General features: G+C 57.7%; 226 protein-coding genes, 6 tRNA genes and 1 other RNA gene. 113 read left to right on the top strand and 120 right to left on the bottom strand.

The window, feature by feature from the left end:
• Positions 1 to 109 precede the first annotated feature (109 nt).
• The 9 genes from ACRZ9X_RS15835 (at position 110) to ACRZ9X_RS15795 (ending at position 6,664) form a co-directional block, all read left to right on the top strand.
• Positions 110 to 526 (top strand): hypothetical protein, encoded by a 417-nt coding sequence (locus ACRZ9X_RS15835; RefSeq protein ID WP_480520537.1) that lies wholly within the window; start codon positions 110 to 112, stop codon positions 524 to 526.
• A gap of 145 nt (positions 527 to 671) precedes the next feature.
• On the top strand, positions 672 to 1,055 hold the full coding sequence (locus tag ACRZ9X_RS15830; RefSeq protein WP_480520535.1) for a hypothetical protein: 384 nt from the start codon (positions 672 to 674) through the stop codon (positions 1,053 to 1,055).
• The gene (locus ACRZ9X_RS15825) at positions 1,052 to 1,408 is read left to right on the top strand and encodes a hypothetical protein (RefSeq protein WP_480520533.1); all 357 of its coding nucleotides are present in this window, start codon (positions 1,052 to 1,054) and stop codon (positions 1,406 to 1,408) included. The genes ACRZ9X_RS15830 and ACRZ9X_RS15825 overlap by 4 nt, the downstream gene beginning before the upstream one ends.
• A complete protein-coding gene (locus ACRZ9X_RS15820) occupies positions 1,405 to 2,016 on the top strand; it encodes a hypothetical protein (RefSeq protein ID WP_480520531.1) in 612 nt (203 codons plus the stop codon). The genes ACRZ9X_RS15825 and ACRZ9X_RS15820 overlap by 4 nt, the downstream gene beginning before the upstream one ends.
• 124 nt (positions 2,017 to 2,140) lie before the next feature.
• Positions 2,141 to 2,791, top strand: coding sequence for a terminase large subunit domain-containing protein (locus ACRZ9X_RS15815; RefSeq protein WP_480520594.1), 651 nt, complete (start codon positions 2,141 to 2,143; stop codon positions 2,789 to 2,791).
• Entirely contained in the window at positions 2,778 to 3,503 is a 726-nt protein-coding gene (locus ACRZ9X_RS15810) for a hypothetical protein (RefSeq protein WP_480520529.1), read from the top strand. Before ACRZ9X_RS15815 ends, ACRZ9X_RS15810 begins: the two co-directional genes overlap by 14 nt.
• A gap of 592 nt (positions 3,504 to 4,095) precedes the next feature.
• A complete protein-coding gene (locus tag ACRZ9X_RS15805) occupies positions 4,096 to 5,433 on the top strand; it encodes an ImmA/IrrE family metallo-endopeptidase (RefSeq protein WP_480520527.1) in 1,338 nt (445 codons plus the stop codon).
• On the top strand, positions 5,402 to 6,502 hold the full coding sequence (locus ACRZ9X_RS15800; RefSeq protein WP_480520525.1) for a beta family protein: 1,101 nt from the start codon (positions 5,402 to 5,404) through the stop codon (positions 6,500 to 6,502). Before ACRZ9X_RS15805 ends, ACRZ9X_RS15800 begins: the two co-directional genes overlap by 32 nt.
• Before the next feature lie 88 nt (positions 6,503 to 6,590).
• Positions 6,591 to 6,664: transfer RNA gene (locus ACRZ9X_RS15795), tRNA-Gly, on the top strand.
• A 1-nt stretch (position 6,665) separates the two neighbouring features.
• Here the strand turns inward: ACRZ9X_RS15795 and ACRZ9X_RS15790 are convergent.
• On the bottom strand, positions 6,666 to 7,517 hold the full coding sequence (locus ACRZ9X_RS15790; RefSeq protein WP_480520523.1) for a class I SAM-dependent methyltransferase: 852 nt from the start codon (positions 7,515 to 7,517) through the stop codon (positions 6,666 to 6,668).
• Positions 7,518 to 7,536: 19 nt separating this feature from the next.
• Positions 7,537 to 9,582 (bottom strand): ASKHA domain-containing protein, encoded by a 2,046-nt coding sequence (locus ACRZ9X_RS15785; RefSeq protein WP_480520521.1) that lies wholly within the window; start codon positions 9,580 to 9,582, stop codon positions 7,537 to 7,539.
• A 205-nt stretch (positions 9,583 to 9,787) separates the two neighbouring features.
• On the opposite strand from ACRZ9X_RS15785, the gene guaB reads away from it, so the two are divergent.
• From guaB to ACRZ9X_RS15770, 3 genes are all read left to right on the top strand, one after another.
• Positions 9,788 to 11,236, top strand: a complete 1,449-nt coding sequence (guaB, locus tag ACRZ9X_RS15780) for an IMP dehydrogenase (protein WP_480520519.1) — start codon at positions 9,788 to 9,790, stop codon at positions 11,234 to 11,236.
• A 67-nt stretch (positions 11,237 to 11,303) separates the two neighbouring features.
• Entirely contained in the window at positions 11,304 to 12,470 is a 1,167-nt protein-coding gene (locus ACRZ9X_RS15775; RefSeq protein ID WP_480520517.1) for an RsmB/NOP family class I SAM-dependent RNA methyltransferase, read from the top strand.
• A 99-nt stretch (positions 12,471 to 12,569) separates the two neighbouring features.
• Positions 12,570 to 14,861: a hybrid sensor histidine kinase/response regulator gene (locus tag ACRZ9X_RS15770; protein WP_480520515.1), complete on the top strand. Its 2,292-nt coding sequence runs from the start codon at positions 12,570 to 12,572 to the stop codon at positions 14,859 to 14,861.
• Positions 14,862 to 14,866: 5 nt separating this feature from the next.
• Here ACRZ9X_RS15770 and ACRZ9X_RS15765 read toward each other — a convergent pair whose 3' ends face one another.
• On the bottom strand, positions 14,867 to 15,460 hold the full coding sequence (locus ACRZ9X_RS15765; RefSeq protein WP_480520513.1) for a gamma-glutamyl kinase: 594 nt from the start codon (positions 15,458 to 15,460) through the stop codon (positions 14,867 to 14,869).
• Between the two features lie 191 nt (positions 15,461 to 15,651).
• Here ACRZ9X_RS15765 and recA point away from each other — a divergent pair, with 191 nt between their 5' ends.
• The 4 genes from recA (at position 15,652) to ACRZ9X_RS15745 (ending at position 20,832) form a co-directional block, all read left to right on the top strand.
• A complete protein-coding gene (gene recA / locus ACRZ9X_RS15760) occupies positions 15,652 to 16,716 on the top strand; it encodes a recombinase RecA (RefSeq protein ID WP_480520511.1) in 1,065 nt (354 codons plus the stop codon).
• 180 nt (positions 16,717 to 16,896) lie between these two features.
• Positions 16,897 to 19,569: an alanine--tRNA ligase gene (gene alaS, locus ACRZ9X_RS15755; protein WP_480520509.1), complete on the top strand. Its 2,673-nt coding sequence runs from the start codon at positions 16,897 to 16,899 to the stop codon at positions 19,567 to 19,569.
• A gap of 1 nt (position 19,570) precedes the next feature.
• Positions 19,571 to 19,858, top strand: coding sequence for a DUF1330 domain-containing protein (locus tag ACRZ9X_RS15750; protein WP_480520507.1), 288 nt, complete (start codon positions 19,571 to 19,573; stop codon positions 19,856 to 19,858).
• Positions 19,859 to 20,166: 308 nt separating this feature from the next.
• Positions 20,167 to 20,832, top strand: coding sequence for a transglutaminase-like cysteine peptidase (locus ACRZ9X_RS15745; protein ID WP_480520505.1), 666 nt, complete (start codon positions 20,167 to 20,169; stop codon positions 20,830 to 20,832).
• A gap of 93 nt (positions 20,833 to 20,925) precedes the next feature.
• Here the strand turns inward: ACRZ9X_RS15745 and ACRZ9X_RS15740 are convergent, their stop codons facing one another.
• From ACRZ9X_RS15740 to ACRZ9X_RS15725, 4 genes are all read right to left on the bottom strand, one after another.
• Positions 20,926 to 21,606, bottom strand: a complete 681-nt coding sequence (locus ACRZ9X_RS15740; RefSeq protein ID WP_480520503.1) for a hypothetical protein — start codon at positions 21,604 to 21,606, stop codon at positions 20,926 to 20,928.
• Positions 21,607 to 21,868: 262 nt separating this feature from the next.
• Complete coding sequence (gene typA / locus ACRZ9X_RS15735) at positions 21,869 to 23,686, bottom strand: translational GTPase TypA (protein ID WP_480520501.1); 1,818 nt, start codon at positions 23,684 to 23,686, stop codon at positions 21,869 to 21,871.
• Positions 23,687 to 24,156: 470 nt separating this feature from the next.
• On the bottom strand, positions 24,157 to 24,402 hold the full coding sequence (locus ACRZ9X_RS15730; RefSeq protein WP_480520499.1) for a hypothetical protein: 246 nt from the start codon (positions 24,400 to 24,402) through the stop codon (positions 24,157 to 24,159).
• Positions 24,402 to 25,055, bottom strand: coding sequence for an alpha/beta hydrolase (locus ACRZ9X_RS15725; RefSeq protein ID WP_480520497.1), 654 nt, complete (start codon positions 25,053 to 25,055; stop codon positions 24,402 to 24,404). Before ACRZ9X_RS15725 ends, ACRZ9X_RS15730 begins: the two co-directional genes overlap by 1 nt.
• Positions 25,056 to 25,232: 177 nt before the next feature.
• Here ACRZ9X_RS15725 and iscR point away from each other — a divergent pair, with 177 nt between their 5' ends.
• From iscR to ACRZ9X_RS15675, 10 genes are all read left to right on the top strand, one after another.
• Positions 25,233 to 25,691 carry a Fe-S cluster assembly transcriptional regulator IscR gene (gene iscR / locus ACRZ9X_RS15720; RefSeq protein WP_480520495.1) on the top strand — a complete coding sequence of 153 codons (459 nt, stop codon included), beginning with the start codon at positions 25,233 to 25,235 and terminating at the stop codon, positions 25,689 to 25,691.
• A 47-nt stretch (positions 25,692 to 25,738) separates the two neighbouring features.
• Positions 25,739 to 26,782, top strand: coding sequence for a cysteine desulfurase family protein (locus ACRZ9X_RS15715; RefSeq protein WP_480520493.1), 1,044 nt, complete (start codon positions 25,739 to 25,741; stop codon positions 26,780 to 26,782).
• 18 nt (positions 26,783 to 26,800) lie between these two features.
• Positions 26,801 to 28,321: a Fe-S cluster assembly protein SufB gene (gene sufB / locus ACRZ9X_RS15710; protein WP_480520491.1), complete on the top strand. Its 1,521-nt coding sequence runs from the start codon at positions 26,801 to 26,803 to the stop codon at positions 28,319 to 28,321.
• A 181-nt stretch (positions 28,322 to 28,502) separates the two neighbouring features.
• Entirely contained in the window at positions 28,503 to 29,009 is a 507-nt protein-coding gene (locus ACRZ9X_RS15705) for a hypothetical protein (protein WP_480520489.1), read from the top strand.
• 190 nt (positions 29,010 to 29,199) lie between these two features.
• Positions 29,200 to 29,955 (top strand): Fe-S cluster assembly ATPase SufC, encoded by a 756-nt coding sequence (gene sufC / locus ACRZ9X_RS15700; protein WP_480520487.1) that lies wholly within the window; start codon positions 29,200 to 29,202, stop codon positions 29,953 to 29,955.
• A complete protein-coding gene (gene sufD, locus ACRZ9X_RS15695) occupies positions 29,955 to 31,235 on the top strand; it encodes a Fe-S cluster assembly protein SufD (RefSeq protein ID WP_480520486.1) in 1,281 nt (426 codons plus the stop codon). The genes sufC and sufD overlap by 1 nt, the downstream gene beginning before the upstream one ends.
• Complete coding sequence (locus tag ACRZ9X_RS15690) at positions 31,235 to 31,720, top strand: YIP1 family protein (protein WP_480520484.1); 486 nt, start codon at positions 31,235 to 31,237, stop codon at positions 31,718 to 31,720. The genes sufD and ACRZ9X_RS15690 overlap by 1 nt, the downstream gene beginning before the upstream one ends.
• Entirely contained in the window at positions 31,717 to 32,277 is a 561-nt protein-coding gene (locus ACRZ9X_RS15685; RefSeq protein WP_480520482.1) for a YIP1 family protein, read from the top strand. The genes ACRZ9X_RS15690 and ACRZ9X_RS15685 overlap by 4 nt, the downstream gene beginning before the upstream one ends.
• A gap of 18 nt (positions 32,278 to 32,295) precedes the next feature.
• A complete protein-coding gene (locus tag ACRZ9X_RS15680; RefSeq protein ID WP_480520480.1) occupies positions 32,296 to 33,516 on the top strand; it encodes a cysteine desulfurase in 1,221 nt (406 codons plus the stop codon).
• 57 nt (positions 33,517 to 33,573) lie between these two features.
• Positions 33,574 to 33,650: transfer RNA gene (locus tag ACRZ9X_RS15675), tRNA-Arg, on the top strand.
• A 122-nt stretch (positions 33,651 to 33,772) separates the two neighbouring features.
• Here the strand turns inward: ACRZ9X_RS15675 and mepK are convergent.
• Complete coding sequence (gene mepK / locus ACRZ9X_RS15670) at positions 33,773 to 34,342, bottom strand: peptidoglycan L,D-endopeptidase MepK (protein WP_480520478.1); 570 nt, start codon at positions 34,340 to 34,342, stop codon at positions 33,773 to 33,775.
• 345 nt (positions 34,343 to 34,687) lie between these two features.
• Here mepK and ACRZ9X_RS15665 point away from each other — a divergent pair, with 345 nt between their 5' ends.
• Genes ACRZ9X_RS15665 through ACRZ9X_RS15650 form a run of 4 tightly spaced genes read left to right on the top strand, consistent with a single transcriptional unit; the run spans position 34,688 to position 38,923 of the window.
• Positions 34,688 to 36,289: a L,D-transpeptidase family protein gene (locus tag ACRZ9X_RS15665; RefSeq protein ID WP_480520476.1), complete on the top strand. Its 1,602-nt coding sequence runs from the start codon at positions 34,688 to 34,690 to the stop codon at positions 36,287 to 36,289.
• Between the two features lie 35 nt (positions 36,290 to 36,324).
• A complete protein-coding gene (gene lpxD, locus ACRZ9X_RS15660; protein WP_480520474.1) occupies positions 36,325 to 37,416 on the top strand; it encodes a UDP-3-O-(3-hydroxymyristoyl)glucosamine N-acyltransferase in 1,092 nt (363 codons plus the stop codon).
• Positions 37,417 to 37,448: 32 nt separating this feature from the next.
• Positions 37,449 to 37,706, top strand: a complete 258-nt coding sequence (locus ACRZ9X_RS15655) for an acyl carrier protein (protein WP_480520472.1) — start codon at positions 37,449 to 37,451, stop codon at positions 37,704 to 37,706.
• A gap of 8 nt (positions 37,707 to 37,714) precedes the next feature.
• Positions 37,715 to 38,923 (top strand): beta-ketoacyl-[acyl-carrier-protein] synthase family protein, encoded by a 1,209-nt coding sequence (locus ACRZ9X_RS15650; protein WP_480520470.1) that lies wholly within the window; start codon positions 37,715 to 37,717, stop codon positions 38,921 to 38,923.
• Positions 38,924 to 38,991: 68 nt separating this feature from the next.
• Here ACRZ9X_RS15650 and ACRZ9X_RS15645 read toward each other — a convergent pair whose 3' ends face one another.
• Positions 38,992 to 39,588 (bottom strand): invasion associated locus B family protein, encoded by a 597-nt coding sequence (locus ACRZ9X_RS15645; RefSeq protein WP_480520468.1) that lies wholly within the window; start codon positions 39,586 to 39,588, stop codon positions 38,992 to 38,994.
• Positions 39,589 to 40,035: 447 nt separating this feature from the next.
• On the opposite strand from ACRZ9X_RS15645, the gene ACRZ9X_RS15640 reads away from it, so the two are divergent.
• Positions 40,036 to 41,583, top strand: coding sequence for a helicase HerA-like domain-containing protein (locus tag ACRZ9X_RS15640; RefSeq protein ID WP_480520466.1), 1,548 nt, complete (start codon positions 40,036 to 40,038; stop codon positions 41,581 to 41,583).
• 13 nt (positions 41,584 to 41,596) lie between these two features.
• On the opposite strand, the gene ACRZ9X_RS15635 is transcribed toward ACRZ9X_RS15640, so the two are convergent.
• The 7 genes from ACRZ9X_RS15635 to ACRZ9X_RS15605 all read right to left on the bottom strand — a co-directional run bounded on the left by ACRZ9X_RS15635 (position 41,597) and on the right by ACRZ9X_RS15605 (position 47,842).
• Positions 41,597 to 41,851, bottom strand: a complete 255-nt coding sequence (locus tag ACRZ9X_RS15635; RefSeq protein ID WP_480520464.1) for a hypothetical protein — start codon at positions 41,849 to 41,851, stop codon at positions 41,597 to 41,599.
• A 180-nt stretch (positions 41,852 to 42,031) separates the two neighbouring features.
• Entirely contained in the window at positions 42,032 to 43,345 is a 1,314-nt protein-coding gene (locus tag ACRZ9X_RS15630; RefSeq protein ID WP_480520462.1) for a branched-chain amino acid ABC transporter permease, read from the bottom strand.
• Positions 43,342 to 44,352 carry a branched-chain amino acid ABC transporter permease gene (locus ACRZ9X_RS15625; protein ID WP_480520460.1) on the bottom strand — a complete coding sequence of 337 codons (1,011 nt, stop codon included), beginning with the start codon at positions 44,350 to 44,352 and terminating at the stop codon, positions 43,342 to 43,344. The genes ACRZ9X_RS15630 and ACRZ9X_RS15625 overlap by 4 nt, the downstream gene beginning before the upstream one ends.
• Positions 44,353 to 44,357: 5 nt before the next feature.
• Positions 44,358 to 44,915 carry a hypothetical protein gene (locus tag ACRZ9X_RS15620; protein WP_480520458.1) on the bottom strand — a complete coding sequence of 186 codons (558 nt, stop codon included), beginning with the start codon at positions 44,913 to 44,915 and terminating at the stop codon, positions 44,358 to 44,360.
• A gap of 2 nt (positions 44,916 to 44,917) precedes the next feature.
• Complete coding sequence (locus ACRZ9X_RS15615; protein WP_480520456.1) at positions 44,918 to 45,748, bottom strand: ABC transporter ATP-binding protein; 831 nt, start codon at positions 45,746 to 45,748, stop codon at positions 44,918 to 44,920.
• Entirely contained in the window at positions 45,745 to 46,533 is a 789-nt protein-coding gene (locus ACRZ9X_RS15610) for an ABC transporter ATP-binding protein (RefSeq protein WP_480520454.1), read from the bottom strand. The genes ACRZ9X_RS15615 and ACRZ9X_RS15610 overlap by 4 nt, the downstream gene beginning before the upstream one ends.
• Before the next feature lie 127 nt (positions 46,534 to 46,660).
• Positions 46,661 to 47,842: an ABC transporter substrate-binding protein gene (locus ACRZ9X_RS15605; protein WP_480520452.1), complete on the bottom strand. Its 1,182-nt coding sequence runs from the start codon at positions 47,840 to 47,842 to the stop codon at positions 46,661 to 46,663.
• A gap of 166 nt (positions 47,843 to 48,008) precedes the next feature.
• Between ACRZ9X_RS15605 and ACRZ9X_RS15600 the strand changes: the two genes are divergently transcribed.
• Positions 48,009 to 49,106, top strand: a complete 1,098-nt coding sequence (locus tag ACRZ9X_RS15600; protein WP_480520450.1) for a PQQ-dependent sugar dehydrogenase — start codon at positions 48,009 to 48,011, stop codon at positions 49,104 to 49,106.
• A 90-nt stretch (positions 49,107 to 49,196) separates the two neighbouring features.
• Positions 49,197 to 49,724: a GNAT family N-acetyltransferase gene (locus ACRZ9X_RS15595; RefSeq protein ID WP_480520448.1), complete on the top strand. Its 528-nt coding sequence runs from the start codon at positions 49,197 to 49,199 to the stop codon at positions 49,722 to 49,724.
• A 7-nt stretch (positions 49,725 to 49,731) separates the two neighbouring features.
• Here the strand turns inward: ACRZ9X_RS15595 and ACRZ9X_RS15590 are convergent, their stop codons facing one another.
• The gene (locus ACRZ9X_RS15590) at positions 49,732 to 50,736 is read right to left on the bottom strand and encodes a GlxA family transcriptional regulator (RefSeq protein WP_480520446.1); all 1,005 of its coding nucleotides are present in this window, start codon (positions 50,734 to 50,736) and stop codon (positions 49,732 to 49,734) included.
• 169 nt (positions 50,737 to 50,905) lie between these two features.
• Between ACRZ9X_RS15590 and ACRZ9X_RS15585 the strand changes: the two genes are divergently transcribed.
• A complete protein-coding gene (locus ACRZ9X_RS15585) occupies positions 50,906 to 52,276 on the top strand; it encodes a class II 3-deoxy-7-phosphoheptulonate synthase (protein WP_480520444.1) in 1,371 nt (456 codons plus the stop codon).
• Positions 52,277 to 52,334: 58 nt separating this feature from the next.
• Here the strand turns inward: ACRZ9X_RS15585 and ACRZ9X_RS15580 are convergent, their stop codons facing one another.
• A complete protein-coding gene (locus ACRZ9X_RS15580) occupies positions 52,335 to 53,009 on the bottom strand; it encodes a PAS domain-containing protein (protein ID WP_480520442.1) in 675 nt (224 codons plus the stop codon).
• Between the two features lie 244 nt (positions 53,010 to 53,253).
• Here ACRZ9X_RS15580 and ACRZ9X_RS15575 point away from each other — a divergent pair, with 244 nt between their 5' ends.
• The 10 genes from ACRZ9X_RS15575 (at position 53,254) to phoB (ending at position 62,758) form a co-directional block, all read left to right on the top strand.
• Positions 53,254 to 54,144: a YicC/YloC family endoribonuclease gene (locus tag ACRZ9X_RS15575; RefSeq protein WP_480520440.1), complete on the top strand. Its 891-nt coding sequence runs from the start codon at positions 53,254 to 53,256 to the stop codon at positions 54,142 to 54,144.
• Between the two features lie 16 nt (positions 54,145 to 54,160).
• Positions 54,161 to 54,802: a guanylate kinase gene (gmk, locus tag ACRZ9X_RS15570; protein ID WP_480520438.1), complete on the top strand. Its 642-nt coding sequence runs from the start codon at positions 54,161 to 54,163 to the stop codon at positions 54,800 to 54,802.
• Positions 54,799 to 55,326, top strand: a complete 528-nt coding sequence (locus ACRZ9X_RS15565) for a gamma carbonic anhydrase family protein (protein WP_480520436.1) — start codon at positions 54,799 to 54,801, stop codon at positions 55,324 to 55,326. Before gmk ends, ACRZ9X_RS15565 begins: the two co-directional genes overlap by 4 nt.
• Before the next feature lie 16 nt (positions 55,327 to 55,342).
• A complete protein-coding gene (locus ACRZ9X_RS15560) occupies positions 55,343 to 56,389 on the top strand; it encodes a sensor histidine kinase (RefSeq protein ID WP_480520435.1) in 1,047 nt (348 codons plus the stop codon).
• Between the two features lie 183 nt (positions 56,390 to 56,572).
• On the top strand, positions 56,573 to 57,613 hold the full coding sequence (locus tag ACRZ9X_RS15555) for a substrate-binding domain-containing protein (protein ID WP_480520434.1): 1,041 nt from the start codon (positions 56,573 to 56,575) through the stop codon (positions 57,611 to 57,613).
• A gap of 84 nt (positions 57,614 to 57,697) precedes the next feature.
• On the top strand, positions 57,698 to 59,170 hold the full coding sequence (gene pstC, locus ACRZ9X_RS15550) for a phosphate ABC transporter permease subunit PstC (RefSeq protein ID WP_480520432.1): 1,473 nt from the start codon (positions 57,698 to 57,700) through the stop codon (positions 59,168 to 59,170).
• Complete coding sequence (pstA, locus tag ACRZ9X_RS15545) at positions 59,167 to 60,528, top strand: phosphate ABC transporter permease PstA (RefSeq protein ID WP_480520430.1); 1,362 nt, start codon at positions 59,167 to 59,169, stop codon at positions 60,526 to 60,528. The genes pstC and pstA overlap by 4 nt, the downstream gene beginning before the upstream one ends.
• 12 nt (positions 60,529 to 60,540) lie before the next feature.
• Positions 60,541 to 61,338 (top strand): phosphate ABC transporter ATP-binding protein PstB, encoded by a 798-nt coding sequence (gene pstB, locus ACRZ9X_RS15540; RefSeq protein ID WP_480520428.1) that lies wholly within the window; start codon positions 60,541 to 60,543, stop codon positions 61,336 to 61,338.
• Positions 61,339 to 61,354: 16 nt separating this feature from the next.
• Complete coding sequence (phoU, locus tag ACRZ9X_RS15535) at positions 61,355 to 62,065, top strand: phosphate signaling complex protein PhoU (RefSeq protein WP_480520426.1); 711 nt, start codon at positions 61,355 to 61,357, stop codon at positions 62,063 to 62,065.
• A gap of 3 nt (positions 62,066 to 62,068) precedes the next feature.
• Positions 62,069 to 62,758, top strand: coding sequence for a phosphate regulon transcriptional regulator PhoB (gene phoB / locus ACRZ9X_RS15530; protein ID WP_480520425.1), 690 nt, complete (start codon positions 62,069 to 62,071; stop codon positions 62,756 to 62,758).
• 3 nt (positions 62,759 to 62,761) lie between these two features.
• Here phoB and ACRZ9X_RS15525 read toward each other — a convergent pair whose 3' ends face one another.
• Positions 62,762 to 63,673 (bottom strand): LysR family transcriptional regulator, encoded by a 912-nt coding sequence (locus ACRZ9X_RS15525; protein ID WP_480520423.1) that lies wholly within the window; start codon positions 63,671 to 63,673, stop codon positions 62,762 to 62,764.
• Positions 63,674 to 63,770: 97 nt separating this feature from the next.
• Between ACRZ9X_RS15525 and ACRZ9X_RS15520 the strand changes: the two genes are divergently transcribed.
• Entirely contained in the window at positions 63,771 to 65,000 is a 1,230-nt protein-coding gene (locus tag ACRZ9X_RS15520) for an acyl-CoA dehydrogenase (RefSeq protein ID WP_480520421.1), read from the top strand.
• A 125-nt stretch (positions 65,001 to 65,125) separates the two neighbouring features.
• Positions 65,126 to 65,893 carry an SDR family oxidoreductase gene (locus ACRZ9X_RS15515; RefSeq protein WP_480520419.1) on the top strand — a complete coding sequence of 256 codons (768 nt, stop codon included), beginning with the start codon at positions 65,126 to 65,128 and terminating at the stop codon, positions 65,891 to 65,893.
• Here ACRZ9X_RS15515 and ACRZ9X_RS15510 read toward each other — a convergent pair.
• The 4 genes from ACRZ9X_RS15510 to ACRZ9X_RS15495 all read right to left on the bottom strand — a co-directional run bounded on the left by ACRZ9X_RS15510 (position 65,890) and on the right by ACRZ9X_RS15495 (position 70,095).
• A complete protein-coding gene (locus ACRZ9X_RS15510) occupies positions 65,890 to 66,756 on the bottom strand; it encodes an acyl-CoA thioesterase (protein WP_480520417.1) in 867 nt (288 codons plus the stop codon). The two genes, ACRZ9X_RS15515 and ACRZ9X_RS15510, sit on opposite strands and share 4 nt — an antisense overlap.
• 47 nt (positions 66,757 to 66,803) lie before the next feature.
• Positions 66,804 to 68,021, bottom strand: coding sequence for a serine hydrolase domain-containing protein (locus tag ACRZ9X_RS15505; RefSeq protein ID WP_480520415.1), 1,218 nt, complete (start codon positions 68,019 to 68,021; stop codon positions 66,804 to 66,806).
• A 179-nt stretch (positions 68,022 to 68,200) separates the two neighbouring features.
• Complete coding sequence (locus tag ACRZ9X_RS15500) at positions 68,201 to 69,226, bottom strand: phosphotransferase family protein (RefSeq protein ID WP_480520413.1); 1,026 nt, start codon at positions 69,224 to 69,226, stop codon at positions 68,201 to 68,203.
• Positions 69,227 to 69,243: 17 nt separating this feature from the next.
• Positions 69,244 to 70,095, bottom strand: coding sequence for an SDR family NAD(P)-dependent oxidoreductase (locus tag ACRZ9X_RS15495; RefSeq protein WP_480520411.1), 852 nt, complete (start codon positions 70,093 to 70,095; stop codon positions 69,244 to 69,246).
• 107 nt (positions 70,096 to 70,202) lie between these two features.
• On the opposite strand from ACRZ9X_RS15495, the gene ACRZ9X_RS15490 reads away from it, so the two are divergent.
• The 3 genes from ACRZ9X_RS15490 (at position 70,203) to ACRZ9X_RS15480 (ending at position 72,536) form a co-directional block, all read left to right on the top strand.
• Positions 70,203 to 71,204 carry an NADPH:quinone oxidoreductase family protein gene (locus ACRZ9X_RS15490; protein ID WP_480520409.1) on the top strand — a complete coding sequence of 334 codons (1,002 nt, stop codon included), beginning with the start codon at positions 70,203 to 70,205 and terminating at the stop codon, positions 71,202 to 71,204.
• Positions 71,205 to 71,334: 130 nt separating this feature from the next.
• Positions 71,335 to 71,784, top strand: a complete 450-nt coding sequence (gene aroQ, locus ACRZ9X_RS15485; protein WP_480520407.1) for a type II 3-dehydroquinate dehydratase — start codon at positions 71,335 to 71,337, stop codon at positions 71,782 to 71,784.
• Positions 71,781 to 72,536 (top strand): autoinducer binding domain-containing protein, encoded by a 756-nt coding sequence (locus ACRZ9X_RS15480; protein WP_480520405.1) that lies wholly within the window; start codon positions 71,781 to 71,783, stop codon positions 72,534 to 72,536. Before aroQ ends, ACRZ9X_RS15480 begins: the two co-directional genes overlap by 4 nt.
• A gap of 357 nt (positions 72,537 to 72,893) precedes the next feature.
• Here ACRZ9X_RS15480 and tsf read toward each other — a convergent pair whose 3' ends face one another.
• The 5 genes from tsf to ACRZ9X_RS15455 all read right to left on the bottom strand — a co-directional run bounded on the left by tsf (position 72,894) and on the right by ACRZ9X_RS15455 (position 76,687).
• Entirely contained in the window at positions 72,894 to 73,769 is an 876-nt protein-coding gene (gene tsf / locus ACRZ9X_RS15475; protein ID WP_480520403.1) for a translation elongation factor Ts, read from the bottom strand.
• A 75-nt stretch (positions 73,770 to 73,844) separates the two neighbouring features.
• Positions 73,845 to 74,636: a 30S ribosomal protein S2 gene (gene rpsB / locus ACRZ9X_RS15470; protein WP_480520402.1), complete on the bottom strand. Its 792-nt coding sequence runs from the start codon at positions 74,634 to 74,636 to the stop codon at positions 73,845 to 73,847.
• A gap of 168 nt (positions 74,637 to 74,804) precedes the next feature.
• On the bottom strand, positions 74,805 to 75,641 hold the full coding sequence (olsA, locus tag ACRZ9X_RS15465) for a lyso-ornithine lipid O-acyltransferase (protein ID WP_480520401.1): 837 nt from the start codon (positions 75,639 to 75,641) through the stop codon (positions 74,805 to 74,807).
• A 4-nt stretch (positions 75,642 to 75,645) separates the two neighbouring features.
• Positions 75,646 to 76,401 (bottom strand): L-ornithine N(alpha)-acyltransferase, encoded by a 756-nt coding sequence (olsB, locus tag ACRZ9X_RS15460; protein WP_480520399.1) that lies wholly within the window; start codon positions 76,399 to 76,401, stop codon positions 75,646 to 75,648.
• 103 nt (positions 76,402 to 76,504) lie between these two features.
• Entirely contained in the window at positions 76,505 to 76,687 is a 183-nt protein-coding gene (locus ACRZ9X_RS15455; protein ID WP_480520397.1) for a DUF3553 domain-containing protein, read from the bottom strand.
• Positions 76,688 to 76,731: 44 nt separating this feature from the next.
• On the opposite strand from ACRZ9X_RS15455, the gene ACRZ9X_RS15450 reads away from it, so the two are divergent.
• Positions 76,732 to 77,328 carry a histidine phosphotransferase family protein gene (locus ACRZ9X_RS15450; RefSeq protein WP_480520395.1) on the top strand — a complete coding sequence of 199 codons (597 nt, stop codon included), beginning with the start codon at positions 76,732 to 76,734 and terminating at the stop codon, positions 77,326 to 77,328.
• On the opposite strand, the gene ACRZ9X_RS15445 is transcribed toward ACRZ9X_RS15450, so the two are convergent.
• From ACRZ9X_RS15445 to ACRZ9X_RS15400, 10 genes are all read right to left on the bottom strand, one after another.
• Complete coding sequence (locus ACRZ9X_RS15445) at positions 77,325 to 78,587, bottom strand: glutamate-5-semialdehyde dehydrogenase (protein ID WP_480520393.1); 1,263 nt, start codon at positions 78,585 to 78,587, stop codon at positions 77,325 to 77,327. The two genes, ACRZ9X_RS15450 and ACRZ9X_RS15445, sit on opposite strands and share 4 nt — an antisense overlap.
• Positions 78,588 to 78,626: 39 nt before the next feature.
• Complete coding sequence (proB, locus tag ACRZ9X_RS15440; protein WP_480520391.1) at positions 78,627 to 79,733, bottom strand: glutamate 5-kinase; 1,107 nt, start codon at positions 79,731 to 79,733, stop codon at positions 78,627 to 78,629.
• The gene (gene obgE, locus ACRZ9X_RS15435; RefSeq protein ID WP_480520389.1) at positions 79,721 to 80,755 is read right to left on the bottom strand and encodes a GTPase ObgE; all 1,035 of its coding nucleotides are present in this window, start codon (positions 80,753 to 80,755) and stop codon (positions 79,721 to 79,723) included. The genes proB and obgE overlap by 13 nt, the downstream gene beginning before the upstream one ends.
• 37 nt (positions 80,756 to 80,792) lie before the next feature.
• Complete coding sequence (locus ACRZ9X_RS15430) at positions 80,793 to 81,329, bottom strand: GNAT family N-acetyltransferase (protein WP_480520387.1); 537 nt, start codon at positions 81,327 to 81,329, stop codon at positions 80,793 to 80,795.
• Positions 81,326 to 81,934 (bottom strand): LysE family translocator, encoded by a 609-nt coding sequence (locus tag ACRZ9X_RS15425; RefSeq protein ID WP_480520386.1) that lies wholly within the window; start codon positions 81,932 to 81,934, stop codon positions 81,326 to 81,328. The genes ACRZ9X_RS15430 and ACRZ9X_RS15425 overlap by 4 nt, the downstream gene beginning before the upstream one ends.
• Complete coding sequence (locus tag ACRZ9X_RS15420; protein WP_480520384.1) at positions 81,931 to 82,431, bottom strand: GNAT family N-acetyltransferase; 501 nt, start codon at positions 82,429 to 82,431, stop codon at positions 81,931 to 81,933. Before ACRZ9X_RS15420 ends, ACRZ9X_RS15425 begins: the two co-directional genes overlap by 4 nt.
• 78 nt (positions 82,432 to 82,509) lie before the next feature.
• Positions 82,510 to 82,779, bottom strand: a complete 270-nt coding sequence (gene rpmA, locus ACRZ9X_RS15415; RefSeq protein WP_010440093.1) for a 50S ribosomal protein L27 — start codon at positions 82,777 to 82,779, stop codon at positions 82,510 to 82,512.
• Between the two features lie 11 nt (positions 82,780 to 82,790).
• Positions 82,791 to 83,402, bottom strand: a complete 612-nt coding sequence (locus tag ACRZ9X_RS15410) for a 50S ribosomal protein L21 (RefSeq protein ID WP_480520382.1) — start codon at positions 83,400 to 83,402, stop codon at positions 82,791 to 82,793.
• A gap of 219 nt (positions 83,403 to 83,621) precedes the next feature.
• Entirely contained in the window at positions 83,622 to 84,428 is an 807-nt protein-coding gene (locus ACRZ9X_RS15405; RefSeq protein WP_480520380.1) for a DUF2059 domain-containing protein, read from the bottom strand.
• Positions 84,428 to 85,270, bottom strand: coding sequence for a DUF2059 domain-containing protein (locus ACRZ9X_RS15400; RefSeq protein WP_480520378.1), 843 nt, complete (start codon positions 85,268 to 85,270; stop codon positions 84,428 to 84,430). Before ACRZ9X_RS15400 ends, ACRZ9X_RS15405 begins: the two co-directional genes overlap by 1 nt.
• A gap of 123 nt (positions 85,271 to 85,393) precedes the next feature.
• On the opposite strand from ACRZ9X_RS15400, the gene ACRZ9X_RS15395 reads away from it, so the two are divergent.
• From ACRZ9X_RS15395 to ACRZ9X_RS15355, 9 genes are all read left to right on the top strand, one after another.
• Positions 85,394 to 85,483, top strand: a tRNA-Ser gene (locus ACRZ9X_RS15395).
• A gap of 356 nt (positions 85,484 to 85,839) precedes the next feature.
• Positions 85,840 to 86,295, top strand: coding sequence for a hypothetical protein (locus ACRZ9X_RS15390; protein ID WP_480520376.1), 456 nt, complete (start codon positions 85,840 to 85,842; stop codon positions 86,293 to 86,295).
• 211 nt (positions 86,296 to 86,506) lie between these two features.
• Complete coding sequence (locus ACRZ9X_RS15385; RefSeq protein WP_480520374.1) at positions 86,507 to 87,535, top strand: alcohol dehydrogenase catalytic domain-containing protein; 1,029 nt, start codon at positions 86,507 to 86,509, stop codon at positions 87,533 to 87,535.
• Positions 87,536 to 87,610: 75 nt separating this feature from the next.
• On the top strand, positions 87,611 to 88,486 hold the full coding sequence (locus ACRZ9X_RS15380) for a branched-chain amino acid ABC transporter permease (protein WP_480520372.1): 876 nt from the start codon (positions 87,611 to 87,613) through the stop codon (positions 88,484 to 88,486).
• Between the two features lie 5 nt (positions 88,487 to 88,491).
• Positions 88,492 to 89,589 carry a branched-chain amino acid ABC transporter permease gene (locus ACRZ9X_RS15375; RefSeq protein ID WP_480520370.1) on the top strand — a complete coding sequence of 366 codons (1,098 nt, stop codon included), beginning with the start codon at positions 88,492 to 88,494 and terminating at the stop codon, positions 89,587 to 89,589.
• Positions 89,586 to 90,350 carry an ABC transporter ATP-binding protein gene (locus ACRZ9X_RS15370; RefSeq protein WP_480520368.1) on the top strand — a complete coding sequence of 255 codons (765 nt, stop codon included), beginning with the start codon at positions 89,586 to 89,588 and terminating at the stop codon, positions 90,348 to 90,350. The genes ACRZ9X_RS15375 and ACRZ9X_RS15370 overlap by 4 nt, the downstream gene beginning before the upstream one ends.
• Complete coding sequence (locus tag ACRZ9X_RS15365) at positions 90,347 to 91,120, top strand: ABC transporter ATP-binding protein (protein WP_480520366.1); 774 nt, start codon at positions 90,347 to 90,349, stop codon at positions 91,118 to 91,120. The genes ACRZ9X_RS15370 and ACRZ9X_RS15365 overlap by 4 nt, the downstream gene beginning before the upstream one ends.
• Before the next feature lie 5 nt (positions 91,121 to 91,125).
• Positions 91,126 to 93,012: an AMP-dependent synthetase/ligase gene (locus tag ACRZ9X_RS15360; RefSeq protein WP_480520364.1), complete on the top strand. Its 1,887-nt coding sequence runs from the start codon at positions 91,126 to 91,128 to the stop codon at positions 93,010 to 93,012.
• A 23-nt stretch (positions 93,013 to 93,035) separates the two neighbouring features.
• The gene (locus ACRZ9X_RS15355; RefSeq protein ID WP_480520362.1) at positions 93,036 to 94,196 is read left to right on the top strand and encodes an ABC transporter substrate-binding protein; all 1,161 of its coding nucleotides are present in this window, start codon (positions 93,036 to 93,038) and stop codon (positions 94,194 to 94,196) included.
• Between the two features lie 73 nt (positions 94,197 to 94,269).
• On the opposite strand, the gene rpsI is transcribed toward ACRZ9X_RS15355, so the two are convergent.
• The 4 genes from rpsI to ACRZ9X_RS15335 all read right to left on the bottom strand — a co-directional run bounded on the left by rpsI (position 94,270) and on the right by ACRZ9X_RS15335 (position 97,311).
• A complete protein-coding gene (rpsI, locus tag ACRZ9X_RS15350) occupies positions 94,270 to 94,755 on the bottom strand; it encodes a 30S ribosomal protein S9 (RefSeq protein WP_480520360.1) in 486 nt (161 codons plus the stop codon).
• A gap of 6 nt (positions 94,756 to 94,761) precedes the next feature.
• Positions 94,762 to 95,220, bottom strand: coding sequence for a 50S ribosomal protein L13 (gene rplM / locus ACRZ9X_RS15345; RefSeq protein WP_480520358.1), 459 nt, complete (start codon positions 95,218 to 95,220; stop codon positions 94,762 to 94,764).
• A 147-nt stretch (positions 95,221 to 95,367) separates the two neighbouring features.
• Positions 95,368 to 95,895 carry a GNAT family N-acetyltransferase gene (locus ACRZ9X_RS15340; RefSeq protein ID WP_480520356.1) on the bottom strand — a complete coding sequence of 176 codons (528 nt, stop codon included), beginning with the start codon at positions 95,893 to 95,895 and terminating at the stop codon, positions 95,368 to 95,370.
• A gap of 12 nt (positions 95,896 to 95,907) precedes the next feature.
• On the bottom strand, positions 95,908 to 97,311 hold the full coding sequence (locus ACRZ9X_RS15335) for an aminotransferase-like domain-containing protein (protein WP_480520354.1): 1,404 nt from the start codon (positions 97,309 to 97,311) through the stop codon (positions 95,908 to 95,910).
• A 98-nt stretch (positions 97,312 to 97,409) separates the two neighbouring features.
• Here ACRZ9X_RS15335 and ACRZ9X_RS15330 point away from each other — a divergent pair, with 98 nt between their 5' ends.
• Positions 97,410 to 97,637, top strand: coding sequence for a DUF1127 domain-containing protein (locus ACRZ9X_RS15330; protein WP_480520352.1), 228 nt, complete (start codon positions 97,410 to 97,412; stop codon positions 97,635 to 97,637).
• Positions 97,638 to 97,694: 57 nt separating this feature from the next.
• Here the strand turns inward: ACRZ9X_RS15330 and ACRZ9X_RS15325 are convergent, their stop codons facing one another.
• The gene (locus ACRZ9X_RS15325; protein ID WP_480520350.1) at positions 97,695 to 98,138 is read right to left on the bottom strand and encodes a PaaI family thioesterase; all 444 of its coding nucleotides are present in this window, start codon (positions 98,136 to 98,138) and stop codon (positions 97,695 to 97,697) included.
• A gap of 58 nt (positions 98,139 to 98,196) precedes the next feature.
• Between ACRZ9X_RS15325 and ACRZ9X_RS15320 the strand changes: the two genes are divergently transcribed.
• From ACRZ9X_RS15320 to gluQRS, 4 genes are all read left to right on the top strand, one after another.
• A complete protein-coding gene (locus ACRZ9X_RS15320) occupies positions 98,197 to 98,982 on the top strand; it encodes an enoyl-CoA hydratase (protein WP_480520348.1) in 786 nt (261 codons plus the stop codon).
• 251 nt (positions 98,983 to 99,233) lie between these two features.
• Positions 99,234 to 100,574, top strand: coding sequence for a methylenetetrahydrofolate--tRNA-(uracil(54)-C(5))-methyltransferase (FADH(2)-oxidizing) TrmFO (trmFO, locus tag ACRZ9X_RS15315; RefSeq protein ID WP_480520346.1), 1,341 nt, complete (start codon positions 99,234 to 99,236; stop codon positions 100,572 to 100,574).
• A 37-nt stretch (positions 100,575 to 100,611) separates the two neighbouring features.
• Positions 100,612 to 101,226, top strand: a complete 615-nt coding sequence (locus ACRZ9X_RS15310; RefSeq protein ID WP_480520344.1) for a class I SAM-dependent DNA methyltransferase — start codon at positions 100,612 to 100,614, stop codon at positions 101,224 to 101,226.
• Entirely contained in the window at positions 101,223 to 102,068 is an 846-nt protein-coding gene (gene gluQRS / locus ACRZ9X_RS15305; protein ID WP_480520342.1) for a tRNA glutamyl-Q(34) synthetase GluQRS, read from the top strand. Before ACRZ9X_RS15310 ends, gluQRS begins: the two co-directional genes overlap by 4 nt.
• Before the next feature lie 58 nt (positions 102,069 to 102,126).
• On the opposite strand, the gene hisI is transcribed toward gluQRS, so the two are convergent.
• Positions 102,127 to 102,516, bottom strand: coding sequence for a phosphoribosyl-AMP cyclohydrolase (hisI, locus tag ACRZ9X_RS15300; protein ID WP_480520340.1), 390 nt, complete (start codon positions 102,514 to 102,516; stop codon positions 102,127 to 102,129).
• Positions 102,517 to 102,564: 48 nt separating this feature from the next.
• Between hisI and ACRZ9X_RS15295 the strand changes: the two genes are divergently transcribed.
• Together ACRZ9X_RS15295 and ACRZ9X_RS15290 are read left to right on the top strand one after the other, a co-directional pair.
• Positions 102,565 to 103,017 (top strand): iron-sulfur cluster assembly scaffold protein, encoded by a 453-nt coding sequence (locus ACRZ9X_RS15295; RefSeq protein WP_480520338.1) that lies wholly within the window; start codon positions 102,565 to 102,567, stop codon positions 103,015 to 103,017.
• 53 nt (positions 103,018 to 103,070) lie between these two features.
• Positions 103,071 to 103,709 (top strand): MarC family protein, encoded by a 639-nt coding sequence (locus tag ACRZ9X_RS15290; protein ID WP_480520336.1) that lies wholly within the window; start codon positions 103,071 to 103,073, stop codon positions 103,707 to 103,709.
• A gap of 182 nt (positions 103,710 to 103,891) precedes the next feature.
• On the opposite strand, the gene ACRZ9X_RS15285 is transcribed toward ACRZ9X_RS15290, so the two are convergent.
• From ACRZ9X_RS15285 to sciP, 5 genes are all read right to left on the bottom strand, one after another.
• Positions 103,892 to 104,014 carry a hypothetical protein gene (locus ACRZ9X_RS15285; protein WP_480520334.1) on the bottom strand — a complete coding sequence of 41 codons (123 nt, stop codon included), beginning with the start codon at positions 104,012 to 104,014 and terminating at the stop codon, positions 103,892 to 103,894.
• 111 nt (positions 104,015 to 104,125) lie between these two features.
• Positions 104,126 to 106,216 carry an ATP-dependent DNA helicase RecG gene (gene recG / locus ACRZ9X_RS15280; protein WP_480520332.1) on the bottom strand — a complete coding sequence of 697 codons (2,091 nt, stop codon included), beginning with the start codon at positions 106,214 to 106,216 and terminating at the stop codon, positions 104,126 to 104,128.
• A complete protein-coding gene (gene ligA, locus ACRZ9X_RS15275; RefSeq protein ID WP_480520330.1) occupies positions 106,213 to 108,465 on the bottom strand; it encodes an NAD-dependent DNA ligase LigA in 2,253 nt (750 codons plus the stop codon). Before ligA ends, recG begins: the two co-directional genes overlap by 4 nt.
• 125 nt (positions 108,466 to 108,590) lie before the next feature.
• A complete protein-coding gene (gene ctrA / locus ACRZ9X_RS15270; RefSeq protein ID WP_480520328.1) occupies positions 108,591 to 109,307 on the bottom strand; it encodes a response regulator transcription factor CtrA in 717 nt (238 codons plus the stop codon).
• Between the two features lie 89 nt (positions 109,308 to 109,396).
• Positions 109,397 to 109,690 carry a CtrA inhibitor SciP gene (gene sciP / locus ACRZ9X_RS15265; protein WP_480520326.1) on the bottom strand — a complete coding sequence of 98 codons (294 nt, stop codon included), beginning with the start codon at positions 109,688 to 109,690 and terminating at the stop codon, positions 109,397 to 109,399.
• 130 nt (positions 109,691 to 109,820) lie between these two features.
• On the opposite strand from sciP, the gene mnmA reads away from it, so the two are divergent.
• Positions 109,821 to 110,966, top strand: coding sequence for a tRNA 2-thiouridine(34) synthase MnmA (mnmA, locus tag ACRZ9X_RS15260; protein WP_480520324.1), 1,146 nt, complete (start codon positions 109,821 to 109,823; stop codon positions 110,964 to 110,966).
• Here the strand turns inward: mnmA and ACRZ9X_RS15255 are convergent.
• The 18 genes from ACRZ9X_RS15255 to ACRZ9X_RS15170 all read right to left on the bottom strand — a co-directional run bounded on the left by ACRZ9X_RS15255 (position 110,963) and on the right by ACRZ9X_RS15170 (position 127,660).
• On the bottom strand, positions 110,963 to 111,508 hold the full coding sequence (locus tag ACRZ9X_RS15255; protein ID WP_480520323.1) for a carboxymuconolactone decarboxylase family protein: 546 nt from the start codon (positions 111,506 to 111,508) through the stop codon (positions 110,963 to 110,965). The two genes, mnmA and ACRZ9X_RS15255, sit on opposite strands and share 4 nt — an antisense overlap.
• A 61-nt stretch (positions 111,509 to 111,569) precedes the next feature.
• Complete coding sequence (locus tag ACRZ9X_RS15250) at positions 111,570 to 112,145, bottom strand: hypothetical protein (protein WP_480520321.1); 576 nt, start codon at positions 112,143 to 112,145, stop codon at positions 111,570 to 111,572.
• A complete protein-coding gene (lpxB, locus tag ACRZ9X_RS15245) occupies positions 112,138 to 113,304 on the bottom strand; it encodes a lipid-A-disaccharide synthase (protein WP_480520319.1) in 1,167 nt (388 codons plus the stop codon). The genes ACRZ9X_RS15250 and lpxB overlap by 8 nt, the downstream gene beginning before the upstream one ends.
• Complete coding sequence (locus tag ACRZ9X_RS15240) at positions 113,304 to 114,098, bottom strand: LpxI family protein (RefSeq protein ID WP_480520317.1); 795 nt, start codon at positions 114,096 to 114,098, stop codon at positions 113,304 to 113,306. The genes lpxB and ACRZ9X_RS15240 overlap by 1 nt, the downstream gene beginning before the upstream one ends.
• Positions 114,099 to 114,102: 4 nt before the next feature.
• Positions 114,103 to 114,888, bottom strand: coding sequence for an acyl-ACP--UDP-N-acetylglucosamine O-acyltransferase (gene lpxA, locus ACRZ9X_RS15235; protein WP_480520315.1), 786 nt, complete (start codon positions 114,886 to 114,888; stop codon positions 114,103 to 114,105).
• Positions 114,885 to 115,358 carry a 3-hydroxyacyl-ACP dehydratase FabZ gene (gene fabZ / locus ACRZ9X_RS15230; RefSeq protein WP_480520313.1) on the bottom strand — a complete coding sequence of 158 codons (474 nt, stop codon included), beginning with the start codon at positions 115,356 to 115,358 and terminating at the stop codon, positions 114,885 to 114,887. Before fabZ ends, lpxA begins: the two co-directional genes overlap by 4 nt.
• 72 nt (positions 115,359 to 115,430) lie before the next feature.
• The gene (locus ACRZ9X_RS15225) at positions 115,431 to 115,952 is read right to left on the bottom strand and encodes an OmpH family outer membrane protein (RefSeq protein ID WP_480520311.1); all 522 of its coding nucleotides are present in this window, start codon (positions 115,950 to 115,952) and stop codon (positions 115,431 to 115,433) included.
• A 69-nt stretch (positions 115,953 to 116,021) separates the two neighbouring features.
• Positions 116,022 to 118,382, bottom strand: coding sequence for an outer membrane protein assembly factor BamA (bamA, locus tag ACRZ9X_RS15220; RefSeq protein WP_480520309.1), 2,361 nt, complete (start codon positions 118,380 to 118,382; stop codon positions 116,022 to 116,024).
• A gap of 345 nt (positions 118,383 to 118,727) precedes the next feature.
• A complete protein-coding gene (gene rseP / locus ACRZ9X_RS15215) occupies positions 118,728 to 120,080 on the bottom strand; it encodes an RIP metalloprotease RseP (RefSeq protein WP_480520307.1) in 1,353 nt (450 codons plus the stop codon).
• Between the two features lie 5 nt (positions 120,081 to 120,085).
• Positions 120,086 to 121,258: a 1-deoxy-D-xylulose-5-phosphate reductoisomerase gene (gene dxr, locus ACRZ9X_RS15210; RefSeq protein WP_480520305.1), complete on the bottom strand. Its 1,173-nt coding sequence runs from the start codon at positions 121,256 to 121,258 to the stop codon at positions 120,086 to 120,088.
• The gene (locus ACRZ9X_RS15205) at positions 121,258 to 122,040 is read right to left on the bottom strand and encodes a phosphatidate cytidylyltransferase (protein WP_480520303.1); all 783 of its coding nucleotides are present in this window, start codon (positions 122,038 to 122,040) and stop codon (positions 121,258 to 121,260) included. The genes dxr and ACRZ9X_RS15205 overlap by 1 nt, the downstream gene beginning before the upstream one ends.
• A complete protein-coding gene (locus tag ACRZ9X_RS15200) occupies positions 122,037 to 122,768 on the bottom strand; it encodes an isoprenyl transferase (protein WP_480520301.1) in 732 nt (243 codons plus the stop codon). Before ACRZ9X_RS15200 ends, ACRZ9X_RS15205 begins: the two co-directional genes overlap by 4 nt.
• Positions 122,769 to 122,777: 9 nt before the next feature.
• Entirely contained in the window at positions 122,778 to 123,341 is a 564-nt protein-coding gene (gene frr / locus ACRZ9X_RS15195; RefSeq protein ID WP_480520299.1) for a ribosome recycling factor, read from the bottom strand.
• A gap of 190 nt (positions 123,342 to 123,531) precedes the next feature.
• The gene (gene acuI, locus ACRZ9X_RS15190) at positions 123,532 to 124,527 is read right to left on the bottom strand and encodes an acryloyl-CoA reductase (RefSeq protein ID WP_480520297.1); all 996 of its coding nucleotides are present in this window, start codon (positions 124,525 to 124,527) and stop codon (positions 123,532 to 123,534) included.
• A gap of 49 nt (positions 124,528 to 124,576) precedes the next feature.
• Positions 124,577 to 125,680 carry a dimethylsulfoniopropionate demethylase gene (locus tag ACRZ9X_RS15185; RefSeq protein ID WP_480520295.1) on the bottom strand — a complete coding sequence of 368 codons (1,104 nt, stop codon included), beginning with the start codon at positions 125,678 to 125,680 and terminating at the stop codon, positions 124,577 to 124,579.
• Positions 125,681 to 126,187: a DinB family protein gene (locus ACRZ9X_RS15180; protein ID WP_480520293.1), complete on the bottom strand. Its 507-nt coding sequence runs from the start codon at positions 126,185 to 126,187 to the stop codon at positions 125,681 to 125,683.
• Positions 126,187 to 126,891 carry a DUF1326 domain-containing protein gene (locus tag ACRZ9X_RS15175; protein ID WP_480520291.1) on the bottom strand — a complete coding sequence of 235 codons (705 nt, stop codon included), beginning with the start codon at positions 126,889 to 126,891 and terminating at the stop codon, positions 126,187 to 126,189. The genes ACRZ9X_RS15180 and ACRZ9X_RS15175 overlap by 1 nt, the downstream gene beginning before the upstream one ends.
• 4 nt (positions 126,892 to 126,895) lie before the next feature.
• Complete coding sequence (locus ACRZ9X_RS15170; RefSeq protein WP_480520592.1) at positions 126,896 to 127,660, bottom strand: DUF2182 domain-containing protein; 765 nt, start codon at positions 127,658 to 127,660, stop codon at positions 126,896 to 126,898.
• A 114-nt stretch (positions 127,661 to 127,774) separates the two neighbouring features.
• On the opposite strand from ACRZ9X_RS15170, the gene ACRZ9X_RS15165 reads away from it, so the two are divergent.
• The 7 genes from ACRZ9X_RS15165 (at position 127,775) to ACRZ9X_RS15135 (ending at position 132,090) form a co-directional block, all read left to right on the top strand.
• Positions 127,775 to 128,506 carry a FadR/GntR family transcriptional regulator gene (locus ACRZ9X_RS15165; RefSeq protein WP_480520289.1) on the top strand — a complete coding sequence of 244 codons (732 nt, stop codon included), beginning with the start codon at positions 127,775 to 127,777 and terminating at the stop codon, positions 128,504 to 128,506.
• A gap of 63 nt (positions 128,507 to 128,569) precedes the next feature.
• On the top strand, positions 128,570 to 128,932 hold the full coding sequence (locus tag ACRZ9X_RS15160) for a DUF4345 family protein (protein WP_480520287.1): 363 nt from the start codon (positions 128,570 to 128,572) through the stop codon (positions 128,930 to 128,932).
• A gap of 36 nt (positions 128,933 to 128,968) precedes the next feature.
• Positions 128,969 to 129,316, top strand: a transfer-messenger RNA (tmRNA) gene (gene ssrA, locus ACRZ9X_RS15155).
• Positions 129,317 to 129,415: 99 nt separating this feature from the next.
• Entirely contained in the window at positions 129,416 to 129,847 is a 432-nt protein-coding gene (locus tag ACRZ9X_RS15150) for an ester cyclase (RefSeq protein WP_480520285.1), read from the top strand.
• A gap of 125 nt (positions 129,848 to 129,972) precedes the next feature.
• Complete coding sequence (locus tag ACRZ9X_RS15145; RefSeq protein ID WP_480520283.1) at positions 129,973 to 130,302, top strand: hypothetical protein; 330 nt, start codon at positions 129,973 to 129,975, stop codon at positions 130,300 to 130,302.
• Complete coding sequence (gene chrA, locus ACRZ9X_RS15140; protein WP_480520281.1) at positions 130,299 to 131,552, top strand: chromate efflux transporter; 1,254 nt, start codon at positions 130,299 to 130,301, stop codon at positions 131,550 to 131,552. The genes ACRZ9X_RS15145 and chrA overlap by 4 nt, the downstream gene beginning before the upstream one ends.
• Positions 131,553 to 131,628: 76 nt before the next feature.
• A complete protein-coding gene (locus ACRZ9X_RS15135) occupies positions 131,629 to 132,090 on the top strand; it encodes an SspB family protein (protein ID WP_480520279.1) in 462 nt (153 codons plus the stop codon).
• 23 nt (positions 132,091 to 132,113) lie between these two features.
• Here the strand turns inward: ACRZ9X_RS15135 and ACRZ9X_RS15130 are convergent, their stop codons facing one another.
• On the bottom strand, positions 132,114 to 132,677 hold the full coding sequence (locus ACRZ9X_RS15130; RefSeq protein WP_480520277.1) for a hypothetical protein: 564 nt from the start codon (positions 132,675 to 132,677) through the stop codon (positions 132,114 to 132,116).
• A gap of 205 nt (positions 132,678 to 132,882) precedes the next feature.
• On the opposite strand from ACRZ9X_RS15130, the gene fumC reads away from it, so the two are divergent.
• From fumC to ACRZ9X_RS15110, 4 genes are read left to right on the top strand one after another with little or no spacing between them, the layout of a single operon-like run.
• Positions 132,883 to 134,277: a class II fumarate hydratase gene (gene fumC / locus ACRZ9X_RS15125; RefSeq protein WP_480520275.1), complete on the top strand. Its 1,395-nt coding sequence runs from the start codon at positions 132,883 to 132,885 to the stop codon at positions 134,275 to 134,277.
• Complete coding sequence (locus ACRZ9X_RS15120) at positions 134,277 to 134,453, top strand: DUF4169 family protein (RefSeq protein ID WP_480520273.1); 177 nt, start codon at positions 134,277 to 134,279, stop codon at positions 134,451 to 134,453. The genes fumC and ACRZ9X_RS15120 overlap by 1 nt, the downstream gene beginning before the upstream one ends.
• The gene (locus ACRZ9X_RS15115) at positions 134,450 to 134,671 is read left to right on the top strand and encodes a ribbon-helix-helix domain-containing protein (RefSeq protein WP_480520271.1); all 222 of its coding nucleotides are present in this window, start codon (positions 134,450 to 134,452) and stop codon (positions 134,669 to 134,671) included. Before ACRZ9X_RS15120 ends, ACRZ9X_RS15115 begins: the two co-directional genes overlap by 4 nt.
• A gap of 57 nt (positions 134,672 to 134,728) precedes the next feature.
• A complete protein-coding gene (locus ACRZ9X_RS15110; RefSeq protein WP_480520269.1) occupies positions 134,729 to 135,331 on the top strand; it encodes a DNA-3-methyladenine glycosylase I in 603 nt (200 codons plus the stop codon).
• A gap of 8 nt (positions 135,332 to 135,339) precedes the next feature.
• On the opposite strand, the gene ACRZ9X_RS15105 is transcribed toward ACRZ9X_RS15110, so the two are convergent.
• The 4 genes from ACRZ9X_RS15105 to ACRZ9X_RS15090 form a co-directional block, all read right to left on the bottom strand.
• Entirely contained in the window at positions 135,340 to 136,221 is an 882-nt protein-coding gene (locus tag ACRZ9X_RS15105; RefSeq protein ID WP_480520267.1) for a fructose bisphosphate aldolase, read from the bottom strand.
• A gap of 71 nt (positions 136,222 to 136,292) precedes the next feature.
• Positions 136,293 to 137,642 carry a cytochrome P450 gene (locus ACRZ9X_RS15100; RefSeq protein WP_480520265.1) on the bottom strand — a complete coding sequence of 450 codons (1,350 nt, stop codon included), beginning with the start codon at positions 137,640 to 137,642 and terminating at the stop codon, positions 136,293 to 136,295.
• The gene (locus ACRZ9X_RS15095; protein WP_480520263.1) at positions 137,639 to 138,853 is read right to left on the bottom strand and encodes a hypothetical protein; all 1,215 of its coding nucleotides are present in this window, start codon (positions 138,851 to 138,853) and stop codon (positions 137,639 to 137,641) included. Before ACRZ9X_RS15095 ends, ACRZ9X_RS15100 begins: the two co-directional genes overlap by 4 nt.
• Positions 138,854 to 138,920: 67 nt before the next feature.
• Positions 138,921 to 139,673 (bottom strand): cytochrome c biogenesis CcdA family protein, encoded by a 753-nt coding sequence (locus tag ACRZ9X_RS15090; protein ID WP_480520261.1) that lies wholly within the window; start codon positions 139,671 to 139,673, stop codon positions 138,921 to 138,923.
• A gap of 105 nt (positions 139,674 to 139,778) precedes the next feature.
• Between ACRZ9X_RS15090 and ACRZ9X_RS15085 the strand changes: the two genes are divergently transcribed.
• Positions 139,779 to 140,012: a sulfurtransferase TusA family protein gene (locus ACRZ9X_RS15085; RefSeq protein WP_480520590.1), complete on the top strand. Its 234-nt coding sequence runs from the start codon at positions 139,779 to 139,781 to the stop codon at positions 140,010 to 140,012.
• 61 nt (positions 140,013 to 140,073) lie between these two features.
• Here ACRZ9X_RS15085 and ACRZ9X_RS15080 read toward each other — a convergent pair whose 3' ends face one another.
• From ACRZ9X_RS15080 to purC, 7 genes are all read right to left on the bottom strand, one after another.
• Positions 140,074 to 142,914 (bottom strand): Rne/Rng family ribonuclease, encoded by a 2,841-nt coding sequence (locus ACRZ9X_RS15080; RefSeq protein ID WP_480520259.1) that lies wholly within the window; start codon positions 142,912 to 142,914, stop codon positions 140,074 to 140,076.
• Between the two features lie 504 nt (positions 142,915 to 143,418).
• Positions 143,419 to 144,753 (bottom strand): sigma-54-dependent transcriptional regulator, encoded by a 1,335-nt coding sequence (locus ACRZ9X_RS15075; protein ID WP_480520257.1) that lies wholly within the window; start codon positions 144,751 to 144,753, stop codon positions 143,419 to 143,421.
• 11 nt (positions 144,754 to 144,764) lie between these two features.
• The gene (locus ACRZ9X_RS15070) at positions 144,765 to 146,483 is read right to left on the bottom strand and encodes a sensor histidine kinase (RefSeq protein ID WP_480520588.1); all 1,719 of its coding nucleotides are present in this window, start codon (positions 146,481 to 146,483) and stop codon (positions 144,765 to 144,767) included.
• 96 nt (positions 146,484 to 146,579) lie between these two features.
• Positions 146,580 to 147,248 carry a phosphoribosylformylglycinamidine synthase subunit PurQ gene (gene purQ, locus ACRZ9X_RS15065; RefSeq protein ID WP_480520255.1) on the bottom strand — a complete coding sequence of 223 codons (669 nt, stop codon included), beginning with the start codon at positions 147,246 to 147,248 and terminating at the stop codon, positions 146,580 to 146,582.
• An 11-nt stretch (positions 147,249 to 147,259) separates the two neighbouring features.
• Positions 147,260 to 148,303 carry a zinc-dependent alcohol dehydrogenase family protein gene (locus ACRZ9X_RS15060; protein WP_480520253.1) on the bottom strand — a complete coding sequence of 348 codons (1,044 nt, stop codon included), beginning with the start codon at positions 148,301 to 148,303 and terminating at the stop codon, positions 147,260 to 147,262.
• Positions 148,304 to 148,307: 4 nt separating this feature from the next.
• Positions 148,308 to 148,538, bottom strand: a complete 231-nt coding sequence (gene purS, locus ACRZ9X_RS15055; protein ID WP_170354098.1) for a phosphoribosylformylglycinamidine synthase subunit PurS — start codon at positions 148,536 to 148,538, stop codon at positions 148,308 to 148,310.
• Positions 148,539 to 148,641: 103 nt separating this feature from the next.
• On the bottom strand, positions 148,642 to 149,397 hold the full coding sequence (purC, locus tag ACRZ9X_RS15050) for a phosphoribosylaminoimidazolesuccinocarboxamide synthase (RefSeq protein WP_480520250.1): 756 nt from the start codon (positions 149,395 to 149,397) through the stop codon (positions 148,642 to 148,644).
• A gap of 186 nt (positions 149,398 to 149,583) precedes the next feature.
• Between purC and ACRZ9X_RS15045 the strand changes: the two genes are divergently transcribed.
• Together ACRZ9X_RS15045 and bmt are read left to right on the top strand one after the other, a co-directional pair.
• Positions 149,584 to 149,904: a DUF1476 domain-containing protein gene (locus ACRZ9X_RS15045; protein ID WP_480520248.1), complete on the top strand. Its 321-nt coding sequence runs from the start codon at positions 149,584 to 149,586 to the stop codon at positions 149,902 to 149,904.
• A 120-nt stretch (positions 149,905 to 150,024) separates the two neighbouring features.
• A complete protein-coding gene (bmt, locus tag ACRZ9X_RS15040) occupies positions 150,025 to 151,038 on the top strand; it encodes a betaine--homocysteine S-methyltransferase (protein ID WP_480520246.1) in 1,014 nt (337 codons plus the stop codon).
• A gap of 10 nt (positions 151,039 to 151,048) precedes the next feature.
• Here the strand turns inward: bmt and ACRZ9X_RS15035 are convergent, their stop codons facing one another.
• From ACRZ9X_RS15035 to ACRZ9X_RS14990, 10 genes are all read right to left on the bottom strand, one after another.
• On the bottom strand, positions 151,049 to 151,825 hold the full coding sequence (locus tag ACRZ9X_RS15035) for an enoyl-CoA hydratase-related protein (protein WP_480520586.1): 777 nt from the start codon (positions 151,823 to 151,825) through the stop codon (positions 151,049 to 151,051).
• A 71-nt stretch (positions 151,826 to 151,896) separates the two neighbouring features.
• The gene (locus tag ACRZ9X_RS15030; RefSeq protein ID WP_480520245.1) at positions 151,897 to 152,352 is read right to left on the bottom strand and encodes a cytochrome c-type biogenesis protein; all 456 of its coding nucleotides are present in this window, start codon (positions 152,350 to 152,352) and stop codon (positions 151,897 to 151,899) included.
• The gene (locus ACRZ9X_RS15025) at positions 152,349 to 154,313 is read right to left on the bottom strand and encodes a heme lyase CcmF/NrfE family subunit (protein WP_480520584.1); all 1,965 of its coding nucleotides are present in this window, start codon (positions 154,311 to 154,313) and stop codon (positions 152,349 to 152,351) included. Before ACRZ9X_RS15025 ends, ACRZ9X_RS15030 begins: the two co-directional genes overlap by 4 nt.
• Positions 154,314 to 154,387: 74 nt before the next feature.
• Entirely contained in the window at positions 154,388 to 154,945 is a 558-nt protein-coding gene (locus tag ACRZ9X_RS15020) for a holin family protein (protein ID WP_480520243.1), read from the bottom strand.
• Positions 154,936 to 155,547, bottom strand: coding sequence for a holin-associated N-acetylmuramidase (locus ACRZ9X_RS15015; protein WP_480520241.1), 612 nt, complete (start codon positions 155,545 to 155,547; stop codon positions 154,936 to 154,938). Before ACRZ9X_RS15015 ends, ACRZ9X_RS15020 begins: the two co-directional genes overlap by 10 nt.
• Before the next feature lie 149 nt (positions 155,548 to 155,696).
• Positions 155,697 to 156,143, bottom strand: a complete 447-nt coding sequence (gene ccmE / locus ACRZ9X_RS15010) for a cytochrome c maturation protein CcmE (protein ID WP_480520239.1) — start codon at positions 156,141 to 156,143, stop codon at positions 155,697 to 155,699.
• Positions 156,144 to 156,150: 7 nt separating this feature from the next.
• Positions 156,151 to 157,179, bottom strand: a complete 1,029-nt coding sequence (gene argC, locus ACRZ9X_RS15005; RefSeq protein WP_480520237.1) for an N-acetyl-gamma-glutamyl-phosphate reductase — start codon at positions 157,177 to 157,179, stop codon at positions 156,151 to 156,153.
• 95 nt (positions 157,180 to 157,274) lie between these two features.
• Complete coding sequence (locus ACRZ9X_RS15000; RefSeq protein WP_480520236.1) at positions 157,275 to 158,084, bottom strand: glutamate racemase; 810 nt, start codon at positions 158,082 to 158,084, stop codon at positions 157,275 to 157,277.
• 7 nt (positions 158,085 to 158,091) lie between these two features.
• Positions 158,092 to 158,970 (bottom strand): lysophospholipid acyltransferase family protein, encoded by an 879-nt coding sequence (locus tag ACRZ9X_RS14995; protein WP_480520233.1) that lies wholly within the window; start codon positions 158,968 to 158,970, stop codon positions 158,092 to 158,094.
• A 75-nt stretch (positions 158,971 to 159,045) separates the two neighbouring features.
• Positions 159,046 to 162,465, bottom strand: a complete 3,420-nt coding sequence (locus tag ACRZ9X_RS14990) for an indolepyruvate ferredoxin oxidoreductase family protein (protein WP_480520231.1) — start codon at positions 162,463 to 162,465, stop codon at positions 159,046 to 159,048.
• Positions 162,466 to 162,634: 169 nt separating this feature from the next.
• Here ACRZ9X_RS14990 and ACRZ9X_RS14985 point away from each other — a divergent pair, with 169 nt between their 5' ends.
• From ACRZ9X_RS14985 to grxD, 5 genes are all read left to right on the top strand, one after another.
• Entirely contained in the window at positions 162,635 to 163,543 is a 909-nt protein-coding gene (locus ACRZ9X_RS14985; protein WP_480520229.1) for a LysR family transcriptional regulator, read from the top strand.
• Between the two features lie 271 nt (positions 163,544 to 163,814).
• Positions 163,815 to 166,055 (top strand): mechanosensitive ion channel family protein, encoded by a 2,241-nt coding sequence (locus ACRZ9X_RS14980; protein WP_480520227.1) that lies wholly within the window; start codon positions 163,815 to 163,817, stop codon positions 166,053 to 166,055.
• A 174-nt stretch (positions 166,056 to 166,229) separates the two neighbouring features.
• Positions 166,230 to 168,389, top strand: coding sequence for a phosphoribosylformylglycinamidine synthase subunit PurL (gene purL, locus ACRZ9X_RS14975; protein ID WP_480520225.1), 2,160 nt, complete (start codon positions 166,230 to 166,232; stop codon positions 168,387 to 168,389).
• A gap of 125 nt (positions 168,390 to 168,514) precedes the next feature.
• Positions 168,515 to 168,751 carry a BolA/IbaG family iron-sulfur metabolism protein gene (locus ACRZ9X_RS14970; RefSeq protein ID WP_170354080.1) on the top strand — a complete coding sequence of 79 codons (237 nt, stop codon included), beginning with the start codon at positions 168,515 to 168,517 and terminating at the stop codon, positions 168,749 to 168,751.
• Positions 168,752 to 169,003: 252 nt separating this feature from the next.
• Positions 169,004 to 169,366, top strand: a complete 363-nt coding sequence (gene grxD, locus ACRZ9X_RS14965; RefSeq protein ID WP_170769656.1) for a Grx4 family monothiol glutaredoxin — start codon at positions 169,004 to 169,006, stop codon at positions 169,364 to 169,366.
• Here grxD and ACRZ9X_RS14960 read toward each other — a convergent pair whose 3' ends face one another.
• Genes ACRZ9X_RS14960 through ACRZ9X_RS14950 form a run of 3 tightly spaced genes read right to left on the bottom strand, consistent with a single transcriptional unit; the run spans position 169,367 to position 170,906 of the window.
• Entirely contained in the window at positions 169,367 to 169,717 is a 351-nt protein-coding gene (locus ACRZ9X_RS14960; protein WP_480520223.1) for an MliC family protein, read from the bottom strand.
• Positions 169,714 to 170,109: a cell division protein ZapA gene (locus ACRZ9X_RS14955; RefSeq protein WP_480520221.1), complete on the bottom strand. Its 396-nt coding sequence runs from the start codon at positions 170,107 to 170,109 to the stop codon at positions 169,714 to 169,716. The genes ACRZ9X_RS14960 and ACRZ9X_RS14955 overlap by 4 nt, the downstream gene beginning before the upstream one ends.
• Positions 170,109 to 170,906, bottom strand: coding sequence for a hypothetical protein (locus tag ACRZ9X_RS14950; protein ID WP_480520219.1), 798 nt, complete (start codon positions 170,904 to 170,906; stop codon positions 170,109 to 170,111). The genes ACRZ9X_RS14955 and ACRZ9X_RS14950 overlap by 1 nt, the downstream gene beginning before the upstream one ends.
• Positions 170,907 to 171,141: 235 nt before the next feature.
• Between ACRZ9X_RS14950 and tkt the strand changes: the two genes are divergently transcribed.
• A complete protein-coding gene (gene tkt / locus ACRZ9X_RS14945; protein WP_480520217.1) occupies positions 171,142 to 173,163 on the top strand; it encodes a transketolase in 2,022 nt (673 codons plus the stop codon).
• A gap of 157 nt (positions 173,164 to 173,320) precedes the next feature.
• Entirely contained in the window at positions 173,321 to 173,671 is a 351-nt protein-coding gene (locus ACRZ9X_RS14940; RefSeq protein WP_480520215.1) for a hypothetical protein, read from the top strand.
• Between the two features lie 18 nt (positions 173,672 to 173,689).
• On the opposite strand, the gene ACRZ9X_RS14935 is transcribed toward ACRZ9X_RS14940, so the two are convergent.
• Both ACRZ9X_RS14935 and ACRZ9X_RS14930 read right to left on the bottom strand, forming a co-directional pair.
• The gene (locus tag ACRZ9X_RS14935) at positions 173,690 to 174,064 is read right to left on the bottom strand and encodes a hypothetical protein (RefSeq protein WP_480520213.1); all 375 of its coding nucleotides are present in this window, start codon (positions 174,062 to 174,064) and stop codon (positions 173,690 to 173,692) included.
• A gap of 52 nt (positions 174,065 to 174,116) precedes the next feature.
• Entirely contained in the window at positions 174,117 to 175,088 is a 972-nt protein-coding gene (locus ACRZ9X_RS14930) for a DUF808 domain-containing protein (RefSeq protein ID WP_480520211.1), read from the bottom strand.
• A gap of 182 nt (positions 175,089 to 175,270) precedes the next feature.
• On the opposite strand from ACRZ9X_RS14930, the gene gap (ACRZ9X_RS14925) reads away from it, so the two are divergent.
• The 3 genes from gap (ACRZ9X_RS14925) to gap (ACRZ9X_RS14915) all read left to right on the top strand — a co-directional run bounded on the left by gap (ACRZ9X_RS14925) (position 175,271) and on the right by gap (ACRZ9X_RS14915) (position 177,575).
• On the top strand, positions 175,271 to 176,272 hold the full coding sequence (gene gap, locus ACRZ9X_RS14925; RefSeq protein ID WP_480520209.1) for a type I glyceraldehyde-3-phosphate dehydrogenase: 1,002 nt from the start codon (positions 175,271 to 175,273) through the stop codon (positions 176,270 to 176,272).
• A gap of 73 nt (positions 176,273 to 176,345) precedes the next feature.
• Positions 176,346 to 176,489, top strand: a complete 144-nt coding sequence (locus ACRZ9X_RS14920; protein ID WP_480520207.1) for a hypothetical protein — start codon at positions 176,346 to 176,348, stop codon at positions 176,487 to 176,489.
• 81 nt (positions 176,490 to 176,570) lie between these two features.
• On the top strand, positions 176,571 to 177,575 hold the full coding sequence (gene gap, locus ACRZ9X_RS14915) for a type I glyceraldehyde-3-phosphate dehydrogenase (protein ID WP_480520205.1): 1,005 nt from the start codon (positions 176,571 to 176,573) through the stop codon (positions 177,573 to 177,575).
• Here the strand turns inward: gap (ACRZ9X_RS14915) and coaD are convergent.
• The 3 genes from coaD to ACRZ9X_RS14900 form a co-directional block, all read right to left on the bottom strand.
• Positions 177,567 to 178,058: a pantetheine-phosphate adenylyltransferase gene (coaD, locus tag ACRZ9X_RS14910; RefSeq protein ID WP_480520203.1), complete on the bottom strand. Its 492-nt coding sequence runs from the start codon at positions 178,056 to 178,058 to the stop codon at positions 177,567 to 177,569. The two genes, gap (ACRZ9X_RS14915) and coaD, sit on opposite strands and share 9 nt — an antisense overlap.
• 85 nt (positions 178,059 to 178,143) lie before the next feature.
• The gene (locus ACRZ9X_RS14905) at positions 178,144 to 178,581 is read right to left on the bottom strand and encodes a CBS domain-containing protein (protein ID WP_480520201.1); all 438 of its coding nucleotides are present in this window, start codon (positions 178,579 to 178,581) and stop codon (positions 178,144 to 178,146) included.
• Positions 178,582 to 178,641: 60 nt separating this feature from the next.
• Positions 178,642 to 179,544, bottom strand: coding sequence for a LysR family transcriptional regulator (locus tag ACRZ9X_RS14900; RefSeq protein ID WP_480520199.1), 903 nt, complete (start codon positions 179,542 to 179,544; stop codon positions 178,642 to 178,644).
• Positions 179,545 to 179,648: 104 nt separating this feature from the next.
• Between ACRZ9X_RS14900 and ACRZ9X_RS14895 the strand changes: the two genes are divergently transcribed.
• Together ACRZ9X_RS14895 and ACRZ9X_RS14890 are read left to right on the top strand one after the other, a co-directional pair.
• Positions 179,649 to 181,148, top strand: a complete 1,500-nt coding sequence (locus ACRZ9X_RS14895) for a CoA-acylating methylmalonate-semialdehyde dehydrogenase (protein WP_480520197.1) — start codon at positions 179,649 to 179,651, stop codon at positions 181,146 to 181,148.
• A 192-nt stretch (positions 181,149 to 181,340) separates the two neighbouring features.
• Positions 181,341 to 181,925 carry a L,D-transpeptidase gene (locus tag ACRZ9X_RS14890; RefSeq protein ID WP_480520582.1) on the top strand — a complete coding sequence of 195 codons (585 nt, stop codon included), beginning with the start codon at positions 181,341 to 181,343 and terminating at the stop codon, positions 181,923 to 181,925.
• A gap of 73 nt (positions 181,926 to 181,998) precedes the next feature.
• Here ACRZ9X_RS14890 and ACRZ9X_RS14885 read toward each other — a convergent pair whose 3' ends face one another.
• Positions 181,999 to 182,475 carry a fasciclin domain-containing protein gene (locus ACRZ9X_RS14885; protein WP_480520195.1) on the bottom strand — a complete coding sequence of 159 codons (477 nt, stop codon included), beginning with the start codon at positions 182,473 to 182,475 and terminating at the stop codon, positions 181,999 to 182,001.
• Between the two features lie 71 nt (positions 182,476 to 182,546).
• Positions 182,547 to 183,398 carry a class I SAM-dependent methyltransferase gene (locus ACRZ9X_RS14880; protein ID WP_480520193.1) on the bottom strand — a complete coding sequence of 284 codons (852 nt, stop codon included), beginning with the start codon at positions 183,396 to 183,398 and terminating at the stop codon, positions 182,547 to 182,549.
• 136 nt (positions 183,399 to 183,534) lie between these two features.
• Between ACRZ9X_RS14880 and ACRZ9X_RS14875 the strand changes: the two genes are divergently transcribed.
• The 5 genes from ACRZ9X_RS14875 to ACRZ9X_RS14855 all read left to right on the top strand — a co-directional run bounded on the left by ACRZ9X_RS14875 (position 183,535) and on the right by ACRZ9X_RS14855 (position 188,330).
• Positions 183,535 to 184,650, top strand: a complete 1,116-nt coding sequence (locus ACRZ9X_RS14875; RefSeq protein WP_480520191.1) for a carboxylate-amine ligase — start codon at positions 183,535 to 183,537, stop codon at positions 184,648 to 184,650.
• Between the two features lie 107 nt (positions 184,651 to 184,757).
• Positions 184,758 to 185,900, top strand: coding sequence for an acyl-CoA dehydrogenase family protein (locus ACRZ9X_RS14870; RefSeq protein WP_480520189.1), 1,143 nt, complete (start codon positions 184,758 to 184,760; stop codon positions 185,898 to 185,900).
• 7 nt (positions 185,901 to 185,907) lie between these two features.
• Positions 185,908 to 186,948: an enoyl-CoA hydratase/isomerase family protein gene (locus ACRZ9X_RS14865; protein ID WP_480520187.1), complete on the top strand. Its 1,041-nt coding sequence runs from the start codon at positions 185,908 to 185,910 to the stop codon at positions 186,946 to 186,948.
• Positions 186,949 to 186,950: 2 nt separating this feature from the next.
• Positions 186,951 to 187,823: a 3-hydroxyisobutyrate dehydrogenase gene (gene mmsB, locus ACRZ9X_RS14860; protein ID WP_480520185.1), complete on the top strand. Its 873-nt coding sequence runs from the start codon at positions 186,951 to 186,953 to the stop codon at positions 187,821 to 187,823.
• A 108-nt stretch (positions 187,824 to 187,931) separates the two neighbouring features.
• Positions 187,932 to 188,330 carry a hypothetical protein gene (locus ACRZ9X_RS14855; protein WP_480520183.1) on the top strand — a complete coding sequence of 133 codons (399 nt, stop codon included), beginning with the start codon at positions 187,932 to 187,934 and terminating at the stop codon, positions 188,328 to 188,330.
• Positions 188,331 to 188,336: 6 nt separating this feature from the next.
• Here the strand turns inward: ACRZ9X_RS14855 and uvrA are convergent, their stop codons facing one another.
• From uvrA to ACRZ9X_RS14835, 4 genes are all read right to left on the bottom strand, one after another.
• Positions 188,337 to 191,195, bottom strand: coding sequence for an excinuclease ABC subunit UvrA (gene uvrA / locus ACRZ9X_RS14850; protein ID WP_480520181.1), 2,859 nt, complete (start codon positions 191,193 to 191,195; stop codon positions 188,337 to 188,339).
• Positions 191,196 to 191,302: 107 nt separating this feature from the next.
• On the bottom strand, positions 191,303 to 191,869 hold the full coding sequence (locus tag ACRZ9X_RS14845) for a methyltransferase domain-containing protein (RefSeq protein WP_480520179.1): 567 nt from the start codon (positions 191,867 to 191,869) through the stop codon (positions 191,303 to 191,305).
• A 101-nt stretch (positions 191,870 to 191,970) separates the two neighbouring features.
• A tRNA-Asp gene (locus ACRZ9X_RS14840) sits at positions 191,971 to 192,047 on the bottom strand.
• Between the two features lie 52 nt (positions 192,048 to 192,099).
• Positions 192,100 to 192,176, bottom strand: a tRNA-Asp gene (locus ACRZ9X_RS14835).
• A gap of 339 nt (positions 192,177 to 192,515) precedes the next feature.
• On the opposite strand from ACRZ9X_RS14835, the gene ACRZ9X_RS14830 reads away from it, so the two are divergent.
• Complete coding sequence (locus ACRZ9X_RS14830) at positions 192,516 to 193,244, top strand: hypothetical protein (protein ID WP_480520177.1); 729 nt, start codon at positions 192,516 to 192,518, stop codon at positions 193,242 to 193,244.
• 109 nt (positions 193,245 to 193,353) lie between these two features.
• Positions 193,354 to 193,428, top strand: a tRNA-Val gene (locus ACRZ9X_RS14825).
• A 140-nt stretch (positions 193,429 to 193,568) separates the two neighbouring features.
• On the opposite strand, the gene ACRZ9X_RS14820 is transcribed toward ACRZ9X_RS14825, so the two are convergent.
• The 5 genes from ACRZ9X_RS14820 to ACRZ9X_RS14800 all read right to left on the bottom strand — a co-directional run bounded on the left by ACRZ9X_RS14820 (position 193,569) and on the right by ACRZ9X_RS14800 (position 199,566).
• Positions 193,569 to 194,219, bottom strand: coding sequence for a hypothetical protein (locus tag ACRZ9X_RS14820; protein ID WP_480520176.1), 651 nt, complete (start codon positions 194,217 to 194,219; stop codon positions 193,569 to 193,571).
• A gap of 84 nt (positions 194,220 to 194,303) precedes the next feature.
• Positions 194,304 to 194,807 carry a hypothetical protein gene (locus tag ACRZ9X_RS14815; RefSeq protein ID WP_480520174.1) on the bottom strand — a complete coding sequence of 168 codons (504 nt, stop codon included), beginning with the start codon at positions 194,805 to 194,807 and terminating at the stop codon, positions 194,304 to 194,306.
• A gap of 32 nt (positions 194,808 to 194,839) precedes the next feature.
• On the bottom strand, positions 194,840 to 197,248 hold the full coding sequence (lon, locus tag ACRZ9X_RS14810) for an endopeptidase La (RefSeq protein WP_480520172.1): 2,409 nt from the start codon (positions 197,246 to 197,248) through the stop codon (positions 194,840 to 194,842).
• A 213-nt stretch (positions 197,249 to 197,461) separates the two neighbouring features.
• Complete coding sequence (gene tgt / locus ACRZ9X_RS14805; RefSeq protein WP_480520170.1) at positions 197,462 to 198,592, bottom strand: tRNA guanosine(34) transglycosylase Tgt; 1,131 nt, start codon at positions 198,590 to 198,592, stop codon at positions 197,462 to 197,464.
• Between the two features lie 62 nt (positions 198,593 to 198,654).
• Complete coding sequence (locus ACRZ9X_RS14800) at positions 198,655 to 199,566, bottom strand: nucleoside hydrolase (RefSeq protein WP_480520168.1); 912 nt, start codon at positions 199,564 to 199,566, stop codon at positions 198,655 to 198,657.
• Between the two features lie 175 nt (positions 199,567 to 199,741).
• Between ACRZ9X_RS14800 and ACRZ9X_RS14795 the strand changes: the two genes are divergently transcribed.
• The 3 genes from ACRZ9X_RS14795 (at position 199,742) to ACRZ9X_RS14785 (ending at position 201,368) form a co-directional block, all read left to right on the top strand.
• Complete coding sequence (locus ACRZ9X_RS14795) at positions 199,742 to 200,632, top strand: SPFH domain-containing protein (RefSeq protein ID WP_480520166.1); 891 nt, start codon at positions 199,742 to 199,744, stop codon at positions 200,630 to 200,632.
• Positions 200,632 to 200,910: an NfeD family protein gene (locus ACRZ9X_RS14790; protein ID WP_480520164.1), complete on the top strand. Its 279-nt coding sequence runs from the start codon at positions 200,632 to 200,634 to the stop codon at positions 200,908 to 200,910. The genes ACRZ9X_RS14795 and ACRZ9X_RS14790 overlap by 1 nt, the downstream gene beginning before the upstream one ends.
• A gap of 95 nt (positions 200,911 to 201,005) precedes the next feature.
• The gene (locus ACRZ9X_RS14785) at positions 201,006 to 201,368 is read left to right on the top strand and encodes an SUF system Fe-S cluster assembly protein (protein WP_480520162.1); all 363 of its coding nucleotides are present in this window, start codon (positions 201,006 to 201,008) and stop codon (positions 201,366 to 201,368) included.
• A 410-nt stretch (positions 201,369 to 201,778) separates the two neighbouring features.
• Here the strand turns inward: ACRZ9X_RS14785 and ACRZ9X_RS14780 are convergent, their stop codons facing one another.
• Positions 201,779 to 202,108 carry a hypothetical protein gene (locus ACRZ9X_RS14780; protein WP_480520160.1) on the bottom strand — a complete coding sequence of 110 codons (330 nt, stop codon included), beginning with the start codon at positions 202,106 to 202,108 and terminating at the stop codon, positions 201,779 to 201,781.
• A 207-nt stretch (positions 202,109 to 202,315) separates the two neighbouring features.
• On the opposite strand from ACRZ9X_RS14780, the gene ACRZ9X_RS14775 reads away from it, so the two are divergent.
• The gene (locus ACRZ9X_RS14775) at positions 202,316 to 202,681 is read left to right on the top strand and encodes a HesB/IscA family protein (protein ID WP_480520158.1); all 366 of its coding nucleotides are present in this window, start codon (positions 202,316 to 202,318) and stop codon (positions 202,679 to 202,681) included.
• Here the strand turns inward: ACRZ9X_RS14775 and ACRZ9X_RS14770 are convergent.
• Positions 202,678 to 203,592 (bottom strand): isopenicillin N synthase family dioxygenase, encoded by a 915-nt coding sequence (locus ACRZ9X_RS14770; RefSeq protein ID WP_480520156.1) that lies wholly within the window; start codon positions 203,590 to 203,592, stop codon positions 202,678 to 202,680. The genes ACRZ9X_RS14775 and ACRZ9X_RS14770 overlap by 4 nt on opposite strands.
• A 120-nt stretch (positions 203,593 to 203,712) precedes the next feature.
• Between ACRZ9X_RS14770 and tpiA the strand changes: the two genes are divergently transcribed.
• Positions 203,713 to 204,462: a triose-phosphate isomerase gene (gene tpiA, locus ACRZ9X_RS14765; RefSeq protein WP_480520155.1), complete on the top strand. Its 750-nt coding sequence runs from the start codon at positions 203,713 to 203,715 to the stop codon at positions 204,460 to 204,462.
• 9 nt (positions 204,463 to 204,471) lie between these two features.
• On the opposite strand, the gene ACRZ9X_RS14760 is transcribed toward tpiA, so the two are convergent.
• The 6 genes from ACRZ9X_RS14760 to ACRZ9X_RS14735 all read right to left on the bottom strand — a co-directional run bounded on the left by ACRZ9X_RS14760 (position 204,472) and on the right by ACRZ9X_RS14735 (position 211,431).
• Positions 204,472 to 204,783: a DMT family transporter gene (locus ACRZ9X_RS14760; RefSeq protein ID WP_480520153.1), complete on the bottom strand. Its 312-nt coding sequence runs from the start codon at positions 204,781 to 204,783 to the stop codon at positions 204,472 to 204,474.
• A 160-nt stretch (positions 204,784 to 204,943) separates the two neighbouring features.
• On the bottom strand, positions 204,944 to 206,320 hold the full coding sequence (locus tag ACRZ9X_RS14755) for a TRAP transporter large permease (protein WP_480520151.1): 1,377 nt from the start codon (positions 206,318 to 206,320) through the stop codon (positions 204,944 to 204,946).
• Entirely contained in the window at positions 206,320 to 206,997 is a 678-nt protein-coding gene (locus ACRZ9X_RS14750) for a TRAP transporter small permease (RefSeq protein WP_480520149.1), read from the bottom strand. Before ACRZ9X_RS14750 ends, ACRZ9X_RS14755 begins: the two co-directional genes overlap by 1 nt.
• A gap of 115 nt (positions 206,998 to 207,112) precedes the next feature.
• A complete protein-coding gene (locus tag ACRZ9X_RS14745) occupies positions 207,113 to 208,114 on the bottom strand; it encodes a DctP family TRAP transporter solute-binding subunit (RefSeq protein ID WP_480520147.1) in 1,002 nt (333 codons plus the stop codon).
• Between the two features lie 357 nt (positions 208,115 to 208,471).
• Positions 208,472 to 209,701, bottom strand: coding sequence for a sigma-54-dependent transcriptional regulator (locus ACRZ9X_RS14740; RefSeq protein ID WP_480520145.1), 1,230 nt, complete (start codon positions 209,699 to 209,701; stop codon positions 208,472 to 208,474).
• A complete protein-coding gene (locus ACRZ9X_RS14735; protein ID WP_480520143.1) occupies positions 209,698 to 211,431 on the bottom strand; it encodes a sensor histidine kinase in 1,734 nt (577 codons plus the stop codon). The genes ACRZ9X_RS14740 and ACRZ9X_RS14735 overlap by 4 nt, the downstream gene beginning before the upstream one ends.
• 47 nt (positions 211,432 to 211,478) lie before the next feature.
• On the opposite strand from ACRZ9X_RS14735, the gene ACRZ9X_RS14730 reads away from it, so the two are divergent.
• Positions 211,479 to 212,660: a cytochrome P450 gene (locus tag ACRZ9X_RS14730; RefSeq protein ID WP_480520580.1), complete on the top strand. Its 1,182-nt coding sequence runs from the start codon at positions 211,479 to 211,481 to the stop codon at positions 212,658 to 212,660.
• Positions 212,661 to 212,672: 12 nt separating this feature from the next.
• Here ACRZ9X_RS14730 and ACRZ9X_RS14725 read toward each other — a convergent pair whose 3' ends face one another.
• A complete protein-coding gene (locus ACRZ9X_RS14725; protein ID WP_480520141.1) occupies positions 212,673 to 213,140 on the bottom strand; it encodes an Lrp/AsnC family transcriptional regulator in 468 nt (155 codons plus the stop codon).
• A gap of 290 nt (positions 213,141 to 213,430) precedes the next feature.
• On the opposite strand from ACRZ9X_RS14725, the gene ACRZ9X_RS14720 reads away from it, so the two are divergent.
• The 6 genes from ACRZ9X_RS14720 to infC all read left to right on the top strand — a co-directional run bounded on the left by ACRZ9X_RS14720 (position 213,431) and on the right by infC (position 218,268).
• Positions 213,431 to 213,745, top strand: a complete 315-nt coding sequence (locus ACRZ9X_RS14720) for a DUF2849 domain-containing protein (protein WP_480520139.1) — start codon at positions 213,431 to 213,433, stop codon at positions 213,743 to 213,745.
• Between the two features lie 66 nt (positions 213,746 to 213,811).
• Positions 213,812 to 215,476, top strand: a complete 1,665-nt coding sequence (locus ACRZ9X_RS14715) for a nitrite/sulfite reductase (RefSeq protein ID WP_480520137.1) — start codon at positions 213,812 to 213,814, stop codon at positions 215,474 to 215,476.
• Positions 215,466 to 216,227: a phosphoadenylyl-sulfate reductase gene (locus tag ACRZ9X_RS14710; RefSeq protein WP_480520135.1), complete on the top strand. Its 762-nt coding sequence runs from the start codon at positions 215,466 to 215,468 to the stop codon at positions 216,225 to 216,227. The genes ACRZ9X_RS14715 and ACRZ9X_RS14710 overlap by 11 nt, the downstream gene beginning before the upstream one ends.
• Positions 216,224 to 216,631, top strand: coding sequence for a DUF934 domain-containing protein (locus tag ACRZ9X_RS14705; protein WP_480520133.1), 408 nt, complete (start codon positions 216,224 to 216,226; stop codon positions 216,629 to 216,631). Before ACRZ9X_RS14710 ends, ACRZ9X_RS14705 begins: the two co-directional genes overlap by 4 nt.
• A 106-nt stretch (positions 216,632 to 216,737) precedes the next feature.
• Positions 216,738 to 217,571: a ferredoxin--NADP reductase gene (locus tag ACRZ9X_RS14700; RefSeq protein ID WP_480520131.1), complete on the top strand. Its 834-nt coding sequence runs from the start codon at positions 216,738 to 216,740 to the stop codon at positions 217,569 to 217,571.
• Positions 217,572 to 217,677: 106 nt separating this feature from the next.
• Positions 217,678 to 218,268: a translation initiation factor IF-3 gene (gene infC / locus ACRZ9X_RS14695; RefSeq protein ID WP_480520578.1), complete on the top strand. Its 591-nt coding sequence runs from the start codon at positions 217,678 to 217,680 to the stop codon at positions 218,266 to 218,268.
• 58 nt (positions 218,269 to 218,326) lie between these two features.
• Here infC and ACRZ9X_RS14690 read toward each other — a convergent pair whose 3' ends face one another.
• From ACRZ9X_RS14690 to ACRZ9X_RS14680, 3 genes are all read right to left on the bottom strand, one after another.
• Complete coding sequence (locus ACRZ9X_RS14690) at positions 218,327 to 218,716, bottom strand: hypothetical protein (RefSeq protein ID WP_480520130.1); 390 nt, start codon at positions 218,714 to 218,716, stop codon at positions 218,327 to 218,329.
• Between the two features lie 79 nt (positions 218,717 to 218,795).
• The gene (locus ACRZ9X_RS14685; RefSeq protein ID WP_480520128.1) at positions 218,796 to 220,112 is read right to left on the bottom strand and encodes an aspartate aminotransferase family protein; all 1,317 of its coding nucleotides are present in this window, start codon (positions 220,110 to 220,112) and stop codon (positions 218,796 to 218,798) included.
• Positions 220,109 to 220,882, bottom strand: a complete 774-nt coding sequence (locus ACRZ9X_RS14680) for a beta-keto acid cleavage family enzyme (RefSeq protein ID WP_480520126.1) — start codon at positions 220,880 to 220,882, stop codon at positions 220,109 to 220,111. The genes ACRZ9X_RS14685 and ACRZ9X_RS14680 overlap by 4 nt, the downstream gene beginning before the upstream one ends.
• 97 nt (positions 220,883 to 220,979) lie before the next feature.
• On the opposite strand from ACRZ9X_RS14680, the gene ACRZ9X_RS14675 reads away from it, so the two are divergent.
• Positions 220,980 to 221,879 (top strand): MurR/RpiR family transcriptional regulator, encoded by a 900-nt coding sequence (locus ACRZ9X_RS14675; protein ID WP_480520124.1) that lies wholly within the window; start codon positions 220,980 to 220,982, stop codon positions 221,877 to 221,879.
• Positions 221,880 to 221,971: the final 92 nt, after the last annotated feature.

The raw sequence follows: 221,971 nt of genomic DNA, 5'->3' as shown, positions 1-221,971 counted from the left end.
CCAAATGACCTCGCACCCGGATGAGGCGCGGGTTTTGCGTGATGAGGCATTACGCTTTCTGACGGCGACGTCCGGCGGCTGGGCGCGATCACGGTATGACATCTGCACTATGGCAGACATCAATCCACATCTTTTGCGCAGCAGGGTCGTTGCGATCTTGGAGGGCGCGGATGTCCCGGAACTTGATGGGCGGTCGTCACTTTCGCATATCGAGGAGGCGCGGGCATTCTGGGAAGCGTTGAAGGGTGAGGACGAGCGTGCACATGCGGCACGTGTTGCCATCGCGAACAATCCGAAACCAAAACGTGCACCTAAGCGGCAGTTCCCGAAGATGCGCTATTCTGAGCGGCGTGCGGCCATTTTTGATGTGCTCAAAGAAAAGGGCGAGGCAAAGTTCAAAGACATCTTGCTCGCGCTTGATGGAGACATTTCGGATCATGGCATTCGTGAGGTTTTGAACAAGGCCATCAAAAAAGGCGAAATTACCCGAAATAGCGCAGATTTCACTTACGCCCTTGCTGCTTAGTCGAACTCAGTCGGGAACGCTGTGGTCGAGCGAAAAGGCGCAATACCGCATATTCAAATCGAGGCCAGGGGGTCGCGCATCTTCACGTTCAAATTGAAGGGCGGGCTCCAAGGAGCCCGCTTTTCTATTGCTGGTGGAGATGCAAATGTCTGACGAAAACAACGATAAACTGATGGAGCAGTTTATCGAGAAAGCGACCCCGAAACTGCTTGAGGCGATGCAGGATGGCTTGTCCAAGCAGATCGAAGAACAGATCGGTGGTTTGAAAGACAACGCGGCAAAGTTGCTTGACGAGGTCAAAGACGCGCAACGTGATCGCGACACTCGCGAAAAACAACACGCTGATGAATTGACTCAACTCAAGAATTTGCTCGGTCAGAATTCGAAACCCGCAGATGTCAAAGCCGCGTTGACGCCAGAATCCGTCAAACTGACCCGAACACAAGCCAGAGACCCGCAGTTGTATCGCCGCGCGAAGACACTGGCGGAACAAGCTGGTACATACGTCGAAATCGTGGCCGACCAATGAACCGTGTGGACCCCCTCAAACGCATGGGCAGGCAAGTCGCGGCCAAAGCCGTTCTCGGCCTGCGTGGCATAGACGCTTCACGTATCCACGTTGATGAGCGCAACGTCGTCTATGTCGATCACTGTCAAATCTCGGACACGGATAGGTCGCGCATCGTTTTGTTGTCGCTAGTGTTCCTTTCTTGGGTGTCGGACAATTATGATTGCCCATCTGAAAAGGCTGTAGACAACCCGATTTATGCTGCGGACATGCGTTGGTTGATTGAGCGGTTCGGGGGTGCTGGTGGCACCATCGGACACCTGTTGTCCGAATTCCTCGAACTTGCCAATCCGCTCTTGGAGAAGCCCGCATGAGTATCGACATGCAGCGCATATTGAAGGCGGTTCCGAAAGAAGACCCCGGTCCCGGTCGGAAATCGCTCATTCGACAACGGTCGGATTTGGGTGAGGTCGTTCTTGACTGCGTGCTACATCGTCGCCCTTTTGCTGAAATTGCGAAACGGCTGGGCGTCGAAATTACGACCCTCGACCGCTTCCGTACGAAATTCATCACCGACGAAGTAAAGAAGGTTGTGCTTGCTGAGGCAGCACGGGCCGAGTCCGCCGCAGATGACGCGGTAATCAATCGCGGTCAAGACGACGTGCAGCGCGGTCTGCGTGGGATCATCGAGGAGCAGAAGGAAATCTATGGCTTGATGAAAGCCAAGATCGGAGATGGCCGTGACGTTGAGGACCTTGCGCCTGCGCTCGGCCAACTCCTGCGGGATCAGGGGCAGTCATTCGAACGACTTCTCAAATCCTACACAGCTCTCAAAGAGAAAACGACGGTCGTATTGTCGATCAACGAGGCCCCCGAATGGGCGGTGTTGCAAGACATCCTTTATGTGGTTTTCGAAAACCACCCCGACGCCTTCGAAATGTTCCGGGCGATGGTTGCGGAAAGGAAGCTGAGCCTTGAATGACCTCGGCATCTTTCTCCAGAGGCTCGAGCGGCGCACTGATCCGACTGCTCTGCTTGAGCACATTGTGGGCGGGCCTGCGGATGGTTGGCAACGTAAGTTTCTGACGTCCTCTAGCCCGTTCGCGATGTGTCTTGCCTCAAGGCGGATCGGCAAATCACAGACAACGGGTGTACTGGCTGCTCAGACAGTCTCGATGCCTAATCGAACCGTATTGATCCTCTCGCCCACGCTGGCGCAATCCACCTTGCTATTCAAAAAATGTTTACAGGCGTGGCACGAACTCGGGCTGTCCATTCAAAAAACACGCCTCACGCAGCAGGTCATGGAACTTGCGAATGGGTCGGCCATTGTCTGTGTTCCTGCGGGTCAGGACGGGGAGTCTGCGCGTGGTTGGGGTGTTAAAGATGGCGGGCTGCTGATCTACGAGGAAGGTGCCTTTATCCCCGATGCTGTATTTGATGCGACGCTGCCCATCCGAGAGGAGGGCGGGCGCATTCTCCTGATCACAACGCCCGGTCGCGTAGGCGGGTTCGCCCATCGGCTGTGGGTGGACAACGACGAAGTTGAGAAGATCACCGCACGTTCGACCGATCTGCCTCGTATGGCTGACAAGGTCGCGTTTGACCGAAAATACCAACCGCCTCTGACCTTTGCGATTGAACACGAACTTAGATGGTCAGGCGGCGGTACGCCATTCTTTGCGCCTGAGACCATTGAGAACGCTTTTACAGATATGCCCGAATTGAAGCTGGGGGACATCTATGCAGCCGCCTGAAATCATCCAGCGGGGCGAGGACTTGATCCTGCCATGCTCTGACCCAGCCGTGACCGTTACGCCCGGATATCGCCGCTATCTCGTTGGCTTGGATATCGCGCAGTCGGCGTCCGCATCGGGTCAGAACGCTTTTTCGATCATCATGGACGAGCGTGTGCCACGCTGGACTCAGTACGCGCAGGAGCTTGGGCCGCGTCGTCGCGTTGTCGTGCGGTCTGAGCGTATCCCCGCGATGGCATACACTGAACTCGCACAGGTAATTCGAAACCTCATGTTGCAGGAGCCACTTGCCTCGGCTGGCTACTTAGTTGTGGACGCGTCAGGTGTTGGTCGTGCGTTCTGCGACCTCCTGAATGCCCGAGGGGTGCAGCACACCCGAATGCAAATCACGGGGGGCGAGAACGAGTCCGAGTCGAAAGAACGCGGCGTGACGTTCAACAATGTCTCGCGCAACCTGCTCCTCAATACCCTGAACGGGGCGTTGCATACAGGCGACCTCGAAATTGGGGACATACCGGCGCGTTTCGAATTGCAGGCCGAACTTGAGTCATTCGAAGCGTCGATCACCGCGGCTGGTCGCACGACGATTTCGGGTGGCACGAAAGCTGGGCACGCGGATATGGCGGGGTCCGTCGCGCAGGCGCTGTGGTTGTCTGATCACCGCTCAGTTGGTGCAACTGTGGGCGAGGTTCGGTTGCGAGGTTATTGGTGACAGCGCCCGCGTTTTCGTCGAGCCAACGACAAATGGGCCCGTGCTGTTGACTCGCAAGCGCCGAGAACCCCAGTAAATCTGCGTAGCGCTGAGGCGTGACGCGTTTTTTGCACGATAGTGGGCATGTCTAGTCAAACTGCGCTATGTGACGCGCTGCTCATGGCAACAAATTGCAACGTACTAGAACACCCTCTGAGTGCGGGGACGACTACCCGTCGATATGTTTATCTCGTCAGACAAGATAAGGACACGACAATATGGATAAAGTGCAAGCACGCAAAGCGCGTTGTAACCTGTGCGATGAGATAACAAACCATCTGAATGCAGACGCGTTCCATGGCTATCCGACGCAAAGACTAGCCGCGACAATCGCCGCGATGTTGGTCGGGAAGGATCGATATGCGCCCAGCACGTTAAAATATGTTCAGGAGCATGTTTCGGAATTGAGTGGTCGACTCCGGCAAGCGAAAGTCTAGAGTAGGGCGGCTTTTTAGCCGCCCTTTTTTTCGTGTGCTTGTTTTTAAAGAGAAGTGAACCCAACAAAATTGTTGGGATTGTTGACCACAACATAAATGTTGGGTATGTAGAGTGCATGAATACAGGCATAATACTCAACGAAAAAGAATTGCGCGAAGCCCGCGCACGCGTCAGCGCCTTTGATGAGGCTTTGGCGACCGAAGAATCGCTCCGGCGAGTAGCGGATGGATTGCCCCCGGAAGTCGTGAAGCAAGTAACGGCAACGATGCGCTCAGAACGTGATGATCTTTCTGATGCAATCTCGGCCTACGAGTCCGCGAAGGAAACAGGAAAACCCTCACATCTCGAAAGTAGGGCGGATAGAGATCCGGGGCTGATGTTGATCGTTGCCCGGATCGCAAAAGGGTATTCGCAGCGCGATCTAGCGTGGCGGCTTGGTGTAAAGGAGCAGCAAGTACAGCGCTACGAGGCTGATCGCTACAACAGCATCAGTATGAAGAACTATGCGCGAGTTGCAGCATTGCTAGGTGTTCGGCTGCGCGCAGCAATTGAGCCTGACCCGCAGTTTCGTGGGCTGGACAGAGTAATAGATAATGTTTCCAAGTCTGATATTAAGAAGATTTTGAAACACGGTCGCGAAAACGGCTGGTTCGATGCCGAGATGACAGAGGATCAACTTCGACGCCTAATAGCCGAAAACCGCATAGACTTTGGTAGTCCGACTCTTTTGAGGACTGGTCTCAATGTCAAAGATCACAGCGAGGACGTTTTGCTTCATGCGTGGCGTGCGCGAGTTGCGACGCGTGCTGTGGACGTGATCACAAAAGGCGTTCCAAAGTATAACCCGGCAGATACAAACTGGCTGGGGCAACTTTCTAAATTGAGTGTTCACGGAGACGGTCCTGCGCGTGCAAGGCAGTTGTTGCTTGAAAAAGGGATCGTCTTAATTCCCGAACGGCAGATTCAGGGTTTAGCAATAGATGGAGCTGCATTCATAGTGGATGCTGTCCCTGTCGTTGGTTTAACGCTGAGACGTGACGACATTGGCAACTTCTGGTTTAGCCTTCTTCATGAGCTTGGGCACGTCGTTTTGCACAGGCTTACAGGTTTGAAAGGCGGCTTCTTTGATCAGTTTCGCGAGGGCGAACCGCAGCAGAATGACATTGACGAACAAGAGGCAGAAGCCGATGCTTTTGCTTCTAACCTATTGATCCCGGATGAACTTTGGCGGCGCTCACCTGCTCGCATCGCCAAGTCGCCAAAGGTGATCGAAAAGTTTGCCAAGGACCTTGGCATCCATCCCGCCATCGTTTTTGGCCGGATAAGAAAGGAGAGAAACGACTATTCGATATTCTCTCAAAAAATCGGGGGGAAAACCGTGAGGAAACAATTAATCGAGCAACCCGATAAGGAGAATAGCGATGCTGCCATATCGTCCGGCACTGAGGTTTAAGCAAGGTGAATATACCGCGGCAGGAGGTATCCGCGCCGACGTACAAAAGTATGTTCGGCCATACTTTATTCTGCCACCGATCACCGAAAAAGATCCAGAACTAGACCGCCCCTTGACGCATGATGAAATCGCGACCGTAACGGGGCAACGTATTGCCAAGCACTGGCCACGTTATCCCGCATATCTTGATGCACAATACGTTATGTCCTCACCAAGTGACGAGGGGATCGTTCGCTTGTTCCAAGTCGCCCGCGAACAGAACAAAAACCTGATTCCAGTTGTGCCGGCGGCGGATATTGGAAACCCGGTTTGGTCAAGGTTAGCGCAGTCGACATTCCCACGGCTTGCCATTTACGTTCGCGCAGATTCAATCGACGAGGAACAACTGACTGAAGGATTGTTGTCCCTTGGTGTCGAGGCCGCGGATTGCGAAGTGTTCGTCGATTTTTCCGACCTTGAGCTTGGCCTAGATGATGTCGCCGCAATCGTCGGCGGCACGATTGACACGCTGGCGGAGATCGCGAACTGGGGTTGCATAGTTTTCCAGGGTTCTAACTTCCCCACGACTAACCCGGCCGAGCCCGGCAAAACTGCGACGGTTCCTCGCCTCGAATGGACGATCTTCAACGAGGCTGTGCGAGAATGCGGCGTCCCCTCGGAACGCCTCGGATTTAGCGACTTTGGTGCGGATTGCGGAAAAATAAACTTTCCGAAAACTAAAGGAGCGCCGATCCCGATCCCGCATGTCCGCTATACAACCGAAACTTCGACACTTGTTATCCGCGGTCCTAAAGCGGGAAACCAATCTGATAGGATGCGCGGCGTCCTCAAGCAGCTTGTGGAACATCCCGATTTTGCGGGTAAAGGCTTTTCGTATGCTGACCGCCGTATGTGGGAGGCCGCTGAGGGCAAATCGTCACCGGGGAATTCGTCTATGTGGCGTGAATGGAATATGGCCCATCACATCCTCAGGGTAGTCACTGATCTTGCAGCAATGAATGGGATTACACTGGTTGAAGATGTGGTGGCGGACGAACTTGAACAACTGGATTTGTTTTCAGATGCGTAAGTAGGCGTTTGGTCTTTGAAGTTTTGGTGCCTTGTTATCTTTGCGAAGGCAAGGTATCGCTAACGTGCAGAGGCCAAAGGCTTTGCTTGCGGGTGTAGCTCAATGGTAGAGCAGTAGCTTCCCAAGCTGAACGCGCGGGTTCGATTCCCGCTACCCGCTCCAATCATTTTGAACGCCGTGCCTGAAACAGGTTGATGACCGCCGGAATATGCACGCCGTCGGCACGCTCAAAAGGTTGGAAGACCTTTGCGACGGCCTCTCGGATGATCGCAATATCTTCGGGCGTCGCCTTGAAATGCGTGATCAGACGCGCGGCGGGGCCGATGCGGGTGCACAAGGCCGCGCAATCCTGCAATGTGCCTGCCACTTTCAGGAACAGCGGCACCGCCTCTGCCTGAATGTCGGTCAGACCTGCCTGTGAGAGAATTCCGTTGACCCGGTCCCGGTCGTGAAACGCCAGTGGTCCGGGTGCGTTGCGGTCAAATTTCGGCAAGGAACCCAACCGTTTCGTCGCCTCGATATGGGGCAGTTTGAACCACGGGTTGTCATCCAGCGGACCCCATGCGGCAAATGTCATCTGACCGCCGGGTTTCAAGGCGCGGGACATATTGGCAAAGGCCGCGACCGGGTCGTCGAAGAACATGACCCCGAAGCGCGAGATAAGGGCGTCTTGGGACCCTTCGTCAAAGGGAAATGTCTGCGCATCGGCAAATTGAAACGCGATATTCGACATCCCGGAAGCGATGGCGCGCTGCTCGGCACGATCCAGAAATTGTTGCGAGAAATCAGCCGCGAGGACATGCCCGTCAGGCCCGACCCGTTGCGCTGCAGCGACGCAGCTTGCGCCTGTGCCGCAGCCGATATCCAGAACACGCTGGCCGGGGCTCAGACCCGCCCGATCCAGAACAAGGGTCAGGACCGGGGCCAGCAACGCGTCCATCTCATCCTCATAGGTCAGCCATTTCGCTGCCGAAGGTGACGTGCTCCAGAGTTCTGCCTGTTCTGCGTTGGCCATGTCGCCTCCTATGGGGCGACTATGACCTCCGGCGGCGACGGCGACCAGACTTTTCCTCATCCCCTCCGCCCGTGTTGAACGACGGTGAAGGCAGGGTGACTACCTTCGCCAGATCGGGGAACGGATCGGTCTTGTGCGGGATCGCGTTGGCGGCGACGAAATGGTCCTGAAACTTGGGCTCGATGGCGGTTTCGACCTTGGTGATCTCGCGCACGACACGCTCGATTTCGGCGCGCGATCCGATGTTGCACAGGGCGATCCGCGCGCCGGTGCCTGCAGCGTTGCCTGCGCTGGACACCTTGTCCAGCGGAGCGTCGGGGATCATGCCCAGAACCATCGCGTGTTTGGTCGAGATATGCGCGCCGAAAGCTCCGGCCAGCACCACGCGATCCACGCGGTCGACCTCCATCTCGTCCATCAGCAGGCGCGCACCGGCATAAAGCGCGGATTTCGCCAGTTGGATGGCGCGGATGTCACCTTGGGTGACTGTGATGCGCGGGCCGCCTTCGGCGCTGGCGTCGTGGATCAGATAGGCATGCGTACGACCCTCGGGCACGCAGCGCGGGGTGCCGGTCTGCTCGCCTGATCCGATCAGGCCGCTTTCATCCAGCAACCCAGCAATGCGCATCTCGGCCACGGCTTCGATGATGCCCGAGCCACAGATGCCGGTGATTCCGGTGGTGGCGATGTCCTGATCAAAACCTTCCTCATCGGACCATTTCTCGGACCCGATGATGCGGAAGCGGGGTTCTTTGGTCTCGGGATCAATTTCGATCCGCTCAATAGCGCCGGGCGCGGCGCGTTGACCGGAACTGATCTGCGCGCCTTCAAAGGCGGGACCGGTGGGCGAGGAACAGGCCAGAACGCGCTGGGTGTTGCCCAGCAGAATTTCGGCGTTGGTGCCCACATCGACTATCAGCACGAGGTCTTCGGACTTGCCGGGTTCTTCGGACAGCGCGACGGCGGCGCAATCTGCGCCCACATGGCCCGCGATGCAGGGCAGGATATAGACCTGCGCGCGGGGGTTCATGGTGGTCAGGTCCATCTCACGCGCGGGCAGGGACATGCTCTCAGATGTGGCGAGTGCGAAGGGGGCCTGACCCAGTTCGACCGGATCCAGGCCCAGCAGTAGGTGGTGCATGACCGGGTTGCACACGAACACGGTTTCCACGATCAGCGCAGCATCGATCCCGGCCTCATTGGCGATCGAGGTGGTCAGGTCGTTGATCGCCTCGCGCACCGCTTTGGTCATCTCGGCATCACCGCCGGGGTTCATCATGGAGTAGGACACGCGGCTCATCAGGTCTTCGCCGAAGCGGATCTGCGGGTTCATCAGCCCCGAGGACGCCTTGACCTCGCCGGTTTCCAGATCGGTCAGGTGCGCGGCGATTGTGGTCGAGCCGAGGTCGATGGCCAGACCGTACAGCCCCTGTTCGTGCAGACCGGGCCAGATTTCCACAACCCGAGCGACCTCGTCCTTGTGGCCTTTGTGGACGGCCACGGTGACCTCCCATTTCCCTTTGCGCAGAACGGGTTGCAGCTTGGACATCAGCGACAGGTCGGCGGTCACAGCCTCAATCTTCCACTGCTCCCGCAGGGCACGTTCCAGCCGTTCCAGATCGCCGGTGGGGGAATGCATGTCGGGTTCTTCCACCACCACGAAATACAGCCGCGTGGCCGGGTCCATGGTGATCGCGCGCGCCGCGGCGGCTTTGCGGACGACCTGCCGGTGCACCTGAGATTCGGGTGGCACGTCGATCACCACGTCGCCCTGAACCGAAGCCTGACACCCCAGACGCCGACCGGGTTTTAGCCCGCGTTTATCATCATAGCGCTGCTCGACCGCGTTCCATTCGCTCAGCGCGTCCTCGGAAACGGTCACGCCGTGCTTGGGAAACTCGCCATAGCTGGGCGTGATCTGGCATTTCGAGCAAATCCCGCGCCCTCCACAGACCGAATCCAGATCGACGCCCAACTGACGGGCAGCGGTCAGAATCGGGGTGCCGACGGGGAAATGCCCACGTTTGCCGGAGGGGGTGAAGACGACAAGAGGGTCGGTGGTCATGAAAGGCCTGCCTTTGTATTCGCGCGTATGCCGCGCAAGATATGCGTTTGCGCGCAAAGCGAAAGGGCATTCAGCGGCAGGTTTTGCACAACTTGCGTCGTTTTGAAGCTGGGCTGGTACAACAAGTTGGGTCAGGGGGCTTTCCCTTTCGCCAAATCCGTGCCATAGGGTCGCCGTCAAACGGGCTTTTGCATGGGGTTATCAGATGCAGATTCGTGAGGCACTTACCTTTGACGACGTTCTCCTGGTTCCGGGCGCATCTTCCGTGCTGCCTGCAACGGCGGACACGACCACGCGCGTGACGCGTGAGATCACCATGAACATCCCTCTGCTCAGCTCGGCCATGGATACCGTGACCGAGGCCCGTATGGCCATTGCTATGGCGCAGGCGGGTGGCATTGGCGTGGTGCACAAGAACCTCTCGGTCGAGGAACAAGCCCGCGAGGTGCGGCGGGTCAAACGCTTTGAATCGGGCATCGTCTACAACCCTGTGACCCTGCGCTCCGACCAGACCCTTGCAGATGCCAAGGCGCTGGTCGAACGTTATAATTTCACCGGTTTCCCGGTTGTCGATCCAGATGGCCGCGTTGTCGGAATTGTCACCAACCGGGACATGCGCTTCGCTACTTCTGACGACACGCCGATTCACGCGATGATGACGTCCGAAAACCTTGCGATGCTGAAGGAACCTGCCGACCGGGAAGAGGCCAAAAGCCTGATGCGGGCACGTCGCATTGAAAAGCTGCTGGTCGTTGATGGTGAAGGCAAGCTGACCGGTCTGCTGACATTGAAGGACACCGAACAGGCGGTTCTGAATCCAACGGCCTGCAAGGACCGTCTGGGTCGGCTGCGGGTGGCCGCGGCGACCTCGGTCGGCGATGCCGGGTTCGAACGGTCCGAGCAACTGGTGGATTCGGGCGTGGATATTATCGTTGTCGATACGGCGCACGGCCATTCTCAGGGTGTTCTGGACGCAGTGAAACGGGTCAAGACGCTGTCGAACGAGGTCCAGATTATTGCCGGGAATGTCGCCACTTCTGAGGCAACAAAGGCGCTGATCGATGCGGGTGCAGATGCGATCAAGGTGGGGATCGGACCGGGCTCGATCTGCACCACGCGGATGGTCGCGGGGGTCGGTGTGCCTCAGCTGACGGCGATCATGGATTGTGCTTCAGCCGCGGGCGATGTGCCGGTGATCGCCGATGGCGGCATCAAGTTCTCGGGCGATTTCGCCAAGGCCATCGCTGCCGGTGCGTCCTGCGCCATGGTGGGCTCGATGATCGCCGGAACCGATGAAAGTCCGGGTGAGGTGATCCTGTATCAGGGCCGTTCGTTCAAATCCTATCGTGGTATGGGCAGTCTGGGCGCGATGGCGCGCGGCTCGGCTGATCGGTATTTCCAGAAGGATGCCGCCAACGACAAGCTGGTGCCCGAGGGGATCGAGGGGCAGGTGCCTTACAAAGGTTCAGCCAGCGCGGTGATTCACCAATTGGTCGGCGGCTTGCGCGCCGCGATGGGCTATACCGGATGTGCCACGGTCGATGAGATGCGTCGCAATTGCAACTTCGTCAAAATCACCGGTGCGGGCCTGAAAGAAAGCCACGTGCATGATGTTCAGATCACGCGCGAAAGCCCGAACTATCGCGTGATGTAGGGCGAAACCGACCAGGTGGTGAAGCTTTTACTGCCCGGTTCGGCATGGGAAAGACAGGAAGACGGCAATGACACCGGCCGCCCGGATTCAGGCCTCGATCGAGGTGCTAGACGAGATTCTGGCTGGCGTGCCGGTTGAAAAGGCTTTGACCGGATGGGCCCGGCGCAGCCGGTTCGCTGGGTCCAAGGACCGTGCCGCAATCCGGGATCATGTGTTCGATGCGGTGCGATGCAGACGGTCCTTTGCCGCTTTGGGCGGGGGCGAGACTGGCCGGGGCCTGATGATCGGAGCGTGCCGTGCGTCCGGAACGGATCTGATTGCGTTGTTTTCCGGCGACCGACACGCCCCAGAACCCGTCACCGCAACCGAGGGCGCACGAGCCTTTTCATCGGATGCCGAGCGTTTGGACATTCCGGAATGGCTGTGGCCCGGATTCGTCGATTCGTTAGGAGCTGAGGCAGAGCCCGTCGCCATAGCGCTGCAACACAGGGCACCGGTTCACCTACGGGTCAACCTGTCCCGGGCGTCCTTTGCGGATGCTGTTTCGGCCCTGGCCAAGGACGGCATTGTCGTTTCTCCTCACCCTGTATGCAGTACGGCTTTGCAGGTAGGTGAGGGCGCGCGAAAGATCGCTCAAAGCCGGGCCTTCACCGATGGTCTGATCGAGTTGCAGGATGCCGCAAGTCAGGCAGTGGTCGAGGCAATCCCCCTTTTGCCCGGCATGCGTGTTCTGGACTATTGCGCTGGTGGCGGTGGCAAGGCGCTTGCGCTGGCCGCACGCACCGAAGGTGTCGAGGTCTTTGCCCATGATGCAAACCCTGCGCGGATGAAGGACCTGCCCATTCGGGCTAACCGCGCTGAGGCCACGATCACAATTCTGGATAGTGATGATGTGAAAAGGCAGGCTCCGTACGACGTGATCCTGACGGATGTCCCTTGTTCCGGCAGCGGTTCCTGGCGGCGCGCGCCAGCGGGAAAATGGGCGCTGACGCCGGATCGGTTGCGTGCATTGCCGATCCTGCAATCCGAAATTTTGGACTGCGTAGCGCCCTTGCTGACCGAAACCGCAACGCTGGTTTATGCCACCTGTTCCATGCTGAACGTCGAAAACGAAGGCGTCATCGATACGTTTCTTCAAGCTCACAGAGGTTGGACAAGCCCCTTCCGGCACAGGTGGCTTGTATCCCACGCAACGGATGGGTTTTTCACTGCGCACTTGACGCGAAAACACTGATCTGAGAACAACCTCAAGAAGTGTTGTCGTCCTGATGTTAAGCGGCTGTTAACGAGTTCGGGCCGATATAGGTCAAAATTTATCTATCCTGAGCCGTTAATGTCGAATTTAACAGTAAATTTCCCTGATCTATCGCGCCCTGCGCATTACGGTCGCACCCGCTATGTCTCGTTGGCGGCAATTGCTGCTTTGCTTTGCCTTTTGCCGGGGGTGGCATTTGTTCCGGACGCATGGACAAATGCTCTGATCGTGGCAGGGGTGACATTGCTGATCACCTCGCTTTTTGTTTTCATTCGAGGACGATTTCAACGCAAAACGGCCGATCATGTCACCTTGCTGCTAAATGGAATGGTGCAACATGACCGCGCCGCCTGTTTCATTGCCGATGGAAACGGGCGGATCATCACGTCAAACCAGGTTGCAGTCGCGCGATTTCATCCCACGCCCGATGCTCAGCTGGAACAGTGTCTGAGGACGGTCTTCGCCAATCCCGCGGCTGTATTGTTGCGCCTGCAATCGCAAGCCAAGACGCTGGGACATGTGCGCGAGGTCATCGCAACGCGCAGCGCCGAGATAGTGGTCGATGTCTCATGGCTTCAAGACAATCTGGTGAGTTGGCGCTTTGAACTGGACCAAAACCGTCCATGGGCGACCGTCGAATCGCCGGTCCTCAGAATCGGACGAAACAACGCGATACTGGACGGCAATAAAGCAGCGCATGAGTTTTTTGGCGATTTGCCTGCCTCTTTGGATCAGGTTCTGGCCGGAAAACCTCTTGGCAAAGCGGGACCACAGAGATGCGTCAGACAAGGGGGCTCGTGCTGGGTTGTCGTGACGCCGTTGCGTCGCAGCGGCGTCGAACGCGATATGATGCTGGTCGAACTTCCTGATCAGCCCGCCTCAACATCCAAGACTTCTTTTGCCAGCTTACCCGTTCCCCTTTTGCGCCTGTCTTTGGACGGCATAATCCTCGATGCCAACCACCTGGCCCGACGTTTGATCGGCGAGGTCCGCGTGGGCACTGAGAACATCGCGGAAATCATGCAAAGCTTTGCCCAGCCTGTCGGAGAATGGCTGAACGCCTCATCCCAACCGGATGAGGCGCCGCGGTCCGAGTTTCTGCGACTGCGGCGCGATGACAAAGAGATTTTTGTCCAGGTGACTCTGTCGCGGATCGAGCGGGAGGGGCAAACCCAACTGATCGCGGTACTGAACGACGCGACCGAACTAAAAACGCTAGAGGCGCAGTTCGTTCAGGGGCAAAAGATGCAGGCGGTCGGGCAGTTGGCCGGGGGGGTCGCTCATGATTTCAATAACCTTTTGACTGCGATTTCAGGTCATTGCGACCTTTTGCTGCTGCGCCACGACCAGAGTGATCCCAACTATGGTGATCTGGTGCAGATCAATCAGAACGCCAACCGCGCGGCGGCTCTGGTCAGTCAGCTTCTTGCGTTTTCGCGTAAACAGACGCTGCGGCCCGAAGTGCTGGATCTGCGGGATACGATCTCGGACTTGATCCACCTGTTGAACCGTCTGGTTGGGGAAAAGGTTCAGCTGACCCTAAGCCATGATCCGGTGGTCAAACCGGTTCGCGCAGACAAACGCCAACTGGAACAGGTTCTGATGAACCTTGTGGTAAACGCGCGGGATGCGATGCCCGACGGCGGTGAAATCCGGATCGAGACCGAGGTTCTGACCCTTGACAAGCCGATCACCCGCGACCGTGCCACGGTGCAAAAAGGCCAGTATGTCACCGTAAAAGTGATCGACAGCGGCACCGGCATTCCGGCGGACAAGCTGCAAAAGATTTTCGAGCCGTTTTACACAACCAAACGCACCGGCGAGGGAACCGGATTGGGGCTTTCGACCGTCTATGGCATTGTCAAACAAACCGGCGGGTTCATTTTCGTGGACAGTACTGTGGGGCGGGGGTCAGAGTTCACCGTCTATTTGCCCGTGTGCCACCATCAGGAGACACCGGTTCCCGAAGAACCTGCGACGCCGGAGCATCATATGTCCAGCCAGGGCGAGGGGGTTGTTCTTCTGGTCGAAGACGAAGCCCCCGTGCGCGCCTTTGCCACCAGAGCGCTGCGGCTGAAGGGCTACACGGTCCTTGAAGCTGATTCGGCGGAAAGCGCGTTAAACCTGCTGCAAGACGCAGCGCTGCATGTGGACGTGTTCGTCACGGATGTGGTGATGCCCGGCATGGATGGTCCGACCTGGGTGCGCAAAGCCATGGAAACCCGACCCGATGTGCGCGTTGTTTTCATGTCGGGCTATACCGAAGGCGCATTTGATGAAACGGCGCCCCAGATCGCGCAATCTACCTTTTTGCCCAAACCGTTTTCGCTGACCCAGTTGACCGAAGCTGTATTCCAGCAATTCACCTGACGCGGCTATCTGGCCGACGCGTGTAGCTTGAATTCGCCCTTGAATTGAGCTCGGTACTGATCTCTGGTCTCGTCGGCCAGGGTCAGTTCCCCTTGGGGCGAGACATTCTCCTGCGGCAGACAGATGGCACAATTCAGACGCTCTTCAAGAAACGCACGAATCCCCGCCTGATTCTCGTATTTGAATACGTGCGTAGCGCCACGCCCGTTGCTGCGGGGGCGTAAAAATTCGATCTGGCTGCCGACGTCGGCAAAGGCCGGTCGGTGGGGTTGCAGATACGCCTTCACGAACGCGTCAAAGGAGACGCTCTGCGTGGAGTTCGGATGACCTTCCAGCTCTGGACGGCTGCGATACCGGTACCAACTGCCAAGCCAATCGACAGGTTCGCGCACGACGGCGATGATCTCCATCTCTGTATCGAACATCTTGCGAAAGATATTCTGGAAAAACCGGTCGTAGCGGCGCACGGTTGCATGTTTCAAGTCGGTCGGTCCGGCCACAACGATGTCAGCGCGGTCCCGCAAGGCGGTCTGATAGGCGGTGCTGCCTGTCTTGGGAACTGACAGCAATGCCAGACGCTCTTTGTAAAAAACAAGCATTTTCTCGTTTACCTTCAAGGGCTTTGAATTTTCAGAGTGTCGTAAACGACTCTTTAACACAATTGCCAAAGAGTGGGTTGCATAAGTTTTTATTGAAATGTTCTCTTTTTGGTCCCATAAGGAACAAGAGGCGAACAAAGCAGCGATTGCCGCCCGTCAAAGGGTGTGACAAAAGGGATAGCGACAGGACAATGGCGGATCTTCTGACGATGAGCGACAAGAAAAACGCAGACAAGCAAAAGGCGCTCGATAGCGCGCTGGCACAGATCGAACGGCAGTTCGGCAAGGGCTCGATCATGAAGCTGGGCGAGGATTCCAAGCAGGATATCGAGGCAAGTTCGACCGGCTCGCTGGGGCTGGATATCGCGCTGGGAATCGGCGGCCTGCCCATGGGGCGGATTGTCGAGATTTATGGGCCTGAAAGCTCGGGTAAGACGACTTTGACGCTGCATTGCATTGCAGAACAGCAGAAACGCGGTGGCGTATGTGCGTTTGTGGACGCAGAACATGCGCTGGACCCGCAATATGCGCGCAAGCTGGGCGTTGATCTGGATGAATTGCTGATTTCGCAGCCCGATACCGGCGAACAGGCGTTGGAAATCACCGACACGCTGGTGCGCTCGGGTGCTGTGAATATGGTCGTGGTCGACTCGGTTGCGGCGCTGACGCCGAAATCTGAGCTTGAGGGCGATATGGGCGACAGCAATGTTGGCGTTCAGGCCCGCTTGATGAGCCAGGCGATGCGCAAGCTGACCGGTTCGATCAGCCGTTCGAACTGCATGGTGATCTTCATCAACCAGATCCGGATGAAGATTGGTGTGATGTTCGGCAGCCCGGAAACCACGACCGGTGGTAACGCGCTGAAGTTCTACAGTTCGGTCCGCCTGGACATCCGCCGCATCGGCGCGATCAAGGACCGTGACGAGGTCGTCGGCAACCAGACCCGCGTCAAAGTTGTCAAGAACAAGGTGGCACCGCCGTTCAAGCAGGTGGAATTCGACATCATGTATGGCGAAGGCATCAGCAAAATGGGCGAGCTGCTGGATCTTGGCGTCAAGGCTGGCGTGGTCGAGAAGTCGGGCTCGTGGTTCAGCTATGGGGACGAGCGGATCGGGCAGGGGCGCGAGAACGCAAAGCAATACCTGCGCGACAACACCCGCGCCGCGCTGGAAATCGAAGACAAGATCCGGGCCGCACACGGGCTGGACTTTGAGATGCCCCCTGAAGCGGAAGAGGATGATATCCTTGAAGCATAAAGCACGCGTGAGAGGGAATAACAGAAATCCTTCGGCACTGCGATGATGCTGGGAATACCGGGAACAGGGCGGTCCATCGGGGTCGCCTTGTTTCGTTTCAGACGCGTCGCCTGTGGACAGTCTGCAGGTGCGGGGCTAAACCTTTGGCGACCAAAATGATTGCGCGCTGAGAGACCTCAAATGCCCACGCTGAATGATATCCGATCGACCTTTCTGAATTACTTCGCCAAGCAGGGGCACGAGGTGGTTGCGTCCAGCCCGCTGGTGCCACGCAACGACCCGACGTTGATGTTCGTAAACTCTGGCATGGTCCAGTTTAAAAACCTGTTTACCGGTGTTGAAACTCGCAATTATAGCCGCGCCACAACGGCCCAGAAATGTGTGCGCGCAGGCGGCAAGCACAACGATCTCGACAATGTGGGATACACCGCGCGCCACCATACGTTCTTCGAAATGCTGGGGAACTTCTCTTTCGGGGACTACTTCAAGCATGAGGCTATACCGTTTGCTTGGGAATTGATCACCAAGGAATTCGGTATTGACAAGAACCGTTTGCTAGCCACCGTTTACCACACGGATGACGAGGCTTTCGAGATCTGGAAAAAGGTCGGCGTGCCCGAAGACCGGATCATTCGCATCGCCACCAGCGACAATTTCTGGCAGATGGGCCCCACCGGCCCCTGTGGTCCATGTACCGAAATTTTCTATGATCACGGCGACCATATCTGGGGCGGCCCTCCGGGCTCGGCCGAAGAAGATGGTGACCGGTTTATCGAAATCTGGAACATCGTTTTCATGCAGAACGAACAGTTCGAGGACGGCTCGATGGTCGAACTTGACATGCAATCGATCGATACGGGCATGGGTTTGGAGCGGATTGGTGCTCTGCTGCAGGGCAGTCATGACAACTATGACACCGACCTTTTCAAAACCCTGATCGAGGCATCTGCGGATGTGACCGGGGTCGATCCTTATGGGGACCAGAATGTCCACCATCGGGTGATCGCGGATCATCTGCGCTCGACCTCGTTTCTGATTGCTGACGGGGTGATGCCGTCAAACGATGGCCGCGGATATGTTCTGCGCCGGATCATGCGCCGGGCCATGCGCCATGCACATTTGTTGGGCGCCAAGGATCCGGTGATGCACAAGCTGGTACCGTCGCTGGTACAGCTCATGGGCGCGCAATATACCGAACTGGGCCAGGCCCAAGCGTTGATCGAAGAGACGCTGTTGCTGGAGGAAACCCGGTTTCAGCAGACGCTGGATCGTGGCCTGAAGCTGCTGGATGATGAGGTCGCAGGATTGCCGGATGGCGCAGCTCTGCCGGGCAATGCAGCGTTCAAACTCTACGACACTTACGGATTTCCCCTTGATCTGACACAGGACGCATTGCGGGAAAAGGGGCGAACCGTAGATACCGATGGGTTCGACGTGGCCATGGCCGAACAGAAAGCCAAAGCGCGCGCCGCTTGGGCAGGTTCTGGCGAGTCCGCAGACTTGGCGGTCTGGTTTGATGTCCTGGACATTGCGGGTGCGACCGACTTTCTGGGATATGACACCGAAAAGGCTGAGGGTCAGGTGTTGGCGCTGGTGGTCGATGGTGCTCTGGTCGAAAAGATCGACGCGGAGGGCAGCGGCTGGGTCGTTACGAACCAGACGCCGTTTTACGGCGAAGCGGGTGGCCAGGTTGGTGATACGGGCGAAATCCGGCGTCTCGAGAATATGCAGGATGTGGCGCAGGTTGATGACACGCGCAAGTTTGCCGAGGGCAAGGTCTATGCGCATCGGGTCACAGTCAACCAAGGTTCATTGTCCAAAGGCGATGCGGTCGAGCTTGCAGTAGATCACTCCCGCCGAACGTCCATACGCGCCAATCACTCGGCAACCCATCTGTTGCACGAAGCCCTTCGCGAGACATTGGGCGATCACGTCGCTCAGCGCGGTTCGTTGAACGCGGCGGACCGTCTGCGATTCGATTTCAGTCATTCCAAGGCGTTGACCCTTGGCGAAATTCAGAAGGTCGAGCTGGAGGTGAATGATTTCATCCGGCAAAACTCGACTGTCGAGACGCGGATCATGACACCTGATGATGCCCGTGAGTTGGGCGCTCAGGCCCTGTTCGGCGAAAAATATGGCGACGAAGTGCGTGTGGTATCGATGGGCAAAGCCGCAACCGGCAAGGGTCAGGACGGTGAAACCTGGTCGATCGAGCTGTGCGGTGGTACGCATGTGCGCCAGACAGGGGATATCGGTACCTTCGTGGTGCTGGGCGACAGCGCCAGCAGCGCAGGCGTGCGCCGGATCGAGGCGCTGACGGGGGATGCCGCGTTCCGCTATCTGTCGGGACAGGATCACCGTCTGGCACAAGTCGCGCTGGAACTGAAAGCGCAGCCGGACACCGTGGTCGACCGGCTCAGATCTCTGCTGGATGAGCGCAAGGCACTGCAGAATGAGGTTGCGCAATTGCGTCGCGATCTGGCCATGGCCGGTGGCGCCGGGCAGGGCGGAGGCGCTGAGGCGCGGGAGGTCAACGGAGTATCGTTTCTGGCGCAATCGCTTTCGGGTGTGTCCGGAAAAGACCTGCCCAGCCTGATTGACGAGCACAAGGCGCGGTTGGGCTCTGGTGCTGTTTTGCTGATTGCCGACGCCGGTGGAAAGGCGGCCGTTGCTGCTGGCGTTACGCCGGATTTGACGGATCGCGTCTCTGCAGTCGATCTTGTCCGCGCTGCGGTAACGGAACTGGGCGGTAAAGGTGGTGGTGGCCGCCCCGACATGGCGCAGGGTGGCGGTAAGGATGCTTCGAACGCAGATGCTGCGATCAAAGCCGCCGAACAGGTTTTAGGAGGATAAGATGCCGGCACTCTGGATTGCACATGTGACTGTGACAGACACGGATGCGTATGGAAAATATGCCGAGTTGGCAGGCCCGGCGATTGCCGCGCATGGCGGTGAATTCATCGCGCGGGCTGCGCGCTATGTCCAGCTGGAAGGAAAAGAGCGCCCCCGAAACGTGGTCGCGCGGTTCCCGTCAGTGGACGCCGCTGTCGCGTGCTACCATTCCGAGCAGTACCAAAAAGCCCTGGAACACGCACGTGGTGCCAGTGAGCGAGAATTGGTGGTTGTCGAGATTACCGAATAAGAATCGGGCCACGTCCGACGACAGATTTCATATTCAGCAGTCGATCGGAGTTTCGCGGCAATCGTTTCAAGCGACGTCGAGTCCGGGCGCTCTTATCCGCAATTTCCCCTTCGATTTCAGGATGCTGTAAGGAAAACTTTGCGTAGCTATCTATCGAGGGTTGTTCGAAATGTGGCGCACTACGCCTTCTTTTTGCGCGTAAATCGCCCTGACTCCTGACGAATTTCCGCCGTTTTTCCCCTTCACCTTAATCTAAAGATTGCGCAGCGGCGTCTCTTCGCGCTTAGTTAAGTGAAGAGGGTCACATTATGCCCAACGCAATCGATCAAGGCACTGATCGAGGAACTGGTATGATTTCGTTTCGGAAATACGCGAACAAGACATCTGGACGCGCGGTATTTGGTGTTCACACCGCGCTGGCGGTTTTCGCGTTGAGCTTTGGTGCCTTTTTGTATGGGTCCGAGGCCGAAGCGAATGAGGCGGCATTTATCAAAACCTCAATGAAATCCCCACCACCATCCGGTGCTTTGACCCTTTGTCATCAATATAAATGGGCCTGCGCAAGCAGCGCTAAGTTCTCGGCACCGGCGGATCAGGAATTGAAGCTGGTACAGCAGATCAACCGGCAAGTGAATGCTTCAACGCGTGAGATTACGGACCAATCACAATATAAAACGCGTGAACGCTGGGCATTGCCAACGCGCCGCGGCGGAGATTGCGAAGATTTCGCGTTGTTGAAAAAGCGGAATCTTATCAATGCGGGCATCGACCCCAGCAAGCTTTTGCTGGCCACAGTATTGGACACCCGCCGCAATGCCCATGCCGTTCTGGTCTACCGCTCGAGCCAGGGGGATCTGGTTCTGGACAATTTGACCAACCGGATCAAGCCTTGGACTGCGACCAAATACATGTTCCTGAGAATGCAGGACCCGAAGCAGCCAAAGAACTGGGTCGGCGTTTACGCGAGAAGCTGAGATCAGCTGACGATTTAATTCAAGACCTGCCATCTGTGGACCGGGCTGAACGACGGTGAAGCTGTTCAACCCGGTTCGAAGTTTGTCAGCGAATTAATCTTCGTCGTTGTTTGCATTTTCGCTCTGAGCTGGGCTGCTGCCTTCCGAACCGTTTCCGCTGCCGTTGTTGCCTTTCTTGCCGCGGCTTTCAGTCTCAGTCTCAGTCTCAGTCTCAGTCTCAGTCTCGGTTTCGGTCTCAGTCTCAGTCTCAGTCTCAGTCTCAGTCTCGGTTTCAGTCTCGGTTTCGGTTTCAGTCTCAGTCTCAGTCTCGGTTTCGGTTTCGGACTCACCTTCGTCGTTGTGGTTGGTTTCACCATCGTCATTTTCATTAGGTGTACTTTCATCGGTTTCTTCACCGTTGTCCGTATCACCCCCCTTATCCGATCCGGTGTCATCCGAAGGATCATCATCGTCGTCGCGAGAATTGCTGCTTTGATCCTCACCTCTGAACGATTTGGTATCGACAGATGCCGTCGGGAAGTCTGTCAGCACCGCAGCAAAGCCTGGGCAGTCCACCAAAGTCCTCGAAAGGATTTGTTCGAAATCTGCTCGGCGCTGAATATAGCGCAGCATTTTTGATGAGACGACGTCGCACGCGCATAACGTGTTTGACGAAACTGACTGCTTTGCCGTTTTGACTGTGCACATATCTGCTGCTTGTGCAGGCGCGACGGAAACAAACGGTACTGTTGCCGATACAAAAACAAATGACAACAAACGTGATTTAATACGCATCTTGCGTCTCCTTTGAACTCGTTAACCAAGGCGATTCACACACAACCGACGCCAAAGTTTTGACATACATACAGCGTTGTTGTGCCGCAATTTCAAGTGGCCAAGTTCACACTCGGAGAAAAATTAATACAACTTTAGGCAGATTGATGTGTAAAAACAAAAGAAAGCGCCCGATCAAGGTATCGAGCAGCTTTTCTACGCATTTTCCAGAGGGACGTAAAAATGTCACAATTGCGGCATTGTTTCCAATGCCGCAACAGGATCAGGCGGATTTTGCCATGCGTTTGCGTTCGTGCGGATCCAGGAAGCGTTTGCGCAGTCGAATGGCGTTGGGCGTGACTTCGACGAGTTCATCGTCGTCAATGTAAGCAATGGCCTCTTCCAGCGAGAATTGCACATGCGGCGTCAGGCGGACCGCATCGTCCGAGCCGCTGGCACGCACGTTGGTCAGCTTCTTGCCTTTCAACGGGTTTACTTCCAGATCGTTGTCCCGCGAATGCTCACCGATGACCATGCCCTGATATACTTCGGTCTGTGGCGCGACAAACATGCGCCCGCGCTCTTCCAGGTTCCACAGCGCATAGGCGACGGCCTGGCCCTTTTCCATTGAGATCAAAACGCCTGCGCGGCGACCGGGAATCGGCCCTTTATGCGCAGACCAACCGTGGAACACCCGGTTCAGGACACCAGTTCCGCGCGTATCGGTCAAAAACTCGCCGTGGTAGCCGATCAGCCCGCGCGATGGCACATGCGCGATGATCCGCGTTTTACCCACACCGGCCGGGCGCATCTCGACCAGTTCGCCTTTGCGTGCACCGGTGACCTTCTCGATCACCGCGCCCGAGAATTCGTCATCAACGTCGATGGTCACCTCTTCGACCGGTTCCAGACGTTGTCCATCTTCTTCGCGGAACAGAACTTGCGGGCGCGAGATGCTGAGCTCAAAGCCTTCCCGGCGCATGTTCTCGATCAGGACCCCCATCTGCAATTCGCCGCGGCCCGCGACCTCAAAGGCTTCACCGCCCGGCGTGTCGCTGATGCGGATGGCAACGTTTGATTCGGCTTCTTTCATAAGGCGGTCCCGAATGACGCGGGATTGCACCTTTTTGCCGTCCCGTCCGGCAAGAGGGGAATCGTTGATGCCGAACGTCACCGTGATGGTGGGTGGATCGATCGGTTGGGCGGGCAGGGCTTCGTTAACTTGTGGCGAAACCAGCGAGTCCGCAACAGTGGCTTTGCTCATCCCTGCAATGGTGACGATGTCGCCGGCCTCGGCCACGTCAATGGGCTGTTGTGCCAAACCACGGAAGGCGAGGATTTTCGAGGCGCGAAAGTTTTCGATTACAGACCCGTCGCGGCTGAGCGCTTTGACACTGTCTCCGGCCTTGAGAGTCCCGCTTTCAACACGGCCGGTCAGAATGCGGCCGATGAAAGGGTCGCTGCCCAGTGTGGTGGCCAGCATTCGGAATGGCTCATCCTTGCGCGCGGCCTGTTTAGGCGCGGGCACGTGGTCGACGATCAGATCGAACAGGGCGGTCAGATCTTGGCGAGGTCCATCCAGCTCCATATCCGCCCAGCCCGAGCGACCCGACGCATACATGGCCGGGAAATCCAGCTGATCGTCATCGGCGCCCAGATTTGCAAAAAGGTCAAAGCACTCGTCCAGCGCACGGTCGGGTTCGGCATCAGGCTTGTCGACCTTGTTGAGCACAACAATGGGGCGCAGACCCAACGCGAGCGCTTTGGAAGTGACAAACTTGGTTTGCGGCATCGGGCCTTCGGCGGCATCCACAAGCAGAACCACGCCATCAACCATACTGAGAATCCGTTCAACCTCGCCGCCGAAATCGGCGTGGCCGGGCGTGTCGACAATGTTGATGCGTGTGCCTTTCCATTCGACGGATGTGGCCTTGGCAAGGATGGTGATGCCACGTTCTCGCTCAAGATCGTTGCTGTCCATGGCGCGCTCCGCCACGGCCTGATTTTCCCGGAAAGCGCCGGATTGTTTTAGCAGCTCGTCCACCAGGGTCGTCTTGCCGTGGTCCACGTGAGCGATGATTGCGATGTTGCGCAGGTCCATGAGAGGTCAGCCTTTGAACGGGAAGTTGGCCCGGCGCATAACGCGGCGCGGCGAAATATGCCAGCCCTAACCGTATGTCAGGCGCGGAGCGTGCCGGAAAACGGCTGAACGAGCGCGGATCGGGCCGAAATCAGCGCGATCCGGGCGTTGCCAAAGACAAGATGGCAAACATCCATGCCCGATTGCAACAGTCTCGAAAGGTCAGGTAAACCCCACTGTTTCTTTCAATTTGAGACGTGTATAAAGTCCCTGTTTTTAGTGTGTATTTTGCGAGTAACAAAATGACGACATTTGCGAAATCCGTCATCATCATATCGTTTTTGATCGTGGCGCTTGGGTGGCTTGCAGACGGGGGGTCCGTCGACATGGATGCAGCCCAAAATGTTGAACAGGTAGCGGGTAATTCGGTTTAAGCGCGGATCGGACGATTAAAAAAGGAGCTCTCGGGCTCCTTTTTTTCGTCTTCACGCTTACTGCTTTTCAATCGCCTTCAATTTTGCCCTGTGTTGCGACAACCGTTTCACAACGAACCGGCGCGCTTTACGTTCAGCCAGTCGTACACGAATTTCTGTCAGGAACGCCTCTTCCAGAGTCTGAGAGGCAGCTCCCAACTCGTCACCAACCTCAACGAAGAACCGGTCGTCACCGGTTTCGTCCATGACCTTCATCGTGTCTTCGGCCAGTCGTGCTGCAAGAGTTGTGATGGTGTCAGACATCAGCGGGTTGTCTCGGTCAGGCGGCGTTTGACGTACTCGGTGACATCGCCCATCAGCGTGTCCATGTGGCGTTCCTGAAAAAAGTGATCTGCACCCTCGACCTCGTGATGGGTGATGGTGATGCCCTTTTGCTCGTGCAGTTTGCCCACCAGTGATGTGGTGTCAGCAGGGGGTGCCACGCGATCGGCTGAGCCATTGATGATCAGACCGGAAGACGGGCAGGGGGCGAGGAACGAAAAGTCGTACATGTTCGCGGGCGGTGACACGCTGATGAACCCGGTGATCTCGGGGCGGCGCATCAAAAGCTGCATCCCGATCCAGGCACCGAACGAAAACCCTGCGACCCAGCAGTGTTTCGAGTTGTTGTTCATCGACTGTAGGTAATCCAGCGCCGAGGCCGCATCGCTCAGCTCGCCTATACCCTGATCATACTCGCCCTGACTGCGGCCGACACCGCGGAAATTGAACCGCAACACGGTGAAACCCATGTTGTAGAACGCGTAGTGCAGGTTGTAGACCACTTTGTTGTTCATGGTCCCACCGAATTGCGGGTGTGGATGAAGCACGATGGCGATCGGTGCGTCTTTTTCCTTTTGCGGGTGGTAACGGCCTTCCAGGCGGCCTTCGGGTCCGGGAAAAATCACCTCGGGCATGTGTGCTTTGGTCCTGTCTTTTTCGCATAGGTGGCCAGATATACTTGACGATAATCGTCGGACACCTTAGAACGGTTCTAATTTCATTGATGTGCGTTGATGCACTGCCCGTCGGAGATACGCATTGCCTGCGGCGGCGTCAATGTTTTCGCGCGGTTCTTGCCGAGAGGGTATGGTATGAAGCTGTCAACGAAGGGACGTTATGCAATGGTCGCATTGGCGGATATTGCTTTGCAGCCCTCGGACAAGCTGGTCACTTTGGGCGAGATTTCCGAGCGCCAGGATATTTCTCTGCCATATCTCGAGCAGCTTTTCGTTAAACTGCGCCGGGCCGAACTTGTCAGTTCTGTCCGTGGACCGGGTGGTGGCTATCGGCTGGCGCGTCCGGCTTCTGATATTCGGGTGGTCGAAGTTCTGGCCGCCGTAGATGAGACCGTGGACGCGATGCACAAGGGGGCCGGCGCGTCGGGCGCATCCTCTGGCAGTCAGGCACAATCCCTGACCAATAGGTTGTGGGAGGGGTTGAGCGCGCATGTCTATGTCTTCCTGCATCAGACCCGGTTATCCGATGTCATCCGCAACGATTTGGCGCCGTGCCCAGCGGTGCCCAATCTGTTCGCCGTCGTGGATGACTGAGCGATGAGGGTAAAGCGCCACTTTAACGCGATCGAAAAGATGTATCCATGAAGCGGGTTTATCTGGATCATAACGCGACAACGCCATTGCGCCCCGAGGCCCGGGCCGCGATGTCTGCCGCCATGGATCTGTGCGGTAACCCGTCTTCGGTGCATGCAGAAGGTCGCGCGGCCAAGGCCGTGATCGAGAGGGCCCGGGGTCAAATTGCGACAGCCTTTGGAGCGGATGGCGCGGATATCGTCTTTACGTCCGGCGCGACCGAGGCGGCGGCACTGGCTATGAAGGGGCGCAATCTGCAAGGTGCGGCAATTGAACATGACGCGGTAAGAGCTTGGGCTGACGAAGTTTTGCAAACGTCGGCGAATGGATTGGTCACTGTGGCCAAGGCGGATTGTTCGACGCTGCAATTGGCCAATTCCGAAACCGGTATTGTGCAGTCTCTGCCAGCGGGCTTGGCCGTGTGCGACGCGACACAGGCGTTCGGAAAATTGCCGGTCGCGTTCAATTGGCTGGGAGCCGAAATGGCGTTGATCTCGGCGCATAAACTCGGCGGGCCCAAAGGGGTCGGGGCCTTGGTGATGAAGCGAGGCACGGATATTGCGGCGCAGATCAAAGGCGGCGGTCAAGAGATGGGCCGCCGGTCGGGCACGGAAAATGTGATTGGAATCGTGGGGTTCGGAGCCGCAGCTGAGGCGGCAACTGCGGATTTGGCGACCGGCATTTGGGAAAAAACTTCAGAACTTAGAAATATTCTAGAAATGGCTCTTGAGGCTGGCTCTAAATCTACTATTTTTGTCGGGAAAGATCGCAAGCGACTCCCGAACACTTTGTGTTTCGCGACACCGGGCTGGAAAGGCGAGACGCAGGTCATGCAGATGGATTTGTCGGGTTTTGCGATCAGCGCAGGTTCGGCCTGTTCCAGTGGCAAAGTGCGTGCCAGCGCGGTTCTGACCGCTATGGGCTATGACGAACAGACGGCATCCAGCGCAATCCGCGTATCGCTGGGGCCGGAGACGACGGAAGAAGACGTGCTGCGTTTTGCGGAAACGTGGTTGGAAAAAGAGAAAAAGCATCGCGCGCGGGCCGCGTGATCTGACGGAGGGTGTCTTATGGCCGCTTTGGACCAGACCCAGGTAAAAGAAGGTGTTGATCAGGAAACCGTGGATGCGGTGCGCGAGGTCAGCACGTATAAATACGGCTGGGATACCGATATCGAGATGGAATATGCGCCCAAGGGCGTGAACCCGGATATCGTCCGTCTGATCTCGGACAAGAATGATGAGCCTGAATGGATGACCGAATGGCGTCTGGCTGCATTCGAACGCTGGACTCAGATGGAAGAGCCCAAATGGGCAATGGTCCATTACCCGCCAATCGATTTTCAGGACCAGTATTACTATGCCCGTCCGAAATCGATGGAGGAAAAGCCCAAATCGCTGGATGAGGTCGATCCAAAGCTGCTGGCCACATACGAAAAGCTGGGTATCCCACTGAAAGAACAGATGATTCTGGCTGGCGTCGAGGGCGCGGAGAATGCACCTGCCGAAGGTCGTAAGGTGGCCGTGGACGCGGTATTCGACTCGGTCTCGGTTGGCACGACCTTTCAGGAAGAACTGAAGAAAGCCGGCGTGATCTTCTGCTCGATCTCCGAGGCGATCAAAGAGCATCCCGAACTGGTCAAGAAATACCTTGGCACCGTTGTTCCGGTGTCCGACAACTTCTACGCCACGCTGAATTCGGCGGTCTTCTCGGACGGGTCCTTTGTCTACATCCCGCCGGGCGTTCGCTGCCCGATGGAGTTGAGCACTTACTTCCGCATCAACGCAGAGAATACCGGCCAGTTCGAGCGGACGTTGATCATTGCCGACAAGGGCTCTTACGTGTCCTATCTGGAAGGCTGCACCGCGCCGCAACGCGACACGGCCCAGTTGCACGCTGCTGTGGTTGAGATCATCGTCGAAGAAGATGCCGAAGTGAAATACTCGACCGTTCAGAACTGGTTCCCCGGGGATGAGAATGGTAAAGGCGGTATTTATAACTTTGTGACCAAACGCGCCGATTGCCGGGGTGACCGGTCCAAGGTGATGTGGACACAGGTGGAAACCGGTTCGGCTGTGACGTGGAAATACCCGTCCTGCATCCTGCGTGGGAATGACAGTCAGGGTGAGTTCTACTCGATCGCGATCGCCAACAACTATCAGCAGGCCGATACCGGCACGAAGATGGTGCATCTGGGCAAGAACACCAAGTCGCGGATCGTGTCCAAGGGGATCAGCGCAGGTAAAGCGCAGAACACCTATCGCGGTCTGGTCTCGATGCACCCCAAGGCGAAAGACAGCCGGAACTATACGCAATGCGACAGCTTGCTGATCGGAGACAAATGCGGGGCGCACACGGTTCCGTATATCGAAGTCAAAAACAACTCCTCTCGCGTGGAACATGAGGCGACGACGTCCAAGGTGGATGACGACCAATTGTTCTATTGCCGCCAGCGTGGCATGGACGAGGAAGAGGCCGTGGCGTTGGTCGTCAACGGGTTCTGCAAGGACGTCCTGCAGGCCCTGCCGATGGAGTTCGCCATGGAAGCCCAGCAATTGGTTGCGATCAGCCTTGAAGGGTCTGTGGGCTAATTCTCCATGCCGATTGGAATGATCATAAGGAACGATGCTATCAATATGGCATCAACGGATCAGGGTCGCCTGACCTCGCGCGGCGTTTGCGTCGCCGCGAACACACAGTCTGGCGATCTCCTTATGATTGCGAATTGCCCTTGGTGGTTCCGCTTGCTAAGCAACACCCATTGGATTGTCAGTGGGGTCTGCCAGCGTGTCGATGCAGGAAGAACAGAACGCGAGTTTTCAGGATCGGGTCGATCGCATCACGGCCCGCGCGCAGGAAGCCAAGAAGGGCGTACCACGCAAGAAAGCCTACAGCATCTGGTCGCGCCTCGGCTATCCGGCCGCCTTCATCGGGGCGTTTTTTCTGGGCGTGGGCGCGGTGTTTCTGTCCCGGTACATCCAGTACAATCTGGTGGGATTGCCTGGCGAAGCCGAGGGGAGCTCGGCAGATATCATCGGGTTCATCATCGCGGGCGGCGCGGTCTTTCTGATTTCCTTTCTGTTGAAGGGCAACCAGAAGGAATTCGCAAGCGTCAGTGCGTTTGCGATGCTGATGACCACCTTCACGTTTCACAATGCGGTTTGGGCCTATCCGGAACTGTTCGAAAGAGTTTACGGAGAAGACTGGGTGGAGTTCATGCAGGACATCACCAAGCCCTCAAGTCTGCAATTGTTCACTCTGTCCGTCGAATTCGGTTAACGCAAACTGTAGTCACCGACCAATGCGCGCCACGGACCTTTGCGTGGCCAGAAACCGGTATGTCCCAAAGCGTGTCGCGACATCGGACGGGACCGGTTTGTTTTCTCAGGCCTGCGCAGTTGCGGTGCCTTCCATCAATGAACGAGATCTAAGCCATCTGTCGGATGGTTGTGTATTCAAGAGGATAAAAATGCTGGAAATCAAGAACCTGCACGTCAAACTTGAGGAAGAAGAAAAGCAAATCCTCAAAGGTGTCGATCTGACGGTCGAGGCCGGTAAAGTGCATGCGATCATGGGCCCGAATGGGTCGGGCAAGTCGACGCTCAGCTATGTCTTGTCGGGGCGCGACGGATATGACGTCACCGATGGGTCGGCGACCCTGGACGGCGAAGACCTGCTTGAGATGGAGCCGGAAGAGCGCGCCGCGGCAGGTGTGTTTCTGGCATTTCAGTACCCGGTCGAGATTCCCGGTGTCGGCAACATGACTTTCCTGCGCACTGCTGTGAACGCACAGCGAAAAGCACGGGGCGAAGACGAACTGTCGGCCACCGATTTCCTGAAAGAAGTACGCGCCAAGGCCAAGGCACTGAAAATCGACGCGGATATGCTCAAGCGTCCGGTCAATGTCGGGTTCTCGGGCGGTGAGAAAAAGCGCAATGAGATCCTGCAGATGGCGATGCTTGAGCCCAAGATGTGCATTCTCGACGAGACGGATTCGGGTTTGGACGTCGACGCGATGAAACTGGTGGCCGAAGGTGTGAACGCGCTGCGGGATGAAGGGCGCGGTTTCCTGGTTATCACGCATTATCAACGTCTTCTGGATCATATTAAACCTGATGTTGTCCACATCATGGCGGACGGTCGCATCGTGAAAACCGGTGGACCGGAACTGGCTCTGGAAGTTGAGAATAACGGTTACGCAGACATTTTGGCCGAGGTGAACTGATGGCGCTTCCGCAAGCAAAACAGACTGCAACCGAGGAGCGGCTGTCGTCTCTGACCATGCCGGACGCAGGATGCACCCGGAAAGCACGTGAAGCCGCGCTCTCTCGCCTGCGCGAGATGGGGCTGCCTGGCCGACGGGATGAATACTGGAAGTATACCCGTCCGGACACGCTGACCTCGGCCAATGCCATCCCGGCTGCGTTGTTCGATTCTGACGAACCGATGGTGTTCCATGATTTCGACAGGCTGAAGATCGTGTTTATCGACGGTGTTTTCAGCCCGGATGACTCGGATGATCTGTCGATGGAAGGCGTCTCGATTGATCGTCTGGAGGATATCTGCTGCAAGGATATTCACTGGGCCAAAGAGTTATACGGTGTTCTCGAGACTCGGGGACAAACGCCTGTTCAACGTCCACTAGCCGCGTTGAACACTGCATTTGCCTCGGACGGGGTGGCGATTCATGTCACCGGCAAGCCTTCGAAACCGATCAGCCTGATCTATCGCCACGCGTCCGAGACTTCGGATGCGATCTTGCATCATATCGTGCGGGTGGAATCCGGGGCCGAGGTCACGATACTGGAAAACGGCCCGGCGGCGTCGCGTTTCAACAAATGTATGGAGATCGACATCGCCGATGGTGGCACGCTGCACCATATCCGTGCTCAAGGCCGCGATCATCAACGCCGTGCAGCCACCCACATGTTCACGCGTCTGGGGCGTGAGTCGGTCTACAAATCCTTTACGCTGACTGTAAATGGCGTACTGACCCGCAATGAGCAGGTCGTGGAACTGACCGGAGACGATGCGGTTGCGCATGTGGCAGGGGCCTGTGTGGGTGATGGCGATTTTCACCATGATGACACTGTCTTTGTCACCCATGACGCAGTGAATTGCGAAAGCCGTCAGGTGTTCAAGAAAGTTCTGCGTAACGGCGCGACCGGTGTGTTTCAGGGGAAAATTCTGGTCAAGGAAGGCGCGCAGAAGACGGATGGTTATCAGATCAGCCAGTCTTTGCTGCTGGATGATGACAGCCAGTTCCTCGCCAAGCCCGAACTTGAAATTTACGCCGATGACGTGGCTTGTTCGCACGGATCAACGTCCGGCGCGATTGATGAAACGGCCCTGTTTTATCTGCGCTCGCGTGGTGTCGCCAAGAAGGATGCGACGGATATGCTGACTCTGTCATTCCTTGCGGAAGCGGTTGAAGAGATCGAGGATGAAGCGCTGGCTGATGTTATCGTGTCCCGCCTGGAAAGCTGGTTGGCGCGCCGAAGCTGATGCCGGTCACGACCGATATCGTAGCCACGTATCGCGGACCGGGGCGCGTTGTCCGGCGGTTGCTGGACATGGGTCCGCGTGAAGATCGTGCTTTGATCATCGTGATGGCGGCGTGTGTTCTGGTCTTTATCGGTCAGACACCACGTCTTGCGCGCGAGGCTCATCTGACGGGGCAAGAGCTGAATTCACTGTTGGCTGGTGCCCTATTTGCATGGGTTTTGACCGCGCCACTGTTTCTTTATGTTCTGGCCGGTTTAAGCCATGTGGTCGCGCGGATGTTCGGCGGCAAAGGTGATTGGTTCGGAGCGCGCCTGGCCCTCTTTTGGTCTTTCCTTGCAGCCAGCCCGTTATTGATGTTGTTTGGGCTGGTCGCGGGCTTTATTGGCCCTGGCGGCGCCCTGAACGCAGTCGGGCTTGTCTGGGTGGGCGTCTTCTTGTGGTTCTGGATCTCGGCCCTGGTTCAAGCAGAAAGACAAGCGGGATGAATGCGGTGGATTTGAAAGGTCTGGTCATCATGACCGTGGCTGCCCCGGCCGATGCAGCCCGTCAGGTCATGGCATTGTGTCCACCTCGGAATGTTTTGTGGCTGGCCTTTTTCCTTGCCGTCATCCTGAATACATTGCTGCAAACCGCAGCTGGCATCGTCTTTCCGCTGATCAACCCGGAATCCAATTTTCCGGTCGAACCCGTCGTGCAGACCCTTGCCACCTCGACCGGCGCTCTGCTCCTCAGCGTCATGGCGTTTTGTTTTGTGGGCAGAATTCTGGGCGGACAGGCCAGCCTGGACAGTGTCATGGCGTTGATCATCTGGCTTCAGTTGCTACAGATCGGAGCGCAGGGTGCGATTTACCTGATCGCATTGTTGATGCCGTTTCTGTTCGAGATTCTGGTGCTGATCATGAGCGTCTACAGCATTTACATCACCCTGCATTTCATCAATCAGGCGCATCAGTTCGACTCGTTGGGAAAGTCATTTCTGGTTGTGCTGCTATCCGGCCTCGTGGCCGTGCCCATTGTGCTACTGCTGTTCCCTTTGGGCTAAATTAGGAAACCTGTGAATATGTATGATGTCCAAAACGTCCGCTCTGAATTTCCGATCCTGTCGCGGCAGGTGAACGGTAAGCCTCTGACCTATTTGGACAATGGCGCGTCGGCGCAAAAGCCTCAGGTGGTGATTGATGCGGTCACACAAGCCTATGCGCAAGAGTATTCGAACGTCCATCGCGGCCTGCACTATCTGTCCAATCTTGCCACTGAAAAATACGAATCTGTCCGCGGCACCGTTGCCAAATTCCTGGGCGTCGCTGACGAGGATGAGATCGTTCTGAACTCGGGCACAACAGAGGGGATCAATCTGGTTGCATACGGTTGGGCCATGCCGCGCCTGCAAGCCGGAGACGAAATCGTTCTAAGCGTCATGGAACATCATGCCAATATCGTGCCCTGGCATTTTCTGCGCGAACGGCAGGGGGTGGTCCTGAAATGGGTCGATGTAGACGCGGCTGGGCATTTGGACCCGCAGGCAGTGATCGATGCCATAACTCCAAAGACCAAACTGGTGGCGGTGACCCACTGTTCGAACGTCTTGGGCACAGTTGTCGATGTCAAGGCCATCACGCAGGGTGCCCATGCCAAAGGAGTGCCGGTTCTGGTCGATGGCAGTCAGGGGGCTGTGCACATGCCGGTAAACCTGCAGGATATCGGCTGCGATTTCTACGCCATTACGGGCCACAAGCTGTATGGTCCGTCCGGCTCGGGCGCGATTTTCATCAAATCCGAGCGTATGGCCGAGATGCGCCCCTTTATTGGCGGCGGCGACATGATCAAAGAGGTCTCGAAGGACGAGGTGATCTACAACGATCCGCCGATGAAGTTCGAGGCGGGAACTCCGGGCATTGTGCAGACCATCGGAATGGGTGTAGCGCTGGACTATATGATGGGTCTTGGCATGGACAATATCGCCGCGCATGAGGCAGGTCTGCGCGATTATGCGATGGACAAATTGACAGGGTTAAACTGGTTGCAGGTCCAAGGCACGACAGCGAACAAGGCGGCGATTTTCAGCTTTACCTTGGATGGGGCAGGGCACGCGCATGACGTCTCGACCATATTGGACAAGAAAGGAGTCGCGGTTCGGGCAGGGCATCATTGTGCGGGTCCTCTGATGGATCACCTTGGTGTCACGGCTACCTGTCGCGCCAGTTTTGGTCTTTATAATACCACGGACGAGGTCGACACTTTGATCGACGCGCTGGAACTGGCGCATGATCTATTTGCCTGATCGGCGCACCGATTTGCAGTTGCACCCGGATCGGAACGAGGGTAGCTAACGGCCAAGGCACCTGTAGCTCAGCTGGATAGAGCGCTGCCCTCCGAAGGCAGAGGCCAGAGGTTCGAATCCTCTCAGGTGCGCCACTTTCAGACAATTTGTTGCACAGGCTGCCCTTTCGGTCCGTGGTTCTGTGCAGAATGGGTAAAACAAAACCCCCGACGGGCTGGCCGAAGGGGGCAAACAAAATCAGCAACAGGTTGTACTGTCAGCCGCGCCAGGTACGGATGTCACCGCAATCCATGTGGACGAAATTCGAGCGGTAATACTGGCCTACACCGCCAGCGCGGCAAGCCATGGCCGCCTTGGCCATCTGGGAGACAGAGCGTGAAGACAATCTGAGATCCGCCGCCTGACCCTTCATATGCAGTGAGTTGCGCGCAACACCGCGCGAGCGCGACCTGAGCATCGCATTGGTTTTGGGAGAGCGGTAGCCCGAAAGCAGCATATACGGCTCGCTCGCATCCAGCATGTTGTGGGATGCGGCCATGATGTCGATGGTGCGCAGGTCTATGTCCTTGACCTGATCGTTGCGCCAGTCGCGCATGAAGTAATTGACCTCTTTCACCGCGTCTTTGATGTATTTGCCATCGACCCAATACACCATGTCGATGCGTTCGCCGGTGCGCCCCGAATACATGCGAATTCGGCGAATGTCGCCGCTGCCACGAAGAAAACCTGCCGCTTGGGAATATGTCGGTGCCGCGGCTACGGCCGTGGCTGCGAATGCGCCCAATAGGGCACGCCGGGTCAAGCCCGAAGCACTGCTCTTGGTCATTTCTTATGTCGTCCCGTACTGTTCCTGCCTGCACACGATGTTACGCGCGCGGTATTAATATTTTCCCATCCCAGATGCGAAACTTATGGCACAGTGGACCCGATCGGCCAAGAATTGTTTCGTTTCGCCAAGATCAAGGGGGAAATTTCGGCAGTTTTTTGCGCAATTGACACAGTTTTGCTTATTCGTGAGGCTGATAAGGGGCCTGAGATGCAAACGCGCATCACGGTCGAAAAGATGTATTCAAGTGATCAAGTTGTGAATAGACAAGTCTTTCGTCGCGCAACACTATTTTAGGACGCTTTTTTGAAGCGTGTGAAGTTATTGAAAAACCAAGGTCATCCCATGCCATTTGCCTTTCGTACCAGTACTCGTGTTGTTTTTGCGGTTTTGACGCTGAGCTGCGCCTCGGGCGTGCAGGCGAGCACGGACGGAACAGCGTTCCAGATGGCTGTCGCCGAGAACACCGCTGGCACTCCGGCCATTGCGGATTTTTACCGCGAAAACCAGTTTGATCCGATCTGGGTTGGGGACACACCGCAGCATGTGGCGCGTCGGTCCGCATTGATCAAGGCCCTGTCTGCTGCAGATTTGCATGGTTTGCCGTCGTCCCGATATGACGTCCACAGCCTGATGTCGCAGATGCAGGATGCGAAAACAACGCGTGATCTTGGCAAGGTCGAAGCCGCGCTGAGCCGGGCTTTCGCAAGATACGCCACTGATATGCAATCGGGTGCGCTGAAACCGGCTCAGATCGATGACGGGTTGGTGCGTGAGGTGACACGGCTTACGGCCGAGGATCATTTACGTGGTCTTATTGACGCCAAATCAGATGGATACATCAAAAATCTCATCCCGCAGACGGCACAATACCGCGCTCTGTTGAAACAGAAGAGAGAACTGGAGCATCTGATCGCCCAAGGCGGATGGGGCGCGACGGTCCCCGATGGCAAGCTTGAAATGGGCGATACCGGTCCAAAAGTGATCAAGCTGCGCAATCGGCTGGTTGCTATGGGATATATGAAACCGACAGCCAGCCCGGCCTTCGATGATACGATGCTGGCGGCCGTCACGGCCTTTCAAAACGACCACGGGCTTGAGCCGGATGGGGTTGCGGGCAGCGGAACGATCGCTGAATTGAATCGCCCGGCATCGGATCGGCTGAAGTCAGTTCTGGTTGCACTGGAGCGTGAACGCTGGTTGCCGAAAGATCGGGGAGAGCGCCACATTCTGGTCAATCAGGCTGATTTCTCGGCCAAGATCATGGATGACGGGCAGGTTACGTTTGAAAGCCGAACGGTGATCGGCAAAAACACACATGATCGCCGCAGCCCTGAGTTTTCCGACCAGATGGAACATATGGTCATCAACCCCAGTTGGTATGTACCGCGCTCGATCATCACCAAGGAATACCTGCCAAAACTGAAGGCCGATCCGAATGCCGTCGGGCATATCCACATCACGGATCGCAGCGGGCGGCAGGTCAATCGCGGAGCGGTTGATTTCACGCAATTCACTGCCCGCAACTTCCCGTTCTCGATGCGCCAACCTCCAAGTCAGAGTAACGCACTGGGTTTGGTGAAGTTCATGTTCCCCAACAAGTACAACATCTATCTGCATGATACGCCGCAGAAAAGCCTGTTCTCGCGTGAGGTACGGGCCTTCTCGCACGGGTGTATCCGCCTGGCTGACCCGTTCGGGTTTGCCTATGCGTTGCTGGCGCTGCAGGAAGAGGAGCCCAAGGCCTTTTTTCACCGGGTTCTGAATACAGGCAAAGAGACCCGAGTAAATCTCGATCAACCGGTTCCGGTACATCTGATTTACCGCACGGCCTATGTCGGACCCAAAGGCGATGTGCAGTATCGCCGTGACGTCTATGGCCGAGATGCAAAGATTTGGGACGCGTTGCAAAAGGCAGGGGTGGCCCTGCCGGACGTTCAGGGGTAATCACGGGCCAGGTCCTGAACCAAGGGAAGCCCGGAATGCAGTTTACCATTGATCAAGTCGCTCAGGCCTTGGGCGCGACGGCCGAAGGCCAGACCGATCTGACCATCTTGCGCGCCGCCGAACCGGGCGATGCCGGTCCGATGGATCTGGCGATGGCGATGTCTCCGAAATATGCCGAAACACTTGCGGCGGGCGCGGCGCGGGCTGCTGTGTTGTGGGATGGCGCGGATTGGAAAGCGATGGGGCTGGACGCGGCGATATTCGTCCAGCGGCCCCGAATGGCGATGGCCGGGGTTACGGCGATGCTGGACCGGGGGCAGGGGATTGCTCCGGGCATTCACCCCTCGGCCGTGATCGATTCAACGGCTGAAATCGGCGCAGATGTCTCGATTGGCCCGTTGGTCGTGGTGGGCCCTCGGGCACAGATCGGTGCGGGGTCAGTGATTGGCGCGCATTGCACGATTGGTATGGACGTGGTTTTGGGCCAGGACGCCCTCTTGCGCGAGATGGTCAGCATCGGTGCGCGGGCGCAGATCGGAGACCGGTTCATTGCACAACCCGGTGCGCGGATTGGCGGAGACGGCTTCAGCTTTGTCACGCCCGAAGTGTCCGGGGCCGAGAATGTGCGTAAAACTATGGGCGACAAGGGCGACGCCAAGGATCAAAGCTGGCTGCGCATCCACTCTCTGGGCGCAGTCGAGGTCGGTGATGATGTCGAGGTCGGCTCGAACAGCACGGTGGATAACGGGACGATCCGAAACACTGTGATTGGCGATGGCTCAAAGCTGGATAATCTTGTGCATGTCGGGCACAACACGCGCGTTGGCCGCGACTGTCTGTTGTGCGGCCTGACCGGTGTGTCCGGGTCTGTTGAGATCGGAAACAATGTGATCCTTGGTGGTCAGACCGGTGTGGTGGACAATATCTTTATCGGAGACGGGGTGATTTCAGGCGGCGGGACGAAAATCCTGTCCAACGTGCCGGCAGGGCGCGTGATTATGGGCTATCCCGGCATCAAAATGGAAACCCACACCGATATTTACAAAGCCCAACGCCGCCTGCCGCGCCTGGCGCGTGACGTCGAGACGTTGAAAAAGGCGGTTTTCAAACAGCCCCTGAGCGATTAAGTCATCCGCAACGCGACAATCAGGGGACCGACATGAGCATCAGTGACCGTGTCATTGCAATCATCGCCGAACAGGCCGTGCTGGAGCCTTCGGATGTGACACCCGACAGCACGCTTGAAGATTTGGGCATCGACAGCCTTGGTCTGGTCGAGAGCATCTTTGCGATCGAAGAAGAATTCGACATCAATGTTCCGTTCAATGCCAATGAACCCACGGCCAGCGATTTCGACATAACGAACGTTTCGGCCATTATCGCGGGCATTGAAAAACTCGTGGCTGAAAAGGTCTGACACACTCGATGAAACGCGTTGTCATTACGGGGGCGGGCACGATCAATTCGCTGGGGCATTCGGTGCCCGATACGCTTGAGGCCATGCGTGAGGGTCGCTGTGGCATCTCTGAGCTAGAGTTCCGCGACGTCGAGCGGCTGGCCATCAAAATCGGCGGTCAGGTGCGCGGATTCGAGGCGGAAGGGCGCTTTAACCGCCAGCAGATGACACTGTATGACCGGTTCACGCAATTCACCCTGACTGCCGCCAAAGAAGCCATCGATCAGTCGGGAATCGTTTTTCACGGTGATCTGGCCGCCCGGTCCGGCGTTGTTCTGGGTACTGCGGGCGGTGGAGTTTCGACCTGGGATGACAACTATCGTTCGGTCTATGAAGACGGAAAGAACCGCGTGCATCCATTTGTGGTGCCGAAGTTGATGAACAACGCGGCCGCCAGCCATGTGTCGATGGAGCATAACCTCAAAGGTCCCAGCTTTACTGTCTCGACCGCATGCGCCTCGTCCAACCATGCGATGGCGCTGGCGTTTCAAATGGTGCGCAGCGGGGCGGCTCCGGCGATGCTGACCGGCGGGTCGGAATCCATGCTGTGTTTTGGCGGGGTCAAAGCCTGGGAAGGGTTGCGGGTCATGTCGAAAGATGCGTGCCGCCCGTTCAGCGCCAACAGGAATGGTATGGTGCAAGGGGAAGGTGCGGGCGTGTTTGTGTTCGAAGAATATGAACATGCAAAAGCGCGCGGTGCCGAGATTCTGTGCGAGGTTGTGGGCTTTGCTATGTCCTCGGATGCGGCCGACATTGTGATGCCCAGCAAACAGGGCGCGTCGCGTGCCATGGCCGGGGCTTTGGTTGATGCGGGGCTGAATGCCAGCGATGTGGGATACATCAACGCTCATGGCACCGGAACGGCTGCCAATGACAAAACAGAATGCGCGGCGGTGGCGGATGTATTCGGACCACATGCCGATGATCTGATGATATCGTCAACAAAGTCTATGCACGGTCACATGATTGGCGGCACCGGCGCGGTTGAGCTATTGGCCTGCATTATGGCCCTGCGAGACGGCGTGATTGCACCAACTATCGGTTACCAAGAACCCGATCCCGAATGTGCTCTGGACGTGGTGCCAAACGAGGCGCGCGAGGCAAAGATCGATGTCGCATTAAGCAACGCCTTTGCCTTTGGCGGGATGAACGCCGTCCTCGCGCTGCGGCGCGTTTAACGGATACGATACAAATAAAAAACGTCGCCCGGGATCGCCATGGCGACGTTTCCTAGAACGGTACAGGGTCAGTTCCGATTGGCGCTGATCCCGTTGAACCCGGCGGTGAACCCGGCCAGCGAAAGCCTCATCTCAACCAACTGGTTGGGCGCCAGAATCGATACCAGCGACATCGTTGCCTCGGTGCCCGCCTTCATCGCGTCGACATCGCCCTGCGTAAAGCCCATCTGAACGACACAGCCGACGGGGTTACAGTGGTGATAGTTGTAACGTTTGCCCGGCGCGCCATCGATCGACAAGGCCAGCTGCGCCTGAAGCAATGTCTCGAGCGGTACGATGACCGTTGCACCCGCAACTGCCGCCGAACCTTCCGGCAGTTTCTCAAGTGTGATTTCGGCAATGGGTTGCCCTTGATCCCCGTTCAGCAATTGGCGCATCGCGCAGGGGTCATTGCCGTTTTCCGTTTTGATGCAGGCAATCGTCCAATCGCCGCTTTCTTCCTTGACATATTGTTCGCCCACGCGCGGGCCGGCCTCACCCAAATCCAGATCGCCAACAGATGGCGTGGTCGGTTCCGCCTGAGTGTCGGTACCCTCCTGCGCATAAACAATGCCGGCCATGAAAGTGACGGTTGCCAGTGTGAGGGGAAAAAGGGTCCTGATCATGAATGCCTCGTTTTGCCGATCCAGCTTTTTGATCCATCTAGCACTGCAAATCGATGGTGTCAGGCGCAAACCGAGCGGTGGGTTCGGAATTCAACAAATTGTTGCCTATGCTGACGCGCGCAACCCAAAGAAACAAACAACAAAGGGAGCCGGTTGAGCGGCTCCCTTCATGAATTTTTTCTCCCCGTCGGACTGGCCGACTTAGTTATGCGCAGACGTTACGAAAGGGGAACCCGGGGGTCAACTGCTATTGGCAAGAATTTACCACCACCAGGGCCCTTTCTTGCAGATCAGGCGAAAAAAGCCGTGCCCGAAGGCACGGCCAGTCAACAGGGAGGAAGTTGCCCCCGCCGCAAACGAGTCATGACGGAGGCAAAATGACTATCGCAGCGATAGGTTAACTTTGTATGCTCAACCCTGATCGGTGAGTTCTGGGACAGTTTTTCAATGAAAAATGAAATCTTTATTGGCGGCGGCGGTGCGGATTACGGCGTAAAGCAAGGTCTGGCGTTGAAGTATGCAAACCGCCACGGCCTGATCGCTGGCGCAACGGGAACAGGTAAAACCGTAACATTGCAAATCCTGGCCGAAGGTTTTTCCCAAGCTGGCGTGCCGGTTTTCATGGCGGATGTAAAAGGTGATCTGTCTGGCCTTGCGCGGGCGGGCAGTGATCAGCACAAGTTGCATCAGGCGTTTATGGATCGGTCCAAGCGCATTGGGTTCGACGATTTCACTTATGCCGCTTGTCCTGTGACGTTTTGGGACCTTTTCGGCGAACAGGGTCACCCGGTTCGAACCACCGTTACCGAAATGGGACCTTTGCTGCTATCGCGCCTTCTGGAACTGAGCGAGGCGCAAGAAGGCATTCTCAACATCGCCTTTCGTGTTGCGGATGAAGATGGGTTGCCATTGTTGGACCTGAAGGATCTGCAATCCCTTCTGGTGTGGATCGGCGAGAACCGAGCCCAGCTGTCATTGCGGTATGGCAACGTCTCGACCTCATCGATCGGAGCGATTCAGCGCCGGTTGCTGGTTCTGGAAAATCAAGGCGGAACAAAGCTGTTTGGCGAGCCCGCACTCGATCTGTCGGATCTCATGCAGGTGGATGAGGCCGGGCAGGGCATGGTGAACATTCTGGCATCTGACAAGCTTATGGGCGCGCCGCGCCTTTACGCGACATTCCTGTTGTGGCTGCTCAGCGAGTTGTTCGAGGAACTGCCCGAAGTCGGCGACCCGGATAAACCCAAGCTGGTGTTCTTTTTTGACGAGGCGCATTTGCTGTTCGAAGACGCCCCAAAGGTTCTGGTCGACAAGGTCGAGCAGGTGGCGCGTCTGATCCGTTCGAAAGGTGTTGGGGTGTATTTCATCACGCAAAGCCCGGCGGATATTCCCGAGGACATTCTGGGCCAGTTGGGCAATCGTGTTCAGCACGCCTTGCGCGCCTTTACCGCGCGGGATCGCAAGAACCTGCGTCTTGCTGCCGAGACCTATCGTGAGAACCCGGATTTCGACACCGAAGCCGCCATTCGCGAAGTGGGTGTGGGCGAGGCTGTCACCTCGATGCTCATGAAAAAGGGTGTGCCCGGTGTTGTCCAACGCACGTTAATCCGCCCGCCTGGATCGCAGCTGGGGCCTATTACCGACGACCAGCGACAAGAGGTTTTGGGCCAGTCAGCCATGGGGCCGAAATATGATGTCCGGGTTGACCGCAAGTCCGCCTTTGAAATCCTTCAGTCCCGCGCCGAAGCTGCAGCCACCGAGGCAGAAGCTGCCGAAACGGATGAGGTGATTGAACGGCAATCCCCGGCGGAAAGGGAATATGCCTCGGCCCGCAGATATTCCGGCAGTCGCGTGGGACGGTCCTCGGCAAGGGTGAGCCGGAAGAAGGACAGCTTTGCCTCTGCAATGAGCGAGGCGGTGATCAAAGAGCTGAAAGGCACCACCGGGCGTCGGATCGTGCGCGGCATCCTGGGCGGGATATTCCGCAATCGATAAAGGCACGGCCGGTCTACTTGTTCAGCCGGCGCAATCCTTCTTCGCGGCATACGTTGTCGGCTTCGGCGACTGACATTTTTGTGGCCGGAAAGTCGATCGCCCGATCCCAAAGCACGCGGCGTTCTGTGTAAAGCTGGCATGTGACCACGCCCTTGGCCGTGGACACCTGAACGGGTTCCGTTTCCAGATCTTTCGGAGACGGAACACATGCGGTCAATGCCGTGAATGCAGACAGGACAAGAGCAGTTTTGGTGGCGGTCGTTTTCATGATGAGGGACGTCCTCGTTGGTAAACACAAGTGATCGTACAGATCGGCGGTGGTGTGAGTGCGTGCCGATAGCGCCTGCGCGACATGCAAGCGGTGAACTCGTCTATTAAGAATTGTTAACGAAATCAAGACACCGCGCCGTAGGGCCGGCGCGGCGGGATCGATTGCGAGGAAATTCGCCTATTTTTCGGGAATGAGACCGCGTGGGCTGAACCTGAGAACAATCAGCAAGATCAGTCCCATCGTGAACAGGCGCATATGAGCGGCACTATCGATCAGATGCGCCTTGAGCGCGCTGCCATCCGGCATTCCCACCGTGATCAGGTTCATCAGCCACAGGCCGATGGGTTCGACCTGCACCCACAGGAACCAGATCAGGAAAGCCCCAAGAACGGCTCCGAAATTGTTGCCTGAGCCGCCGACGATCACCATGACCCAGACAAGGAAGGTGAACCGTAGCGGATTGTATGTGCCCGGTGTCAACTGCCCGTCCAGCGTCGTCATCATTGCACCTGCGATACCGCAAATGGCCGAGCCCAGGACGAAGATTTGCAGGTGACGGCGGGTGACGTCTTTGCCCATCGCTTCGGCAGCAACTTCGTTGTCGCGAATGGCACGCATCATGCGGCCCCAAGGGCTTTTCAGGGCCATCTGCGCCATCCACAGCAAGACAAGCAAGACGATCATGAACAGCAGCGAATAACCCAGCTTGACTGACAAGGTTGAGGCCGTGACCGGATCGATGCCCAACCACTCGGCCCGAGCAAGAAAGCCCGGATCTTGCTGCAACTCGACCTCATACCCTACAACCGGCGAAGGGCGCGGTATGCCGTAGACATTCTTGACCCCGCGGGCCAACCAGTCTTCGTTTTTCATGATGGCGATGATGATTTCGGCGATACCCAGCGTGGCAATCGCCAGATAGTCCGACCGCAAGCCCAGCGCGGTCTTGCCGATCAACCATGCAGCCCCGGCGGCCAGCAACCCGCCTGCGGGCCAGGCCAGCAGAACCGGTAGGTTCAGGCCGCCGATATTGCCTGCGACGGCGGGATCGATTTCCTCGATGGCCGCAACATTCGGATCAAAGATCGCGCGATAGATGAAGAACCCGCCAATCAAAATGGCGATGATTGCCAGCGTCCGCACGCGTCCGGCAGCCATCTTCTGGGCGGTCATAACGGCGGCCACAACGGTTGCCGCGCCCAGCAACAGCGCCAGAATGACGCCAAAGCCACCTCCGGTCCACGCCCCGGGCGTCGGTGGGGTCGAAACCAGCACAACCGCCAGCCCGCCCAGCGCGACAAAGCCCATGACACCGACGTTGAAAAGGCCCGCAAAGCCCCATTGCAGGTTCACGCCAATGGACATGATGGCCGAGATCAGCCCCATGTTCAGGATCAGGATTGCCGCATTCCAGCTTTGGGTGAAACCGGTCAGAAGGATGAGCCCGCCGACGACAACGAAAAGCAGCGTGTTTTTGGCAGTCTCGGTCATACCACTTTCCCTTTGAACAGGCCTGTCGGCTTAAACAGAAGCACGATCAGCAGGATGACGAAGCTGACGGCGAATTTGTAATCGGTGGATAGAAGCTGCACCAATCCCGACGGCTCCAGGCTTTCCGGGGCCAGATAGGTCAGCACCTTTTTCCAGGCATAGGTGATCGTGACCTCGGAAAAGGCGATGATAAACCCGCCCGCAATGGCCCCGATCGGATTGCCAAGGCCACCCACGATGGCCGAGGCAAAGATCGGCAGCAGAAGCTGGAAATAGACGAAGGGCTTGAAGCTTTTGTCGAGGCCGTACAGCACACCCGCTGTCGTCGCCAGCGCAGCAACGATGATCCATGTGATCATCACCACCCGCTCGGGGTTGATGCCGGACAGAAGCGCCAGATCCTCGTTATCCGAATAGGCGCGCATCGATTTGCCGGTGCGCGTTTTGTTCAGAAACCAGAACAGCAGCGCCACCGCGACGACGGCCACGATCACGGTAATGCCCTGAGAGGTCTTGATCGCCAGCCCCTCGCGCAGCCCGGTCATCGCCTTGAAATCCCGTGCCGAGACGATGAACCGCGCACCGTCCGAAAAGCGCTGGTCATCCGGTCCGATGATGAAGCGCACGAGGCCGTTCATGATGAACATCACGCCCATCGACACGATCACCAGAATGACCGGTTTGGCCTTTTGTTCACGGTAGAACCTGTAAACCAGCCGGTCGGTGATCAGCACCAGAACGATACAGCCCAGAATGGCAAAAGGCAGGGCGAGCAGAGCGGTCGGCAGCGGCCCGAAGCTGACGCCTGCCGCCTGCAGGCCCCACGTGACCAGCACCGCGATCATCGCGCCAAAGGCCATCGTGTCGCCATGGGCAAAGTTCGAGAACCGCAGGATGCCATAGATCAACGTCACCCCCAGAGCCCCCAGCGCCAACTGGCTGCCATAGGCGATTGCGGGAACAAGAACGAAGTTGGAGAGCGCCACCAGGGCGTTGAGGAAGTCCATATTGATTACCAATCGGAATCACAGAGAAGGTCTTGGGTAAGATACTTGTTGGGCTCATCCCACTTCTTCTTATAGAAAGTCATTTGCCAAAGTAGATCGTCCGACTTGTCTATGTTGGCCCTGCTTTCATTGATTTCTTCAACGTCACCGGTCATAACAAGTGCATAACCTTCTATGCGGAAAGGAGGTTTTTGTTTTCCTTCAAGCCAGTCTTCGAGGCGAAATGTTATGTCACTCTTAAAACCGGCATCTTCGGAATACCACAACGCTATTGGCAGTTTACCGGCGCGAGGATTTATAAGCTCTACCCAAGCTGTTCCGATATGCCATTCGTCAAAAGGGTAACTCGCCGGACCACTCAATTCAGTAAGTGACAAGTCGAAAATTAGCGACGTATAGACTATCGTAGTCGGTTCATTGGTTTTCTTACACAGAAACTGGTGGTCGCATTTCTGGACTATCACGCAATCATATTCGATGAAACTGCTCTGGGGCTCCGAATGGGCAAAAGCGGTGGTTGATGCGGTTACCAGAAACAGAGATGCTGCAGCAAACCTAATCATCCTCACCCCCCCAAGAAACTCTTGCGCACTTCGGGATCGGCCAGCAGTTCCTTGCCCGTGCCGGTATAGGCGTTCCGCCCCTGAACCAGCACATATCCCTTGTCCGCGATCTCCAGCGCCTGACGGGCGTTCTGTTCGACCATCAGGATCGGCAACCCGGTGCGGGAAACCTCGATGATCCGGTCGAACAGCTCATCCATCACGATGGGCGAGACACCGGCGGTCGGCTCGTCCAGCATCAGCACCTTGGGTTGAGTCATCAGCGCGCGGCCCACGGCGACCTGTTGGCGTTGGCCGCCCGATAGCTCTCCGGCGGCCTGGTTGCGCTTGTCGCGCAGGATGGGGAAGAGGTCATAGACCTGCTCCATCGTCTGACTGATGTCGTCGCGGCGGATGAAGGCACCCATCTCAAGGTTCTCTTCCACCGTCATCGTGGTGAAGATGTTCGAGGTTTGCGGCACAAAGCCCATCCCGCGCATCACGCGGTCCTGCGGTGTGAGCGCGGTGATATCCTCACCATCCAGCCGCACCGCGCCCGCGCGCACGTCCAGCATCCCGAACACGGCCTTCATGGCGGTCGATTTACCCGCGCCGTTAGGGCCAACGATCACCGCGATCTCGCCCTTGTCGACGGCGATGGTGCAGTCGTGCAGAATGTCCGGACCCTTGCCGTAACCGCCCGTCATCGTATCGCCGATCAGGAAGGGGCCGCCGCCGACATAGTGGGTTTCGCCACTGGTGCGGTGGGCCGGGGTCATGGTACCCATGCCCTTTGGATTGGTGATCGAGGCGTCCTTGTTGCCCTTGTCGTCCTGGTAGGGGTTATCGCTCATGCGTCCGCCTCCAGCTTGTCTTTGTTCTTGAGGCCGGTGCCCAGATAGGCTTCGATCACGTGCTCATTGGCTTTGATCTCGTCCAATGTCCCCTCGGCCAGAACCTTGCCCTCGGCCATGCAGATCACCGGGTCACAGATCTTGCCGATGAAATCCATGTCGTGCTCGATGACGACGAAGGTATAGCCGCGTTCCTTGTTCAGGCGCAGGATCGTGTCGGCGATGGTCATCAAAAGGGTCCGGTTCACGCCCGCGCCGACCTCGTCCAGAAATACGATCTTGGCATCGACCATCATGGTGCGACCCAGTTCGAGCAGCTTCTTCTGCCCGCCGGAGACCTGACCAGCCTTGTGATCGGCCAAATGTTCGATGGTCAGGAATTCTAACACTTCGTCCGCCTTAGCCCGCAACGCGCGCTCCTCATCCGCGATGCGCTTGCGCCCGAACCATGTATTCCAAAGAGATTCCCCGGACTGCGCACCGGGCACCATCATCAGGTTCTCGCGGCAGGACATCGACGCAAACTCATGCGCGATCTGAAAGGTGCGCAGCAGGCCCTTGTGAAACAGCTCATGCGGGGGCAGGCCGGTGATATCCTCACCATCCATGAAGACGCGGCCAGACGTCGGTGGTAAAACGCCCGCGATCACATTGAACAGAGTGGTTTTTCCGGCCCCGTTCGGTCCGATCAGACCGGTGATCGAGCCCTTTTGGATTTCCAGCGATGCCCCGTCCACCGCATGAAACCCGCCGAAATGCTTGTGCACGTCTTCGACGACGATCATCTTTTCCCCTAGCCGCCGTTTTCCGGCGTTGTTGCCACATCCCTGTACGAATGGTGCGGGCTTTTGTCATTGAAACAGCCCGGACACAAGGCCCGGGCTGCTTGTTTTTATGACTGTCAGCGCTGGATCAACGGAAGTTGACGGTCTTGTTCTCGCCGTCGGTCACTTCGATCTCACGATACGAACCCGCGCTTTCACCGGGGCCGATCAGCTCAACGCCAGACGCGCCGACATAATCGATCTCCTGACCGTCAGCCAGCAGTGCCAAACCCTTGGCTAGCTCACCGGGATAGATCTTCTCGCCCGGGGCGTTGGCGACGTCCATGATTTTCGCGCCGTATTCTGCGGGGTTGGTGGATCCCGCAGCTTGCATCGCCAGCATGAAAAGTGCAGCCGCGTCATAGGATTCGGGCGAATAAGGCGATGAGCCGTCAAACCCGCCCGCTTCAGCCATGGCAAAATACTTCTCGGCGCCTTCACCACCCGAACCGGCGATTTGACCGAACGAGCCGTTCAGGTCGGGACCCACATTGTTGGGCAGCGAGTCACCGATCATGCCGCCGGGCAGTCCGAATGTGTCAAACGCACCACTGTCCAGCGCCGACTGGATGATGCCCAGACCACCCTGATCCAGATAGCCCGCGACAACCAGAATGTCGCCACCGGCCGAGGCCAGCGCGCCCACTTCGGCCGAGTAGTCGGCTTTACCGTCTTCGTGCGCCGCGACGATAGTGACTTCGCCACCCGATGCCTCGAACGAGGACTGGATCGCGTCTGCCAGACCCTTGCCATAGTCGTTGTTGGTGTAGGTCAGAGCGATCGAGCTGATGCCACGGTCGTTCAGAATGTCGGCCATCACTTCACCTTCACGCGCGTCCGACGGGGCAGTGCGGAAGAACAGTCCGTTATCTTCCATGGTCGACAGGCCCGGAGAGGTGGCCGAAGGGGAGATCATGACCATGCCGTTCGGAATCGCGACGTTCTGCAGGATCGCGCCGGTCACGCCCGAGCAGTCGCCGCCGATGATACCGGCAACGCCGTCTGCGATCATGCGCTCACCGTTCGAAGTGGCCAGACCATTGTCGATACAGCCTGTATCGGCGCGCGATGCAGTCACTTTGGCACCGTCCAGCAGTTTGCCGGATTCGGTCACTTCGGCCATTGCCATCTCTGCGCCCGAACCCATCGCCGGAGCCAGAGATTCAATTGGCCCGGTGAAGCCGAACAGAACGCCCAGAGTGATGTCTTCGGCCAGCGCCGGACCAGCCAGCAAAGCGGATGCTGCAGTTGCAGTAAGCAGCTTTTTCATATGGTTACTCCCTGTTGTGAACGTAATCGTTCTGGGCACGACCCTAGGCAAGGCATTCAAAAAAGAAAAGTCCTAACGCAACTGTGTTTTTACGGCTCACAATCCTATTTGTTTTGATAGGTTTGTCGCCTTTCGCGGCAAGATAAACACAGTGAGGGAGGGCACCATGCTCCGAGCTTTCGCGATTCTGTTCCTGACCGGTTGCGCAAGTCTGGTCAGCGCCGACGTGCTGCAGACATCCGCCGGTGCGGTCCGCGTGGACAAGATGGCCGAAGGGTTGGACACGCCATGGGCCATCGGGTTGTTGCCGGGGGGCGGGTTTCTGATCACCGAGCGGGACGGAGAGCTTCTGTTCATCAATGACGGCTCATCAAAGCGCGTCAGGGGCGTGCCGAAAGTGGCCGCGAACGGGCAGGGCGGTTTGCTGGACGTCACGGTCGCGCGAGACTTTGCGCAAAGCCGTGAGATATTCCTGACCTTCTCGAAACCTCGGAGCGGGGGTGCAGGCACCGCTGTGGCCGTCGCCCGTCTGTCAGAAAGCGGGAACCGGCTGACCAACCTGCGCGTGATCTTCGAGGCCATACCGGGCGGAAGCGGTGGTCGTCATTTCGGCAGTCGTGTGGTCGAGGCGCAGGATGGCCGGTTATTCTTCACCATTGGGGATCGGGGCGACCGTCCGCAGGCGCAGGACACGTCGAACCATATGGGCACGGTGATCCGCATCAACCGGGACGGCTCGGTTCCGGCGGACAATCCGTTTGTGGGGCAAGCAGGTGCCAGGCCCGAAATCTGGTCATACGGTCATCGAAATCCGCAAGGGGCCGGGTTGGATGCCCGCGGACGTCTGTGGGTGTCAGAACATGGTGCGCGTGGGGGAGATGAGGTTAATCTTGTTAAGCCCGGCGCGAACTATGGCTGGCCGGTGATCTCATACGGCCTGCATTATTCGGGCAAAAAGATTGGTGAAGGGACCGCAAAACAGGGGCTCGAACAGCCACAGCATTACTGGGACCCGTCCATCGCTCCGTCCGGCCTGCTGGTCTATTCGGGCAAGCTTTGGCCGGAATGGAAAGGGGACATCTTTGTAGGGTCGCTGAAGTTCGATTATATTTCGCGCTTGTCGGGCAATCCGTTGCAAGAGGTTGAGCAGATCAAAGGCCCGGAAACGGAACGCGTCCGCGATATTGTCGAGGCTGCGGATGGCTCGATTTGGTTCATTTCTGTAGGCGAGGGGGCAATATTCCGGCTTTCTCCTGACAGATAGGGGTCCGGTTTCAATCCTTGACTGTTGGTTCTGAACCGGGCTTGATCTGGGACTTCGGAACCATATCAATCCATGTCAGGGAGCGCTCCATTGCGCGATTTCTCGATAGAACTGTGTCAAAGCCTGCCGGATCGGGAAGAGCTGAACGGCATCCTGTCTCAGTACTATGCGTTGATTGTTGAGCGTATGACGGCAATGGGGTTTGATATTGACCCGGCTGCTCCGCAAAGCGCGTTGGCCGAGTTTTGGGCGCGGTCGGATGACTATCTGCCGCCGAACGGCTGCCTTGTGCTGGCCAGAAACCACGCGGGCCAGATCATTGGCTGCGGTATGATGAAACGGCTGGATCAGAGCACCGGGGAATTGAAACGGATGTTCGTCACAGAATCCGCACGCGGCACAGGTGCGGGGCGCGCCATGGTTCAAGCCCGAGAGGAGGCGGCCCGAGCGCTGGGGCTAAAACGCATTGTGGCCGACACGCTTACACCGAATGTCGAGATGCGAAACCTGTACCCGAAACTCGGATTCGTCGAACTGTCCGAACCTATTGAGACGACAACCTATCTGGACCAACCCATGCTGAGACCACACCTGCATTATTTTGCAAAGAACCTGTGAATATGCGTCAGACCGAAAGCCGCCCGGCCTGCGCCCCGCGTTCGCGGTAGGGCGTTGTGTTGTAATGCGCTCGGTAACATTTCGAGAAATGGCTGGGCGACGCAAAGCCACAGGCTAGCGCCACATTGATGACGCTCATATCCGTTTGCATCAGCAGGTTGCGTGCCTTGTGCAGGCGCAATTCCATGTAATACCGCTTGGGTGACCGGCTCAGGTACCGGCGGAACAGACGCTCAAGCTGCCGCGTCGACATTCCCACATCCTTGGCCAGAACGGATGGCGAGATTGGCTCTTCGATGTTCTTTTCCATCATCATGATGACCTGGCTCAGCTTGGGATGCCGCACCCCGATACGCGTCGGGGTCGACAGGCGCTGGGTGTCCTGATCCGTGCGGATTGAGGAATAGATCATCTGATCCGCAACCGCATTTGCGAGATCCTCGCCATAATCGTCTGCGATTATCTTCAACATCAGGTCGATCGAAGATGTACCGCCAGCCGTCGTCATGCGGTTGCCGTCGATCAGGAAAACGGATTTCGTAAGCTCGACCGTATCAAATTCCTCGGCAAAACTGTCGGAGTTTTCCCAGTGAATGGTGGCTTTCTTTCCATCCATCAAACCGGCTTTGGCCATTGTATACGCCGCCGTGCACAACCCGCCGATCTTCAGGCCCTTGCGCGCTTCGCGCCGCAACCAGTTCAGAATTCGTTTCGTGGTGGCGGTATGAACGTCCACGCCGCCACAGACAATAATCACCTCGTCGCGCTGCAATTCCAGCAGGTCGCAATCGAGCTTGAATGTTGTGCCAGCCGAGCATTTAACGACCTCACCACCTTCGCCCGACAGCTGCCAGGTATAAAGCTCGCGGTTGGCCATCCGGTTTGCAATGCGCAGGCTGTCCAGTGCCGACGCAAAGGACAAAAGGGAAAATTTGTCCAGAAGAACAAATACAAAATTATGTGGCTTGCCGTCGCTGTGGTCCACGGTGACAACTTGGCGTTGCTCTTGCATTGCGAACTGTCCTTGATTCGATGCGCACCGGAATTCTCGCGGTGGCGGATGTGCCTGCCAACATGCTCAAAGCTTGTTTGCGCAGTCAAGAGGGTCAAATCGGATATGGTCACTCTTCAAAGCATTTTGTATAGAGGCCACCTGAAATACCTCAGCGGAGATCAAGGCTATGACCGAATGGCAAAAAACGAACTGGCGCAACAAGCCCCGGGTTCAGATGCCAGACTATACCGACGCGGCCGCGTTGGCCAAAGTCGAGGCCCGGCTGTCGCAGTATCCCCCGCTGGTCTTTGCCGGCGAGGCGCGACGTCTCAAGCAACAATTGGGTGCTGCCGGGCGCGGTGAGGCATTCCTGCTTCAGGGCGGCGATTGCGCGGAAAGCTTTGAACAATTCAGTGCGGATGCGATCCGCGACACGTTCAAAGTGATGCTGCAGATGGCGATGGTGCTGACCTATGGCGCCAAGGTGCCGGTGGTCAAAGTGGGTCGCATGGCGGGCCAGTTTGCCAAACCGCGCAGTGCGCCGACCGAAGTGGTGGATGGCGTGGAACTGCCGAGCTACCGTGGTGATATCATCAACGAGCTGGACTTTACCCCCGAGGCCCGAATCCCCAATCCGGGCAAGATGCTGCAGGCCTATACGCAGGCTGCCGCAACGCTGAACCTGCTGCGCGCGTTCTCGACCGGTGGGTTTGCCGATATGAGCATGGTGCATTCGTGGACCCTTGGTTTTGCGGATGAACAGGACGTTCAGAAATACTCGGAAATCGCGGACCGGATTCAGGACACGATCGATTTCATGGGGGCAGCCGGTATCACAGCGGATACCACCCACGAATTCTCGACTGTGGAGTTTTACACCAGCCATGAAGGTCTGTTGCTGGAGTATGAAGAAGCGCTGACCCGACTGGATTCGACATCGGGTAACTGGCTTGCGGGCTCTGGCCACATGATCTGGATTGGTGACCGCACCCGTCAGCCTGACGGCGCGCATGTCGAGTTCTGCCGGGGTGTGCTGAACCCGATCGGCATGAAATGCGGTCCCACGACCAGCGCAGAGGACCTCAAGGTTCTGATGTCCAAGTTGAACCCGGACAACGAAGAAGGTCGCCTGACCCTGATCGCGCGCTTTGGTGCGGGTAAGGCAGGTGAGCACCTGCCGCGCCTGATCAAGGCCGTCAAAGAAGAAGGTGCCAATGTTACATGGGTCTGCGATCCGATGCATGGCAATACGATCAAATCGGCTACGGGCTACAAGACTCGTCCGTTTGATTCGGTTCTGCGCGAAGTGCGCGACTTCTTCGGCGTGCATCAGGCCGAAGGCACCATCCCCGGTGGCGTGCATTTCGAAATGACCGGGTTGGACGTCACTGAATGCACTGGTGGCGTGCGTGCGGTGACGGAAGAGGACCTGTCAGATCGGTACCACACTGCCTGCGATCCGCGTCTGAACGCGACCCAATCGCTGGAGCTGGCCTTCCTGGTGGCCGAAGAATTGACCCAACTGCGTGGGGGACGCACCAAGCGCGTTGCCAGCTAAGGTCGACTGACAAATATATGTAAAGGCGGGTCTTGTGCCCGCCTTTTTCGTTTGTGGATCAGTCGTCCCGGGATGACACAAGTTTAAGATGACCGCGCTGGGGCCGAAACGCGCTTTGCTCTTCTGCAAATCCGGCTGCGTCCTGCAACACAGGGTGCGGCGGCTGGCGAATGCCAGATACCGGGCGAATGGCACTGTCTGAAATACGGAACCTGCGCGGGGTCATCCCGATTGCGCCGTCGCTGACGAAAACGCCCAAGGCCCGGCTTACATCACCCAGATCGCTTTTCAAGGGCAACAGGATCATCCGCGCCTGCAATTGCGTGCGACCGATTTTGCCTTTGGACACAAGGCCCAACTCGGCAACGGCCGGCGCGGAAAAGACATTGTTGAGATGTTCGGTCATTGCGTCGCGCGCCGGGGCTTCGAAGAAGGATGTCAAAGGCATGCCCCGCACCTCCATTCCCGCAAGCGCGTTCAAATGACGCCCGGCCAGACGAAACCGGGCCAGACCCGGTGCGATCCGCTCCAGTATGAATGTGTATTGCAGAATATTCTCTAACCCACGCGGGTCGATCTGGGATCGCATCGGCACTTCGTTGCCGTTGAGCAAAGCGGTCCAGTAGGCCTCGGCCTGACGGATGGGGGCCACGCTGCGTCCATTGTCAAAACGGTCCATTGCGACGATCTTTCCAAATCCCTGGCCCGATCCGAACCCGAAAAAGGTTTTCATTTCATCACCCTAACGTCTTTCCGTCGCGATTTTCCTAAAATGCCACATAACGGGCAGAGCTGCGACACACCAACCTCTGTGACAAACAGAATGACACGGGGTAGCTCTATTTTGGAGCAATTCATTAACGATTGGTTAACGCGGCCTGCGACCGGCGGGAATCAGCAAGGACTTGCCCCGACTGAGCGGATGGCATTAGGTGCGGCAAGCGGTACGGGGACCGTTGAAGAATGAAAGGGCAGGTATGATCAGATCCATGACCGGGTTCGCCTCGGGCAAAGGTGCATTCGGTGCATACAGCTGGGCATGGGAGCTGCGCAGCGTGAACGGCAAAGGGCTGGACATGCGCGTCCGCGCACCTGATTGGCTGACCGGCCTTGAAGCTGCTTTGCGGGCGGACATGTCCAAGGCGCTTGGCCGAGGCAATGTCACGCTCTCCTTGCGGCTCACGCGTGAAGAGGCTGTGACCGAGATACAACTGAATACCACAGCCATGCAGGCCGCCTTGAATGCGGTCGCGCAGACCGAGGCGATGGCGGCCCGGCAAGGTGTCACCCTTGCGCCATCTTCGGCCAGCGACTTGCTGGGCCTCAAGGGTATGCTGGAGGCGGGCAGCGATGACGAGGACATCGCGCCTCTGGTCGCGCAGCTGAAGGCTGAGTTTTCCGACCTGCTGGCGGCATTTCTCGACATGCGCCAGACCGAGGGCGCATCTTTGGCCAATATTCTGGGGGAACAATTGCGGCGGATTGCCGAACTGACCGAGCAGGCCGCCGCGCTGGCGGAAAAGCGACGGGATGAAACCGCCAAATCCCTGCGCGACAATCTTGCGCGTGTGTTGGACAATGCGCAGGGTGCGGACCCTGACAGGGTGGCGCAGGAGCTGGCGCTGATCGCGGTCAAGGCGGACATCACCGAAGAAACTGACCGGCTCGCCGCGCATGTCGAGGCCGCAAAAGCACTGCTGACCCAGGATGGTCCGGTCGGGCGCAAGCTGGATTTCCTAATGCAGGAATTCAATCGCGAGGCCAACACGCTGTGCTCGAAATCTCAGAACGCCGATCTGACCGCGGTGGGTTTGGACCTGAAAGCGGTGATTGATCAGATGCGTGAACAAGTGCAGAACGTGGAATAAAGACAGGAGCCAAAACATGGCAGATCGCCGAGGCCTACTTATTATTCTGTCCTCACCTTCGGGCGCGGGTAAATCCACTCTGGCCCGAAGGCTGATGCGCTGGGATTCCGAACTGGAATTCTCGATCTCGGCCACAACCCGTGCGCCACGTCCGGGCGAAGAAGACGGGCGAGAATATTACTTTCTGACCGAGGACGCCTTCAGACAGCAAGTGGCTGACGGGCAGATGCTGGAACACGCGCATGTGTTTGGCAATTTCTACGGCTCGCCCGCCGGACCGGTACGCGAGTCTATCAACACGGGTCGGGATGTTTTGTTCGATGTGGACTGGCAGGGCGAGGTGCAGATTCGCAATTCCGATCTGGGCAAACATGCGCTGTCGATTTTCATCCTGCCGCCCTCGATCCCCGAGCTGCGCCGCAGGCTGGAGAGCCGGGGGCAGGACAGTGAAGAGGTGATCGCAAAGCGGATGCTCAAAAGCTGGGACGAGATCAGCCACTGGGGCTATTACGACTATGTTCTGATCAACGACGATCTGGACGCGACCGAAGACAAATTGAAAACCATTGTCAGCGCCGAGCGGATGCGCCGCATCCAGCAACCGCGCCTGCAGTCTCACATCCGCAAGCTGCAAAACGAATTCGAGGGGATTTCATGACAATATACGCTCTGGGCCAGGACGCACCCGAATTGCATGAAGACACTTGGGTGGCCCCCGATGCCAACCTGATCGGCAAGGTGGTTCTCGAGGCCGGGGCCTCGGTTTGGTTTGGTTGCACCATCCGGGCAGATCACGAAGAGATCCGCGTGGGCGCGGGCAGCAATGTGCAGGAAAACTGCGTGATGCATATTGATGCCGGTTTTCCGCTGACCATCGGCTCCAATTGCACCATCGGCCACAAGGTGATGTTACATGGCTGCACCATTGGCGATAACTCGTTGATCGGGATGGGTGCCATCATTCTGAACGGCGCTCGGATTGGCCGAAATTGCCTGATCGGGGCAGGGGCGCTGATCACGGAAGGCAAAGAGATTCCCGACAATTCTTTGGTCATGGGATCCCCGGGTAAAGTCGTGCGGCAATTGGACGATGCGGCGGCGCAGCGCATCACCTTCAGCGCGCTGCATTATCAGGATAATATGCGAAAGTTCCGCACCACTCTGAAACCGGTCACTACCTAGCAGGAAAGCGTCCGCTATGTCAGAGGAATTACTTGCCGAAATCGTTTCGGCGGTTCCGATGCCCGCCCTGATCGTTGATCAGACAGAACGCATTATTGCCGCCAACACCGATGCCCGCACATTGTTGGGGCAGAGCATACAAGGTCGCCATTTCGCCACGATCCTGCGCCAGCCGCAGGTGATCGAAACGCTGGAAAAATGCCTGGGAACCAAGGAGAGTGCCAGAACGCGACATCTGTCCAGCGATGGCGCTCAGGATACCACCTTCGAAGTTGAGTGCCGGTATATGAACGGCGTAGGTACGGTGGCGGGCGGTGCAGTAATGATCACATTTCAGGATGTCACGCATCTTGAGCAAGCCGGTCAGATGCGACGTGATTTCGTCGCCAATGTCAGCCACGAATTGCGCACACCGCTGACCGCATTGATGGGCTTTATTGAAACACTTCGGGGGCCTGCCCGCGACGATGCCAATGCTCGCGAACGGTTCCTGCAGATCATGACCGATGAGGCCAACCGCATGAACCGGCTGGTCGGTGACCTGTTGTCGCTGAATCGTGTGGAAAGCGAAGAGCGCGTTCGTCCGCGCGAGCAGCTGGAACTGGTCGGGCTGCTACAGTCGACGCTGAACTCACTAAAACCGCTGGCCGACGACGCGTCTGTGGTTCTGCAAATGAATGCGCCAAGTGGACCCGTTCTGCTGCCCGGCGACAGCGATCAGTTGCGCCAGGTGTTCACAAACCTGATCGAGAATGGAATCAAATATGGCGGTAGCGGCGGACGTGTCGAGGTGAGGGTGATCCCATCAGACCGTGACACGGCGATGCGGGGACCGTCGGTCCGGGTGCAGATTGTCGATCAGGGACCGGGCATCGACGCCGTTCATCTGCCCCGCCTGACCGAACGATTCTATCGCGCCGACAGTCACAGATCACGAGAGCTTGGCGGGACCGGTTTAGGGCTGGCGATTGTGAAACATATCGTGAATCGGCACAGAGGTCGGCTGCGAGTCGACAGCGAGCTGGGCGAGGGCGCGGTTTTTACTGTCATTCTTCCGCGTTAGGCGGGGCGCCCGAAGTTTCAGTGGCCGTGCTGCGTTAACGTTTTCCCTGCGTCATCTAAAGTTTTTTTCACACTGTCATGAAACCGTTACATACCTGTCACAAAAGGCTTACGCGCGGTCCTTAGGGGTGCCCGCAAGATCATCATGGGGGTGATCAAAACCAATTTTCTCAAGGAGACTGTGATGTCCTTTGTAAAACTGTCGGCTTCGGCCCTTGCCATCGCTGCTGTTTCGGCCACTGCTGCTGCGGCCCGTGATCAGGTACAGGTTGCCGGTTCTTCGACCGTTCTGCCCTACGCTTCGATTGTTGCCGAAGCCTTCGGTGAAAACTTTGACTTCCCGACCCCGGTTGTTGAATCCGGTGGTTCGTCGGCTGGTCTCAAGCGGTTCTGCGAAGGCGTTGGTGAAAACACCATCGACGTCGCAAACGCGTCGCGCCAGATCCGCGAAAAAGAAATCAAGGCCTGTGCCGACGCTGGCGTGACCGACATCATCGAAGTTCAGATCGGTTATGACGGCATCGTTTTCGCATCCGACATCAACGGCAACTCGTTCGAGTTCACGCCGGATGACTGGTACAAAGCGCTTTCCGCTCAGATCGTTGTTGACGGCCAGCTGGTCGACAACCCGAACAAGACCTGGGCCGACGTAAACCCGAACTTCCCGGCGCAGCCGATCGCGGCTTACATCCCGGGCACCAAGCACGGCACCCGTGAAGTGTTCGAAGACAAAGTGATCCTGGCTGGCTGCGAGCACACCGGTGACTTTGACGCCTACAAAGTGGCCAATGGCGACGACAAGAAAGCCGCTGAAAAGGCTTGCATCGCGCTGCGCACCGACGGCGTGTCGGTGGACATCGACGGCGACTACACCGAAACGCTGGCTCGTATCGACAGCAACAAAGACGGCATCGGCGTCTTTGGTCTGGCCTTTTACGAGAACAACACCGACAAGCTGCAGGTTGCAACCATGTCCGGTATCGTTCCTTCGACCGAGTCGATTGCAACCGGTGAATACCCTGTCTCGCGCCCGCTGTTCTTCTACGTGAAGAAAGCGCATATCGGCGTGATCCCCGGCCTGAAAGAATATGCCGAGTTCTTCGTCGCGGACGAGATCGCAGGCCCCGATGGCCCGCTGGCTGAATATGGCCTGGTTTCTGATCCGGAGCTGATCAAGGTTCAGGAAGCCGTTGCGAACGAGACCGTTCTGGGCGGTGGCTCCTGATCTCTCTTGCCTGTGTAACCGGGGCGGGTTAAGCGCGCCCCGGTTCTTTTTGACTCTCCCACCGCCATCCCAACGGGGCCTCCCATGTCATTATCCTGGCTGCTGCTTATCCTTCTTGCTTTGGCAGTAATCGGTTACCTTTCGGGGCGGGCACGCGCTCTGGCCAGTGCCGGAGGTGACGCGCGCGATCTGCATTCCCTGCCGTCCTACTACGGGTACAACGTCGCGCTGACTGCGCTGGTTCCGGCGCTGGCGCTGCTGATCGTCTGGTTGCTTGCACAGCCGGTGATCGTAAACAGCACGATTTCAGGGATGATCCCGGAAGCAGCAATCGCAGAAGGTACCGACCGAGGGCTTGTACTGAGCGAAGTGCGCCGCGTTGCAGATGGGCTGGACGGTGCCGTTAAACTGGGCACGATGACCGAGGCGCAGGCCCAAAACACCGAGGCCGATATCGATGTGCTGACCCAGCAGCTGAAAGATGCCGGACAGGTTCTGACGCAGGACATCACCAAACCGATTTTGGTCGCCGCACAGAAATACCGCAGCATGACTGTGACCGGGACGGTCGCGATGCAGGTTCTGGTTTTGCTGGTGGCACTGATCGGGGCCGCGTTCGCCTATATTCGCACGCACAAAGAGTTCCGCGCGCGTAACGTGGTCGAACAAGGGGTTCTGGCGCTGCTGCTACTGGCAGCTTCGATCGCCATTTTGACCACGGTCGGCATCGTGCTGTCGATGTTCTTTGAAACGCTGAACTTTTTTCAACTGCATTCCTGGAAAGACTTCTTCTTCGGAAGCACATGGGCTCCTAACTTTCGGGGCGGCAGTGAGCTGTCGATCCTGCCGCTCTTGTGGGGCACACTTTATATCTCGCTGGTCGCGTTGCTGGTGGCGGTTCCAATCGGCCTGTTTGCCGCGATTTATCTCTCGGAATACGCCCCGGGCGCGGTGCGCTCTGCCGCCAAGCCGTTGCTTGAAATCCTCGCCGGCATTCCGACCATCGTATACGGTCTGTTCGCCTTGCTGACCGTTGGCCCCGCACTGGTTTCGATGTTCGGCGAGGGCGGCGCGTTGGGCGTGGGTTGGATGGCCAGCTCGAACGCCGTGCTGACCGCCGGGCTTGTGATGGGCATTATGCTGATCCCCTTTGTCTCGTCCCTGTCGGATGACATTATCAACGCAGTGCCGCAATCGATGCGTGATGGCTCGCTTGGGTTGGGCGCGACGCATTCTGAAACCGTGCGTCAGGTGGTTCTGCCCGCCGCGCTACCGGGGATCGTGGGCGCGATCCTGCTGGCCGCCAGCCGCGCCATTGGGGAAACGATGATCGTTGTGATGGCTGCCGGGGCAATCGCTAAATTCTCGGGCAACCCGTTCGAGGCGATGACCACGATTACCACCCGGATCGTCAGCCAGCTGACCGGGGACACCGACTTTGCCAGCCCCGAAACGCTGGTGGCCTTTGCGCTGGGTCTGACCCTGTTTGTCATCACACTGGGGCTGAACATCTTCGCCCTCTACATCGTGCGTAAATACCGGGAGCAGTACGAATGACCGATATTTCTCAATCGCCGAACGCTGCTCCGGCTGCAAAGCCCAAAGGCGGATCGCTGTTTGAACAGGACGCCCGTACCAAAAAGCGCAACGCGGCCGAAACCCGGTTCAAGATGTACGGTATCATCGCCATCGGGATCGGCTTGCTGATGCTGATTGTTCTGGTCACAAACATCATCACCGCGGGAACCGGTGCCTTCCAGCAGAGCTTTCTTGAACTGAATGTTGAGCTGAAGGAAGACAAGCTGGACAAGAAGGGCAATCGCAATATCGACGACATCAAGAAGGTTTCGACTTTCGGGTATGCCCCTCTGGTCGCATCGGCCATCGAAAGCGAAGTTCAAAAGCTGGGCATTCAGACGGACCTGAAACCCAAGGATATGGGAAAGATTCTGTCTAAAGCGGCACAAGCTGAACTGCGGAACTATGTCATAGCTAACCCCGATGAGATCGGTAAAACCATCAGCTTCCGCTTTCTGGTCAATAGCCGTGTCGATGGCTACATGAAGGGTCGTGTGACGCGCGAGTCCATCGCCAATGACAAAAGCATATCAGTCGAGCAACTGAATCTGGTCGATCAACTGCGCGATGCAGGAGTGCTGTATAAGGCGTTTAACCCTGACTTTATCCTGGGCTCGGACGCATCCGATCAACGGCCGGAAGCCGCCGGGATTGGCGTGTCGATGCTGGGTTCGCTGTTTATGATGCTGGTGGTTCTGGCGCTGGCGTTGCCAATCGGCGTTGCGGCCTCGATCTACCTTGAGGAGTTCGCCCCGCAGAACCGGCTGACCGATATCATCGAGGTGAATATCTCGAACCTGGCGGCCGTGCCTTCAATCGTGTTCGGTATTCTGGGCCTGGCCGTGTTCATCAACTATATGCACCTGCCCACGTCGGCGCCGCTGGTGGGCGGTCTGGTGCTGACATTGATGACTTTGCCGACGATCATCATCTCGACCCGCGCGTCGCTGAAGGCGGTGCCGCCGTCAATCCGGGATGCCGCACTTGGGGTAGGGGCCTCGAAAATGCAGGCGGTGTTCCACCATGTTCTGCCACTGGCCGCGCCCGGTATCCTGACCGGCACAATCATTGGTCTTGCTCAGGCTTTGGGTGAAACAGCGCCACTGCTGCTGATCGGAATGGTGGGCTTTATCGCCTCGAACCCGCCCGACGGGCTGGTTGCGGGCTTCCTGTCTCCGAACTCGGCCATGCCGGCGCAGATCTACGAATGGTCCAAACGCGCCGACCCGGCCTTTTACGAACGCGCATGGGGGGGCATCATCATTCTGCTGCTTTTCCTCGTGACGATGAATACAATCGCGGTCATCTTGCGCCGCCGCTTTGAACGCCGCTGGTAAGAGGGGGCTGTGATGAACGATATGACACGAGTGGAGAGAGACGTGGGCTCCAAAGCAATCAAGATCGCCGCGAAGAACGTGCAGGTCTATTACGGCGATACCCATGCCATCAAGGACGTGGATGTCGAGATCGAAGACAAGACCGTGACCGCGTTCATCGGCCCTTCGGGCTGCGGCAAGTCTACATTTCTGCGCTGCCTGAACCGGATGAACGATACGATCGATATCTGTCGGGTAAAGGGCGATATCCTGCTGGATGGCGAGGATATCTATGACAAGCGCGTCGATCCGGTGCAGTTGCGCGCCAAGGTGGGTATGGTCTTCCAGAAGCCCAACCCGTTCCCCAAGTCGATCTATGACAACGTGGCCTACGGGCCGCGCATTCATGGGCTGGCCAAGAACAAGGCGGAACTGGACGAGATTGTCGAGAAATCCCTGCGCCGAGGCGCAATCTGGGACGAGGTCAAGGATCGTCTGGACGCCCCCGGCACCGGCCTGTCGGGCGGTCAGCAGCAGCGACTATGCATCGCGCGCGCTATCGCTACAGCGCCCGAGGTTTTGCTGATGGACGAGCCGTGCTCGGCTCTGGACCCGATTGCAACCGCACAGGTTGAGGAGCTGATCGACGATCTGCGCACACGCTTTTCAGTTGTGATCGTGACCCATTCGATGCAGCAGGCCGCGCGGGTCAGTCAGAAAACGGCGTTTTTCCATCTGGGTAATCTGGTCGAGTTTGGTGAAACGGGTCAGATTTTCACCAACCCCGAAGATCCCCGCACCGAAAGCTACATCACTGGCCGGATCGGCTGAGGACAGGTAATTGAGTATGACCGAACAACATATTGCATCCGCCTTCGACCGTGATCTCGAAGCCATTCAGGCACATATCATGAAGATGGGCGGGCTGGTCGAAGCCGCGATCATGAACTCGGCCCGATCCCTCGAGTCGCGCGACGAGGAGTTGGCGCAGAATGTGCGGCAGGGCGACAAGGCCATCGACGCGCTTGAGGAGCTGATCAACGAAGAAACCGCGCGTCTGATTGCCCTGCGCGCCCCGACAGCAGGGGACCTGCGCCTGGTCCTGTCGGTATTGAAAGTCTCGGCAAACCTTGAACGGATCGGCGACTATTCCAAAAACATTGCCAAGCGGACCACGGTTCTGGTGAATACGGGCGAGATCAACGGCAGCGCCGCCGCCTTGCGTCGTATGGCCCGCGAGGTTGAGCATATGCTGCGTGATGCCCTGGACGCCTATATTCAGCGCGATGCGGAGCTTGCAACCGATGTGATCGAACGCGATGAGGAAGTCGACCAGATGTATAACGGTCTGTTCCGCGAGTTTCTGACATTTATGGCTGAAGATCCGCGAAACATCTCGTCCTGCATGCACCTGCATTTCATTGCCAAGAACATCGAGCGCATGGGCGACCACGTCACCGCGATCGCCGAGCAGGTGGTTTATCTCGTAACGGGCGAACGTCCAACCGAAGCACGTCCGAAGGCCGACATTACATCACATACCCCTCAGGAGATCTGACCAATGTCTGCGGACCAACCAACAGTTCTGGTTGTCGAGGATGAACTGGCCCAACGCGAGGTGCTTGCCTACAATCTGGAGGCCGAGGGTTTTCGCGTCTCCAAGGCCGAAAACGGCGACGAGGCGATGTTGCTTGTGGATGAGGATTGCCCCGACATCATCGTTTTGGACTGGATGATGCCAAATCTCAGCGGGATCGAGGTATGTCGGCGTCTGAAAACCCGACCGGACACGCGATCTATTCCGATCATCATGTTGTCGGCGCGGTCTGAAGAGGTCGACAAGGTCCGGGGGCTGGAAACCGGTGCGGACGACTATGTGGTCAAACCTTATTCCGTCGTGGAACTGATGGCGCGGGTCCGGACTCAGTTGCGGCGCGTGCGCCCGGCGACTGTGGGCATCCGTCTGGAATTCGACGATATCATTCTGGATTCCGAGACTCACAAGGTTAGCCGCGACAACAAGCCGCTCAAACTCGGCCCGACCGAGTTTCGCCTGCTGAGCACCTTCATGGAAAAGCCGGGCCGCGTCTGGAGTCGCGAGCAATTGCTGGACCGGGTCTGGGGGCGCGACATCTATGTAGATACGCGCACCGTGGACGTTCATATCGGGCGTCTGCGTAAGGCACTGACTCAGCATGGCGGCGAAGATCCGGTTCGGACCGTGCGCGGTGCGGGATATGCGCTTGGCTAAGACCTAACGCGGCAGCGTTTCATCTGTTTGTGCCTGTGACGCGAGCCAGTGCCGAAACTGCCTCAGGGTGGGGTCGTCCGATTTTTCTGTCGGCCAAACCAGATAATAGGCGCCCACCGTCTCAACGGCGTCCGAAAAGGCGGCGATCAGCTGACCGGTCGCAAGATCCTGTTCGATCAGGTAATTCGGCAGCAATGCGATACCCAACCCATGCAAAGCGGCCTGGTTCAGGGTCGTGAACTGATCGTGGACCATGCCGGGCAGGGGGGACGGGGCCGTCACACCCATTTGCCGGAACCAGTCCTGCCAGGCGCGCGGTCGTGTCTGAATGTGCAATAATGGCAGTTTCAGCAACTCATCTGGCGATTGGGGCATGCCCTTTGGCAGCAGGCCTGGCGCGCACACGGGCAGAACACGTTCGGTTTTTAACAGCAAACGGTCCGTTCCCGGCCAATCCGGTTCACCAAAATGCAGCGCAGCATCGAAAGATTCATTGGCAAAGTTGAAGGGGCGCAGTCGGCTGGACATGTTGATGGTGATATCGGGATGGCCGCGCGTGAAATCCGGCAGTCTTGGCACCAGCCAGCGCATCCCGAAGGTCGGCAGAATTGCTAGGTTAAGCGTCCCGCCGACAGGTGCGATATGCAGTTTCAGTGCCGCCTGCGCGATCTGGGCCAAAGCGGGACGAATATGTTCGACATAGTCTTGTCCGGCCTGCGTCAGCCGTAGTCGCTTTCGATCCCGGTGCACCAGAACAGCGCCCAATTGGGTTTCAAGGGTTTGAAGCTGACGGCTGATGGCGCTCTGGGTCAAGGCCATTTCCTCGGCCACGGCAGACGCGGAACCAAGCCGATCTAGGGCTTCCAGTGCACGCAGGGTCGAGATTGGGGGAAGAACAGGACGGTTGGCTTTCATCTATGCGTTTTAGTCATGAAAACTTGAAAATGTCTCGCTGTTTTTTGCGGAATACTCAGATTACAGTACGGCCAAGCAGTTTCCATGGAGCCCAAAAATGAATGCGCCTGACCGCAAACCGACATTGAAAGCCAAAGATGCACCCGAACTGGGCGGTTTCTCGTGGGAGGATCCGTTTCGTCTGGCAGACCAGCTGGAAGAAGATGAACGTCTGATGGCCGACAGTGCGCGGGCCTATTCGCAGGAAAAACTGCAACCACGGGTTACCCAAGCGTTTCAGAACGAAGAAACCGACCCGGAAATATTCCGCGAAATGGGTGAAATGGGTCTGCTGGGTACCACAATCCCCGAAGAATACGGAGGGCTTGGCGCAGGGTACGTAACCTATGGTCTTGTTGCGCGGGAAGTTGAGCGGGTGGATTCCGGCTATCGCTCGATGATGTCGGTGCAAAGCTCGTTGGTGATGTATCCGATATATGCCTATGGCAGCGAAGAACAGCGTCGCAAATACCTGCCAAAACTGTCGAGCGGTGCGTGGATTGGCTGTTTTGGTCTGACCGAAGCTGACGCAGGTTCGGATCCGGCGGCGATGAAGACACGGGCCGAAAAGATCGACGGCGGCTATCGCCTGACTGGCAGCAAAATGTGGATATCGAATGCGCCGATTGCGGATGTGTTTGTCATCTGGGCCAAGTCCGACGCTCATGACGGTAAAATCCGGGGCTTCGTTCTGGACAAAGGCACAAAAGGCCTGAGCGCACCGAAGATCGAAAACAAACTCAGCCTACGCGCGTCGATCACCGGTGAAATCGTTTTGGATGGCGTCGAAGTGGACGAGGGCGCCTTGCTGCCGCATGTGCAGGGTCTGAAAGGCCCGTTCGGCTGTCTGAACCGCGCGCGTTATGGCATAGGTTGGGGCGTGATGGGTGCTGCAGAGTGCTGCTGGCACGCCGCGCGGCAATATGGACTGGACCGTCGTCAGTTCAATCGTCCTCTGGCACAAACGCAGCTGTTCCAGCGCAAGCTTGCGGATATGCAGACCGAGATCGCGCTGGGTTTGCAAGCCAGCCTGCGCGTTGGACGATTGATGGATCAGGCCGAAGCGGCACCCGAGATGATCTCGATCATCAAGCGTAACAACTGCGGCAAAGCACTGGATATTGCACGGATGGCGCGGGACATGCACGGGGGGAATGGCATCTCGCTGGAATTTCAGGTGATCCGTCACATGGTGAACCTTGAGACAGTCAATACATATGAGGGCACACATGACGTCCATGCGTTGATCCTGGGGCGGGCTCAGACCGGGCTACAGGCGTTTTATTAAGCCCATCACCAAATTTCGTATAATTGGTATTATGTAAAAAGCAGGACACCGCCATGTAGTCCGATTGGCGGTGTCTTCTCAGGGTGTTACGCTGGTTTGTGAAACCAAACATCACAGGATGTGCCATGCAGCTTCAGAACAAAACCGTTGTGATCACCGGCGCAGCCAGTGGAATTGGCAAAGGTCTCGCGCAGCGGTTTGCCAAAGACGGTGCGCATGTCATTTGTTCGGATATAAACGTGCCAGGTGTCGAAACCGTTGCACGTGAGATTGGTGGCCGCGCCCTGCCTTGCGATGTCGCGGTTGAAACTGCGATCCAGACTTTGATCGAAACGGTTGAGCGTGATTGCGGCCCAATCGATCTGTTCTGCGCGAATGCGGGTATTTTGACATTGGGTGGCCTGGACGTTCCAGACGCAGAATGGGAACGGATTTGGAAGATCAACGTGATGTCTCATGTCTGGACCGCACGGCATTTGATCCCGCGCATGGTTGCGCGCGGCGGTGGCTCTCTGATGATGACAGCATCGGCCGCCGGATTGCTGAACCAGCCGGGTGCTGCGCCATATGGAGTGACAAAACACGCCACCATCGGTTTGGCTGAGTGGATTGCGCTGACCTATGGCCACAAGGGTATTCGGGTCTCGGTGCTGTGTCCTCAGGCTGTGCGATCAGATATGACCCGTGGGTTCGAGGATTCGGTGGCATCCATCGATGGGATGCTGGAGCCGGAAGACGTAGCTCAGGCCTGTGTTGACGCGTTGGAAAACGAAGAATTCCTGATCCTGCCACACCCGCAAGTTCTTGATTACATCCGTATGAAGACAGCCGACTATGATCGATGGATCCTTGGTATGAATAAGTTAAATCAACAGTTTATCGGCAACTCCTAAGGCTTCGTCCGTCGCCGTTGCAATCCCTCCTGCGCGACGGATGCAACCAATGTGCCGTCCTGTGCGAAGATTGAGCCCCGGTTGAAACTGCGTCCCTGCCCGGTCCAAGGAGCCTCCATCGCATAAAGATGCCAATTTTGAAACTGCACCGGCGCGTGGAACCACAGGGCGTGGTCCAAACTGGCCGCATCGACCTCCCCGGTAAACCAACTCAGCCCATGCGGCCGTAAACCAGAACTCAGCAAACTCATATCCGACGCATAGGCCAGCAATAGATGTTGCGTGACCGTATCCGCACGATCCGCTGCACCCATACGGAACCAGAGCTGGTGCTTGTCATCTGCGATCTCTGGCTGAAACAAGTCCAAAGGCGCAACATCGCGAACCTCGATCGGGCGTTCGCGCAGCAATTCGGATTTGAATTTCTCTGGCACACGAGACAGGTATTTCTGCCGAAGTTCATCGCGCGAGCGATGATGTTGCGGCTCGGCAATCCCTGGCATCGGATGTTGATACGTCCAGCCGTCATCTTGTTTGTGAAAGGATGCGGACATGTTGAGAATCTGTTTGCCATGCTGGATTGCAACCACTCTGCGGGTGGTGAATGATCCTCCGTCCCGGGCGCGATCCACCTGATAAATAACAGGAATAGATGGATCACCGGGGCGGATGAAATACGCATGCAGCGAATGACATAACCGGTCTTCGACAGTCCGGTAAGCCGCCGCCAGGGCCTGTGCGATCACCTGCCCGCCAAAGATGCGCGTCGGCGTTTCGCCGCCCGAGCCGGTGCCGCGGAACAGATCGACCTCAAGCCCTTCAATATTCAATAAATCCAGCAGGATACGTTCAGCTTCGGTCATGTTTGCGCTCCGCATTGGGTGGCACAGCGGTAGCATTCACCGCCGTGTCAATCAATCAGTGCCCCGAGGACAAGCGCCTTAAGTTCAGAGCGCGACGGGTATGAGCTGGAGGGCGATAGTTGGGTGAAGAATACACAGGACACTGCGTTAACCGGATCGATCCAGTAATAGGTCGATGCCATCCCGCCCCAGCCGAAATCACCGACCGAGCCCGGCGTACGCGCGCGTGCCGGGTCGAGGACGACGGCACCACCGATCCCAAATCCGGTACCGTCCATTGGCTGTTCGGCAAAGCTTTTCGGTCCCATTGATGCAATGTCGCCGGGCAGATGGTTTCGCATCATGTAGTCGACGATTGCCGGGCTTAGAAGCCTTACGCCGTCCAGATGCCCCCGGTTTAGCAGCATTCGAGAAAACCGGCTGTAATCGTCCAGAGTGCTGATCAACCCGCCGCCACCCGAAAAGGTCGTCGCCTTCAGAAAGGGTGAGTCTGTGGCGTCATCCACCAATCGCAAGGTCTCGCCGCCCGATTTTGACGCATTCAGCGCCATCGCATCGCCTTCCAGCGGTGTGTAGAGCGATGCGAACCGGTCCCCTGCCCCATCCGGCACCGAGAATCCGGTGTTGTGCATGTTCAGCGGGTCGAGAATCCAGTCGGTAAAGAACCTGTCCAGCGGTTGTCCGGACACGACTTCGATCACCCGACCAATAACATCGATGCCGACCGAGTATTCCCAGCGTGACCCCGGACGAAACGCCAAAGGCAAGTCTGCCAAGGCCAAGACCCGATCTGCCAAGGGACCCTGGTTCGGCCCGAAGATCAGATGTTGATCGTCCATGGCCTCTGGCAACAGCCCCGGATTGAACGGGTAACTGAACCCGCTCGTATGTGTCAAAATCTGATGCAGGGTTGGCGTCGGAACGTTTTCGGTCTGATCTATCCGTGTTGCACCCGGAACAAGAGCTTGCATCGATTTGAATTCCGGCAGAAATTCTGAAAGCGGTGCGTCCAGGTGAAACAACCCGTGTTCCAGTAGCATCATCAGGGCCACGGATGTGACGGGTTTTGTCATTGAATAGATACGTACCAGGCTATCACGTTGAAACGGTAAGCCGTGTTCAACCGAGCGATGGCCACAGGCATGAAAAAAGACCTCGTGACCTTTGTGGTGTATCAGGACGGAACTGCCGGGGTATTTCCGTTCATCCACATAACGTTGCATCCAATCGCTGATACGGCCGAGCGAGGACGGATCGAATTCCATACGGTAACTCCGGTCTGGTGTTTCCTGAACTTTGCCGCGAGACGCGCTGAAACAACAGAAAAATCCGTTTTGGCACGGGGTTTATATTCACGGTGCGTAAAATATCTACGGTCGCTGTGACATGTGGCCCTGCCGGTCGTGTTTTGTGTCAAAATAACCGCGTAACCATCTGATTAAAATTACATCAATGCGTTTAAGCCATGCCGGGAAAACACGGGCACATAGGCCCCAAAAGCACGTGCGCGGGTCGGATCAGACGCGTTCCCATCCAACGCGCGCTTGTAGACGCCCTGTAAAATCGCCGCCATTCGGAAGAAGTTGAATGCGAGATAAAAGCCGAAATTTTCAATTCCGGCGATACCTCGACGGCGGCAATACGCATCTACAAAGACCTGATCAGACGGCAGACCCAACGCCGCACGATCTACTCCTGCCAGCCCACGCCCTTCTTTGCCTGGCGGAAGCTGCCACTGCATAATGACGGCCGCAAGATCGGCGTAGGGATGCCCGATTGTCGAAAGCTCCCAATCCAGAACGCCGATGCAGTTTGTTCCATCCGATTGGAACATCATGTTGTCGATACGGTAATCTCCGTGGACCAGCGTGCGCTGGCCGTCATCCGCCGGTATCTGCCGTTCAAGCGTGGTGATCAGGTTATCCATTTCCGGGATCGTCTCAGTTTCGGAGGCGCGGTATTGCTTGGTCCAGCGTGCCATCTGCCGTTCAAAGTAGTTCCCCGGCGGCCCGTAATCCGACAAGCCCACTGCGTCGATATCAACCGCATGCAGCGTCGCGAGCACGCGATTCATCTCGTCCAGAATGCGTGCGCGGGTTTCATTGCTCTCACCCTCCATCAGCGGGTCCTGAAAACTGCGGCCCTGCAGATGCTCCATGATGTAAAACGCCGATCCGATCACACTTTCGTCTTCGCACAGCACATGCATCCGCGGCACCGGAACGCCGCTGCCGGCCAAGGCCTTCTGAACGCGGAATTCGCGATCCACAGCATGAGCGGATTTCAGCAATACGCCCAAAGGTTTGCGACGCAATACATAAGACTGCCCCGGACATTCCAACAGATAAGTCGGGTTCGATTGGCCAACCGCAAATTTCGTGGCGCTGACGGGGCCATGAAACCCCTCAATGTTCGCTTCAAGATACGCAGCTACCGCGTTCAAATCCAATGTAGTTGTCGGCTCTGACATGTGGACACCCCGGACGATTACAGCGCTTCGGCAAAGATATTGCCTGCTGTTTGTACGTTGATCCCGCCGGATACTGGAATGACGCCGCCGGTCACATAGCTACCGCCCCGTCCACACAGGAACAAAAGGCATCCGGCAATGTCGTCGTCGCGGCCCACCCGGCCCAGAGGCACAGATTTGCCCACTTTTTCGCGGGTCTCCAGGTCCTGCGTTGCAAAGGCGGTCATGCGTGAGACAAACGGCCCGGGAGCCAGTGCGTTCACTGTGACGCGGTAAGGGGCCAGTTCCTTGGCCATGATTTTGGTGAGGTGGATAACCGCGGCCTTGGACGCGGAATAGCTGTAGGCACCATCTCCCATCGGAACCTCTCCCATAACCGAGGCGACATTTACGACCCGGGCCGGGTCGTCGTCCGAGCCAGAATGCATCAGAAGGGGCAGCAGTTTTTGGGTCAGCTCGAATATCCCGGCCACGTTCACCGACATCACCTTGTCCCAGGCGTCATAGGGAAACTGACCCATTGGTGCACCCCATGATACACCGGCGTTGTTCATCAGAATATCAAGAGTTTGCGTCCGGCTTTTAACTTCGTCTACCAGCGCTTGTATGCCGACTTCGCTACCGATATCCCCGGCAAACCCTTCTGCCGACCCGGGAGCATCCAGTGCGTTCAGCTCTTCCGCCACGGCTACGCATGCCTCGCCCTTGCGGGACGCGATCAGAACCCGCGCACCCGCGCGCACCAAGGCCTCGGCGGCCATGCGCCCGATGCCGGTTGCGCCACCAGTCACCAGAGCCGTTTTGCCGTTCAAAGAAAACAATGATTCGGGCGTCACAGGGCATCCTCCGTCAGTATTTGCACTAACCATCGAAGCTGACCCAAAGGAAATCGGTCCGCACTCGGCTATTGGCTTGACAACATCTGTCTGCAATCCAACGATTTCACAAACCATGAGGCAAGGGGCAAGAACCACAGATGCAAGCATTACTCAGCGTAACGCCGGGCGGGCCTGAAACTCTGGAGATGACCTCGCTGCCGGATCCCACGCCTCAGAAGGGGCAGATTCTGATCCGGGTGCACGCGGCAGGAGCAAACTTTCCCGATATGCTGGTGATCCGGGACTTGTACCAGATCAAACCACCCCGGCCCTTTGCACCCGGCGGTGAGGTCGCCGGCGAGGTGATTGCATTGGGCGAAGGTGTCAGCGGATTTGTCCCCGGTGACCGGGTTCTGGCGCTGACCGGCCATGGCGGGTTTGCCACGCATCTGACCCTAACGGCTAAATCTGCGGTGAAGATACCAGACGCGATGCCATATGAAGACGCAGCCTGTTTCATCTTCACTTATGGAACATCCTATCACGCGCTCAAGGACCGGGCGGCGGTGGCTGCTGGTGAGACGGTGCTGATCCTCGGGGCGGCAGGCGGCGTTGGCTCTGCCGCAATAGAACTGGCCAAAGCAATGGGCGCACGGGTTATTGCTGCGGTCTCATCACAAGACAAAGCTGCGTTCTGCAAAGACCTTGGTGCAGATGATACCCTTGTTTATCCGCGTGATCTGGACAAGGCCGCCCAAAAAGAGCTGTCAGGCCAGATTAAGGCGCTGGCGGGCGGAGAAGGCGTCGACGTGGTCTATGACGCGGTTGGCGGAGATTACGCCGAACCGGCGTTGCGCAGCATGGCGTGGAACGGTCGTTATCTGGTGGTTGGCTTCCCGGCGGGTATTCCAAGCCTTCCTCTCAATCTGACCTTGCTCAAAGGATGTCAGGTCGTAGGCGTGTTTTGGGGGGCATCCGTGTTCAGGGACCCCAAAGGTCATGCCCAGAACATGTCAGACCTGTTCAACATGTACGCATCTGGCGAGATCAAACCGCGGATCACAGCCCGATTTCCATTGGAACGCGCTGGTGATGCGCTGGAAATGCTGAACAATCGGTCGGTTCTGGGCAAGGTTGTCGTTCTGATGGACGATATGTGACGCGCGTTACAGCGCAAACCCGTGCTCTGTGACAACATAATGAATCAAGTGTGGTGGCGCGACCCTGACGCCGCTGGACCTCCGCATGTTTCATGCGTAAGGAAAATATTAAGTTGGGGACAGTTTGACGATGCAGAATATCCTGGTTTTGAATGGTCCGAACCTGAACATGCTGGGTATCAGGCAGCCTGAGGTTTACGGTCGTACATCGCTGAAAATGCTCGAGGAGCTGTGCGTGTCCCATGGCGCGACGCTGGGGCAAACCGTCACGCATTTTCAATCCAATCACGAAGGTGCCTTGGTTGACGCAATTCACGCCGCCCGGGGGACGCAGGACGGTATTGTCCTGAACGCCGGGGCGTATACACATACATCGATTGCCCTGATGGACGCGATCTCGTCCGCCGAGGTTCCCGTGGTTGAAGTGCACATGTCCAACATTCATGCACGCGAATCATTTCGGCACAAATCCTACATTTCCCGAGTTGCCATCGGCCTGATTTGTGGTTTCGGGGCGCAAAGCTATGTCCTCGCCCTTGAGGCGCTGGCAGCGCATCTTGGTGCGGAGGGCGCGGGATGAACCTCAAAGAGTATCTCAATTTTCTAAGCTATACGAAAACGCTGGAAGAGCTTTGGGATGCACATTGCCGCCAGATGGCGCAATTTGGTTTTGACCGTCTCTTGTACGGCCACACCCAGTTCCGCACGGCGACCTCGTTGGGCGATCCGGAAGACTTTGTCATCCTGACCAATCACTGCAATGACTATCTGAACGGTTTTCTCCGCTCGGGCCTGTATTTCCATGCGCCGATGTTGAAATGGGCGCTGAAGAATGAAGGGGCCGCCAGTTGGAGCATGATCGGGGATATGATGTCCAATGACGTGCTGTCAGCGGATGAGCTCAGAGTGTTTGAATTCAATAAATCCCGTGGAATCACTGCAGGTTACACCGTCAGCTTCACATCAGTTTCCATGCGGTCCAAAGGGGCTATCTCGCTGTGTTCCAGAAACAGCGAGAGCCAGGACGAGGTCGATGAGATCTGGCGTGAACATGGCGACGACATTCTGTTGATGAACAACGTGGCGCACCTTAAGATTCTGACCCTGCCCTACAATGCGCCCAACCGCGCGTTGACAAAACGCCAACGCGAGGCGCTGCAATGGGTGGGTGACGGTAAGACCACGCAGGACATCGCGTTACTGATGGGGCTGACTGCCGCTACGGTCGAAAAACACCTGCGTCTGGCGCGCGAATCCCTGTGTGTAGAGACAACGGCACAGGCCGTTCTAAAGGCGTCTTTGCAGAATCAGATGTTTGTGATGGAAGCCTAGGGCTGGCTATGATGCTAAGCCGCGTCAGTTGACGCTAGGTAAGGAAATCATTACTTTCCAAAGACACCCTCTAAGTTGCAAAGTGATAATGTTCCGTGAGTGGTGGCTTTAGCCAGGGAACATTTGGTCAGACCTCTGCAATACCAGAGCTCTCTGATCGCTCTGACATGGGGGCGCCTATTTGTCCGCGTGCCTACGTTGGAATTTGTGAGGGGTCCTGTCCATCCCCATCATGCAGGGCCCCTCATTCTATTTCAGGATCCGTTTTCTGCAGTTCTTGTTACGCATGAAAAAACCGGCCACGCGATGCGGCCGGTTTCATAACATTCAAAGGACCCTTTTCTGGGGCCAGCGTCTTTAGCCCTGAGCGGCCTTGGCGACTTCGGCTGCGAAGTCTTCTTTTTCGACCACGATGCCTTCGCCAACTTCCAGACGGATAAAGCCTGTGATGGTGGCACCCGCTTCCTTGGCTGCCGCTTCGACGGTCAGGTCAGGGTTCACAACAAAAGACTGGTTCAGCAGAGTCGACTCGGCCACGAATTTCTTCATGCGGCCTTCGATCATCTTTTCGATCACCTGCTCCGGCTTGCCGGATTCGCGGGCGATGTCCATCTGAACCTGCTTTTCCTTTTCGACAACAGCCGGATCCATGTCCGCCTCGGACAGGGCCGCCGGGTTCACAGCCGCGATGTGCATCGCAACCTGTTTGCCGATCGCTTCGTCGCCGCCAGTCAGAGCAACCAGAACACCGATTTTGCCCATGCCGTTGGTGGCTGCGTTGTGGACATAGGACACAACGGTGTCGCCCGACAGCTTCGCCATACGGCGCACCGACATGTTCTCTCCGATGGTCGCGATCTTGTCGGTCAGAGTGTCGGCAACGTTCTTGCCGCCCAGATCAGCGGCCAGCAGGGCCTCGACGTCAGCAACGCCTTCCGCTGCATAAGCGATCTTGCCGACCATTTCCTGGAACTCGGCGTTCTTCGCAACGAAGTCGGTTTCCGAGTTCACCTCGACCGCAACACCGTTGCCGCCATTGACGTGAACAGCAACCAGACCTTCGGCTGCGGTACGGCCCGATTTCTTGGCCGCTTTGGCCAGGCCTTTGGTGCGCAGCCAGTCAACGGCTTCGTCCATGTTGCCGCCAGTTTCGGTCAGCGCTTTTTTCGCGTCCATCATGCCTGCGCCAGTCGAGTCGCGCAGTTCTTTCACCATTGCTGCTGTGATTGCCATCTTTGGCTCTCCTCAATTCAAACGGATTAGGGGCAGGTCTACCCTGCCCCATATGTCATTCACGTGACGGGCAGCTTACGCCTGCGCCGGAGCTTCGGCTTCGGCGGGCGCTTCTTCCGCAACGACTTCTTCAACCGGCGCTTCCTCGAACGCACCCAGGTCAACACCTGCAGCACCCATCTGAGCGGTCATACCGTCCAGCGCGGCACGAGCGGCCAGATCGCAATACAGAGCGATTGCGCGGGCTGCGTCATCGTTGCCGGGGATGATGTAGTCAACACCGTCGGGCGAGCAGTTGGTGTCGACAACAGCCACAACCGGGATACCCAGTTTGTTGGCTTCGGCGATGGCCAGTGCTTCTTTCTTGACGTCGATGACGAACAGCAGGTCAGGAACGCCGCCCATCTCGCGGATACCGCCCAGCGAGGCCTGCAGCTTCTGCTGGTCACGCTCCATGCCCAGACGCTCTTTCTTGGTCAGGCCCTCGGCGCCCGATTCCATCGCTTCGTCGATCTGGTTCAGACGGTTGATCGACTGGGAAACGGTTTTCCAGTTGGTCAGCGTGCCGCCCAGCCAACGGTGGTTCATGAAGTACTGGGCCGACTTTTCGGCCGCTTCAGCGATCGGGCCAGCGGCCTGACGCTTGGTCCCAACGAACAGAACGCGGCCACCTTTTGCGACGGTGTCACGCACGGCCTGCAGCGCCTGATCCAGCATCGGAACAGTCTGGGTCAGGTCCATGATGTGGATGCCATTGCGCGAGCCGTAAATGAACGGGCCCATGCGGGGATTCCAACGCTGTGTCTGGTGACCAAAGTGAACGCCAGCTTCCAGCAGCTGACGCATGGTGAACTCGGGAAGAGCCATGCTTTACTTTCCTTTTCCGGTTTACGCCTCGGCGGGGGTGAAAGAAGCGGATGCTCCAACCGGCGGGCCGGATAAGGATGTCTCCCCTAAACAGCCCAAACCCCGCCTGCGGGTTTGAATGGCGCGCGTATATGACAGGATTGGATGGGGCGCAAGGGTCAAACGCCCTTATTTTTCAAGCCGTGCGAGGGCATGGGCATGGCGCACGACCTCTTCACAATGCGCGGCCAGTTGTTTGCGGTTGTCGAAATCGTTAACCCGCGCGGGTGCGTGATAGATCAACTCAACCGATCCCTGTCGGCGCGCGCCCAGCGTTTTGATCAGATGCGGTCCGAAATCCATATCGCCCCACCAGCCATAGAACCTGTCAGGCTGGCCTTTGGGTGCGTGAAAAATAACCGAGACCGGTTGCACATACATAAAACTACGCAGATCATCTGCAAAGAATGCCGCGAAGAGTGTTGTTTTAAAAGGTAAAACGCGCAGCCCGTCGGTCGAGGTGCCCTCGGGGAAAAACAACAGTTTATGCCCTGCATTCAAACGTTCCTGAAAAACACGGGTCTGTTCGCGGGCTTTCTTCGGGTTGCGTTCGATAAAGACGGTTCCAGTGGCCCGGGCCAGCCAGCCGATGCCAGGCCAACTGGCAACTTCGGCCTTCGACACAAAGTAAATCCGTTTGCGTGCGTTCAGCGCAAAGATATCCAGCCACGAGGAGTGATTGGCCACTACTGCACCATGTTCGTGCATCAAAGTGCCTGAGGTGCGAAATCCCATGCCCAGGATGCGGAATGCATTGCGGCACACGAATTGGGTGATAAACGGCGTCACCGGGCGGCGGACGCCAAACAGCGGACGCTCGACCAAGCGGACGCTTAGTAGTACGATAAGCCCCCCGAAAACCAGCAAAGCCAACGGCAACCCACGCAACAGGACCAACGTCCAGCCAAGCAGGCCAAGCCGGATCGGGTCAGGTGCGTCGTCGCTGTCCCAAAGGGGTTCGTTCACCGGATTACGCCCCGCTATACATACGGCGCTGTCGCTCGTTCATCCGTGCCGTGTCGAGGATCAGGCACACATCGGTGGTGTTAAAGCTGTGATCGATGAACGCGCCCTCGCCCACGTAACCTCCCAACCGCAGATAGGCTTTGATCAGGGCGGGAACCTGCACCATCGCTGCGCGACGGTCCAGGTCGTCGGGTGCAACCAGATCCATGGATTGAAACACGCCGGGCTGGGCGCGCACGCGCAATTCTGGTGGGGCAATATGGTTGTGGTGAAGCAAGGACAGCGGTTGGGCCAATGCCTCAATATCGGTGCCGTGGAAACTGGCGACGCCGAACAAAACCTCGATCTTGTGCTCGGCCACATACCGCCCCAGACCGTTCCAAAGATGGTACAGCGCCGTACCTCCGCGATAGTCGGGATGAACGCAGGACCGCCCAAGTTCCAGCAACTTGCGCCCGCTGTTCTTCAGAACAGTCAGATCGTATTCATCTTCTGAGTAGAACTGCCCGAGTTCCGCTGCACGTTCGCCCGGTAACAGTCTGTAAACGCCAACAACTTTGCCGGTTGAGTTGTCATAGACCAGCATGTGGTCGAAATAGGGGTCAAAGCGGTCCTGCTCCAGGCCGGATGCGTGGTCGACCAAGTCACCACCGCCGCCCAGTTCGCGAACAAAGACATCATAGCGCAGCCGCTGAGCGGCCTTCAGCTCGACCTCGGTCTCGGCGAGTTTCACGGTGAATGAGGGGCCTGCATCCGGCATGTGCTGTGTCCGTTCTTGCTTCTGCGCGCTGATACCTCAGTTTTTCGGCGGAAGGCAACTGCCGTAGCTCTGGCCAAGGTTGTTAACCTTTCCTAAACCAGTTTCACGGATCAAAGACCGGCATCAGGGCGATGCGTGTCCCGTCGATCACCACTTTCCCCTGCTCGCGAAAGTTAACGGTGATCTTGCCGCCGATGTTGGACTGTACCTGTCCAACGCCCCAGTCGGGGTAGTCGGGGTGACGGACATACATGCCCGGTGCAAGAATTGCATTGAGGTCTGACATGGCTGGGCTCCGGGTCCGGCGGCAGATCGTATCAGGAGGTACGCATGAGCGGTACGGACGTCAACCTGGCCGAATTGATCGGGTCGCGGATTTGTCATGATCTGATCAGTCCCATCGGGGCGATCACCAACGGGTTGGAACTGCTGGAAATGGTCGGCGCCGCACATGGGCCTGAGATGGAGTTGATCACCGGCAGTGTGGGCAGCGCCAAAGCCCGGATCAGGTTCTTTCGCGTGGCCTTTGGCGGTGCTGGCGATCAACCTTTGGGAAAGGGGGAAATTGCCGAGCTTTTGCAGGATGTGGCTGGCGTCGGGCGTGTACGCGTCAACTGGAACCTGACCGAACCTGTTCCGCGCAATCAGGTGAAACTGGTGTTTCTCGCAGTAATGTGCTGCGAAAGCGCCATGCCCTTTGGTGGTCAGGTGAACATTCAGACCACTGGGAAAAACTGGAACGTGACCGGAACAGCAGACAAGCTGAACATTGAGCCCGAGCTTTGGAAGGGTCTTGCGTCCGGCCGGTTCGTCAACAAGGTGACCCCGGCACAGGTTCAATTCGCGTTGCTGCCCGAAACGGCAGCTTCCATGGGGCGACGGGTGGCGGTGGACACCACCTCTACCCGCGTGGCTATCCGCTTTTAGGCGCGCACGGTTCCGTTGCCGCGAACCAGATACTTGAAGCTGGTCAGTTGCGCCGCGCCCACTGGCCCGCGTGCATGCATCTTGCCGGTCGCGATGCCGATCTCGGCTCCCATCCCGAATTCACCACCATCAGCGAACTGAGTTGAAGCGTTGTGCATCAGGATCGCACTGTCGAGCCGTTCAAAGAACCGCGCCGCCGCCTCAGCATCTTCGGTCATTATGCAGTCGGTATGGTTGGATCCGTATTGGCGAATATGGGCAATTGCGGCATCGACATCTGCGACCGGTCTGGCGGCGATGATGCTGTCGAGATATTCCTTGCCCCAATCCTGCTCGGTCGCGGCGACGGTACCTTCAACTGCCAGCGCCCCTTCGGCGTGAACCTCAACCCCGGCTGCTTGCAGCGCGGCGATCGCGTCGCGGCCAAGAGTATTGACGACATCCTGATGGATCAGCAGGCATTCAGCTGCGCCGCAGATCCCGGTGCGGCGGGTCTTGGCGTTCAGCACCACGTCGAGGGTCTTTTGCGGGTCAGCAGCCTTGTCGATATAGATATGCACGATGCCTTCAAGATGGGCAAAAACCGGCACCCGCGCTTCACGCTGCACGAGACCGACCAGACCTTTGCCACCGCGCGGAACGATGACGTCCACATAGTCGGTCATGGTCAGCAATTCCTGCACCGCCGCACGGTCGCGGGTGGGCACAAGCTGAATGGCATCCTCGGGCAGGTTGGCCGTTTTCAGCCCCTCGACCAGACAGGCGTGGATCGCGCCCGAGGAATGAAAGCTCTCGGACCCGCCGCGCAGTATCACGGCATTGCCGGACTTCAAACACAACGCGCCTGCATCCGCCGTTACGTTCGGGCGGCTTTCATAAATTACGCCGATCACACCCAGCGGCGTGCGCACGCGCTGAATGTTCAGGCCCGAGAGCATGTCCCATTCGGCGATCACCTCTCCCACCGGATCGGGCTGATCGGCCACGGTCCGCAGCCCGTCAACCATGCCCTGCACGCGGGCCTCGTCCAGCATCAGGCGGTCCATCATGGCCGGGCTCAGGCCCTTATCACGTCCGAATTCGAGGTCTTTTTTGTTGGCCTCAATGATGTCCGCACGGTTGTTCCAGACGGCTTCGGCGGCGGCGATCAGCGCTGCGTGCTTGCGTTCGGCACTGGCAAAGGCAAGCTCGGCCGAGGCCCCTTTGGCGCGTGCACCAAGGTCAGCCATCATTGCGGGAATATTGTCAAAATCCTTCATCTCAAGCGCCTTTCGGTCTCAGTATATCCAATTGGGCCATCACAGCGCCAGGTCATCGCGATGTATCAGCGCCGCCCGGCCGGGATAGCCCAACGTCGCCTCGATCTCGGACGATCTCCGCCCTTTGATCGCGTCCGCTTCCTGCGCGGTATAGCGGCTGAGCCCTTGCGCCAGCCTGCGGGCCTGCGCATCCAGAACAGCCACCGGATCGCCCCGGCCAAAGTCTCCGGTGACCTCGACTATGCCAGCAGGCAGCAGGCTTTTGCCATTGGAAAGCGCCTTGGCCGCACCGTCATCAATCACGATTTCGCCGCGCGGTTTCATGGCCGAAATCCAGCGCTTCCGGGCCGCATGCGGATCAAGCGTCGCCGTGAACCAAGTACAATTCGCGCCGTTTTCAAGCGTTTTCAATGGGTTCAAAGGCGATCCCTCGGTGATCGCCATATCACATCCCGCAGCCGTCGCCATCTTGGCGGCCAACAGTTTGGTCTTCATGCCACCCTTGGACAGACCTGATCCGGCGTCGCCTGCCATGGCCTCGATCTCGGGCGTGATCTGTTCGATCACATCGTAGCGGGTGGCGGAGGCGTCCTCGTTGGGATTGCCGGAATAGAAACCATCAACATCCGACAGCAGAATCAATTGATCCGCCCCAATGGTCACGGCAATCTGCGCCGCCAGCCGGTCATTGTCGCCATATCGGATCTCATCCGTGGCGACTGTATCGTTTTCGTTGACAATCGGAACGACACCAAGCCCCAGCAGGGTTTCCAGCGTCGCGCGTGAATTCAGATATCTCCGTCGGTCCGCGCTGTCCTCCAGCGTGACCAGCACTTGTGCGGTTTTGATTTCATGCGGCGTCAGAGCCTCCTCATAGGCTCTGGCCAGCCTGATTTGACCAACCGCCGCGGCGGCCTGAGACTGTTCCAAAGGCAGGTTCTGCATCGGTAGGTCCAACACGCCGCGCCCCAGGGCGATTGATCCGGACGAGACCAGCACGACATCCGTGCCCTGACCTTTCAGCCAGGCCACGTCCTGCGCCAGCGATTTCAGCCAGTCCGATCTCAGCAATCCCGTATTCCGGTCGACCAGAAGGGCCGACCCGATCTTGACCACAAGGCGGCGGGCCTGCGTCAGGGTTGCCAAGGCGTGGCCTCCTCAGCGGGTTTATGGCGCACGCGGTTGTCGTCAATCCGGGCACGCAGGGCGCGCAGCACCTCGGTCACACCCAGATGCGCGACGCCGGACATGGTCATGACCGGGCCGCCGACGGCCTCTTGCAATTCGGCCTTGGCCAGTTCGCGTTCCTCATCATCCAGCGCATCAACTTTGTTCAGGACGGTGATGCGCGGCTTGTCGGCCAACTCTCCGCCATAGGCCTCAAGCTCGTGGATGATGGTGCGATAGTCATCTCCCACCGTGTCCGAAGTGCCATCGACCAGATGCAACAGGACAGCACAGCGTTCCACATGGCCCAGAAAGCGATCTCCGATCCCCCTGCCCTCATGAGCGCCTTCGATCAGACCGGGAATGTCGGCGACGACGAATTCCACATTGTCCACGCCGACCACGCCCAGATTGGGGTGCAGCGTGGTAAACGGATAGTCCGCGATCTTGGGCCGCGCGTTCGACGTGGCCGCCAGAAAGGTCGATTTGCCCGCGTTCGGCATACCCAACAGACCCACATCCGCAATCAGTTTCAGGCGCAGCCAGATGGTGCGGTCGATCCCCGCCTGCCCCGGATTGGCCCGACGCGGCGCCTGATTGGTCGCCGATTTGAAATGCAGGTTGCCGAAACCGCCATTGCCACCCTTGGCCAGCAGCACACGCTGGCCAACCTCGGTCAGGTCGCAGATGACGGTCTCTTCGTCTTCGTCCAGAATCTCGGTGCCCACCGGTACGCGCAGGATGATGTCGTCACCATCCTTGCCGGTGCGTTGCTGGCCGCGACCGGGCTGGCCGTTCTTGGCGAAGAAATGCTGCTGATAACGGAAGTCGATCAGAGTGTTCAGGCTGTCCACAACCTCAACCCAGACCGAGCCGCCTTTACCGCCATCCCCGCCATCAGGACCGCCGTATTCGATGTACTTTTCGCGCCGAAAGCTGACGCAACCGCCACCTCCGGCCCCGGACCGGATGTAGACCTTTGCAAGATCGAGAAATTTCATGACTGTCCCCTACTGCAAAGGCCCCATCGGCCACAAGTCAGAGTTTCTTGGTATAGGTCCAGGTGGGCACATTCGCATCGCGCGCCACCGAATAGGTTTCTGCATCACCAAGGTATTCAAAACCGCAATGCGTCAGCACCCGCGCCGAGGCCGGGTTATCCTGAAAGACGCTCGCGAACATGTTCGCGTTTTCCAACGGGTTGGCATTTACCAACGCCTCAACCGCAAGCGACGCGATGCCGGTGTTCCAATAAACCGGAGCGACCCAATAGCCCACCTCGGACTGGTTGCGATCCAACCGCGTCAGCGAGATCAGGCCAATCAACTCGGGGCCATCCTCCTTAGTAGCATCCATTGCCCAGACATCCTCGTCCCGGTCTTCAGCCATCGAACGGGTCACGAACGCTTCGATCGAGCCGGGTGGCAATGGGTGTGGAATCCGAGTGGTCATGCGCGCCACGCGCTCGTCGCCTGCATAATGCTCGATGAGACCCATATCCGACCGACGCAGAGGGCGCAGGTCGAACCGCTCGGTTTCGATGACCGGCTGGTTTATTATCGTCTCAAGTTTCATGAATGCGTTCCTCCTCCGAACAACACAAAAAATACGGACGCAACCGTTAGGCCGGCCAGTGTCCACATCAGATATTTTTCCGCAGGCCGTCCTTCAACCGCATGGGCGATCCGATCCCCCGCGAAGGTCCAGATCGGGTGCAAAACCGCCTGACAAAGCAATAAACAGAGAGCAATCGTGAACGTGGCGTTAACGCTTGGCGTTCCCGCCGCAACAAATCCGGTAAATCCGGCGATGATCATAGCCCAGGCCTTTGGGTTCAGCGGGTGTACGATCAAACCCGCCCAAAACCCGGGTACATCGCGCGGGCTGGTCCCGCGGGACAACCGCAGATTGGCGATTTTCCAGGCCAGCCAGCAAATATAAGCGGCCGACGCGTATTTCAGGACCGCGAACACCAGCGGCGCCTGATCGGCCATCTGCATCAGGCCAAATCCGACCGGCCAGATGATCAATTGTTTGCCCAGTATGACCCCACCGACAAAGGGCAGCGCAGCCCGAAAGCCATAGCGCGCACCGGTGCCCAGCAGGACCATGTTGGCCGGTCCCGGCGTGCCGACCTGGCTGGCGGCAAAGATCAGGAAACTGGTGGTTGCGACGGTCACTGCAGCGCCTCCCACGCGGTCCGCGTCAACTGCATGTCTTGTATGATCACGTCTTCGTTGGTCGAGCGCACTGTCGCCCGATGCTGCCCGCCGGGCTGGAATCCAAGCCGGTTCAAAACTGCTGCGGACCGCGCGTTACCTTCGTGATAGCCAGACCTAAGCACCTGCACATCAGACCGGAAGTGACGCGAGACCATCGCCCGAGCGGCCTCGGACACAAATCCCCGTCCCCATGAGGGCTTCCCGACCCAATATCCCAGCTGATTGCCGATCGAGATACAGCCGATCAGCGTGTCATCATTTGTGATCGCAAACGCATCCTGTTCGTCAGCCATCGTTTCGATGAAAGCCGACGCATCCTCGGGGCCATAGGGATGCGGAACGACAGTCAACCACCGCACCACATCCATGTCGTTCAGAAGCGCGACCAGACGCGCCGAGTCGTCACGCCGAAAACGACGCAAGACCAGACGTTCTGTTGTGATCACTTCGGTCATAAGACCACTCCTGAAAACGAGAAAGGGGACCGGTATTTCTACCGATCCCCTGCTTTTTCAAACCTTATGGGTTTCGGCTTACTCTGCGGCCTCCGCCACTGGCAGGACCGAAATAAAGGTGCGGTTTTTGAGGCCTTTGTGGAACTTCACGGCGCCATCGACAGTTGCAAAGATTGTGTGATCTTTGCCCATGCCCACGCCTTCGCCCGGCCAGAACTTGGTGCCGCGCTGACGTACGATGATGTTGCCTGCGATGGCCGCCTGGCCACCATAGAGTTTCACGCCAAGGCGGCGACCTGCTGAGTCGCGACCGTTACGGGAGGAACCGCCAGCTTTTTTATGTGCCATTCTCTCTCTCCTTAGCCTTGAGCCAGTTCTTTGGCCTGCTCAACCCATTCGGGTTTCACTTTGACGGTGTCGATAGCAGCAATCTGCTCATCCGACAAGGCGGCCAGAGCGGCAAAGCTCTCGATACCGGCCTCAACCAGCTTTTTGGCAGCGGCAGGGCCGACACCGTTCAGCTTGGTCAGATCGTCAGCGGCAGCAGCGGCAGGTGCCTCTGCTTTGGCTTCGGCTTTCTTGGCAGGCTTTGCAGCAGGTGCTGCGGTGCCAGCCGGAGCAGAGCCGGTTGCAGCTTTGATGCCCGACTTGTCAGCGCCCGACGACAGGATGTCGGTGATTTTGACCAGAGTCAGTTTCTGACGGTGGCCAACGGTACGCTTCGAGCTGTGCTTACGACGGCGCTTGACGAATTTGATGACCTTGTCACCTTTGATCTGTTCGATCACTTCGGCCTGTACGCCAGCGCCTTCAACGAAAGGTGCGCCAACAACCGGAGCGTCACCGCCCAGCATCAGAACATCGTTGAATTGAACTTTTTCACCTGCGTCGGCAGCCAGCTTTTCAACGCGGAGCACATCGCCCGCCTGAACCTTGTACTGCTTGCCGCCAGTCTTGAGGACCGCAAACATGCGTCTTTCCTTTGTCCAACCGCGTTCTGTGGTCCCCGTCTGGGAGTTTTGGCTCCAAGAAACTTGAAAGCCACCTCGAACAGCGCGCCCTTTTCGGGCTGTGTGAAGACCCTGAGGCGCACGCCTTGGGTCAAATAATAACGAGACCCGGCGCGGAAGAACCGGCCGGGATGCGGGCTTATCCAAACAATAGGGGGCAAAGTCAACCCTAAACGAACATCACAAATCCGAGGCCCGCATTGCTTGCGCAACCGCCGCACCGAGCTGGTAGGAAATGTCATTTATCAAAGAGTCGAATCCCTCGAACAAGGCATGGTTCAGAGCCTGGCCGGTGTCGGTTCTGGAAAAGGCGATGTTCTCGCGCAGTTGACCTTCGTTCAGCGGTTGATAGGCCAACAGGAGAAACGCATACATCCATTCCGTGGTTTCTTCTTCGGTATTGTCCTGGTTTGACAAAAGTTCGCTCAGGATCGCCTCATCATCCGCCGGCACGCCCGGCCCTGATGAAAGACCGCGATAAAAGCTGAAATCCGCGCTGATTGTGCCGCGCACGTTCTGGTCGATCAGATCGTTGACCCGGATATACTCGTCCACAAGCTGATAAAAAGCGCTGTCCGTATCCACGGTCTGATAGGTCGACCGCGCCATGTCTTCGATGGTGTCTTCCCCCATCGCGCGACGGGCCGAGTTTTCCAATGACACGATGGTCTGCCCCAAATCGCTTTCAAAAAAGATCGCTGCCTGTTCAAGCTGCGCCTCCGTCATGTGAAGACCAACGGTTTCAGCCATTTGCGCCGTCATCTGTTCAGGGTCATAAAGATCGGCCACCTGTGCCGCGAAATAGGCACCGCCCGAACCGCCCAGCAGCCCCTCATTCATCATGCGGCCCTGTTCCCGCCCTTCGTCACTCAAGATCTCCATGAAGGCGGGCACCTGCATCGCTTCCATCAACCGATCCACATTGGGATTGGCCGATGCCGACACAGCCCAGACCGCGCAGATCAAAGAGATGGTAAACGCGCGCATCAGATGTCTTGCGCCGGGCGCAGTTCGGACATCCGCGCGGCCAGAACTTCGAACCGCATCGCCATGATCTCGTATTGGATAGCATTCAGAAGCTCATAGACTTCCTGCATCAACGGGTGCTCCAATGCCACGACATAGGCATCGACTTCGTCATCCGAGAAGTCCTTGTACGTAGCGGCTGATCCCGCCAAAGCCGACAATTGCAGCGACCGGCGCATATCGGCCTCGTTCCGCTTCATCCTTTCGCGCAGCTCGTCACCGCTCAGTTGCAGGTCGATTACCCCGGACGCGCTGGCGGCCAGCAGGAACCGCACCTGAATCTCTTGCAAGGCCCGCAGCGAGGTGCCGCTGGCATCCACCGCCCGGTTCATCCGTTTGAAACTTTCCACCCGCTCCGAGCCGTTCTTGATCAGCTCCGAGACGATTTTCTGTCCCTGCAACTGTTTTGCTTCGTCGTCATCATCCATATGCGCCGCGTTTTCTGCCTCGACCAGCCGTTGTCCCAGATCGCTGGCATAGAATGTGACCGCATGGGTCAGCGCCTCATCGCTGAGGGTTTGTTCAAGGATGGACACAGCGGTTTCGTGCATGGCTTCGGTGTCGAACACCTCATTCGTCAGGCGCGTCCAGTCCGAGCCGAACCCATCCGCGTCAATCCCCAGCATGTCCGGTGCCGAGGCCGACGCAAACGCAATGCTTTCCAGCGCCACGTCAAAGCCGGTCGTGGTCAAAAACGCCTCAATCCGTTCACGGCTGGCGGCGTGCGTTTCCGAAACAGTCCAGCACAGGGCGAAGATGGCGATGCAGAGGTTCAGGGTGTATGTGCGAATGTGTTGGGTCATGACAAACAGCGTAGGAGATTTCAGCCCGCTGGCAATGGAAAATCCTTCTATCTTGAAAATCGGGAATTTTCTGCTTGCACCCCTGCCCGTTCCTCACTAAATCCCCCCTTCACAGACCCCCGCGGAGAGGTGCCGGAGTGGTCGAACGGGGCGGTCTCGAAAACCGTTGTGGGTGCAAGCCCACCCAGGGTTCGAATCCCTGTCTCTCCGCCACTATCTCGTTGAAAAAACACTATTATCGCGTTAAGGACGTGCCGCGATTCCCGTTGTAGCGGTAATCTGGAGTCAAAGGTGTCATATTATGACACCCTGTGCTGCCTCTGTGATCGTTGCGCTAAAACACCGTTCAAGACCGAGAAGGTCCGAACGTGATCAAGCCCACGTGTCTTTCCGTTCCAGCGGCGCAAGCTCAGTTTCCTCGCTCATGGCATGAATCCGCCACGCGAATGTGCGGCGATCAGCGTCGCGTGGCTCAAAACTATGCCGTGATTTCAAATTGGGAGTTTTCCCCTTTGTTATCAGATATTTTCAAATCATCTGGCGACACATTTTCGCGGAAGGAGATCAGCATGTCGCGATTAATCATTATTACAATCATCGCAGTCATAGGTGTCGGTGCCTATTTCTACGCAACCCAACCCGAACCCACTCCGTCTGAACAACTGCAATCGGCGGCGGAAGATGCCGGTGACGCGGTATCCGAAGCTGCAAGCGCCGTTCAGGAGGCCGCCAGCGCGGCGGTTGACGCAGCGACGCAGCAAGGCGCAGACGCCGCAGCGGAGGCCCAGGATCAGGTTGCGGCTCTGGCGGCTCAGGGACAGGAACTGCTCAACAGCTGGGTGCAAGACGGTCTGTTGACAGCGCAAGAGCTTGACTATGATGCCATGATTGCATCCGTTCAGGACAGTGCTCTGGCGCAAGACGTCAAAACCCGGGTGATCCGGATTCTGGAAGACATCAAGGCCTCCCCAGATCTGGCCGCCGAAAAGATTCTGGAACTTCGCAACTATCTGTCTTCACAATAAATGAAGGTATGGACGGGTGATTTAAATCCGTCCCACCATTTCGCCGTAGGGCAATTCCGCGACGTTAGGGCTGCACGCGATTGACGCTCACGCTTCCATTTGTTTGGTTTGCACAATACGCACAGCCGGGCGCTCGGATACCACGACAATGCACTGAACGCCCGTTCCGAATTCGCCAAAACCTTATTGTCTGCAGACCAAGGATACACATATGACTTCCCTGCCATCCACAATGTTCGCCGTTGTTCAGACACATGAGGGATACGCAGCGACAGCATCCGGGCCGACGCTTGACAACGCTTCGGACTGGCTGGCAGATGCCGAACTACCGTTGCCGCAACCCGGGCCGGGACAGGTTCTGATCCGGCTGCGAACAGCCTCGGTTAACCCTTCGGACATCCATTTTATAAAAGGCGAATATGGCCAACCCCGAGTCAAAGGCGCGGCAGCGGGGTTCGAGGGATGTGGTGATGTGGTTGCCACAGGGGCTGGTGCCGAGGGCCTGCAAGACAAGCGCGTCGCCTTCGTCGCGGCGGGTTCAGGCGCATGGGCAGAATATGTGGTCACGCAGGCCCAGATGTGCATCCCCCTCCGGTCTGACATCTCGGACGAGGATGGTGCTGCACAGATCGTCAACCCACTGACGGCGATGGCCATGGTGGATATCGCGCGACAGGCGGGCGATGCCTTTATCGTATCTGCTGCGACCAGCCAGTTGGGCAAGCTGATGTGCAGCCTTGGCCGCGATCTGGGGTTGAAATCCATCGCTCTTGTACGTCGTGCCGAAGCGGTTTCGCCGCTGAAGGCCCTGGGAGCGACCGAGGTTCTGGTCACCTCTGACCCGGACGTAGTGCAGAAATTCGCGGCTATCAGTGCGGAACTGAAACCACGCGTGTTTTTGGATGCCGTGGCAGATCAACTGTCTGAACAGGTTTTTTGCGCCATGCCCAATCGGGCCAGATGGATCTGTTACGGAAAGCTCAGCACCGAGTTTCCGCAACTGACCCAGACCGGGCAATTGATTTTCATGAACAAGCGGATCGAAGGGTTCTGGCTGACTCAGTGGATGATGTCCACGCCGCCGGAAGATCAGATGCGCGTCATTGCCGAGGTGCAGGCGCGTTTTGCCGATGGACGTTGGAAAACTGACGTGTCCGGGCACCTGTCTCTGCGCAATGTGGTGGCCGATCTGGCGCGCGCGCTGAAAAAGAGTGACGGCAAGGTGATTATCACGCCATAATGGCATAAGACCTGCAAAGACGGACAGAATCCGGGGCGTCAAACAGGCCGGACATAACGGCATGGGAGGGTGAGTTTGGATAACGCACAGCTGCTGATTAGCGGGCTGGCGAATGGCTGTGTCTATGGCCTGATCGCCCTTGGCTTTGTGCTGATTTACAAGGCGACCGAGGCGGTGAACTTCGCGCAGGGCGATTTCATGATGCTGGGGGCGTTTGTCACGATCGGTCTGACCAACACCGAATATATGGGGTTGCCGTTTCTTCTGGCCTTGCCGATCTCATTGGCCATCATGGGTGCGCTTGGATATCTGATCGACCGCCTGATCATTCGCCGTCTGTTCGGAGAAAGTCAGGTTGCCGTGGTGATCCTGACCATTGCCTTGGGCTTTGTCATCCGCTTCGTGGCAGGCCTGATCTGGGGCCACGAACCCCAAACCCTGCAAAACCCGCTGGCCGGGAAAGAGGTCCGATTTGGCGGCTTGGTGCTGGGCATGGAAGATGTGGCCGTGATTGTTGTCACCATCCTGCTGACTTGGGGCCTGTATGTGTTTTTCAGCAAAACAAAACTGGGTCTTGCGATGCAGGGCGCATCTCAAAACCAGTTGGCGGCGTATTACATGGGCATTCCCGTGAAACGGGTTCAGGGCTTTATCTGGGCTCTGGCCGGGGTCGTTGCCGGCATTGCGGGCATTCTGTTCGCGGCCAAGGGATCTGTCGATCCGACCACGGGACTGTTGGGCATCAAGGCCTTCGCCGCTGCAGTCATCGGAGGCTTTGGCAGCCTGCCCGGCGCATTGGCCGGAGGCCTCATCGTCGGTGTGATCGAACCCTTCGCCAGCCGGTATATCGCTGCCGGGTACAGCCAGATTGCGCCTTACGCTTTGCTTCTGGCCGTTCTGATCTTTCGCCCACACGGTTTGTTCAGTCAGGTCAGGGTCAAGAAGGTCTGAACGCCATGAGGATTGTATTCAAAACCAATTACATGCAGGATATCCGCCCCTGGAAGGATGGCTATCAGCTTTGCCTCTATCTGATCCTGCTCGCGGTGGTTGCCGCCGCCCCGCTGTGGCTGGACGCATTTTATCTGGGAGAGCTGACAAACGTCCTGATCTGGGCGATTGCAGGCCTTGGGCTGATGATCCTGACCGGCCATACGGGTCAGGCCAGCCTGGGCCACGCGGCGTTTCTGGCCGTGGGCTGCTATGCGAATGTCGTGCTGATCGAATCCGGCGTGCCCTTCCTGATCGCCTTTCCGCTGGCCGGGGTCATCACCGGTATCGCGGGGGTCACGGTGGCGATCCCTGCCCTGCGTCTGCATGGGATTTATCTGGCGATCTTCACATTGGCGCTGTCGGTTCTGATGGATGACATCATCGTTCTGGCGGAACCGATCACCGGTGGCGTCGCCGGGAAATTCCTTGGCGGGGTTGAGATTTTCGGCGTTCTGGTCGACCGCTGGGCCACGCCCAACCTGTTCTTCTGGCTGGTTCTGTCGGTCGCCGTGATCGTGACGCTGGGATACATCAATCTGCTGCGCTCGCCCCTTGGGCGCAGCTTCATCGCCGTTCGGGATTCCGAGGTTTCGGCACAGGCCATGGGTGTCGATCTTGCCCGTACCAAGATGATCTCGTTCGCCTTGTCCTGCGCGATTACGGGATGGGCGGGTGCCTTGATGGGGCTGTTTGCCGGAGCCTTCAACAACGAAACCTTCAGCGTTGTGATCTCGATCCAATTGCTCATGATGATCGTGATCGGCGGTCTGGGTTCGATCCATGGTGCATTTCTGGGGGCGATGGTGATCGGCTTCCTGCCGCAGTTTCTGTCTATCTCGAAAGAATATGTCGGTGCGATTTTTGGCGGCAACACCGTCGCGATACCGGGGCTGGAATTCGGCATTTTCGGCATGATCCTGATCGCCTTCATCCTGTTCGAGCCGATGGGCATGTATGGTCGCTGGCTCAAGATCCGTACGTGGTTCGAACTGTTTCCCTTCTACCGTAAGGATATGTTCAAAAAGCAGAAATCCTACCTCAAGACGGAGCGTCTGAGATGAGCCTGCTGGAGTTCCAAAACGTCACCCTGAAGTTTGGTGGCCTGACGGCAGTGGATGATCTGTCTTTTTCAGTCGATGAGGGCGAAGTTTTTGCCATCGTCGGTCCCAATGGCGCGGGCAAGTCCACTGTGTTCAACCTGATTTCGCGGTTTTATGACCCGTTTGCAGGGGCGATCCGCTTTGACGGGCACGATCTTCTGCAGGTCAAGCCTTCGGGCGTTGCGTCCTTCGGAGTGGCGCGGACCTTTCAGAATATCGAGCTGTTCGAACATGCCTCGGTCCTGCAGAACCTGCTGGTTGGACGACATCGTCACCGCAAAACCAACATGCTGTCAGACATCCTGTTCCTGCCGTCGGCACGCCGACAAGAGATCGAGAATCGCGAGAAGGTCGAGCAGATCATTGATTTCCTCGATCTTCAGGCGTTCCGCGACAAGATGATCTCGGGCCTTCCTTACGGCGTGCGCAAGGTGGTCGAGGTCGCCCGCGCGCTGGCGACAGACCCCAAGCTGCTGTTGCTGGACGAACCGGCCTCGGGGCTTTCGGTCGAAGAGACCACCGACATGCGCTGGTGGATCGATGATATCCGTCGGCAGATGGGGATCACGGTGCTGATGGTCGAACATGATATGGGGCTGGTCTCGGGTGTCTCGGACCGTGTTCTGGCGATGGCCGATGGCGCGATGCTGGCGCTTGGCACGCCTGCTCATGTGCAGTCCCATCCGGCGGTGGTCGAGGCCTATCTCGGGAAAGCCTCATGACTGAGCCGATCCTGAAAATTCGCAATATCGAAAGCTTTTATGGACCCATCATGGCCATTCGGGGCGTGTCGCTTGATGTGTACCCGGGCCAGATCGTCTCGATTCTGGGCGCCAACGGTGCGGGCAAGACCACGTTGATGAAAACGGTATCGGGTGTCATGGACCCGGAAAAAGGTACGATCACATTTGACGGGCGCGAAGTTCAAGGGTCGGAACCTCATAAGGTCGTGCAGCAGGGCATTGTCCATGTTCCTGAAGGGCGCGAGGTTTTTCCACTACTAACGGTCGATGAAAACCTCAGCCTTGGGGCATACACCTTGTCAGACAAGGGGCGGATCGACCACGACCGAGAGCTGGTGTTCTCGTATTTTCCGGTCTTGAAAGACCGGCGCAATCAGGAAGCAGGCACCTTGTCCGGCGGGCAACAGCAGATGCTGGCAATCGGACGCGGCTTAATGGCCAGTCCAAAGGTCATGTTGCTGGATGAACCTTCGTTGGGACTGTCTCCGTTGTTGGTTCAAGAGATATTTGGCATCCTGAAACGTTTGAATGATGAGCAGAACATGACCATGATGCTGGTCGAACAGAATGCCAACGCGGCGCTGGAACTGGCGCATCGGGGGTATGTGATGGAAATCGGTCGGATCGTAATGGACGGAGATGCGAAGGCTTTGATGCAGTCCGAAGACATCCGGAATTTCTATCTGGGCGTCCAGGAAGAAGGCGCGCGTGAAAACCGACGCTGGAAACGCAAGAAGACGTGGAGGTAAGCCAGATGGATGCCATCGCCCTGCCCCCGCAGAAAACGATCAATGGTGTGCAGTTCAACGCCACGCCCGGCCAACGCCCGCTGCTTGTGGATGGCTGCCTGACGATTACAGAGTTGTTCCAGAAAAGATGCGCTGAACTGGGGTCGCGCACAGCACATCGCGAAAAGGACTTTGGCATCTGGAAGTCCTATTCCTGGGCCGATTACTGGCAGCACGCGAAATGGATCGGTCTGGCTTTGCGCAAGTTAGGTCTGAAACGCGGCGAGGTGGTGTCAATCCTGTCGGAAGACCGCAAAGAGTGGTGTTGGCTGGACATGGGAATTCAAGGTGTCGGCGGCATTGCGTCCGGCGTCTACACAACCGACTCGGCCAGCCAGTTGCAGTACCTTATCAACGACAGCGCAAGCCGCGTTCTGATCGTCGAGGACGAGGAGCAGCTGGACAAGTTCCTTGAGATCGAGAAGGACGTGCCGGATCTGATTAAGGTCATCATTCTCGACGACGAAGGGCTGCACGACCTGAACCATCCCCGATGCATGATGATTGCAGACCTGTACGCATTGGGCAAACAGGCCGAAGCCGAAGACCCCGGCGCATTCGAAGCCGAAATTGCGCAAACGACGCCTCAAGACACCGCCCTTCTGGTTTACACGTCAGGCACGACCGGCAAACCCAAAGGCGCGATGCTGAGCAACGAGAACATCATGGCCGCGATCGAGGCCGGAGCGCTGTCCCTTCCCGCGCTGGAGACGGACGAACAACTTTGTTTTCTGCCGCTCTGCCATATCCTCGAACGCGACGTGTCCGTCTTTTACCCGCTGGCCGCAAAAAGCACCGTTAATTTTGCCGAAAGCACCGAAACGGTTTTTGCCAATCTGCAGGAGGTTTCGCCCACGACATTCACGGCCGTGCCCCGTGTGTGGGAAAAGATCTATTCGCAGGTTCAGCTTATGGCCAGACAAGCCACTCCGATCGGGCGCGCGGCCTTTGGCATGGCGCTCAAGGCTGGCGCGGCGCGGGCGGCGTATATTCTGGACAACAAAACCGTACCCGTACCGGTCGCGGCGTATTTCTGGCTCTGGGACCGTCTGGTTCTGCGCAATCTGCGGCGGATGCTGGGCCTCGACAAACTGCGTCGAGGCGGATCAGGCGCCGCACCGATCTCACCCGAGCTTCTGCGCTGGTTCTGGGCCATTGGTGTGCCTATGGTAGAAGGGTTTGGCATGACCGAAACATCAGGCATTGCCGCGTTGAACACGCTTGAGGCCAACAAGATCGGCACAATCGGGCAGGCAGTGCCCGGAAACGAATTACGGATTTCGGACGAGGGTGAAATACAAGTCAAGGGGTTGAACGTGTTTCAGGGATATTGGCGCAACAACGCCAAAACCGCTGAGACATTCACAGCCGACGGGTGGCTGCGCACCGGCGATATGGGACATGTCGATGCCGATGGGTTTGTCACGATCACCGGACGCCTCAAAGACGTCATCATCACCGCCGGAGGCAAGAACATCACGCCAGCCGAAATCGAAACCCGGCTGAAATTCAGCAATTACGTGTCCGACGCCGTGATTATCGGCGACAAGCGCAAGTATCTGACGGCCCTGATCATGATCGATCAGGAGAATGTCGAGAAATTCGCGCAGGAAGCCCGCGTGCCGTTCTCGAATTTCGCGTCGCTCTGTGCGGCACCCGAGGTTACCGAGCTGATCCGCGCCGAGGTCACAGCCGCCAACAAGGCATTCGCACGGGTCGAACAAATCAAGGATTTTCGACTGATTGATGTATTATTGTCCGCAGACGACGAAGAACTGACGGCCACGATGAAGCTAAAACGCAATCTGGTTGAAAAGAACCACGCACATCTCATTGAAGACATGTATAAATAATTGGATAGAAAGGGAGGAACATTATGAGGAGTCTGATCCACGGATTGGCTGCAGCGACTGTTTTTGGTGCCGGGGGAACGATGGGCTGGGCGCAAACCCAGGGCGTCACCGACGATGAAATCGTCATCGGTTCCGTCAATGACCTGAGCGGTATTTTTGCTGCCGTAGGTGTACCCGCCACCAAGGGCGCGAATGTCGTGTTCGATCGGGTCAACGCCAATGGCGGCGTCCACGGTCGAACGATCCGGTTTGTGGTCGAAGACAACGGCTATCAGATGCCGCGCGCGATGCAGGGCTATAACAAGCTGCTGAACCGCGACAAGGTGTTTGCCATGCTGCAATCCCTCGGCACTCCGATGAACATGGCCGGATTCAAGCTGCTGGACCCCAAAGGCATTCCGAATGTGGCCCCTCTGACGGCTGCGCGACAGATGCTGCAGGAGCCGATGAAGAACAAGTTCACTTCGTTCTCGACCTATTTTGATCAGGCCCGGGTTGGCGTGAAATACCTGAACGCACAATTCGACTCGCAAGCGGTGTGCACAATGTACCTGCCCACGGATTTTGGAGAAGAAATTCTGGAAGGCAGCAAGGCTGGTGCCGAGGAAATCGGGATCGCGTTTGTCGCCGAGACCACGCACAAGCCGGATGAAACAGATTTTGTCGGCTCGCTTAGCAAACTCAAAGAGGAAGGTTGCGACATCGTTACGATGGCGCTTGGCGTGCGTCAGGTGATCACCGTGGTCGGCACCGCCAAGAAAATGGGGCTGGAGGATATGAAATTCCTCGGTACATCGGCCAGTTTCCTGACCGTGGTCGCGCAGGTTCCGGGCGGCGTGACCGATGGGTTTTACGCGGCGGCTTCGTGGCAGGACCTATGGGCCCGCGCGGATGAGCCCGCCCCCGCCGCTTTCATTGAAGAATACAAAGCCGCAACCGGAGAAGATCCTGTTGGCTTCGCCATGCTGGGCTACTCTGCCGCGGAAATGATGGTCAAAGCACTGGAGGCCGCTGGTCCGGACCTGACCCATGACAGCTTTATTGCCGCGATGGAGTCTCTGGACTATCGCGATGAGCTGGTCGGAAACCACATCACCTATGGGCCGGACGACCATCAGGGCGCGGATTCCGTTTATGTCAGCGTTGTCGAAAACGGAGCCTGGAATATCGTTTACGAAGAGTGACGCGAAGAACGCGGTCTGAGACGAAAAAGGGCTCGCAAGTGCGAGCCCTTTCTTTTTCGTGGTTCTTGGCGAATTAACGCTTCGAGAACTGGAACGAACGACGCGCTTTGCGCTTACCGTATTTCTTACGTTCCACAACGCGGCTGTCGCGGGTCAGGAAGCCAGCGGCTTTCAAAGCGCTACGCAGGTTGGGATCGTACAGCTGCAGCGCTTTCGAAATGCCGTGCTTGACCGCGCCGGCCTGACCGGTCAGGCCACCGCCTTTGACGGTTGCGACAACGTCGAACTCACCTTCCACACCGGCAACCTGGAACGGCTGGCGAAGGATCAGCTGCAGAACGGGACGTGCAAAATACTTGTCCTGGTCCTTGCCGTTCACGGTGACCTTGCCGGAACCCGGCTTGATCCACACGCGGGCAACAGCGTCTTTACGCTTGCCGGTGGCATAGGAACGACCGAGCTCGTCACGCACGGGTTCGCGCACGATGACTTCTTCGGCCACGGTTTCAACGCCTGCGACGGCGCTCAGCTCTTCGAGAGTATTGATCTGATCAGCCATCGGTCATTAGCTCCGGGTGTTTTTCTTGTTCATGGACTTCACGTCCAGAACTTCGGGCGCTTGCGCCTCGTGGGGATGCTCGCCACCGGCGTAAACGCGTAGGTTGGTCATCTGCTGGCGTGCCAGACGGTTGCCCGGCAGCATGCGCTTGACGGCCTGAACGACTACGCGCTCGGGGTGTGCACCTTCCAGAATCTGCTGTTTGGTGCGCGACTTGATGCCGCCCGGGTGGCCGGTGTGCCAGTAGAAGTTCTCTTCACGCTTCTTGCCGGTCATCTGGATTTTGTCAGCGTTGATCACGATGACATTGTCGCCCATGTCCATGTTCGGGGTGAACGACGCTTTGTGCTTGCCACGCAGACGCATGGCGACGATCGAGGCAAGACGGCCCAGAACAACGCCCTCGGCGTCGATCAGGATCCATTTCTTGTCGATGTCTGCAGGTGTTGCAGAAAAGGTTTTCATGGCAGGATAGTCCTGTTTGATGTGAAAGACCGCCCCCTAACGGAGCGGCCCGAATTCGATGGACGGGTTTTATGAGGTGTGCACGCGCGCGTCAAGCACACAGGAATAGATTTAAATATGCAAAAACAGATGCTTACAAAATAGGTATTACTTTACCCCATATTTCTGCCACTCTGTTTTGGGCAAAACCCACCGCATCCACATGGCATTGCCATTGCCAAGATCGCGGGGCCGGGTGTCGATGTGATGCGCCCCAAGCTTCGCGGTGGCCTTCTGCGAACGGATATTCGATGGGTCGATGTGAAACCAGACCTCATCCCGGTCCTGAAACGCATGGTTCAGCATCAGAGTCTTCACAGCCCCATTGCTGGTCCCGCCCCAATGATCCCGCACAAGGAAACTATAGCCGATCGCGATCCCGCCGGGCGTCTCGGGTGGCTCGTAGTATCTTGAACACCCAACAACCCGACCACCTGTTTCACGAATTGTGACGGTGCCCCCTGCCCCCAACAAGAAATCGAAATACGGACGAAACACCGCTTTTTCGTGCCGAGTCTTCGCCGGATGCCCGGCCCAGATCAAAGGGTCACTGGCGGCTGCATAAAGGGGCCCGAAGTCGGTCTCGATCATGGGGGAGATCACAAACCCGCTGCCGCGCAATTCTGGGAGATGCATCAAGCCCTCCTCTCAGACCGAAATCTGTTCCGGCGGATTGTCCAGCAACCGACGCAGGCGTTGCATCGCGTCCTCGAACCTTTCAAGCGAAACATGTCCGTTCATGGCGATGCGTATTGCGTTGGGGGCACGCCCATCACGCAGCGCAAACTCGTCCGCCGAACGAAGCTGAATGCCCTCTCGCTCGGCTGCGCGGCTGAACGCGGCCGCTCGCCAGCCGGATGGCAGGTTCAGCCAGACAAAAGGCACCTCTGGTGCCCAATTCAGGTCAAATCCGCCCAGAGCATTCACGGCGATCCGAACGTATTCTCCCATTTTAGCTCTCACCTCCTGCGCAATCTGACGGGTTCGGGGATCGGTCAGAAGCAGACGCGTGAGTTCGGCCAAAGGTTGCGCCAGACCAAAATACCCATATTCGGCCGAGCGCCGCAGATCGACACTGCGATCCCGCGGCGCAATGGCAAAACCCACGCGCAAGGCCGGCGTCAATGTCTTCGAGATCGACGACACGTGCCAGCCTCGTTCCGGCGCAAGGGCTCGGTAGCTGGGCTCGCGCGCGTCACCCATGCGATAGCAGTCGTCCTCGATGATCTGCACATCGTACCGCCTGGCGATCTCGACCACTTCCTTGCGCCGTTCCAGCGGGGCATGTGTGCCTGTGGGGTTCTGCACCTCGGGTGAGACACACACAGCCTGCGCCGGGGTCTGCCTGAGGACATGTTCCATGGCGTTGGGATCAATACCCCACTTGTCCATCTTCACGCCCACGGTGTCGGCGCGCATCAACTCTCCGGCCCGGCGGAACCCGGCATAGGAAAGATCTTCGACCAAAACGACGGGCTTGGCACCTCGCAAAATCGTCTGGAACACAAGGCACAATCCGTTCTGTCCTCCATGAGTCAGAACGATATCGTCATGCGACAAGGGCCCGAGCGGTAAATCGGATAACCATTCAACCACGGCCTGTCGCATCGGCTTATAGGCGTCGCGGGTCGGATAGTTCAGAAACAACCCGGGATCGGATTGCGCAACCTTCTGCAGACATTCCCGGATCAGCGTCACCTGCCCGACATCCGCCAGCCGAGGGCTGAACAGGCTGACATTGGCATTGTATTTGTCGTCCCGCAGATGAAGTTGTCGCGCCCAGACATCATCCAGTATCGGCGATTTCGGAGGGGCCACGAATGTACCACGCCCCACCTCGGCATTTAACAATCCCTCATCGGTCAGAATCGTGTAAGCGCGTGCTACGGTGCCTGGTGTAATTTGCAATCGATACGCCAGCTCACGCACTGGTGGCAGTTTTGTTCCAACCTCCAGCATTTTGTTATCAATGGCTTTTCGAATTGTCTCGGCCACCAATGTATATTTGGGACCTTTGGATTTCGGCAGTACGTCCGGCCAAATTGTATCCATTACAATTCTTCCTTTGATTTTGACACAATGTCGAATGTATCAAGCACATATACCGAACAACTCTACTTTGTGTCAATACAATTTGAAAGGATACCCAGATGACACGCGCAACGTACAACCCCGCCCTTCTGCTGCTGAACGACAGTCCCCGGCTGCCGTTGATTGCTGCTCTGGCCGTGCGGTTTGCGGCGACGGTCACGAAATGGGAACAACGTCGCCGCAGCAGAATTAACCTCGGCCGGCTTGATGACAGGTTGCTCCGTGATGTTGGCCTGACGCGCCATCAGGCCGGAACGGAAAGCAGCCGCTATTTCTGGATGAGTTAAGAAATCCCCAGTCCCTTTTGGGACCTCTTCCTGGCCGGGGTTCGCCCCGGCCCTTTTTTATCCTGCTGCCGCCGCAGCTGAACCTTCGGGCGGTATCGAATAGGTCATACTGGCCCGCGCGACCGGTTTGTCAGATCCCTCGGAATAGATCAGGACATCACCGATTGCCAACGTGCGCCCCAGTTTCAAAAGGCGACATTGGGCGATCATATCGGCATTTCCTTTCGGTTTGCGCAGAAAGTCCATAGAACTGCTGGTGGTCACCGCCAGCGACTTGCGCCCCTTTCGGGCGAGCACCATCGCATATACGCACACATCAGCCAGACCAAACATCGACGGACCCGAAACAGTGCCGCCCGGACGCAAATGCCGATCCTGGACCAACAGTCGCATGGTGATCGCGTCTTCGGACAGCGCTTCGACCACAAAGTCTTTGTGCACCTGCGGGAAGACCTGTTTCAGGTAGTCCGTCAGCTCTTGCTTGTTCAGGGCCAATGACATGCTTCCCCTCCGTTATCTGCCGCATTAGAGTTGGCCCGGATTCAGGCTGGAGGACAAGATGGGAATTCTGGAACGTAGCGACACAGGTGCCATTGCGCGCCTGACGATGAATGCCCCCGACCGGCTGAACGCCCTGAGCGACGAGATGATTGCCGCGCTGCAGGCGGAACTTGATGCACTGCGCGAGGACCGCTCGATCCGGGTGGTGATCCTGTCCGGCGCAGGCAAGGCCTTTTGCGCAGGGCATGATTTGAAGCAGATGACACAGGGCCGCCAATCGGAAGATGGCGGCAAGGCGTATTTTCGCGACCTGTTTGACCGCTGCGCCAACATGATGATGTCGATCCAAAGCCTGCCGCAGCCGGTGATTGCCCAACCCCACGGGATTGCGACTGCCGCAGGGTGCCAATTGGTCGCCACCTGCGATCTGGCGGTTGCGGCTGAAGGCACGCGGTTCGGGGTGAACGGCGTCAATATCGGCCTGTTCTGTTCAACCCCCATGGTCGCGCTCAGCCGCAACATCCCACGCAAACAAGCGTTCGAAATGTTGACGACCGGAGATTTCATCGATGCCAACCGCGCGTCCGAGCTTGGCCTGGTCAACCGGGTTGTCCCGGAAATGTTGCTGGAACATGAGACAAACGCGCTGGCCGAAACGCTGTCGTCCAAGCTGGGAGCGGCGGTCAAAATCGGCAAGCATGCGTTTTATGAACAACTGCAAATGCCGTTGGATCAGGCCTATGCCTATACCGCCGAGGTAATGACACAGAATATGTTGGACCGTGATACCAAAGAAGGAATCTCGGCGTTTATCGAGAAACGGCCGCCAAATTGGCAGCAATAAAGCAATTATTTTAAGTAAATATGACCACTGTTCGCATTTTTGGACTTTTCAAAAGGGCGACACTGTGGCAATGGTGAGTCAAGGCTAAGGCCTTGTGGATACTTTTGGGTCGCCGTAGGCGGAAGGTCCCTCCTGACTGGTTTCTCTCACCAGTCGCGACATTCCCGCAGCGGCGACCCCAAGACCTCCCTCCTCGAACTTCATTGAAACCCCTGTTGCGATAGGCGTGTGACTGCCCTATGTGGCAGCCCATGACTGAGATTTTGCATATCGTGGGCGGCGGCATGGCCGGGTCCGAAGCCGCTTGGCAGGCAGCCGAAATGGGCGTGGACGTTGTGATCCACGAAATGCGTCCCAAAGTGGGCACTTTTGCGCATCAGACCGGCAATCTGGCCGAGATGGTGTGTTCCAATTCCTTTCGCTCGGATGATGATGAACAAAATGCCGTTGGCCTGCTGCATTGGGAAATGCGCGCCGCGAATGGCTTGATCATGGGCACCGCCGATGCGCATCGTCTGCCCGCGGGCGGCGCGCTGGCGGTTGATCGCGATCCCTTTGCCGAAACCGTCACCGCCAGGCTGCGCAACCATCCGCGCGTGTCTGTCACGGACGAGGAAGTCACCTCGCTGCCCGATACCGGACACTGGATATTTGCCACGGGCCCGCTGACCTCAGCCGCCTTGGGGGCCTCTATCCGGTCCGAGACGGGTGCCGATGCTCTGGCCTTTTTCGACGCAATTGCCCCGATCGTCTATGCTGACAGCATCGACATGAGCCAGGCCTGGATGCAGTCCCGCTATGACAAGGGCGAAACCGAACAAGAGCGCACGGCATACCTGAACTGCCCGATGGATCGCGACCAGTACGAGGCTTTTATCGACGCATTGCTGGCGGCTGACAAAACCGAGTTTCACGAAGGTGAAACCGCCGGGTATTTCGATGGCTGTCTGCCAATTGAGGTTATGGCCGAACGCGGCCGGGAAACTCTGCGCCACGGACCGATGAAGCCGGTCGGCCTGACAAACCCGCACCAGCCGGATGTCAAGCCTCATGCGGTTGTGCAACTGCGTCGCGACAATGCGCTTGGAACCTTGTTCAACATCGTGGGTTTTCAGACCAAGATGAAATACGGGGCGCAGACGGATGTGTTTCGGATGATACCGGGGCTTGAGACTGCCAGCTTTGCCCGTCTCGGCGGCATTCATCGCAACACCTTCATCAACTCGCCCACCCTGCTGGATGCACAAATGCGGTTGAAGTCGCGCCCCAATATCCGCTTTGCCGGTCAGATCACCGGTGTCGAAGGTTATGTGGAAAGCGCCGCGATGGGTCTGTTGGCCGGGCGTATGGCAGCAGCCGAGATTCTGGGGTCTCCGCTGCCCGACATTCCGCAAGACAGCGCCATGGGCGCCCTGATCCACCACATCACCGATGGTGCCGAGGCCAAGACTTTTCAGCCCATGAACGTGAATTTCGGACTGTTTCGTCCGGTTGATGGCCTGAAAGGTGGACGTCGAGGCCGCAAAGACCGCTACAAGGCCTACACAGATCGTGCCAAATCCGCATGGACGGCCTGGCTCTCGCATTGCTGACTGGACGGCACATGCGTGCTGGGCCTAACATGCATCCATGACCAAAAAGTTCCTGAAAGACACATACGGGTTGGACACGCCGCAAGACACGCGGGATCATTATCAGAACTGGGCCGCATCCTACGATGACGAAGTCGGCGAGAATGGCTATGCCACTCCAGGTCGCGTGGCCTCGGCCCTCAGGTCCTTTATCACCGATGACCAGATTCCGGTTTTGGACTACGGATGCGGCACCGGTCTGTCCGGGTTGGCGCTGCATCAGGCCGGGTTTCGCGTGATCGATGGCATGGACCCCACGCCGAAAATGCTTGAGGCCGCAGATGCCAAAGGTGTCTACCGAAAACTCATCAGTTTCGAGATCACCGATCCAGACCCGCTTCAGGCTCACACGTACACGGTAATTGTGGCAACCGGTGTCATTGGCGCGGGCGCAGCCCCGCCAGAAACCTTCGACTTGTTGATGAACGCTTTGCCCAAAGGTGGCCATCTCGCCTTTTCCTTCAACGATCACACACTCGCTGAACGGGCCTACACATGCCGCCTGAACGATTGGCTGGATATGGGGCACGCGCGACTGCTGTTTCGGGAATATGGCCCCCATCTGCCTGGGCTCGACATGAAATCTGTCGTGTATGTTGTAGAAAAAGCGTGACGTTCATCACCCGGTTCGCGCCTTCACCCACAGGGCCGCTTCACCTTGGACATGCCTATTCCGCGCTTCTGGCGCATGATATGGCGCAGGCCAATGCCGGCCAGATACTGCTGCGGATCGAGGATATAGACCAATCCCGATCCCGCCGACACTGGGAAACCCAAATCCATGACGATCTGGCGTGGCTCGGTCTGACATGGCCCGAACCGGTGATGCGACAATCCGGCAGGCTCACTCGATACCGGCAAGCCCTGGACAAGCTGATCACTAAGGGTCTGGTCTATCCCTGCTCATGCAGCCGCTCGGATATCGAGGCCGCAGCCAGCGCCCCGCAAGAAGGTGTGCCCCAATTTGGTCCGGACGGTCGTATCTACCAGGGAACCTGCCGGCAACGCCCCATGACGGATGCGCGCGCGCAAGACGTGCTACGGCTCAACATGCAAAAAGCCATGGATGTAACCCGACTTGTTCAGTTTCAGGAAACCGGGCCGAAACATCAGGGAACGCACCCCCTCACCGCCAACGACCTCCTGACGTCCGTCGGTGACATAATTCTTGTGCGCCGCAACATGGGCAGTTCCTATCACCTGTCTGTCGTGGTCGACGACGCGGATCAGCGGATCACCCATGTCATCCGCGGAGAAGACCTGTTCGAAGCGACCCGAATCCACGTCCTGCTGCAACATCTGCTTGAACTGCCCACTCCCACATATCACCATCACCGCCTGATACGGGACGACACAGGCAAACGTCTCGCCAAGCGTGACGATGCGCGCGCCATCGCACTCTACCGAGACCAGGGCAACACCCCGCAACAGATCAGAGCCATGCTCGGTCTCTGACCCGGTCTTCATCTTTTCAAAAATACTCTCGCCGAAGGCATGACGCCGCAGGCGGCATTCACGCCATCGGAGGCATCAACTCGGTTTCGGCCCCATCCCGTATCGCCGTGTAAAAACAGCTCCGCCGGTTGGTATGACATGCAGGCCCGGTCTGACGCACCAGAACCAACAGGCAATCGCGATCACAATCGACACGAAAATCCACCAATTCCTGCACATGTCCCGAGCTTTCGCCCTTGACCCAAAATGCCTGCCGCGAGCGGGACCAATAGGTGACCCGTCCCGTTTCCAGGGTCCGCTGGACGGCTTTGGCATTCATCCAGGCCATCATCAGGACCTCGCCGGTCCCTTCTTCCTGCGCGATGGCCGGGATGAGCCCGGCCTCGTTGAACTTCAAGCTCGACACATCAAACGCCACAGTTGCCGACATGTTAAAAACCTTTTGCATCCCCGAGTCAGGCTACTATGTATGGGGAACCTGCAAAGAGGGAAAGCCATGAGCGGCGAAACCGATCTGATCAAGCTCTATTCCGGCCGCATTCTTGCGCTCGCGGCGGACATCCCGCATCTGGAGCGTCTGGAAAACCCGGATGCGACCGTGAAAAAACGCGCTCCGCTTTGCGGCTCGACCGTGGCTGTCGACGTCAAGGTAGAGGACGGGAAGATCTCGGCATTCGGGCAGGATGTGAAAGCTTGCGCGCTGGGTCAGGCCTCGGCTTCGGTTGTAGGCGGTGCCGTCATAGGCGTCACACGGGCGCAGGTTGAAACCGCTCGCGATCAGTTGTCCGCCATGCTCAAGAAAGACGGCCCCGCCCCGGACGCGCCGTTTGACGGGCTCGAAGTTCTAATGCCCGCGCGCGACTACAAGAACCGTCACGCATCAATCTTGCTGGCACTGGACGCAACCGCCGAGGCGATGGAACAGGCAGAGCAGGCCGATTGCGCCTGATGGTGTTTTTCAGCGTTCCGGTCTAGGCTCCTTACAATTAAGGGAGCTTTAGTTTGAATAATCTTTTGGAACATTTTGTTACGCTTTGGGTGGTTATCGACCCCATCGGCACCATTCCGGTGTTCATTGCCGTGACAGCCGGTGTCGAGGCCGCGGCGCGCCGGCGTACCGCATTGTTGGCCGCTCTTATCAGTGCCGGTGTTCTTATGTTCTTTTTGGTGTTTGGCCAGCTTCTCATCGAGGCTTTGGACATCGGCCTCAATTCGTTTCAGGTGGCAGGCGGTATCATCCTGTTCCTTTTTGCGCTCACCATGATTTTTGGCGAAAGCAAACAGGATGTCGAGGCTCGAGAGGCGGAAGAGGATCAGGCCGACAAAATGCATCAGCACAATCCGGCGATATTTCCATTGGCTGTGCCGTCCTTGGCATCGCCCGGCGCCATGCTGGCCATCGTCATACTGACCGACAACAATCGCTACAGCGCGGCAGATCAGGGGATCACTGCTTTGGTCATGCTCAGCGTGATCGCCATTGCCTTTGTCCTGATGCTGTTGGCCGAGCCCATCATTCGCTGGATCGGCCATTCCGGCGCGGCCATCATTAGCCGCGTCATGGGCATGATTCTGGCTTCGGTTGCCGTGAATTCCGTACTCTCTGCATTGCTCGAGATATTCAGAACCGGGCAGCTATAAAAAAGCCGCCGCACCTTCCGGGCGGAAAGGGCGGCGGCAGGTCATGCGTGTCTCGCGTGGGGTCCAGAGAACCGCGCGGGGCCGAGGCTGGCCCCTTCAAAGGGTATGGGACAGGCAGGTCACCCTTGTCATATGGGGACGACAAACACGGGTCATCGGCACGAGATCGCAGGCAGAAAGGGTCAGAATCCGGTTGGCAGGTGAAGGGCAACCACCAGCATGACAACCAGGGAAACCGCACCGATCGCATCTTGCAGGATGGTTGATTGCGAACGGCTGAACGCGGTCTTTATCTGGGTCAGCATGGTCTCACCTCCGGTCGGGATTTAACTCTTTGTTGACCTTTTGTTCTCATATTTTTCCGAGTCGGTAAAGAACTTTATGAGAACATTTGTGAACTTTCTGAAAAATCAAGCTTAACCCACTGAAATCAAACGGATCGCTTGATCCTGTTTCATCAGCCACAAAAGAACGCGCACGGCGCGACCCCTGTCGGACGTCAGTTTCGGGTCCGCAGACAGCAGCGCCCGGGCATCCGACTGCGCAACCGCCATCAGGCCGGTCTGCCGTTCCAGATCGGCAATCCGGAATTTCGGCAATCCGGATTGCGCGGTCCCGATCAGGTCCCCGGCGCCGCGCATTTGCAGATCGGTTTCGGCGATCCTGAACCCGTCTTCTGTTTCACGTAGAACCTCCAACCGCCTGCGACCACCTTCGCTGAGCGGAGACTGATACATAAGTAAACAGGTGGAAGCGTCCGCGCCACGCCCGACACGGCCCCGTAGCTGATGCAATTGGGCAAGCCCGAAAATCTCAGCCCGTTCAATCACCATGATTGTGGCGTTCGGTACATTGACGCCGACCTCGATCACAGTCGTGGCAACCAGAGCCTTGGTGCGCCCGCTCTGAAATGCCGCCATCGCGGCATCTTTTTCAATCGGAGGCATCTGCCCATGCACCAGCCCAACAACGTCATCCCCAAGCACAGCCCGCAGTCTTTTGAACCGCTCTTCTGCGGCGGTCAGATCCGAGACCTCGGATTCGTCCACCAAAGGGCACACCCAGTAACACTGTTTGCCTTCATCAATGGCCCGGCGCAGATGCGAGACCACGTCGTCCATGCGCTGCGTGCTGACAATTGCCGTTTTGATCGGTTTACGCCCCGGTGGTTTTTCATCCAGAACCGAAACGTCCATGTCGCCGTATTGCGCCAAGGCCAGACTGCGTGGAATCGGAGTAGCAGTCATGACCAGCACATCCGCCCCCTGCCCCTTCTCTGACAGCTCCATACGCTGCCGAACGCCAAACCGGTGCTGTTCGTCTGCGATCGCCAACCGCAGGCCGTGAAATTCCACGTCGCTTTGAAAAACCGCGTGGGTGCCGACCAGAATGTGAATGTCGCCGCGTTTCAAGGCCTCCAGTTTGGCCTGTCGTTCTGCCCCTTTGTCGCGCCCGGTCAAAATCTCCAACACAACTCCGGCCTCTTCGGCCAGCGGGCGCAAGCCTTCAAGATGCTGGCGAGCGAGGATTTCCGTGGGGGCCATCATGACGCCCTGCCCCCCGGCCTCGACGGCAACCAGCAGCGCCATGAATGCCACCAGAGTCTTCCCGGCGCCCACATCGCCCTGCAGCAACCGGTTCATGCGCGCGTCGGACGCCATGTCTGCTGAAATTTCAGCAATCGCGCGCGACTGCGCTTTTGTCGGCCGATAAGGCAGGCTGGCCAGTACCTTGGATTGCAGCGCGCCAGTTGAGACGCTTATAATGCCACGCGCCTTTCGTTCTCGCTGCCGCGCCAGAGCCAGGGTCAATTGATGCGCCAGCAACTCGTCATATGCCAGCCGCTCGCGGGCGGGCGCGAATGGCGCCACATCATCGGCCCCCTGCGGTGCGTGCGCTGCGTGAACCGCGTCATGCCATGCGGGCCACTCTTGTTGGGCCACCTGTGCAGGGTCGGCCCATTCCGCCAGTTCGGGCGCACAGGCCAGGGCGCTGCGCGCCGCCTTGAACGCGGTTTTCTGCGTGACGCCCTGTGTCAAATGATAAACCGGCTCAAACTCGGGCAACGCGCCGGCCTGATCCACGGGCACCATATGGTCCGGGTGCACCATTTGGGCCATGCCATCGAACAGCTCAAGCTTGCCGGATACAACGCGGCGCGCGCCCTCGGGCAGAACCTTTTTCAAGTAATCGCCCCGAGCATGGAAAAACACCAACTGAAAATCCGTCTGGTTATCCTCGACATGCACACGATACGCCCCGCCCTTGGTGCGCGGAGGTCGGTGCGGACCGATGGTAACTTCAACGGTTATCGTGGATGGTAGGTCCGCGCCTTGAATCGTGTCACGCCGCCTGCGATCTATCACAGCGTAGGGCAAGGCGAACAGCACATCACGCGGTGCCTCGATCCCCAATTGGCCCATAAGTTGCGCCGTTTTTGGACCTATGCCATCCAGTGTCTCCAGCCGGGCAAACAGGGGAAACAGTTCTTCGGGGCGACCGCTCATGCATCCCCGATCAGCTGCAACCAGCCATCTTCGTCCAACGTTTCGATCCCAAGATCCGCAGCTTTCTTTGCCTTGGAACCCGCGCCCGGCCCTGCAACCAGAAGGTCGGTCTTCTGACTGACCGAGCCTGAAACCTTGGCCCCCAATGCCTCGGCCCGCGCCTTGGCCTCAGCCCGCGTCATCTTTTCCAACGTCCCGGTGAACACAACCGTTTTCCCCGCAACAGGGCTTTCCGATGCCGGGGCCTCGGGCGGAACAATCGTAAGATGCGCGCGCAGATCATCGAATGCCTTACGCTCATCTCTATTGGCGAAAGCGTCCGAGAGAGACAGGCCCAAGGTCGCCCCGATACCGTCTATGCCAATCAGTTCTGCCCAGGCGGTCACAGCAGATTCCGGCAGGTCGTATGTTTTGGTTTTGGCAAAGCGGGCCTCTTTGATGTTCGCCCGCCGGCCTTCACTGGCGGCGGCGGCACGTTCTTGCTCTTCAGCCTGATCTGCCTCTCGCTGTGCCAAAGCGGCGGGGCGCGCGGCATCTATCGCCTGCGCCATCGTGTCCCAATCGCGGTAAAACAGCGCCAAATCGCGCGCGCCAACCTCTCCGACATGTCGGATGCCCAGGGCAAACAATACACGTGCAAAGGCAATGGTGCGTTTGTCGTCGATGGCTGCAAACAGGTTGGCGGCAGAGGTATCTCCCCAACCGTCACGGTTCTTCAGGCGCGATATGCTCTGAGCGTCACGCGCTTGCAGCGTGAAGATGTCCGCAGGCGTGTTGATCGGCAGCACCGGGTCACCGTGGAACATTTCGATCTGCTTGGCCCCGAGACCTTCGATATCAAACGCCTTGCGCGACACGAAATGTTTCAGTTTTTCCACGGCCTGCGCCGGGCAGATCAATCCACCTGTGCATCGCCGCACGGCGTCTCCGTCTTCGCGGATGGCGGCACTGCCACATTCGGGACATACGGTCGGGAACAGATAAGGCTGCGCGTCATCCGGGCGCTTCGACAGGTTCACATCCGAGATCTTTGGGATCACGTCACCAGCGCGATAGACCTGAACCCAATCACCGATCCGAATATCCTTGCCGTCGCGAATGGTTCCACCTTTCGCATCCCGTCCTGCAACGTAATCCTCGTTATGCAAAGTGGCGTTGGACACCACGACGCCGCCCACGGTCACCGGGTGCAACCGTGCAACAGGGCTGAGCGCCCCGGTGCGTCCAACCTGAATGTCAATCGCCTCGAGCCGCGTCCACGCCAGTTCCGCCGGGAATTTGTGCGCGATGGCCCATCGCGGTGTCGTCGAGCGGAACCCGAGCCGAGCCTGCAACCCCAGATCGTCGACCTTGTATACCACGCCATCGATGTCATAACCCAACGTGGCGCGTTGTGCCTCGATCCTGCGATAGTGCTCCAGCATGTCGCCGGTTGAGCCACATTGGCGGGTCAGCGGATTGACCTGAAATCCGAATCTCTGCAAGCGGTCGATGGCGCCTGACTGGGTTTCCGCCAAAGGCGCTGACACCTCACCCCATGCATAGGCAAAAAAGCGCAAGGGGCGCGATTTGGTGATTTCGGCGTCCAGTTGCCGCAACGATCCCGCCGCCGCGTTTCGCGGGTTTGCAAAGACTTTTCCGCCCGCCTCAGCCTGTCGGGCATTCAGCGCATCAAAATCCTGATGCGACATGTAAACTTCGCCCCGAACCTCGAGGATGGCCGGAGCATCCGGGATCTGCTGGGGAATATCCGAGACGGTTCGCGCATTTGCCGTGACATTCTCGCCCACTTCGCCATCGCCGCGGGTGGCCGCCTTAACAAGCTGGCCATTTTCATAGCGCAGAGACAAGGACAAGCCGTCAATCTTGGGCTCTGCTGTAAAAGACAGCGGCTCCGCCTCGGGCAGGCCCAGGTACTTTCGGATGGAACGATCGAAATCCGCGACGTCGGCATCGTCAAACGCGTTGCCCAGCGACATCATGCGCACGGCATGCGTGACTTTGGAAAACCCGTCCGCCGGCCGCGCACCCACTTGATCCGAGGGGCTGTCTGTACGTTTCAAGCCGGGAAAGCGGGCCTCGATTGCCGCGTTTCGTTGCTTGAGCCTATCATAAGCCGCGTCCGAAATTTCGGGGCTGTCGTCGCGGTGGTAGAACTGATTGGCACGCTGCAGCGCGACGGCCAAACGCGCCAGTTCTTGCCGCGCTTGATCTTCGCTCAACTCTGATACCGGGATGGTGTCGCTCATGGCCTCGCCCTGTCACGTCTTCTTGGACCTCAGTGATAGGGCGAGGCCATGGCAAGGTCCAGTAGTGTGCTGAGCCGTGAGTGTGGGTGCCGCCCTGGACCAGCGACGGCAGATTACGTGATGGATCAGGCGCTGACGGCCATTCGCGTTTCATCCATGGTGTTGGACTGTGGATCGCGCAGGACATATCCGCGGCCCCAGACAGTTTCGATGTAATTCTCACCATTTGTTGCGTTGCTGAGCTTCTTGCGCAGCTTGCAAATAAAGACGTCGATGATTTTCAGCTCCGGCTCATCCATGCCGCCGTACAGATGGTTCAGAAACATCTCTTTCGTCAGGGTGGTTCCCTTGCGCAGGCTCAGAAGTTCGAGCATCTGGTATTCCTTGCCGGTCAAATGCACTGTCTTGCCTTCGACTTCCACGGTCTTTGCATCCAGGTTCACCGCAATGCGGCCGGTATGGATCACAGATTGGGAATGCCCCTTGGAACGCCTAATGATCGCATGGATGCGGGCCACCAGCTCTTCTCGGTGGAACGGTTTGGTCAGATAATCATCCGCCCCGAACCCAAAACCTTTGATCTTGCTTTCCGTGTCATCCGCACCCGACAGGATCAGGATCGGTGTTTCTACCCTGGCAATGCGCAACTGCCGCAACACCTCGTGCCCGTTCATGTCCGGCAGGTTCAGGTCCAGCAGGATCAGGTCGTAATCATACAGCTTTGCCAGATCGATCCCTTCTTCACCAAGGTCTGTTGCATAGACATTCAGATTGGCATGCGTCAGCATCAGTTCGATACTTTTGGACGTTGTTGGATCGTCTTCGACAAGAAGGATGCGCATTCTACTGCTCCAATTTTTTCCGAGTCAAAATTCTCTGTCCAACCCGAGCCTGATCAAAAATGGTTAATCTGACGTTACCGTTGAATCATTTATTCACTTTCATCTTTAAGTTGTCGATATTTTTTTAGTGTGGTGACCTTCAAAGCGTCCACACCGTGTTCCGCAACCGCTGCGACCCAGCTGTTGAATTCCTCATCGCTGATGCCATAGCGCTTTTTGGCATCAGATAATGAGATGAGCCCATACAACACCCCCCGGACGACAATGACCTTGCGCGAGGCCACCCAGCGGCTTGTATCCGGCGACGGCAGATCGGCGCGGGTCAGAACCGACCCATCCGGCAAAGTGACTGATCTTGGCCCCTCAACTTTGTGCAAATACATCTTTCCGGCCCTTTTCTTGCTGCGACAAAGTTGAGCGCAGTGTACTTAACGTCGTGTGAAACCGCCCCTTGAGAGTGTCTAAGATTTTCCTATATTCTGCCGGTCTTCTTTAACCCTGACTGGAATCACTATGGCTCTGGATGCCGACGCTCCCCTGAACTCGCTTGGCTTTGCCAAACCGCCCTCGGAAACGCGGGTGGTGGTTGCCATGTCCGGCGGTGTCGACAGCTCGGTCGTGGCGGCCTATCTGGCCGATCAGGGCTATGACGTGGTGGGCGTGACGCTGCAGCTTTATGACCACGGTGCGGCGCTGGCCAAGAAAGGCGCGTGCTGCGCGGGGATCGATATCCATGATGCGCGGCGTGTGGCCGAGGAACGTGGATTTCCGCATTACGTTCTCGACTATGAAAACATCTTCAAAGACGCGGTGATTGACGAATTCGCCGATAGCTATCTGGCGGGCGCAACCCCGGTGCCCTGCATTCGCTGCAATGAACGGGTGAAGTTCAAGGACCTGCTGGAAACGGCCAAGGACCTTGAGGCCGATTGTATGGCGACCGGGCATTACATCCAACGCAAAATGGGCCCCAACGGCCCCGAGCTGCACAGCGCCGAGGATGCCAATCGCGACCAGTCCTATTTCCTGTTCTCGACCACGCCCGAGCAGTTGGATTACCTGCGCTTTCCTCTGGGCCACCTGCCCTCGAAAGACGCCACGCGCGAGATGGCGGCGCAATACGGGTTGGCTGTGGCAGACAAGCCTGACAGTCAGGACATCTGTTTTGTGCCCAACGGCAACTATGCCAGCGTCATCGAAAAGCTGCGCCCCGGAGCTGCTGAACCGGGTGAGATCGTTCATGCCGATGGCCGCGTGTTGGCGCAGCATGACGGTGTGATCCATTACACGATTGGCCAACGGCGCGGGCTGGGCATCGGCGGCCTCAGCGAGCCGCTCTATGTGGTCAAGCTGGACGTGGACAAGAAACAGGTTGTCGTCGGCCCGAAAGAGATGCTGGCCACCCGGACCGTTCCGGTGCGCGAGATCAACTGGCTGGGCGACGCACCATTTACCTCGCAAACCGAATGGCACGTTTCGGTCAAGGTCCGCTCAACCCGCCCCCCGCGTGAGGCGATCATTAGGCCCTTATCTGATACCACGGCCGAGGTGGAATTGTTCACCCCCGAAGAAGGGATTTCCCCGGGTCAGGCTTGCGTGTTCTACGAAACCGGCGGCAGCCGCATCTTTGGCGGCGGCTGGATCTGGCGAGGGTACTAGGCCGAAACCGGCTCGACCTCGGTTTCGATCTGGATTTGCAGCGCGTCGTTGAAACGGTTGAAGGCCCCGGTCAGGGTAATGCGCCACGTCAGTTCGACAATCTGGGCATCGCTGAACCATTCGCGCAGGTCCGAGACCTCGGCATCCCGCATCCGACCTGACCGTGTCGTCACCGCCTCGGCATAGCGCACCACCGCTTTGTCGCAGGCATCCAGTTCAGGGTGATCCTCAACATCCGGCAGGCGTGCTGCACCTTCAGCGCTGAGCCCCGTCACGGTCAGCCAGGGCGTATGGTGTGAGACGCAGTAGTCGCAGGCATTCAGTTTGGACACTGTCACCATCGCCAATTCCAGCGCCCGCCGAGGCAGGTTGTCTTGCGCCCGCAAGGTCGTCAGCATGCCCGTCACATGTTCCAGCACCGGCGGGCAATGGGCCGCGACCCGAGACCAATTGTCGAACGAACCATAATCAGCCAATGCCGCGTGCGCGGCGCGGGCCGTATCCGTCATTTCTTCGTCGTTCAGGGGTGGGATTCGGGTCATCGGCAATCTCCTTCGCGACAAACATACCCATGCGTACTGGCGTGCAACAGGTAGGTCTGGATCACAACACGTCCGTGGGTGAGTTGAACAGGATGTAAAGCCCAACACAGACCATGATATAGGGTGCGATCCGATCCATCCGGGCCACCTTCGGACCAAGGCTTTTCGCCCGGGGTGCCCCCCATGACGCCACCGCAACCAATACAATCGCGGCCAAGGTGGCCCCGGTCAAGGCGGCAAGGCGGAATGTCGGTGTCGAATCGGCCAGCAACGGGGTCATAACGGCAAAGCTGTCCACGGACAGGCTGAGAAACAGGGTCACGACCGAGCTTACGGCCCCTTTGGAACTCACCTCTTCCGCCTCGGTCTGGCGAAACTGTCGCCAGATTCCGCGCAGACCAAAGAGCAGGGGCACAAGGCCTAAGTAACCAATCCATTGTGGGATACCGCTTTGGTCCAACCCGACCGCGACGGTCATGGCAAGCGACAGAACAATCGCCTGCGCAATGGCGAAACCCGCTATGGTGCGGCGTCGGTCCATGATCAGGATCAGGCCAAGCAAGACGGCCAAGTTGTCGAGGTTGGTCGAAATCATCGCAACCCCGGCGGAAAAGGCAAAGACGAAAAGGTCAAACATGCTGCTGCGGCATCCGTTCCAGAACCGCACGTGCCGCGCGCAGACCGGGCGCTTCTCCACCGCGCCCCAACAGGTTCATCGTCTGGGTCATGGCCTGTTTTTGTGCATCCGGCGTTGCCGCGACTTGCTTGAGGGCCTGTGCAATCTTGTCTGGCTGACACGCCTCCAGCAGGCATTCAGGAACCGCCCGCGTGTCCGATACCAGATTGACCAGTGTCACCGTGTCCAGCTTGACCATGCGTTTGGCGATCCGGGTGGTTAGCCAGTTCAGGTTATACGCAATCACCATCGGTGTGGCCTGCGCCGCCAGTTCCAGCGAAACCGTCCCCGACGCGGCCAGTGCCAGTTCGGCCCCGGCAAAGGCCGCGCGTTTTTGCGCCTGCGCCTGATCCTGAGGCAGCGATTGCGGGTCAACGACAACGGGCTGCCCCGGCCAGTCCTTTACAAGCGCGGTCATCGCTTCGGCCAGATGCGCAACAGTGGGAACCACGACGCGCGTGTCGGAGCGGTCCTGCAGAAACACCCGTAAAGCCTCGCCGAAAATTGGGGCCAGACGGTCCACCTCGCCCCGGCGAGATCCGGGTAAGGCCAGAACATAAGGGGCGTCGTTCAGGCCGTTCTCGGTGCGAAAACGGGCGATCTCCTGTTCCGTAGCAATGGGCTCATTGACGACCGGGTGCCCGACGAAATCGCACTCCATCCCGGCGCTTTCCATATAGGGCGGCTCGAACGGCAGCAACGCAAGTACGTGATCTATCACTTTTGCCATCTTGTCGGCCCGACCCGGTCGCCAGGCCCAGACGCTCGGGGCCACATAATGTACGGTGCGGATCGTACTGGAGGCCTTGACCAGCCGCGCCACGCGCAGCGAGAAATCGGGGCTGTCAATGGTGATCAGAACGTCAGGTTGCGTGTTCAGCACCGCCTGCGCCGTTTCATTGATCCGGCGTTTTAGATGAAAGAACTTCGGCAGAACCTCGACCAGCCCCATCACGCTGAGCTCGCTCATCGGGAAGCGGCTGACCAGTCCTTGCGCCTGCATCAAAGGCCCACCGACACCGTCCAGTTCGATCTCGGGCACCAGGGTCTTCAACCCTTCGATCAGTGCGCCGCCCAGCCGGTCGCCCGAGGGTTCACCCGCGACCAGAAAGACGCGCATCAGACCGCGCGCTCGCGAACCTGCAGGAACAGGCCCAGCCGATCACACTCTTCGACCACGCGGTCGCGGTGCAAAACGATGACGCCGCCCTTTTCAATCACGATGCCAGCCAAACCTGCGGCGACAGCGGCACTGACCGTGTCCGGCCCGATGGCGGGCATGTCGGCGCGCCGGTCCTGTTCGGGCTTGGGGCCTTTGAACAGGATACCGCCGCCAGCGTCCGGGCGCTGGGTCAGAGATTGCAGCATCCAGGCGGTGCCGAAAATGCCCTCGACGGCCAGCGCCTGTCCTTTCGAGACAACGCAAGCCTGTCCGATATCCGCAGCGCCCATGGCGCGCAGGATACCCGCTGCCTTGTCTGCATCGCGCAAATCCGCCTCACTGGGTTGAGCCTGTGTCAGACACCCCAGTGGTGGCAAAAGATCGGGCGCGATCTCGTGCGCCGCGCGTACCGTCAGCCCGGCCTGTTCCAGAATTCCGATCACAGCGCGCAGGGCCCCGTCATCGCCGGACATCATGGCCTTTTGGATCACCGGCACCAGCGGCAGGGTCGCCGCATCGATGCGAGACGGATCAACCACCGGACGACGCACTGCGCCTGCCATGCAAATCTGGGTGACACCGCGCGCCTGCAGGTCGGCAATGAAACTGCCCAGATGTTCCAGCGGGAACACGATGTCGGGCTTTAGACTGTCGGGCTCGAACCCCTCGAGCGCGCAGATCAGCGGAGGTTCCGTTAGCTGGGCCACTACCGCGTCCGGTAGCGCTCCGGTGCCTGCGATCAGGGCCAGCATGGGGTTATTTCCTCGGGGTCAGGAAAGAGCGGTCGGTCTCGCCCGTCACGAACTCGACGATATGGCGGACATAGTCGCTGTTGGCATCCTCACCCAGGCGTTTTGCACGGTCCATGAAGGTGCCATCGCCATCGGTCAACTCGCGAAACGCTGCCCGCAAAGCGGAGATATCCTCGCGCGCGACACCGCGCCGTTTGAGACCCACGAGGTTCAACCCATCCAGTTCACCTCGCGGAGCCTGCACCAGCCCGTAAGGAATGACATCATTTGCAACCATGGTCAGCGCACCGATAATGGCCCCGCGCCCGACACGCACCCATTGGTGCAGACCCGAGATACCGCCGACGATCACGTCATCTTCTATGATACAATGACCCGCCGCACCGGCATGGTTCACCATGATCACGCGGTCCCCGATCTGGACGTCATGGGCGACATGCACACCAGCCATCAGCAGGCAATCATCGCCCAGAAGGGTGACTCCACCGCCGCCATCGGTTCCGGTATTGACCGTCACATGCTCGCGAATGCGGTTGCGCTTGCCGATTTCAAGACGGGTGTTCTCGCCACCGAATTTCAGATCCTGCGGGATCTCTCCGATGACCGAGAAATTGAAGATCACAGTGTCATCCCCGACACTTGTATTCCCGGTCACAACAACATGAGACTTCAATTCAACCCGATCCGCCAGACGAACCTGCGACCCGACATAGCAGAACGGACCGATCACACAGTCTTGCCCGATCTGTGCCCCGTCTTCGATGATTGCACTGGCGTGGATATTGCTCATGTTGTCTTTTCCATGTCCCAATCGACATAGGCCGAGAATTCAGCCTCGGCGGCCACCTCGCCTTCCACCGTGGCCCGGCCGGCGAATTTGAAAATCTTGCCGCCCTTTTTCCCGCGCACAGTTTCAACATGCATCTCAAGCACGTCGCCCGGGATCACCTTGCGGCGGAATTTGCACTTGTCGATATTCATGAAATAGATCAACAACTCGCTGTCGATCACATCCATGCCCACCCCCAGCATAACACCTGCGGTCTGCGCCATCGCTTCGACAATGGTGACGCCCGGCATGATTGGTGTGCCCGGGAAATGGCCCTGAAAATGTGGCTCGTTCATGGTGACATTCTTGATACCCACAGCTGACTGGTAGCCTGCGATATCAACCACCTTGTCGACCAGAAGAAACGGATAGCGGTGCGGCAGAATGCGCTGAATCAGCTGAATGTCGGCGCTTTTTGTTTCCGTCGTCATAGTACAGATGTCCCGTTTTGGATGTCTCGTTTCCGCGTGGTTAGCAATACCGTCACGCAAGGGCAAGCCAAGCTAGTTTTCCTCTTTACGTTCCAAAGAGGCACCATCCCCGATCGCCGCATTGATGCGCGCGATTGCGGCATCCGTAATGTCAGAGGCGTCCGAACTGAGAATCACGTTCGAACGTTCAATGACGATCGAGGCCCGGTATTCTCGCAGCAGGTCTATCAGGATGGGCTGGGCCATCTCGAAAAACCGAACCCGCGCCTCCTCTCCACGCCGCGCCAATGCGTCCAGCTTGGCCCGCTGTCCTTCGCGATGAGATTGCACCTTGGTATCAAAATCCTCGGCCAAGGGGCGAAACTCTTCCGGGGTCAGCGTCGCGCGCTGTTCTGTCAGTTCTTTCTCTTCCTTGCTGAGCTCGGCGACGATGCGTTCGTTTTCTTGCGCCAGCAAGGCGCTTTCGGCGTCGATCTCGTCAAAGACACGTTGACCAAAGGCCGAGCCAGCAAACAAGCGTTCACTGGACATTGTCAGGACGTCTGATTGCGGGATGCCCAATTGCTGCGCATGCCCGACGGCTGCGAACGTCACGAGCCCAAACACCAACAGGGCCCGCGACAGGCCCTGCCAAAATGCTGATCCGACACCGATCATTCGCGATCAGAACCGCGCCTGAACGGTCAGGTCAAAGTTCCGCTCTTCGTCGAAGTCTTCTTTCTTGATGGCTTGCGAGAAGTTGAAGCGCAGAGGCCCAAATGGTGTGGTCCACAAGATCGACACCCCGATGACATGGCGGACCGAGCCGTCAGCGCCTACGATATTGGCGCCTGCGGTGTTCACGTCATCAATGTCGTACAGGTTCCCGACGTCATAGAACACACCGCCGCGCAAGCCCAGTTCTTCGGGAAGACCCAGCGGGAAGTCCGATTCGAACCGAGCCACCCAGTAGTAGTTGCCACCGATGGCGTCGTCCTGACCGTTTGACAGGTCGCGCGGGCCGATACCGGCCGGTTCAAAGCCGCGGAATGTGCTGGGTCCCAGAACAAAACGGTCGATGGTCCGGCTGAAATCGTCGCCGCGCCAGCGGAATGCGCCCAGCTCCAGCGTGGCTCTCAGCACAACTTCTTCGTTCAGAACACGTTGCTGCGCGATGGCACGGGCCGTCGATCTCAGATATTCATTGTCGCCGCCCAAACCTGCTGCGTCCAAACCAACCTCGAACAACACACCTGCGTTCGGGTTCAGACCACCCAGACGGCTGTCATAGGTGTAGGACACGCCAATCGAGCTCGTGTTTCGCTCGCCCTGCGCAATCTCGGACGCAATGACCGCGCCGTTCGCTTCATTCGCTTGAGATGTCATCTCACTACGGTCGTAGTTATAGCGCAGGCTCAGCGATGACAGCTCACCAATCGCGTAGGTCAGCGACGGGCTAAAGAACAAACGCTCGGAGTCGAAGCTGGCAAAGCTGGAGTTCGTCGTTTCCAGACCCAGCCCCAGATCAAACCGCAGCCTACGCCCCAGCAGGAATGGTTCGGTAAATGTCAGGACATATTGCTCGGAGTCCTGCGCGGTCGAGATCGAGAGGCCCACATTCTGACCCCGTCCCAGAAAGTTGGATTCGTTCAGCCCGATCGCAATCCCGAACCCGTCCGCAGCCGAAAAGCTGCCTCCGAGGCTGAGCGAGCCGGTCGGTTGTTCCTCGACGTCCACATCGACAATAACCTGGCTTGGGCTAGAGCCCTCGCGGGTCTCAACATCGGCTGTGGCGAAGAACCCAAGGGCGCGGATGCGTTCTGCGCTCTGCCGGATTTCACGCGGGTTGAAGGGGTCACCTTCGACCGTGTCGAACTGGCGGCGGATTACGCGGTCCAGCGTGGTGGTGTTACCCTCGATATCGATGCGTTCTACAAAAATCCGGGGACCTTTGGTCAGAACAAATTCAACATCCAGCGTCAGATCGCGTGCATTACGCGTCACACGGGGCTCGACCCGCAGAAAATCCACGCCCTGTTTGATACCCAGACGCTCCATCCGCGCGATAGAGTTGTCGACCAGCGTCGGGCTGTAGATCACGCCCGGTTTGATCTTGAGCGCTTCCTGATAGATCGCGGCATCGACGCCGGGAATCTCGCTGACCGTGCTGATCTGACCAAACGAGAACTGCTGCCCTTCAGTGATATTCATGACCAGGAAAAAGGCGTCGCGTTCCCGGGTGAATTCAACATTTGTGCTGTTGACCCGGAAATCGACATAACCCCGCGACAGGTAGAAATCGCGGATCACCTGCTGGTCAAATTCGATCCGGTCGGCGATGAATGTATCGCTGCGGATGAACGTCCGCAGAATATTGGCCTGTTTGGTCTGCAGAATGCGGCGCAGGCGGCGGTCCGAATAGGCGCGGTTCCCGACAAAGCTGACACGCTCAACTTCGATCGTCGTGCCCTCGGCAACTTCGAACACAAGATCGACCCTGTTGTCGTTGCGCCGAATGATACGCGGAATAACCGTCGCCGAGACGCGCCCCTGCGACGAATAAATCTGAGCGATCAGATCAGCGTCCGCTTCGGCTGCTTGCGGGGTATAGACACGGCGCGTTTCAGACGAAATCGCATCAAGCAGAACGTCGTCTTTGACGCGGCGGTTCCCTTCGATGCTGATCCGGTTGATGGTCGGGTATTCCTCGACCTCGATCACGAGGGTTGAGCCCCGTGGCGTCAGTTCGACTGTTTCAAAAACACCACTGTCAAGCAATCGCTGAAAAGCGTCGTTGAGCTGCCCGGCTGTCACCGTTTGCCCGGGTTCGATTCCCGTACGGGCAATGATGGTCGAGGTCTCGATCCTTCGGTTGCCCTCAACCTCGAAGGCATTGACCGTGAAATTCTGAGCCCGTGCCGGCTGCGGCAAAGCCAATAAAATCAATGCGAAAAACAGAACGAAAAGCGATAGTGCCTGCCACAAAATGTTGTTTTGCGGCACCTGTGCGCCGCAGAATGTGCCCGAGCCTCTGCTGTCAGTCATTTTTTTCTCTACCCAGAAATTATAGGACTTTATGAGGTCAGTAGCGGGATTAACCGGTCTTGTCAAAAGACCAAATGCAAGAGCGGCCCATTGGACCGCTCAGAGAAAAAACATCATGTGAGAGAGAATCAGAGACCGACGAGGTAGCCCCCGACAGCCAGTGCCAGAGCCGTTACTCCAAAGCTAAGAATAACGTCCCAGTTCAAGACGAACAGAACGCTGAAGCTCCGGTAGGATTTTTGCAGTGCTTTTGCCATCGACACGTTTTCCGAATGCTAGTCTTGATCTGAAGGTACACATCAAATGAGGCAATTTTACGTCCGAACCATGTAATCCGCGCCATATTCAGCAGAACAGGTCATTACTGACTGCAAACAGCATCAGCGACAGGATCATCGTGATCCCGATCCCCATCAAAATGCGCAGCGCCTTGTCGCTGGGCGGTTTTCCGGCGACAGCTTCGTAGGCATAAAACACCAGATGCCCGCCATCCAGCGCCGGGATGGGAAACAGGTTCAGCAATCCCACCGCAGTTGACAGCACCGCAATGAAGAAAATGAAGTTCTGAGCGCCCTGGCTGGCCATCGCTCCGGATGTTTCGGCAATGCCGATCGGGCCGGATATGTTGCAAGTGCTGATGGCGCCCGTGATCATATGCCACATGCCCGACAACGAGCCGTCAATGATGCGAATAGTCTGTTCAACCCCGCCAGTCATCGACGACCACAGCCCGGCCGGAACGGTCGCAGGTTCCAACATCATGCCGCCCACGATCCCGATCCGCCAATGGGTCACGAACCCTCCGTCGGCCTGAGGCTCGTCGGTGCGCCGCGGGGCCAAAGCGAATTCCAACTCGGCCCCGTCGCGCCAGACATCCAGCAGCAACGCCCTCCCGTCCGAGCTTTCGACTTTTTCCTTAAGCTGCGCGAAGGCAAAGATCGGATCACCATCCACGGCGGTGATGACATCACCCGGTCTCAATTGGATATCCATCGCTGCACTGCGTGGTGCAACCTGTTGGATCAAAGGCGGAAAGAGCCACGGCGCTGACACGACCAAAGTCTCACCATCGCGGATGACAGTATATTCCAGTTCAGGCTGCACAGGCAAAGCCGAGGTAAATTCGCCCCACGTTTTCGAGTTGTCGATATCTGGCGTCTCGACACCCTCAATGGCGACAATCTCATCCCCGTCGCGCAGTTCCTGGACGGTGCCGGGCAACGGGCTGAGCGAGCCGACGGTCAAAGGTTCGCGCGACACCCCCTGAGACCAGAAAATCAGCCCAAACACCAGAATGGACATGATAAAGTTAAAGACCGGACCTGCTGCAACAGTCGCTGCGCGTGCCCAAAGCGGGGCGCCATGCATTGTTTTGCGCAGCTCTTCCGGGTTTTGCTGAGCAATCTCGCCCATGGTGTCTTCGTCTTTGCCCGACGCAGCGTTGGCATCGCCCAGAAACTTGACGTAACCGCCAAAGGGCAACAGAGCGATCTGCCAGCGGGTGCCACGCTTGTCGATACGGCTCCATAACACAGGGCCAAAGCCGATCGAGAACACCTCGGCATGGATGCCGGACCAGCGGCCTACGATGTAGTGGCCATATTCATGTACGGCGACAATCGCCGACAAAGCGACCACAAATGCCGCAATCGTATACAGCAGATTGCCGAAGTTCGGGATCAAAGAGAAAATATCCAACGATTTTATCCTGCTCGTTCTAGTACGGCTTCATCGACCCACTTACGTGCCAGATGGTCCGTTTGCAGCACGTTATCAAGGGTCATCGGGGCATCAATAAGGCCATCTGAGGCCTCAAAACGCTCAAGTACAATCGAGACGGCGTCTGCCATGTCCGTGAACCGAATTCTCTGGGCAATGAACTGATCCAGTGCCCGCTCTTTCGCGGCATTGAACACCGCTCCTGCCAATCCACCGCGTCTCATGACCGTATCCGCCAGTCGCAAGGCGGGGTAACGCGCATCATCGGGGGTTTGAAACCGCAATTGACCAAGCTGGGCCAGATCCAGACGATTGACCGGCAGATCACGCCGATCCGGCCAGTTCAACGCATACCCGATGGCATGCCTCATGTCTGGTGCACCAAGATGGGCCATCAACGCACCATCGCGAAACCCGACCAGAGCGTGCACGATGGATTCCGGGTGAACCAGAACTTCGATTTGGTCAGGTGAGACACCAAAGAACTCTTTGGTTTCGATGACTTCCAGCGCTTTGTTGAACATAGACGCACTGTCAATCGTGATCCTTTGGCCCATGTTCCAGTTCGGATGGTTCGACGCCTGCTCGACCGTCGCACTGGCCAGCTTGCTCAGCGGCCAATCCCGGAACGCTCCACCGCTGGCAGTGATAATTATGCGTTCGACTGCGGCCCGGTCTTCGCCGGTCAGTGCCTGAAAGACAGCAGAATGCTCGCTGTCGACGGGCAAAAGACGCGCATTGTGTCGCGCTGCCGTCTGTATCACGAGGGGACCGGCACAAACCAGAGTTTCTTTATTGGCCAGAGCCAGCGTTGCACCCTGTTTCAAGGCCTCGAGCCCTGGCGCAAGTCCGGCAGAGCCGACGATGGCTGACATGACCCAATCGGCGGGCCGGGCGCCGGCCTCAATCAAAGCCGCCTGCCCTGCAGCTGCCTGAACACCTGACCCGGCCAGAGCGTCTTGCAGGTCGTCAAGCCGATCATCAAATGCGGTGATCGCAATATCAGCACGCAAACGGATCGCGTCATGAGCAAGCTGTTTGATATTCGCCCCACCGGTCAGCGCCACGACATCATAAGCATCAGGGTCTCGCGCGATCAGGTCGATGGTGTTCTGCCCGACCGACCCGGTTGCGCCAAAGATCGAAACTCTGCGCATTACATCCCTCCGGGCGAATAGAACTGCGCTGCGACCAGTACAAACAACGACGCCCCCATCATCCCGTCAAACCGATCCAGAAAACCGCCATGCCCGGGGATCAGGTTTGAGCTATCCTTCACGCCGAATTTGCGCTTGGTGGCGCTTTCGGCAATATCGCCCATTTGGCTGGCCATAGAGGCTAGGACCGAAATCAGGACAAACAGGATGCCATAACCGGTATAGGAGGCAAAGACCGCACCGACGACAGCTGCGGCAACCCATCCGCCCGCAGTACCTGACCATGTTTTCTTCGGACTGATCCGGGGCCAGAACTTTGGCCCGCCGATCGCCTTGCCGACAAAATACCCCGCCACATCCGTCGCCACCACGACCGAGATCAGCCAGACCATCCAGACAAAGCCCATATTCTCGCGGATCGAGATAAAGCCCAGACCGGCAGCTGCGATCCAAAGCGCAAATAGAATAAACGTCCCACGAGCCTGGCGAACCTGCCCTGCCCCAACCAAAGCCGGAGCGACGAGAAACGGAAAAGTCATCATTGGCGGCACGTGGTAGTTGAGCATAACGGCGACGGTCATAAGCATGGCCAGCTGTGTGGCGACCCCCCCGCGCTTCGGGTCGATCATCTTGACCAGTTCCCACGTCATCAAGCCACAGGCAATGGCGATGAAGGCTTCGAACCAAAGGCCGCCGAGCCAAACCTCGACCGCGCCGATCAGAACCAGAACCGCAGCCGACAACACCCGTGTGGTCAAATCAGACCATCGGCCATCGCTCATGCCAGAACCGCTCCAAACCGCCGCTCGCGGGCACCGAAATTCCGACACAGTCGCTCAAGCTCGGCGGCGGTGAAATCGGGCCACAGAGTATCGATGAATTCGTATTCGGAATAGGCAGACTGCCACAGAAGAAAGTTCGAGATGCGCGCCTCGCCGCTGGTGCGGATCACCAAATCCGGATCCGGCAGAACGCGGGTATCAAGGTATTTCGGCAGCGTTTCCTCGTCGACATCCTGAGGCCGCAACAAACCCGCCGCAACGTCCTGTGCCAGACGCTTGGTGGCGCGCGCAACCTCGTCCCGACCGCCATAGTTCAGGGCAACGGTCAGGTGGATCAGGTCATTATGTTTGGTTTCCTGCTCCAGCGTATCCATCAGTTCGATCAGCTTGGCATCGAGCCGCACACGATCCCCGATGAACCGGACCCGAACACCGTTTTCTTTTAGCGTCCGGGTCTCTTTGATGATGTAACGCTTGAACAGGCTCATCAAACCGGCAACTTCCACCTGCGTCCGCTTCCAGTTTTCGGTCGAAAACGCAAACACGGTCAGATATTTGATCCCCAGTCCCGGACAGGCCTCGACAACCTCGCGCACGCGGCGCGCGCCTGCGTGATGGCCAAACAGGCGGGGTCGGCCCCGCGCCTGTGCCCAGCGACCATTGCCGTCCATAATGATGGCAACGTGACGGGGTCCGAGCGCGTTGTTATCTTGGGGATTGTTGAGCATGTTGTGGGGTTAAACCTGCATAATTTCAGATTGTTTGGTCTCAAGTGCTTCGTCCACGACCTTGATCATCTGATCCGTTAGGTCCTGCACTTCGGACTCCCAGAATTTCTGGTCATCCTCGGACATGCCGTCCGCCTTGGCTTTCTTGATCTGGTCCATCCCGTCGCGCCGCACGTTGCGGATCGAGACCCGGGCGCTTTCGGCATATTGACCGGCGACCTTGCCCAGTTCACGCCGACGTTCTTCGTTCAGTTCGGGAATCGGCAACATGATGATTGTGCCATTCAGCTGAGGATTGATCCCCAGGCCACTTTCACGGATCGCCTTTTCCACTTTTCCGACCAATGACTTGTCCCAGACATTTACAGTAACCATGCGCGGTTCCGGCACGTTGACTGTGCCCACCTGGTTGATCGGTGTCATCGAACCATAGGCGTCCACCATGACTGGTTCCAGCATCGAGGCCGAGGCACGGCCCGTGCGCAAGGACGCAAATTCAGTCCTCAGGTTCGCCATCGCGCCGTCCATACGGCGTTTCAAATCGTCGGTGTCCAGTTCGAAATCGTCAGACATACTGCTCACTCCCGGTCTTCAAGTGCTAATTGGTTGGGTCTTACGCCATTGCACATGGGATGTATAGCAATCATGGGGGTGAATTGTGCCCTAAGCCAGAACTGTTTCCGGCATTTTTGTGAACTGTTCTAAAAAAACAAAAAATCCGGCCAGTCAGAATAACCAGCCGGACAATGGTGGTGTGACCGCGTCAGGCGTTCACGTCAACAACAACGCGCCCCTTGACCTGCCCTTTGAGAATATCGGCCCCGAGTTGTGGCAAATCCGACAACGTGGCTGGATGAACCATCGCCTCCAATTTATCCATCGGCAGGTCGGTCGCGATGCGGGACCACGCACGCACGCGGTTGTCATAGGGCTGCATCACACTGTCGATGCCCAGCAGATTCACTCCGCGCAGCAGGAAGGGAATGACCGTCGCCGGCAAAGCCGCACCGCCGGCCAGACCAACAGCAGCAACGGACGCGCCATATTTCATCTGTCCCAGCACACGGGCCAGCATCTCGCCGCCAACCGCATCCACGCACCCGGCCCAGGTTTCGCTTTCCAACGGGCGCTTGGTGGTCTCGTTCAGTTCCTCCCGCGGAACAATCGTCGTGGCTCCCAGAGATTTCAGGTATTCCCCGGTTTCCGGCCGTCCGGTGACTGCAGCGACCTCATATCCCAGATTCGCAAGAATAGCGGTTGCGACGGACCCCACCCCTCCGGCGGCGCCGGTGACCAGAACCGGCCCGTGCCCAGGCTCCAGACCGTGATCTTCAAGCGCCATAACGGCCAGCATGGCGGTAAACCCGGCCGTTCCAACAGCCATGGCCTGACGCGCAGACAACCCTTCTGGCAATGGAACAAGCCAATCGGCGCGGGCGTTCGCCTTCTGCGAATAACCGCCCCAATGCGCCTCTCCGACGCGCCAGCCGGTCAGCACCACCTTGTCACCAGCCTTGTACCGGTCATCAGAGGAGGCTTCGACGGTTCCGGCATAGTCAATCCCCGGAACATGTGGATAAGCGCGAACCAGCCCGCCCCCTTTCGGTGACATGCACAGCCCGTCCTTGTAATTCACTGTCGAGAACTCGACGGCAACGGTCACCTCACCTTGAGGCAGCGCGTCCAGCGAAAGCTGCCGGACCGACGCACCGGCCAGCCCGCTGTCTTCGTCTTTGTCCATAACCAGAGCATTGAACATGTTTGTTATCCTTTCGTTTTCCGGTGATCCGCCGCAGCGTTTCGCCTGATCAAATCCAAAAATGAGGCCGCACAACCGCGTCGCGCATGCCGACGGGTGTCTCAACTTCCAGCGCAGTCCCGGGGTCCCAATGGCTGAGCCGCAACATCCCGATAGACACGTTGGTTTCGTAATCGGGGGACCAGGCCGAAGATGTAACCTGCCCCACGCGCTTGCCATCGACGAAAACAGCCCAGGGCCGGTCACAGATCGGGACTGCATCGCCTTCGATCGAAATCGGACGAATTTGTTGCACCGGCCCTTCCTTGGCAACCCGCAACAACGCGTCCCGTCCGATACAACCGATGGCCGTATGAGTGTTGCAGAACTTGCCTAGGCCGCATTCATGCGGCGTGTTGTCGTCGGTCATGTCATTGCCATAGGACAGCAATCCACCTTCGATGCGCTCGATCAGGTTCGGGCATCCGGCGCGCACATTCAGGTCTTCGCCCGCTGCAAACAGAGCATTCCACAGCGGCATGCCGATATCGCTGCCCTCGACATAAATCTCAAAGCCGCCTTGTTTGGAGTAGCCCGAGCGTGCAACCGCCAGATCACGGCCCTCAAACTGGAACATGTCGAACTTGAAAAAGCGGATATCCCGCACGCGGTCGCCAAAGACCCGTGACATCAACTCATCCGCCTTGGGGCCCTGAACTGCCAGCGGAGAGACGTCCGGTTCATCCACCAGAACGTCCAGACGATATCCGTTGGCCAACCCTTTGACCCAATAAAGCAAATCGCTATCCGCAATCGAAACCCACCACCGATCCTCGGACAGCTTAACCGCCACAGGATCGTTCAGCATGCCGCCAGTTTCATCGACAATCGGGACGTAATAGCACTGTCCGGGCAACATGCCGCGCAAGTCGCGCGGAGTCAGCATCTGCATCAGCCGCGCCGCATCCGGTCCGCGCAGTTCGACCTGCCGCTCGCACGAGACGTCCCAGACCTGAACATGTTGCTTCAGGTGACGGTAGTCATCGACCACGCTTTCAAACACGGTCGGCAGCAGCATCCGGTTGTAAACCGTGTATGCCTTGACCCCTGCGGCCTCGACACCTTCGGAAAACGGTGTTCTGCGCAGTCGACGAGATACGGAAATCTGAGCCACCTAGACCTCCTGAGGTAGAAAAACCAGATCACTGACCGGCGCGGCCGAGCCTGATTGCGTCAGCATTTGATGCAACTGGCCGCGATGATGGGTTTGATGGTTGAACATATGGATTACGCATTGCGCGTAATCCCTTGTCACATCAGCTTCTTTCGCTGCTGAATACCACGTGAAATCACCTGTCAAAGGCGCGGTACCCAGGCTGTTTGCCCAGTCGGCAATTCGCTGGTCGATCTGGTCGCGCAATGGCAACCATTCGGACAGATCAGCACAAAGACCAGTGCTTTCAGGTATTCCGCCTCCCGGTCCTGCACCTTTGTCAAGACGGGATATCCAAATCCAATCCCCCCACAGAAGGTGGTTCGCCGTTCCCATGATCGAGCCAAAAAAGGCTCCCTGATCGCGGGTGAGCACCTCTGCAGGCAACGCAGACAGAAAGCCCTTCAACTGGCTGTTCTGCCAGATATTATAGCGGGCCATTTGCCGAACATATGCCCCGGTTATCATCATTTGGGTCCGTGCCAGTCGATCGGGCAGATCTCGGCCGACTTGCCGCCGAAATCCCAGACGCGGCCATAATCGCGCACTTTGGATTTTGTACCTCGCGCAACGATAATATCCGGACCCATCCAGTATTTCGAGTTCGACACCATCACCGGATGCTCGGGGTCTTTCCCTGCCAGCATCTCGATCTCGCCCTGAATTTTGCGGCCAATGGCGATCCGGCGCTTGTTGCCATCGCGTTCGATCTGAACAGGGGCACGCTCGGCGCCGATAATGTCGCTGACCAGCATAGTGAACAGCCCCGTCGTGCCTCCGGCCTGTCCGCTGAAGATTTGCAGCAGGCCATTATAGGCCTTACCGCTGGCGCGCTCGTCCACATAGGCCGCGACTTTCCACTGGCCTTCCCCCATACGGCCTGGGATGTCGACCAGAAGACCCACGTTCAGACCCGACAGGTCTTCGCCCTCAAAGTGACCCTCGTCGATGATGATCCCCATCCACGCGTGGCAATGCCCCTCGGTCGGAGGATGCGCACCAAGCGAAACGACACATGGGCAAAACACATCGCACGAGCAATTGAGGATCAGCTCACCCTTGACGGCCCAATCTGTCGGGCTCATCTCGCGCCGCTTGGGGTTGGGCATACGACTGTCGATACGTTGACTGATCGGTAACCGGTCGGCATCTGGTTTTCTGTTTTTAGCCATAAGGTTAACCTCCGTAGATAAAGGGATAGACGAACAGGCCAACGCCGCCTGCAATTAGAACGAAGCCCATTGGGCGCGTGATGACATGACCGATCTGGGGCAGCTTTTCGACCACCATGAACAGGGTCGCCAAACCCATCCACAACAGGCTCATGACACCGCCGACAAAGCCGAGCGCCATGAATCCCCAGCAGCAGCCGACACAAAATGCGCCAAGGCCAAGACCCATGCGAAGACCGCCGGTGAATCCCGTTTTCCAGTGACCTAAAAAATAGGTCATCGGAGCATGGCAGACGCCATGGCAGACCTCTTTCGCTCGGGAGAACTGAAAGGCACCGACGACAATTAGCAAACCGCTGGCAAAGGTCGTGGATTTCGCAATGCCCAGCATGTCTACAACGCCGCCAAACAACAGCATCAGCTGCACCCCGGTGATCAGTGCGGCGAACCCGACCCAGACAATGAAATACCCGGTTAACACGCCGATCCAACCGGCGCGCGCCCCATTGGCGCTGCGGATCAGATCGTCATAGCTGCGCAAGGTCGGCACCAGTGTCGGCAGCATCATTGCTGCCATCATGATCGCCCACATCCAGAACAACGGTCCAAATTCTGCCATGGGCATATACATGTCCATGCGCGGATCCATCGCGGCCATGGCCTGCCCCATAGGGCCCGGGCGTCCGATCCAGTCCAGATCCATGCTCTGGCTCATTGCGTACATCATCCACCACGCCCAAAGGATCGCAGCGTAAAATCCCAGCCACATGCCATTGCGTAGAACCGTGCGACTCACCTGCCCCTCCCGACTCAGAGCTTGCAATTCAAATGTCAGACTTTTAAATGTCAGACAAATAAAAAATCAACACCGCAGGCCCTTGCCTTGAAAATCGACCCCCAGAACCCGGCCGACCTGTCGGCCCAGATCGCTCAGGCCATTCGCGACGCCATCATCTCGGGCCGGCTGATAGTGGATGAGCGTTTGCCGTCGGAAACTGAGCTGTCAGAGCAGTTTCAGGTGTCGCGCCCTACAGTGCGCGAAGCTCTTAAACGCCTTGCTGCGCAATCATTGATCCGAACGCAACGCGGTGCAACCGGGGGCGCTTTTGTCAATCGTCTGAGTTTCGAAGACGCCTATTCGCAACAGATCACAACCTCGACCCTGTTGCTGTCGATGAATGCGGTCAGTTTCGATACCGCCTGCGAGGCGCGTTATGCGTTGGAACGCGCCTGCGCCCCGATGTCAGCTCAGCGCCGCACCGCGGATCATTTGGCCACAATGCGGGCCGAGATCTTCCGGCAATCCCAGCCGGGCCTGACGGATGAGGCATTCTGCGCGTCAGACGTGGCCTTTCACCGGGCTTTGGTCGATGGCGCGGGCAATCCGGTTCTGTCCTATCAACTGGCAGGTGCGGTCGAGGCCATGCAACCGCTGATGAACATGATCACGTTTACCGAACGGTCGCGGGAAGAAATCATCGCCTTGCATAATCAAATCGCTGACGCGCTGGACGCGCAGGATGCGGCAACGGTTGACGAAAAACTCGTGGCATTGGAAGGATACACCCGCCAACTGGCGCAAAATGTGGCCGAGAGCCGTCGCAAACGTGGATAATGCGCCCTTTTCAACAGGCTGGAACGGGTTAACTGTGTTCAATGCAATCCGAGTGAGAACCGAATGACCACGACCCTGAACGTTATCGCTGCGCTTCTGACAATCGGCTTTGGCCTGTTCGGATTTCTCGCCCCGGCCTGGACCGCAACATCACTGGATCTGGCCCCGACAGACAGCACCATGGGCCTCAGCGAAATGCGCGCCTCGGTCGGCGGCTTGTTTGTCATCACCGGGATCGCTGTGCTGTGGCTGAACGCGCCGATGGCCTATGCGATGTTGGGCGTGGTTTATCTGGGCGCCGCCTCGGGGCGCTTTCTGTCGGTCATTCTGGATAATCCACCCTTTGCCAAGGCGATGGTTTTTGGTGGAATCGAATTGGTTCTGGCGATCTGGCTGATTGCCGCTAACATGAACCGCGCCACGTAGAATATTGTTAACCCAGTAACTTATTCAGTGTATTCCGCGTTTGCATCCCTGCCGATCCTCACCTATATACAAAGGGTCCTTCGGGACTATGGACATAAACGCGCTCGTAATAAGCGGATCGGACCCGGGGGCGGTACCCGGCGGCTCCACCAACCATCCTTCGTTTGGGGATTTCGGGGCCGAAACAGGATCGACGAACGTCTAAAGGGGTTAGCTTTGTCTCGGCTGTCTGCCACCGTTACCGGCGAAAATAGTACAATTGCAAACGACAATCGTGCTCCGGTTGCAGTTGCTGCGTAAGCAGTAACAAGACCGAAACTTAAGCCCTTGCGCCTAGCCGCGTAAGGCGGGGTTCGCAGGTACCTGGCAACAGAAACCTGCATTTTTCCGATTATGTCTGCTTTTTGTTGTCTTGCTCAGGCAAAATTCAGAGTTTGTTCATTTCTATCGGTCACCTTCAGGTCGAAAGACAGGAGGGCCAAGATGACGAATTCCGACAGGCTGCGGGCGTGGTATTCCGAGGTTTGGGAAAAAGGGAACACGGACGCGATTGACGACTATTTCGCTCCGGACACATTAGCCGAGGGGCTGATCCCGGAAATGCAGGTCGGCGCGGATGACTTTCGCGATCTGGTCATGGCGTTTCGGCATGTTCTTGGCAAGATCACCGTGGAACTCCCCAAGGTGATCGAGCATGGGGATTGGGTTTCCGGCATCCTGCATGTTCGCACGTTCCGTGCTGACAATGGTGCGCCTCTGGAAGTCTCGGGTCAGGTCATGGCCCGTTTTCAAGGCGACAAGATGGTCGAGGCATATAACCAGTTCGATTTCGTATCTCTGTTCGAACAGTTGGGTCAGTTTCCGCAAGACACGTTACCGATATGTATGACCGGGCAACGTCTGGATTGGGCCTGACCTTGCCGCAAGCTTGACCGCACAGCCCTGCCACGTTAGCAAAATCCCCAAGGGGTTAGCTTGCGAACACCCCACCAAACGGCAGCTCAAGTTCGCATGGATCCGATTTGATAAGGAGACATGCTGTGGCTGCCCCAAAAGCGATTACCACGAAACAACACATGCGTTTGGTCGAATCGCCGCATGCGCCGGTTCTGATCGACAGGGATGCCGATGTCGAAGTTGCGGTCGACCCTTTACTGATCTTCGATGCGCCGCTCTGCATGGCGGAAATCATCCGCGCAGCGCGTAACAACCGGTACCATCTGTTGCCAGAAGCAGTTGGTTTGGGGGCGGTATCTATGCGTCGGTATTGTCGAGTCCTCGACGATCACCAACGGCCAAAGGCAGGTATGTCGCTTTGTGATGCATTGTTTCGACGGACCTGCGACGGGTTCGGGGAAGGTCACGCATGACCCCGCCCTCGCTACGCGAACTGTTCCGGGTTTTCGGCCGGATCGGCCTGTTATCCTTCGGCGGTCCTGCCGCTCAGATTTCGCTGATGCATCAGGAACTCGTTGAACACCGCTCTTGGTTGGACGAGCAAACTTTCCTGAGGGCATTATCCCTGTGCATGTTGCTGCCCGGACCTGAAGCCATGCAACTCGCCACCTATGCGGGTTGGCGTTTGCGTGGTGTCCGAGGCGGTATGATCGCCGGTTGCCTGTTCATCCTTCCCGGTGCGCTGATCATCGCGGTTCTGGCCGTCGCCTATGCCTTTTTCGGAGCGCTTCCGCTGGTGCAGGCCGGATTTCTCGGGGTCAAAGCCACGGTGATCATCATCGTTTTGCAAGCCTTGCGGAACCTGTCACGCAAGGCAATGACCGAACGGTCACATCGTCTGATCGCCGGTCTGGCATTCTTTGCAATTTTTGCGCTTAACCTACCCTTTCCGCTGATTATCCTTGTGGCGGTTATTTGGGGCTATTTCTGCACGGCTGAAAACGTCGGCGCCGTCGACACTTCCCCTCAGCCTCTGTCGTACCCTCTGCGCACGGCCTCGGTTTGGTTGGTTTTGTGGCTTGCTCCACTGTTTGCCTTGCAGGTTTGGGGGCATGACTTGCTGAGCGATTTGGGATGGTTCTTTGCGCGTCTGGCCGTGGTCACCTTCGGCGGCGCATATGCGGTTCTGGCCTATATGACACAAACCGTGGTCGAGACATATAACTGGATCAGCACCGATCAGATGATCGATGCGCTTGGGCTGGCCGAAACAACCCCCGGCCCGTTGATTCTGGTCACCCAGTTCGTTGCCATGCTCAGCGGGCAGATTGCGGGTGGAACGTCGCTGGCTATTGCTGCTGGCATTGTGGCCCTTTGGGCGACATTTGTACCGTGTTTCTTGTGGATTTTCCTCGCTGGACCGTTCCTCGACCAAATCTCGGCGCGACCGCGCCTGAGCGCGGCGATGCGGGGCATCACGGCTGCGGTCGTCGGCGTGATTCTCAACCTTTCGGTGTGGTTCGGATTGAATGTCCTGTTTGCCAATATATCGAACCGCACCTTCGGACCGGTCACTCTTCCAGTCCCTGACGTTATGACATTGGACCTGTCAGCGCTGATTTTAACAGTTCTGGCAGGGGCGTTGATTTTTCAGCTCAATTTCGGCTTGGCCAAGACATTGGCGATCATGGTTCTTGCCGGGATGGGGATGCAATTTTTGTGATCAATACTGTTTCAACCAGCCTTTCGTTTCCGACCGAATCCCTTATGCTGAACGCGACCACTTTCGAGGATTGATAATGTCGCAAGACATCGACTACGGGAATCTGATGCACTCGGCGATGCGCAGTCTGATTCAGACTGTGCTGACGGATGTGGCGGAAAAGGGCCTGCCCGGGGCACATCATTTCTTTATTACTTTCGACACCCGGTACGAAGGCGTCGAACTGGCCGATTGGCTGCGTGATCGTTACCCGGACGAAATGACAATAGTCATGCAGCACTGGTTCGAAAACCTTGAGGTCGGCGATGACGGCTTCGCCATCACGCTGAATTTCGGCGACGCGCCCGAGCCGCTTTACATCCCCTATCTGGCGATCAAGACATTTGTCGACCCGTCAGTAGAATTCGGTTTGCGATTTGAAAGCCCCGATGACGAGGATGAGGCTGACCACTTCCCTGAAGAGTCGATCGAAGTCGAAGCCGAGGACGAACCTCAGCATGACGCAGACGTGGTCTCGCTGGACAGTTTCCGCAAGTAAGTCGCGCTCAGTAAACAAACGCCTCAGCGTTTTTCGAGAAATGTCTCAACCGAGCGCGATTTGACCCCATCGCGAAACCGCGAGAAGGACAGGTTCAGGCCGCCTTCGGTCAAGGTGCGGTCGAATTGCTGCAACTCGTACCCCCCCGTTTCCGAGATGAAAAGAGAGAATACTGTCAGGGTCTTGCCGTCGATTCGGCCCCAGACAAAGGGTTCCCCCTTCATCGGGTCCAGCGGCACTTCGTGACCGAAAACATTGCGCTTCATTGCAGCGGAATAGACGTCCGGGCGGTCTGACACTTGAAAATCGACCGAGTACTTCTCGTCTTTGACACGGCCATCCGGCTTGTAGGTCGTCGTCGTCCAACTGATGTTGAAGCCACCTTTTACCTCGTGAATCGACACGCTCATGTCGCGCGGCGTGGCGGTGCCATCGGTGTCCACCACCTCGGCTGAGCCGACATAATCCCCGACGAAGGGCTCGATGCTGGCCGCATGCGCCTGATTGGCCCAGGCGGCCACCCAAAATGTGATTGCAACGGCGCAGTACGCAGCGTGCAAAGGCATATCAAAAAGTCTTACACGCATCAGAGCCTCCGTTGATGTCTGATCTCTATCTTAAACCTAGTGCGGTCGGGTACAATGGCACTGTTTTCGCTAACGTGTATTATTTGCAGGTTCGTGCCGTCTATACCTTTGAAAGGTCCGGGTTTATGGTGCGCGCAACTGGCCGATTGCGCTACGGCTCTGCTGTGGTAAACGGCATGCAATTGCATACCAGACGGAGTGACCGATGTCCCAGACCCGCACCGAATCCGACAGCTTTGGCCCGCTTGAGGTGCCTGCCGACAAATACTGGGGCGCGCAGACCCAGCGTTCGATCATGAACTTTCCCATCGGCTGGGAAAAGCAGCCGGTTGCGATTGTTCGCGCGCTGGGCGTGATCAAGAAAGCCTGCGCGATGGAGAATAAATCGATCGGCAAGCTGGATGCCAAAATTGCGGATGCCGTCATTCAGGCCGCAGGGGAAGTCATTGATGGCAAGTTCGATGACAATTTCCCTCTGGTTGTCTGGCAGACCGGTTCGGGCACGCAGTCGAACATGAACTCGAACGAGGTCATTGCGAACCGCGCAATCGAAATTCTGGGCGGCGTGATCGGATCAAAGGACCCGGTACATCCGAACGATCACTGCAATATGGGCCAGTCTTCGAACGATACATTCCCCACCGCGATGCATATCGCCACAGCGATGAGCGTACGCGATGTTCTGATGCCGGGTCTGGAAAAACTGGCCTCTGGTCTTGAGCAGAAGGCAAAGGAATTCGCAGGCATCATCAAGATCGGGCGCACGCATACTCAGGATGCGACCCCGCTGACGCTCGAGCAGGAATTTGGGGGATACGCACACCAGATTCGTCAGGGCATCGCCCGGGTCGAGGCCGCCATGCCCGGAATTTACGAGTTGGCACAAGGCGGTACAGCTGTCGGCACCGGTTTGAACACGCATAATGGATGGGACACCGCCGTGGCCGCGAATATGGCCGAGATTACCGGCCTGCCCTTCGTCACTGCGCCCAACAAGTTCGAGGCTTTGGCCGCGCATGACGCCATGGTCTTCTTGTCGGGCGCGCTGGCGACCGTCGCAGGGTCCTGCTACAAGATCGCCAACGATATCCGCTTTCTCGGGTCCGGTCCCCGGTCCGGTCTGGGAGAGTTGGTGTTGCCGGAAAATGAACCGGGCTCGTCCATCATGCCGGGCAAGGTCAACCCCACACAAGCCGAGGCGCTGACTCAGGTGGCCGCGCATGTGATGGGCAATGATGCGGCGATCAAGTTTGCCGGTTCACAGGGCCATTTCCAACTGAACGTCTACAACCCGATGATGTCTTACAATTTGCTGCAATCCATTCAATTGCTGGGCGATGCAGCCGACAGCTTTACCGAACGGATGCTGCTGGGCATTCAGGCGAATGAACCGCGCATCGACAAGCTGATGAAAGAATCGTTGATGCTGGTCACCGCACTGGCCCCGACAATCGGCTATGACAACGCGACAAAGGTTGCAAAAACGGCGCATAAAAACGGCACCACCCTCAAGGAAGAGGCGATTGCGCTGGGCTTTGTCGATGCCGAGACCTTTGACGCGGTTGTGCGTCCGGATCAGATGATCGGCCCGAAAGACTGATGGGCAAGCCGATTAACCTCAACCGGTATCGCAAGGAAAAAGCGCGGGCTGAAAAGAAGGCCCGCGCGGATCAGAACGCTGTTAAGTTCGGTCTGTCCAAATCTGAAAAAGAAATCGACCGACGGCTTCAGCAGAAACAACAGCGCAACCTCGACAATCATGAGTTGGATGAATGAGCGGACCTCCGGTCAAACGCTCATTGACTTTGCAGGGACACCGGACCTCGGTCTCGCTTGAGGATGAGTTCTGGTCGGCGTTCCGTGATATCGCCAGAGAAGAAAAATTACCCATCAATGTGTTGGCGGCGAAAATTGACGCACAGCGTGATCCCGAAACCGGTTTGGCCTCGGCCATTCGGGTCTTTATCCTGAACCGTTACCGAAACCCGGATTGATCCCCTTGCACGTTGTTCCCTCCGGCGGTTAAGCTTTTAGGAACAAAGAGAGTACACATGACCGATACTGTGACCGGTCCTGACGGACAACCGAGATGCTTTTGGTGTAACGCCGCGCCCGAGTTCTTTGAATACCACGATAAGGAATGGGGATATCCCGTTGCCGAGGATCAGAGGTTGTTCGAAAAGCTCTGTCTTGAGAGCTTTCAGTCGGGGCTCAGTTGGCGCACAATTCTAGCCAAGCGCGAAAACTTTAGAAAGGCGTTTTTCGGCTTTGATTTCAACAAGGTGGCGGACTTCTCTGATGTTGATATTCAACGGCTTCTCAACGATCCCGGTATCGTGCGTCACCGCGGCAAGATCGAAGCCGTGATCAACAATGCGCAGCGCGTGTTGGAGTTGATTGAGGCCGAAGGCTCTCTTGCCGCATATGTCTGGCGTTTTGAACCGGAAAACCCGCCCGAACCCCGGACCGTCTCGACTTCGGTCGAGTCGATCGCGATGTCCAAAGACCTGAAAAAACGAGGCTGGAAATTCGTCGGCCCAACAACGGTCTATGCGTTCATGCAGGCGATGGGCTTGGTTAATGACCACGCAAGAGATTGCGTGATGCGCGAAAAAGCGGCGCAACTGCGCCGCGATTTCACCAAGCCGGAATAGCCCCCGGTTTACACCGAAGCGCGATAAATCTTGTCGATATTGCTGCCCAACGCGCCGTTGAACACGTCATCGGATTGCTGCTTGGACAACCCTTCGGTCAACGCGCGCGAGAATGACGCGATCATTTTGGTGTTCTGATCCAGCAAATCACAGGCCTCGGCGGTCGAATACCCGCCCGACAACGCCACAACCCGGATAACGCGCGGATGGTCGGCCACGTCGTCATATAGGTTGGCCTGACTGGGCAGGGTCAGTTTCAGCATCACCTCTTGCCCTTCGGACAGTTGATCAAGGTTCTTGAGAAGCTCAGCCTTCAGGATATCTTCGGCCTCGACCTTGGTTTCCGAGTGTATGTTCACCTCGGGCTCGACAATTGGAACCATGCCGGCATCGGTCACCTCACGTGCAACATCGAATTGCTGTGCGACAACGGCGGCGATCCCTTTGGCGTTTGCCTCATGAATAACCGAGCGTTCCTTGGTGCCAAACACGCCCTCGGCATTCGCAAGGGTCTCGGCCAAGCCGGGAATTGGCTTCATCAATTGAACGCCGTCTGCCTGATCCTCAAGTCCTTTGTCGATCTTAAGAAATGGCACGATGCCTTTGACAGACCACAAAAAATCGGCAACCTTTCTGCCGTCAATCTCTTCTGCCAAAGTGCGTTCGAACAGGATCGCGCCTATTACCTTATCCTTGGTGAAATCGTCAGCCAGAATGATCCGGGCGCGCATTTTCTGAATTTCGTCGAACATTTCGGCGTCCGATGCGTAATCCGAAGCTTCCACACCGTACAAGGCCAGCGCTTTGGGGGTCGAGCCCCCGCTTTGGTCCAAGGCTGCGATGAATCCTGCACCGTTGGACATTTGCGCACGCTGTTCTGACTTGGACATAACCAATTCCCATTCAATATGATTCCGCTTTGAAAATCGCATACATCAAGGCGTGGTCGGATGGTAGCGTGTTAGCGCTCAACCACGCGCAACCAGATGCCGTCTTTTGATCGGACGGTCAGATGCGCGACCGGTACGGGCGTTCTGCCCTCGATTGTTTCGAACCTGAACCGACGCAAAAGCATCGACAGAATCAAGGGACCTTCGATCATTGCAAAGCCCGCACCGGTGCAGACACGCGATCCGGCCGAAAAGGGTATGAACGCCGTGCGTTGGCAGGTGCGACCGTTTTCGGTGGCCCAACGTCCCGGATCAAACGCATCCGGGTTGTCCCACAGACGCTCATGCCGGTGCAAGTGCCAGGGGCTGACTACGATCTGTGATCCTTTGGGGATATCTCTGTTACGGAACCGTTCAGGGCATGCCGCCTGACGTACCATCATGGGAACCGGCGGGTACAGGCGCAGAGCCTCCCGAAATACATCCCGGCTGTTATGCAGGCGCGAGGCTGACGAGAACGAAATCTCTCCAATAGCCTCTATCTCGGAAGCAATCTTATCCTGCCAGTCCGGATAAAGCGCCACAAGATACAGCGCCCACGCCAAAGCCGAAGCACTGGTTTCATGACCGGCCAGAAAGAAAATGGCAACCTGATCGACCATTTCCTGCGTGTCAAAAGCCCGGCCCGTTTCAGGATCGGTTGTGGTCATGATCTTGGTCGCCAGATCATCAGGTGCCAGACCCGAGGCAATGGCCGCCGCCCGGTCCGCTGTCAGGCCCTGAATCAACCCCCGGATATCGCGCGCGGTCCGGCGAGTTTTGCGGGAGTGAAACCGGGGTATCCAGCGCGGCATCGGAAGGAATGCGGCGAGATTCAGCAAAGGTTGCTCGCGCTGATAGTCCCTGAATTTCTCAAAGACCTGCGCTGCCACCTCATGCTCGATGGGAACCGAGAACAGGGTTCGGAAAATCACGTCCGCAGCCGCGTGGCTTGTGATTTCCTCGCATTCAATTGCGCCGCCAGCATGATTTCGCAGACGGTCCACGCAGGCCTCAGCCGCCGCGCGCATGGCGGGAAACGTATCCTTTAGCCGACCTCCTGCGAAGGCCGGGTCAATGATACGGCGCTGGCGTTCCCAGTCTTCTCCGTTCGTCAGAAAAACCGAATTCCCAAGCAGGGGGCGCAAGCCTTCGCTGATCCGGCTGGATTTCGGGAATGCTTTGGGGCGGGATTTGAGAACGGTTTCGACAAGTTCCGGCTGGTTGATCATGTAGGATCGGAAAAAGGGTGTCCGAAATTCGGCCATCCACGCCCGGTAAAGGCGCTGAGGTTGCGCCGAAAGCAGGTCACGCCGAAACAGCTTGAGATATTGCCACAGAGACACCTGGTCCGGTCGGGCCTCCGGTTTCGGCGGGGTCATGCCGTCACCGTCGTGTATTTCGATACTGATCTTTCTACGCGTGATTTTGACGGTGCGCGACCGGCGAAGCGTTGCCCAAGTGTCAACGGGCCCGCAGTTATCCGAAAATAGTCATACTCACCGGGCTTATCAAACGCGCAGAGATATTGGAAATGCAGGCGGAAAAACCGCCACCGCAAGCTGGTCCAGGTCTCTGGCGACAGGGTTTGCGTGAAGGCGGCGGACAGGACCAGCGGCCAGCGTTTCGCCGGGCCGGCCACGCCACTGACGGCCACCGGATCACATAGGGCAAAGGTGCAACCATCGCCCGGGGCGGAAACGTCGATCCACGTCAGCTGCTCGTGCTCCGACAGGTATTTCAAATCCGCGCGCAGTTTATGGGCATTGGGAAGAAAGGACATCATCGGCACCACCTGACCGAGCGTCAGGAACGACAGGGTTGGTCCCTGGTGCCTAGTGCTGCGCCGCCTTAAGAGATTTGCCATCACACTTGCCCCCAAATGGGCACCAGAGCTGTGACCAACTATCAGAATCTCGTCTGCATCAGACGCAGTCGCCTGATCAATCAGATCGGTGAACGCGTCCAACCGGGATTGCAAATCGGGCGAATATGACCCTTTCAATCGGGCCGAATGCGCATAGTCGTGCATCAGGTAATAGGCGAATAATTTGTTGTCGACCTTTCGAAACCACCGCAGTAAAGCCCAGAACAACACCACAGCCGGGGCCAGCGCTGTCCACCACAGCATAGGTTTCAGTACGTAGAGAACCGCAACAGACAAAGCCCCGGCAATGAGCACCTGCAGAACCAACATGCCAACCGGATAAAGCGCTGCGATAACAGGTCCTTTGCGCAAGGTCATCAACCGCCACAACGTGCCTGTGGACGCGTAGATCCACGCTGTTTGCAACAGTTGCAGATAGGTAGCCGGGATCGATCGGTCCATGCTGTTGCGCACGATATCTGACCAGAGCAGAACTTCGATATCCGTCTGAACCTTTGTACCGTCCTGCGTCGACGTTATATGCCACCCATAAGGGCCGTCACCAGATTTTGCCCGCACAGCGATGTCATAACCCGAGATTTCCGCTTGGATACTGCTTTCTTTGCGATACAGTTCCCGGTACCGACGCGGATGGATCGGATCATAGCCGGGAATATAGAAAACCCTGCGTTTTCGGACCTGTGGTTTGGATCGCACACTGCTCATTTCGGCGCAGCGTAGCGCAGCAATCTTAACAAGGTAAGACCATTTGCCCTGATCGCTGGGCGCCGTTTTACCCGAAGGCGGCCAGAGCGGGGAAGGTCTCCAGCAGCCACCAGCTGAACTCGGTGAACAGCCCGGTGATCAGCATGATGCCAACAAACAGAAGCAACCCGCCCATCACCTTCTCGATCGTAGCCATATGCGGTTTGATCCGGTTCATCACCGCCATTGAGCGGTTCAGGAACATCGCCGCCAGCAGGAACGGAATGCCCAATCCGGCTGCATAAACGCCCAGAAGGAAAGTCCCGCGTGCTACCGAGGCCTCAGACGCGGCCAGAGACAGGATCGCACCCAGCTGCGGACCGATACAGGGGGTCCAGCCAAACGCAAAAGCAAGTCCCAGAATATAAGCCCCGAAAACCGATCCGCCGGAATCCCCGGTTTCGACCCGGGCTTCACGGTCCAGCAGTGGAATACGGAAGACGTTCAGGAAATGCAGTCCAAAGACAATGACCACCGCGCCCGATATCTTGGCGAACAGAACCTGATTCTGTATGACGAAAGCACCAAAGGCAGAGGCCGTGAAACCAAGCAACAGGAACACGGTCGACAAGCCCAGCACAAAGAACAGCGCGGTCAGGGTTGCCTTGCGGCGGGCTTGCGCCTGATCCTGCATCTCATTGATGGACACACCGCTCATATACGCGAGATAGGGCGGCACAATCGGCAGCACGCAGGGCGACAGAAAGCTGATCAAACCACCCAGCATTGCGATGAACATGGCGGGCAGCAGGCCCGCGTCTATGATATCAATTCCGAACATGTGACTGCACATATGGTATGAAACGCGCCACGTCACGAGGCCATTCGGTCACATCATCGTGCGCGCCCGCTGGACAGTAGCGCGGGTTGCAAATATTTGAAACGTATGACTGAAGATACCGAGACACTGGACGCACTGGGTTTGTTATGCCCCCTGCCCGTTCTGAAAGTCCGCAAACGACTCAGATCCGTGCCAGCCGGAGGGTTGTTGCGTTTGCTGTCGGATGACCCTGCCGCCGCAATAGATGTGCCGCATTTCTGCGCCGAGGCCGGACATACCCTGGTGTCGCAGGACGACGCCGAGGACCATCAGGTCTATCTGATCCGAAAGTCCGAATGATACCGGCGGAATTTACTAATGCCCATAAAAGAAAGGCGAGCCCTCAGGCTCGCCTTTTTTGTTATTTCCCAAGCGACCACCACCCGCGCCGCTTAGGCTTGGCAGGAGTCGGGTCAGGTTCTTCCGCAACTGTTTCGAGAACGGGCTCCAGTGCTTCGTCAGGGGTCACATCCACAGCATCCTCTGCTGGAAACTCTTCACCTGAAGCGGTCACCGCCTCAACGGACGGCTCATCCTCGGTGCTGTCCTGAGCAGCTTCGATCGCTTCCGGTGCTTCAGTCGGTTGCGTATCTTCCGCATCTGTCGCTACAGCCTGATCAGAGGCTGCTGCATCAACAGTTTCGCTGTTTTCTGCCGATTGTTCAGTGTCTGATGCCACCACCTCAGCCACAGCATCCACATCTGCGGTTTGCTCTGCGTCGGTTTCCGCTGTCTCAGCGGCTTCGGCTTCGACATCCTTCTTCCGACGACGCGGTGCGCGGCGCTTCTTTGGTTTAGCAGGCTTTTCAGCGTCTTCCTCGGCTGTCTCAACCGTTTCCGACTCTGCATCCGACTCAGCCGCTTTTTCCACCTCGCCTTCCGCAGGTGCCGCATCCGGCGCGTCGGCCTCGGCTTCCGACGCTTCTCCATTGCCCGAGCCCTTTTTCCGGCGGCGACGACGGCGCTTGCGTTTGGGTTTGGCTTCCTCTTCGGCCTGAGCGACCTCTTCCTCGGCCTCTTCCTCGTCAGTGGTGTCAACCAGATCCATCAGCGACGCATCAACCGACACAACAGGAGCAGTTGCCTCGGGCACCACACGGCTGGCGGTCTTGAACTTCTCCATCGAGAAATCGGGGCTGACCAGATGCACATCACCCTCGATTCGCACCGAAAGGCCATAGCGTGCCTCGATCTGCGCGATATGTTCGCGCTTCTGGTTCATCAGGAAGTTGGCAATGCTGACCGGGCAGCGCACCAGAACCTCGCGCGAGCGGCGGCGGGTGCCTTCTTCTTCGATCTGACGCAGGATCGACAGCGCCATGTTGTCATCCGAACGGATCAGACCCGTGCCATGGCACGCCGGGCATGGTTGCGTTGTTGCCTCGATCATACCGGGACGCAAGCGCTGGCGGCTCATTTCGAGCAGTCCAAAACCGGAAATCCGACCAACCTGAATACGGGCACGATCGGTTTTCAGCTTGTCTTTCAGCCGCTTCTCAACCGCGGTGTTGTTCTTGCGCTCGTCCATATCGATGAAATCGATAACAATCAGACCGGCAAGGTCACGCAAGCGCAACTGGCGCGCCACTTCTTCGGCGGCCTCCAAGTTGGTCTTAAGTGCGGTTTCCTCGATCGACCCTTCCTTGGTCGCCCGACCCGAGTTCACGTCGATCGCCACCAGCGCTTCGGTCACACCGATCACGATATAACCACCGGATTTCAGCTGCACCGTCGGGTTGAACATCCCGGCCAGATAACTTTCCACCTGATAGCGCGCAAACAAAGGCAGCGCGTCCTCATAGCGTCTTACGTTCTTGGCATGGGACGGCATGATCATCTTCATGAAGTCCTTGGCGATGCGATACCCGCCCTCGCCTTCAACCAGCACTTCGTCGATGTCGCGGTTATAAAGATCACGGATCGACCGCTTGATCAGGTCACCTTCTTCGTAGATCTTCGCAGGCGCGATGGATTGCAGCGTCAGCTCGCGGATTTGCTCCCACAAACGCTGCAGATACTCATAGTCTCGCTTAATCTCGGATTTCGTCCGTTTCGCCCCGGCTGTCCGCACGATCAGACCCGCGCCAGTCGGCACGTCGATTTCCGAAGCGATATCTTTCAGTTTCTTGCGGTCCGCCGCGTTGGTGATCTTACGGCTGATACCGCCGCCCCGCGCAGTGTTTGGCATCAAGACACAGTAACGACCGGCCAGAGACAGATACGTCGTCAGCGCCGCGCCCTTGTTGCCGCGTTCTTCCTTGACGACCTGCACCAGCAGAACCTGGCGCACCTTGATGACTTCCTGAATCTTGTACCGCCGTGGACGGGGTTTGCGCGGTGGACGAATGTCTTCGCTGTCGTCTTCATCCGCCACCGACTCAATCGATGAGTCCTTCGAAGTCGCATCAACGCGTTCTTCACCTTCATCCGCATCGGCGTCGGAATCCGAGGCTTCTTCCGACTTGTCAGCCTGTAATTCAGCAACGGGTGCCTCTTCGTTCGCGTCTTCCGAGATACCCTCTGCGGGCTCTACTTCGACGTTCGCTGCTTCATTCTCCTCCGCAGACGGTGCCTCAACGGCGGGCGCGTCCTCTGCAATGACCGCGTCCGACCCGGCCGCGTCATCCTCGCTCACAGCCTCTGGCTGCTCTGCCGCCTCAGTTTCATCGGCTGGTTCTTCAACCGGCGTATCCGCGACCCGCTCTATCGGAGAGGTACCTTCGGGTACAGCCAGATCAGCTGCTTCTTCGCCTTCATCCAGATCAATGGTTTCCATCCCATTGGGTTCTGAAGACACCTCAAGCGTTTCGACAGCATCCTCCGATTTGACGTCCGCAGCCTTGCTGCGAGAACGGGATCGGCGCTTTTTCTGCTTGGCCTCATCGGCCTCATCCCGCGCCTTCATCGCCTCGGCATAGGCGCGCTCTTCCTCCATCAGCGCCTCGCGATCCGCGACGGGGATCTGGTAATAGTCGGGATGAATCTCTGAGAACGCTAGGAACCCGTGCCTGTTCCCGCCGTAATCAACAAATGCCGCCTGCAGCGACGGCTCGACCCGGGTTACCTTTGCAAGATAGATGTTGCCAGCAAGCTGGCGTTTGTTTTCGGATTCAAAGTCAAATTCCTCGACCTTGTTTCCGTCCACCACCACAACGCGGGTTTCCTCCGCGTGGGTGGCATCGATAAGCATTTTCTTAGCCATGTGTCCTTGGTGCACCGCGCCAAACGCGTTGTCCTGACCCGTCCAGGCGGACAGGCGCTTTTGGGGAGGTGTCTTGTACGGGCGATATCAGACGGCGCGCGGCAGGGTCTGGCGCTGTGGCCCCCTGCCCGTATGTTCAATCGTTGCGCGCGCGTCATCGCGGTTCTTCTCCGACAGGCGCAGTGTGCTGCTGCCTGCCCATTTATTCCTTTCACCCTATAGCGCGGGCTCAGGTACTCAACTGCCCCGGGTGGGGCACAATCGGCCTGCTGAACCGTGGGGGTTTGATCCTCAGCACCGGATCAGCAGCGAAACTCAAAGATGCGGGACTTGCAGGCGTGAAATCGCCCAGCCCGTTCCGACACCATAAAAGCAGTCCTGTGGAAAAGACAATGGGCAAACTGCATGACCGCAACAGAAGAGCTACTGGATCTCTTCATCTGGCCAAAAATATCCCGGGGGTGAATTGAGCCGCAGGCTCAAGAGGGGGCTGGCCCCCTCCTGTCACAAATAATCAGATCGTTGCAGGCCGTATTTGGCCATCTTCTCGTTCAGCGTCCGACGCGGCAGGCAAAGCTCGTCCATCACCGAGGCGATCGACCCCTTGTGCCGACGCATCGTGTTGTCGATCAGCATCCGTTCAAACGCCTCAACATATTCTTTCAGCGGCTTACCTTCGGTGGTCATCACCGGCTGCATTTCCTCATGATCCGACATCAACAGCGAGGCAATTGTTCCGGACCCGCGTCGCGACTGAAGCACGGCACGTTCCGCTATATTGATCAATTGCCGTACGTTCCCCGGCCACGGAGCTTGCAGCAACTGCGCAGCCTCCTGCGCGCTGACCTGAGGCGCGTCACAGCCGTATTCCTCGGCAAACTGCTCGCTCAGACGCGTGAACAGCGACAGAATATCCTCTCCGCGCTGACGCAGCGGCGGCATGGTGATCCGCAGCGCGGCCAGCCGGTAGAACAGATCGGGGCGCAGAACATCCTCGCTGGTCTTGCCCGCCTCCTGCAGGTTCGAGATCGCAACAATACGCGTTTCCGCCGGCGTGCCCTGCTCATTCATCACGCTCAACAAACGGGCCTGCAGTGTGTCGCTCAGCGCCTCGACATCCTCCAGCACCAACGTCCCGCCGCGCGCCTCTTCAATGGCGGGCAATTGCGTGTCTTCGGGCTGCATCGGACCGAACAGACGCTTGGACAGGGCGTCCTCCTCCAGCGCCGCACACGAGACCAGAACGAATTTCTTGCCCGCCCGGCTGCCCACGGCGTGCAAGGCATGAGCGACCAATGTCTTTCCGGTGCCGGTCTCTCCGTCGATCAGAACGTGACCATCCGCCTGCCCCAGATCGAGAATATCTTCGCGCAACCGCTCCATCACAGGGCTGGCGCCGATCAGCTTGTTCATGATCTGGGTGCCGCCTGAAAGCTCACGCCGCAGTGCCCGATTGTCCAGCGTCAGACGCCGCGCATTGCTGGCGCGTTTCGCAAGCTCGGACATGCGATCTGGGTTGAAGGGTTTTTCCAGAAAGTCGAAGGCCCCGACACGCATCGCTTCAACCGCCATGGGCACGTCGCCGTGACCGGTGATCATGATCACCGGAAGCGTGCTGTCCGCCCCCATCAGCTTTTTCAGCAACTGAATGCCATCCATTCCCGGCATCTTGATGTCCGAGATCACGATACCCGGGTATTCCGGCCCCAGAACCTTGAGTGCATCCTCGGCGCTGGAAAACGTCTCGGTGTCATAGCCCGAAAGCGCCAGCCACTGGCTGATCGACTGACGCATGTCCTGTTCGTCATCCACGATGGCAATCTTCATGGCCTGTGCCATAGTCTTCCCTTTTATTCTGCGGCCTCCAGGCCGTCGCTGCCCAATATGGGCAATTGCATCTCAAATACTGCGCCGCCATGCTGGGCATTGCGCGCGGTCAACCGTCCACCATGGTCGTTCACGATCCCGGACGAGATGGCAAGCCCCAGACCCACGCCATCCCCGGGACGTTTGGTAGTATAAAACGGCTCGAACAGGTTTTCGATGTCCTCAATCCCGTGTCCATTGTCGCGTACCGTCAGAACCGCCTGGTCACCGGCGGCCAGGATGATTTCGACATCCGGCTCTGCAACAGATTTGGTGGCGTCCAGCGCATTGCGCAAGAGGTTGACCATCACCTGCTCGATCCGCATCCGGTCCCCCATAACCACCACCGGCGCTTCCGGCAAAATCTGAGTGATCTTCACGTGGCGCTGACGCAGCTGAGGTTCCATCATCGACAGGGATGAAGCCAGCGCTTCTCCAAGATTTACAGGCGAAAACGCGTCTGCCCCTTTGCGGGCATAGGATTTGAGTTGTCGTGTGATCGCGCCCATCCGCTCGATCAAACCATCGATACGACCAAAGCTGGCCAGCGCCTCTTCAGGACGATTGCGGCGCAGCAGCAACCGGGCCCCCGCAAGGTAGGTTTTCATCGCTGCCAGAGGCTGGTTCAGCTCGTGACTGACCGCCGCCGACATCTCACCCAAAGCTGCCAGTTTCGAGCTTTGCGCCAGCGTCTGTTCGGCGACTTCCAGCGTCTTTTCAACTCGTTCCCGCTCAGCAATTTCCCGCTGTAGGCGAGCGTTCAATGCGCGAAGCTCTGCCGACTCGCGTTGAAACAGGGTCATCCGCGACGTCGCGCGACGGCTGAGCGCATAGAAGGCCAGCGCCAGAAGAATCGCAAACCCCATAATTTCCAGCGCCAAAACCCCGTTCACCCGTTCGCGAATGGACGAGTATGTGGTGAACGAGGTCATCTGCCACCCCCGGAAAGGAATGCGCGTTTCCATCCGCATCACCGCCTCACCTTTCAGATAAGCATCGGCGGGCAGCGCCGTCCAATCGGTCGTGACCCGGATTGCACGTTGGATGGCGTTTTGCGGCGGTTGCAGCAACAAGGCTGAAGCCTCATCCTGCCCCCGCCAGCGCGGCTCGGTCGACAGAATGATCGTTCCAGTGCTGTCCATCACCATCACCGCGTCGGAAATGCCCGACCAGGCGCGTTCAAACTTCTGCAGGTCAACCTCGACCACGATGACGCCAAGGATTTCCGATCCGGCTTCCATCCGACGGGAATAGACAAAGCTATAGCCACCGGATTCCTTGGGAATGACCGAGAATATGGTGGCGTTGGATCGGATCGCATCAATGAAATACGGCGAGCTTCGATGCGCCTCGCCCAGACGGTTCCGGTCGGTTGCCGCCACCGTGCGCCCATCCCCATCCAGCAACATCAGCGAGGCGGCTCCGATTTCTTCAACAAACGAAATCAGCCGCTGCGTGGACAGCGAGTAATCGACCGATTGCAAGGCCGAGATCAGAGTAGGATCGCGCGCCAACAATTGCGGCACAATGGCGTTGCGCCTCAGTTCGCTTATTAGGTTGCCGGAATACAGTGCCAGTCGCAATTCTGCGCGGTTGCGTGTCGATTCTGTAAACCGGTCGGTCAGCAGATTGTTCGTGACCCAGATCGTCGCAAAGGCCACCACCAACAAGGTAAACAGCGCAAGCCGCAGACGCCAACCCATCGGCGCGCCACGCAGACGCGACAGCCACCGTTTTGGTTTGGGTTGGTTTTTTGCATTCATCCCAAAACGCTACGCGCCTGCGGCGGGGACCTCAAGTCACGCGGGGGTCAATACAGATGACAATGCGCGGAAGAGCGCCGTTCCGTCGGTGCCGCCGTGGCCTGAATCCGCCGCACGCTCTGGATGAGGCATCATGCCCAACACGCGCCGGTTGTGCGACAGGATGCCCGCAATATCATCGCGCGAACCATTTGGATTTTCAACATAAGTGAAGGCGATCCGGTCCTCGGCGCGCAATTCTGCGAGGGTTTCGTCATCGGCGAAATAATTGCCATCGTGATGCGCGATCGGAATACCGATCACATCCCCTGCATTATACCCTTCGGTAAAAGCGCTGTCGCTTGTGACAACCTTCAGGCCAACCGTGCGGCAGATGTATTTCAACCCGGCATTGCGCAACAGCGCACCCGGCAAAATGCCGGTTTCGGTCAGGACCTGAAAGCCGTTGCAGATGCCCAGAGCGTAACCGCCCCGCTCGGTATGCCCCGCAAGCGCCTTACAGATTGGCGATTGGGCCGCGATTGCGCCGCAGCGCAGATAATCACCATACGAAAACCCGCCGGGAACCCCTACGATATCGATGCCCTGCGGCAGTTCGGCGTCCTTGTGCCAGACCATCTCGACCTGAAAGCCCGCCTGCTCGAAGGCGACGGCGAGGTCACGGTCACAGTTCGAACCGGGGAAAACGATGACAGCTGCACGCATGGCGGGCCCTCCTAACAGGCAAAATCGGTAACGACCGCGACTCCGGCGGGCGCTGGGACGTCAAAGGCGGCAAGCTCGTCACTTACCTGGTTCAAAGATATGTGTCGCGTCACAAGCGGGCTCAGGTCTACGGAGCCGCCCGAGATTAGGGACAAAAGCGACGGGTAGCGCCAGCTTGGCATTCCGCGGGTTCCATAGATTTCAAGCTGACCCGAGTAAAGAGCATCCATCGGCAAAGCCATCGTTACATGCGCGCCGGCAGGCATTCCGATTTGCACCATACGACCCAGCTTTCGCAGAGATCGCAGTGCCGCCACTGTGGTCGTTTCAATCCCCAGCGCCTCGATCGTCACATGAGCCCCACCGCCAGTGATGTCTTTCACGGCTTCGACGGCGTCTGAAGTGGCGGCATTCACCACAGCGTCAGCACCCAGACGGGTGGCATAGTTCAGCTTTTCATCAGTTATATCGACCACAACAACCCGCGCGCCCAGAGCCTTGCCCAGCAAAAGGGTCGAGATGCCGACACCGCCCCCACCAAACACGGCCAGCCACTCTCCACCCTGCACGCGGGCCCGGCCAACAAGCGCCTGCCACGCAGTGGTGACGCGGCACCCCAGCGAAGCCGCGATGTCAGGGGCCAGGTTGTCCGGCAGTACGGTCAGGTTGGCATCGGCATGGGCGACGGCGATATATTCTGCAAAAGCTCCATCACAGGTAAAGCCCGGCACAACTTGTCTGGCACAAATCGTCTGATGGCCCTGCGCGCAATCCGGGCAATGGCCGCAGGCAAGAATGAAGGGTGCGATCACCCTGTCCCCAACCTTCCAGCGATTGACTCTTGCACCGGTGGCCACGACCTCGCCGCAAAACTCGTGTCCGGGAGTGATAGGCAGAACGACATCGGGGTCCGATCCGGTCCAGGCGTGCCAGTCGGACCGGCACACGCCACAGGCCAGAACCCGAACGACGACGCCATCCTCTGACGGTACAGGGTCCGGGATGCTCGTCAGTTCCAGCGGCTGACGATAGGTTATCAGTCGCGCGGCCCGCATTTGGTCAGACCAATTCGATCTCGTAGCGTTCGATGACCGTGTTGGCCAACAGCTTCTCGCACATCTCGGTAATGTCGGCTTCGGTGGCCCCGTCGGCCAGTTCCAGGTCGATCACCTTGCCCTGACGCACGCCCTCGACCTGATCAAAGCCCATGGCACCCAATGCGTGACGCACCGCTTCACCCTGCGGGTCGAGAACCCCGTTCTTGAGCATCACATGCACCCGAGCCTTCATCTTAAATTACTCCGTTCATGGGCCGGTTTCCGGCCCGTTTCAATGTGCGCGGGATCTTCTCCCGCTTTGACTTGTTCGAGTATCCTGCCAGAGCCCGGCAGGATCAGTTGATCAGTGTCGGTTTGGTCACGTTGCTTTTTGGCAGAACGCCCAAACGGCGCGCGACCTCGGAATAGGCGTCGGTCAGGTTGCCCAAATCGCGGCGGAACACGTCCTTATCCAGCTTCTGACCCGTTTCGATATCCCAAAGACGGCAGCTATCGGGGCTGATCTCGTCGGCCACAATCAGACGTTGGAAATCGCCCTCGAACACGCGCCCGATCTCGATTTTGAAATCGACCAGACGGATACCGACCGCAAGCATGACACCGCTGAGGAAATCGTTCACGCGCAGCGCGATGCTGAGGATATCATCCATATCCTGCTGGCTGGCCCAACCGAAGGCGGCGATATGCTCTTCGGTGACCAGCGGATCGCCCAGAGCGTCATCTTTATAGCAATACTCGACAATTGGACGCGGCAGTTGCGTGCCTTCGGCGATCCCCAGACGTTTGGACATAGACCCGGCCGCATAGTTGCGCACAATCACTTCCAACGGAACGATTTCGCAATTGCGAACCAGTTGCTCGCGCATGTTCAGACGACGGATGAAGTGGTTCGGTACACCGATCTGGGCCAGGCCGGTCATGAAAAACTCGCTCAGGCGGTTGTTCAGAACACCCTTGCCATCGATGACATCCTTTTTTTCCGCGTTGAAGGCGGTGGCGTCGTCCTTGAAATACTGCACGATTGTGCCGGGCTCGGGGCCTTCATACAGGATCTTTGCCTTACCTTCGTATATCTTCTTGCGACGCGCCATAAGCGACCTTTCACGACCGGGGCGAGGGAATGAGTCCCTTCGCGTTGGCGCCCTCATAGTGCAAGCCCCGCCTTCCCGCAAGTTTACTGACCCGAGAGGGTTTGACGCAGCGCAAATACCTTGCACCCGACGCGTCGTATAGTCATATCATCAGGAAAGAACATGTTATCCAAGGGGTCCCCACCAATGACCACATTCGACGAGCGTGAAGCCGCGTTTGAAAGCAAATTTGCCCATGACGAAAAGATGCAGTTCATCGCAAGGATGCGTCGCAATCGGTTCATGGCTGTCTGGGCGTCCGCGCTGAAAGGCGAAACCGTTGAGCACGCCCGCAAATACGGTCAGCAGCTTGTCCATACGGACCTGCAGAATGTCAGCGAAGACGACGTTGTCGAGGCTGTTAAGGGCTATCTTGGCGACCTGGCAGACGAAGCCAAAATCCGCGAAAAGATGGCGGAACTTCTGGCCGAAGCCAAGGTTCAGGTGATCTCGGAATCCGAAGCCTGATCCCATAAAAGACAAAACTCATTATCTTCATGAGTTTTATGAGTTTGATTTGACGCCCCGGTCATGAGACACGGGGCGTCTCTATTTGATAGGTTTTGGCCTTATATTTTGGAATACCCCATGACGAATGCACTCAGCACCCTACTGGATCGTGTCGATGTTATCCTTGCGGATGGCGCAACCGGAACCAACCTGTTCAATATGGGTCTTCAATCCGGAGACGCGCCAGAGCTGTGGAACGTAGACGCCCCGGACAAGATCAAGGCGCTGTATCAGGGATCTGTCGATGCGGGCAGCGATCTGTTTCTGACCAACACGTTCGGTGGCACCGCAGCGCGCCTGAAACTGCACGACGCGCAAAACCGGGTGGGGGAGTTGAACCGTATAGGGGCCGAACTGGGCCGCGAGGTCGCCGATGCTTCGGACCGGACGGTGATTGTTGCAGGTTCTGTCGGCCCCACAGGCGAGATCATGGAACCTGTTGGCAGCCTGTCTCATGCCGACGCGGTCGAGATGTTTCACGAACAGGCCGAGGCTCTGAAAGATGGCGGTGCCGATGTGTTGTGGCTCGAGACCATCAGCGCCCCGGAAGAACTCCGCGCAGCCGCCGAAGCCTTCGCGCTGGCAGATATGCCATGGTGTGGCACCATGAGCTTTGACACCGCTGGCCGGACGATGATGGGCGTGACCTCCTCGGATCTGGCGATGATGGTCGATACCATGGCCAACCCGCCGGTGGCGTTTGGTGCAAATTGCGGCACGGGTGCCTCGGACATCCTGCGCACGGTTCTGGGTTTTGTCGCGCAGGGTACGGAAAAGCCGCTGATTTCGAAAGGCAACGCCGGTATTCCGAAATACGTCAACGGACATATCCACTATGATGGTACGCCCGAGTTGATGGGCGATTACGCTGCCATGGCGCGTGATTCCGGTGCAACCATCGTGGGCGGTTGCTGCGGTACCACACCCGACCACCTGCGCAAGATGCGTGAAGCCCTGGATACCCGTCCGCGTCAGGATCGCCCGACCCTGGATCAGATCACCGACGCGCTGGGACCCTTTACATCGGCCTCGGACGGCACAGGCGACACCGCCGCGCCCGAGCGGCGGACACGCCGCCGCCGCCGCGCTTGAATGTGCTGCTTTAGCGCCCCTCGAATTTCGGGGGGCGTTTTTGCATGAAAGCCACGACGCCTTCGGAAAAATCCCGCGTGCGCCCGCATTCCCCCTGCAAATGTGCTTCCGTCTTCAACTGTTCCGACAGGCTGTTGTCATAGGTGCCGCGAATGGCCTTCTTGATCGCGCCAAACCCGGCTGTTGGTCCCTTGGCCAGATAATCCGCGCGCTTGCGCCAATGCGCGTCAAAGCTGTCATCCGACACAGCTTCCCAGATCAGCCCCCAATCATCGGCCTGCCGGGCACTGATCTTGTCTGCAAAAAGCGCGGCCCCCATGGCTTTGGCAAAGCCCATCTGGCGCGGCATGAACCACGTGCCTCCGGCGTCCGGCAACAAGCCGATCCGGGCGAATGCCTGCAGGAAATAGGCGCTTTCTGTCGCGATCACCACATCCGCGCACAAGGCCAGATTGGCCCCTGCCCCAGCAGCCGCACCGTTGACGGCTGCTATGGTCGGCACCGGACAGGCATAGACCGCCTCCAGCATGGGTTCGTATTCGTCGCGCAAAGTGCCTTCCAGATCGATCTTGCCAGTGCTGGACGCATCGCCCAGATCCTGACCAGAACAAAAAGCGGGCCCTGCGCCGGTCAACACAATGGCGCGGGCATCCTGCGCTGCTTTTTTTATGGCATGAGTGATCTCGGCCCGCATCTGCGTGGTCAGCGCATTCATCTTGTCCGGACGATTCAAGGTCAGAACCGCCAAATCGTCCGAAATCTCCAGCCGAATTTCTTCGTACTCCATCATCCCCCCTCTGTTCCGAGTTTCATGCAACTCTGACTGAGATGCTCGAGAAGGGAAAGGTGAACGGCGCGTCAGTTTTCCAGAATTCGGCGCAGACGCTCCTGCTCTTCGTCGCTGAGCTTGTCCTGATCTGCACTTACCTGAGGCTGCGATCGCTTGCGCAGAAAGTTCCAGCCCATGCCTGCGGCAACCAATAACATGATCGGCCCTGCCAACCAGAGGAAAAGGTTTGCCCCCTTGGTTGTCGGGTTCAGCAGAACGTATTCGCCATAACGTTCGACGATGAAATCCACAGCTTCCTGATCGGTGTCGCCCGCCACCAACCGTTCGCGCAGCAACAGGCGCAAATCCCGCGCCAGTTCCGCGTTGCTTTCATCAATGCTCTCGTTGCGGCAAACAAGACAGCGCAAGCCCGTACTGATATCCCGCGCCCGGGCCTCAAGCGCCGGGTCGTCAAGAACTTCATCCGGCTGAACGGCGAAGACCGGCGTCGCAATCATCATGAGGATCAGGACCAGACGTTTCATTCTGCAGGCACTCCTGTCGCAGGCGTCTTGCGCGCGCCTGCCGCCACGCGGAACCGGCGATCCATCAGGCTTAGCAAACCGCCCAATGACATCAGAATGCATCCACCCCAAATCCAGTTGGCCAGAGGTTTGACATAGGTCCGCATCACCCAGCCGCCATCTGCCTGCTGATCCCCGATGACGACATAGAGGTCGCCCAGGAACCGGTAATCGATGGCCGCTTCGGTTGTGGGCATCCGCGCCACCGGATAGTCGCGCTTTTCAGGATGCAGAGTTGTCATCTGCCGCCCGTTTTTTTCGATCCCAACATCTGCAGTGGTCGAAAAGTAGTTCGGCCCCTGCACCCGGCGGACATCCTGCAAGGTCAGGGTGAATTGCCCGACCTCGAACGGTTGCCCGGGCTGTGCGACACGAATATCTTCGACCTCCCATGCGGTCAGGCCGGCAATGGCGAAAATGGTCACGCCCAATCCGGTATGTGCAACGGCCTTGCCCCAGTCTGCGCCCGGCAGGCGGAACAGACGCGTCAGGCTGCCCTTGCGGCCTGTCCGGCTCCAGAGATCAATGATCGCTCCCAACGTGATCCACGCGCCGAGGAAAAGCCCCACCGGACCCAGCGCGCTACGGCCTGTCTGCATAACCCAGACCAGTATCGCCAACGCCACGGCCAGAACAAAGGCATAGCGCAGCGACCACGCCGCACGCCCCAATCGACCGCGTTTCCATGGAAGGATAGCCCCGACCGGCAGAACCAACCCCAACACGACCATGAAGGGCGTGAAGGCGAAGTTGAAGAACGGCGCCCCGACCGAGAGTTTGCGGTCAAACGCCATCTCGGCCACCATCGGCCACAACGTGCCGAAGAACACCACGAAACAGCTTACAGCCAGCAGGATGTTATTCACCACCAACGCGCTTTCACGGCTGACCATACCGAATACGCCTTTGGCCTCCATCGCCTGCGCGCGCGCCGCAAACAACGTCAACGCTCCGCCAATGAAAATCACCAGAATGAACAGGATGAACACGCCGCGCTCGGGGTCATTTGCAAAAGCATGAACCGAGGTCAGCAAACCCGACCGCACAATAAACGTCCCGATCAGCGAGAACCCGAAAGCGATGATCGCCAACAGGATGGTCCAGCTTTTCAGCGCCTCCCGTTTTTCCACAACAATAGCCGAATGCAGAAGCGCCGCCGCCAGAAGCCATGGCATGAACGAGGCGTTCTCGACGGGATCCCAGAACCAGAATCCGCCCCAGCCCAACTCGTAATAGGCCCACCATGATCCCAAAGCGATGCCGATGGTCAAAAAGACCCATGCTGCCAGTGTCCAGGGCCGCACCCATCGTCCCCAGGCCGCATCGATGCGACCTTCGATCAGGGCGGCAACCGCAAAGCTGAATGCCATACTCAGCCCTACATAACCAAGATACAGAAACGGTGGGTGAAAGGCCAAACCCGGGTCTTGCAACAACGGGTTCAGGTCGCGCCCGTCAAAGGGCGGGACCGGAAGCCGGTCGAATGGATTCGATGTGAACAGAATGAACGCAAAAAACGCGACACCGATCGCCGCCTGCACTGAAAGCACCCGCGCCTTGAGCGTCGGGGGCAACCCGCCGCCGAACACCGCGGCCATGGCGCCAAACAAGGTCACAATCAGCACCCACAGCAGCATGGAACCTTCGTGATTGCCCCATGTTCCGCTGATCTTGTACAACATCGGCTTCGCGGAATGGCTGTTTTCCACCACAATCCGCAATGAGAAATCCGAAGCCATGAAGGCCCAGACCAACGCAGCAAACGAAAACCCGGTCAAAAGGAACTGCGTCACCGCAGCGGGTTCAGCAAACCCCATCCAACCCGGCCACCGTTTTGCGGCTCCAATAAAGGGCACCACCGCTTGCACGATGGCAACCAGAAACGCGAGGATTAAGGCGAAGTGACCGAGTTCTGTAATCATGGCCCATTTATACGCGCAGCGCGGGGCAAGGACCATTCACTTTCACTCAACGTTGCTGCACATAGTGTCGCGGCCTATCCACCACGTCGCCGTTTCCAATCATCCAGAGCGGGATTATGATCCGCCGACATGATCGCCTTTGACCTGTCGTCCGGGTCGCCGTCTTCCCGCAAGTCCAGCAATTGATCGAGATTGGCAACGACATCCGGCGTCCGCCTCAACGCCGCACCGACCTCTCGCTGAAACTCCTGTGCCTTTGCCTGATGACGGGCACCGAAATAAAAGCTGACGATCACCCCCAAAAGCCACCACAACGGCTCGGGAACCAGCGCAATCCCCTGCATCCGCGCGGCAAACCACAAGGGATCTATCATGGCCGCCAAAAACAGCCCCAACGTCCCCAAAGCCAGGGCCGGGCGCGGCAGGCGGTTCAAACCGTCCACAAAACGGTCGAACATACCGCGTTGTGTCAGTTGAAACTCAGCCCCGAATTGCGCCAATGCATCCGTGCGCAAAGAAACGGCCCGCGCGGCACCTTCATCCGCCCCTTCCCGAAAAATCTCGGCTGTCTCCCTCACCACGTTGCGCCCGCCACCGAACAACAATCCGAAAATGCTCGCAATCAGTCCCATGCGGATATCCTTTGTTCAAATTCAACTTTGCTCAGATGATATTTCGGCGAAACAAAGGCCTCGGCTCGCTTGATCCAACCGCCTTTGCCACCAACCCGAGTACGTACATATTTTCGCGAGGCCGGTCTGCGATCCGCCAAGCGGAAATAAAAATTGCGCCGCGCGATCCCGTAAGCATCCCGCAAAAGCCCCACGTCCGATGCCCCGGCATCCGCCGTCGCCTGTGCGGTCTCAGGGCCGATGACGCTGTCGACCGCCAGATCATACCCCATCCGCCGCAGCAGCGTTTGCAACAGTTTCACCGCCTGTCCGCCGGCATTCACATACATATCAAAAACCGACGGCCTAACTGCCGCAGGCAACATTTGGATACGTGGCTTTTCGTAATAGTGCTCCAGAAATATTGCGATCGCTTGATCCTCACTCAGGGCGCGCACATCGCGACGATCCACTTTGCCGTCCCCGGTCAGGTCCATCCCCAAATGCTGCAGCGTATGTATGGTGACACCGTGTTTTGTCGCGCCCCCGGGATCATCAGGATCATCCACGTAACCGCCTTCCCGGGCGACGATCTCCCGGGCAATCTGTCGAACCGTTTTCATACACCCATCCCTTGATCAGATGCCCAAACCGTCCCGCAATTCAGTTAACCCCTCAAAAAGGCAAAGGGCGCTGCCCGCCCATTCGGCGCAACGCCCCTTCTTCTTCTGTTCAAAAATACCTCCGCCGGAGGCATCCAGCAAAGCTGCATTCAGCTTTCGTCACCTTCCTTGTAAACGCCTTGTTCTTTCAGCGCGTCAACAACTTCCTTCGGCATATATGTCTCGTCATGTTTCGCCAGAATCTCAGTGGCTTCAAAGACGCCGTTCACATAGCTTCCGGTTCCCACCATCCCCTGATTTTCCGAGAACAGATCCGGCAATACCCCGGTGAACGCCACCGGCACGCTTTCCCCGCCATCCGTCACTACAAAATGCACCGTTTCGCCCTGCCCGCGAATGATCGAGCCTTCCTCGACCAGCCCGCCAATGCGAAACACTTCACTCGGCTTTGGCGGTTCCGCAATCACCTCGCTGGGCGAGCGGAAAAAGTTGATGCCGTCGCGCATGGCGTAACCGATCAGACCCGTGGCCAGCACAAGGGCCACAACGGCCAACAGGATCACCTGAACTCGACGACGTTTCTTGAGCGTTTTCATACCGTCCTCATGGGAACAATGGGGCCATCATCAGGCCTGCGGTTTCGGTTTCACCTAACATCAGGTTGGCGTTCTGCAAGGCTTGCCCACTGCTACCTTTCGTCAGGTTATCCAACGCGGCGACAACAATTGCACGCCGCTCGATCCGGTCCCCGACAACGCCGATATGGCAGTAGTTCGACCCCCGAACATGATGTGTTGAAGGGGTTTCGCCAAATGGCAGAACCTGAATAAAGGGCTCGGCCTCATAGGTTGATTGCAGTGTTTCATAAACGCTTTGCGGGTCGCCCTTCACGTATGAGGTCGCCAGAATGCCCCGGTTCGCCGGGATCAGGTGCGGCGTAAACTGCACATGTACCGTACGACCGGCAAGTTTGGAGAATTCCTGATCAAACTCGCCCAAATGCCGGTGCGTACCACCCACGGCATAGGCGTTGTAACCTTCACTCAATTCCGCGTGCAGCAGGTTTTCCATTAGCGATCGCCCTGCACCGGACACCGCGCATTTCAGATCCAGAATGATATCGTCCAGATCAATCACGCCCGCGGAAATCAAAGGCCGCAGCACATATTGACCGGTCGCCGCGTTACAGCCTGTGCCCGCAACCAACCGCGCAGACCGAATGTCGTCCCGGTAAAATTCGGTCAGGCCATAGACGGCCTCGGCCTGCTGATCCAATGCCCCATGCGGGTTCCCGTACCATTTTTCATACTCATCTGCCTCTTGCAGGCGAAAATCAGCAGACAGATCAACGATTTTCAGGGTTTTGGGCAACGCGCGGATGACGTCCTGGCTGGTCTTGTGCGGCAAGGCGCAAAAGCAAAGGTCCACCGATGAAAAGTCGATCTCAGATATCTTGCACAACACAGGCAGGTTCAGATGGCGCAGGTGTGGGAACACCTTGTCCATCGATTGCCCGGCTTTCCGCTCGGCCGCCAAGGCTACAATTTCCATGTTCGGGTGCTCGGCGATCAGCCGCACCAGTTCGGCGCCGGTATAGCCAGAGGCGCCCAGAATTGCGATTTTATGGGTCATGTCAGACCTCGTTTCCTTCGTATGTCACATGTATCGACCGCCGATGCGACGGTCATTGAATTAGAGATTCGGGATTGCGCCGTCCTTGACCTAGGTCAGGCGGCTTCAAAGGTGATTTGTCGTCGCAAAAACTGCGTTGCGCGATCTGAAACAACCGGGGCTTTGCCCGTGGTCAGAAACCCGCCGTCGCCTTCGCCCAGCATGGCCGGATGCCGCTGCAGGTAATCTGCAAGGCTTTCTGCCACCAGATCTCCCTGACTGTAGACCTTCACATCAGGACCCAGCGCGGCCTGAAACTCTTCGGCCATCAACGGGTAATGCGTGCAGCCCAAAATGGCTGCCTGAGGTTCGGGCATCTTGCGTTTCAACGCGTCGACATGCGACCTGACCAGCGCCTCGGCCAAAATCAGGTCCCCGTCTTCGATGGCATCCACAACACCGCCACAGGACTGCGCCTCGACGTCCACTCCGATCGCCCGGAAGGCCAGTTCGCGCTGAAAGGCCCGGCTGGACACGGTCGCAGGCGTGGCAAACAAGGCCACGTGCTGAACCGCGACCTCGCGTGGCGGAGAGTTGTCGCCCCATTGCCGCTCGGTCAGCGCTTCGATAAGCGGCACGAACACGCCCAATACGCGCTTGCCCTCGGGCACACCTTCTTCCTGCATCCGACGCAACGCCGCCGCACTGGCTGTGTTGCAGGCCAGAATCACAAGATTGCACCCGCGTGCCCACAAATCGTTTACCGCACGGCGGGTCAGTTGATAGATATCCTCGGCATCCCGCACGCCGTAGGGCGCATGCGCGCTGTCGGCGAAATACAGAAAGTCAACCTCGGGCAGACGTGTCTGCGCGGCGTTCAGGACGGTCAGACCGCCAAGACCAGAATCAAAAATACCTACTGCCATTTACCCTTCAGGCGCGATGCCGTTCCTCGAATTCATAGCCATAATCATAAGACTTCAGCGGCTTCGGAGACAGCTCATACGTGGCTTTGCGCAGGAAATCCATCATCTTGCGCGTATCCTTGCCCAATGGGTCCAGAACGTCGCGCCCGATAGGCTCGCCAATGACCACCTGAACCGGCGTATCCACCCGTTTCTTGAACTCTTTAATGAGCAAGCCCATGCGTAATGTATTGTGCAAATGGCTTGCGATCTGGAACAGGCGCGACGTATGTCCGTCAAAGAAAACCGGCACCACGGTGGCCTCGGACTTGGCCACCATCCGGGCGGTAAAGCCACGCCAGCCCGGGTCCATGGGGTGCGAGAAAGGTTTCGCGCCGGTGCTGACCGTTCCGCCCGGGAAAATCCCGATGGCACCGCCATCGCCCAGGTAATTCAGCGCGGTCTTTCGGGTGTCGAGGTTCAGCTTCATCGCCTCTTTCGTGGCATCAAACGAAATCGGCAGCACGACGCGATTCAAATCTTCGGCCTTGCGGAACACGTGGTTGGCGAGAATGCGAAAATCTCCGCGGGTCTGTGACAGGATATGCCCCATCATCAACCCGTCCAGAATACCATAAGGGTGATTGGCGATCAGGATGATCGGGCCCTCTTTGGGAATATTGCTGAGCGCGCCACCCACCACGTCCAAAGTCAGCCCATACCGTTCGACCATAACCGCCCAGAAATCCCGACCCCGCGCCACATCCCGCTCGTACCCGTCCGCGCGCTTGATCAACCGCAGGCGACCTGTGGTATTTTCCATCAACTTGATCACCATGCGACCGCCTTTGGTTTCGGCGGAATACGCATACGAGATGTCACGGGCGACATGGTGGCGCGAGGGCATTTTGGACTCCGAAAACTTGCCTGTCTTTTTATAGACGAATTTCCTGCCCAAGAAACGTGACAAGCCTGTGAAACGTCATTCAGCCGCAGCTTGCAGCTGAGGTCCGCCATCGCGGATGACGGCCAGCAATTCCTCTCGTCGCTTTGCCGCCTTGGCCTCGCTTTCCACAAGGACGGGTCCGAATCCCCGGATGTCCAGCGGCAACCGGGCCAGCGCGGCTATCGCGTCGCGGGTCTGTGGTGTCAGTTTTGGAAGGACCTCTTTCATGTCCTTTTCATATTGCCGGATCAGCGCGCGTTCCATCCGGCGCTCGGCGCTGTAGCCAAACACATCCAGCGGCGTGCCGCGGATCGCTTTCAGCTTTGCAAGCACCTTCAGGGGACCAAGGAACCATTCGCCAAAAGCGCGCTTTCTTGGCCGACCATTGTCACCCTTGGTGCCCAAAGCAGGCGGGGCGAGATGGAATGTCATCTTGAAATCGCCGTCAAACTCGGCCGCAGCATTATCGCGACTGCTCAGCAACAGCCGGGCGACCTCATATTCATCCTTGTAGGACAAGAGTTTATGATAGCCTCTTGCCGCGGCCTCGCGGGTCTTTTCATCTTCGATATTGTCAACCAGCTTGCGATAGCGTTTTGCCAGTCGGGCGTTCTGATAATCCGTCAGATGCCCGGCGCGGAAGTCGATGATCTGATCCAGCGTCTTCGGCAAATCGGCCACCTTGTCTGACAAAAGCCCCGCCGCATCTTCAGGGTACAGGACAGCCCACCGACCGACGTCAAACGCGCGCTTGTTGCGCTCGACCGCGGTGCCATTCAACTCGATCGCTTGCATGATCGCTTCATAGCTGATGGGCAGCAAACCGCGTTGCCAGCCTGCACCAAACACCATCATGTTTGAATAGATCGAATCCCCCATCACCACACGCGCCAGATCGCTGGCGTCGAACAAGATGACACCGTCTTTCAGCCGCGCCTGCAGCGCCAGTTCCAGCTGATCGCTGGGGATCTGGAATTCCGTATCGCGCGTGAAATCACCGGTGATGATTTCGTGATTGTTGACCACAGCACCGGTTTGACCTTCCCGCGTCAGCCCCAGCGTCTTGGCCCCGGCCGAGACCACCAGATCACCGCCGATCAGGGCATGGGCCTCACCGGTTGCGACCCGAATGGCGCTGATGTCCTCGGGCCTGTTTGCAATCCGGCAGTGAATATGAACTGCCCCGCCCTTCTGCGCGAGACCCGCCATTTCCATCATTCCGGCACCCTTGCCGTCGATCTGCGCGGCTTGCGCCAGAACTGCACCAATGGTGACAACACCGGTGCCGCCGACGCCGGTGATCACCACATTATGCGTGCCGTCGATCCCTGGCAGGTCGGGTTCCGGCATGTCGGGAAGTTCAAGTTCAATCGCGGCCTCTTTGCGGACTTTGGCACCTTCCAGCGTCACGAATGAGGGGCAAAAGCCGTTCACACAGGAAAAATCCTTGTTGCAGCTGGATTGATCGATTGCGCGCTTGCGTCCCAGTTCCGTCTGTTTCGGCACGATGGATACGCAGTTCGACTGCACACCGCAATCTCCACAGCCTTCGCAGATGTCGGTGTTGATGAACACGCGTTTATCCGGGTCAGGAAACGTACCGCGCTTGCGGCGCCGACGTTTCTCGGCGGCGCAGGTCTGGACGTAAACAATGACCGAGACCCCCTCGATGTCGCGGAACTTTTCCTGAACCTTCATCAGTTCGGCGCGTTCATGCGTCTCGACACCCTCGGGCATCGCCTTCAGGTTCACGTCTTCTTTTTCGTCATAGACGAGGGCGACGTGCTGAACGCCCATGGCCCTGACCTCGCGAATAATACGTTCTGCGCTCAGGCCACCTTCGTTACCCTGTCCGCCCGTCATCGCGACCGCGTCGTTGAACAGGATTTTGTAGGTAATATTGGTGCCCGCAGCCAGCGCTGCGCGGACCGCCTGAACTCCGGAATGGTTATAGGTGCCGTCACCCAGATTCTGGAACACATGCTTTGTGTTCGAGAACGGTGCTTCCCCGATCCAATTCGCGCCTTCACCGCCCATATGGGTAAAGCCTGTCGTCTCGCGGTCCATCCACTGAACCATGTAGTGACACCCGATCCCGGCATAAGCCCGGCTGCCATCGGGTAACCGGGTCGAACTATTATGCGGGCAACCCGAACAGAAATACGGAAGACGCTCAGCGATTTCCTGCGCGTTATCGGCCCGGCGTGCGTCTGACAGGCTGGCCAGACCGGCGCGAACACCATCGGTATCGCGCCCTTCTTCGATCAGGATATCGCCCAGCTTCTCGGCGATCATGATCGGATCAAGCGCACCCCGGGTCGGGAACAACTCTTCGCGGTGCAAGGTGCCCGCCCCACCTTTGTACCAACCATAAACACGCCGCCCACGCCGGTCGTCAAAGATCGCTTCTTTGACCTGAACTTCAATCAGTTTGCGCTTTTCCTCGACGATGACGATCAGATCCAGACCTTCTGCCCAGTCGTGGAAACCCTTCATATCCAACGGGAATGTCTGACCAACCTTGTAGGTCGTGATCCCCAGACGTTCGGCCTCGGCCTCGTCAATGTTCAACAGTGACAGCGCATGCGTCAGATCCAGCCAGTTTTTACCGGCAGCAACCAGTCCGATCTTGGCCCCCGGTTTACCCCAAATCCGTTTGTCCATCCGGTTGGCATGCGAAAACGTCTCGGCAGCGAAACGCTTGTAATCGATGACCCGCGCCTCTTGCAGATGAGGAGTATCGACCAAACGGATGTTCAGACCGCCCTCGGGCATTTCGAATTTGGGAGTGACGATCTTCATGCGATCCGGGCTGCTATCCACGACCGAAGTGACCTCGATCGTGTCTTTCATCGTTTTCAACCCAACCCAGACACCCGCGAAGCGGCTGAGCGCGAACCCGTAAAGCCCATAGTCCAGAATTTCCTGAACGCCCGCCGGGCTGACGACTGGCATATAAGCATCCACCAACGACCATTCCGACTGATGCAGCACAGTCGAGCTTTCACCGGTATGGTCATCCCCCATAGCCATCAACACACCGCCATGTTCTGCCGTTCCGGCCATGTTGGCGTGGCGCATCACGTCGCCCGATCGGTCGACGCCGGGGCCCTTGCCATACCAAAGGCCGAACACGCCATCGAACCTGCCCTCGCCGCGCAAACCGGCCTGCTGGCTACCCCACAACGCGGTGGCGGCCAGATCTTCGTTCAGACCGTATTGGAAAGTGACGTCGCTTTCCGCCAGTTGCTTCTCGGCGCGGGACATCTGCAAATCGACTGCACCCAAGGGCGAGCCGCGATATCCGGTTACTAGACCCGCCGTATTCAGGCCCGCCGCCCGGTCGCGCGCCTTTTGCATCAGCATAAGCCGCACCAGCGCCTGTGTTCCATTCAACAGAACCGGGCTTTTGGACAGATCGAAACGGTCGTTCAGAGTGATTTTTGGCTGACTCATCAGACGCCTCCCCACGTCGGATTAGTGTGCTCTACTTTTCACCATTTTAGGTCAAAATTGCTGACCTGCATAGTAATTTTCCTCGTTTACGCAACGATTTCCGGGTTCGAATGTAGAATTTGTTACGTGTTTCATATAGGGCTGCGATTGGATAACGAAAGTTGCGACGATGGATTGGGACAAGCTCAGAATATTTCACGCGGTTGCGGATGCAGGCAGCCTCACGCATGCGGGGGACAAACTCAATTTGTCTCAATCCGCTGTGAGCCGTCAGATTCGCGCGCTGGAAGAATCGTTGGATGCGACCCTGTTTCATCGTCATGCACGTGGGCTGATTCTTACGGAACAGGGCGAGTTTTTGTTTGATGCCACGTCGGCAATGTCCAAACGCCTTGACGCCGCCGCAGCGCGCATCCGCGACAGCGAAGACGAGGTGTTTGGCGTATTGCGTGTCACCACGACATTCGGCTTTGGAACATTGTGGCTGGCACCGCGCCTGCCCAAGCTGTACGAGCAATATCCCGATCTGAACATCGACCTGATGCTTGAGGAGCGGGTTCTTGACCTGCCCATGCGCGAAGCCGACGTTGCCATTCGCATGAAAGAACCCAGCCAGGCCGATCTGGTACGCAAACGCCTGATGACAGTGCAGATGCAGCTATACGCCACCCGAAAATATCTTGATACACATGGTGGCGCGCCGCAAACGCTGGACCAGATTTCCAAACACCGATTGATCTGCCAGACCCCGTCCGCCCCGCAAGTCGGCGCCGGTGCCGCGATGGTGCGGCACCTGATGACCCACAATCCCGCATCGCTTTTGACGGTGAACAATTATTTCGGCGTTTTGCAGGGTGTGCTGCATGATCTCGGTATCGGTGTTCTTCCCGATTACGTGACCGAGGACTTTTCTCACCTTGTGCCAGTTCTGGCCAATACGGAAAGCGCAGATGTTCCCGTCTACCTGGCTTTCCCGGAAGAATTGCGTCATTCCAAGAGGATAGCGGCGTTTCGCGACTTTGTGCAGGATGAAATCATTGCCCATCGCAAGCAATTGCGACAATTGGGTAAACTCTAGCCATGCACTGTCCGCATAGCGGCCATGACATAGTTAAGCTGTAAAACACCTTGATCGTTCACAAACTGATCCCTAAATGAGCATTCGAAGGCGATGATGCTGTAACGCTCATCATCTTCATACCTCCCTGTTGGACTACGGCCGAGCTTAGTGCTCGGCCTTTTTTTTGGCTGCAGCGTCTCATCAATGGGGCGAAAGCGCTGGGAAAACCGCGCGCATGCGCCTATGATCCCGAAAAAGCGATTAAAATTTCGTGATCGAGGGCAAATTCATGTATCATCCACTCCGCCTTTTGGTGGCGCTGGTCGCTGCACTATTCCTTGCAGGACCACTTCATGCGCAAGACTCTGGCACCGCATCCACCGTAACTATCCCCGAGGATTTGACACCTGAACAGGTTGACGATCTGGTTGCCCGGATGTCGGATGATCAGGTGCGGTCCATCTTGTTGGAGCGTCTGGATGCTGTGGCCGAAAAGAATGCGGCTGAAGCGGAGGAACGTGAAGATCCGATCACCGAGATCAATGAAATCTGGGCTGAGATGGTGGCCTCGTGGACGCAGGTCATCACCACCTTGCCCAATATCTTCACGGCACAGGCCAAGGCGGTTTCGAATTTCGTAACCAAGTTCGACGGCACGGGCGCTCTGGTCCTGATCGGGCTTGTGTTCAGCGTTCTGGTCGTGGGCTTCATCGCAGAAAAACTGTTCGGCCTGCTGACCCGCAAATGGCACAACAAGACCGAGGTCGCGGATGAGAACGACCTGTGGGGCGCGGTGCGGTATCTGTTTGTCCGCTTTTGCCACGAGATCGCCGGTCTGGTCGTGTTTTACGTGGTCATTCGCGCTGTGGGCCGGGGGCTTCTGACACCCGAGCAGATCGTTTACGCGGCGCCCTTTGTCTTCTACCTGATCTGGATTCCGCGCCTGGGTGCGGCGGCCTCGCGCTTTGTTCTGGCCCCAAACAAGTCCCATTACCGTCTGGTCAATGTGGATGATCACTGGGCCAAATACCTGCACCGCAACCTGATCGGCCTGCTGATCCTGATCGGCTTCACCTTGTTCCTGCTGCATTTCAACCGCCTGAACGGCATCACCGGCGGCGAGACGCGCATCGGGTTCTGGCTGAACGCAGGCATCCATATTTATATCGGCGTGATCGCCTGGAAAGCGCGCGATGGCCTATCGCAGATGATGCTGGGATCAGACCCTGACCACACCAAGTTCGACGAAGAGGTGGCGCATTATTATCCCTATTTCGCCATTGGCGTTTCGGCGGTGATCTGGCTGCTGGTCGAGTTCATCGTGGCGCAGCGGAACCCCACTTCGCTTGCACTGCTGGTTCAGGGCGCGCATTTCACCACCATGTTCTGGCTGCTGATCGCGCCCGCGCTGGATACGCTGATCCGGGGGCTGGTCCGGCATCTGCAACCTCCGATGCAGGGGGATGGCGCTGTGGCCGAGCGGGCCTATAAGTCCGCCAAACGCAGCTATATCCGCATCGGGCGCGTTCTGGCGGGCATTCTGGTCATCCTGATGATCGCCAACGCCTGGAACCTGAACCTGCAGGAAATCGCCGGCGGCGACGAGGAATCGGGCAGCAAGCTGGTCCAGTTCTTCCTGATCATCGCCGTGGGCTATATTCTGAACGAGGTCGTCTCGCTGTGGATCAACCGCCGACTGGCGAAAGAGATGACCGCGTCCGAGCAAAGCCCCGATGAAGAGGCAGGCGAAGGTGGCGGCGCGGGCGGATCGCGGCTGGCCACTGTGCTACCCTTGTTGCGGGCCACGGCGCAGATCACTATCGCCGTGATCTTTGGATTGCTGGCGCTTGGGGCTTTGGGCATCAACATCACACCGCTTTTGGCCGGTGCCGGTGTTCTGGGTCTGGCCATCGGCTTTGGCGCGCAGAAACTGGTGGCGGATATCGTCGGCGGCATCTTCTTCCTGATCGATGACGCATTCCGGGTCGGTGAATATGTCGATGTGGGCGGCACCATGGGCACGGTCGAGAAAATCTCGATCCGTTCCATGCAGCTCCGCCATCACCGCGGACCGGTGCACACCATTCCTTACGGCGAGATTCAGAAGTTGACCAATTTCAGCCGCGATTGGGTGATCATGAAGCTGAAGTTCACTGTGCCGTTCGATACCGATCCCAACAAGGTCAAGAAAATCTTTAAAAAGATCGGGGCCGAGATGATGGCGGACGAGGTCCACAAGGATGGCTTCCTTCAGCCCTTCAAATCGCAGGGTGTGTTCGACTTTGACGACGTCGGCATGATTATTCGCGGCAAGTTCATGGCCAAGCCTGGCAAGCAATTCACCTTGCGCAAGGAAATCTTCAACCGGGTGAAAGCAGCCTTTAACGAGAACGGTATCGACTTTGCCCGCCGCGAAGTGCGTGTGGCCATTCCCGGACTGGACGAGGTCGAGAACCTGACCGAAGAACAGAAAACAGCTGTCGGGGCCGCCGCCGCGGACGCAGTTAACAAGGGCGAGGCCCCGGCTTAACCCGACTGAGGTGCCTCCGGTTTGAGGCAAAACAAGCAATACAAACGGAATCGGCCCTGTGCCGGTTCCGTTTTTCTTTGCCCAAAAGGCCCTGCGCTGACTTGGCCCTTCCCACGGACGCGCCCTTGCCCTAAAAGGCGCGCAATCTCGGCCACCCTTGGACAAGGACAGACGATGCAAGAGCCCGCCATCACACCCGATCTGATCGCCGCACACGGGCTCAAGCCCGAAGAATACGACATGATCCTCGAGATCATCGGGCGCGAGCCGACCTTTACCGAGCTTGGCATCTTCTCGGCCATGTGGAACGAGCATTGCTCCTACAAATCCTCGAAGAAATGGCTACGCACCCTGCCCACCTCCGGCCCTCAGGTCATCTGCGGCCCCGGTGAGAATGCGGGCGTGGTCGATATCGGCGATGGTCAGGCGGTTGTCTTCAAGATGGAGAGCCACAACCACCCCTCGTATATCGAACCCTATCAGGGCGCGGCGACCGGCGTGGGCGGCATCCTGCGTGACGTCTTCACCATGGGCGCACGCCCCATCGCGTCGATGAACGCCCTGTCCTTTGGCGAGCCCGGCCACCACAAAACGCGCCAACTGGTCAACGGCGTGGTCGAGGGCATCGGCGGTTATGGCAACTGTTTCGGCGTGCCTTGTGTGGGTGGTGAAGTGCGTTTTCACCCCGCCTATAACGGCAACTGCCTTGTGAATGCCTTTGCTGCAGGTCTGGCTGATAGCGACAAGATTTTCTACTCCGCCGCCTCGGGTGTCGGCATGCCTGTTGTGTATCTCGGAGCAAAAACCGGCCGTGACGGCGTAGGCGGTGCAACCATGGCATCCGCCGAGTTCGACGACACGATCGAAGAAAAGCGCCCCACAGTTCAGGTCGGCGACCCCTTCACCGAAAAGCGCCTGATGGAGGCGACGCTGGAGCTGATGCAGACCGGGGCCGTGATCTCGATTCAAGACATGGGCGCTGCAGGTTTGACCTGCTCCGCTGTTGAAATGGGCGACAAGGGTGGTCTGGGTGTTCGTCTGGACCTCGAAAACGTGCCTCAGCGCGAAGAGAACATGACGGCCTATGAAATGATGCTGTCTGAATCTCAGGAGCGCATGCTGATGGTCCTCAAACCCGAGCTTGAGGCCGAGGCGCGCGCCGTGTTCGAGAAATGGGACCTCGATTTTGCCATCGTGGGCGAGACAATCGCCGAAGATCGTTTCCTGATCATGCACAATGGTGAGGTCAAAGCCGATCTGGTCCTGTCCAAGCTTTCGTCAACCGCACCGGAATATGACCGCCCGTGGGAACCGACACCGGAAGCCGACGCGCTGGAAGATGTGCCTCAGATCGATCCGATCGACGGTCTGCGTGCCCTGCTCTCTTCGCCCAACTATGCGGGCAAACAGTGGGTGTATGAGCAATACGACACCATGGTGATGGCCGACAGCACCCGCACACCGGGTCTGGGCGCTGGCATGGTGCGCGTCCACGGAACCGACAAGGTGCTGGCCTTTACCAGTGACGTGACCCCGCGCTATGTCCGCGCGAACCCGGTTGAGGGCGGCAAGCAAGCAGTGGCCGAAGCCTATCGCAACCTGACCGCCGTCGGGGCCAAGCCGCTGGCAACGACCGACAACCTGAACTTCGGCAATCCCGAAAAGCCCGAGATCATGGGCCAGTTCGTCGGGGCCATCCAAGGCATCGGCGCAGCCGTCGGTGCGCTGGACATGCCCATCGTTTCCGGCAACGTCTCGCTTTATAATGAAACCGACGGTCAGGCGATCCTGCCGACACCGACCATCGGCGCGGTTGGCTTGCTGTCGCACGCGGATGAAATCATCGGCAACGAAGTGCGCGAGGGCCATGTCGCGCTGGTCATCGGTGAAACCAAAGGCCATCTGGGTCAGTCCGCCCTGCTGGCAGAGGTCTTCAACCGTGAAGACGGCGACGCGCCCCATGTCGATCTGGAGGCGGAAAAGCGCAACGGTGATTTCATCCGCGCCAACCGCCAGATGATCAAGGCCTGTACCGATCTGGGCGACGGCGGCCTTGCGCTGGCTGCGTTCGAACTGGCCGAAGCCGCAGGCGTTGGCGTTTGTCTGGACGACGCCTCAACCGAGTTCCTGTTTGGCGAGGATCAAGCCCGCTATCTGGTCGCCTGTAATTTTGATCAGGCCGAAGCATTGATGATCGCTGCTGGTCAGGCCGGGGTCCCGCTGGTCTCGGTCGGTCGCTTCACCGGCGAAGCGGTAAAAATCGGCGGCTCTGAGGCTGCACTGGACGATCTGACCGCAACGTTCCGTAGCAGCTTTGCCGAGGCAGTTGCCTGAATTCAACCTCGCCCATGACATCGAAGCGCGCGCCTTGATCGGCGCGGGTTTTGTCGTCTCAGGACCACTTGCGCGCCCCGCTTTGGCGCTCTACATCTTGGGAAAGACCTTCAGGAGTAACCTACATGCCGATGAGCGCCCACGAAATCGAACACCTGCTGCGCGAAGCTTTTCCCGATGCGGAGATTCAGGTCGGCGGCAGCGACGGCGTGCATATGTCCGCCATGGTTGTGGACGAAAGCTTTCGCGGCAAAAACCGGGTTCAACAGCAGCGTGCGGTCTACGCGGCCTTGAAAGGCAAGATGGACGGCCCAGATGGAGAGCTGCACGCGCTTGCGTTGACGACGAAAGTACCGGAGTGACATGGATCTTGGAATTGGCGTTTTTGTTGGCATTGCGGCCGTAATCATCTTGACGGCCCTGTTGGCGCGAAGCCGATCCAAAGATGACACTCAATCCAGACGAGGAGCCCTTCCCGGATTAGGATATCGAACGATTTTTACAATCTATGATTCCGGCGGGTCCGGAGGTGGACATTCCACGCAATATCGTGTCCCGAAAGATCCTCAAGACTACGCCAAAGCGATGATGCCGAAGAGCAAAGGAAACGCGAAATGACTGACGTGAAAACCCAGATCGACGAAACCGTAAAAGCCAACGACGTTGTGCTTTATATGAAAGGCACCAAGGAAATGCCTCAGTGCGGGTTTTCCTCGCGCGTGGCTGGTGTGCTGAATTATATGGGCGTCGACTATGCCGACGTGAACGTTCTGGCCGATGAAGAGGTTCGTCAGGGCATCAAGGATTATTCCGACTGGCCGACCGTGCCGCAGCTGTATGTCAAAGGCGAATTCGTCGGTGGGTGTGACATCATCACCGAGATGACGCTCTCGGGTGAGCTTGACACCTTGTTCGATGACAACGGCGTTGGCTACAACAAAGACGCAGCCGACAAGATCCGCGAAGCAAACGCCTGATCAACGGCTGACACAATCCCGGAACAGAATACGTTCCGGGGCTGTGTTGCCAGCGCCCTGGAAAGTGATCGAAGCTTCCCATCCTTTCGAGCGGAGGGTGTATGACCCTTCTCCCCCAACAGACTCGTAGCGAATTCCCGACCCGCTTGGCGCTTGCTTGAGTGCGATCAATTGACCATCGATAAGCATCGCAGCCGCGCCGGATCCGTCGGTGGCATTGAAGTAAGACACCGGAATTGTCACACCGTTTTCACAGTTGAACGTGACCGACAGGACATCGATTTCCGCAGCCGCCGCGCCGCTCATCACGGTCAGCGCCACAGTCAGAGCGACGGGCGCGCGCAGCCTCATGCGCCCGACTTTTCTTCGACCACCGCCGCAAGCGCCTCGGCCCGAGCGGCCATTTCGGCCAGCGTGTCCGTCACCGATGGCGGCACAATCGCAACCTCAACGCGTTCGGGTTCGGGCGGCGGCGCGTTGCGCAACCTGTTCAACTCAGCCTGAGTCTCGGCCAGTCTGGCCTCGGCGGTCTTAACCCGGTCTTCTTGCGCGGCAGCTTTGTCGGCCAGCATCAGCCCGGCCATCAACAGCATACGCGCCTCGGGCATACGCCCGATCTGATCTGACAGAACCTGCGCCTCATCATCCAGCAGTTTGGCGGCAGCATGGAGAAACTGTTCTTCCCCATCCTGGCATGAGACATCAAAGCCACGGCCACCGATATGGATTGTAACTTCGGGCATTATTCCACCTCTCCTTCGGCCAGATTGGCGTGGTTCAGCAACGGCTCTAGCCGGGCCAGTACCGCATGTGCTTCGGCGGCATCAGATGCCCGCGCGGCCCGCGTCGCCTCAAGTTCGGCAGCGGTGGCGCGGTTCAGCAAGTCCGCATCCGACACACCCTTTTCCGCCGCAGCCCGCAGTTCGTCCACAGTACCGCGCAGCTGTTCATTGGCCTTTCGAAGGCGCTGCAGATCATCCTCAAGCCGGGACATGGCAGCCCCGTGGCTTGTGCGTTCGGCCCGTAGCATCTCAAGTTCCGAACTCAGATCGGCCAGCTTTTCGCTGTCGGCCAGTTCTGCACGCAGTCGCCCAATCTCGGCCCGCATGGCTTCGGCGGCAGTTGCAGAGGAACGCAGCGTTTCAATCTCGTCTTTCAGCACAGAGACTTCGTCGCTGTTCTCCAACGCAGCTTTAGCTTCGGCCAGCTCGGACCGCGCTGCCTCGACGGTTGCCAGCTGCGCTGTTGCCTCGGCCAGTTTCTCACGCAGGTCAGTGGTCTCGGCCTCTTGCACAGGCTGTGAACGCAATGCATCAAGATCACCGCGCATGGCGTCAACCTCGGTCTCGTGCCGCTGCTTCAGGGTTTTCAGACGTTCTTCCAGCTGCGCATTTGCCAGACGCTCTTCTGCGAGGGCCGCGCGCAGGCTCTGATCTTCGCCACTGGCCGCCGGGGTTGCATCGCTCAGCGCGTCAACGCCAGCACCAATCCGCTCCATCGCGGCGATGATACGTCTTTGCAGGTCTTCGATTTGGCTCATGCCCCTGTCACCTCTTTATCAAGGTTCTTTGCTGTTCTGTGCCCACCGAATCAATCCGGGCAGCTCTCAGGCTTAGTCTAACGGAATGTCGCAGAAAATACCCACTCTTTGCTTTCAAGTACTTGGGCCGCGCTCTTGAACCGGTTCGGTTGCCGACCGCCGGGTTCTGCTTGCACTTTGACGGACGGATGGTATTCAGCGGCCCATCTGCCTGTAATCCAAAGGAACAATGCCCGTGGACCTGACTGCGCTGCGCAATGCCAACCCCGAACACTGGGACAAAGCTGCGGCCATCCGCACCCTGACCCTGGACGCCGTCGCCGCCGCCAATTCCGGCCATTCCGGTATGCCGATGGGCATGGCCGACGTTGCGACCGTTCTGTTCGAAAAGCATCTGAAATTCGATGCCACCGCCCCGAACTGGCCGGACCGTGACCGGTTCATTCTGTCCGCGGGTCACGGGTCGATGCTGATCTACTCGCTTCTGTATCTGACGGGTCATGCTGATGTAACGCTGGATGAGGTTAAGAACTTCCGCCAGTTGGGGGCAAAGACGGCCGGTCATCCGGAAAACTTCCTGATCCAGGGCGTCGAAACCACAACCGGTCCTCTGGGCCAGGGCATCGCCAACGCCGTCGGGTTCGCCATGGCCGAGGAAATCCAGCGCGCGCAGTACGGTAAGAAGGTCGTAGATCACTATACTTACGTGATCGCAGGCGACGGCTGTCTGATGGAAGGTGTCAGTCAGGAAGCCATCACGCTGGCAGGCCGTCATGAGCTGAGCAAGCTGATCGTCTTCTGGGACAACAACAATATCACCATCGACGGCACCGTTGACATGGCCGACCGAACCGATCAAGTGCGCCGCTTCGCAGCCTCGGGCTGGCATGTCATCGAAGTCGACGGCCATGATCCGCAGGCAATTGACGCTGCTATCGTCGACGCGAAAAAGTCTAACAAGCCGACCATGATTGCTTGTGAAAGTCATATCGCCTTGGGCCATGCGGCGCAGGACACCTCGAAAGGTCATGGCGCGCTGACGGATCAGGAACAGTTGAAAGCCGCCAAGGAAGGTTACGGCTGGCCGCATGGGGCGTTTGAGGTCCCCGCCGACGTGAAATCCGCATGGGAAGCCATCGGTGCACGCGGAGCTGCCGAACGTGCCGCCTGGGAAGGCCGTTTCGCACAACTGTCCGAGCGCAAACAGGCCGAATTCAACCGTGCCTATGCCTTTGAAACGCCCAAGAAGCTGGCGGGTGCGATCCGGGCCTTCAAGAAACAGATGTCCGAGGACCAGCCCAAACTGGCCACCCGCGCCTCGTCGGAAAAAGTTTTGAACGTCGTCAACCCGATCATGACCGAGACCATTGGCGGTTCGGCGGACCTGACCGGTTCGAACAACACTAAATCCGCCGACATGGGCGTGTTCCTGCCGGAAAACCGCAAAGGTCGTTACATCCACTACGGTATCCGTGAACATGGTATGGCGGCTGCGATGAACGGCATGGCGCTGCACGGTGGCATTCGCCCCTATGGCGGTACGTTCATGGCCTTTACCGACTATGCGCGTCCGTCCATGCGTCTGGCTGCTTTGATGAAAGTGCCAACGGTCTTCGTGATGACCCACGACTCGATTGGATTGGGAGAAGACGGCCCAACCCACCAGCCGGTCGAGCATTTGGCGATCTCACGCGCGACACCCAACACCTATGTGTTCCGCCCCGCGGACACGATCGAGACGGCAGAGGCGTGGGAACTGGCGCTAACCTTCAAAGCCAGCCCCTCGGTCCTGTCGCTGACCCGTCAAGGCGTACCGACTGTGCGGACCGAGCACAAGACTAAGAACCTTGTTGCCCAAGGCGCTTATGTTCTGGCCGAAGCCGAGGGCAAACGTCAGGCGATCCTGATCGCCACCGGGTCCGAGGTGTCGCTGGCCATGGAGGCCAAGGCGCAGCTTGAGGCCGAAGGGATCGGCACCCGCGTCGTCTCCATGCCCTGCATGGAACTGTTCGCACAACAGGACGAGGCTTATCGCAAGCGCGTCCTGCCGGGCGGCGCTGTCCGCGTCGGCATCGAAGCCGCCGTCCGTGCCGGAGGCTGGGATCGCTGGCTTTTGGGCGAACGTGGCCGCGAATCCAAAGCCGGTTTCATCGGCATGTCCAGCTTTGGTGCATCGGCCCCCGCTGGTGAGCTATACAAGCATTTCGGCATCACCGCCGACGCTGCCGTTGCGAAGGTCAAGGAACTGCTAGGTTAACCGAACGAAAAATGCACAGACAAAGGCGGCCATATTGGTCGCCTTTTTTGTCCCGGGCCTTTCACAGACTGGTGAGCAGTTGTGAAGTCGCCCGCCCTATTCGCGATTTCCATTCGATTTACCTGCAGCGCGATCCAATCACAAAGGGAAGTCACCCATGAAAATCCGCGCCGCAGTCGTTCTTGCCGCACTCAGCATGGCCACCTCGGCCACAGGGGCTGAGTTCGCCAGCAAACAAGACATCCAAACCGCCATGAGCGATCACACCTATCAGGGCGGCATGTTGTCGGGCGCGTTCACCGAGTATTATGCACCTGACGGGACGATCAAAGGCGACGGCTATACCGGGAACTGGAAGGCCACGGATAATGGCATGTGCTTCCAGTATGGCACCGATCCCGAAAACTGCTGGGACCTGAAAATCGAAGGGGCCGCCGTCACGCTGTTCAAGGACGGCAAAGTTGACGGGTCCGGCGTTGTGGTCAAAGGCAACACGAACAACTACTGACGGGCACCAGGGCTGCACTCAAGGCGACTTGGCCAGTTGACCTTGCACCTTGGAAAACGCCCGTTTTGCATAGTCTAGTCGCAGTTCATAGTCACCGCGCGGTTCAATACCCTCGGGTATCTGGCCCAACACAAGGGCCAGACACTGACGCAAATGGGTTCCATACAACGGAACATACTGGGCGGATTCACCGGACAGAGCGTTGTACAGACGTCCTCCGACCCAGTTGCCTCGCTTGCCGGCGTTGTCTGCGGTTTGGATACGAAACTGCAAGAACCTGCAGAGGTCGCGCGGCGAAAGTGGCACTTCTTCCGCACCGATGTTCAGGTTGCTGAGGGCGCGGGCTTTTCGGGCCTTCGCCTGCCCGTACAATCGGCTCTTAAAGCGTTTCACCACTGGTCTATAAATCGGCAAATCTGAGCTCGTCATGCTTTGCTTATGCGTTTCAATGTGTCGAAGTCCTGCCTGACCGCCGCGCCAAAAGCGGAGCGATGAGTTTCGTTGCAACCGGGATCAGGACCAGACCCCAACCAAGCCCGAATACACCGTCCATCGTGGCCTTGGCGATCCATTCGACTGCTGCCGCCCACTGGTCCGAGACCATGTGGCCCACAGCATAAGCCCAATCGTGAATGTGATGGCCTAACCAGCCAAAGCCCAGAACTTCAAGCCCGTGTATGATGATCGAGCCACCGACCCAAAGCATCGCCGCCGTACCAACGGTGGACAGTATTTTCAGAACATAGGGCATCGCCTGCACCAAACCGCGTCCTACGCCGCGGCCAATGGGCGTCGGTGCATTACGGGCCAGAAACAAGCCTGCGTCATCCATCTTCACGATCAGCGCGACCGAGCCATAGACGGCCACCGTCACACCGATACCGACCACCGCCAGCGTCGCAGCCTGCATCCACACGTTCGGAGCCTCAATGGCTGCCAGAGCAATCGTCATGATTTCAGCGGACAATATAAAATCGGTTTTGATCGCGCCCTTGACCTTCTGTTCCTCCAGATGACCAGGGTCACGGTTCTTCATGTCCTCATCAATCACCTTGCTCCCATGCGGAAACAAGACATGAAAGATCTTCTCGGCCCCTTCAAAGCACAAATAGGAACCGCCGAGCATAAGCAGCGGCGTAATCAGCCACGGCGCAAAATTGGCCAGTAGCAAGGCAACCGGCAACAACAGAATGATCTTGTTGAAAATGGACCCACGCGCGATGCGCCAGATGATCGGCAGTTCCCGCGCGGGCGCGAAACCCTGCACGTATTTCGGCGTCACCGCCGCGTCGTCAATGATCACGCCTGCCGTCTTGGCCCCGGCCTTGCCCGCGGCCGCCACCACGTCATCAACCGAAGACGCCGCGACCTTCGCTATGCCTGCCACGTCGTCCAGCAGGGCCAACAGACCACTCATCGCGTTTCCTTTCCCTTCATCTGCCCCGACCGGACCCTACCTGATCCAACGGCTAGCGCAAGCGTTAGCGCAATCGGCTCAGGTTTGCGCTAACACCTTAAAAATATGCCATTTTTGCCCTTTTGAGATTCCACTTTCGCGGCTATATGCCCTCCAACACAAGCGCAGTTTGGAGACGTCGGATGACCATTAAGGTCGGTATCAATGGTTTTGGCCGCATCGGCCGCTGTACCCTGTCGCACATCGCCGCATCGGCGCGCAACGACATCGAAGTGATCAAAGTCAACGCCACCGGCCCGCTGGAGACTTCGGCGCATCTGCTGAAATATGACAGTATCCACGGACGTTTCCCGCGCGATGTGTCCATCAAAGGCAACACCATGGATCTGGGTCGCGGCCCGATGGAGATGTTCTCGACGTACGACATGAACGAGCTGGACTGGGAAGGCTGCGACGTCGTTCTGGAATGCACCGGCAAGTTCAATGACGGGCTGAAGGCCAAAACGCATCTGGAGCGCGGCGCCGAACGTGTGCTGCTGTCGGCCCCCGGCAAAAACGTCGACAAGACCATCGTGTTCGGCGTGAACCACAACAGCCTGTCTTCTGAGGATCGAATGGTCTCGAACGGGTCGTGCACCACCAACTGCCTTGCCCCGCTTGCCAAGGTTCTCGACGAAGGTGTCGGCATCGAACATGGCATCATGACCACGATCCATGCCTATACCGGAGATCAACCGACACTGGACCGCCGCCACAGCGATCTTTACCGCGCGCGCGCAGCGGCCATGTCGATGATCCCGACCTCGACCGGTGCTGCTGCAGCCCTGGGCGAAGTTCTGCCTAACCTCAAAGGCCGACTGGATGGTTCGGCCATCCGCGTGCCGACCCCGAACGTCTCGGCTGTCGATCTGTCATTCCGCGCCTCGCGCGATGTAACCGTCGAAGAGGTCAACGCCATCGTGGAAGAGGCCGCAAAAGGCCCGATGCAGCGCGTTCTGGGGTATGAACCCGCGCCGCTGGTCTCGACCGATTTCAATCACACCGAGGAAAGCTCGATCTTCGCGCCGGATCAGACCCGCGTCGTCGACAATCGCATGGTTCGCGTGCTGGCGTGGTACGACAACGAATGGGGCTTCTCGGTTCGCATGGCGGACGTGGCAGTTGCCATGGGTCGACTTAACTAACCGTTTGCACATCGCTTGTACCCTAGTGCCCGCTCAGGTTATCTGGGCGGGCATTTTCGTTCAGGGCACATCCATGACCAATCAAATCGCCATATGGCTGGGATTGCTGATAGTTGGCGGCCTTATGCTGGACGTGGCCCTTGTCGGCTCGGAACATCTGCTGTTCCTGGGCAAGAAACTCTACGACTTTCTGGACTGGCTCGCCTTCTGGCGATGACAGAGGTTTTGCTTGACTTTCGCGTTCATCTGGCTTTGTTAGCGCTAACCAAGTATCGACGAATTTCTGACGGAGCGCATCATGACACTCAAGCTGGCAATCAATGGTTTTGGACGGATCGGGCGCGGCGTTTTGCGGGCGGTCACTGAATCGGGTCGCACCGACGTTGAAATCGTCGCGATCAACGATCTGGCAAAGCCGGAAATGAACGCGCATCTGTTCGAGTTTGACAGCGTTCATGGCCGGTATTCAAAACCGGTGACGCTCAGCGATGCCGGCCTGGACGTTGGTTACGGCCCCATCCGACTGAGCAGCGAGAGGGACCCCGAGGCCCTGAACTGGTCGGATGTGGATGTCGTGCTGGAATGTACTGGCGTGTTCCGCACCCGCGAAGCAGCCGAGCGGCACTTGAAAAACGGATCCAAGAAGGTTCTGATCTCGGCCCCGGCGCGCGGTGATGGCGGCGTTAAAACCGTGGTCTTTGGTGTGAACGATCAGGAACTGACGGCAGATGACATCATTGTCTCGAACGCGTCCTGCACCACCAACTGCCTGTCTCCGGTCGCGGCCGCACTGGATGCTGGCCTGGGCATCAAGCACGGGAACATGACAACGATCCATGCCTATACGGCCAGCCAACCCGTGCATGACACTGCCGGGAAAGACCCCTATCTGTCGCGCGCGGCGGCGCTTTCGATGATCCCCACAACCACAGGCGCCGCATCGGCGGTTGGTCTGGTTCTGCCTCAGCTTGCAGGCAAACTGACCGGACAGGCGATCCGGGTGCCGACCCCCAATGTATCTGTCGTCGATCTGGTCGCCGAGGTGTCTCGTCCCACGACAGAAGAAGAAGTCAACGCGCTGTTTACCGAAGCGGCTGCAAAAATCCCCGGCGTATTGGCAGCCGAACATCGCCCCTTGGTTTCAGTCGACTTCAATCATGACTCCCACAGCTCGACTGTTTCGCTTGCGGAAACAAAAGTGACCGACGGCACGTTGGTTCGCGTCCTCGCGTGGTATGATAACGAGTGGGGATTCTCGAACCGGATGCTGGACACTGCCGTTGCGATGGGCGCGTTATCCTAAACGTTCACGCAAGGCCTGATTGACACGGGGCGTGACGAATTTCGACACGTCCCCATTCAGCCGGGCGATCTCTTTGACCAGTTTGGACGCAATCGCCTGATGACGGGCTTCTGCCATCAGAAAGACCGTCTCAATCGAATCGTCGAGCGCCCGGTTCATGCCGACCATCTGGAATTCATATTCGAAATCAGCCACCGCACGCAGGCCCCGCACGATGATCTGAGCGCCAACATCCCGGGCGCAATCGATCAGCAGGTTCTCAAACGGATGAGCGACGATTTCGGTCCCCGTCTGCTCGGTCAGATGCGCACATTCGGCTTCGATCATGGCCACACGCTCTTCCAGCGTGAAAAGCGGACCCTTGTCCCGATTGATGGCAACGCCAATGACAAGCTTGTCCACCAACGCCGCCGCCCGGCGGATGATGTCGATATGACCCATTGTGATCGGGTCGAAGGTTCCGGGATATAATCCGACGCGCATCGGGCTCTCCTGCGCAACAATATTTCGGCGCAAGCAAACATAACTTTGCTGCAGGTGCAAGAGGCAGAGCCAGAGCCCTGCCCGTTCAGTGACCCATAATCATGCCTTCAAGCGCGTCTTTTTCCATCGCCAGTTCAGCCAATTGCGCTTTGACGGCGTCACCCAGTGTCACGATGCCCACCAGCTTGCCATCTTCCAGAACCGGCATATGGCGAAAACGGCCCTGGGTCATCCGCGACAGAATGTTTTCGACCGTGTCCTGACGGCTGGCTGTAACCAGATCGCGCGTCATATATGCGCTGACCGGTTTGGTCAGGCAGCCGCTGCCGCTGGCCGCAAGTTCGCGCACAATATCACGCTCGGACAGGATACCGGCTGCTGTCTCACCGCCATCCTCGGACACGACGACTGTCCCGATCCGTTTGGTCGCCAATATCTGTGCAGCATCCGCAACGGTTAAGGAAGGCTCGACCGTTTCCACCCCTTCTGTGGCTTTCGACTTGAGAATAGCCTGAACGAGCATATGCAAAACCTCCGAAATAACTTTACGTTTTACAAAGCGTTGCCGGAATGTCCGAACCTGTCAAGATGAAGCTTCGGCTTCAAGCTGCGCAACCTCGTCGCGGATACCGCGCGACAGCGCCTCGGCGAAGCGGTTCAACCGTTCATTACGCTGATCGCCCTGATGGCGCACCAGATAGAAGCGGCGCGTCAGACTGACCTGATCCACCACGATTTTCCGCAACTCGGGATGAAACGGCAGCGTGAAATCATGCGCCACGCAAACCCCACTGCCGAGGGAGACCTGGCGCAGCTGAACCGAGACGGAATTCGACGCCAAAGCGACACGGTCAACACCTATGTCGTTCAGATAATCCAATTCCCGATCAAAAATCATGTCAGGAATGTAGCCGATCATGCGGTGACCCTGCAGATCCGAGATGGTTCTGATCTGCGCATTCTGGTCCAGATACGCGCGACTGGCCACAAGATGCAGCCGGTAATCCGATATCTTTTTCACCAGCAACTTGCCCGCGTTCGGCGCGCTGACCGAAATCGCCATATCCGCTTCGCGTCGGGACAGGTTGATGAGCCGCGGCAGCGCCAGAATCTGAATATCGAGTTCCGGGTTGGCATCGCTGATCCGCGCACAAACCTGCGGCAGCAGATAGTTCGCACATCCATCGGGTGCACCGATCCTGATCTGTCCGCTCAGTGTTTCTGTCGAACCTGTGACTGCCCCGGTCGCCGCCCGCATCGCCTCTTCCGCGTGCAGGCCATGGTCCATCAAGCGGGTTCCGGCAACGGTCAGAACATAGCCTTGCTGTGATTTCGTAAACAGGATCGCGTCGAGTTCGACCTCGAGTCGCGCGATCCGACGACCAACCGTCGCAGGATCCAGTTTGAGGACCCGACCGGCGGCTGACAGGCTTTCTTCACGCGCGACGGCCAAAAAAACACGCATATCATCCCAGTTCGGGTTCATGCCCACACCTTTGCATTTTTGCAAAACAACTTTGGAACATTGCCTCTGTTCAAGGGATTTACGCAAGCCTATTCTGCGCCCAAACCCATTCGGAGGATTAAGCGATGAACGATCTGACCCACTTTCTAAATGGTGAAATGACGGCTGGCACGTCCGGTCGGTTTGACGACGTGTTCAACCCGGCGACAGGCGAAGTTCAGTATAAATGCCCAATGGCCAGCGCCGCCGAAACAACCAAAGCCATCGAAGACGCTGCGGCCGCTCAGGTCGAATGGGGGGCCACCAACCCGCAGAAACGGGCGCGGGTGATGATGGCGATGGTTGGCCTGATGAACCGCGATATGGACAAGCTGGCCGAGGTGCTCAGCCGTGAACACGGCAAGACGGTTCCGGACGCCAAAGGCGACCTGCAGCGCGGGTTGGAAGTGATCGAATACTGCATCGGTGCTCCGCAGATGCTGAAGGGAGAGTTCACCGACAGTGCGGGTCCGGGCATCGACATGTATTCGATGCGTCAGCCTTTGGGTGTGGTCGCCTCGATCATGCCGTTCAATTTCCCTGCGATGATGCCCCTATGGCATGTCGGCCCGGCCCTGGCTTGTGGCAACGCGGTTGTCCTGAAGCCTTCGGAACGCGACCCGTCGGTCCCGTTGATGCTGGCAGAGCTGTTTGTCGAAGCGGGCCTGCCAAAAGGCGTTTTCCAGGTCGTGAATGGCGATAAAGAAGCCGTGGATACTCTGCTGGACAACGAGATCATTCAGGGCGTTAGCTTTGTGGGCTCGACCCCGATCGCGCAGTATATCTATTCCCGCGCCACTGCGAACGGCAAGCGGGCGCAGTGTTTTGGCGGTGCCAAGAACCACATGATCGTTATGCCCGATGCGGACATGGATCAGGCAGCCGACGCGCTGGTTGGCGCCGGTTACGGTGCGGCGGGCGAACGCTGCATGGCGATCTCGGTTGCGGTGCCGGTTGGTGAGGCCACGGCAGACGCGCTGATCGAAAAGCTGATCCCGCGCGTGGAAAAACTTAAGGTCGGCCCTTATACCGCAGGCGACGATGTGGACATGGGCCCGGTTGTGACCGGGGCTGCTAAGGAACGCATTCTGGGCCTGATCAATTCGGGTGTCGAGCAAGGTGCCAAGCTGGTTGTCGATAACCGCGATTTCAGTCTGCAGGGCTATGAAGACGGTTTCTTTGTCGGCCCGCATCTGTTTGACCACGTCACGCCCGACATGGACATCTACAAACAGGAAATCTTTGGTCCGGTTCTGTCCACCGTCCGTGCTGGTTCATATGAAGAGGCGCTGAAGCTGGCGATGGACCACGAATACGGCAACGGCACCGCGATCTTCACTCGCGACGGAGATACGGCCCGCGACTTCGCCAGCCGGATCAATATCGGTATGGTCGGCATCAACGTCCCGATCCCGGTGCCGCTGGCCTATCACACCTTCGGCGGCTGGAAGAAATCCATGTTCGGCGACCTGAACCAACACGGTCCCGACAGCTTCAAATTCTACACCCGAACCAAGACCGTGACGTCGCGCTGGCCCTCGGGCATCAAGGAAGGTGGCGAGTTCAACTTCAAAGCCATGGACTGAGCGAGCTTCATCCTGTTTCACCATTTCCGAAAGCGGCCCCGAGTGGGCCGCTTTTTTTGGTCCGAGACCTAGGAATCTCACGAGAAATTCAAATCCGACCCTCTGGAAAAATATCTCGTTCACTCATATTTTACCGGCAAATCCGATACCGAGCAGTTCATATACCCGGAGGCTTCTTTGTCCCAGTACCGAATGACCCGCCGCTCTGCCCTGTTGGGCGCTGCATCCCTGATCGCGACGCCCGCATTGGTGCGTGCGCAAAGTCTGGATGCGTTCCCACAGGACGAAGAAGCGATCAGCACGCAATTGCCAGTGCGCCGGAATACATCGTCTTTCTCGCAGCAGAACTGGCAGGATCACTTTGATGAACTGGGTGTAGGGGCGCTGCTGGCCGATATCACCAGCCGCGCGGTGCATTATTGGGGGCCGGACGGGACATACAAGCTGTACCCCAGCTCAGTTCCCATGACCGAGGAACTGACCAAACGCGGCTATACAGAGGTCGTGCGCAAGACAGAAAACCCGAGCTGGACGCCCACCGCGTCGATGCGAGAACGCGACCCTTCGCTGCCGGTCCGGATGGAAGGTGGTGAGCCCGGAAACCCGCTGGGCACCCGCGCAATGTACCTGACATGGCCTGCCTATCTGGTGCATGGAACGCACGACACGCGCAAGATTGGCCGCCAAAGCTCCTCGGGCTGCATTGGGCTGTACAATCAGCATGTCGAAGAACTGTATCCGCTGGTACAGATCGGAACGCAGGTCCGGCTGGTCTGATCCAGCGGCACAGTGCAATAAAAACAGCCCCGGCCAACGCGACCGGGGCTTTTACGTAGATCGGAAGCCTGAATTATTCGGGCAGAATTACCGCGTCGACCACATGGATCACACCGTTGCTGGCTTCGATATCGGCCTGAATAACCTCAGCATCATTCACCTTGACGCCGCGCTTGGCGTTCACGCTCAGACGGTCGCCCTGTACGGTCAGAACCTTGGCGCGCTTGCCGGCAATATCGCCTGACATCACTTTAGCGGGCACCACGTGGTACGTCAGAATCTCAACCAATTGATCTTTGTTCTCAGGCAGCAGCAGGGTTTCCACAGTGCCTTCGGGCAAAGCCGCGAATGCCTCATCCGTGGGCGCGAAAACCGTGTAGGGGCCTTTCCCTTTCAGAGTATCCACCAGACCTGCGGCCTGAACGGCGGCTACCAGCGTGTTGAACGACCCTGCCGAAACGGCCGTGTCGACAATATCAGCGGCCTGCGCCTTGGCGGGCAGTGTCAGGGCAAGTGCGGCGGCGGCCCCCATAAAAGTGCGACGGAACATGGCTGTCATCTCCTCTCCAGCGTGTTATGGAAAGGGGTACGGCGTCAGGATCAGACCGGATCACAAAGGGTTCAATTTTCTTTGATCTGAACCCAGATACTCTGCGCCCGTCCGTCCTTCAAAAACGGCAAGGCTTCTCGCGCGTCAGGGCGTTCCTGCTGCAGGTAGTAACCGGGCCAAAGCATTGAAAATGAACCGGATTGCAGCAGCGCGTGTAAGATATACTGCTCTCCCCAGCCGGGGCAGTCATAGAAGAAACGCTTGGGGTATTCATAGGGCAAGAAAACATCGTGCACGTGAATGACCACGCCCGGTTTCAGGGTCGGAATGATCCGACAGAACAGATGGGCGACATCATTGCTCATCCGGACCACATGGCTGGAATCGATGAACAGGATGTCTCCTGCCTCAAGTTGCTCGAACAGCGCCGGATCAACGTCTTCCAGCCGTTTTTGTTCAAAGTGATCCACGACATGTGCGATATCGGCGCGCGGGTATGGATCGATCGCGGTGATCTGCGTTTGCAATCCGCCATCCAGAATGGCTTGCCGGGTCACGCGGGTTGAGTTCCCACACCCCACTTCGATCACCCGGCGCGGCTGGAACCGCCTTACCATCAGGTAAAGCGCATCCGCGTCCGGGCTGTCGTAATACCCGTTTCCAATACGATAGCCCGTCTGATTACGGGCCGGATCTTTCAGTGCCTGCAGAGCCTCGGCATGGTGTTCGAACTCTTCCACCAAAGGCGCGATATCGAAACCCTCCATACCCGGAGATAACGCGTAGGCGGGGCGGGTCAGACCCCCTGCCCGTTCGAACGCCTCCAGCCGTACCCGTTCCTCTCGCTCGGTGACCTTGTCGACCAGGCGCACGTCCAGCTCATCCAGGGCGGCGTTGATCTGAGGGAATTTTCTGGGTTTCACAGGGTGGCTCCACTAACGACTGTCACATCGGTCCTTACAGGGGCAAATGGGGGCTTCGCAAGCGCCTGCATCCCAAACCCTTGGCAAAAGGGAAATTTCCGTATTCACTGGTTTTACCAGAACCGCGAGGGCCGCCATGCAGCAGGAATTTACGCTGGGAATCGAAGAAGAATACCTTCTGGTCGATCAGGACAGCCTCCAACTTGCACAAGCCCCGACCGCCCTGATGGAGGCCTGTCAGGCCGATTTCGAAGGGCAGGTCAGCCCGGAATTCCTGCAATGCCAGATCGAGGTTGGAACCCGGCCGCACAGTACCATCAAATCAGCGCGCGAGGACCTCAAGCGTTTGCGGTCCTGCGTCGCCAAGCGGGCGGCGGAATATAACCTCGCCCCGATTGCGGTCTCCTGTCACCCCTTTGCCAATTGGAAGGACCAGCATCATACCCGCAAAGAACGTTATGACGCGCTACAACACGCACTTGGGGGTGTTGCGCGGCGGATGCTGATCTGCGGCATGCACGTCCATGTCGGCGTTGCCGACCCCGCTTTGCGGTCCGATCTGATGCCGCAACTGTCCTACTTCCTGCCGCACCTTCTGGCGCTTTCAACTTCATCCCCCTACTGGAACGGCGAGGATACCGGACTGTCCTCATACCGCCTGACGGTGTTCGACAACCTGCCCCGCACCGGCCTTCCCCCCGTATTCGGCAGCTGGGCCGAATACGAACGCACCACGGGCATTCTGGTCGAACTTGGCGTGATCGAAGACACTTCGAAAATCTGGTGGGATCTTCGCCCGTCACATCGTTTCCCGACACTTGAGACCCGGATCATGGACGTACAACCGCGTCTGGAACATACCCTGTCGCTGGCCGCTATGGTGCAGGCCCTGACACGCATGTTGTGCCGCCTGAAAGATCGCAATCTGCGCTGGCGGCAATATGACCGGTTTCTGATTGGCGAGAACCGCTGGAGGGCGCAGCGCTATGGTGTCGGTGAAGGAATGATCGATTTTGGTGACCGCTCGATCAAACCAATGCCCGAACTGATTGGCGAGTTGATGGGAATGCTGGCTGAAGATACCGAAGCGCTGGGCACCATGACCGAACTGGCCCGCCTGCGTCAGATCGCCGAGGGCGGAACCTCGGCCACGCGTCAACGCCGCGTCCACGCCGAAGCCGTCGCGCGCGGTCAGGATCCCGGGATGGCTGTTGTCAGACACCTGATCGAAGAATTCCACGCCGATCTCTAGCCTCGGTTTCCGCCCGAGTCCAAGGTTTGCCGCGCCTGAAAAAATTCTGTAAGGATTGAAGAATAAAACGCTTGTTCAATTCTTCAGACCACAAGGAACACACCGCTATGGATTTCGCGCTGACCGAGGAACAGACAGCCATTTTCGACATGGCCTATGCCTTTGGGCAGGATCATATCGCCCCCCATGCGCGCCAGTGGGAATCCGATGGTACAATCCCGAAAGAGCTGTGGCCGCAAGTGGGCGAGCTGGGTTTTGGTGCGCTCTACGTTTCCGAAGACAGCGGCGGATCAAATCTGTCGCGTCTGGACGCAACCCTTGTATTCGAGGCACTTTCAATGGCCTGCCCCTCGGTCGCGGCATTCCTGTCGATCCACAATATGTGCGCCAAGATGCTGGACAGCTTCGCAAGCGAAGAGCTGAAAGCCCGGATCATGCCCGATGTGCTGAGCCTGAAGACCGTGCTCAGCTATTGTCTGACCGAACCGGGTTCGGGCTCGGACGCGGCGGCGTTGAAGACTCGGGCCGAGCGTTCAAACGAGGGGTATACTCTGAACGGAACCAAGGCGTTTATCTCGGGCGGCGGATATTCCGACGCCTATGTCTGCATGGTCCGCACCGGTGCGGACGGGCCCAAGGGGATCTCGACCGTGTATGTGGAAGACGGAACGCCGGGTCTCAGCTTTGGCGCGCTGGAGCAGAAAATGGGGTGGAAAAGCCAACCGACGGCTCAGGTGCAATTTGATGATTGCAAAATCCCGTCCGGCAATCTGGTCGGCCAGGAAGGCGACGGCTTTAAATACGCCATGATGGGTCTGGATGGCGGGCGTCTCAACATCGCCTCGTGTTCTCTGGGTGCGGCGCAAAATGGGTTGGACATGACGTTACAATACATGTCGGAACGCAAGGCATTCGGCCAATCCATCGACCAGTTTCAGGCCCTGCAGTTCCGTCTTGCAGATATGGAGATCGAACTGCAGGCCGCGCGCACCTTCCTGCGTCAGGCGGCTTGGAAGCTGGATAAAGGGGCGCCGGACGCCACAAAATTCTGCGCCATGGCCAAGAAATTCGTGACCGAGACCGGGTCGAAGGTCGTGGACCAATGTCTGCAATTGCATGGCGGTTATGGCTATCTGGCCGATTACGGGATCGAAAAACTTGTGCGCGATCTGCGGGTGCATCAGATATTGGAAGGCACGAACGAAATCATGCGAGTCATCGTCGCGCGTCAGATGCTGACCAACCGCTGAGGACCCAATGCCAGACATCGACATCCGAACCACTGGCCGCGCCGGACGCATCACGCTGACACGCCCCCGCGCCCTGAACGCACTGAGCTATGAGATGTGCATGGTGATCGACGCTGCGCTGCGGAACTGGCGCGAGGATGATGCTGTCGACCTGATTATTCTGGATGCCGAGGGGGAAAAGGCGTTCTGCGCTGGCGGAGACATTGCCGAGCTTTATGACACCGGGATCAAGGGCGATTTTGCCTACGGGCAAACCTTCTGGCGGGATGAATATCTTCTGAACGCCCTGATCTTTGAATATCCAAAGCCAGTCATCAGTTTCCTGCAGGGGTTCACCATGGGCGGCGGTGTCGGAATCGGCTGTCATGGCAGCCATCGGATCGTTGGCGGAACCTCGCAAATCGCCATGCCGGAATGCGGCATCGGGCTGGTCCCGGATGTTGGCGGGTCTTTGATGCTGGCTCTGGCCCCCGGACGTCTGGGTGAATATCTTGGCACAACCGGGCATCGCATGAACGGCGCAGACGCGATTTATGCCGGTTTTGCAGATTATTTCATTCCACAAGACATCTGGGCCTCGCTGATCGAACAGTTGGAGGCCTCGGGCGATGCCGATGTGATTGGGCGTCATGCCATCACACCGCCGGAAAGTCAGTTGGAACAGATACAGGGGCAGATCGACCGCCTGTTTGACGGCGAAACCTTGGGGGACATTCTCAACCAACTGCGCAGCGACACGACCGAATTCGCCGCGCAAACGTTGACCAGGATCGAACGGAATTGCCCGATATCAATGGCTTGCGCGATCGAGATCATCCATCGGCTTAAGGGCCCTTCGCTGACCCAACGCAAGGCTTTGGAACTTGAATATCGCTTCACCTATCGCGCGATGGAGCACGGGGATTTTCTGGAAGGCATTCGCGCCCAGATCATCGAAAAAGACCGCAATCCGAAATGGCAGTTTGCCGATTTGAACGTTCCCGGTGTTGCCGTGTCGAACATGCTGAGACCACTGGGGCAAAACACTTTGAAATTTGAGGAGGACTAGGGATGAAGATCGCCTTCATCGGCTTGGGAAACATGGGCGCGCCCATGGCCGCCAATCTCGCCAAAGCCGGGCATACCGTTACAGGTTTCGATATGGCCGACGTGTCAGTCGACGGGGTGACACTGGCCCCGTCCGGTGCCGAGGCGGCAGCCGGTGCTGATGTTGCCATCACCATGCTTCCCAATGGTCAAATCCTGCGCGCCGTCGCTGATGAGATCATTCCGGCCATGTCAGCCGGTGCGGTACTGGTTGATTGTTCAACGGTTGACGTGGACAGCGCTCGCGAAGTGGCAAAACAAGCTGTGGATGCGGGTTTGCTGGCGGTTGACGCCCCGGTTTCGGGCGGTATTGGTGGCGCGGCTGCCGGGACCCTGACTTTTATGGCCGGTGGATCAGACGCCGCCTTTGCAAAGGCCGCCCCGTTGTTTGAAATCATGGGTCAGAAAGCGGTGCATTGTGGCGAGGCCGGTTCCGGTCAGGCGGCGAAGATCTGCAACAATATGATCCTCGGCGTGACCATGATTGCCACATGCGAAGCTTTTGCGCTGGCCGACAAACTGGGCCTAGACCGACAGAAGATGTTCGATGTCGTCAGCACGTCGTCTGGTTATAGTTGGACAATGAATGCCTATTGCCCCGCACCGGGTGTCGGCCCACAGAGCCCTGCGGATAACGGCTATCAACCGGGTTTCGCGGCCGAGTTGATGCTGAAAGACCTGCGCCTTAGCCAGCAAGCCGCCGACAGCGCCGATGCCGATACGCCGATGGGCCACGCCGCGACCGTATTGTATGAGCAGTTCGTTGAGCACGAAGACGGCTTGGGTCGCGACTTCAGTGCCATGCTTCCAAGGTTCGAAACGCGTCGCAGATCATAGGGTCCAGCGGCGGAAGTTCGCACAGGCCTCAAAATCGCAAGGAGCTCCCCCTATCTGATCAGGGTGAAATGTGCGATTGATAAATTACCTGTTTTGGAGACTGTGTGAATGAAAACTCTGACCTGCCTGACCGCGATTGCCGTTTTTACTGTCGCTCCTATTGCCGCATGGGCCGGAAACGGCAATGGCAAAGGGAAAAACAAGAACAAGGTTCAGGTTGAGCGGGTCTCACCCGATTATGGGGTCAGGACCGGGGCGAAGGCAGGTCATTGCCCGCCCGGTCTGGCCAAGAAAGCAGTGCCCTGCGTGCCCCCCGGTCAGGTGAAAAATCGCTATCGCGTCGGCGACCGCATCTCGGATGGTTACGTCTGGATCAATGACCCCTACCGCTATGGATTGCGCCGGGGCGGAGATTATGTCCGAGCCGGGGATTACGTCTATCGCATCGATCCCGAAACCCGGAAAGTTCTGAACCTGATCGGTGCCGTCGCTGACATTTTGTATTGATCACACCTATTCGGCAGCGACCCGTTTGGAATTAAACATCGGCTTGAGGTAACGGCCCGTGTGGCTGCGTTCACAAGCGGCCACCTGCTCGGGCGTGCCCTCGGCCACGATCTGACCACCACCATCGCCGCCTTCCGGACCGATATCAATGATCCAGTCGGCGGTTTTGACCACGTCCAGATTGTGCTCGATCACGACAACGGTATTGCCCTGGTCAACCAGTTCATGCAGCACTTCCAACAGTTTGCGCACGTCTTCGAAATGCAGACCTGTCGTAGGTTCGTCCAGAATATACAATGTTCGCCCGGTGGACCGTTTCGACAACTCTTTCGACAGTTTCACCCGCTGCGCCTCACCGCCTGACAGGGTTGTCGCCTGCTGGCCGACTTTGATATAACCCAGTCCAACGCGGGCCAGCGCATCCATCTTGTCACGGATCGAGGGCACAGCCTTGAAGAAGTCCTGTGCGTCTTCCACCGTCATATCAAGCACATCTGCGATGGATTTGCCCTTAAACTTGATCTCCAACGTCTCACGATTATACCGCGCGCCTTTGCAGGTCTCGCAGGTCACATAGACGTCTGGCAGAAAATGCATCTCGATCTTGATGACACCGTCACCCTGACACGCCTCACACCGACCGCCTTTGACATTGAAGCTGAACCGTCCCGGTTTGTAGCCGCGCGCCTTGGCTTCGGGCAGGCCCGCAAACCAATCGCGGATTGGGGTGAAGGCCCCAGTGTAAGTCGCTGGATTTGAACGCGGAGTTCGTCCGATAGGCCTCTGGTCAATATCGATGACCTTGTCCAGATGTTCCAACCCCTTGATCGTCTCACAGGGCGCAGGCGTCTGTCGGGCACCGTTCAGACGCATCGAGGCAGTCTTGAACAGAGTTTCGATGGTGAGGGTGGATTTCCCGCCCCCCGAAACACCGGTCACACAGACGAACTTGCCAAGCGGGAACTGCGCGGTCACGTTTTTGAGGTTATTGCCCGTCGCCTTAACAACGGTGACTTTTTTCTTGTTGCCTGCCCGGCGTTCGGTCGGCACAGCAATTTCCCGCGTACCAGACAGGTATTGGCCGGTGATCGACGCCGCGTCGTCTGCAATATGGTCCGGCGTACCGTGGCTGACCACTTGCCCGCCATGCACACCCGCGCCCGGGCCAATGTCGAACACATAATCCGCCTCGCGTATGGCCTCTTCGTCATGCTCCACAACGATCACGGTATTGCCCTGATCACGCAGATTTTTCAGCGTGCCCAACAGACGGTCATTGTCGCGTTGGTGCAATCCGATCGACGGTTCATCCAGTACATAAAGCACACCAGTCAAACCCGAGCCAATCTGGCTGGCCAGACGAATACGCTGGCTTTCTCCACCAGAGAGGGTGCCACTTGAACGTGACAGCGTAAGATACTCCAATCCAACGTTATTCAGGAATCCAAGCCGCTCCCGGATTTCCTTGAGGATTGCTCGTGCGATTTCGTTTTTCTGAACGCTCAGATGGTTCGGGGCATCCTCGACCCAGGCCAGAGCCTCTCGAATCGACATCTGAACCACCTGCCCGACGTGCAGACCGGCAATCTTGACGGCCAGAGCCTCAGCCCGCAGGCGGAATCCTTCGCAGGTGCCGCAAGGGCGGTTGTTTTGGTAACGTTCGAACTCTTCCCGAATCCAGGCGCTGTCGGTCTCACGATAGCGGCGCTCCATGTTGGGGATGACCCCCTCAAAGGTACGGGTGACCTGATAGACCCGCCCGCCTTCGTCATAGCGGAACTGAATTTCTTCATCACCCGAACCGCGCAAGAACACCTGCTGCACCTTCTTGGGCAGATCCTTCCATGGTGTGTTCTTGTCGAACTCATAGTGCCGCGCGATGGCTTCGATGGTTTGCAGGAAATACGGAGATTTTCCTTTGCGCCACGGTGCCAAAGCGCCGTCGTACAGCTTCAGCGTCTGATCTGGCACGACCAGCCGTTCGTCAAAGAACAGTTCAACCCCCAGACCATCGCAATCCGGGCAGGCCCCGAAAGGTGCGTTGAACGAGAATAGGCGCGGCTCGATCTCAGGGATGGTGAACCCGCTGACCGGACAGGCAAAATTCTCACTGAAGGTGATCCGCTCGGGGTCGCCTTCCCTTGGCGCCGTTTCCAGAATGGCGATTCCATCAGCCAAGTCCAAAGCAGTACGCAGGCTGTCGGCCAGCCGGGTTTCCATCCCCTCGCGGACCACGAGCCGATCGACGACCACGTCGATGTCATGCCGGAACTTCTTGTCCAGCGTCGGCGGTTCGTCCAGTTCGTAAAACGCACCGTCTACTTTGACCCTCTGGAAACCCTGCTTGCGCAGTTCCAGAAACTCTTTCTTATATTCGCCCTTCCGGTCGCGTACGATCGGAGCCAGCAGGTAACCCCGCGTCCCCTCCTCCATCGTCATAATCCGGTCGACCATATCCTGCACCTGCTGCGCTTCAATAGGCTGTCCGGTGGCTGGGCTGTAAGGCGTACCGGCGCGAGCAAAAAGCAGGCGCAGATAGTCGTAAATCTCGGTCACGGTCCCTACGGTCGAACGCGGGTTTTTCGAGGTCGTCTTCTGCTCGATCGAGATCGCCGGACTTAGCCCGCTGATGTGATCCACATCGGGCTTTTCCATCATATCAAGGAATTGACGGGCATAGGCCGATAAACTCTCGACATAGCGGCGCTGCCCCTCGGCATAGATCGTGTCAAACGCCAGCGAGGACTTGCCCGAGCCCGACAATCCGGTGATCACCACCAGCTGGTCACGTGGAATGTCGACATCAATGCCCTTGAGGTTATGTTCGCGCGCGCCGCGCACCTCGATATTCTTCAGCTCAGCCATTCTGGCCCCCAACACAAACGTTCTTCAGAAATAGGCGAGCGGCGCTGAGTCTCCAACCGAAAAGTTAGAACAAATGTGGAACAGGCGGATTTTCCACCACCCTCCGCTTATTCGACCGATTTCCGGGCTATTGCCCATGCGCAAATCGGAAAATCAGCGTCGTTTGTCAGATCGTCCCTTTCTGGATCGTAGATTGGTGGCCAGTCCAGCTCGAGATTACGTAGGGCCGCCTGACGATTACCCCATTGTTCCGACCGTATGCCCGCCGGATCGAACCCGCATTCGGTCAGAAGGTTAACCAACCCGCGCGCGGACCACCGGGAACAATCGTTGGGTGCCGCATGGAAAGGAATAAAGAACGGCACCGCCAGCCAAAAATACCCACCAGGTCGCAACATCTCGGACACGTTCAATGTAGCCTCATAGGGGCGATCCAAATGCTCCCAAACCTGATTGGCCAGGATTAGGTCGAATGTTCGAACCGTGCCCTGCTCATCCGTCAGTGGTCCAAGGCAAATGTCGTGTTGCCGCCGCCAGGCTTGCGTATAGGTCTTAAAGGCAAACTGCTTACCCCAAGATCCAGAGATTTCAAACGCATTCAGAGATGGCGGGTCCAGTTTCCGAATCCAGTCCCGGCTGCGGCGTGCCATTACGATCCGGTTCAGACTGGTCACGGAGGCTCTCTCGGGTTGGTCCTGTCGCGTCGGTCATGCCAGACCGGAACTGGCCCTGCAATGCCTTTGCAGCAATGCCGATTTTCATCATCAGGGGAAAATGGCGCGGTTGACGGGGCTCGAACCCGCGACCCCCGGCGTGACAGGCCGGTACTCTAACCAACTGAGCTACAACCGCGCATTTAGGGTCTCTGTGCGATCCATTTGCCCGGATCCAAGGCTGGCAGCGATGGCGCGGTTGACGGGGCTCGAACCCGCGACCCCCGGCGTGACAGGCCGGTACTCTAACCAACTGAGCTACAACCGCCCACTGCCCGTTCTTTGCTGAACGTTGGGGTGTATTATGGCCACGGTCGGGCAGCGTCAAGCGGCGTTTTCAAATTTTCTCTCAAAACTGGAATTTTGAGTTTCCGCCGAGTTTGACAAGACACCGGGCGGGTTTCAAATTCCCCGCCTTCTCTTTGTTTTTCCTGACATGCGGGCGCGCGCACCCGAAAGCGCAACCCAAGAATGTGTTACGACAGCAACAGCAGGTTCTTTTTGCCCCAATCAAATACACATTCCCCCCATTTGGGCATAGGGCTGCCCGGGCTCATGAGGTCTCATTTCGACCCTAGCATAATCAAAAAACACACGGAGCAGACACGTGAAAAAACTGTTTATTGCCAGCGCAGTAACCGCAATTTCCATTTCCAGCCAGGCGCAGGCGGTTGAACTGGCCGGCGCATATATCGACTTGGGCTATTCGACATTCACCGACAGTGATTTGGGGGATGTGTTCAACCTGAACGGGTCGGCCGAAGTTGCTTTCACGCGCATGTTCAGCACCCAGTTGGATCTGGGCGGATATCGCTTCGACAATCCCGACGATACGGCAACCAGCTGGACCTTGCATGGCAATCTTCACAGCAGCCAGAACACGTCCTTCGGGGCGTTTTACGGTGAGGAAGAGCTAGACGGCACCGATTTCGACTTCTACGGCGTTGAAGCAGGTTTTGATGTTGGCGAGGCAGATTTCGAGGCCTATCTGGGTCGTCAGGAACTGTCTGATTTCTCGGACATCGACGGAACCCTCTTTGGGATTTCAATCAGCGCAGATCTGGCCGACCGGTGGGAGTTGAAGGCCAGCTATGATCTGGTCGATAACGTTCTCGGTATTCTCGATTACGATCTGTATGCTGTCGGCGCAAATTACGCCGCGACCGACTATGCGCAGGTCTATGGTGAAATCGGCGTGGCCCATATCTCGTCTCCCATCGTCTCGGGCAGCACAAACGAAGCATATGTCGGCGTCGGAGTTCGCTTCACCTTCGGCAACGAGCGCGCCACGACCTTTGGTCGCCGAGGAGTATTCGACAAGCTTCCCGGACTTTAAGACCAAAGCCCCGGGACCCCATCCCGGGGCTATCTGTCCCATGCCAGGCTCTGTCGGCTGATAGTTCCTCTTGCACGGGATCAAAACAGGCTGTAATAGCCGCCTCTACGGGTGATTAGCTCAGTGGTAGAGCGCTTCGTTCACATCGAAGATGTCAGGAGTTCAAATCTCTTATCACCCACCACTTCCCTTTATCACGCGTGTTTACGCATCTTACTGACCTTTTGGTGCATTCGCTTTGCTGACCATTGGCCCGTCGGCTGCTTCTGGTCCGAAGGTACCGGAGCGTTCCATGTTGCGCCAGGGCTTGTTTTGTCCTCCAAATTACCGAAGCAGCGACTGCAACTTACCGAGAACTGCTTTGGTTTTATTTGACCAATGCCGCTTGTCTTTATGTCCGATGCTTTGATCGAACTTGGCTTTGGCCAATTGCAACACCGCCTCCTTCCGCTCCGAATTATAGGCGCACAATTGATCGATGCGCGTTATCTGCAAGGCTTGACCTGATCGAGGCTGCGCAATTCCGTAGTCGATGTCATCAAACTCCAAACCATACTTATCACGAAGCAAAGGTAGTTCTTTGCACTGTGAAGTGATGTACTCAACGACCTCCGGTCGGAGATTAGGTTTTGTGGGAAAATCAATTGCCTGATCCGCTTGGAAAACGGCATCGAGTCGCTTGCGTTTCAGTAGTGTCTCTTCCTTGTTACGTGGGCTTTCGCTGGGTGACAACTCGTGTAAAACAGCCATGCCTTCGGCGGAAACGCTTTCGTTGCTATTCACCTTCGGAAGCTCATCAAATGGGATCGGTAGTTTGGACCAATCAAGAAAGTCTGCGACGATATCCCGCTCCACCAATCTTTCTCTCTCGAAAGCACGTACTTTTACATCTTGATCAAAAATAAGCCGATAAGAGTCCAGCGTTTTCGCAATTGACGTGCCGTGGGGTTGAACGATTTGGTTTCGGGATTTCAAGGCTTGCTGAACACTCGATAAATACCGCTTAACCGGGCTGCGAATGTAGGCCAGAACCTGAATCTCATCTGCTATGCTTGGTAATTACTGCCGCGCCCTTGCGATCTCTTGTTTCGAACAAGTTTTGAAAAGTACTTCGCTACTCAGAACCAGGTATTCCGGCTTCTTCGCCTTCAATTGCTTTAGAAGGTTTTCCCACTCTTCGAGCGCTTTTTCTTTGGCAGATTCGGCCGTAAACCCCATTCGTGCCACGACAGAAGAATCCGGATTCAAATCGGTGTAAACCAGCGGCTGCAACCAATGGTGGCGTGATCTGATGTAAATTGGCTCAGGATACATGCATCCGTATTTCTGAATGTTTTCCCTCGCGGCGTAAAGGCTATCTTGAATTGAAGTCGACCCAGCCTTTGCCATGCCAATGTGAAGAGTGAGTTTCAATTCTAGCCCTATACATTCTCTCAGCGTCGCGCCGGTATTTGCATTGCCGCAAAAACAACGACCACATTCCAGTGCTACAAAATCACACGGCGCTGTATTGTGATAGTGTTTCCACGTAGTTTCTGTTGAAACAAAAAATAGGCGAGCCAATGGCCCGCCTACATGTCCTCAGAAACAGCGAGTTAATGCGCCGTCGCCGACGTTCCACTGCTTCCCGCCGCTTTCGCGGCGGCAGCCGCAGCTTCTTCTGCTGCCTCATCCCATTCAATGGACTCGGGAGTGCTAATAAGGGCCTGCTCCAGGACTTCAGAAACATGTTTGACCGGAATGATCTTCAGACCTTCCTTCACATTGTCCGGGATGTCAGCCAGGTCCTTTTCATTCTCTTCAGGAATGAGAACCGTTTTGATCCCGCCGCGCAGCGCCGCAAGCAGCTTTTCTTTCAAACCACCGATGGGCATGGCATTGCCACGCAATGAAACCTCGCCTGTCATGGCGATGTCCTTGCGCACCGGAATACCCGTCAGGACCGACACGATCGAGGTCACCATCGCAAGACCCGCCGAAGGACCATCCTTGGGCGTCGCGCCATCCGGTACGTGGACGTGGATGTCCAACGTATCGAATTTCGGCGGTTTTACCCCGATCTGAGGTGAAATCGACCGCACATAGGACGAGGCCGCATCGATGGATTCCTTCATCACATCGCCCAGCTTACCGGTGGTCTTCATCCGACCCTTGCCGGGCAGTTTCAGAGCCTCGATATGCAGCAGATCTCCACCGACGGACGTCCACGCCAGACCGGTTACGACACCAACCTGATCGTCCTGTTCGGCCAGACCATAGCGGAACTTGGGCACGCCAAGGAAATCATCCAGATTGTCCGGCGTCACGGTGACTGATTCAGCCTCTTTCTTGATGATCTTGGTCAGCGACTTCCGCGCCACTTTGGCGATCTCACGTTCGAGGTTCCGCACCCCCGCCTCGCGGGTATACGTGCGGATGATCGATTGCAGCGCCTCATCGGTCAGTTCAAACTCCTTGGCCTTCAGACCATGGTTCTTGACCTGCTTGTCGATCAGATGCTGCTTTGCGATCTCGCTCTTTTCCTCTTCGGTGTAACCGGCCAGCGGGATGATCTCCATCCGGTCCAGCAGAGGCCCGGGCATGTTATAGCTGTTCGACGTGGTCAGGAACATCACGTTGGAAAGGTCATATTCGACCTCGAGATAATGGTCCATGAACGTGTTGTTCTGTTCCGGGTCCAACACCTCCAGCATCGCCGAAGCCGGGTCACCACGGAAATCCTGCCCCATCTTGTCGATCTCGTCGAGCAGGATGAGCGGGTTCGTGGTTTTGGCCTTTTTCAGCGCCTGAATGATCTTGCCGGGCATCGAACCGATGTAGGTCCGACGGTGGCCGCGAATCTCAGATTCGTCGCGCACACCACCCAGGCTAATGCGAATGAACTCGCGCCCTGTGGCCTTTGCGACCGATTTACCCAGCGAGGTCTTACCCACGCCCGGAGGGCCAACAAGGCACAGGATCGGGCCTTTCAGCTTTTTCGAACGCTGTTGAACCGCAAGGTACTCGACGATGCGTTCCTTGACCTTCTCAAGCCCATAGTGATCAGCGTCCAGAATATCCTGCGCGCGGCCAAGATCCTTTTTGACGCGCGACTTGGTGCCCCACGGCAGCGCCAGAATCCAATCCAAGTAGTTGCGCACGACGGTGGCTTCAGCCGACATCGGGCTCATGTTGCGCAGCTTCTTCAGCTCGCCTTCAGCCTTTTCGCGCGCTTCTTTCGACAGCTTGGTTTCATTGATCTTGGCTTCGATTTCGGCAACTTCGTTGCTACCGTCCTCGCCATCGCCAAGCTCCTTCTGAATGGCTTTCATCTGCTCATTCAGATAATACTCGCGCTGCGTCTTCTCCATCTGGGATTTAACGCGGGTCTTGATCTTTTTCTCGACCTGCAGGACCGACATTTCGCCCTGCATCAGGCCATACACCTTCTCAAGCCGTTCGCTGACACTGAGCGTTTCAAGCAGTTCCTGTTTTTGCTCGACTTCGATACCCAAATGGCCCGAGACCAAATCGGCCAGCTTCGCCGGTTCTGCGGTTTCACCAACAGCGGTCAGCGCCTCTTCGGGAATGTTCTTGCGCACCTTGGCATAGCGCTCGAACTCATCCGCAACGGTGCGCAGCAAAGCCTCGGTCGTTGTGACGTCGCCGGGGATTTCGGTGACATATTCCGCCCGGGCTTCGAAAAACTGATCGTTCTCCAGAAACTCAGTGATCTGCACCCGTGCCTGTCCTTCGACCAGAACCTTGACGGTGCCGTCGGGCAGTTTCAGCAATTGCAGAACATTGGCCAGAACACCGGACTTATAAATTCCGTCGATCTCGGGATCGTCGTCACCCGGATCGATTTGGCTGGACAACAGAATTTGCTTGTCATCCTGCATAACCTCTTCCAGCGCGCGGACCGATTTGTCACGGCCCACGAACAGCGGCACGATCATATGCGGGAACACCACAATGTCGCGCAGCGGCAGGACGGGGTATGAGGAATTCAGAGGCTCTTGCATGCTCTATCCTTATCATTGGCAAGACGGCAGCGGTCCCTGATTCAGGCAACCTTTGGCCATCTCCTGTTTGGACGATAAAGGTGGGGCACCTGTATCCCCTTTTCAACCTTTCCGCCGTGTATCGCAGCGCACAATGACCCGAGGTTTCGGGGACCGCAAGGTATCCCCGGGACATATCCACGGATTTTAGCACAGTATTGGGATCAATGCGCGTTAAAGCGGTTCAATGTCGCCCTGTGCGCGTGTTGCGTGGAACTCAGCCTGCCAGTGCACGAAGGTGCCCGCAGCAATCGCATCGCGCATTTCCTGCATGATCTGTTGGAAATAATGCAGGTTGTGCCAGGTCAGCAACATACCCGAGATCATCTCATTTGCGCGGAACACATGGTGCAGATAGGCGCGGGAATAACTTGCGCAGGCCGGACATGTGCAATGTTCGTCCAATGGACGTGGATCATCTGCGTGACGCGCGTTCTTGATATTTACGACGCCGTTGCGGGTGAACACCTGCCCCGTGCGCCCCGAGCGCGAAGGCAGCACGCAATCCATCATATCAACACCGCGCGCCACCGCGCCGACGATGTCATCGGGCTTGCCAACCCCCATCAGATATCGCGGTTTGTCTGTCGGCAGAAACTCTGGTGCATAATCGAGGCAGCCAAACATCGCCTCCTGCCCTTCACCCACGGCCAGACCACCGATCGCATAGCCCTCAAAGCCAATCGCCTTAAGCGCGGCGGCGCTTTCTTCCCGCAGGTCCTTTTCCAGACCACCTTGCATGATACCGAAGAGGGCATGACCGGGACGATCACCAAACGCCTCGCGCGAACGCTCGGCCCAACGCATCGAAAGGCGCATCGACTCGGCGATCCGGTCACGGTCGGCTGGCAATGCCGGGCATTCGTCAAAGCACATCACAATGTCCGAGCCCAGCAGGCGTTGAATCTCCATTGACCGTTCGGGCGACAGCTCGTGTTTCGAACCGTCGATATGCGATTTGAAGGTCACGCCCTTTTCGGTCAGCTTGCGCAGGCTTGCCAGTGACATGACCTGAAACCCGCCCGAATCCGTAAGAATGGGCCTGTCCCAGTTCATGAATTTGTGCAATCCGCCCAACCGATCGATCCGTTCTGCCGTTGGTCGCAACATCAGGTGATAGGTGTTGCCCAACAACATATCGGCACCGGTCGCGCGCACGCTTTCGGGCATCATCGCCTTGACTGTGGCCGCAGTTCCCACCGGCATGAAGGCCGGTGTTCGTACCTCGCCCCGAGGAGTTTGAATGACACCCGTGCGGGCGCGTCCATCTGTGGCGTTCAACTGGAATGAAAATCGCTGGGTCATGTGTTTGCCTCGGGACTGCAACCGCGCAGGCTTTGCCGTATCTGCTGCGTCATTGCAAGCGATCAAGGCAGCGTTGCGACCGTTTCGGTAAACACCCGCACGACCCCTGCCCCATCCACATCGCGGCAAACCTGTATGGCGGGTCTGGACGCATCAACCAGGGTCGCGCCAACTTCGGGTCCGTCCTGGACCACATGAATTCCGGTCACAACAGTGTCGAACATTGCATCATGCGTGCAGGCAATCACTGCTGTTGAATCGTGCAGGCCACAGCCCTCCAACCCACCGACCTCGCGGTAAAACCTCAGATAAAACCGAGAGATATCGCGCAGAAATCCGCCAATATCGGGCGATCGCCGCGCCAGCGCCTCGAAATCCGCGCCTTCATAGAGCGTTTTCAGCGTCACATCCAACCCGACCAGAACCGATGGTAACGGGGCTGAAAACACTGCATCCGCAGCCTGTATATCATGGTAGATATTGGCCTCGGCATGAGGCGTCACATTGCCCTCGCAAAACACCGCACCACCCATGATCACCAGTTTTGCCAGATTAGAAGAGAACGCGGGATCCAGCCGGATCGCATCGGCGATGTTGGTCAAGGGCCCCACTGCGCAGACAACCAGTTCTCCCTTATGCGCACGCGCCATCTCGACCAGATACTCGGCGGCTGGCAGGGCATGGTTCTCGCCAATCTGAGGGATATCTTTAACATCGCCAAACCCTTCGGGACCGTGCACATGCTTGGAGGGGGTATGACAATCTTGCCCCCACGCAAACGGGGCACCTTCGGCGACCGGAACATCCAACCCCAGTTTGGCCTGCAAAAACCGTGCGTTGCGGCTGGATTGGTGGACATGGGTGTTGCCGAAGATGGTCGTTAGCCCCACCAGATCAATACCCGTCGCAGCGGCGGCGTACGCGATCGCTAATGCGTCGTCGATACCGGGGTCTGTGTCGATAATAAGTTTCATCCTCGTGCGATACCGCAGACGCAATGGGATGCAAAGCTGTCACAGCCTGGGAATTGGATGCCGGGTAAAGACGTTCACACATTCCAATTCATACCCGTACAATCCATACCTGAGTTGCAATCAGGCGACTCAATTCCCAAATGTATACTGTCGTACACAATAATAGAGGACAGACATGACCGAAGAACAGATTATCGGACTGCTGACATCAAATCTGGTATACCTGCTGGCGGCCGCCTTTGTTATCGCGGTCATCTTCAAGGGGATAAAGATCGTCCCGCAATCCGAGAAATACGTCGTCGAACGCTTTGGGCGGTTGCATTCTGTTCTTGGACCTGGAATCAACTTTATCGTTCCTTTTCTGGATGTTGCACGACACAAGATATCCATTCTTGAACGCCAATTGCCAAATGCCACCCAGGACGCGATCACCAAGGATAACGTTCTGGTCCAGATTGATACGTCGGTCTTCTACCGCATTCTCGAACCGGAAAAGACCGTCTACCGTATCCGGGATGTTGATGGCGCAATCGCCACGACCGTCGCCGGGATCGTGCGTGCCGAGATCGGCAAAATGGACCTGGACGAAGTGCAATCAAACCGCGCGCAACTGATTGAACGCATTCAGGAAAGCGTCGAAACCGCCGTGGACGACTGGGGCATCGAAGTAACCCGCGCCGAGATTTTGGACGTCAATCTGGATCAGGCGACGCGCGATGCGATGCTTCAGCAGTTGAACGCGGAACGTGCTCGTCGGGCGCAGGTGACCGAAGCCGAGGGCCAAAAACGCGCGGTCGAATTGCAGGCTGATGCCGAGCTTTATGCCGCCGAACAAACCGCCAAGGCCCGCCGCATTCAGGCCGAGGCCGAGGCCTTTGCCACAAGCGTTGTCGCCAAGGCGATTCAAGATAACGGGATTGAGGCCGCGCAATATCAGGTCGCGCTGAAACAGGTCGAGGCGCTGAATACGTTGGGTGGCGGGACTGGCTCTCAGACTATCGTTGTGCCTGCCAACGCGCTCGAAGCCTTTGGCGACGCGTTCAAGATGCTAAAGGGAGGCAAGTAATGGCAGATCCGTTCTGGCTGACCTGGTGGATTTGGCTGGCGGCTGCGTTAGTGCTGGCCATTGCAGAGGTAACTCTGCCGGGCTTCATATTTCTGGGCTTCGCGATCGGGGCCGCCATCACTGGGTTACTATTGCTGATCCCCGGCATGGTCCCTGTGCTTCCAGTACTGCTGTTGATCTTTGCGGTATTGTCACTTGTCGCATGGCTGGTGTTGCGAAAAATCTTTGCCCTACCCCATGGCCAGGTGAAGACCTTTAATCACGATATCAACGACTGATCGAACATCACACGGGACCCGGGCACCACGGCACCTCTGGACGGTGCCCGGGTCTTTCCCTATATAAACTCTCAGGTAACAGACCCGAGGCTTCAATGACCCATCCGAGTGAACAGTTTGAAGGCAGCCCGCTAATCGCGCCTTCGACGATCGAGCATCCTCTGTACGAACCCGTCGTGGACGCTTGCCGGACGGTCTATGACCCTGAAATCCCAGTCAATATCTACGACCTGGGCCTGATCTACACAATTGACATCACTGCTGAAAACTCGGTCAAGGTGATCATGACACTGACAGCCCCCGGCTGTCCGGTCGCAGGCGAGATGCCCGGCTGGATCGTTGAAGCCATCGAACCGGTGGCAGGTGTCAAGGACGTGGACGTCGAACTGACATGGGAACCGCCCTGGGGTATGGAGATGATGTCCGACGAGGCCCGTCTGGAATTGGGTTTCATGTAAACCGGCGCGTTTACAAACAGACGTTTTGGCGATCAGCTACTGACCCCGGAAAACGCGGAAGAATTCGGGATTGCAGCGACCCGTACCGGTACAGCTGGGGTGGAGTGCGGCGCTATTTCGCAAAAGATCACCACCTGACCTACCGTCATGCGCAGTATGATCTGCAGATGAAAACCAATACTCTGCCCGCCGGAACAATCGCGTCAATTCCGGTCGACATCGCCGGGCATCTCTCCGCATAGTCCACCAACGCAGTGCTGAATGTCACACACGCCTGGACATCGGCGTTGATTGCCAGCCCATCAAAGGCATGAACGTATCTCTGGCAAGAACGCTAATGCAGGCTGCTGACGTAATCATCCGGATCGCGCCAGCGGGATGGACCACTGTAATCCCAAAGCGCCGCCGTTCTATTTCACATTGCAAGTCGATTTGATTTCAGCCGCGCGCTGATCGAGCTGCTTGACGTAGTCACCTGACAACATTTTCAGTCTCTTGTGCTCGGTTCCGGTCACCAATCCCAGCAAAGCCCCTGCAGGTGTCACGGCAATCACACTTTCCAACTGTTTGTCCTGCGCATGTTTTTTTTCGGCGGCTATGGCGCGCAAATCTCCTTCGGCGGTGGCGCAATTGACCGGATGTCTCTTCTCTGTTTCCTCGGCATATACCGTGGCGGCATTGCACATAGCTATCAATGACAGCAAGACGCACAAAGTAATATCTTTACACTTCAACGACATACAATGCTCTCCTCAATAAATTGCCGCAACTGAACGCCCCGACCCATAAGGCAAGATTACGTTCAACGCCTAAAAACTGGCAACTGTTCATCCGCGCGTCCCAAACCATAAAGGTCGAAAACTCGAAGCGTCCAAATACCGCAGAGCCTTGAGCCCGACCGCCATGACGCCTAGATTACAGTCAAGACGCGAGAACGGAGCCCATCCATGTTTGGCATTCCCGGCAAACAAGCCGTGACCATAACACCAAAAGCTGCACAGCAGATCGTGCGCCTGATGGAAACTGGCGGTCATGCCGGTTTGCGGATCGGCGTCAAAAAAGGCGGCTGTGCCGGTATGGAATACACCATGGACTACGTCGATGAGGCAGACGCCAATGACGAGGTCGTGGAACAGGACGGAGCCCGCGTGATGATCGCGCCGATGGCGCAAATGTTCCTTTTTGGCACCGAGATCGACTATGAGGTCTCTTTGCTGGAATCGGGCTTCAAGTTCCGAAATCCCAATGTGGTCGATGCTTGCGGATGCGGAGAGTCCATCAAGTTCGACGAAAGCCTTGAGGCACCGCGTTAACCCGCTGTTTTCAGATGCACGTAAGTCTCGTTAAAGCGTCGGGTCAGATGATCACCGGCGCTGATCGTTTGTTCGGATCCGGGCGGCGCAACATTGGTGTCGTATGACGGGTTGAAAAACAGCGGTACGGAAATCCGCTCCTGTGATCCGCCTTTGACCCTGTGCAACGTAGCCTTGACCTCTCCGGCGGTCCAAAACTCCAGCATTTCGCCAAAATTGATGATGAACTGTCCCGGCTCGGCCTGAACCGCCTGCCATGTGCCATCTGGCAGCAGCGCTTCCAGTCCCGGCGCGCCATCCGTTGCCAACAGCGTCAGACAGCCATAGTCAGTATGCGCTGCAATCCCAAAATCCTTGGCCCCCGCCCAATCCGGTCGGGTCGGATAGAAATTACCTCTCAGCAGCGCCATCGGCGTATGGAAGGCGTCGTCAAAGCTCGTCTCATCACGCCCCAGTGCAGCCGCTATAGCCCGCAGAACCCGCATGGCGACATCGCAGGCATCGGTATAGTAGGCCTGAACAGTCGTCCGAAATGAGTCCGCGCCGGCAGGCCAGAGGTTTGGGGCGTAGACGCTCAGATCACGGCCTTCATAGGGGCTTTCGGGTGGCAGTTCGTAACCGCAGTCAAAGACTTCTTTGAAATCCGGATTGGCCGTGGGATCGACCTGCTCGGATTGGGGTGCCCCCCATCCCCGATTTGCGCCCGTATCGGCCATATCGACGGTGCGCTTTACGTCTTCAGGCAGATGGAAGAACTGTCGGTAAGCCGAAATTACGCGGCCCACGCGATCCGCATCAAGCCCGGTGTTCGAAACGGTCAGAAACCCAACCTGCCCGACCGCGCGGCGCAACTTGGTCAACTCCTCCGGATCACGCTGATCCAGTTTTCTCAGGTTCAGGTTATCAATCATATCCACCTCGGAAATCTGCGCACGGCACGACCCTGCAGCGCAGCGACTGTTAGCTGAATTGTCATGGCGCGACCACAGTGTTATCGGAAACAGGCAACGACAAAAACCGGAGGAACACCAATGCGGCGCAAACTGGCAGCGGGTAACTGGAAAATGAACGGAACCAGCGCGGCGTTGGATGAGCTTGCAGAGCTTTCTGTTTCCTTCCCCTCGGCGTCCGTCGACATTCTGATCTGCCCTCCGGCCACCCTGTTGCATCGCGCGGCGGACAAGGTTGAAGGGACGGCGCTGTCGGTCGGCGGGCAGGATTGCCACGCCGCCAAATCGGGCGCGCATACCGGTGATCTGAGCGCCGAAATGCTGGTAGATGCGGGCGCAAGCGCTGTGATCCTGGGCCATTCCGAACGGCGCGAGGATCATGCGGAACAAAACGAAGACGTCCGCGCCAAGGCGCGCGCTGCGATGGATGCCGGGCTCAAGGCGATCATCTGCGTGGGCGAAAGTCTGGAACAGCGCGAGGCGGCCAATACGCTGGATATCATCGGTGGACAGATGTCGGGCTCTATCCCCGATCAGTCGACCGGCGAAAACCTGATCATCGCCTATGAGCCGATCTGGGCCATCGGCACCGGCAAGGTCCCGACGCTGGAAGAGATCGGCGAGGTCCATGACTTCATCCGCAACCGGCTGGAGCGCCGCTTTGGCGAAGGCGTCGGCCGCTCGGTGCGACTGCTATATGGCGGGTCGGTCAAACCGGGCAACGCCGCCGAGATCTTTGCCGTCTCGAACGTAGACGGCGCACTGGTCGGAGGCGCGAGCCTGAAGGCGCAGGATTTCGCGGGCATTATCGACGCGCTGCAATCGGCCTAAGCAACGCGCTCAGGCCAGTTTCATGGTCACCAGCCCCGCCACGATCAGAGCCGCCGCGAAAACGCGCATGGCCGTAACGGCCTCGCCCAGAAGCATGATCCCGACAAGAAACGCGCCCACCGCGCCGATTCCGGTCCAGATGACATAGGCCGTGCCCAGCGGCAGTGTCCGCATCGCCAGCGCCAACAAGCCGAACGACCCGATCATGGACACGCCCATGATCGCCGTTGGCCACAAACGGGTGAAACCTGCGGACTGTTTCATGGCCACAGCCCAAACTATTTCCAGAAGACCAGCAAAGAGAAGATATATCCAGGCCATTTGAGAACCCTCACATCACTTCGGGTCGTCCCGAATGATCATCCATGATGGAGAGGTCGTCCTCGCACCTTTACGTAAGAACTCCCGCCCGCCGTTCAACAGATGACAAAAAAAACCGGGCAGCGACGCCGCCCGGTTTCAATGCTCGATTTGGTTTGGCCTAGTTTGTTATGATCTCTGGCCCCATGAACGTGTTGGGCAGGAAGGTCGATATCCATGGGATATACGTGACCATGATCAGGAAGACGAACAGCACCGCGAGGAACGGCAGCGCCGCGCGCACAACACCCATCATCGGCATACCGGCAACGCCCGAGGTCACGAACAGGTTCAGACCGACCGGAGGCGTGATCATCCCGATCTCCATGTTGACCACCATGATGATGCCCAGATGGATCGGATCGATGCCCAGTTCGATGGCAATCGGGAACACCAGCGGCGCGACGATCACCAGCAGGCCCGAGGGCTCCATGAACTGACCGCCGATCAGCAGGATCACGTTAACCACGATCAGGAAGGTCACCGGACCCAGCCCCGCCGAGAGCATGGCGCTGGCGATGTGTTGGGGCACCTGCTCGTCGGTCAGCACGTGTTTCAGGATCAACGCGTTGGCGATCACGAACAGCAGCGTGACGGTCAGCTTGCCAGCCTCGAACAGCGTATGCTTGGTGTCGGGGTGGAAGAACGCCGTGACCAGAGCATAGGGTTTCTTCATCAGCGGCAGGTTCGATGTACCCTCTTCCGTGCTGAGCGGCCCCATATCCTTGTAGACAAAGCTGGCGATCAGGAAGGCGTAAACGGCGGCCACGGCGGCGGCCTCGGTCGGGGTGAAGATACCGCCGTAGATGCCACCCAGAATGATGACGATCAGGAACAGGCCCCAACCAGCCTCGCGCGCCGAGGTGAAGATTTCGCCCCAACCCTTCCAGTCGCCTTTGGGCAGGTTTTTGACCTTGGCCATGATGTAGATGGTGATCATCAGCATCAGACCGGCCATCAGGCCCGGAATAACGCCTGCCAGGAACATGCGTCCGACCGACACCTCAACAGCCGCGGCATAGACGACCATCACGATGGAGGGCGGGATCAGGATGCCCAGCGTGCCTGCGTTACAGATCACACCGGCAGCGAATTCCTTGGAATAACCCACCTGACGCATGCCCGCGATCACAATGGAACCGATGGCCACAACGGTTGCCGGGGACGAGCCAGAAAGCGCTGCAAACAGCATACAGGCGAACACACCCGCAATCGCCAGGCCGCCGGGCAAATGCCCCACACAGGCAATCGAGAAGCGGATGATCCGCCGCGCCACCCCGCCGGTCGTCATGAAGGACGAGGCCAGGATGAAGAACGGGATCGCAAGCAGGGTAAAGTGCCCCTCGAACGCCTCGAACAGGGTGCCCGCCACCGAGGCCAGAGAGCTGTCGGAATAGATCAGCAGGAACAGGGTGGAACTGAGGCCAAGCGCCACCGCAATCGGAACACCGATCAACAGCAGGCCGATGACCATCGAGAATAGAAGTACAACATCCATCAGTCATGCATCCCTTGCTGAGCGCGGACTTCTTCGATCTCGTCCTCGACTTCGTGGCTGGCGACAAGGCGGTCGGTTTCACCGCGCCAGATTTGAACGGCAACTTGCGAAAAGCGGATCACAAGCAGCACCATCGACACCGGCAACACCAGATAGGGCACGACTTTGGGCAGCTTTTCATAGCCCTCGCCATAGTTGATCATGTCCTCCAGAAAACGCAGCGGTGCGACCATGGGGATGTCGTCGACTTCATAGAAGCTCTGGCTGCGCGCACCGGTGTCGAACCCGGTCGGGAACCAGCGGCCCGAGGTGGGCGGCAAGTCGGCGAACACGGCCCAGTAGTCATACGAGCCCTTCAGCAGCAACAGCGAGAACACCAGACAGCACGCCACCGCAATCAGCGCCAAAACGCGGCGCGGTGCCGGGGCAAGCATGTTCAGGATTGCATCCACACCTAAGTGAGCGTGCTTCTTCACCGCGTAGGATGCGCCCAAGAGCACCAGCCAGCCGAAGGTGAAAACTGTCAGCTCAAGCGCCCACAGGATGTTGGAATTAAAGACGAACCGCGCGATCACGTTGGCAAAGGTGACGACTGTCATCACCCCCAACAGCAGCGCGATCATCGTCTCTTCGATATGGTCGACCAGCCCGCCAGAGCCGGGTTTCGCACCAGACATCTCATTGTCCCCGCAATTTGTGTGATGAGAGTAAGAAGTGGCGGGCCTTGATGCGGCCCGCCCGGCCTGCACGTCGATAACTCCCCAGTCCCGCGACGCGCGGCCTCGACCGGGATCAGAACCCGGCGTTGATCGCCTGAGCAGCGTCGATCTTGTCCTGACCGACATCGCCTGCGAACTTGTCCCAAACGGGCTTCATCGCATCGACCCAGGCCTGACGCTGATCCGCGTTCAATTCGCGGATGGTGCCGCCGGCATCGATCACCGACTGCTTGGCCGCTTCGTTCACAGCAAAGGCTTCCTTGTTCCGGATCTCGGTTACCTCGGACAGGATGGTCAGAAACTGATCGCGTACTTCCGGCTCAAGGCTGTCCAGCCAGTCAACCGAGGTCACGACCAGATAGTCGATGATGCCGTGGTTGGTCTCGGTGATGCCGTCCTGCACCTCAAAGAACTTCTTGCCGTAAATGTTCGACCAGGTGTTCTCCTGCCCGTCCACAACACCTTGCTGCAGCGCGCCGTAAACTTCCGAGAACGCCATTTTCTGCGGGCTGCCACCGATGGCCTCCATCTGTGCAACCAGAACGTCCGAGGACTGAACACGGAACTTCAAACCATCCGCATCTGTGGGCTCAACCAGCGGCTTGTTCGCCGACATCTGCTTCATACCGTTGTGCCAGAAGGCCAAGCCCTGCAGGCCACGACGCTGCATGCTGTCCTTCATCGCCTGACCGGCATCCGAGGCCTGGAACGCATCCACGGCATCGACATTCTTGAACATGAACGGCAGATCGAACAGGCGGAACTGCTTGGTGAACTTCTCGAATTTCGACAGCGACGGTGCGGCTAGTTGCACGTCGCCCTGCAGCATCGCCTCAAGCACCTTGTCGTCGTTGTACAGCGTTGAGTTCGGGAATACTTCCACACACATCACGCCATTCATCTCGTCATTGACGCGCTGTTCCAGCAGCGAAGCGGCGATGCCCTTGGGATGTTTGTCGGTGTTGGTCACATGCGCGAACTTGACGACAATCTCACCATCGTCGCAGGCGGCCATGCCAGCGGTTGCGGTCACTGTCAGCGCCAATGCGGTCGCAGCTGTTGTCAGGAATTTCATCAGTCTTTTCCTCCCAGACTTCCTAATCGACGCGCAAATCGCGTCTCACGAAGCGCAGTGAACCGAATCACAGATTTCAGCTCAACTTTTTGTTTTGATATCAGTCGGGTTCAAAATTCGTGTTTATTTTCTTTGCATTGCGAACCCAACCCGCATGGCGAAATTTTCGGTGAGCCCAAAGTGTGCGGAATCCCACACGGCCCGTCGCCAAGTTGTGCGGAATTCCGCACTGTTTCGAATCATCCGTGGCGAATCGCGCGCACCAGTTCCGCATTCCAGCCGCAGCCCGCGTCAGCGGGCTGCCACGCCCAACGGTTTTTGCTGCATGAAATGCAGGTCAAACCGGCGGGAGCCCCCTTAGCGCCGATAGTCTTCCGGACGGATCTTGTAGCGCGCCAGCTTGTCATAGAAAGTCTTACGCGGCAGCTTAAGCGCTTTGGCCGCTTCGGATGCCTTACCGTTGTGACGGCCCAACGCGGCCACAAGCAGCGAGCGTTCGACCCGAGCCACGTGTTCCACCAAACCCAACTCAGTCGCCTCGGACGCCTCCTCCGGCATGCCCAGAACAAAGCGCATGGCCGCAGACATCAATGATCGCGCATTACCAGGCCAGTCCTGCGTCATAAGCGAGGCAAGGTGTTCAGAGGTCACTTCGGGCGGCGCGATTCCCGCCTGCTCGGCGGCCTGCGCAACATAGTGGCGAAAGATCACCGGAATATCCTCGGGCCGTTCCGCCAAAGACGGTATGCGCACCTGCATGACATCCAACCGGTAGAACAAGTCCGGGTTAAACCGCCCCTGCTGTGCCAGCTCAGCCAGATCGGCGGTTGTCCCGGCAATGATGCGCGCCTCCTGACCTTTCTCGATCAGTTCCAAAGCGGCATATTGCGTCGCTTCCGGCATCGCTGAAACCTCGTCCAGAAACAGCGAGCCGCCGCCTGCATCAGAGCAGGCCGTATTCAGGTCATCTGCTGACAAGCCCGAGGCGGGACGTTTGATGAAAGGACCCTGTCCGACCGGCGACATCAGATGAACCACCTCGGCCACTTTCGAGATACCACTGCCCACAGGGCCCGTCACCAGAACCTCGGCGCGCGTTGCGGCCACTGTGCGCACGCGGGCGCGCAGGGTTTCAGCTTGCTGAGACAGACCAAAGAGCATGCGGGCAGCCGGGTCGCCGCGCTCCAGCTCTTGTTTGTGCGCGCGCTGCTCCAGTACGTCGGCGCGGTCGGCAAAAGCACGGCCAAGCACCTCAAGCAGATCGGCCGAGGCGCAGGGCTTTTCCAGAAAGTCATAGGCCCCCTGCCCCATGGCCTGAACCGCCATGGGAATATCGCCCTCTCCCGTTAATAATATAACGGGCAACTCGGGATCCATCTCGCGAGCATAGCTTAACAAATGAAACCCGTCGCGGCCCGGCATCCGAATGTCCGAAATCACGACACCTGCAAAATCCCGGTGAATGTGATCTTTTGCGGCGACAAAAGAGCCCGCAACGAGCGGTTCAAAATCCGCCAGTTCCAGCGTCTGCGCCAGCGCTTCGCGCACGGCGGCGTCATCATCAACCAGAAGAACCTTGCGGATCATGCGGCCTCTTCTTCCTTGTAATGCTCAAGCTCAACGGTGAACACGGCACCATCTTGCGTGTTTGATCCCTGAATATGGCCCCCAAAGCTTTGAACAAGGCCATATGAGATGGACAACCCCAACCCCATCCCCTCGGACGACCCCACGGTCTTGGTGGTATAGAACGGTTCGAACAGTTTTTCCGGGTCCTCGATGCCCGGACCAATATCGTTGACCGTCACCGACAGACGGTCGCCCTTGCTGAGTTCGATCCAGATGCGTCTGTGCTCCTGCCCGCTCATCGCATCTGCGGCATTGTTGATGAGGTTTACAAAAACCTGAACCAGACGCACCTCGCCCCCCCAGGCATAGACCGGCGTGTCATCGGGCTGCCAATCCAGAATGACCGCATCTGTCCTTAGGCGGGCCTCGGTCAGTTCGACGGCCGTGCTGATGACCTGAACCAGATCGACCTTGCCCATCGGTTCGCTTTCGTTGCGCGCAAAGGCCCTCAGGTTCTTGATGATCCGAGCCATCCGGGCGGCCATCTGCGAGATTCGGCCCAGATTCTCGCGTGCCCGGTCCGTCTTGCCCCGCTGCATGAAGGCCGAGCCGTTATCGGCAAATTGCTGAATGGCCATCAACGGCTGGTTCAACTCATGACTGATGCCGGCCGACATCTGCCCAAGCGCGCTGAGTTTTCCGGCCTGAACCAGTTCGTCCTGCGCTTTTTTCAGGGCGGCTTCGGCTTCTTCGCGTTCCGACACTTCGCGGCGCAGAGCCGCATTCGCAGCGGTCAGGGCATGCGTGCGTTGTTCGACACGGCTTTCCAGAACAGCGTTGGCCTCGGCCAGAGCGCGTCGCCGCTCGGTTGCCATGAACAGCAAGGCTCCAAACGCAAAGCAGATGGCCGCAACTGATGCAGCCTGCAACCCCGCCAACCGACGCGCGGGCGCCACATCGACCAGAACCTCGGCCGTCATGTCGATCACCGGCAGATCAAGCGTCAGATGCAACGCGTGGCGCGGCAGATAACGCCCCCAGTCCAGTTGCCACAGCTCATGCCCGCCGACGAGGGTCGAGGTGAAATTGACCTCAGCGCCTTCAGGCGGTGTTAGACCCAGTTGCCCGGGTTGACGCTGCCAGAACAACAGGTCTGACCGGTTCGAGATAAAGACGATGCCCTCAGCATCCACGAAGAAGACCGCTTCGGTGCTGCCCCGCCATGTCTGTTCGACGTCCTGCACGTCCGCCACAACCATCACCGCGCCCTCGACCTGACCATCTGGACCAAATGCCGGGGCTGCATAGGTATAAATCCGGTCGCCACTGCCGGGCTCGACGCCATGCGCGCTGCCCAGGGCTCCCTGCAGGGCGCGCGCAAAGGCTGGATGTCCGGCCATGTCCTGGTCGGGAACCGGCTGCGCCGCTGCCAAAATCCGCCCGGTTCGATCCAGATAGATCATATTGACCGCAGCAGTTTTGTCAGCGACATCCAACAGCATTGCCTGCGCCATTTGTTTTTGCGTCGCCGTATCAAGCGCACCCAGAACCGGATGATCCGCCATCAGAACCGCCAGTTCCTGATAGACCTGCATTTGTGTGCTCAGCCGGTCAGCCGCCAGTTCAAGATCGGCCTCGGCCTTTTCGCTCAGTTGCGACAGGGCCTGACGGTACCCGTAGGTCCAGACGCTGACCGTCAGAAGCCCGACGGCACACAGAAACCCCAGAATGATCCAAATGCGTTGCATGTCTAAGGGTCTTGCATTCAACACGCGCCATGGCAAGTCTGCACGGCATGAAGACGCTGAGCCAATCCCCCACCGATCCGGATTTTGTGGCGAACCCATACCCGTTCTATGACACGGCCCGAAGCCACGGGGATTTGTTTTACTGGTCCGAATACGACATGCCCGCCGCAGTATCACATCGCGCCGTCAGCGTCCTTTTGCGCGACCGCCGCCTTGGGCGCGAAATCCCACCCGAGCTGGCCAAGTCAGGCCCTGCCCATATTGCGCCATGGCTGGCGGTCGAGGCACATTCGATGCTGGAGCTTGAGCCGCCGCGCCACACACGATTGCGCGCCCTTGTCCTGCGCGCTTTTACCTCGCGCGCGATTGCCGAACTGGCCCCTTCCATCACCGATTTGTGTCACGACCTGATCGCGCAATTCCCCGATTCTCCGTTCGATCTGCTGAATGCCTATTGCACGCAGGTGCCCGTCATCACGATTTGCCGCCTGTTGGGCGTGCCCGAGGCTCTGGCCCCTGACCTGCTGCGCTGGTCACACGACATGGTCGCGATGTATCAGGCGAGCCGCACCCGCAGGACCGAGGACGCCGCTGCACAAGCCGCGCTGGAATTCACTGCGTTTCTGGACAGCTATATCGAACAGCGGCGACAAGACCCAAGGGACGATCTGATCACCCGGTTGATCGCCGCCGAGGAAGACGGAGACAAGCTGTCGAAGGACGAGTTGATCACAACCTGCATTCTGCTGCTGAACGCTGGTCATGAGGCGACAGTCCACGCCCTTGGCAACGGCGTCAGGATGCTGTTGCAGACCGGTCTTGGCGCTGAGGTCCTGACTTCCACCACTCTGGATAACGTGATCGAGGAGATTCTGCGCTTTGATCCCCCGCTGCATATGTTCACGCGCTATGTCTACGAAGATGTGGAACTGTTCGGCACGCAATTCAAACGTGGCGATAAGGTCGCGTTGCTGTTGGGTGCCGCCAATCGTGATCCCGACATCTGGCAGGACCCCAACCGGTTTGATCCGCACCGCAAGGTCGTCGCGAATTCCAGCTTTGGCGGCGGTTTGCATTTTTGTGTCGGCGCGCCTCTGGCTCGGCTGGAGATGCGGATCGCGCTGCCGATCCTGTTCCAGAGATGTCCAAAACTGCGGCTGGCCGAACCGGCAGAATTCGCCAACAGCTATCACTTTCATGGCCTGACCGAACTGTTGGTCGAAACCTAAGCTGTGGCTTGGCTAGGCGCTTAGCGGAAGCATGGTGGTCGATTTGATCTCTTCCATCGACAGCAGGGCAGTCACGTTGTGCACGCGCACTTCGGAAATCAGGGATTGGTAGAAATTGTCATAGGCCCGCGCATTCCGCACGCGCACTTTCAGAATATAGTCGATATCGCCTGCCAGACGGTGAGCCTCCTGCACCTCGGGTCTGTCGCGCAGCGCTTTCAGGAATTTGCGCTGCCAGTCGGCTTCGTGTTCGGACGTGCGGATCAAAACGAAGAACGTGGCCTCCAGACCCAGCGCCTCGGCATCCAGCAAAACGGTCTGCTGACCGATGATCCCGGCCCCCTTCAGTTTCCGAATGCGATTCCAGACCGGTGTCTTGGAACTGCCCACACGAGCCGCGATTTCGTCCAGCGACTGGCTCGCGTCCCGCTGAAGCTCGGTTAGAATTTTCCGATCCGTGTCGTCAATGCGCACCGACATTCCAATTATTCCTTTCTGACAGAACACATGTTCCACCTGCTGACCCATGCAGAACGAACGTCCTTATTTGGTCACCCATATAGCGAATAAGTGGGAATATTTCCTATATAGGGTGTTAAGTCAAACAATGCTGCAGAAGACGCAAAGATGCAAAACGGACCACATTCACACCGGCCTTATATCCAGCCCGCCATTGGCGGACGGACCGTAGTTGTGCGTCTTGTCGGCACCCTACAAGAACAACTGGCCCTGAACACGGCCGCCAGTGATTTCAACAAGGAGCGTTTCTGATGGCGCGTGCATTTACTCCGAAAGTCGTGACAGCCAATGATCTGCTTGAAGGCGATGTCATCTATCTGACCGAAGACAATCGCTGGTCGCGCGAATTGTCCGAGGCCGAGCTGATCACGGATGAGGCCCACGCGCAAGTGCGCCTGCTGGATGCGGAACGTCAGACCAGCAAGATCGTCGGCGCGTATCTGGCCGATGCGGTGAGCGGCGCGAACGGCCCCGAACCCACCCATTTCCGCGAGGATTTCCGCCGCACCGGGCCGTCCAACTATGCCCACGGCAAGCAGGAAACAGCAACGCAGCCCCGGACCTGACCACAGGCCTCTTCTCTCCCCATATAAGGCCCCAAGGTTCGGGGCTGCAACGAAGGACAGCTAATCATGTATCGCTACTCCGAGTTCGACACAGCATTTTTGGCAGAACGCAACGCGCAGTTCCGGGCACAGGTTGAGCGCCGCATTGACGGATCGCTGACCGAGGACGAGTTCAAACCGTTGCGCCTGATGAATGGCCTGTATCTGCAGTTGCACGCGTATATGCTGCGGGTTGCGATCCCCTATGGCACGCTGTCCAGCGCACAGATGCGTCAGCTGGCTCTGCTGGCTGAAAAGTGGGACAAGGGCTATGGGCATTTCACCACCCGTCAGAACATCCAGTATAACTGGCCCAAGCTGAACGACGTACCGGATATGCTGGACGCGCTGGCCGAGGTTGGGATGCACGCCATCCAGACCAGCGGCAACACCATTCGCAATGTGACCACAGACCACTTCGCCGGTGCCGCCGCGGATGAGGTCGCCGACCCGCGCCCCTACGCCGAACTTCTGCGCCAGTGGTCGACCGACCACCCCGAATTCCAATTCATGCCGCGTAAGTTCAAGATCGCCATCACCGGTTCGGAAAACGACCGCGCCGTGATCAGGGCACACGATATCGGTCTGCAACTGGTCGAGCGTGACGGTGTTCTGGGTGCCCGCGTTATAGTGGGGGGTGGTCTGGGCCGCACCCCGATGATCGGCAAAGAGCTGTCTGACTTCGTCGCCTTTGACGATCTGCTGGCCTATCTTGAAGCTACCGTTTCCGTGTGGAACCAGATCGGTCGCCGCGACAACAAATACAAGGCGCGCATCAAGATCACCGTACACGAGCATGGCATCGACGCCATCCGCGCCAAGGTCAACGAACGCTTCCTGCAGGTCCGCCCGCAGTTCAAAGGGGCCGACATGGCGCTGCTGGATGAGATCAAGGGCCACTTTGCCGCCCCTGCCTTCCGCAAAGGCTCGGTTGCATCGTTTGAAAGCGCCTACACCAACGATCCGGTTTTCCGCTCGTGGGTCGATACCAACATCGCGCCGCACAAGAATGCGGACCACGCGATCGTGACGATCTCGATCAAAAGACACGGCGCGACGCCCGGCGATGCGACGGCCGAGCAGATGCGTGTGATGGCCGATCTGGCCGAAGAGTTCGCCTATGACGAGCTGCGTATCAGCCATGAGCAGAACGTGATCCTGCCGCATGTCCACAAATCGGACCTGCCCGCGATCCATGCCAAGCTGAAGGAATACGAGTTGGCCACCGCCAATATCGGCCTGATCAGCGACATCATCGCCTGCCCCGGCATGGATTACTGCGCGCTGGCCACGGCGCGTTCGATCCCGGTTGCGCAGGAAATCGCGACCCGCTTTGACGATCTGAAGCTGGAGCATGATATCGGCCACCTGAAGATCAAGATCTCGGGCTGCATCAACGCTTGTGGGCACCACCATGTGGGTCACATCGGCATCCTTGGTCTGGATCGCGCAGGTGTCGAGAACTATCAGATCACTCTGGGTGGTGACGGCACCGAAACAGCGGCAATCGGCGACCGTACCGGTCCCGGCTTTGCCTATGACGAGATCGTTCCCGCCGTGGAGCGCATCGTCGACACCTATCTGGAGCAACGCGAAAGCGCCGAAGAGGAATTCCTGCAGACCTATCGTCGTGTCGGCATGGCCCCGTTCAAAGCAGCCCTCTACCCCGAGGCGCAGGCGAATGCCGCTTGACCTGATCCAGACGGAACTGGGTAAAGAGCGCAGCGCACTAACCGAAAGGGTCGAGGCGCTGAATGCCCGGTTTCGGCACCACAGTGCGCATGATGTGATGCATGGGGCCATCGAAGAGATCGACGATCTCGCTTTGGTGTCCAGCTTTGGCGCGGAATCTGTGGTGTTGCTGCACATGGCTGCGGTTGTCGACAAGATGACCCCGGTGTTGTTCATCGACACCCAGATGCTGTTTACGGAAACGCTGGAATACCAGCAGGAAGTCAGCGAGCGTCTGGGCTTGAAGAACGTGCGGATCATCCGCGCAGACGAAGAAGACATTCAGCGCGAAGACCCCTATGGTGCACTGCGCTTGCAGGATACGGACGCCTGCTGCAACCTGCGCAAGACCTTCCCGCTGCAACAGGCGCTGTCAGGCTACTGCGGCTGGATCACGGGCCGCAAACGGTTTCAGGCAGGCACCCGCGCCGCGCTTGACTTCTTTGAGGTCGAAGATGGGACCGGCCGGATCAAGGTCAATCCACTGGCCCATTGGGCGCCCGAAGACGTGCGCACCTATATGATAGAAAACAACCTGCCCCGGCATCCGCTGGTGGCCAAAGGTTACCCCTCGATCGGCTGTGCGCCCTGCACCTCGCCGGTCAAAGAAGGCGAAGACCCGCGCGCAGGACGGTGGCGCGATCAGAACAAAGAAGAATGCGGCATCCATTTTGTCGATGGCAAAATGGTGCGCGCCGGAGAGAGAACATGAATGTAATCGTAACGGATGATGGCTTTTCACCCGACGACTGGACCGACGGCTTTGTCACGCTGGAAGATGCGGCCAATGATGTGGTCGCGCTGGATGTGGCCTCGGACACAGACCCGGACGAGTTGTATGACCGTCTTGGCAGCGCCCGAATGGTGCGCGTGGATTTCCCCTCGTCGGCGGATGGGCGCGGCTTTACGATCGCGCGCATCCTGCGCCTGAAAGGCTATACCGGGCGTTTGCGCGCCAAGGGGCATGTGCTGGCTGACCAATATGCCATGGCGCGCCGCAGCGGCTTTGACGAGGTCGAGATCGATCACGCATTGGCCAACCGGCAACCCGAAGATCAGTGGCTGGCACGAGCCGATTGGCAATCGCACAATTATCAGTCGCGGCTTCGCGGCTAGGGTCACATTCACTGGAAAATGAAACGTAGGGGCAACCTGCCCCTTTTCCTGACTTGGATCAAAGATTAAACGGAGATGTCGGTTTACCCAACCGGCAGTGATAACGATGACAGAGATGAAGCCCGTGACCGAAGCAACCGCCGTCAAGGCCCCCGTTCTGCCCGACGCCCAGACCGTCACCGACGTCAAGCATTGGACGGACCGTCTGTTCTCTTTCAAGGTCACGCGCCCGGCTTCGCTGCGGTTCCGCTCGGGCGAGTTCGTGATGATCGGCCTTCTCGGTGACAACGGAAAACCGCTGCTGCGGGCCTATTCGATCGCCTCGCCATCATGGGACGAAGAACTGGAGTTCTATTCGATCAAGGTGCAGGACGGCCCTCTGACATCGAAATTGCAGCACATCCATCCCGGAGATCAGATCATCCTGCGCCCCAAGCCCGTCGGCACGCTGGTCCATGACGCGCTGCTGCCCGGCAAGCGCATCTGGTTCTTTGCCACCGGCACCGGCTTTGCCCCCTTTGCTTCGCTGCTGCGTGAACCGCAGACTTACGAAGACTACGATGAGGTGATCATCACCCATACCTGCCGCGATGTGGCCGAGTTGGACTATGGTCGTGAGCTGATCGAAAACGTGCGCAACGATGAATTGCTGGCCGAACTGATCGGTGAGGGTTTCGCCGACAAGATCCGCTACTACCCAACCACCACGCGGGAAGAGAGCCCCAAGATGGGCCGCATCACCACTCTGCTGCAGGATGGCACGGTGTTTGCCGATCTGGGTATCGAAGGCGGTATCAAGCCGGAAACCGACCGTGCTATGGTCTGTGGCAGCCTGGCGTTCAATCACGACATCAAGGCCATCCTTGAAGAATTCGGCTTGCGCGAAGGGGCGAATTCGGAACCCAAGGAATTCGTGATTGAAAAGGCATTTGTAGGTTGAACCGAACCTTTCGGATCACAACCAATGTATAAACCTGCTGTGAAACTTGCGAATTTCGCGGGTTTCGCAACTGTTGGCGCTTGAAACACTGTTCGGCCCGGTCTAAATTCCGGGCTCGAAATTCTGCAACCATCAAAGGAATGAACCCATAGCCCGCAGACCTCACAACGCGCCCCCGCAGAGAGACACCGGACCGCGCGTCAATGACAGAATCCGTGCCCCCGAAATTCGCCTGATTGGCGCCGAAGGCGAAAATGTCGGGGTGGTTCATCCCGCCAAAGCCATGCAACTTGCCGCCGACGCCGGGCTCGACCTTGTCGAGATCTCGCCCAACGCGAACCCGCCGGTCTGCAAGATCATGGATTTTGGCAAGTTCAAGTACGAACAGCAAAAGCGCGAAAGCGAAGCCCGCAAGAAGCAAAAAGTCATCGAGGTGAAAGAGGTCAAGTTCCGGCCCAACACCGATACCCATGACTATGACGTCAAGATGAAGAACGTCTTCAAGTTTCTGGAAAAGGGTGACAAAGTTAAGGTTACCCTGCGTTTCCGGGGCCGCGAAATGGCGCACCAGAACCTCGGGCGTGAACTTCTGGAACGTGTGGCCGAGGACATCAAGGAACTTGGCAAGGTAGAAAACATGCCCAAGATGGAAGGCCGTCAGATGATCATGATGATCGGCCCGCTGCCCCAGAAGTAACGACATCTGCGCTTAGCGTATCAAAGCCCTCTTGTAAGCAAGGGGGCTTTTTTCGTTTTCAGCTCGCCTGGCGATTCCGAACCCACTGTGCTGCATCCCGAACGTCGAACATCAACGAGATGACATCGACCACCAGCAGCACCCAAAGAAATCGCACATAGCCCGCAGACAGGTTTTCGGCACCCACAAGCACAAGCACCACAATCATCACCAAAGGCGTCCAGCACAGGATATGCGGCAAGGCCATCGCGCCGGACATCCCCCGCGCCGCTATCATGATCGGAAGATTCAGTGCCATTCCGGTTATGGCCAGAAAAGCGATCAGGCCTGCTTGTGGCTGGGACAAAAATGCCAGTGGCAGCAGGTTGACCGGCACAAGGATCACTGCCACCCATATCTGAACCCACAGCGGCAATCTCCGAAAACTGTTCCAGATATCGAGGAGCATGGCCCTGGCCTTTCAATTGGTCGTTCGTCCGGTGATCCTAGCGCCTGACGCTCCTGTCAAAAGGGCGGTCACGGACTTGTCAGATCACCGAGGCGATGGCGCGATCCAGCTTGTTCACCGTCTCATGCAACTGTTCCTCTTCGATGATGAACGGAGGCGCTAGAAGGATGTGATCTCCGTTGCGCCCATCCCGCGTTCCCGCCATGGGATAACAGATCAGCCCCTCGGCAAAGGCGGCTTTCTTGATCTTTCCGGCAATCCCGCGTGATGGATCGAACGGCGCTTTTGTTTCCCTGTCCTCGACCAGCTCGAGCCCTCGAAACAAACCGCGCCCCCGGATATCGCCAATGTTGGGGTGCTGACCAAAACGGGCCTCGAGCAAGGCCTGCAACCGCCGCCCCATTTGGGCGGCCCGTTGTGGCAATTCGCGCGAGGTCAATTCCTGCACGACGGCCAGCGCCGCTGCGGTCGCCACCGGATGACCGATATAGGTGTGGCCATGCTGAAAAAACCCCGACCCATCCCGGATCGCATCATAAATCCGGCCGGTGCACAACATCGCCCCGATAGGCTGATACCCGGCCCCCAACCCCTTGGCGATACATAGGATATCCGGCACGACCTGATCGTGGTCGCACGCGAACAAATGCCCGGTGCGTCCCATTCCGCACATCACCTCATCCAAAATCAGCAACACGCCATACTGATCGCAAATCTCGCGAATCCGCCGGAAATACCCATCAACAGCGGGCACGGCGCCCAATGTTGCCCCAACTACAGGTTCGGCCATGAATGCCATAACTGTCTCGGGACCAAGGCGCAGGATCTCGGTCTCGAGTTCATTGGCGACACGCTGGCCATAGTCAAAGCTGCTTTCGCCTTCGAGCCCTTCGGCATACTCGTAACAGGGCGCTATATGCGTCATCTCGATCAACATCGGCGCAAATTGCGCCCGCCGCCAAGCGTTGCCCCCAGCAGACAACGCCCCAAGCGTATTGCCATGATAGCTCTGCCGCCGCGCGATGACATGGCGCCGCTCAGGTTGACCGATTTCAAGGAAATACTGCCGCGCCAGCTTGATCGCAGCTTCGGTCGCCTCGGACCCGCCCGAAACGAAATAAACCCGCTCAAGATCGCCCGGGGCATGCTGGATCAGCAAATCCGCCAAAGCCTCGGCCGGTTCAGATGTCATGAACCCCGAATGCGCAAACGCAATTTTGTCGACCTGCGCCTTGACCGCTTGCGCAACTTTAGCATTCGAATGACCCAGGCACGAAACCGCCGCATCCCCGCAATCCAGATATCGATTGCCCGAGGCGTCAATCAGATAGCACCCGTCCCCTGCCGCCGCGACCGGCAATTCCGCCCTGGTGTGGCGCGGAAACACATGACTCATCTTCTGCTTCCTTTTAACAATTCAACCAGCGCTGCAACCGAGGCTGCGTTATCGGCCCACAGACGCCCTTTTGAATTCACCATACTATTTTCAAACCCGACCCGCACATCTCCGCCGTTTTCTGCCGCATAGCTCAGGCACGCATGTTCATGTTTACCAAACGCACACAGCATCCACCGCGATGGCTGAGGAAGAAAGACATCCAAATCCCCCGGGTCCGAGTTCCGCCCGGAAGAATACCGCCCCAACACCAGCAACCGCTCCTGTTGATCGGGCTGAACAATCCCGCGATCCTGCCAATGATCCAACAGCGCCGCATCAGATTGATCATAAAGGATATGCTGCACCCGTGTCCCTTGCGCAGCACATTCTGCATAGACCTGCGGCGCCAGTGCTTCATCCCGCGCGATTTCCCGAACCGAGATCGAGGCCCATTCCGGCTTCACCGATCTCAGGCAAAACAGTTGCTGAGCAACATCAAACAGACCGGCGGCCTCGGTGGTGATCTGCACGTCGATCTCAGGAACCTTGCGGCGCAGTTCGGCGATCGTCTCAAGATACAATCCCGAATCCAGTGAATGCCGCCCTGCCTTGTCGCGAACATGCAGGTGTAGCCCGTTGGCCCCGGCATCGGAACAGGCTTTGGCTGTCTCCACAAGTTCCGGCACGGTGACAGGAATCGCCGGATGGTCCTTCGCCCCGCGCCGCGCGCCATTTGGGGCAACCAACACGTAAGGAGGCTGCTGGCATTCAAGTGTTTTTTGGTGCACCGCTGTCACCCCGATACTCTTGCTGTGTGCAACAGATTTACGCGCAAACAAATCGTTTTCAATTTGCTTTCTTCATAACATATGTTTTTCTACGCTCATGCAATCGACAGCACCACAGATCACCGCGCATCTGCGACGGGAAATTGATGCCCTGCCCCCTCAGATGCAGGCGGCGGCCAAATATATCATAGACCACCCCGGAGATTTCGGGCTGGACCCGATCCGCACAACTGCGCAGAAAATCGGGGTAAGCTCCAACGTTCTTGTCCGCCTGTCCCAAAGGTTCGGGTTCGACAGTTTCGACAGTTTCCGCACCCCTTTTCGGCAGATTCTGGTCACGGACCGAGAAGCGCAGCTTGGTCAGGACTGGCTGGATCAAATGCAGGCCAAAGGCGGCTTTGACGCCACTCACGCCACCTTTGTCCAAAACGAACTGAACGTGGCAACCCGATCTATGCGGCTGCTGGACCCCAGGACGGCAAAACGGGCCATCGACGTTGTGACCAAGTCCAACCGATGCTTCATCACCGCCACGCGCGCCAGCTATGCATTGGCCTATTATTTTCACTATGCGGGGCGAATGGCCCATCCGGGGTTACAGCTGATTCCGCGCCATATGGGATCGGCTGTGGATGATCTTCTGCAGGCGGATCAGACCGATTGCCTGCTGGCAATTACCGTGCAGCCCTATTCCTCGGACACGATCAAATCCATGCGCTTTGCTCAGGATCGTGGCTTGAAACTGGTGCTTATATCAGACAGTGACGTCATCGCACCGGGCCTGAAACCGGACGTCAGCTTGACAATCAGCACCCGCACACACCACGCCTTCACCAGCTTCTCTGGCGCGATGGTCGTTCTTGAGTGTCTCTTGGCCCATCTGTTCAACGCGGGCGGACATACCGCGCAGGATCGGGTGGAACAGTATCAAAAGGCTCGGGAAGACACGGGCGCATACTGGCAACCCCCAAAACCACCTCGCGTACGTCCCCAATAATCCCCCGGCGTTTTGTGCCGGGGGCATGTGTGTTTCCCGCTTTGTTTTGCGGTGTATCAGGTACAGGCGTTGACGGCGCGTTTTGTCATGAC

It is taken from the genome of Ruegeria sp. AL1, from assembly GCF_056540905.1.
This window is presented reverse-complemented; position numbering and strand designations above follow the sequence as displayed.

What these genes read in the sequence shown, in the direction of transcription:
- ACRZ9X_RS15645 (WP_480520468.1), bottom strand. Translation starts at nt 39,588, where the DNA reads ATGATCAGGACCCTTTTTCCCCTCACACTGGCAACCGTCACTTTCATG.
- sufD (WP_480520486.1), top strand. Translation starts at nt 29,955, where the DNA reads ATGGCGCTTCCGCAAGCAAAACAGACTGCAACCGAGGAGCGGCTGTCG.
- ACRZ9X_RS15565 (WP_480520436.1), top strand. Translation starts at nt 54,799, where the DNA reads ATGACAATATACGCTCTGGGCCAGGACGCACCCGAATTGCATGAAGAC.
- ACRZ9X_RS14725 (WP_480520141.1), bottom strand. Translation starts at nt 213,140, where the DNA reads ATGTCGGTGCGCATTGACGACACGGATCGGAAAATTCTAACCGAGCTT.
- ACRZ9X_RS15170 (WP_480520592.1), bottom strand. Translation starts at nt 127,660, where the DNA reads ATGTGGCTGGGATTTTACGCTGCGATCCTTTGGGCGTGGTGGATGATG.
- ACRZ9X_RS15330 (WP_480520352.1), top strand. Translation starts at nt 97,410, where the DNA reads ATGACACGCGCAACGTACAACCCCGCCCTTCTGCTGCTGAACGACAGT.
- ACRZ9X_RS14790 (WP_480520164.1), top strand. Translation starts at nt 200,632, where the DNA reads ATGGCAGATCCGTTCTGGCTGACCTGGTGGATTTGGCTGGCGGCTGCG.
- ligA (WP_480520330.1), bottom strand. Translation starts at nt 108,465, where the DNA reads ATGAGCGACACCATCCCGGTATCAGAGTTGAGCGAAGATCAAGCGCGG.
- ACRZ9X_RS15515 (WP_480520419.1), top strand. Translation starts at nt 65,126, where the DNA reads ATGCAGCTTCAGAACAAAACCGTTGTGATCACCGGCGCAGCCAGTGGA.
- ccmE (WP_480520239.1), bottom strand. Translation starts at nt 156,143, where the DNA reads ATGAAAACGCTCAAGAAACGTCGTCGAGTTCAGGTGATCCTGTTGGCC.
- ACRZ9X_RS15335 (WP_480520354.1), bottom strand. Translation starts at nt 97,311, where the DNA reads ATGGATACAATTTGGCCGGACGTACTGCCGAAATCCAAAGGTCCCAAA.
- ACRZ9X_RS14740 (WP_480520145.1), bottom strand. Translation starts at nt 209,701, where the DNA reads ATGATCCGCAAGGTTCTTCTGGTTGATGATGACGCCGCCGTGCGCGAA.
- ACRZ9X_RS14775 (WP_480520158.1), top strand. Translation starts at nt 202,316, where the DNA reads ATGTTTGGCATTCCCGGCAAACAAGCCGTGACCATAACACCAAAAGCT.
- ACRZ9X_RS15255 (WP_480520323.1), bottom strand. Translation starts at nt 111,508, where the DNA reads ATGACCCGAATCCCACCCCTGAACGACGAAGAAATGACGGATACGGCC.
- ACRZ9X_RS15560 (WP_480520435.1), top strand. Translation starts at nt 55,343, where the DNA reads ATGTCAGAGGAATTACTTGCCGAAATCGTTTCGGCGGTTCCGATGCCC.
- ACRZ9X_RS15445 (WP_480520393.1), bottom strand. Translation starts at nt 78,587, where the DNA reads ATGAAGGATTTTGACAATATTCCCGCAATGATGGCTGACCTTGGTGCA.
- ACRZ9X_RS15805 (WP_480520527.1), top strand. Translation starts at nt 4,096, where the DNA reads ATGAATACAGGCATAATACTCAACGAAAAAGAATTGCGCGAAGCCCGC.
- obgE (WP_480520389.1), bottom strand. Translation starts at nt 80,755, where the DNA reads ATGAAATTTCTCGATCTTGCAAAGGTCTACATCCGGTCCGGGGCCGGA.
- ACRZ9X_RS15405 (WP_480520380.1), bottom strand. Translation starts at nt 84,428, where the DNA reads ATGCGCGCGTTTACCATCTCTTTGATCTGCGCGGTCTGGGCTGTGTCG.
- ACRZ9X_RS15745 (WP_480520505.1), top strand. Translation starts at nt 20,167, where the DNA reads ATGCCCAACGCAATCGATCAAGGCACTGATCGAGGAACTGGTATGATT.
- ACRZ9X_RS14905 (WP_480520201.1), bottom strand. Translation starts at nt 178,581, where the DNA reads ATGCTCGTTCAGGCTATTCTCAAGTCGAAAGCCACAGAAGGGGTGGAA.
- argC (WP_480520237.1), bottom strand. Translation starts at nt 157,179, where the DNA reads ATGACCCATAAAATCGCAATTCTGGGCGCCTCTGGCTATACCGGCGCC.
- ACRZ9X_RS15075 (WP_480520257.1), bottom strand. Translation starts at nt 144,753, where the DNA reads ATGGCACAGGCCATGAAGATTGCCATCGTGGATGACGAACAGGACATG.
- ACRZ9X_RS15205 (WP_480520303.1), bottom strand. Translation starts at nt 122,040, where the DNA reads ATGAGCGATGGCCGATGGTCTGATTTGACCACACGGGTGTTGTCGGCT.
- ACRZ9X_RS15120 (WP_480520273.1), top strand. Translation starts at nt 134,277, where the DNA reads ATGGGCAAGCCGATTAACCTCAACCGGTATCGCAAGGAAAAAGCGCGG.
- ACRZ9X_RS15385 (WP_480520374.1), top strand. Translation starts at nt 86,507, where the DNA reads ATGACTTCCCTGCCATCCACAATGTTCGCCGTTGTTCAGACACATGAG.
- ACRZ9X_RS15030 (WP_480520245.1), bottom strand. Translation starts at nt 152,352, where the DNA reads ATGAAACGTCTGGTCCTGATCCTCATGATGATTGCGACGCCGGTCTTC.
- sciP (WP_480520326.1), bottom strand. Translation starts at nt 109,690, where the DNA reads ATGTATTTGCACAAAGTTGAGGGGCCAAGATCAGTCACTTTGCCGGAT.
- ACRZ9X_RS15765 (WP_480520513.1), bottom strand. Translation starts at nt 15,460, where the DNA reads ATGCTTGTTTTTTACAAAGAGCGTCTGGCATTGCTGTCAGTTCCCAAG.
- ACRZ9X_RS15365 (WP_480520366.1), top strand. Translation starts at nt 90,347, where the DNA reads ATGACTGAGCCGATCCTGAAAATTCGCAATATCGAAAGCTTTTATGGA.
- ACRZ9X_RS15555 (WP_480520434.1), top strand. Translation starts at nt 56,573, where the DNA reads ATGTCCTTTGTAAAACTGTCGGCTTCGGCCCTTGCCATCGCTGCTGTT.
- ACRZ9X_RS14950 (WP_480520219.1), bottom strand. Translation starts at nt 170,906, where the DNA reads ATGAGCCAAATCGAAGACCTGCAAAGACGTATCATCGCCGCGATGGAG.
- ACRZ9X_RS14865 (WP_480520187.1), top strand. Translation starts at nt 185,908, where the DNA reads ATGCCAGACATCGACATCCGAACCACTGGCCGCGCCGGACGCATCACG.
- chrA (WP_480520281.1), top strand. Translation starts at nt 130,299, where the DNA reads ATGACCCCGCCCTCGCTACGCGAACTGTTCCGGGTTTTCGGCCGGATC.
- ACRZ9X_RS14855 (WP_480520183.1), top strand. Translation starts at nt 187,932, where the DNA reads ATGAAAACTCTGACCTGCCTGACCGCGATTGCCGTTTTTACTGTCGCT.
- ACRZ9X_RS14710 (WP_480520135.1), top strand. Translation starts at nt 215,466, where the DNA reads ATGCCGCTTGACCTGATCCAGACGGAACTGGGTAAAGAGCGCAGCGCA.
- ACRZ9X_RS14900 (WP_480520199.1), bottom strand. Translation starts at nt 179,544, where the DNA reads ATGAACCCGAACTGGGATGATATGCGTGTTTTTTTGGCCGTCGCGCGT.
- gap (WP_480520205.1), top strand. Translation starts at nt 176,571, where the DNA reads ATGACACTCAAGCTGGCAATCAATGGTTTTGGACGGATCGGGCGCGGC.
- pstC (WP_480520432.1), top strand. Translation starts at nt 57,698, where the DNA reads ATGTCATTATCCTGGCTGCTGCTTATCCTTCTTGCTTTGGCAGTAATC.
- ACRZ9X_RS15625 (WP_480520460.1), bottom strand. Translation starts at nt 44,352, where the DNA reads ATGGACTTCCTCAACGCCCTGGTGGCGCTCTCCAACTTCGTTCTTGTT.
- coaD (WP_480520203.1), bottom strand. Translation starts at nt 178,058, where the DNA reads ATGCGCGTCGGATTATATCCCGGAACCTTCGACCCGATCACAATGGGT.
- ACRZ9X_RS14800 (WP_480520168.1), bottom strand. Translation starts at nt 199,566, where the DNA reads ATGAAACTTATTATCGACACAGACCCCGGTATCGACGACGCATTAGCG.
- ACRZ9X_RS15585 (WP_480520444.1), top strand. Translation starts at nt 50,906, where the DNA reads ATGACCGAATGGCAAAAAACGAACTGGCGCAACAAGCCCCGGGTTCAG.
- ACRZ9X_RS15035 (WP_480520586.1), bottom strand. Translation starts at nt 151,825, where the DNA reads ATGGAGTACGAAGAAATTCGGCTGGAGATTTCGGACGATTTGGCGGTT.
- ctrA (WP_480520328.1), bottom strand. Translation starts at nt 109,307, where the DNA reads ATGCGCATCCTTCTTGTCGAAGACGATCCAACAACGTCCAAAAGTATC.
- ACRZ9X_RS14715 (WP_480520137.1), top strand. Translation starts at nt 213,812, where the DNA reads ATGTATCGCTACTCCGAGTTCGACACAGCATTTTTGGCAGAACGCAAC.
- ACRZ9X_RS15785 (WP_480520521.1), bottom strand. Translation starts at nt 9,582, where the DNA reads ATGACCACCGACCCTCTTGTCGTCTTCACCCCCTCCGGCAAACGTGGG.
- ACRZ9X_RS15610 (WP_480520454.1), bottom strand. Translation starts at nt 46,533, where the DNA reads ATGATCGTCGTCGAAGACGTGCACAAGCATTTCGGCGGGTTTCATGCG.
- ACRZ9X_RS15130 (WP_480520277.1), bottom strand. Translation starts at nt 132,677, where the DNA reads ATGCGTGTAAGACTTTTTGATATGCCTTTGCACGCTGCGTACTGCGCC.
- rpsI (WP_480520360.1), bottom strand. Translation starts at nt 94,755, where the DNA reads ATGGCTGATCAGATCAATACTCTCGAAGAGCTGAGCGCCGTCGCAGGC.
- ACRZ9X_RS14705 (WP_480520133.1), top strand. Translation starts at nt 216,224, where the DNA reads ATGAATGTAATCGTAACGGATGATGGCTTTTCACCCGACGACTGGACC.
- iscR (WP_480520495.1), top strand. Translation starts at nt 25,233, where the DNA reads ATGAAGCTGTCAACGAAGGGACGTTATGCAATGGTCGCATTGGCGGAT.
- ACRZ9X_RS14755 (WP_480520151.1), bottom strand. Translation starts at nt 206,320, where the DNA reads ATGGATGTTGTACTTCTATTCTCGATGGTCATCGGCCTGCTGTTGATC.
- ACRZ9X_RS15160 (WP_480520287.1), top strand. Translation starts at nt 128,570, where the DNA reads ATGACCACGACCCTGAACGTTATCGCTGCGCTTCTGACAATCGGCTTT.
- bamA (WP_480520309.1), bottom strand. Translation starts at nt 118,382, where the DNA reads ATGACTGACAGCAGAGGCTCGGGCACATTCTGCGGCGCACAGGTGCCG.
- ACRZ9X_RS15060 (WP_480520253.1), bottom strand. Translation starts at nt 148,303, where the DNA reads ATGCGGGCCGCGCGACTGATAACCTATCGTCAGCCGCTGGAACTGACG.
- ACRZ9X_RS14980 (WP_480520227.1), top strand. Translation starts at nt 163,815, where the DNA reads ATGTATCATCCACTCCGCCTTTTGGTGGCGCTGGTCGCTGCACTATTC.
- ACRZ9X_RS14760 (WP_480520153.1), bottom strand. Translation starts at nt 204,783, where the DNA reads ATGGCCTGGATATATCTTCTCTTTGCTGGTCTTCTGGAAATAGTTTGG.
- ACRZ9X_RS14995 (WP_480520233.1), bottom strand. Translation starts at nt 158,970, where the DNA reads ATGCCCTCGCGCCACCATGTCGCCCGTGACATCTCGTATGCGTATTCC.
- lpxA (WP_480520315.1), bottom strand. Translation starts at nt 114,888, where the DNA reads ATGAGCAATATCCACGCCAGTGCAATCATCGAAGACGGGGCACAGATC.
- guaB (WP_480520519.1), top strand. Translation starts at nt 9,788, where the DNA reads ATGCAGATTCGTGAGGCACTTACCTTTGACGACGTTCTCCTGGTTCCG.
- ACRZ9X_RS14930 (WP_480520211.1), bottom strand. Translation starts at nt 175,088, where the DNA reads ATGAGTGGTCTGTTGGCCCTGCTGGACGACGTGGCAGGCATAGCGAAG.
- ACRZ9X_RS14770 (WP_480520156.1), bottom strand. Translation starts at nt 203,592, where the DNA reads ATGATTGATAACCTGAACCTGAGAAAACTGGATCAGCGTGATCCGGAG.
- ACRZ9X_RS14685 (WP_480520128.1), bottom strand. Translation starts at nt 220,112, where the DNA reads ATGAGTCATGTGTTTCCGCGCCACACCAGGGCGGAATTGCCGGTCGCG.
- gmk (WP_480520438.1), top strand. Translation starts at nt 54,161, where the DNA reads ATGGCAGATCGCCGAGGCCTACTTATTATTCTGTCCTCACCTTCGGGC.
- hisI (WP_480520340.1), bottom strand. Translation starts at nt 102,516, where the DNA reads ATGCAAAAGGTTTTTAACATGTCGGCAACTGTGGCGTTTGATGTGTCG.
- ACRZ9X_RS15430 (WP_480520387.1), bottom strand. Translation starts at nt 81,329, where the DNA reads ATGAAACTTGAGACGATAATAAACCAGCCGGTCATCGAAACCGAGCGG.
- ACRZ9X_RS15360 (WP_480520364.1), top strand. Translation starts at nt 91,126, where the DNA reads ATGGATGCCATCGCCCTGCCCCCGCAGAAAACGATCAATGGTGTGCAG.
- ACRZ9X_RS15390 (WP_480520376.1), top strand. Translation starts at nt 85,840, where the DNA reads ATGTCGCGATTAATCATTATTACAATCATCGCAGTCATAGGTGTCGGT.
- ACRZ9X_RS15750 (WP_480520507.1), top strand. Translation starts at nt 19,571, where the DNA reads ATGCCGGCACTCTGGATTGCACATGTGACTGTGACAGACACGGATGCG.
- olsB (WP_480520399.1), bottom strand. Translation starts at nt 76,401, where the DNA reads ATGCCGGATGCAGGCCCCTCATTCACCGTGAAACTCGCCGAGACCGAG.
- sufC (WP_480520487.1), top strand. Translation starts at nt 29,200, where the DNA reads ATGCTGGAAATCAAGAACCTGCACGTCAAACTTGAGGAAGAAGAAAAG.
- ACRZ9X_RS15500 (WP_480520413.1), bottom strand. Translation starts at nt 69,226, where the DNA reads ATGTCAGAGCCGACAACTACATTGGATTTGAACGCGGTAGCTGCGTAT.
- purL (WP_480520225.1), top strand. Translation starts at nt 166,230, where the DNA reads ATGCAAGAGCCCGCCATCACACCCGATCTGATCGCCGCACACGGGCTC.
- phoU (WP_480520426.1), top strand. Translation starts at nt 61,355, where the DNA reads ATGACCGAACAACATATTGCATCCGCCTTCGACCGTGATCTCGAAGCC.
- ACRZ9X_RS15690 (WP_480520484.1), top strand. Translation starts at nt 31,235, where the DNA reads ATGCCGGTCACGACCGATATCGTAGCCACGTATCGCGGACCGGGGCGC.
- ACRZ9X_RS15600 (WP_480520450.1), top strand. Translation starts at nt 48,009, where the DNA reads ATGCTCCGAGCTTTCGCGATTCTGTTCCTGACCGGTTGCGCAAGTCTG.
- uvrA (WP_480520181.1), bottom strand. Translation starts at nt 191,195, where the DNA reads ATGGCTGAGCTGAAGAATATCGAGGTGCGCGGCGCGCGCGAACATAAC.
- ACRZ9X_RS15025 (WP_480520584.1), bottom strand. Translation starts at nt 154,313, where the DNA reads ATGATTACAGAACTCGGTCACTTCGCCTTAATCCTCGCGTTTCTGGTT.
- ACRZ9X_RS15015 (WP_480520241.1), bottom strand. Translation starts at nt 155,547, where the DNA reads ATGAAAACGGTTCGACAGATTGCCCGGGAGATCGTCGCCCGGGAAGGC.
- ACRZ9X_RS15375 (WP_480520370.1), top strand. Translation starts at nt 88,492, where the DNA reads ATGAGGATTGTATTCAAAACCAATTACATGCAGGATATCCGCCCCTGG.
- rpsB (WP_480520402.1), bottom strand. Translation starts at nt 74,636, where the DNA reads ATGGCTCTTCCCGAGTTCACCATGCGTCAGCTGCTGGAAGCTGGCGTT.
- ACRZ9X_RS15355 (WP_480520362.1), top strand. Translation starts at nt 93,036, where the DNA reads ATGAGGAGTCTGATCCACGGATTGGCTGCAGCGACTGTTTTTGGTGCC.
- ACRZ9X_RS14875 (WP_480520191.1), top strand. Translation starts at nt 183,535, where the DNA reads ATGCAGCAGGAATTTACGCTGGGAATCGAAGAAGAATACCTTCTGGTC.
- ACRZ9X_RS15115 (WP_480520271.1), top strand. Translation starts at nt 134,450, where the DNA reads ATGAGCGGACCTCCGGTCAAACGCTCATTGACTTTGCAGGGACACCGG.
- ACRZ9X_RS15495 (WP_480520411.1), bottom strand. Translation starts at nt 70,095, where the DNA reads ATGGTTAGTGCAAATACTGACGGAGGATGCCCTGTGACGCCCGAATCA.
- ACRZ9X_RS14720 (WP_480520139.1), top strand. Translation starts at nt 213,431, where the DNA reads ATGGCGCGTGCATTTACTCCGAAAGTCGTGACAGCCAATGATCTGCTT.
- ACRZ9X_RS15020 (WP_480520243.1), bottom strand. Translation starts at nt 154,945, where the DNA reads ATGGGACTGATTGCGAGCATTTTCGGATTGTTGTTCGGTGGCGGGCGC.
- ACRZ9X_RS15100 (WP_480520265.1), bottom strand. Translation starts at nt 137,642, where the DNA reads ATGACCCCGCCGAAACCGGAGGCCCGACCGGACCAGGTGTCTCTGTGG.
- ACRZ9X_RS14990 (WP_480520231.1), bottom strand. Translation starts at nt 162,465, where the DNA reads ATGAGTCAGCCAAAAATCACTCTGAACGACCGTTTCGATCTGTCCAAA.
- ACRZ9X_RS14890 (WP_480520582.1), top strand. Translation starts at nt 181,341, where the DNA reads ATGACCCGCCGCTCTGCCCTGTTGGGCGCTGCATCCCTGATCGCGACG.
- ACRZ9X_RS15510 (WP_480520417.1), bottom strand. Translation starts at nt 66,756, where the DNA reads ATGACCGAAGCTGAACGTATCCTGCTGGATTTATTGAATATTGAAGGG.
- ACRZ9X_RS14895 (WP_480520197.1), top strand. Translation starts at nt 179,649, where the DNA reads ATGAACGATCTGACCCACTTTCTAAATGGTGAAATGACGGCTGGCACG.
- recG (WP_480520332.1), bottom strand. Translation starts at nt 106,216, where the DNA reads ATGAGCGGTCGCCCCGAAGAACTGTTTCCCCTGTTTGCCCGGCTGGAG.
- aroQ (WP_480520407.1), top strand. Translation starts at nt 71,335, where the DNA reads ATGCAGAATATCCTGGTTTTGAATGGTCCGAACCTGAACATGCTGGGT.
- ACRZ9X_RS14745 (WP_480520147.1), bottom strand. Translation starts at nt 208,114, where the DNA reads ATGAAATTCCTGACAACAGCTGCGACCGCATTGGCGCTGACAGTGACC.
- ACRZ9X_RS14675 (WP_480520124.1), top strand. Translation starts at nt 220,980, where the DNA reads ATGCAATCGACAGCACCACAGATCACCGCGCATCTGCGACGGGAAATT.
- ACRZ9X_RS15605 (WP_480520452.1), bottom strand. Translation starts at nt 47,842, where the DNA reads ATGAAAAAGCTGCTTACTGCAACTGCAGCATCCGCTTTGCTGGCTGGT.
- ACRZ9X_RS15830 (WP_480520535.1), top strand. Translation starts at nt 672, where the DNA reads ATGTCTGACGAAAACAACGATAAACTGATGGAGCAGTTTATCGAGAAA.
- ACRZ9X_RS15310 (WP_480520344.1), top strand. Translation starts at nt 100,612, where the DNA reads ATGACCAAAAAGTTCCTGAAAGACACATACGGGTTGGACACGCCGCAA.
- ACRZ9X_RS15835 (WP_480520537.1), top strand. Translation starts at nt 110, where the DNA reads ATGGCAGACATCAATCCACATCTTTTGCGCAGCAGGGTCGTTGCGATC.
- ACRZ9X_RS14940 (WP_480520215.1), top strand. Translation starts at nt 173,321, where the DNA reads ATGAAAATCCGCGCCGCAGTCGTTCTTGCCGCACTCAGCATGGCCACC.
- ACRZ9X_RS15090 (WP_480520261.1), bottom strand. Translation starts at nt 139,673, where the DNA reads ATGTTCGGAATTGATATCATAGACGCGGGCCTGCTGCCCGCCATGTTC.
- ACRZ9X_RS15655 (WP_480520472.1), top strand. Translation starts at nt 37,449, where the DNA reads ATGAGCATCAGTGACCGTGTCATTGCAATCATCGCCGAACAGGCCGTG.
- ACRZ9X_RS15325 (WP_480520350.1), bottom strand. Translation starts at nt 98,138, where the DNA reads ATGTCATTGGCCCTGAACAAGCAAGAGCTGACGGACTACCTGAAACAG.
- gap (WP_480520209.1), top strand. Translation starts at nt 175,271, where the DNA reads ATGACCATTAAGGTCGGTATCAATGGTTTTGGCCGCATCGGCCGCTGT.
- ACRZ9X_RS14870 (WP_480520189.1), top strand. Translation starts at nt 184,758, where the DNA reads ATGGATTTCGCGCTGACCGAGGAACAGACAGCCATTTTCGACATGGCC.
- ACRZ9X_RS15650 (WP_480520470.1), top strand. Translation starts at nt 37,715, where the DNA reads ATGAAACGCGTTGTCATTACGGGGGCGGGCACGATCAATTCGCTGGGG.
- ACRZ9X_RS15175 (WP_480520291.1), bottom strand. Translation starts at nt 126,891, where the DNA reads ATGGCTAAAAACAGAAAACCAGATGCCGACCGGTTACCGATCAGTCAA.
- pstB (WP_480520428.1), top strand. Translation starts at nt 60,541, where the DNA reads ATGAACGATATGACACGAGTGGAGAGAGACGTGGGCTCCAAAGCAATC.
- acuI (WP_480520297.1), bottom strand. Translation starts at nt 124,527, where the DNA reads ATGTTCAATGCTCTGGTTATGGACAAAGACGAAGACAGCGGGCTGGCC.
- ACRZ9X_RS14690 (WP_480520130.1), bottom strand. Translation starts at nt 218,716, where the DNA reads ATGCTCCTCGATATCTGGAACAGTTTTCGGAGATTGCCGCTGTGGGTT.
- bmt (WP_480520246.1), top strand. Translation starts at nt 150,025, where the DNA reads ATGACGAATGCACTCAGCACCCTACTGGATCGTGTCGATGTTATCCTT.
- ACRZ9X_RS15810 (WP_480520529.1), top strand. Translation starts at nt 2,778, where the DNA reads ATGCAGCCGCCTGAAATCATCCAGCGGGGCGAGGACTTGATCCTGCCA.
- ACRZ9X_RS15070 (WP_480520588.1), bottom strand. Translation starts at nt 146,483, where the DNA reads ATGGGTTGGCGTCTGCGGCTTGCGCTGTTTACCTTGTTGGTGGTGGCC.
- ACRZ9X_RS15295 (WP_480520338.1), top strand. Translation starts at nt 102,565, where the DNA reads ATGAGCGGCGAAACCGATCTGATCAAGCTCTATTCCGGCCGCATTCTT.
- ACRZ9X_RS15045 (WP_480520248.1), top strand. Translation starts at nt 149,584, where the DNA reads ATGACCACATTCGACGAGCGTGAAGCCGCGTTTGAAAGCAAATTTGCC.
- ACRZ9X_RS14780 (WP_480520160.1), bottom strand. Translation starts at nt 202,108, where the DNA reads ATGTCGTTGAAGTGTAAAGATATTACTTTGTGCGTCTTGCTGTCATTG.
- mmsB (WP_480520185.1), top strand. Translation starts at nt 186,951, where the DNA reads ATGAAGATCGCCTTCATCGGCTTGGGAAACATGGGCGCGCCCATGGCC.
- ACRZ9X_RS14885 (WP_480520195.1), bottom strand. Translation starts at nt 182,475, where the DNA reads ATGTTCCGTCGCACTTTTATGGGGGCCGCCGCCGCACTTGCCCTGACA.
- ACRZ9X_RS14730 (WP_480520580.1), top strand. Translation starts at nt 211,479, where the DNA reads ATGAAGACGCTGAGCCAATCCCCCACCGATCCGGATTTTGTGGCGAAC.
- ACRZ9X_RS15725 (WP_480520497.1), bottom strand. Translation starts at nt 25,055, where the DNA reads ATGCCCGAGGTGATTTTTCCCGGACCCGAAGGCCGCCTGGAAGGCCGT.
- rpmA (WP_010440093.1), bottom strand. Translation starts at nt 82,779, where the DNA reads ATGGCACATAAAAAAGCTGGCGGTTCCTCCCGTAACGGTCGCGACTCA.
- ACRZ9X_RS14955 (WP_480520221.1), bottom strand. Translation starts at nt 170,109, where the DNA reads ATGCCCGAAGTTACAATCCATATCGGTGGCCGTGGCTTTGATGTCTCA.
- lpxD (WP_480520474.1), top strand. Translation starts at nt 36,325, where the DNA reads ATGCAGTTTACCATTGATCAAGTCGCTCAGGCCTTGGGCGCGACGGCC.
- lpxB (WP_480520319.1), bottom strand. Translation starts at nt 113,304, where the DNA reads ATGCGCGTCTTTCTGGTCGCGGGTGAACCCTCGGGCGACCGGCTGGGC.
- ACRZ9X_RS15250 (WP_480520321.1), bottom strand. Translation starts at nt 112,145, where the DNA reads ATGTTTGACCTTTTCGTCTTTGCCTTTTCCGCCGGGGTTGCGATGATT.
- fabZ (WP_480520313.1), bottom strand. Translation starts at nt 115,358, where the DNA reads ATGACGACGGAAACAAAAAGCGCCGACATTCAGCTGATTCAGCGCATT.
- ACRZ9X_RS15640 (WP_480520466.1), top strand. Translation starts at nt 40,036, where the DNA reads ATGAAAAATGAAATCTTTATTGGCGGCGGCGGTGCGGATTACGGCGTA.
- sufB (WP_480520491.1), top strand. Translation starts at nt 26,801, where the DNA reads ATGGCCGCTTTGGACCAGACCCAGGTAAAAGAAGGTGTTGATCAGGAA.
- frr (WP_480520299.1), bottom strand. Translation starts at nt 123,341, where the DNA reads ATGTCTGACGATTTCGAACTGGACACCGACGATTTGAAACGCCGTATG.
- ACRZ9X_RS15775 (WP_480520517.1), top strand. Translation starts at nt 11,304, where the DNA reads ATGACACCGGCCGCCCGGATTCAGGCCTCGATCGAGGTGCTAGACGAG.
- ACRZ9X_RS15580 (WP_480520442.1), bottom strand. Translation starts at nt 53,009, where the DNA reads ATGAAAACCTTTTTCGGGTTCGGATCGGGCCAGGGATTTGGAAAGATC.
- pstA (WP_480520430.1), top strand. Translation starts at nt 59,167, where the DNA reads ATGACCGATATTTCTCAATCGCCGAACGCTGCTCCGGCTGCAAAGCCC.
- ACRZ9X_RS15420 (WP_480520384.1), bottom strand. Translation starts at nt 82,431, where the DNA reads ATGACCGAAGTGATCACAACAGAACGTCTGGTCTTGCGTCGTTTTCGG.
- rplM (WP_480520358.1), bottom strand. Translation starts at nt 95,220, where the DNA reads ATGAAAACCTTTTCTGCAACACCTGCAGACATCGACAAGAAATGGATC.
- tgt (WP_480520170.1), bottom strand. Translation starts at nt 198,592, where the DNA reads ATGACCCAGCGATTTTCATTCCAGTTGAACGCCACAGATGGACGCGCC.
- ACRZ9X_RS15150 (WP_480520285.1), top strand. Translation starts at nt 129,416, where the DNA reads ATGACGAATTCCGACAGGCTGCGGGCGTGGTATTCCGAGGTTTGGGAA.
- ACRZ9X_RS15635 (WP_480520464.1), bottom strand. Translation starts at nt 41,851, where the DNA reads ATGAAAACGACCGCCACCAAAACTGCTCTTGTCCTGTCTGCATTCACG.
- phoB (WP_480520425.1), top strand. Translation starts at nt 62,069, where the DNA reads ATGTCTGCGGACCAACCAACAGTTCTGGTTGTCGAGGATGAACTGGCC.
- ACRZ9X_RS15815 (WP_480520594.1), top strand. Translation starts at nt 2,141, where the DNA reads ATGTGTCTTGCCTCAAGGCGGATCGGCAAATCACAGACAACGGGTGTA.
- tsf (WP_480520403.1), bottom strand. Translation starts at nt 73,769, where the DNA reads ATGGCAATCACAGCAGCAATGGTGAAAGAACTGCGCGACTCGACTGGC.
- ACRZ9X_RS15410 (WP_480520382.1), bottom strand. Translation starts at nt 83,402, where the DNA reads ATGTTTGCGGTCCTCAAGACTGGCGGCAAGCAGTACAAGGTTCAGGCG.
- ACRZ9X_RS15665 (WP_480520476.1), top strand. Translation starts at nt 34,688, where the DNA reads ATGCCATTTGCCTTTCGTACCAGTACTCGTGTTGTTTTTGCGGTTTTG.
- ACRZ9X_RS15630 (WP_480520462.1), bottom strand. Translation starts at nt 43,345, where the DNA reads ATGACCGAGACTGCCAAAAACACGCTGCTTTTCGTTGTCGTCGGCGGG.
- ACRZ9X_RS14920 (WP_480520207.1), top strand. Translation starts at nt 176,346, where the DNA reads ATGACCAATCAAATCGCCATATGGCTGGGATTGCTGATAGTTGGCGGC.
- alaS (WP_480520509.1), top strand. Translation starts at nt 16,897, where the DNA reads ATGCCCACGCTGAATGATATCCGATCGACCTTTCTGAATTACTTCGCC.
- ACRZ9X_RS15080 (WP_480520259.1), bottom strand. Translation starts at nt 142,914, where the DNA reads ATGGCTAAGAAAATGCTTATCGATGCCACCCACGCGGAGGAAACCCGC.
- ACRZ9X_RS15790 (WP_480520523.1), bottom strand. Translation starts at nt 7,517, where the DNA reads ATGGCCAACGCAGAACAGGCAGAACTCTGGAGCACGTCACCTTCGGCA.
- lon (WP_480520172.1), bottom strand. Translation starts at nt 197,248, where the DNA reads ATGCAAGAGCCTCTGAATTCCTCATACCCCGTCCTGCCGCTGCGCGAC.
- ACRZ9X_RS14970 (WP_170354080.1), top strand. Translation starts at nt 168,515, where the DNA reads ATGCCGATGAGCGCCCACGAAATCGAACACCTGCTGCGCGAAGCTTTT.
- ACRZ9X_RS14785 (WP_480520162.1), top strand. Translation starts at nt 201,006, where the DNA reads ATGACCCATCCGAGTGAACAGTTTGAAGGCAGCCCGCTAATCGCGCCT.
- ACRZ9X_RS15685 (WP_480520482.1), top strand. Translation starts at nt 31,717, where the DNA reads ATGAATGCGGTGGATTTGAAAGGTCTGGTCATCATGACCGTGGCTGCC.
- ACRZ9X_RS14960 (WP_480520223.1), bottom strand. Translation starts at nt 169,717, where the DNA reads ATGAGGCTGCGCGCGCCCGTCGCTCTGACTGTGGCGCTGACCGTGATG.
- ACRZ9X_RS14750 (WP_480520149.1), bottom strand. Translation starts at nt 206,997, where the DNA reads ATGTCTGGTGCGAAACCCGGCTCTGGCGGGCTGGTCGACCATATCGAA.
- ACRZ9X_RS15825 (WP_480520533.1), top strand. Translation starts at nt 1,052, where the DNA reads ATGAACCGTGTGGACCCCCTCAAACGCATGGGCAGGCAAGTCGCGGCC.
- recA (WP_480520511.1), top strand. Translation starts at nt 15,652, where the DNA reads ATGGCGGATCTTCTGACGATGAGCGACAAGAAAAACGCAGACAAGCAA.
- ACRZ9X_RS15615 (WP_480520456.1), bottom strand. Translation starts at nt 45,748, where the DNA reads ATGAGCGATAACCCCTACCAGGACGACAAGGGCAACAAGGACGCCTCG.
- ACRZ9X_RS15730 (WP_480520499.1), bottom strand. Translation starts at nt 24,402, where the DNA reads ATGTCTGACACCATCACAACTCTTGCAGCACGACTGGCCGAAGACACG.
- ACRZ9X_RS15505 (WP_480520415.1), bottom strand. Translation starts at nt 68,021, where the DNA reads ATGGAATTCGATCCGTCCTCGCTCGGCCGTATCAGCGATTGGATGCAA.
- ACRZ9X_RS15715 (WP_480520493.1), top strand. Translation starts at nt 25,739, where the DNA reads ATGAAGCGGGTTTATCTGGATCATAACGCGACAACGCCATTGCGCCCC.
- ACRZ9X_RS15370 (WP_480520368.1), top strand. Translation starts at nt 89,586, where the DNA reads ATGAGCCTGCTGGAGTTCCAAAACGTCACCCTGAAGTTTGGTGGCCTG.
- purC (WP_480520250.1), bottom strand. Translation starts at nt 149,397, where the DNA reads ATGGCGCGTCGCAAGAAGATATACGAAGGTAAGGCAAAGATCCTGTAT.
- ACRZ9X_RS15240 (WP_480520317.1), bottom strand. Translation starts at nt 114,098, where the DNA reads ATGCTGGCCCTGATCGCAGGCACCGGAGCGCTACCGGACGCGGTAGTG.
- ACRZ9X_RS14735 (WP_480520143.1), bottom strand. Translation starts at nt 211,431, where the DNA reads ATGCAACGCATTTGGATCATTCTGGGGTTTCTGTGTGCCGTCGGGCTT.
- fumC (WP_480520275.1), top strand. Translation starts at nt 132,883, where the DNA reads ATGTCCCAGACCCGCACCGAATCCGACAGCTTTGGCCCGCTTGAGGTG.
- ACRZ9X_RS15105 (WP_480520267.1), bottom strand. Translation starts at nt 136,221, where the DNA reads ATGTCCAAGTCAGAACAGCGTGCGCAAATGTCCAACGGTGCAGGATTC.
- ACRZ9X_RS15200 (WP_480520301.1), bottom strand. Translation starts at nt 122,768, where the DNA reads ATGCTCAACAATCCCCAAGATAACAACGCGCTCGGACCCCGTCACGTT.
- ACRZ9X_RS15110 (WP_480520269.1), top strand. Translation starts at nt 134,729, where the DNA reads ATGACCGATACTGTGACCGGTCCTGACGGACAACCGAGATGCTTTTGG.
- ACRZ9X_RS15135 (WP_480520279.1), top strand. Translation starts at nt 131,629, where the DNA reads ATGTCGCAAGACATCGACTACGGGAATCTGATGCACTCGGCGATGCGC.
- ACRZ9X_RS15575 (WP_480520440.1), top strand. Translation starts at nt 53,254, where the DNA reads ATGATCAGATCCATGACCGGGTTCGCCTCGGGCAAAGGTGCATTCGGT.
- ACRZ9X_RS15680 (WP_480520480.1), top strand. Translation starts at nt 32,296, where the DNA reads ATGTATGATGTCCAAAACGTCCGCTCTGAATTTCCGATCCTGTCGCGG.
- ACRZ9X_RS15820 (WP_480520531.1), top strand. Translation starts at nt 1,405, where the DNA reads ATGAGTATCGACATGCAGCGCATATTGAAGGCGGTTCCGAAAGAAGAC.
- ACRZ9X_RS15095 (WP_480520263.1), bottom strand. Translation starts at nt 138,853, where the DNA reads ATGAGCAGTGTGCGATCCAAACCACAGGTCCGAAAACGCAGGGTTTTC.
- mnmA (WP_480520324.1), top strand. Translation starts at nt 109,821, where the DNA reads ATGGCTCTGGATGCCGACGCTCCCCTGAACTCGCTTGGCTTTGCCAAA.
- typA (WP_480520501.1), bottom strand. Translation starts at nt 23,686, where the DNA reads ATGGACCTGCGCAACATCGCAATCATCGCTCACGTGGACCACGGCAAG.
- ACRZ9X_RS15455 (WP_480520397.1), bottom strand. Translation starts at nt 76,687, where the DNA reads ATGTCAGACCTCAATGCAATTCTTGCACCGGGCATGTATGTCCGTCAC.
- tpiA (WP_480520155.1), top strand. Translation starts at nt 203,713, where the DNA reads ATGCGGCGCAAACTGGCAGCGGGTAACTGGAAAATGAACGGAACCAGC.
- purQ (WP_480520255.1), bottom strand. Translation starts at nt 147,248, where the DNA reads ATGCGTGCAGCTGTCATCGTTTTCCCCGGTTCGAACTGTGACCGTGAC.
- ACRZ9X_RS15340 (WP_480520356.1), bottom strand. Translation starts at nt 95,895, where the DNA reads ATGCATCTCCCAGAATTGCGCGGCAGCGGGTTTGTGATCTCCCCCATG.
- ACRZ9X_RS14795 (WP_480520166.1), top strand. Translation starts at nt 199,742, where the DNA reads ATGACCGAAGAACAGATTATCGGACTGCTGACATCAAATCTGGTATAC.
- ACRZ9X_RS15620 (WP_480520458.1), bottom strand. Translation starts at nt 44,915, where the DNA reads ATGATTAGGTTTGCTGCAGCATCTCTGTTTCTGGTAACCGCATCAACC.
- ACRZ9X_RS15320 (WP_480520348.1), top strand. Translation starts at nt 98,197, where the DNA reads ATGGGAATTCTGGAACGTAGCGACACAGGTGCCATTGCGCGCCTGACG.
- ACRZ9X_RS14700 (WP_480520131.1), top strand. Translation starts at nt 216,738, where the DNA reads ATGACAGAGATGAAGCCCGTGACCGAAGCAACCGCCGTCAAGGCCCCC.
- ACRZ9X_RS15180 (WP_480520293.1), bottom strand. Translation starts at nt 126,187, where the DNA reads ATGATAACCGGGGCATATGTTCGGCAAATGGCCCGCTATAATATCTGG.
- ACRZ9X_RS15480 (WP_480520405.1), top strand. Translation starts at nt 71,781, where the DNA reads ATGAACCTCAAAGAGTATCTCAATTTTCTAAGCTATACGAAAACGCTG.
- dxr (WP_480520305.1), bottom strand. Translation starts at nt 121,258, where the DNA reads ATGCGCAGAGTTTCGATCTTTGGCGCAACCGGGTCGGTCGGGCAGAAC.
- ACRZ9X_RS15525 (WP_480520423.1), bottom strand. Translation starts at nt 63,673, where the DNA reads ATGAAAGCCAACCGTCCTGTTCTTCCCCCAATCTCGACCCTGCGTGCA.
- mepK (WP_480520478.1), bottom strand. Translation starts at nt 34,342, where the DNA reads ATGACCAAGAGCAGTGCTTCGGGCTTGACCCGGCGTGCCCTATTGGGC.
- purS (WP_170354098.1), bottom strand. Translation starts at nt 148,538, where the DNA reads ATGAAGGCTCGGGTGCATGTGATGCTCAAGAACGGGGTTCTCGACCCG.
- ACRZ9X_RS15800 (WP_480520525.1), top strand. Translation starts at nt 5,402, where the DNA reads ATGCTGCCATATCGTCCGGCACTGAGGTTTAAGCAAGGTGAATATACC.
- ACRZ9X_RS14985 (WP_480520229.1), top strand. Translation starts at nt 162,635, where the DNA reads ATGGATTGGGACAAGCTCAGAATATTTCACGCGGTTGCGGATGCAGGC.
- ACRZ9X_RS15590 (WP_480520446.1), bottom strand. Translation starts at nt 50,736, where the DNA reads ATGCAAGAGCAACGCCAAGTTGTCACCGTGGACCACAGCGACGGCAAG.
- trmFO (WP_480520346.1), top strand. Translation starts at nt 99,234, where the DNA reads ATGACTGAGATTTTGCATATCGTGGGCGGCGGCATGGCCGGGTCCGAA.
- ACRZ9X_RS15490 (WP_480520409.1), top strand. Translation starts at nt 70,203, where the DNA reads ATGCAAGCATTACTCAGCGTAACGCCGGGCGGGCCTGAAACTCTGGAG.
- ACRZ9X_RS15085 (WP_480520590.1), top strand. Translation starts at nt 139,779, where the DNA reads ATGACTGAAGATACCGAGACACTGGACGCACTGGGTTTGTTATGCCCC.
- ACRZ9X_RS15285 (WP_480520334.1), bottom strand. Translation starts at nt 104,014, where the DNA reads ATGCTGACCCAGATAAAGACCGCGTTCAGCCGTTCGCAATCAACCATC.
- ACRZ9X_RS15520 (WP_480520421.1), top strand. Translation starts at nt 63,771, where the DNA reads ATGAATGCGCCTGACCGCAAACCGACATTGAAAGCCAAAGATGCACCC.
- ACRZ9X_RS15450 (WP_480520395.1), top strand. Translation starts at nt 76,732, where the DNA reads ATGAGCGGTACGGACGTCAACCTGGCCGAATTGATCGGGTCGCGGATT.
- grxD (WP_170769656.1), top strand. Translation starts at nt 169,004, where the DNA reads ATGACTGACGTGAAAACCCAGATCGACGAAACCGTAAAAGCCAACGAC.
- ACRZ9X_RS15770 (WP_480520515.1), top strand. Translation starts at nt 12,570, where the DNA reads ATGTCGAATTTAACAGTAAATTTCCCTGATCTATCGCGCCCTGCGCAT.
- ACRZ9X_RS15740 (WP_480520503.1), bottom strand. Translation starts at nt 21,606, where the DNA reads ATGCGTATTAAATCACGTTTGTTGTCATTTGTTTTTGTATCGGCAACA.
- ACRZ9X_RS15400 (WP_480520378.1), bottom strand. Translation starts at nt 85,270, where the DNA reads ATGACCCAACACATTCGCACATACACCCTGAACCTCTGCATCGCCATC.
- ACRZ9X_RS15000 (WP_480520236.1), bottom strand. Translation starts at nt 158,084, where the DNA reads ATGGCAGTAGGTATTTTTGATTCTGGTCTTGGCGGTCTGACCGTCCTG.